This window comes from Mycolicibacterium hippocampi (assembly GCF_010723735.1).
GTDB classification, from domain to species: Bacteria; Actinomycetota; Actinomycetes; order Mycobacteriales; family Mycobacteriaceae; genus Mycobacterium; species Mycobacterium hippocampi.
Window position 1 is genome coordinate 1700571 of sequence record NZ_BLLB01000002.1, and the last position, 230686, is coordinate 1931256.

Genomic DNA, 230686 nt, shown 5'->3' on the forward strand with positions numbered 1-230686 from the left:
ATGTCTGTCTGACATCCATTCAGAATGACGGAAGTTGAAAGAGTATGGCACAGGGAACTGTGAAGTGGTTCAACGGCGATAAAGGCTTCGGTTTCATCGCCCCCGATGGCGGCGCAGAAGATGTGTTCGTTCACTACTCGGAAATCGGTGGGAGCGGATACCGCTCGCTCGAGGAAAACCAGCGTGTCCAGTTCGAGGTCGAACAGGGCGCCAAGGGTCCTCAGGCGGTCGGCGTGACTGTCGTCTAGTAGGCGGCTCAAACCCGTAGATGTGGGCTGGTGGGATTTTCCCGCCAGCCCACATCTCGTTTTGTACCGTTGCGCGTCAGCGCTTCTTGTGAACCGCCGTCTCGACGATCGAAGACTTGTCGGCGGCTTTGGCGTTCTTGGCCGCGCGTTTCTCCTTGAGCGACTTTCCGGACTTCTTGGACATTCCCTGTCGAGGTGATTTGTCGGACATCGTCGGCCCCTTGATCGTTGTGGGGGCCTGGACGGTCCCTATGAGTCGACCATACCTCCCGATTCCGGACGTCGGGCGGCGTCGCAGCGGCCGGATGCAGGGTGTAGCGTGGAAGGTGTTGGGAACCCAGCCAGTCCGGGATGCGTCAGTTGTGCTCCGCTGATCTCGCCGAGCAATCGCTCACGCCGGATACGCCGGTAGCAACCGTTACGTCGGGATCGCCCTTGAACTCTGTGCCCACTTTTCAATCAATCCTTGCTCCTGCTGCGCGGCAGTCACTCTCCAAGACCGTCCGGTTCGGTGTGCTGAGCACCTACCCGCCGACGCCGTGCGGCTTGGCGAGGTTCAGTGCGGGACTGTCCAGCGCGCTGAGTGGGCATGGATCCGAGGTCGGCGTGGTGCGGGTGGCCGACGACTCGGCGCCCACGGGCAGCCAGGTCGTCGCCGAACTGGTCAACGGCTCCGCGCGGTCGGTGGCGGAATGTGCCGAAGCGCTCAATCTCAGAGACGTCGCGGTGATCCAGCACGACTACGACATCTACGGCGGTACCGACGGCGTGGAGGTACTCGACATCCTCGAGCAGCTACGGGTCCCGTCGATTGTCGTCGCCCACACCGTCCTCAAAAACCCGACGTCACATCAGCGGCAGGTGTTCGACACGATCGCGGCCAAGGCCGATCGTGTGGTGGTGATGTCCGACGCCGCGTGCCAGCGGTTGACCGGGACCTATGCGGTGGATCGCCACAAGGTGGTCACGATCCCGCACGGGGCGAGCCTTCCCACGGCGCCGCGCGTCAAGCGCGCGAGCAGACCCACGATCTTGACGTGGGGCCTACTGCGTCCGGGCAAGGGCATCGAGCGGGTCATCGACGCGATGGCCTCGCTGCAGGACGTCCCGGGCCGACCGCGCTACGTGGTGGCAGGCCGGACGCACCCGAAGGTGCTTGCCGCCGAAGGCGAGGCCTACCGCGACTCCCTCATCGAACGGGCGCGCCTCGCCGGTGTCGCGGATTCGGTGACGTTCGACGCCCAGTACTACGGCGCCGCCATGCTGGCCGCGCTGATCCAGTCATCCTCGGTGATCGTGGTGCCCTACGACGACGCCGATCAGGTCACCTCCGGTGTCCTCGTCGACGCCATCACCAGTGGCCGGCCGGTGGTGGCCACCGCATTTCCCCACGCGATCGAACTGCTCTGTGGCGGTGCGGGTCTGGTTGTCAGCCAGGATGACCCGGACGCGATGCGCACCGCGCTACGCCAGGTCCTGACGCAGCCGCGACTGGCCGGATCGATGGCCGCCGAAGCTCGGCAGCTGGCACCGGACATGGAGTGGTCGGTGGTGGCCGACGCCTACATCCGGCTGGCTCAGCGGGTCCTCGCCGAACACAGATCCCGTTGAAGGGCACGCTGCCTTCGACTGTGCAGCAATGACTTCGGTGCTCGCCGAGCTCGTCACCCGGATCCCGCAGCGACTGTCGGCCGACCCGTCGAGGGTCCTCGCGCAGCTCTTCGTTCCGGGTCAGCAGGATTACGAGCTCGCCGACTCCCGCGCCGGCGCCGTGCTCAGGCGGATCCTGGCTCTCAGCGAGGAAGACGTGCGTGCATCGCTGGGCGATGTCGTCGCGCGCTTCGGCAAGCGGCACCGTGACCTGACGGGGACCTTCCGGCGGCACGCCCGCGAACTGGCCGACCGGCTGGACGCCGGCGCCGCCCTGTCCGAAGACCGAATGTTGTTGCTGGGGGCGACGTTCACCAGCGAGTACGCCATCGAGGGTGCGGCGCTGTGCAACCCGAGCCTGGTCGCCCATCCGGATCAGTCGGGAACCGAGCCGGGCAGCCTGCGCTTCGTGATGAGCGTGCGCGGCATCGGGGAGGGCCACCGGTCCTCCATCGAGTTCCGCACCGGTGTCGTCGACGCTTCCGGCGGGGTGACGATCGACACGCCGGTGCCGTACGCCACCGTCGGCTCGGTGCGGTCGACGCTGCTCGATGGGGCCGTGTTCCGCAGCGAACTGGTGCGGCTCCGGGTCGGAGGGGAGGCCGCCGACTACGTGCTCGACGCGCTCGGCGACCGCTTCACAAGAGCTGACCTCGACGAGCAACTCGACAAGCTACAGGGCCATCTGAAAACGCGGGGCCATGCGTTGCAGACGATCTCGCAGATCCGGGCGGTCGCCGAACGCACCTACGCCGTCGAGTTCGGTCCTGACATCCCGCTGTCCGAGCGGGTGCTGTCGCCGGCAATGGCGGCCGAGGCGGCCGGCATGGAGGACGCCCGCTTCGTGCGCTTCACCCACGACGACGGGTCGGTGACGTTTTATGCCACCTACACCGCTTACAGCGGGTCGGAGATCGCCCAGCAGCTCCTCGAAACCGAGGACTTCCGGTGCTTCACGTCGACGCCGCTGGTCGGCCGTGCCGCCGCCAACAAGGGCCTGGCGCTGTTCCCGCGGTTGATCGGTGGCAGGTTCGCCGCGGTGTCCAGAAGCGACCGCGAGTCGAATTCGATTGCCTTCACCGACAATCCGTTCCAGTGGACCGACTCGGTTCCCTGCCAGCGCCCGACCGAGGCTTGGGAGGCACTGCAGCTCGGCAACTGCGGCCCACCGATCGAAACCGAGGCCGGCTGGCTGGTGCTCACCCACGGCGTCGGCCCGATGCGGACGTACCGCATCGGGGCGATCCTGCTCGACCTGGACGATCCGACGCGGCTCGTGGGCCGGCTGCGGGAGCCACTGCTGAGCCCCGCGGCCGACGAGCAGGACGGCTACGTGCCCAACGTGGTCTACTCGTGCGGAGCGCTGGTGCACGCCGGGACCCTGGTCCTGCCGTACGGCATCAACGACGCGGCCATCGGTATCGCGACGGTGCCGATGACCGAACTGCTCGCCGCACTGACCGAATGAACGAAGGGGTGACCGTGAAGCGACGGGTGGGGGCAGAGCTCGAGGTCGGTATCACCGCGGCGACGACGCTGGAGTTCCAGATCGCCGTCGCGCCGCACCCCAACACCGAGGTGTGGGAGTCGCTGTCGTTTGTTCTGGACGGACGACCGTTGCAGGCCCGAGAGATCAGCGGCACCCACGGCAACCGGATCCACAAACTCAGCGACGTCCCGCCCGGGCGGCTCTCGGTCGGCTACTCGGCGACCGTCATCGGTCACACCGACCCGGCCCCGGTCACCGAGTACGACCTGTCGATGTATCTGCGACCCAGCCGCTATGCCGAGGCCGACAAGTTCTACGGTTTCGCCGCAACCGAATTCGGCAGCTACATCGATTCGGCGAACCTGCTCGCGAACGTGTCCTCCTGGGTCGGCGAACGGCTGAACTACGTCCCGGGGTCCAGTGACCCCATCGACGGGGCGGTGGACACGATGCTGTCCGGCGCCGGGGTGTGCCGGGACTTCGTGCATCTGGTGGTGGCGCTGTTGCGCGCGGTCAACGTGCCCGCCCGCGCTGTCTCGGTGTATGCGCCGGGGCTGTACCCGATGGACTTCCACGCCGTCGCCGAGGCGTTCGTCGACGGGCAGTGGCGGGTGGTCGACGGGACCCTGCTGGCGCCCCGGCAGTCCCTGGTGCGCATCGCCACCGGCCGCGACGCCGCCGACATCGCCTTCCTGACCAACCACGACGGGGCGATCACCCTGGACTCGCTCGTGGTGAGCGCCGTCGTCGACGGCGATCTTCCCAGGGACTCGATGGATCAGCTGGTGTCGATCACCTGAGCCGGTGCGGGTAGGTCTCGTCGCGGTGCTGGAACGACAGGATGGCGGGGTTGAGCACCACACCGTCGCGGATCTCGATGGCCCGCGCCAGCGTCGGGGTCTGCTCCCAGGTCGCGGGTCCGGCCAGCAGCGTTTCCAGGTGCGGCAGCAGCGCCTCGCTGATCTCCCAGGTCGCCGAGTTATACAGGTACGACGGGCTGTGGTCGACGGCGTAGTACTGCACGCCGTTGGCCATCTCGATGACCGGATCGGTGAACGAGGTCGGGCGGGCCCAGTCGAACCCCATGCCGAGGTCGCAGGACACGTCGATCACCAGGCTGCCGGCACTGAACGATGCCAGCTCCGCCTCGGTGACGAAGACCAGCGGGGATTCGGGGTCCTGGAGGACGCAGTTGACGACGATGTCGAACTCGGCCAGGAAGTCCGCGACCGGCATCCGCCCGTCCGGGGTGTCCGCCCAGATCCGGTCGGGGTGGTCTGGGTTGGGGGTGTCTGCGGCGCGTCCCATCTGCACCATCTGGGTGGAGTGGATCGGTGACGCGACGGCAGCGACGTCGCGGTTGGTCAGCACGTGCACCTCGTCGACACCGTGGGCGTTGAGGCCGGTGACGGCGCCGCGGGCGGTCGCGCCGAACCCGATGACCGCAGCACGCAACCGGCGGCCGTAGCTGCCGGTGATCCCGGCCAGCGCCATGGCGTGCAGCACCGAGCAGTAGCCGGCCAGTTCGTTGTTCTTGTGAAAGACGTGCAGGCCGAACCCGCCGTCCGACTGCCAGTGGTTCATCGCCTCGAACGCGATCAGCGTCAACTGCCGGTCGATCGCGACCTGGGTCAGCGCGGGATCCTGCACGCAGTGTGGCCAGCCCCAGATGGTCTGGCCCACTCGCATTTCAGCGAGGTCCTCGGCCTGGATCTTCGGCAACAGGACGACGTCGCAGTCGGCGATGAGCTGCTCACGGGTGTGGATGCCGGCGACCAGGCCGGCCAGGTCGTCGTCGGTGGCGCCGAACTGTGCGCCGTACCCGTGCTCGAGGAAGATCTGCTGCTGGATGCCGGGTTCGATCCTGCTGAGATGCGCCGGATGGATAGCCAGTCTACGTTCATTGGGCTTGCGGGAGTGCGCCAGCACACCCAGTGAAAGCCGTTGTGGTTCAGCGCTTCGTGTCATGACGCCGACCCCCTCGACTTGGGCCCCGGTTGGTCCCGACCTCATGACCTTACAGGTCGCGTTGACGCATGCAGTCGACCTCATTAACCTGGAAGCAACGCCGACGAGCTGCCGTCGTCAACCGATATGGCTGGTGGTCCGCACTCCCTGGGTTCCACCACGAGCCCGCACCCTTTATCGCCCGGACGGACCGACAGGACACTGCATTGGCCATCGCCGACATCGCTGCGTACTCGCATCTGACCGAGGCGGAGATCGAAGCCTTCGCCAACGATCTGGATGCCCTGCGCTGTGAGATCGAGGAGTCACGCGGCGCCGCGGATGCCGCCTACATCCGGCGCACCATCAAGTTCCAGCGCACCCTCGACGTCGCCGCGCGCCTGCTGATCGGTTGCACCCGGTCCCGCACCGGTTGGGCCGTGGGAACCGCGGCGCTGGCCTACGCCAAGTCCATCGAGAACATGGAGATCGGCCACAACGTCGGCCACGGTCAATGGGACTGGATGAACGATCCGGAGATCCACTCGACCACCTGGGAATGGGACATGGTCGGGGTGTCGTCGCAGTGGCGATACTCGCACAACTACCGCCACCACGTGTTCAGCAACATCGTCGGCGTGGACGACGACCTGGGTTTCGGTGTCATCCGGATGACCCGGGACCAACCGTGGAAAACCGAACACCTGTTTCAGCCGCTGCGTAACCTGTTGCTGGCCAGTATCTTCGAGTGGGGAATCGGCCTGCACGGCATTCACTCCGAGCGTGACCGTCTGCTGCCGGACCGCGAAAAGGTCGTCCAGGCAAGAAAGTCCTTCGCCGGCAAGATCGCCCGGCAGTCGGTCAAGGACTACGTGTTGTTCCCGGCGCTGAGCCGGTCGCGCTGGCGCCGCACCCTGGCAGCCAATGCGGCGGCGAACCTGCTGCGCAACTTCTGGGCATACGCGGTGATCTTCTGCGGGCACTTCCCCGACGGTGCCGAGAAGTTCACCGCCGACGTGCTCGACAACGAGACCCGCGGCGAGTGGTACCTGCGTCAGATGCTCGGTGCCGCCAACTTCAATGCCGGCCCGCTGCTGGCGTTCTCCAGCGGCAACCTGTGCTACCAGATCGAACACCACCTGTTCCCCGACCTGCCGAGCAACCGGCTGGCACAGATCGCGGTGCGGGTCCGCGAGCTGTGCGACAAGTACGATCTGCCTTACACCAGCAGTTCGCTTGTGCACCAGTACTTTCTGGTGCTGCGCACGATCCACAAGCTGGCCCTTCCCGACCGGTTCCTGGTCGCCACCAGTGACGACGCGCCCGAAACCGCTTCCGAACGCAAGTTTGCGGGCAGTGCCCGTGGCGGTTCGGCGGGGGGTCTCCGAACGGCATTGCGTGAGCGGTCACGCAAACGCCGGTGCTGACACCGATTGTCTGGCGAGGGCGTACCGTTAACGGTATCGGGCAGCTCGGTTCCGAGCGAACATGCCCGACTAAGAAGGAATTTCACCATGGCTGCACCAACTCAGATCCGATCCCCTTATGACCGGCGGGTCGAACTCGTCAAGGACACCATCAAGGATCACTCCAAGCTCGGAGACAAGGCCGCGGGCGAACTCGCCGTGCACGTGCTGCACACGCTGAACACGATTCCCGAGACGGTGCGCTGAGTCGCGCATGACGGTCACCGTGACGCTCCCCGACGGCCGCACCGATCAGTACATGCGGTTCGGTGACAGCTTCGTCAAACACCATGACGGCAGCCTTGACGTGGTGCGTGGCGGTGCCCGGCAGCCGTTCAGCTACGCCATGGGTGAGTGGACGCACGTCGAAGGCGATGAGAAGAGATGGAAGAAGCATGGGTTCTGGGGCTGACGGGCGCGCGGGCGGGAACCGGATCGGTTGAAAGTGGCGATCCGTGAACAACTTCTGGCTGCAGTCGACGGCCGGTGCGGCACAGACGCCGCCGACCGGCTCTGTGAGGCGTGTGTGCTGCTGCTCGACATCGACGCGGCGGCGATCTCACTGGTGTTCGACGGCGCCAACACCGGAACGCTGGGCTCCAGCAGCCAACATGCCAGGGAGTACGACGAACTGCAGTTCACCCTCGGCGAGGGGCCGTGCCTGGAGTCGATCTCCCGGCGGGCGCCGGTGCTGGTCACCGACCTCGCCGACCCGCGCGACAAGCGCTGGCCCATCTACGGCCCCGCGATGCTCGATCTCAAGATCCACGGCGTGTACGCCATGCCGGTGGTGGTCGCCGGTGAGTACGTCGGCGCTTTGGACTTCTTCCGGGTGTTGCCGGGCAAACTCGCCGGCGGTGAGCTCACCGGGGCGATCGTCGCCGCGGAGCTGGCCGGGATCCCGCTTCTCGATCTGCTGGACTCCGACATGAAGGCTGCTGCGAGCGACCCGGGCAGCAACGCGTGGACCGAGCTGAACACGCTGTCACGGGCGGAGGTCAGCCAGGCCACCGGCATGCTGGTGGCACAGTTGCACATCGAGCCCGCCGAGGCGCTGCTGCGGCTGCGGGCCCACGCCTATGCGACCGGCCGCGCCGCCACCGAGGTGGCCCGCGACATTCTCGAGCGCCGACTCAGGCTGGAGTCCGACTGATGGGTGGCGTACCGATGCTCAGGATGGAGGGCGAATGACTGACACTCCGCGTGAAACCCAGGTCCTCGACGCGGTGGTCACACTCGTCGACAGCGTGCTCGTCGATTTCGACGTGATGGACCTGCTGACCGAACTCACCGAGCGCTGCGCGCATCTGCTCGATGTGGCCGCCGCCGGCTTCCTGCTCGCCGACCCGTTCGACCGGCTGCACCTGCTCGCCGCGACCACCAAGCAGGCCCGCGACCTGGAGCTCTTCCAGCTGCAGGCCGACGAGGGGCCGTGCGTGGAGTGCTACGCGAGCGGCCACCTCGTCTCGGTTGCCGACCTGACGGCCGAAGCGCAGCGCTGGCCGCGGTTCGTGCCCGCCGCCCTGGACGCCGGGTTCACCTCGGTGCACGCCGTCCCGATGCGCGCCGCCGGTCTGGTGCTGGGTGCGCTCGGCCTCTTCGGAACCGCGCCCGGTGAACTAAATGACGCCGACGTCCTGGTCGCTCAGACCCTCGCGCACATCGCGTGTGTGGCGATCCTGCAGGGGCAGGCGCCCACACCGTCGACGGTGCTGCCACAACTGCGCTCCGCGCTGGCCAGCAGGGTGGTGGTGGAGCAGGCGAAAGGGTATCTACGAGAGGTCCTCGATATCTCGGTCGAGGAGGCCTTCACCGTGCTGCGCGCCTACTCGCGCGCCCGCGGCGAACACCTCACCGAGGTCGCGCGGCGGCTGATTACCGACCGTCATTCGCGGCCAGTGCTGATTGCCTCGATCACCGAATTCGTCTCGTCGACAACACGTTAGGGGCGGTGCCGGGCCTTGGCCCGGCGCACCGCCTCGTCCACCAGCCGTTCGGCGATGACGACCAGCTTGACGTTTTCGGCCTGGCTGGTCCGCTTCAGCCGCTCGATCGCCTCCTCGGCCGTCGCGCCTGTGCGACTGCGGACGATGCCGATCGCCTGATCGATGACGGCGCGGCTGCCCAGCGCGCGCTGTAGATGTTCGGTTCGCTCTCGGGCGCTGGCGAGCAGTTCCGCGTTGTGCACCGACACCGCGGCCGTCGCGGCGAACTGGGAACCCAGCAGCACCGCATGATCACCGAAGGCATCGCGGGCGCGGGCATAGGTGTTGATCGCCCCGATCACCTCCTCACCGACGATCAGCGGCAGGGACAGCGCTGAATGCACGCCCATCCGCGCCACCCTGCCGCCGAAATGCGGCCAGCGATCGTCACCGCCCAGCGAACCGCTGACGGTAGCCCGCCCGGTCTGCATACAGGTGATGCACGGGCCTTCGTGGAGCTCCTCGTACTGTGCGGTGTCGATTTCTTCGACGAACTCCGCGGTGGCTGCACATGCCTGCAGACGAGGCACGACGTGCTGGGGCTGTAACAGCGCAACGCTGGCCCCGTCGACTCCTGGAACGGCGTGTGCGGCGAACTGCGCCACGTCGCTGACCAGTTCGCTGACTTCGCGGGCGCCTGCCACCAAACCTGAGACGCCCCTCATCCCAGCGTTCAGGTCGCTCTCGTCGGCTTCCCGTCGAGCGGACGAAAGTTCGTCATGGCGCACCCGGCCGGGTTGCGCGTCGTAATCAGGCATCAGCCCTGGGACGATACCCCTCTCGCGCGGCGACAAAACGGTGCTGTTCGGTCAGCTCACCAGTGAGAGTGCGTGCGCCCGCCGCAGCTTGCCGGACGGGGTCTTGGGGATGGTGCCCGGCGCGAGCACCACGACGTTGCGGGGCCGCACGTCGACCTCGGCGAACACCTCGTGGGCGACTTGCCGCTCGACCCGGCGCACCTGGGCCTCGTCGGCGTAGTCCTTGCACTCCACCGCCACCGCGAACGTCTCCCGGGACCGACCCGCGTCCAGCCGCACCGCGACCGCGCACCCTGGCCGCACCCCGGCGACCCTGCTGGCAGCACGTTCGATGTCGGTCGGGTAGATGTTGCGGCCGGCCATGATGATGACGTCCTTGAGCCGGCCGCAGACCACCACGTCGCCGGCCTCGGTGAGGTAGCCCAGGTCGCCGGTGTCGTACCAGCCCCGTTCGTTCTGGGCGGCGATGAATCCGCCGACCGTGGTGTATCCCCTGGTGACGGGTTCGCCGCGGACCTCGATGACACCGACGCCGCGGGCGTCGAGTTCGCCACCGTCTTCATCGACGACCCGCAATTCGAGGCCGTGCAACGGCTGGCCCAGCACGACCAGCCGGCGGGTGTGGCCCTTGGTCGCCGGCACCGCGCGGTGCAGCACGGCGAGCAGGTCGGCGTCCACCTCGTCGACGACCATGCCACCGCCACACTCGGAGAACGACACCGCGACCGTCGTCTCGGCCATGCCGTAGGCCGGGATGATCGCCTCGGGCTTCAGGCCGAAGGGTGCGCCGGCCTCGCAGAGATCCTCGACGTCGAGCGGGTCGACCTGCTCGGCTCCGGACAACGCCCACCGCAGCGAGGACAGGTCGAACTCGCCGGGGGTGGCCTGGCGGCGCAGACGTTTGGCCAAAAGGTTGTAGGCGAAGTTCGGGGCGGCCGTCATGGTGCCCTTGTACTTACTGATCAGCTTGGGCCACAACAAGATATCGCTGAGGAAGTCCATCGGCGTGACCTTCACCAGCTCGGCGCCGTAGTACATCGGCACCGTCAGGTACCCGGTCATGCCCATGTCGTGGAAGCACGGCAACCAGGAGACGATCACGTCGGTGTTGATGTCGAAGTCGCAGCCGACGGTCATCGCGTCGGCGTTGGCGACGATGTTGGCGTGGGTGATCTGCACGGCCTTCGGGGAACCGGTGGAGCCGCTCGTCAGCTGCATCAGCGCGACGGCGTCGTCGTCGGTGTCGACCGGTTCGATCGGGTCGGCGGCCAGTAGGTCCTCGATGGTCAGCACCGTCATCCCCATGCCGGCCAGCACCGGTGCGGCGGCCATGAACGGGTCGGAGATGACGACGGCCCGGGCCGCGATCATGTCGATGACGGCGGTGGTCTCTTCAGCCCAGCGCACCAGGTCGGTGCGCGGTGTGGGCTGGTGGACCATGGTGGCGCTGGCGCCACGCATCCAGATGCCCTGGGCGGTCGGTGCGATCTCGACCGGCGCGCCGGCCAGCACGGCGACGGCGTCACCGGGGCCGATGCCCGCGGCCGCCAGTCCACCGGCTACGCGGCGAGCCCGTGCGTGCACCTCGGCCCAGGAATGGCGCACGGGTGCGTGCGGCTCGCCCGTGATCAGGCCCTTGGTGCTGCTTTGGGCGTTGGCGTACATGGTCTCGGTAAATCGGCTCATGGAAGCCCCTAACACTTCGGCGCGCAGGCGCCTGTGATCTGTGCCCTTGGCCCGCGAAAAAGTTGCTGGTGCGTCAGGGATTGCGCGAGCCGCTGGAGTTCGACCGCCGCGGGCTGGTGGTGAGCCGCGGTAATGCCAGACCTCCTCGGTTCCCCAGACGGTTCCCGATCCAGTCGGATCGGGGGTCGCGAAATGTCAGACGGGCTGACTGTACCGGCTGGACCGGATAAGGCCAGCCAGGCACGTCCGATGTACCACTGATCGTTACGACCTCGGAAACGTTGCGACACCAAACCCCCACTGGGGCGCACACCGGGAATGGTCGGCTGACGTCGCACACTCGGCAGGGACAAGACGTCGCCACCGTGACGTATCCGTTAGGGCTGAGAGCCAACCCTGCTAAACCATACCGCGTCGGTCCAGAGGCGCCTGCATCCCCGGTCGACGTTGCCGAATCGCGACGTCGGCGCGGTCCCGACAACGTGGTAGTTCGCTGGATGCCACTCCAGGCCATGAATCCGTCGCCCGAGGCGCGGTGTCGGCGCGGATTCCGCAGCGTAGACGATGCCCAACTGACTCATCGGTAAGAAATTCGCAAAGCCCGGCCGAGGGTCGGTTGGCCACGGTAAGAGTTGGCCATGGGTGCGGGGGCATATGTGGGTCGAGTGGGCGGTCTGTCGGTGGCACTGGGAATCGGTGCGGCGATCGTCATGGGGGCGGGTTCGGCCGCGGCCGACGACGATGCAGGCTCCTCATCAGCCACAACATCGTCCGTGTCGTCTTCAGCGTCCTCGGGGGAGGCGTCGTCGACGCGGTCGAAGTCCCGCGAAACGAGGGACTCAGCCGACGACTCCGACACCGACGACGATGACGCCTCCGAGCGGGACGCACCCGAGCCGGAGCGCGACGCAGACGAGGACGACTCCGACGTCGCAGATGAGGTCGAGGACGTCAAGGACAGGGACCACGAAGCGCCTGTCGAGGAAGCCGAGGAACCGGCCGACGAACCCGAGGTGGTGGTCGCCGAGGAGCAGCCGGCCGAGGTGGTCGACGAAGAGCCGCTGGTCGCCGAAGCCGCGCCCGTGGTCGCCGAGCAGACACCACCCGCCACCGAAACCGCCACGGAAGCCGAAACCGAGCCAGCCGAGCCCGTCGAGGTCGTGACGACGGAGCTGTCCACCGTCACCACTGAAGAAGCAGCGGACGACACCGAGGCCCCCGTCGCCCCGGCGGTGACCTCGCTGGTGATGTCGCTGGTCGCGGCCGGTCGGGAGCTGACGGCCGAGTCCGACGCCGAGCAGGGCACCAGCCTGGCGGTGGCCGCCGCCGAGCAGTACCCGATCCCGACCGACGTCGAGATCATCGAATGGACACCCCCGTTGGAGTGGCTGCAGCGGATCCCGGTGCTCGGGCCCCTGGTGGTGACGCCGCTCGTCGGGCTCGCCCATGTGATCCCGTTCGTCGGCGACGTCATCCACCCGGTGATCGGCTTCCCGATCGACCACCGGGCTCCGGCGGGCACCCCGGCGCCGCGCAGCTTGCTGGTCAGGTCGTTCGACGGTGCCAAGATCTTCGTCAACTTCATGCCGGCCGAGGGGCTGGAGGCGGGGGAGCAGGCGCCGACGGTGCTGTCCGGCTCGGGGCTGGGGCTGCCCGGTTCGACCACGCTGGAACTGGAGGTCGACAGCTTCCTGCCCAACGACGTCATCGGCATCGGCGCGCTGCGCGGGGCGGGCTACAACGTCGTCACCTGGGACCCGCGCGGCGAGTGGCGCTCCGATGGCCGGATGCAGTTACAGTCACCGGATTTCGAAGGCCGCGACGTCTCCCACATCATCAGCTACCTGGCGACGCTGCCCGAGGTCGCGCTCGACGGCGTGAACGATCCGAAGCTGGGCATGGTGGGCGCGTCCTACGGCGGCGGCATCCAATTGGCCACGGCGGCAATCGATCACCGGATCGACGCGATCGTGCCGACGATCGCCTGGAACAGCCTGACCGAGGTGTTGTTCCCCGACGAGTCGGTGCGCAGCGGTTGGGGCACGCTGCTGAGCGCGGTGCTGGTCGCCACACTGTCGCGGCCCAACGAGCGGATCCTGCCCGCGGCGATCGTGGGCATCCTGACCGGGCAGGTGGCGCAGTCGGACCTCGACCTGCTCAACGACCGGGGCTACGCCGACCAGATCGGTGACATCACCGCGCCGACGCTGCTGATCCAGGGCACCGTCGACACGCTGTTCACGTTGGGGCAGTCCGACGCCAACGCGCTGGCGCTGATCGAGGCGGGAACCACCACCAAGGTGCTGTGGTACTGCGGCGGCCACGGCACCTGCCTGAGCGACTTCAACGACGGCGAGGTCGTCATCGGCCGGACGCTGGACTGGCTGAACAGGTACGTCAAAGGCCAGGATGTGGACACCGGCCCGCAGTTCGAGTGGGTCGACCAGAACGGCGACTGGTTCTCCTCGGACAGCTATCCCGCGCCGGAGTCGATGACATCGGTGACGGCGGTGCGCACCGATCGCCGGACGATCGCCTACATCCCGTTCCTCGGCGGTTCGGGACCCAACCCGTTGGTCATCACCAGGGGACTGGTGCCGGCACTGCTCGGCGTGCCGTCGGCGACGTGGGCTTTCAACGCGGTGAACCTGCAGGTTCCCGATGCCACCGAGACGACGCACATCGTCGGCGCACCGGAGCTGACGCTGACCTATTCGGGCAATGGCAACGCCGAGCACGTGTACGCCCAGATCGTGGACGACAGAACGGGTTTGGTGCTGGGCAACCACATCACGCCGATTCCGGTCGAACTCGACGGGCAGACGCGCACGGTGACGATCCCGATGGAGCAGATCGCACACACGCTGGCGCCGGGGCAGTCGGTGACGGTGCAGGTCGTCACCTCGGCGTTCAACTTCCTGAACTTCTACTCCTTTGGCGCCATCACCGTGGAGGGAATGTCGGTGCGGCTGCCGACGCTGGCGGCTGAGCAGGCGGTGGCGGCTGCGTAGCTGTCGGCGCGGCGCAACGCTCAGGGCTGGGTGTCGGCAGGGACCACGCGGCGCACGGCGACATCGGGTAGGTGGCGCTCGGCAAGTTCGTAGTCGGCGTCGTCATGGAGCACCACCAGTCCGCGGGCAGCCGCGGTCCCGCATACCAGCAGATCCACAACCGACAGCGCCCGCGTCGCGCCGACGCTTGAAAGCCGGTGCTGCGCCGAATCGATCCACCGCCACACGGATTTGGCGACGGGCACATCCGGGTAGACGTCGCGGAACATCTGGTTCATCTCATCGAACTCGTCGGCGTTGCGGGCAGATCGACGGAACTCGGCACGCTGCGGTTCGCACGAGCCGACCGCGCCGCTGGCCACGGGGGCGCTCCATACTTCGGTGAGTTCGGGTTGTCGCTGCAGCCGCCAGACCGCCGACGAATCCACCAGGAACTGGATCAATTCCCGACGGCCTTCTCATCGGCCCGCGCAGCGCGCCAGCCGTCGTAGTCCCACGCCTTCGCTTGTTCGCGGGTACGGGCGAGTGCCTCGATCCGCCGGAAGCGGTCCACGTAGTCCCGCATGGCGAGGTTCACGGCCTCTTTCTTGGTGTGTACCCCGGCCAGCCGCATGACCTCGGCCAGCGCTTCGTCGTCGAGGTCGATCTGCGTCACGGACACTGCGCCTCCAATGTTGGCGATGTTGGTACCGAGCATATATTGCCAACATTCGCGGTGCGTTGAGACTGCGCTCACGGCGGGGTTCACTCGCATTTTGCCGCCCTGGACGCAGTGTCAACGGCGGGGTCAGTCCAGGTTGACGACGCCGGCGCGCCAGGTGTCGAGGACCGCGTCCACGCGGTCGCGCACCCGGTGGCGGGCGTCGTCGCGGAACTTCTCGTCCACCGCGGCGCGACGCGCTTGATCATGTGAGCGGCGAACCGCACGGGCGTCGGCGTCCTCGAGACACTGCTGCGCAGCCTGCTCGATGGCCTCGTTCTCGGCCAGAATGCCCTGGCGTTCATAGTGTTTGCGGCGCAGGCTCCAGAGGACGACGACGGCGGACAGCCGGCTGGCCTTCTTGGCCCGGCGGGTCAGGGCGGCGTCTCCCGAGGGCAGGAAAACCAGGTGCCCGAGGTCGGCGCAGTCGAGGCACAGCGGCCCGGCCTTCGTCTGCAGGAGTAGATCGCCGTCCTCGCCGCAGGAGGCGCAGGTCCAGGAACTGAGGGCTGCGATCACGGTCAGTTCGCGGGAGCGCTTCTTCGGTGCCGCGGGCGCGGGGTGGTCAGCGGCGGCCCAGCGGGTGCGGAAATCGCGTTCGGCCGCAGCCTCGCCACCGTCGGTGAACTGCAGATCGCCGTAGTCGGTGTCCCATGGCTGCAGGCCGCGGTCCCGGGCCCAGGTTTCCAACGCGGCGAGGACGGCGGCGGTCTTGTCGGCGTCGACCTGGACGCACCGGTCGAGTGAGCTGACCCGGCCCCGCTGCCAGCGCTCGACGTTGGGCTGTGCCAGCCAGCCGAGGCCGATCAGGACGTCGATGGGCGTGACGAACTGCTGCTCGGCCAGCGTCGTCTCAGCGATACGGGCGATGCGCGTCTCCATACGTGCCATGACGCGCCTGAGACTAGCTCTGCGGTCCGACAGATGAGGGCGCCCTGGTTGCGGCCTCAACCTGGGACTACGGGTGTAGACTGGAAAACAGCTGGTACTCCCAGCAGTCCGGTTTAGGTCAGTTTCTGCGCTGTCGCGCTGATCTTCCCGAGTCTTCACATACGCCGGTCAAGCCGGTGGCAACAGCCCAGTCGGGATAATTTTGAATGCTCCATCGTTAGTCAACCATTTGGCCGCTCCCTTCGGGATGCAGAGCTTTTCCTACCTGCCGAGCTTCGGCATCCTCAGCACCTACGCGCCGACAGCCTGCGGGCTGGCCACCTTCAGCGCGGCCCTGGGCGGCGGGCTGTCGGACAAGGGCGTCGACGTCAACGTCGTCCGGATCTCCGACGGCACCCCGTCCGACAGCCCCAAGGTGGTCGGTGAGCTCGTCAACGGCTCCGCGCCGTCCGTCGCGGCGGCGTCGGAGCTGCTCAACCGCAACGATGTCGCCGTCATCCAGCACGAGTACGGCATCTACGGCGGTGCCGACGGAGACGAAGTCGTGCAGATCATGAAGGGGCTGCACATCCCCGCGATCGTGATCGCCCACACCGTGCTCAAAGATCCGACACCGCACCAACGTTCGGTTCTCGAAGAGGTTCTGACACTCGCCGACCAGGTGGTGGTGATGTCGGAGTCGGCGCGGGAGCGGCTGTATGCCGGATTCGCCGTCGACCGCCGCAAGGTCACCGTCATCCCGCACGGCGCGGCGCTGCCCACCACCACTGCGCTGAAGCGTTCGGGCCGTCCGACCATCCTGACGTGGGGGCTGCTGGGCCCGGGCAAGGGCATCGAGCGGGTCATCGACGCGATGGCGTCGCTGAAAGAGCTTCCGCATCAGCCGCAGTACCTGATCGCGGGCCGCACGCACCCGAAGGTGCTCGCCGCCCAGGGTGACGCGTATCGCGAAGGGCTCATCGCGCAGGCCCAGCGCCTCGGCGTGGCCGGCGCGGTGTCCTTCGACGCCAGGTACCGCACGCCCCAACAGCTGACCGCGCTGATGCAGGCCGCGTCCGTCGTGGTGCTGCCCTATGACTCGAAGGACCAGGTCACCTCCGGCGTGCTGGTCGACTCCATCGCCAGCGGGCGGCCGATCGTCGCCACCGCCTTCCCGCACGCGATCGAGTTGCTCGGCAGCGGCGCGGGCACCGTCGTCGGTCACGACGACCCCGACGCGCTCGTCGATGCGTTGCGCCGGCTGCTCAACGACCCGCGGGTGGCGGGCTCGATGGCTTCACAAGCCCGGGACCTGGCTCCGGCGATGGCGTGGCCCGTCGTCGCGGGCGCCTATCTCACGGCGGCGCAACGGCTCGTCGCGATCCGGTTGGCGGCAGCATGACCGACATCGCGCTACCCATCTTCACCCACCTGCTCGCGATGACCGATCACCGCGCCACCTTCGAGCACGCCTGCCTGTCCGAGCGGCGTCGGGAGCACGGTTACTGCACCGACGACATGGCAAGGGTGCTCGTCGTCGCCACCCGCGAGCCCGACGCGCCGGGGGTGCTGAACGGCCTTGCCGGCAAGGCGTTGACGTTCCTGAACGAGGCGCAGTCCTTCGACGGCGCCTGCCGCAACCGGATGACCAGCGGGGGGCACTGGACCGACCAGCCGAGCACCGATGACCACTGGGGCCGGACGGTCTGGGGACTCGGGACCGCCGCCGCCCACAGTGACGTCAGCATGGTGCGCCGGCTGGCCGTGATCCAGTTCGACCGCGCCGCCGAGGCCAGGTCGCCACATCCGCGGGCGATGGCGTTCGCCGCGATCGGTGCCGCCGAACTCCTGACCTTCGACCCGGGGCACGCCACGGCGCTCAAGCTCCTCACCGACTACGTCACAGGACTCCCCGAACCGACGGACGACGCCGAATGGCCTTGGCCGGAGCCACGACTCACCTACGCCAACGCGGTGCTCGCCGAGGCGATGATCGCCGCTGGGGTGGCGCTGGACGACGAGGCGCTGCGCCGGAGAGGCCTGGACCTGTTGGAATGGTTGCTGAACTACGAAACCGCCGATGGGCACCTCTCGCCCACCCCTGACGGGGGCCGGGGACCCGGCGAGGCCAGGCCGGCGTTCGACCAGCAGCCGATCGAGGTGGCCAGCCTCGCCGACGCCTGCGCACGCGCCGCGACCGTCGACCCGCGCCCGCTCTGGCCCGAGGGCATCCGGTCTGCCGCCGCATGGTTCCAGGGCGACAACGACGCCGGACTACCCATGTGGGACCCGGAGACCGGCGGCGGCTTCGACGGATTGCACGCCGACGCGGTGAACCTCAACCAGGGCGCCGAGTCGACGCTCGCCGTGATCGCGACCTTGCAGCAGGCACGGCGCTTTTCTCCTGTCCCGCACTGATGTCCGAGCCGAGGTCGCGATGAGCACCAGACGCCGACACGGCCTCACTGAGCTCGTCGTGCACATCGGCGCGGGGTTCGTCGCGAAGGAACGCCCCCACGTGCGGGAGGCGTTGTCCTCGCTGCGGCCGCATCTGGGCCGATCGGCCAACGACGTGAGCGTCGAGGTGTCGTTGCAGGACCGCGGCCGCAGGGAGCAGCGTGTGACGTTGCGCACCACACTGCCCGGCCGCCCGCCCCTGGTGGCGGTCGCCGCGGGCGCCGACCTCACGCGCGCCCTGCACGAGGCCAAGAACGAGCTGATCCGGCATTTGGAGCACTTGAGAACGGTGCGCCAGCCGATGCACAATCGCCGGCTCACCGGCAGGACCACCCGCCATCCGGTGGCCGCGCCGCCGGAGCCTGGGGCGTAGTCGCCAGGCGTTTGCAGATGCTACTGGCGGGTACTCTGAAAGTACCCGCCGATGCGCCCCGTGTTCTCCCGCGAGCAGCGTCGACCGGTCTGCACACACTTCGGTACCAGGGTTGAGATCCACGCCCCTGCGCTGGATCTACACCAAGGATTTGACATCGCTATCACCGACATCGCCCGGTACACCCATCTCAGCGCCACGGACATCAGAAACCTCGGAAGCGAGCTCGACGCGATCCGCAGCGACATCGAGGAGTCCCGCGGGGCGGCCGACGCCACCTACATCCGCCGCACCATCCTGTTCCAGCGCACCCTCGACGTGGCGGCGCGGCTGCTGATCGCCGGTACCCGGTCCAAGGCCGGCTGGGCATTGGGCACCGCCGCGCTCGGCTTCGCGAAGAGCGTCGAGAACATGGAGATCGGCCACAACGTGTCCCACGGCCAGTGGGATTGGATGAACGACCCGGAAATCCACTCGAGCACGTGGGAGTGGGACATGGTCGCGGTCTCGGCGCAGTGGAAGTCCTCGCACAACTACCGCCACCACGTGTTCAGCAACGTGCTCGGCGAGGATGACGACCTCGGGTTCGGCGTGATGCGGGTGACGCCGGATCAGCCGTGGAGCAGGAAGCATCTGTTACAGCCACTGCAGAACCTTTTCCTGGCATTGACTTTCGAATGGGGCATCGCGCTGCACGACGTCGACCTGGCGAAGTCGAATCCCGGACGAGGCCGGGAGTTGAAGTCGTTGATGCGGAAGATCAGGCGCCAAGGCTTCAAGGATTACGTCCTGTGGCCGGTACTGAGCCTGAAGCGCTGGCGCCGGACGCTGGGGGCGAACGCGGTCGCCAACCTGTTGCGCAACCTGTGGGCGTATGTGGTGATCTTCTGCGGGCACTTCCCCGACGGCACCCAGAAGTTCACGCCTGATGTGTTGCAGTCGGAGACCAGGGCGGAGTGGTATCTGCGGCAGATGCTGGGCGCGGCCAATTTCAAGGCCGGCCGCTTCCTGGGGTTCGCCAGCGGCAACCTGTGTTACCAGATCGAGCACCACCTGTTCCCCGACCTGCCGAGCAACCGCCTCGCCGAGATCGCCGACCGGGTGCGGCCGTTGTGCGCGAAGTACGGGCTGCCGTACAACACGGAATCGCTTGTACACCAGTATGGTTCGACGCTCGGAATTATCCACAAGCTGGCATTCCCGGACGGGTTCTTCGGCAAGGATGCCGATGTCGCTGCGATCCGGCCGCGCCGGCGGCGTCAGCAGCGGGTGACGCGTCGCCGCTCAGCGCTGCGCGCCGCCTGACTCTCTGCGTTGAGGCTGCGCTGACGGCGGGGGTCACTCGCACTTCGTCGCCCTGAGCGCAGTCTCAACGCCCCCGTTCACGGCAGCCGCGCCCCGGTCGCCAACTCGGCGTACTGACGCATCAGCCGCAGTGCCGTCCGCCGGTTCATCGCGGGGTCCCGCGCGACGATGCGGTAGCCGAGGTAGTCCTCCATGGCCATCAACGTCATCGCGATGTCGCGCGGCGGGGAACCGAGCGCAAACGCCTTCTGCTTCCGGCCGGCGGTCAGGATCTGGGTGTAGAGGTCCACCTGCCGGTGATAGATGCCCTGCACGTCGCGGCGTTGGTCGAGCTCGAATCCGGCGGCCAGCACGGCACGCCAGATCGCGCGCCACTCGGCATCCTCCGGTCCGGTGGGAAGCCCGGCGGCGATCGTCAGCGCCAGTTGGGCGGCCGGGTCGTCGGTCTCCTCGATGGCGGCGAGCCGGTCGTCGTAGAACCGGACATCGGACCGCAACGCCAGCTCGGAGAGCAGCTGGGTCATGTCCTTGAAGTAGTAGCGCACGGCATTGGTGGTCAGCCCGAGTTCCTCGGCGACATCGGCGAGCCGTAGCGTCGCCAGGTCGTGACGCTCGATCAAAGCGATTGTGGCATCGAGGATCTCAGCTCTTCGCTCGATTTGTCGGTTCGGCCGTCCCACGCGTTGACCACTCCGTTCCCGTCGCCTCGATCCGATGCGAGGTTACCCGCTGATGAACCAATTCTGTCGTTGGGGTTGCGCCGGCCGCAGTCTGGGCGCATTATTTTCCAACTAGGAAAAGAACTAGCTGACCTGGAGGCCCCGAGTGCGGGCGAGAGATCTCGGCATCGTCATCGGCGAACACCCGCCGGGGCCGGACAATGCCATCACCGATGTTGCGGGGGCGGCCGTCGGGCACACCACGCTGCAGGACGACGGCCCGCCCGCGATCCACACCGGCGTCACCGTCGTCGTCCCACACGCGGACATCTGGGCCGAACCGGTTTTCGCGGGCTGTCACCGGCTCAACGGCAGCGGCGAGATGACCGGGCTGGAGTGGATCCGAGAATCCGGCGAGCTCACCTCGGCCATCGGCATCACCAACACCCACAGCGTCGGCGTGGTGCGTGACGCGCTGGTCGCCGCCCAGGTGGACGCCCGCGGCGACGGCATGTACTGGTCGCTGCCCGTGGTGGGGGAGACCTACGACGGGCTGCTCAACGACATCAACGGCCACCACGTGCGAGCTGAACACGTTGCGGCCGCATTGGCCGACGCGCGCGGTGGTCCCGTCGCCGAAGGCGCCGTCGGCGGCGGCACCGGGATGATCTGCCACGGCTTCAAGGGAGGCATCGGGACCTCGTCGCGGGTCACCGAGACCGCCACGGGGAGCTACACGGTCGGGGTGCTGGTGCAGGCCAATCACGGCCGGCGTGAACGCCTCCGGATCAACGGGGTGCCGGTGGGAGAGTTGATCGGCGCCGACGTCGTCCCGTTGCCCGACATGCCGCGGCAGTACGAGCCGGGCTCCGGGTCGATCATTGTGATCGTCGCGACCGACGCCCCGCTGCTGCCGCACCAGTGCACCCGGCTGGCGCAACGAGCGGGGTTGGCGGTCAGCCGGATCGGCGGCACCGGTGAGCAGTACAGCGGTGACCTGATGCTCGCCTTCGCCACCGGCAACCGCGGCATCCCGCCGTACGCGTGGGACGAGGACGCGGCCACACCGCGGCCCGAGATCCCGCTGCGGATGGTCGCACCACAACTGATGACCCGGCTGTTCGACCTGACCATCGAGGCCACCGAAGAGGCGATCGTCAACGCGCTCGTCGCCGCCACCACCGTCACCGGCCGCAACGGCCTGACCGCGCACGCCCTCGACCACCACCTGCTCCAGCAGGCCCTCACCCCCACCCAGGAGTCCCGATGAGCGAACAGACGATCACGGCCCAGGAAGGTCGGCTGCACGGCCGGCTCGGCGTCGTCAGCATCGTGTTCATGGTGGTGGCCGCCGCGGCCCCGCTGACCGTCATCGGCGGCAACATGCCGCTGGGCATGGGACTGGGCAACGGTGCCGGAGCGCCGGTGGGTTTCGCGACCGCCGCGCTGGTGCTGCTGCTGTTCTCGGTCGGTTTTGTCACGATGACGCCGCACGTGCCCGAGGCGGGGGCGTTCTTCTCCTACGTCACCGTCGGCCTCGGCCAGCGGATGGGCAAGGGGATCGCGGTGGTCGCGCTGATCGCCTACACCGCGATCCAGGTCGGGATCTACGGCTACATCGGCTGGGCGATCGGCGACACCGTGAAATTCTACAACGGTCCGGAAATCCCTTGGCCGGTCTATTCGTTCGCGATCATGGCGATCGTCGCGCTGCTGGGCTACCGGCACATCGACCTGTCGGCGAAGGTGCTCGGGGTGGCGCTGGCGCTGGAGATCGGCGTCGTGGTGGTGCTGGATCTGGTGATCGTCGCCGACCCTGGGCCGGCAGGCCTGACGCTGACGTCGTTCACGCCCGAGGTGTTCGCGCAGCCCGGGCTGGGCATCGCGGTGCTGTTCGCGCTGACCGGGTTCATCGGGTTCGAGGCGACCGCGGTGTTCCGCGACGAAGCCCGTGACCCGGAACGCACCATCCCGCGTGCGACCTATGCCGCGGTGCTGATCATCGGGGCGTTCTACGCGGTGACGGCGTGGGCGTTCGTGGTGGCGATCGGTCCAGACCAGGTGACGGCAGTTGCGCAGCAGACCCTCGACGGTGAGGGAAACATGCTGCTGGACACGACGAATGACACGCTGGGGCGGGTCGGACGCGATGTCGTCAACGTGCTGCTGCTGACCAGCCTGTTCGCCTGCGTGCTGTCGTTCCACAACGTGATCGCGCGCTATCAGTTCGTGCTGGCCGGCAAAGGGCTGCTGCCGCAGCGGCTGGCGAAGGTGCACGACACGCACCAGTCGCCGGCGTTCTCGTCGCTGGTGCAGACTGCGACCGCCGCGGTGATCGTCGGCATCTTCGCGGTCCTCGGAATCGACCCGCTGGTAGGGGTTTTCGGGTCGATGGCCGGGGTGGCGACCGTCGGCATGGTGTTGCTGCTGCTCACCACGACGGTGGCCGCTCTGGTGTACTTCCTGCGCCATCCGGACGCCGCCGGCGGGCGGGTGTGGCAGACCCGGATCGCACCGGCGTTGGCCATCCTCGGCCTGCTGGGAAGCCTGTGGCTGGTGCTGTCGAACTTCACGCTGGTGACCGGTGGCAGCGCCGCCTTGAGCACGGTGCTGGCCGCGATCCCGTTCGTCGGCCTGGTGGTCGGCGCGCTGGCGTGGCGCCCGGGCGTTACCTTGCGTTGAGACTGCGCTGACGGCGGGCTCTACTCGAACTTTCCCGCCAAGGCGGCAGTCTCAATGGGGCGAGCGCCGAAGGGCACCGGCCTCGGGCGCATCCGCACGTGCTGCGGCCACCAGAACCACCGCCCGAGCAGCGCGGCGATCGACGGCGTCATGAACGAGCGCACCACAAACGTGTCGAACAGCAGACCCAAACCGATGGTGGTGCCGACCTGCCCGATGACGATCATGTCGGACACCGTCATCGACATCATCGTGAACGCGAACACCATGCCGGCGGCGGTCACCACCGAACCGGTGCCGGCCATCGACCGGATGATGCCGGTGTGCAGCCCGGCGTGCAGCTCCTCCTTCATCCGCGACACCAGCAGCAGGTTGTAGTCGGCGCCGACGGCCAGCAGCACGATCACCGACATCGGCAGCACCATCCAGTGCAGCGGGATCCCGACCAGGTGCTGCCACAACAGCACCGACAGCCCGAACGAGGTACCCAAACTGAGCACCACCGTCCCCACGATCACCGCCGCCGCCACGATGGCCCGCGTCAGTAGCACCATGATCAGGAAGATCAGGATCAGCGCCGCGGTGGCGACGATCAGCAGGTCGTAGTCGGCGCCGTGCTGCATGTCCTTGTACAGCGCCGCGCTGCCGCCGAGGTAGATCGTCGAGCCGGCCAAAGGGGTGCCCTTGACGGCGTCTTCCGCGGCGACCTTCAACGCGTCGATACGCGCGGTGCCCGCCTCGGTCAGCGGGTCTCCCTGGTGGATGATGGTGAACCGCACCGCATGTCCGTCGGGTGACAGGAACAGCTTGATGCCACGCTGGAACTCGGCGGTTTCGAACGCTTCCGGCGGCAGATAGAACGAGTCGTCGTTCTGCGCGGCATCGAACGCCTCACCCATGGCGGTGGCGTTGTCCTGCATCGCCATCGTCTGATCCTGCTGGGCCTTCTGGATCTGGTACTGCGTCAGCATGATCTGCTTCTGGTTCTTCATGGTCTCGATCATCGGGTCCATGAGGGTGACCATCTGCGGCATCAACGCGGCCATCTGCTCGAAATCGGGCACCATCGCGGCGAAGTCGTCCGACATCGAGCCGATCCCGTCGAGGCTCTCGAAGATCGACCGCATCGCCCAGCACACCGGGATGTCGAAACAGTGCGGCTCCCAGTAGAAGTAGTTGCGGATCGGGCGGAAGAAGTCGTCGAAGTTGGCAAGGTCGTCGCGCACGTCGGCGATGGTGGAGCTGGTGTTCTTCATCGACTCCACCATGCGGTTGGTGATCTCCGACATCTCCTGGGTCAACGACTTCATCTTGGTCATCGAGTCGATGGTGACCTGCATGTCGTTCGCCTGCTCGAGGGTGTTGTCGAGCATCTTCTGGATGTAGTCGTTGTTCATGATCTGGCCGGTGCTGTTGGCGCTCAACGTGTACGGAATCGTCGAGTGCTCGATCGGTTTGCCCTCCGGCCGGGTGATGGTCTGCACCTCGGCGATGCCGCGGACGTCGACGAGCGCCTTGGCGATCTTGTCGATCACCAGGAAGTCGGCGGGGTTGCGCAGATCGTGATCGCTTTGCACCATCAGCAGATCGGGGTTCATCGTCGCCGACGAGAAGTGCCGGTCGGCGGCGGCGTAGCCGACGTTGGCGGGGACGTCGTCGGGCAGGTAGAGGCGGTCGTCGTAGATGGTGTGGTAGCCGGGCAGCGCGAGCAGCCCGACCAGACAGGTGACGACCGTGGCGACCAGGATGGCGCCGGGCCAGCGCACGGTGGCCGCGCCGACCCGTCGCCAGCCACGCGAGCGGGTCATCCGCTTGGGTTCGAGGACCCGGCCGAACCGGGTGACCACCGAGATGACCGCCGGTCCCAGCGTGACGGCCGCGGCGACGACGAACGTCATCCCGACCGCCAACGGGATGCCCATCGTCTGGAAGTACGGCAGCCGGGTGAAGTGCAGGCAGAAGGTGGCGCCGGCGATCGTCATCCCGGAGGCCAGGATGACGTGGGCGGTGCCACCGAACATGGTGTAGTAGGCCGACTCTCGGTCCTCGCCGTGGCGGCGGGCCTCCTGGTAGCGGCCGACCAGGAAGATGCCGTAGTCGGTGGCCGCGGCGATGGCCAGCGTCACGACCATGTTGGTGGCGAAGGTGGTGAGCCCGAAGACCTCGTGGTAGCCGAGGAACGACACAATGCCGCGTGCACCCATCAGCCCGAGGAACATCATCCCCGTCACCACCAAAGTGGTGACCACCGAGCGGTAGACGATCAGCAGCATCACGATGATGACGACGAAGGTGACCATCTCGATGGTGCGCATGCTGGCGTCGCCGACCGCGTTCTGGTCGGTGGTGGTGGCCGCCGGTCCGGTCACGTAGGCCTGCACGCCGTCGGGTGCGGGGGTGTCGGCGATGAGAGTTCGTACGGCTTCGACGGATTCGTTGGCCAGCGTCTCGCCCTGGTCGCCGGCGATGTACACCTGGACGTAGGCGGCTTTGTTGTCGTTGCTCTGGGCGCCCGCCGCGGTGAGTGAGTCGCTCCAGAAGTCCTGGACGTGCTGGATGTGGAGGGTGTCGGCGCGCAGGTCGGCGACGATCCGGTCGTAGTACTCGTGGGCAGGGGCGCCGAGGTCTTCCTGGCCTTCGACGACGATCATCACCGAGCTGCTGGTGTCGAACTCCTCGAACACCGAGCCGACTTCCTTGGTCGCGATCATCGCCGGTGCGCTGTTGGGGCTCATCGAGACCGCGCGCATCTTGCCGACGACTTCGAGCTGCGGCACAACAACATTGAGCGCGACGATCAGCGCGACCCAGGCCAGGATGATCGGAACCGCCAGCGTGCGCAGGGTGCGCGGCAGCCAGGGTCGCTTGGTCACCGTGTGTGCGCTCATGCCGACTTCACCACGCAGAAGGTCTGAGCGTTGACGCCGGTGGCGGTGTGTTCCTCCTTGACCTCGCCGTCGACGAGGATGCGGCAGGTGACGGTGCCGCCGTCGCTCTGGGCGAGAATGTTCGCGCTGACCGCGGGCACCGTCGTGCTCAGCGTCAGCGACCACGGCAGGGTGGCGTCCTCGACGCGCTGGGGGATGCCGTCGAGGTCGACGTAGTTGATCAACCCGGTGCTGCCGGTGCCGTACACCTCGTAGGTCACCACCTTCGGGTTGAAGGACTCGGCCTTGGCGGATCCGGCGGGGGTCACCAGCACCGGGTCGGCGCCGAACACCGCGCGCAACTGGCTGACCGTGGCTGCGCCGGCGACGACGGCGACGATGACGAGGACGGGCAGCCACAGGCGCTTGACGAGCGTGGTCACGTAGGCAACCTAACGAGATAAGTGGATAGATGCAATCCAAGTGGACGATATTGATCCACTTTGTGTGTGATGGTCCGTACACTCGGCGGCATGACTGCTGGCGAGTCGCAGACGCCGGGCCTGCGCAAGGACGCCGAGCGCAACCGGCGGCGGATCATCGAGGCCGCCCGCGAGCTCTGTGCCACCCGGGGCCTGGAAGCCACGCTCAACGAGGTGGCGCACCATGCGGGCCTGGGCGTCGGCACGGTGTACCGGCGGTTCCCGACCAAGGAGGCGCTGTTCGAGGCGATCTTCCAGGACGGCCTCGACCAGCTCGTCGCACTCGCCGAGGCCGCGCTGGAGGTCGAGGACTCCTGGGACGGGTTCGCGTGGTTCGTCATGCAGCTGACCGAGATGACGGCCACCGACCGCGGGCTGCGCGAGATCGTCTTCAGCAAGACCTACTGCGGGGGAGGGGTTGACGCCGCCCGCGACCGGCTCGACCCGGTGGTGTCGGCGGTGGTGGAGCGCGCCAAACGCGACGGGTATCTGCGCCCGGAGGTGTCGGCGACCGACATGCCGTTGTGCGGCCTGATGGCGGGCGCGGTCAGCGAGTACTCCGGCGAGGTGTGCGTCGACCTGTGGCGGCGCTACGTCGCGATCCTGTTGCAGGGCATGCGCTGTCAGCGCGGCCAGGAACGACTGCCGGTGGCTGCGTTGACCCAGGACCAACTGCAGACCGCGATGTACACGTGGCCGGCTCCAGGTGCGTCGTAGCTTGCCGCGGTTGACACTGCGCTCAGGGCGGTGGTCACTCGAACTTCTGCGCCCTGTGTGCAGTGTCAACGGCCGGGCGTGGACACTCGGCGCCGGTGACGGGAATCCATCGTGCCGCTGACAGGTCCGTGGCGGGGCGACCCCGTCTGGCTCGCGGACGTGCTGCGCGCTGAGGGTGTCCGCCTCGTCGAGTATCCCGGTTGGCGAAACCGCGGCCACGGCGGCTTCAAGGACATCCGCGGCGTCATGGTGCACCACACCGGATCCAACAGCGCCAGTGCGGCTTCCATCGCTATGGGCAGGCCGGACCTTGCCGGGCCGCTGTCGCAGCTGCACATCGCTCGGAACGGCACGGTGACGGTGGTGGCGGCAGGGGTCGCGTGGCACGCCGGCGTCGGTATGTACCCGTGGCTGCCGACCAACATGGGCAACTGGCACATGATCGGGATCGAATGCGCGAACAGCGGCAGCAGCCCGACGGCGCGACACCGCACGAACTGGCCCGACGCGCAGTATGACGCATTGGTCCGCTGCTGCGCCGCGATCAACCACCGCTTGGCGCAGAACTCCGCGCGGACGATCGGGCACAAGGAGTACGCAGGCCGCTTCCAAGGCAAGTGGGATCCGGGCGCGATCGACATGGAGATCCTGCGCAGCGACATCCAAGCCCGGATCGGCGTCATCGCGGACCCCGCGTCGACACCGAGACCGCCGGTGCCGGTCGGCGAGTACGCGCACATCCTGCTCCACCGCGGCTCCGAGGGGCCACAGGTCGCCGAGCTGCAGCGCCGCCTCAAGTACGCATATCGTTCGTACGCCGGGCATCTCGCGATCGACGGCGTCTACGGCCCGTTAACCGAAGCCGCCGTCAGGGAGTTCCAACGACGCACACCGCGCTTGAAGGTCGACGGTATCGTCGGCCCTGCCACGGCAGCTGCCCTGAACTTGAGGGTGGTGCTGTCCGGTACTGGCGCGGCAACCACTCCTTGAGACTGCGCTGACGGCGGGCTCTTCTCGCACTTCGTCGCCGGGAGTGCAGTCTCAACGGGGGCTGTGGATGGATTCAGCGGCCCGTCGTCTGGAAATGGCACGCTTCCGGCATGGAAGGGGTGTTCCGCGGCAGTGAGGCGTTGGCGCTCGGGGCGCTGACGCGCCACGAGCTGCGGACGAGCTATCGCCGGGTGCTGCCCGACGTGTATGCGGCGAAACGGGCTGAGCTGACGCTGCCGCACCGGGCGGTGGCGGCGTGGCTGTGGTCGGGGCGCAGGGCGGTCATCTCGGGTGTCACGGCGTCGGCGCTGTGGGGTGCGAGGTGGGTCGATGACGATGTGGTGGAGCTGAACTGGCCCAATCACCGAGCGCCGGCCCGGGGTGCGCACCCGCAATGACACCGTGCTGGACGACGAGATCGTCTGCAGAGACGGCCTTCCGGTGACGACGGTGGAGCGGACGGCGTTCGACCTGGCGCGGCGTGGTGTGGAGGGGGTTGCGGTGGCGCGCCTGGACGCACTGGCGAGGGCCACCCACTTCAAGGCCGACGATGTTCTGGATCTGGCGCAACGGCACCCGCACGTGAAGGGTCTTCGGCGGGTGGGCGGAATGCTCGATCTCGTGGACGCGGGGGCGGAGTCGCCGAAGGAATCGTGGCTACGAATGCTGCTGATCAACGCGGCCTACCCGCGGCCAGCCACCCAGATCCCGGTGCTGGGCGCCGATGGGTATCCGCGGTACTACCTCGACATGGGGTGGGAGCAGATCAAGGTCGCGGTGGAGTACCACGGTGAGCACCATCGCGAGGATCCGGTGGCCTACCGCAAGGACATCATCCGGATGGAGTACCTCGCCGGCCTTCGCTGGATCGTGGTGCGGGTGGTCAAAGGGCAGAACAGGAATCAGATCCTGGCGCGGGTCGACCGTGCGGTGCGGTCACGCGGTGGCTTCTGAAGTGCCAATGAGACTGCATCCACGGCGGGGCCTTCTCGCACTTCGTCGCCGAGAGCACAGTCTCAACGGCAGCGCGGGAGCCAAATTGGTGCGCTGACGGTTCCTGACGCTGTTTTATTCTGGACGCCGAGGGGGTGTCCGTCGTCGTGAGTGTGCTCGGGGAAGCGCTCGACTTGTTGCGCCGGTACGGCGACGTGGTCGGGATCAACTGGGACAAAGGCCCCAGCATCCTCGACCGCACCCTGGCTCCCGGCGTTGCCAACCTGGCTGCCTCACCGATACTTGCTGCCGCGCAGCTCACCATTCACGGGATGAAGGCGACGACCGGTTCGGGCGAACCGCAGGACGGGGAAGCTTTCAAGAAGTCCGCGGATCTCTACGAGGAGGCGGGAAACCTGCTGATCGATGCGGCTCCGGTCGAGGACCGTTGGAATGGCACCGCGGCAACGGCCTATGACGACAAGAATGACGATCACCGCCACCTGACACTCGAAGTCGCAGCGGCTGACCAAGAAATGCGCCAGGCACTGAGCCGACTAGCAGCCGAGGTGAAGGCAACCCGTACGGACCTCCAGGACGCCATCGACTTCCTCTCCGACTACGACACTTCGACGGCGTGGATGAACTTCGTACCCGGCGGTGCCGCCGTCAAAGCCGCTTCCGACACAGCAGTGGCGTCGACGCAGCTTGCTGTGGCGCAGGCATCGATCGTGAAACTGGTTGCCGAGTCGACGGTGGTTGCGCACAGCATGAGCGCGCCGTTGAACAGGTACACCGAGGCGGCCAAGCAGGACCTTCTGGATCCGAACGGAGAGTTCGCTTGTGGCGAGCCGTTCGGCGACGAGCGCCGGACCGGACAACTCCCCGAGCGGACCGATCCCAAAGAGCCCTTCGAACTGCCCAAGCCACCTCCGGTCATTTACCCGCCCGCCACACCGTATGAATCGCCGAGACCTCGGTGAGAAAGCGTCCGCAAGAGATGGAGAGAGCTTCGTGTCGAATATGGCAGACAACCTCAAGGTACTCACTGAGCACATCGACGAACTTGCGGCCAAGCAGACCACAGCTGCCGGAAACCTGAAGGTCGCCGGCGAGACGGTCAACGACCTGGCATCGAGCGTGTGGGCCACCCACGGCGTCGTGTGCGCCGCCAGCAATATGGCCGTCGATGCAATCGAGGCTGCTCGTGATGCCGCGGATGCGAAGCTCTGGCGCGTCTCCCACGACCTCTCGGAACGGCTACGGATGGCATCGGCGAACTACAACAACACCGACTGGAGAGCAGGGGAGGAGATCGACCATTCGTGCAAAGCATGACCTCCGTCGATAGACGCAGAAGCTATGTCGATGCAACGTGACGGTATGTGGGATGGCGACGACGCTGACCAGCTATACGAGCAGATAGAGCCCGACGGTGCTGGCTTCGACCTCGGGGAAATCTACACCCCGGTTGCAGACGGCAGCGATGAAACCGGCTGGTGTAGTGCTGATCACGAATACTGTCCAGAATCCGCTGAGGAGTATCCGGAAGTCGCCTTCACTGTCACTAGTCCGTCCGGGGCTCTCTCTGCATCCGCCGGGCTCGGGGGACGCATCCAGCGCATCGATGTGGTCGACGTGTCGAGTTTGGATGAAGTTCAGCTCCGTGAGGAGATCGTCGAACTGGCTCTACTCGCAAGAGAGAAGGCCCGTGCAGCCCAGCATGAGGTCACCGCTGAACTCATGCGCAGACTCGGACAGGATCGCGTAGGGGTGAGCTCATTTCTCCTACATTCCATAGGTCTGCCGACGTTCGAATCTGCAAGTGCCCGGCTGGCAGAGACCTTTGCCATCCGCTACCGCTCAGACGATGACTGAGAACCGTCAGCCCAAGAAGTCCCGGCGCCGTCGTGGAGTCCTCGCCGGAGCGGCAGTTTTCATTGTCGTAGCAGTGGCTGCGACGATGGCCATCACGTGGTGGATCCCGAACTACCGCGTCGACGCTGCGCGGGCATCGTGGCAGCCGCCGCCAGATGCGCTGTTGTCGTCATCGATGCGCGAGAGGCCAGTTCCCGGTTGGCGAACCAACCCCGCTTCGCTTGGATTGCCTCTTGCTGATGACAGCCGTATTGCGGTTAGCGACGACCCCTTCGGCCCGCGGCCGTTCGTCGGTTCGATCGGAACCAGGGCGTACTTCCTGGCCCATAGCGAATCCCGAAACGCCCTGCAGTGGTGGGTGGTCGGGCTGGACGTGTCCAATGGCCGCGCGCTGTTCGACGCCGTTCCGTTCAGCGCGGATGGGCGTCCTCCACAGTGCTTCCTCAACGGACCTGCAGACATCCTGTGCTTGGATCGCTCATCGACTCCCTCGGCATGGGTGATCGACGGACGATCCGGCGCCGTCAGATACAGCGGCCCAACCGATCTTCGAGCGCTCGATGGGGGTCAGTCGGTCCAGCAAGTCGGGATCTACGCCGTAGCGGTTAACTCGGACGAAGGCGTCTTCGGTATCGGCTCTCACGCCGAGAGGACATGGTTCGTCCCGGGGAATGGGCGGTTGAACATCGAACCACAGACAAGGCCGGGGGCGAGTTCGCAGACTCTCACCGCGCAACTCGAGGCCAGTCCCCGCACGTATGCCTCAACCGTCTTCTCCGTCGTAGACGGCCGCGTGATCGAGCCGGAGATCGATAGCGACGTCGCGCTGAAAGACACGAGCTTCTATACCGGTGGATTCGCCGCACAGGTTGCGGAACCTGACGGAACCGTTTCGGGGATTGTCTTCTTCGACGAGTCTGGAAGACGTCTTGGCGAGCACAACGGAGTGCATGTTGTCTACGCGGACCAGCCTGTGGATCTACCTGTCGTTTCGGCAGAATCAGATGATCAGCGGGTTGTGTATTCCGCCCAGGGCAAGAAACTGATCGAAGTCTCGGACGGCACGATCCACCTCGTCGAGACCACGCTGATGGTCAACCTGGCCGACAGTGCAGCGTTTCCCGAGTGGCAGCAATACAACATGCGCGACGGCTCCCCAGGCCCGGTCTGCGAGTTTCCGATGGGTCACTACCTCGGCCATGACGGAAGCGCCCTGATTTTCGAGTTCAACCACGACAACGGAGACGTGCTCGCTTCTGGCCGCGACCTCAACACCTGCGAGAGATTGTGGTCGATATCGAAACAACCGGAAGCGCTCGACCGAATCTTTCGAGTCGACGGCACAATCATCCATTTGACCAACGAGGGAGCCGAACTCACCTCGCTGGTGGCCCCGGGCAATTGAGGTCCAATTGCCGAGTACCCGAAACCGTCGTCGACACTTAGCAATAGGTGCAATCGTGGTAGTCGTGGCGGTGACCGCGACGCTGGCCTTGACCTGGTGGCTCCCGGCATACCGGCTCAGCTCCGCGCGGGCGGCCTGGCAGCCGCCACCCGATGCGGTTATCTCGTCGCCGATGCGTGAGCCGCCGGTCCCCGGCTGGCGGATCTCCGTCGCTGACTTGGGACTGCCGCGAACTACCGACAGCCGAATCGCAGTCGGTAACCGCCCGGTCGATCCGCGCCCATTCATCGGCAGCATCGAAGAACGGGCATACTTCCTCGCCGACAGCGGCGTGGGCGACGAGAGGCACTGGTGGCTGACGGGAGTCGACGTCCACAGCGGACAACCGCTATTCGCGGCCGTATCCCTTGGTGCGGGGAGGCAGGTACCGGAGTGCTTTCTGAACGGACCGACCCACATTCTCTGCCTGGATGGTGGAATTGCCGATAGCGCGTGGGTGATCGATGGACGGTCCGGGTCAGTCGACTACAGCGGGCCAACCGATCTGCAGAGCAATTTCGGAGTTCTGTCGGTTCACCAGGTCGGTATCCATGCCGTTGCGACCCAACAAGACGAGGGCGTGTACGGAATTGGCCCCCAAGCGGAAACGACGTGGTTCGTGCCGGGCAATGGATTGCTAAAAACGGTGGACCGTGCACGACCGGGCGCGTCGTCACAGACTTTGACAGCACAGCTAGAGGCAAACCCGAGGACGTACATATCGACCGTCTTTTCGGTAGTGGACGGGAAGGTAATCGAACCTGAGATCGACGAGGCCTCTCACCTCGGCGAAACGAGTTTCTACACCGGCGGATTCGCTGCGGAAGTTGTCGAGCCGAACGGGCTTTCGTCCGAGATCGCGTTCTTCGATGAGACCGGAAAGCGCCTCGGCGAATACGAGGGTCCCGGCAATCCCGGAAACAGTCCGGCAGATCTGCCGGTCATTGGCCCGAATTCGGATGGCCGGAATACGGTGTTCACGATTCATGGGCAACCGCTGATCGAGGTCCCAGGCGGGACTTTGCATCTCGTGGGAACCACACTGATGGTTGATGGCGGCAACAGTCTGGCCTTCCCGGAGTTGCAGCTGTACAACATGCGCGACGGCACCGCGGCGGGGCCTGTTTGCGACTACCCGATGCACCACTACCTCGGCACCGACGGATCCACGTTGGTGTTCGAGGTGACCAACCGGAACGCGGAACTGCTCGCGAAGGCCCACGACCTCCACTCCTGCGAGCGACTCTGGACGCTTCCCAAGAAACCCGATTCCCTCGACCGCATCTGGAACATCGACGGCACGCTCGTCCAATTGGCCGACGAGGGAACTGAACTCACGTCTCTGGTCGCACCGAACTGATATCGGTCAGCGCTGCGCGTACTGCAAGCCGACGAGTTGCTCGGACACGCTCCACAACCGGGCGGCATCGGCGACCGAGCGGGCCGGCCGGTACACCTCCTGCTCGGCGGGTTCACCTCTGAGCTGCTGGAATCCGCTGGGGCCATAGAACTTGCCGCCTTCGGCGTCGGGGTGGGTGGCGGCGTAGAGCGCGGGCAGCAGTCCCTGGTCGACGGTCTGGGGTCCGACACCGATCCGGGCCAGGGTCCTGATCACCCGGACGTTGGCGGTGTCTTTGTTGCGGCCCATATGCGGTTGCGCCGCCAGCAGGTTGGTGGCCGTCACCCCGGGATGGGACACGTTACTGGTGATGCCCCAGCCGGCGGTCTGGCTGCGGCGGTCCAGCTCCAACCCGAACATAAGGTTCGCGATCTTGGACTGGCTGTAGGCCTTCATGGCGGAATAGGACTTCTCGAAGTTCAGGTCGTCCCAGTTGATCGCGTTGCCGCGCGCCGAGATGCTCGACTGCGTGGTCACCCGCGCACTCCCCGCCATCAACAGCGGCATCAGCCGTCCGGTGAGCGCGAAGTGGCCGAGATGGTTGGTGCCCCATTGCAGTTCGAAGCCGTCGATAGTGGTCTGCCGGCGCGGTGGGTTCATCACCCCGGCATTGTTGATCAACAGGTTGATGGGCCGCCCCTCGGCCAGCAGCTCCCCGGCGAGGTCGGCGACCGACTGCAGGGACGCAAGGTCCAGCGCACGAATGCTGAGTTGCGCGTCGGGCACCGTGGCCCGGATCTGCTCGACGGCTCGCCGGCCTTTGTCGGGGTTGCGCACCGGCAGGATCAGTTCGGCTCCGGCGGCGGCGAGCCGCGTGGCCAGACCGAGGCCGACGCCGTCGCTTCCGCCGGTGACCACGGCCAGCTTGCCGTGCAGGTCGGGTACGTCCATTGTCGCTTTGCGTGTCATGGCGTCCACTGTGGCGCAGTGCGGGAACCACATTCAGGGACTGATGATCCGTTGATCCCCGGAGCCTTCCTCCGCCCACCCGAACGGCGGACGATCGGTTGATGACCGACCGCCCCCGGGTAGCGGAGCTGCTACGCGACCGCCGCGACGTCCTGCAACCCGAGGACGTCGGGCTGACACGCGGGCGGCGACGGCGCACGCCCGGTCTGCGTCGCGACGAGGTCGCCGCGCTGTCCTCGATCTCAGCCATCCACTACGCCCGGTTGGAACGACGATGCGGGCCATGGCCGTCACCGACGACGCTGGCCAGCCTGGCGCGTGCATTGCGGCTCACCCGTGAGCAGCGCGACGAACTGTTCGGCGCGGCGGGATACGACGGCGGCCCCACGCATGTGGATCCGGGCGTCATGCACGTGCTGGGTCGCCTCACCGACATCGCCGCGCTCGTCGTCGACCCGATCGGCGAGGTCCTGGCCCAGACCCCGCCGGCGCGGGCGCTGTTCGGGGACCACACCGGCCACACCGGCTGGGCCCGCAGCGGCTACTACCGGTGGTTCACCGACCCGGGTGAGCGGCAGCGCTACCCGGCCGACGAACACCGACTGATCGGCGCGGAGATCGTCGCCGATCTCCGCCATCAACACGCCAGCACCGCAACAGCTCTAATGCAGAAGCTATGCGGCATCGGCGAATTCGACGAACTCTGGCAGGAACCCGGGGCTCTCCGCACCGCTCGGCGCTGCCGCGTGGTGTGCGCGAACGTCGGCGTCGTCGAACTGGACCGCGAGGTGCTGACCGCCGGACGCGGTCAACGCGTGGTCTTTTATCTCCCCGTGCCGGACTCGGACAGCGAATCCCGGCTGCAACTGGCGTCGGTGCTCGGCCACCACCGGTTCGACTGATACGTCAGGCGTGCGCGTCGACGGGGGCGTCGCGCAGGTAGGCCTGTGGGTCGGCACCGAGCGCGGCGAGCTTGGCGTGGCTGGGTGTGCCGGGCTCGGCGGTGAACACCAGCATCGTGTGCAGCTGGGTGGGGTCGTGCAGGATCTGGCACTGCACCTCCAGCAGGCCCAGCTTCGGATGCACCAGCCGCTTCTCGTTCTCGTGTGCCATCCCGACGATGTGCAGCTTCCACAGCTCGGCGAACTCGGCGCTGCGGCTCAGCAGCTCTTCGACGATCTGCGCAGCACGCGAGCCGGCGCCGTCGCGGGCGTAGCCCATCCGGGCGGCGGCGACGTAGTTGCGTCCGATGGCGGCGTGGTCCTCGACGGGATAGAGCCCGCGCGAGGTGTCGTCGGTGAACCACCGGTACGCCACGCAACGCGCGAAACCCTCGTAGGCGGTCTGATCGCCGAGCAATGCCTTGGCGGCCGGGGTCTGCACCAGCGTCTCGCCGAGCGCGGACATCACCTGTGCCGGGGTGTCCTGAAGCCGGTCGAGAATCCGCATGGTGGCGGCGCTGACCTGCTCGCCGACGAGGGTGCGGGCGGGCGCGTTGTGCCCGGCCAGCCGGAACAGGTGGTCACGTTCATCCAGGGTCAGCCGCAGCGCACGCGCCAGCGAGGCGAGCACCTCGATCGACGGCTGCGGACCGCGCTGCTGCTCCATCCGGCAGTAGTAGTCCGTCGAGATCACCGCCAGCGCGGCGACCTCTTCCCGGCGCAGCCCGACGGTGCGGCGGCGTTGACCTGGGGGCAGACCGACGTCCTCGGGGGTCAGTGCTTCACGGCGGGTCCGCAGGAAGTCGGCCAACTGTCGCTGATCCATCAGCCCAGTGTCCCCGCGGGCGCGCCGACGTGCCAGGGAGCGCCAGACCCCCTATGGCCGCCGCGGTCGCCGGGCCTGCAGGACGTAGGCAGGCGGAATGTTGCACCACACCGTGCGGCGGACGGTCACTTCTTCGAACCGTTCCGCCAGCAGGGTGCGGAAGCGTCGCGCCTGGGGCAGCTGCTGTGCGTGCGCATAGGAAAAAGTGGCGAAGACGCTGTCGGGGGACAGCGTGGCGGTGACAGCATGGATCAGCCGCTGTTGCAGCTCGGTACCGAACGACGCCCACGGCAGGCTGCTGATGACGACGTCGGTGGTGGTGAGGCCGCGGGTGGCCAGTGTGTCGGGCAGGTATTCCGCGTCACCCTCGGCGATATCGACTGCGGGGAATACCAGTCCGTCGCGGGACGGCTCCCGTAGCGGTGAGGTTGATCCCATGGCGACCGGCCTGTTGGCGTGCTGCGGCGACTACCAGGGCGCGTCGATCCCTGGATGACCACGTCCTTGCTGCTGAAGGCCGCCGTGGCGAGGGTGGGCATCAACGGGCAAGGGAGAGCACAAATGGCGCGAACCGAAGGCAGGCTGCGAGGCGGACTGGCGCGGAGCCGTGAGACGCTGGCGGCGCTGATCGCTTCACCGCAGACACCGATCCTTCAGCTGGTCGGCGGCTGGCGGGGCGTGTTCGACGCGGTCGGGCCCGCGAGTGCGATCGTGCCGGTTCCCGAGGCTGTCCCCGCGCGGTGAGTCCCTGCGCTGTGAGCGCCTCGAACCAGCCACGTTGCACTACGTCGCCTTCAAGCCGCGGATGCCAAACACGGGCTGCCTGCGTCGGCCGTGCCCCCACCCGCGGTCCCACGGCCATCGACCCTTGTCGTCAGCCCAGACCAGTTGAAGTGCGCGAAAATCCCTGCGGTAGAGCCTGACGGCATACTTCAGGTGCACGTCCGGGTGTTCGACTTCGACGACCTCGAGACATAACCTTCCACCACAGTCGATGTGTTCGGATGGTTGCAAGACCATGCCCTCGTCGACCATCTGATCGCCGATCACGTTCAATAGCCGCACAGCCGCCTGCGGCTGCATCCCCGTCACCAATAACTCCGGCAGACCCTTCTCTTGCAGACCGATGGTGTACGCGAATGGACGTTTATCACTCTCGAGAAACTGCACTGCCCATCTGTGGGCTTTGATGGTGTCCCGCAGAACGTCCAGGTAGTCGTCGGTGGTCTTGTCGGGATTGTCGCACTGCCAGCACATGGCCGCACCCTTCTGTCGTGGTTGCGACCAAGCGTGCACGCGCCCACCGACATTCCCACCCCGATCGTGCTGCTGCGCAGTCGAAGTCATCCATCGTCGGGAGCCTCAGCCGCACCAGCACCCGAGGCGATTTCCATAGGGCCGTGCGTTCAGACTGCGATGACGGCGGAGCTTGCTCGCACTTTGTCGCCGAGGACGCAGTCTCAACGCCACGGGCGTCACGGGCGTCACGCCGGGGGCGGTGGCGGCAGTGGTGGCGGTGGTGGTGGTGGCGCCGGCCACGGCAGCACAATGGGCGGCAGCCCGGGGATCTCGAAGACGTTCGGGGGTGGTGGGGGCGGTGCCTCCCCGGGAGGCGGCGGAGGGGGCGGCGCGCTCGGGGGAGGCGGCTGGTACACCGGCGCCGGGGCGATCCCGGTGCTGGTGTGGATCGTGACGATCGAACCGGGGATGGTCTTACCCCGCGGGCTCGTGCCCACTACGGTGCCCTTGGCGTAGGAACTGTTCACCGCCGTCGGCTCCGCCGCGACCTGAAAACCGGCGTCCGTCAACTTCTTCCGCGCCGCATCGAGCTTCAACCCGACGACACTGGGCACCTCACTCCCCGGGCCGCCGTCGACGTAGCGCGGATCGGTGGCGGGCATGGCCACCGGACCGAAGTCAGTGGCGATCGGCTTCATCGCCAGATACCAGGTGCGGGCCGGTTCGGTTCCGCCATAGAGGTTTCCGTCGCCGCACTGGCGCAGCGGATACGAGCACAGGCCTGACGGCGTCGGGGAGTCGTTGAAGATGTAGTTCGCGGCGGCGTACTGATTTGTGAAGCCGAGGAATGCCGACGACCGGTGCGACTCGGTGGTGCCGGTCTTACCCGCCATCGGTAGATCCCACCCGACCGAACCCGCCGCACTCGTCGCGGTTCCGCTGGTGTGGTCCTTGCCCAGCGCGTTGGCCATCGTGTTGGCGAGCCCCTCGGGGACGACCTGCTCGCAGGGCGCCGTGTCGAGCGCCGCCTCACGGCCGTGGCGGTCGAAGACCTTGTCGATCGGGCTGGGCGGGCACCACACACCACCCGAGGCCAGCGTCGCGGCGACGTTGCTCAGCTCGAGCGCGTTGAGCTCCAGCGGCCCGAGCGTGAACGATCCGAGATTCTGCCGCTTGACCCAATCGGCGATGCTCTCGTTGGTGTCCGGATCGTACGCGCGGGCGGTCCCCGGCTCGGCGTAGGACCGCAGCCCGAGTCGGACCGCCATGTCCATCGCGCGGGGGACACCGATCTGGGAGATCAGCTTGGCGAACGCGGTATTCGGTGATTTCGCCAGCGCATCGGACACGTCCATCTGGCCGGCGAAACCCGACACGTTCTTCACACACCAGGTCTTCGGCGGGCACCCCGGGTCGGTGCTGTCACCCAGGCCGGTGCCTCGGAATGTCTGCGGCACCTCCAGTTTGGCATTGATACCCAACCCCAACTCCAGCGCCGCGGCCGTCGTGAAGATCTTGAAGATCGAGCCGGCACCGTCGCCGACGAGGGCGAAGGGCTGCGGTTGCACCGTCTGCCCGGCGTTGAGGTCCAGCCCATAGGTGCGGCTGTCCGCCATCGCGAGGATGCGGTGGGCGTCCTTGCCGGGTTTGATCACGCTCATCACGCTGGCGACGCCGACGGCGGTGGGGTCGGCGACTTCGTCGATGGCGTTCTTCACGCTGTCCTGGACCTTCGGGTCCAGGGTGGTGCGGATCAGGTAGCCGTTGCGTGCGAGGTCCTCCTTGCGCAGACCCGCGCGGGCCAGGTACTGCATTGCGTAGGCACAGAAGAATGCGCGGTCACCGGCGGCGATGCAGCCCTGCGGCAGCGGGTCGGGCCGCCGCAGCACGCCCAGCGGCTGGGCCTTGGCGGCGCGGAGTTCGTCGGCCTTGTCGGGCAGGTTCTCGATCATGGTATTGAGCACTATGTTGCGCCGTTCCAGCGCGGCATCGGGGTAGGTGTACGGGTCCAGCGAGCTGGGCGAGCGCACCATCCCGGCCAACAGCGCCGCCTGCTGCCAGTTCAATTCGGCGGCGTTGACGCCGAAATAGGTCCGCGCGGCGTCCTGAACGCCGAACGCGCCGTTGCCGAACGACACCAGGTTCAGGTAGCGGGCCAGGATCTCCGCCTTGGGCAGCGCCGCGTCCATGGCCAGGGCCGCCCGGATCTCGCGCAGCTTGCGTGCCGGGCTGATCTCCACCGCGGCGCGCCGCTCCGCATCCGTCCGTGCTTTCACCAAGAGGTTGAAGTTCTTGACGTACTGCTGCTCGATCGTCGACCCCCCGCGGGTGCTCGTGGCGCCCTGCAGGTACCCGGCCAGGCCGGTCAGGGTGCCCTGCCAGTCGACGCCGTTGTGTTCGGTGAAGCGCTTGTCCTCGATCGAGATGATCGCCAGCTTCATCGTGTCGGCGATCCGATTGCTGGGCACCACCCAGCGGCGCTGCTCGTACAGCCACGCGATGGGGTTGCCCGCCGCATCCACCATGGTGGACACGATCGGCACCTCACCCTCGAGCAGTTTTGTGGATTCCTCAGTGGCCGAGTCGGATACACGCAGGATTACCGACCCCGCGCCGCCGACCAACGGGAACATCAGGGCGGCCGCGAGCAGCCCGGCAAGGAGACAGGAGCCCGCCAGTCTGGCGACAGTCCCCCACGTTGCCCGACCCTGGACGCGCATGGCGTCAGTTTAGGACCGTTCGCGGTACCCGGTCGGTGGATTGCGCGGGACTCGTAAGACGGAGACTCTGCGTCCCGGATGCCCGGCAACCTTGTGACTTCCGACCCTTACCCGGCACCGAATCCAGTGCTCTGATGGGACTGGCGGGACGCACTGTCCGGACTCGGTGGGCAGAGCCGTCCGGATGGAGGTCACACATGAACATGTCACAACCCGTCCAGGACAGGACGCGGTTGTTCGCCCGCGTCCTCGGGCCTTTCTTGGTGATCGTCGACGTCGCGGCTGTGCTGCGAGCGTCGGACATGCGCACGCTGCTGTCGGACTTCTCGGCGAACTCGGCGTGGCCGTGGGTGTCGGGTGCATTCATCCTGATCTGCGGTCTGATCATCGTGGCTCTGCATCAGCACTGGCACGGTGTCGCGGCGATCATCGTCTCGGCGCTGGGCTGGCTGATCGTCGCGCGGGCAGTGTTCCTGCTGGCATTCCCCGACGCTTTCATGTCGTTGGCCGACAACATGATCGGCGCGACAGCATGGTGGATGACGGTGTGCGGGGTGGCGGCGCTGATCGGTGTATACCTGACCTACGTCGGCTGGGCGCCCGAACACCATCGACCGGCCGCGCACGCGGGGAAGCCGAGCCGCGACGTAACCCCGGCCGCATAGTCGGCAACAGGCATTGAGTCCGCTGGCCGCTGGCGCCACCGTCGCCGTCGCCGGCGTTCAGTGTGCGACGAGCGCTCGCACCGTCTCGATGACCTGATGGTTGAACTTGGCCGGTTCATCAACGAACGGCTCGTGACCGGAGTTGTCGAACCAGAGCAGCTGCTTCGACGGTGCGGCCAACGCCTCGATGTAGGCGACGCTGGTCTCGGGCGGAACCCAGTGGTCGCGCCGGCCGAGGAAGAAGACGACCGGCATGCGCACCGTGGGCGCGGCGGTGATGAGGTTCAGCGCGGAGACTTCGCGCCACATCGCATCCATCGTGAAACGGAAGCCGCGGATCTGGTTGACCAGATCCAGCGGCGAGGCCTCCCGACCGCCGCCGAACACCGCCCCGCGCAGCTTCCACAACGCTTGGGGCGACAGTTGGCCGTCGAGGCGCTGCAGCCAGGTGCGCTCGGAGAAGACGCTGGATGCGGGATACGGCGGCGGACCGATAGCGCGTAACGCATTCAGTGCCATGCGGTTGCCGCGTCGTTCGGCCGCGGCGACTGCACAGGCGTACGAGGCGGACTCTGCCGCCGACGCGTCGCCGATCTGCGCGGTGCCGAGGTACGCGGCGACCCGCTCCGGATGCCGGTCGGCGTACAGCACGCCGAGCAGGGAACCCCACGAGTGGCCGTGCAGCACGACCTGCTCCTGACCGACGCGCGCGCAGACCATGTCGACCAGTTCGTCGAGGTCGGTGAGGAACTGCTCGACGGTCATCGAAGAACGCGCCATGTCGCGGTGGAAGGACTTGCCGGCGCCGCGCTGGTCCCAGTAGACGACGGTGAACCGATTCTCGAGTTCGGAGTTGAAGTGTCGGAAGAAGCGTGTCTCGCTGAACCCCGGTCCGCCGTGCAGGTGGATCAGCGGCGGGTTGGCCAGGTCGCGGCCGCGGATCAGCACCCACTGGTCGACACCGCCGAGTCGGCAATAGCCCACTTCGGCGACGCTGTGGGCTACGGCGTCGCCGGTCGTCGTGCGGAATGGTTCGGTCCGGCCTGGTCCCCTCATACATGACAAGGTTGTCGACGACAGGCCTCGAACCTAGAGCCGAAGGGCCTCGATGTCAGGGGCGAAGGCGATGACGGCTGAACGCTCGGTTCCGACCATCGCAGTGTCGGCCCTGAACGCACATGTGACTGGATGGGCGGCGCTTTCCCGTCGGGGTACCACTTGCCCCGTGCGATGATGGCGTATCCCCGAGAGCAGAGGAGCTTGAGATGGCCTTCGAGCGAATCGATGACCTGCTGAACGGCGTGACCGCCGACGGGTCGCTGCACGGCGTCGCCGCGACAGTGGTGGGCCGCGACGGCGTCCTCTACCAAGGCGCGGCGGGAGATGCGAAGCCCGACACGATGTTCCGCAACGCGTCGATGACCAAGGCCGTCGCGACCACCGCGGCGCTGCAACTCGTCGAGCAGGGCCGCGTCGACCTGGACACGACCGTCGCGTCGATCGTGCCCGAGTTCGGCGAACTCCAGGTGCTTGACCACTTCGAAGGCCGTGAGCCGGTCCTGCGGGCGCCCAAGGCGCAGGCGACCGTCCGGCAGCTGATGAACCACACGGCGGGTTGCGGCTACCACTTCCTCAACGAGAAGCTGTTCGCGTACTGCGAAGGGCAGAACTTTCCCAACCCGCTCGAGGGCGTCAAGCAGAGCATCAGCGCGCCGCTGGTTCACGATCCCGGCACGGTCTGGGAGTACGGCGTCAGCACCGACTGGGTCGGCATGGTCGTCGAGGCCGTCAGCGGCCAGACGTTGGCCGACTACCTCGCCGAGCACGTCTACGGTCCGCTCGGCATGACGGACTCGACGTTCGACCCGAGCGACGCGCAGCGCGCCCGGCTGCTGCCGATCCGCTTCCGGGCGTCGGATGGCGGCCTGGTGCCCACCGACCTCGACCTGCCGGCGCAGCCGGAGTGGGACGCCGCCGGCCACGGGTCCTACGGGACGATCGCCGACTACGGGCGATTCGTGCGCGCCTGGCTCAACGGCGGCGAGCTCGACGGCACGCGCATCCTCAAAGAGGAAACTGTCGAGCTCGCATTGCGGGACCACCTCGACGGGGCGCCGCTACCGAAGCACATGAAGCCGACCGTCCCCGAGCTGACCAGGCCGGTCGAGCTGCTCGACGTCCCCCAGGGGTGGGGCCTCGGGTTCCACCTCTACCTGGTAGACCTGCCCGGCATGCGCAGTGCCGGCTCAGCCGACTGGTCGGGGCTGTTCAACAGCTTCTTCTGGATCGACCGCAAGGCGGGCATCGGCGCCGTGATCGCAACGCAGCTACTGCCGTTCTTCGACGACAAGATGGTCGAGACCATCCTCGGCTTCGAGGCCGCGGTCTACGCGGAGCTGGGCGCTTGACGTTCAGGCTGCGCTGGCGGCGCGGATTCCGCGCGAATTGACGCCCTCATCGCAGTCTGAACGTCAGCGCTGGAGCCGAATCAATGCGCTGACGCCCGTTGACGCGTTCCGTCGGCGTCGGGACGCGGGCCTACTCGAGCTGGTTTCCATATCGTCGCGGGTTGGCGGGGGTCGCACCTTCCTTAGTGTGGGGCGGAAGTGGCGATCCTGCCCCTCGGTATCGGTTCTCCTCGGGTAAATCGGATGGGTGTTGGGTCAGACCGTCGCGAGGAAACCCGAACCACCAGATGGCGTCGGTATCGCTGGGGTGGCGGAACGACGACGACGGTTGGTTCTCCTCGAAGTCCACCAGGTAGTAGTACCGGGCCGCCTCGTCGACATTCAGCCAAGGGCCAGGGTCGATAATGGATTCGGTGGTGTCACGCGCCAGTCCCCAAGTTCGATCCGATGGCGGCGCCGTGTACACCAGGTACAGCTTGGTTTCGGCGGTCCAGGCATGAGAGACAAGATAGGGGCCTTGCCCCTGGGCATTGGCTTCCTCGATGCGCTGCAGCAGCTTTCGCAGTACCTCCGCGGCGAACTCCGCACCTCCGGTGTCAGTTGATGGGCACATTGTTGTTCACCCAAGGTGGCGTCAACGTCCAGCCTGGTCGGACTTCGACCACTCCGCTGCCGCCTGTCAGCGGATACATCGAAATGACCCCCTTCTGCCCGCCGCCGGGAACGGCGGGGTTGCCCTCGTTGATGTTCGCCACAATCCTCATCGTGACGCTTTCTCCAGTGTCCTGGCAATCAGGTATCCCCAGAAATCCGCGCGAACAGTGCACGCGGTTGATGGGCACCTCGTAGACCAGCGTGCCGCCGTCGTTGCTGATCGGCCGACTGTGTGAAACGAGGTCGGTGAACACATTGGGATTCACCAGGTGATGCCTCCAATACGCCTTGTCCCACCCGAAGCCTCTCTGGCTCTTCTCGTCGTAATAGCCGCGCCGCAGGACGACATGGTTGCCGTCGAGGTCGGTCGCCTCGGCGATGACTTCATTGATCGGGTACTCGGAGAGGGGTGGCGCCTGCTTGAAGTCGACGGCTTGAATAGCGTCCTCGGCCATACCGCCGAACCTCTGACCTGCGCCCAGTTCGTGATACCGAGCTCCAATGGTGCGGATTCGTTCACCAACGACACCAAGTTCCCCATCAGCCCGGATCATGACGTCGCTGATCTGAGCTAGTCCTCGGGCTGAGATTGCGGCGAGGATGTGTCGGCCCGCTTGGTTGTCGGGCACGCTGGCAGCGGCAGCAAGAACCCATCGGCGTACCGAATCGAGTTCACGGCGACCGGCAGTGACGATCTGCGCGGACTGATCGATCTGTCTGGCCAATTGCTTATCGAGGGTGGCTATTTCGCCGACCACGCGCTGGTGCTCGGAGTTGACGGCACCATACCGGGTCGCTGCAGCGCCGGACCAGTGTCGTTGCGGGGCTGCTCCGTCCAAGGTGGATCTGAGTTGATTCAATCGAGAACTCTGGTCGAATCCTTCGCCGGAGCGTGGGACACCCTCGCCAAAGGTAGTCCGAGCACGTGTCCATGTCGCTAGGAAGGCGTCAACCGTGCTCACGTTGTGGGCCCCGCCGACATTCGCTCATTATCGCCGAGCCGGAACAGCCTTAGTGACGGCACTTTCTCGCAGCCGTCTGCGGGATAACAGCAGGCCGGTCGTGGTCCGCAAGCAGTCTGGCACCGTGGGGGCCGTCGGAACAGACTTTTAAACCTGCAGGAGCTGATACACGCCGAAGCCTGGATGCCGGCGTGTGTCACGCCGGAGACGGCGGGTCGAGTGAATTGCAGACGCGGTCTCAGAAGCCGGATGTCGGATGCTGCGGTGCGGCTGCACTGGTCCCACTAGCCTGAGACTGTGCTGGCTATCCCTACCCTGAAGTTCAGCTACGGCAATCTATTGCTCGGCCGACTCCGCGAACTTGGCTCGGCCACTGTCGAGGAACTTCTCGGGAACGATCCTGCTCAACTCTTCAAGTCCGACGGTCCGTTCGAGAACCCCGAGAGGCGCGCCCGCGACTGTCTCCGGTTCGCGCGGATGCTCGACCTGGTGGTGGAGGACGAGCGCAGGTGGAAGCTCACCGAATCGGGTATCGCGTACGCCGAGAATGTGGATCCGGGCGAACCTTGGATTGTTAATGACATCCAGGCTGGCATCCTCCGTGACCGGCTATCTGGTGGTAGCGCCGAGCTGGCTGAGGACGTCCGGATTGCACTTCGCATTGTTCGTGACTTGCCCGCCGGCTTTTCGAATGACGATCTAGGGCGCGAGCTTGCTGAGCAAGCAAACGCCGACCAGTGGCAAGCAGACCGGACCTTCGAATCGCAGGGGGCTCGTTACCGAGAACTCCTCATCGAGAGCGGGCTTATCGATAGGAACGGAGATCTCACCGGCGTGGGGGGCAGCTTTCTTGGACGACAGGCTTCGGTCTGGTGGGTGAATCAAGGCGCCAGCTACACAAAGGAGCGCGATGGTGGGTTCCTTTGGGCGCCGATGCTGAACAAGGCGGGCCGCCCGCAGTACCACTGGGACACGATGGATGAGGTTCGGGAAGGTGACGTTGTCCTGCATTACAGCAATGGCTCGTTGCGGGCCGTAAGCCATGTAAGCGCAGCTGCGAGGCCGGCGCCGAATCCGCTGGGCGACCAAACCTGGGAGGAGGCAGGCCGGCTGGTCGAGACGCAGTACCAGGAGCTCAATGAGCCAGTCGCACTTGCCGCGATCGATGAGGGTGCACGAATCAGGCAGGGTTCGCCGTTCACAGTCTCTGGATCTGTCCAGCAGGTCTATCTCGTTCGGTTGGAAGGAGATTTCGTGAGCGAACTGACGCAGCGGTTCCCCGAGCTTGCGGCGAACCTACCTTCGGTCCCAGTCGCTACGCATACCATCCCGGCATCGCTGGAGGCGCCGACACCCGCCGAATTGTTTCGTGACTTTGGCGCCGCAGTCGAGGCCTCTGGACTCCGCTTCCCAGCAGGCTCGAACCTCGTCCGATCCTTCATAAGCAGTCTGCTTGCCAAGCCTTTCGCGATCCTGACAGGGCTCGCCGGTTCGGGCAAGACCCAGCTCGCGATGAGACTCGGTGAATGGTTCGGCACAGATGAACACGGACGTCATCGTCACGTGGTTGTGCCTGTGCGGCCTGACTGGACGGGACCGGAATCCATCTTCGGGTACGAAGATGCCCTACGTAGGTCCACGTCTGGGGCGCCGGTGTGGTTCGTTCCCGAGGCGTTCGAGTTTGTTCTTCGCGCGGCGAACGATCCCGAGCACCCGTACTTGCTGATCCTGGACGAGATGAACTTGGCCCACGTCGAGCGGTATTTCTCGGACTTTCTGTCCGGGGTCGAATCGAGGCGTCCGGTTTTACCGGATCTGGTCGTCGATGACCCATCTGGTCAGTGGGTTTTGCGTGACGCAGAAACGCAGAGGCTGCCGTTGCCGCGGAACCTTTTTGTTGTCGGCACCGTCAACGTAGACGAGACCACATACATGTTCTCGCCAAAAGTTCTCGACAGGGCATTCACCTTCGAGTTTCGGGTGACCTCCGATGAGCTCGACGCAGAGCTTCAGCGGCCTATTGCCGCGCCGCCGGGCGAGAATCGGCGCGTGCGTGCCTTCGCGTCGCTGGCCGAAAGCGACGATTGGCAGCGAGAGCATCCTCATCCGGCTCGCGATGAGATTGTGTCGGCGCTTCGAGAGGTGCACGCGATTTTGGCTGACGCCAATCAAGAGTTTGGGCACCGAACGCTGTACGAGATCCTGCGGTTCTGCGCGTACTTCGCAGCGACTGGCGACACCGATGGTGACACCGCACTCGACCTCGCAATGATGCAGAAGGTTCTGCCGAAGGTGCACGGATCGCGACGGAGAGTCGAGCCGGTTCTCGCTGCTCTTGCTTCCCTGGCTCAAGGGAGCGGTCCGGTTCCGCGGCTGCCTGTCACGCATCACAAGATCGGCCGCATGATCGAGTCTGTGCGCGCGAATCAATTCGTCAGCTTCGCTGAATAGCCATGCCCCAAGACTCGATGCAGCTCCTGCTTCGGACGGATGACGGCCAGGTCGTCGGTGATCTGTTTGTCGCTAACCTTCCGGGTCGGCAGGATTTTGCGGTCTCCGCGCGCGGCGACATCACGTTGCGTGAATCTGCGACCTACCGCTACGAAATACGGCCTGCCGCCGTGAACGTAGAACATGTAGGAGTTGAGCCGCGCGAGCTTTTTGATCCCGATGATGCGAGTTGCAAGCGAGGACGGCTAAGCCCAGGCCAAGCCGTGGGGCGTCTCCGGATCCAGGTTGCTGATTGCGCGACGGAGCTAGTAGGGACGACCGATGTCGACGTTCTGGCCGTCAAGCTGGATCACGAGACCGAATATCGCCAAATGTTGATGGACATCTGCTCATTGGCTGCTGAAGCAGTGTTGCAGGGATTCGCGCCAAGCATGTTGGATCTTGCGCCGAGCGAGCTGCCCGCCGAACTGCTGTACCTCCGCTTCGCGATGATCGCGGCGTATCTGCGGGACCCGTTGTTCGAGGCTGCGATGGCGAGGGTTACCTCACAGCCACACCGCACCTGGGTGTCTGAGCGAGAGATCCGCCCGATTGGATCACCGTTTCCAGCAGGGGCGGCTTTTCGCCGCGCAGTTTGTGCACCCGGACGGCGGGTGCCCTGGGCAGGCGGGTCGGCCCAAATCGCCTCTCTGCCTGCTGTTCTGACGCGTGATCGCACCGAGGCGAGCGTCGATAACGCAGCCAATCAGTTCGTCAAGTTCGCTCTAGAGCGCTGGCGAGCCGTCGCTTTGGAACTGGTCGACGTGTTGCGGCGGGCCTCCCAGAATGTCGAGTCAGGACCGCTGCGCCGCGGGGAGCAGATCGCTGTTGACGTTGGTGACCAACTCGAAGAATACTTGGCGCACCCGCTCTTTCAAGACGTCAGCTCCTTGCGGCGAATGCCAATGTCGGACCAGGTGTTACTCAAGCGCGCGGGCTACCGCGAAGTCTTCCGGACCTACGCGATGACCGAGTCGGCTCCCACCGTGTGCATTGATCGTCGGGATATGACGGACGTCTTCGCCGCTTCGCAACGCAACATCGCAACGCTCTATGAGTTCTGGTGCTTTCTTGCATTGGTGGATTCACTAGGGCGCGTGTGCGGGGAAGACCAGACGGCGCGGGCCTTCACCGTCGCTGGCGATGGCATCTCAATGACTATGCGGGCAGGTGACGCGTCGAAGTTGTCGTGGTCGGTCCGGCGAGGAGACAGGCCACTTCGTGTCGATATCTTCTTCAATCGAACCTTCGCCAGGGCAGACGATCGACGGGGCTCATGGAGTCAAGCAATGCGCCCCGACTGCTCGGTGCGTATTCGTCCAGAAGGCAGCACGCCTCTGCGCGTGTCCGCGCAGGAGCTCGAGGTCTGGCTGCACTTCGATGCGAAGTACCGCGTCGACAATCTCCTCGCCCAGCTTAAAACAGGCCCTGATTCGGACGAGCAGTTCGAGGAGTCGGCGACCGTTGGCGGTGCTAAGCGCGACGACCTGCTGAAGATGCACGCGTACCGCGACGCGATCTCGCGAACGGCGGGAGCGTACGTGCTGTATCCGGGATCAGAGATCAAAGACATCCGTCGACACCCGGGCTTCAAAGAGGTGTTGCCAGGCCTCGGAGCCTTCCCGCTCAGACCAAGGAGCGATGGTCTGCCGTCGTCATCGCAGGCCCTCGACAAATTTTTGAACGATGTGCTGATGCATGTCGCTAGTCAGGTCACGCGTGACGAGCGTCATCGCTTCTGGACCGCGACCGTACATCGACTTGATGAGCCCATCCTGGAGTCGTCTCTGACGACGGACTTCCTGGACGAACCTCCAGCCGATACGGATGTACTCCTCGGCTTCGTCCGAAACCCTGAGCAGCGCAGATGGATAGAACGTGTCAGGCAGTACAACATTCGCGCAGGAGATCGGGCTGGCGCCGTCGAGATCGGCGGACGAGAGCTTGGCGCCAAGCTGCTTCTGTTGTACGAGAATCAGAACGGTGTCGTGCGCATTGCTCGCGCTGCGAAGGTAATGAGCTGGCAGCCAGCGACGGCAGCTGATTTGACCGCGACAGGGTACCCCGCCCCCCGCGGTGAAATTTACTTCGTGGCAGACCTTGAGTTCGTCGAACCCCTCCCTACGTGGGCTGGCTCGATCGACGTGGAGCTTCTAACGGCGGACGTCCGCAGCGGGGCGCCGCATGTAGTGACGTGGTGGGACGTCATCCGCGCAGCATCGGTCATCGAACGCTGAGGCGACGGGGCGACTCGAACACCACGACTCTGTAACCTGCTTGCCGATCACGGCCAGTGCCCCCAGTCGATTCGTCAAGCACACCAGCGTCTGTGGTGGCGTCGCCTTCATACATCAAGGCTTCATCGATGTCCGGGGCGATTTCGATCTAGTGTGGGTCACTCTAGTTCCGCGCAACGGAAGCGCCGAAGTCGAATGCATTGCCAGTGAGGGCTTCGTTGAAAGTGGGGCAGCGGCAGCCGACGAGACCTTGCCCGACGGCGCTCCGGTACGTAGGTGACCGTTCGCGGGTACCGCTGGTCAGGGGTGCACGACGGACCTGGATGCCCGCTGTGAAGTCCGACGCCGTAGGCTGCTGTCCTGACACCGACGGTGGCTGGACTGCGCCGATCTGACGCAACCCACCCGAGGACACCCCTGATGGCGATCGCCGATGTCTCCACGTACATGCATCTGAGCACGCAAGACGTCGAAGCGATCGCCGACGAACTCGACACGATTCGCCGTGATGTCGAGGAGTCGCTCGGGGCCAAGGACGCGGCGTACATCCGTCGCACGATCCTGTTCCAGCGCGCGCTCGATGTAGGGGCGCGTCTGGTGATCGCGCGCAGCCGGTCGAGGACCGGGTGGTGGCTGGGAACCGCGTCGTTGGCGTACGCGAAGTCCATCGAGAACATGGAACTCGGCCACAATATCTCGCACGGCCAGTGGGATTGGATGAACGACCCGGAGATCCACTCCACCAGCTGGGAGTGGGACATGGCGGGGCTGTCGGCGCAGTGGCGGTACTCGCACAACTACCGGCATCACATCTTCAGCAACGTGCTCGGCATGGACGAGGACATCGGCTACCGCCTGCTGCGGGTGACCCCCGACCAACCGTGGCGCCGCCCCCACCTGTTCACGCCACTGCGAAACCTGTTGCTGGCAGCGACCTTCGAGTGGGGCATCGCGCTGCACGGTCTGCGTTCGGAGCGGGACCGGGTCGACACACCGGCGGGCAGGGCTGCGGAGGAACGCCGATTTTTCGGCAAGGTCTCCCGCCAGTTGAGCAAGGATTACGTGCTGCTCCCGGCGCTGAGCCTGCGACGGTGGCGTCGAACTCTTGCGGCCAATGTCACCGCGAATCTTCTGCGGAACCTGTGGGTGTACGTGAACATCATCTGCGGGCACATCCCCGACGGCGCCGAGACATTCGACCCGGCGGTGCTCGACGGTGAGACCAGAGGTGAGTGGTATCTGCGGCAGATGCTCGGGGCTGCGAATTTCACCGCGTCGCCGCTGCTGGCATTCTCCGGCGGTCACCTGTGCTACCAGATCGAACACCATCTGTTTCCCGACCTTCCGAGCAACCGCCTCGCGCAGGTCAGCGTCCGGGTGCGGGAACTGTGCGCGAAGTACGACCTGCCGTACAACACTGGATCGTTCGCGAGCCAGTTCTTCCGGTCGCAACGGACCATCCACACGCTGGCGGTTCCCGACGGAGCTCCAGCCAAGTAGTTGAGGCTGCGCTGGCGGCGGAGTTTCGACTGGTTTTCCCGCCGTGGCTGCAGTCTCAACGACAGGGAACGGGCAGATACGTCGGCCCCGCTCGCTACCATCGGTCGCGACGAAGGGGGACGTCAGCATGAGCATCACCGTCGCTGAGACACCGCGGCTGGCCAACGGCGCCGAGCGCCGCGTCTACCAGCTGTTGATCGACCAGCTCGAGCCCGGTGACCTCGTCATCCCCGGCAAGCGGGTCACCGACCACCTCAAGGACCACGAGGTCGACTTCTTCGTCGCCATCGAGGGCGCCGGCATCGTCTGCGTCGAGGTCAAGGGTGGCGAGCTGTGGCACGACGGCGAGACCTGGTGGCAGAAGCGCCGCGGCCACGAGCACAAGATCGACCCGGTCCGCCAGGCCCGCGAAGCCTGCTACGCGCTGCGTGACTTCATCGAGAAGGACCCCCGCTGGAGCCAGGGCCGGCTGCGCTGGGACCACGTCGTCGTCCTGCCCAACACCGACCTGCCCGACGACTTCGCGCTGCCGGAGTGTCCCCGCTGGAAGGTCATCGACCGCACCGACCTGCCGACCATGGTCACCAAGCTGCGCGAGATCGTGCTCGCCCAGGAACTCGACCGGCCGCTGCTCACCCGCGACGGCATCGCCCAGCTCAACGAGGCCCTCAGCGGGCGCGGCCTCCCGCAGCGCAGTGTCGTCGCCCGCGCCCTCGAAAACGAGGACGCCGCAGATGTTCTCACCGAACACCAGTCCGTGATCCTCGATGCAGTCAAGCTGTTGAACCGCGTCGAGATCCGCGGCGGCGCCGGCAGCGGCAAGACCTTCCTGGCGATGGAGCAGGCCCGTCGGCTGGCCCGCGACGGGCAGCGCGTCGCCCTGGTCTGCTACTCGCATGGTCTGGCGTCCTACCTGGAACGCATCACCGCGACCTGGAACCGTCGGCACCAGCCCGCCTACGTGGGCGAGTTCCACGACCTCGGCAAGACCTGGGGTGCGCCGGAGGGCCCCGACGAGACGCTGCGCAACGAGGAGACCGTCAAGTTCTGGGAACACGACCTTCCGCTCCAGATGGCCGAACTGGCAGCCGAACTCGAGCCGGGGCATCGGTTCGACGCGATCGTCGTCGACGAGGCCCAGGACTTCGCCGACGCGTGGTGGGATCCGCTGCTGGCCGCGCTCAAAGACGACGAGACCAGTGGCATCTATCTGTTCACCGATGAGGGTCAGCGGGTGTTCAGCCGGCACGGATCCCCGCCGGTGCCGTTGGTCCCGCTGATCCTCGATCACAACCTGCGCAACACCCGACAGATCGCCAACGCCTTCCAGCCGCTGGTCGACCACCCGATGAGGTTCCTCGGCGGTGAAGGCCCGGCCGTCAGGTACGTCGCCTGTGCGCGCGAGGACGCGATGGACGTCGGCGACGACGAGGTCGAGTCACTGCTCGAGCAGGGGTGGCGTCCTGAGGATGTGGCGCTGTTGACCACCGGCACAAGGCATCCCGAGCAGAAGGAACGCCAAGCCGGTGGCAGTGCGGCGTACTGGGACAGCTTCTGGGACGCCGAGCAGGTGTTCTACGGCCATGTGCTGGGCTTCAAGGGACTCGAGCGTCGGGCCGTCGTGCTCGTCGTCAACGAGGCCGGCGCGTTCGAGCGCTCCCGTGAACGGCTCTACGTCGGGCTGTCGCGTGCCCGGGATCAACTCGTCGTGTGCGGCGACCCCGAGTTCATCCGGGACGTCGGGGGACCGGATCTGGCACGGCGGCTGAACATTCCGGTTTAGTCGCAGCTGCCGCACACGCCTGTCAGAGACAGCTGCATCCCGCAACCGCAGAACCCCCCTTGTCGCCGAGCATCTTTGGACCGTTCGCCGATAGGGCGGACCTGGGTGATGGGATGTTCGACATACCAGGTGCCCTTCGCGCGCGTGCTCGGCCCGCACACCGCGCCAGGACCGGCAACGCGACGGATCTCGTCCGCCGAGGGGAACCCATTTGTGAAGCCATGGAAGATCCTCAGGTCGAGAAGACCGTCGCTCCGCCTCGCGATCACGTACGGCTTGTCGTCCCGCACGACCGCCTCGAGGCCCGCGATACCGACGTTCTGGAGGAACTGTCGGATGAACTCATGATTCCCCGTGGGGATACGGGCCTTGGTCAACGCCGCAAGCAGAGAATCCGACGACTGATCCAAGGTCATGAACATCACGATAAGCAGCGGGACCGACACAACCAGGAGAAGCGCCACGAACCCGGTGCCGACGGCGGGGATGGCCTGTGAGCAGATCAGCTATCGCATGCGATAGCGCTTTTCGCAGACGTCACTCCGATCCGCGCCTGTGACGGAAGTGGCGGCTGTGAAAGCGGCCGCAAAGACCGGTTCGACCTGTCGCTGACCGCGGGTAACGTCCGCACCGTGAACGAGGCACGCAAGCGCCGCAAAGCCAAGCAGGCACGTCGTGATGCGCAGCGGACCAAGATGCGCGAACCGGAGACGCCCGACGAGACGCCGTTGATCGACGAGGTGCGCCAGGCGCTGGCCGGTCATCCGCTCGACCTGCTGGGCATGGTGAGCATGCTCATCCAGGCGACCAAACCCGACCCGTTCGCGTTACTGCCGTCGCGCCCGCAGCGCGACACGGTCGACCTCACACGCCTGCTGGACAGCTTCGTCGACGTGCAGGTCCGTGAGACGACCGCTCTGCTGGCCGTGCTCGGCGACCTTCTCGCCGACACCGATCTGCAGCAGCGATGCCGCGAGGAGGTTGCCGCGCGGCAGGACATTCTTCCGCCGTGGATCACGGACCTGGCGGACGTCGAGGTGCATCGGGCGGTGCGGATGGCGCATGTCCTCGGTGACGGCGACGAGATACTGCTCGGCGCCAAGCTGACCAACGGCGACGAACTGACCTGCGCTGCGTTCATCGACCACAACGTGTTTTCCGTCGTCAAAGATGCGTTTGTTGTGCCGGATTCGGTCGACACCGTGGTCCGCGTGGCTGCGGAGCGTAACACCGACCCCGACACCACTTTCGTCGACATGAGCCTGGCCGATGCGCGGGCCTGGCTCGACCACGGACTTGCGCAACTGCCCATCTTCAGCGACCAATCCGAGACGTGGCCCGGCTGCCGGCCGCTGCTGTCCTGGCTGACCCGCCAGCTGCCCACCGGCGGCAGCAAACGCGAGTCACCCGACTGGGATACCGAATCCCTCCAGGAGTTGTGCGACGACTTCTTCACCTCCGAGGGCGGCGCTATGTTCGACCGGCGCGAGCACGGGCCGTTGCTCGAAGGGCTGCTCGCCACCGGCGACCCGCTGCGGTGGAGTGTGCCGCGGATCGAGCAGCTGTTCCGTGATGACTACGACGGCGGTGTGCCGTTGGCGGTCGTCCTCGACGCGCCTGAACTGCTGGCCCGCTTCATTCCGTTCGCCCACGCGCGCAGCGGGATCCGCGACGAACTCACCGCCGAAGCGCTCGCCACGATCGAGAAGATGACCAAGGAGCCCGAAACCGACTAGCACCGAAATCGACGTGGCGGCTGCGAAAGCGTGCGATGCCCGCAAGTTCACAGCCGTGAGGTCGATGTGGCCGCGATGTGCAAGATCTGCGACGGTGAGGTTGGTCAACACGTCACTTTCACCGAGTTGCTACGCTGGTGCTACAGTCGTGGCATGTCTGAGGTCGCTTCGCGTGAACTCCGCAACGGCACCGCCGGCTTGCTTCGGCGCGTCCAGGCGGGCGAAGACATCACCGTGACGGTGAATGGCAAACCCGTAGCGCGCCTGATCGCATATGAACCCGCGCGCCGACGGTGGCTCACGCGCGATCAGTTCGTCTCCCGATTGCGTCGCGCCCAGGCCGACCCCGGACTTCGCAACGACCTCGCGGAACTCGCGGGTGACACCACCGACGATCTCGGGCCCGTGCGGTGACTGCATCCGGAGTGCTCGACACGTCGGTGTTCATCGCCCAGGAAAGTGGTCGCCCGCTGAATGAGTCGCTGATTCCGGACGAAGTGGCGACGACGGTGATCACATTGTCCGAGCTCAACACCGGCGTGCTCGCCGCCGCATCAACCGATATCCGAGCACGACGCATGGCCACCCTCGACGCCGTCGCTGACCTGGCGGCTCTGCCGGTCGACGAAGACGCAGCCCGCATGTGGGCACGGCTGCGAATCCACGTCGCCGAAGCCGGTCGTCGGGTCCGCATCAATGACCTTTGGATCGCCGCTATCGCCACATCGCGCGGCCTGCCGATTGTCACCCAGGATGGTGCCTTCGATGCTCTCGAAGGCGTCGTGGGGTTGACCGTCGTCCGCGTGTGAGTCGGCCCCGGGCCAGGCCTCCGAGCACTGTTGAGACTGCGCTGATGGCGGTCCGTACTCGACATTTCCCGCCGCTATTGCAGTCTCAACGCGACTGGCCGCCCGAGATACGCTGTGCCACCGCTCCATACCGTTCGATCCGTTCGGGGTCTGCCAGCGCGTTGTACAGCACCATCCGCGTCGCCGCGCCGCCGTAGCGGGCGATCAGCGCGTCGGCCAGCCCGTCCCACGTCGACTCGGTCGCAAACACCGCCAGATGCTCGTCGGAGATCTGCGCCGCCATGCCGGCGATGTCGCCGGCCTTCTGCTTCTCCCGGATCCGCGCCGTCGTCCCCTCGAACCCGGCCTCGTCCCAGATGAACGCGTAGTTCGGGGTGCTGCCGTAGAAACTCATGCTGGCCCGCACCAACTCCCGCTCCCGATGCCGCTCAGAGTCGGTGTCGCCGACGATCGTCATCACCGGCACGATCACCGCGATGTCCTCCGGCGACCGGCCCGACTTCGCTGCTCCCTCAGCCAGTTTCGGCAGCACTTGGCGCGCGATGTACCCGGGTTCGCCGAGGGGGTGCACATGGATCCCGTCGGCGACCTCACCGGCCATCCGTAGCATCCACGGATTGACCGCGGCGACATCGACCTTCGGGTCCGGCGCCTCGATCGGCCCGGGGCTCCACTGCGGCGTGATGAAGTCCAGGTCGTAGAAGTCGCCGTGATGGTCGAGCGTGCCGGTCCGGAAGGCCGCGAAGCAGGCTTTGACCGCCAGCACGTAGTCCCGCAGCCGTGGACCGGGATGCTCGAACTCGACACCGTAGCGGCGCACCACGTGCGTCCGCACCTGTGTGCCCAGACCCAGCCGGAACTTCCCGCCGGTGGCTTCCTGAAGCTCCCACGCCGTCGCCGCCGTCACGAACGGACTGCGCGGAAACGCCACCGCCACCCCCGTCGAGAACTCCAGACCCGGCGCCGCCTGCGCCGCCACCGCGGCGTTGAGGTAGGCGGTACGGCCGGTCTCGGTGAACAGCATCCCCGAGAAGTGTGCGGCCTGCGTCCGACGGGCGAGGTCACCGATCTCGCGCAGCGGCTGGGGCGTGGTCATCACATCAACCTGCATGGCTGCACCCTACGCGGCGACTACTCGTGTCCCGAGCCGGTCGAGGGCACGACTCCGGCGTCCCCGGCAAACGTTTGGAAGGACGAATTGTCAGACTCGACTGGGACAATTGTTATATGTCGCAAACCATTCACCACCGTCTGCACATCCTCGAGGCTGCCGATTGGAAAGACGGTGTCATCACGCTGCTGAACCCTGACTCGCCCTATAGGCCGTGGCGCTACGCGTTCGGCGAGGCCCGCCCCGGCGACCATGCGATGTTGGTACTGGGCACAGACCCGGTGTCGGTGGTGACCGTGCTCGCCCGGATCGGCGACGGAGGTGGCCTTGATGGATCGATGCTCGACTTGAGGCGGTACCGCGCCGACCTCGTCGACCTGGCGACGCTGGCCATGGTGCTCGATCTGCCCGATGCTTTCACGAGCTGGCGCCTCGATGACGATGACGCTGAGCGGGTGATCCTGGCCTTGCACGAGAGCCGGGTATACGGAAAGCCGCTCTACCGATGGGGGCACTCGACAGTTGTTGCGGCTCGTAACCTGTTGACTTTTCGTGGTTACTGCTACGGCTGCGACGACCCGATCGACATCGAAGGCGCCGGCGCTCGCGACAATGTCCATGTCCATACCGTCGACCCGCTTCCTCGCCCCGAGCCTCAGTCTCCGATCCGAACGCCCGACTCGTCAGGACGCCGTCGGGCCTACGCAGCGTTGTTGCGGGAGGAAGCCACGGATTGGCCGGCACTGCTCTGCCGTTTCTGCCACCACGCCATGCGCGATGGCGGGTTCACCAGCTTCGTCGAGTACCTGTTCGCGCAGCATCCGGAATGTCCGCGTTGTGGAGCCAGACGTACCCAACGGATCGGGTACGGGATGCCGGACGATCCGGACTCGTGGGGCCCGTGGCTCGACATCGGCGGTTGCTGCCGTAAGCCCGAAAAGTGGCACTGCAGCGTCTGCAACCAGCGATGGCTATGACTTGCTGATGGCCTCCAACCGCTTGAAGATACGGGTCTTCTCATGGATTTCGTCGAAGTCCATGTCCAGCACCACTGCCCCCATGTTCACCACGCCCGTGGCATGCTCCAGCACCCGCGGCAGGGACTCGACAAAATCGACCATTTCGGCGATGAACTCGCGGTAGCTCTGCAACGGAACATCAAGCAGCCGTGCACAATCAGCGTGAATGGCGGCGTACTGCGACGGTACCGACAACCCGCGGCAGCGTTCCGAGATCTCGAGCAACCGCTCGTGGTAGTCCATCACACGGTTGGCGACGTGCTTTATCGCCTCGGCATCGCAGGTGTCATCCTCGCCCGAGCTGCGGAACGGCGCCATGAACGCCGGTGCGGCCATGAAACTCTCGAGCTGGTTGGCGGTCGCGAGCATCTCGTCGATCAACCCCATGAGCGTGCGGGCCAACTCCGGACCGGTGTACACCCGGATGCCATCGGCCGGCATGAAACCCAACTCGCTGTCGCGCAGTCGCGGCAGCAGGGGAGTCCTGCGCTGCACCAGGATCGACGTGAACAGCGCCCACTCCCACGCCTGCGGCTTGTCCCGCTCCAGCGCCGTCAGCTCAGCATTCGTGGTCGCCATCCTCGCGACGGGCTCGTCACCCTCAGGAGAGGGTGCCACCTTGCGCATCGCGGCGGCACCCTTCTCGCCGTAGATCGCGCGCGGGTCACCGCTGAGCATCCATCGGTGCTGTCGATCGGCCCGACGCCGCAGCTCGAACTCGCGCTTCTCGGCCAGCTCGCGCCGCTTCTGCACTTCCCGCGCCACCGCGCGGCCGACGAAGAACAACCCCACCAACGCCCCCGCGCCGACGACCCACCAGATGTACTTGATGATGAACCCGACGATCAGCACCAGGATGAAACAGGCGACAAAACCCTCCCCGTCGGTCAACTGCCGTCGTGCTGCCATGAACAGACACTACGAACGACCACTGACATGTTGAGGCTGCGCTGGTGGCGGACTTTTTGCTCATTTCGGCGCCGCCGCCGCAGTCTCAACGCTAGACATGTGGCGGGGGAACAACCGGAGGAGAGGTCGTGGGCAAGCCGAACGCCAGGAGCCTCGACGAGCTGCGTGGCGCCCTGCAGCACTGCTACGCCGCATTCGAAACCCTGTGCGCAGACCTGGGCGACGACGACTGGCGGGCGCAGTCACTGTGCCCCGAGTGGACGGTCCGCGACGTCGTCGACCACGTGACCAGCATCGAAGCCGTCATGGCGGGCTGGTTGCCCGACGACGACACGACGCCGCCGCCGTTCGAAAAGGCCGGCGAATTCCTCGCCGACACCGCCGGATACCCCGACAAGGTCCGTGCCGTCTACGACCTCCGCCGTCGAGACCTGGCCGCGCTGTCCGACGATGACCTCGACCGTCCCTGCTGGACGCCCGTCGGCCCCGGTACCTATGGCCGCTTCCTCGCGATCCGGGTCTTCGACTTCTGGGTGCACGAGCGCGACATCACCACCCCGCTGGGCCGGGCCACCGACGACACCGGCGTCGCCGCCGAGATCGCCCTGGCCGAGGTGGAGAACTCGATCGGCTACATCGTCGGCAAGAAGGTCGGCCTGCCCGACGGCAAGAGCCTGACCTTCGACCTCACCGGACCCCTCCCCCGTCGGCTGCACGTCGCCGTCGACGGTCGGGCCGCGCGGGTCGAGCACCTGGAGCACCCGGACGTGACGGTGACGACCGACTCCACCACGTTCATCCAACTGGCCTGCGGCCGGATCGACCCGCAGGCCCAGATCGACTCCGGGGCCATCAGCTGGACCGGCGACGACGAACTCGGCGACCGCGCCGCCCGCAATCTGAGGTTCACGATGTGACGAACCGCCCTGTCTCCGTTGACTTCGTGGACTTTCACTTCGACGTCATGTGCCCGTACGCCTACCAGACGTCGCGGTGGATCCGCGAGGTGCGCGACTCGACCGGACTCGAGGTGAACTGGCGGTTCTTCAGCCTCGAGGAGATCAACCGTCAGGAAGGCAAGAAGCATCCGTGGGAGCGGGAGTGGTCCTACGGCTGGTCGATGATGCGCATCGGCGCGTTGCTGCGCCGGCAGTCGATGGCCGGCGTGGACGCCTGGTACGAGCGCGCGGCGCGGGCGCTGCACGTCGAGGGACACAAGCCGCACGAGAAGGCCGTCGCCCGGCACCTGCTCGAAGAGCTGGGCTTCGACCCGGGACTGGTCGACCAGGCGATCGCCGACCCGACGACCGGCGACGAGGTGATGGCCGACCATCAGCGTGTTGTCGCCGCCGGCGGCTACGGCGTGCCCACATTGTTCTTCCCGGACGGGCAGTGCCTGTTCGGGCCGGTGCTCATCGACCCGCCGTCCGGCGATGCGGCGCTGCGGCTGTGGGACGCGGTCGTCGCGTGGACGGAGTTCCCGCACCTCTACGAGCTCCAGCGGCCGAAGACAGCGGCTGACCAGCAGGCGATCGCGGAGACCTTCCGCCCGTACCTGGAGGCCAGGGACTGGGTGTCGATCAACCGCGGCGAGGTCGTCACCTTCGACAAATTTCGTTGAGATTGCGCTGACGGCGCGCTTTTTGCCCGAAACACCGCCGTGGGCGCAGCCTCAACGCGCGAGGGGCTGGGGTTTGGGATGACGGCCCCCGGGGGTACGCCCGCCGGGTGGAACGGCTGAGTGGTCTGGATGCAGGTCTGTTGTACAGCGAATCGTCGAGGATCCCGCTGAACATCTGCTCGGTCGTCGAGTTGGACACCTCCACGGTGCCGGGGGGCTACACGTTCGAACGGTTCCGTGACGACCTGGGTTCGCGGATGCAGGCGCTGCCGGAGTTGCGGGCCAGGCTCGCCGACAGCCAGCTGAACCTGGACCACCCGGTGTGGGTGGAGGAACGCGACTTCGACCTGGCCCGCCACCTGAAGCGGATCGGGCTGCCCGCCCCCGGCGGACGCAAGGAACTGGCCGACCTGTGCGCCCACATCGGCTCGGTGCCGCTGGACCGCAGCAAACCGCTGTGGGAGATGTGGGTGATGGAAGGTGTCGGCGGCACCGTCCCCGAGGACGGCGGCCGGCTGGCGCTGATGCTCAAGGTGCACCACGCCGTCGTCGACGGCGTCTCGGCCGCCAACCTGCTCAACACACTGTGTGATCTCGACCTCGACGCTGCGCTGCCCGAACCCGTCGACGGGCCCGGTGATGCGGCGCCGTGGGCGATCGCCGCAGATGGACTGGTGCGCTTCATAACTCGTCCGTGGCAGCTGACGAAGGTGATCCCCGGTACGGCGGACATGGTGGTCAAGACGGTCGATCGGGCGGTCAACGGCAAGGCCATGGCGGCGCCGTTCTCCGCGCCGGCGACCCGGTTCAACGCGGAGCTGACTTCGGAGCGTTCCATCGCGCTGGCCCAACTTGACCTGAACGACGTCAAGAAGGTGAAGAACCGGTTCGACGTCAAGGTCAACGACGTGGTGATGGCGCTGTGCTCCGGTGCGCTGCGTGGCTTCCTGGCCGACCGGCAGGAGCTGCCGGACAAGCCGCTGATCGCGGTCGTCCCGTCGTCGGTGCAGGGCCTGACCGACCGGCCGGGCCGCAATCAGCTGTCGGGGATGTTCTGCAACCTGCACACCGATGTCGACGATCCGGTGCAGCGGCTGCTCACCATCGCCGAATCAGGCACGTGCGCAAAGGAACACAATGGATCGCTGGGTCCGGCGTTGCTGGTGGATCTGGCTGCGATGATCTCCCGGGGAATGTTCGGGTGGATGTTGGGGCTGATGTCGCGCACCCCCTTGACGCGGGCGCACATTCACAACGTCATCATCTCCAACGTGGCGGGACCGTCGGACACGTTGTACAGCTGCGGCGCCGAGGTGACAGCGCTGTTCCCGCTCGGTCCGATCTTCCACGGTTCGGGTCTGAACGTGACGGTGATGTCGATGGGGGGCACGCTGAACGTGGGCCTGATCTCCTGCCCGCAACTGGTGGACGACCTGTGGGGCCTGGCCGAGCGCTTCGAGGCCGTACTCGGTGAGCTGCTCAGCCGCTGTTGAGCGCTCCTTCTGGCTGCCGTCAATTCTTCTGAAGCTCCTCGGCAAGCATCACGATGATGCCGCTGGGGCCGCGAACGTACGTGAGCTTGTAGACGCCCTCATAGTTCGCCACGCCGCGAAGCGGATGACAGCCGTGTCTTGCGGCTATCTCGAGGGCTTCATCGATGTCGTCGACTGAGAAGGCCACGCGGTGCATGCCGATCTCGTTGGGGCGTGTGGGATTCGACTCGATGGCTTCGGGGTGGATGTACTCGAAGAGCTCAAGGTGTCCGTGACCGTCTGGAGTCTCGAGCATCACGATGTTGGCGTGGTTGCCGTCCAGACCGACGGCAGTGTCGGTCCATTCGCCCCTGACGGTGTCACGGCCTACCACCCTGAGGCCGAGGTCGGTGAAAAAGGCTGTCGTCGCTTCGAGATCCCGGACAGCGATGCCGACGTTTTCGAGTTTGATCGCCATGCCTTCGATTCTCCGCGTTGAGGCTGCGCTGAGGGCGGGATCTACTCGGAATTCTCCGCCGTGAGTGCAGTCTCAACGGCACTCAGGACGCTCAGTGTTTGTCGTCGTCCCGGGTGGCACGCAGCGAGCCCGGATGGGCCTTTGCCGTCGGGTCGTGGCGCGTCTTGATCAGGCTGGCCACGGTCACCACCGCGAGGATCACCACGATCACCACGAGGCTGACGTAGGTGTCCACCTCCGGAACGCTGGGGTTGATGTCGACGTGTGCCCAGTGCAGCACCAGCTTGACGCCGATGAACGCCAGGATGATCGACAACCCGGTCGACAGGTACACCAGCCGGTCCAGCAGACCCTTGACGAGGAAGAACAGCGCGCGCAAACCCAGCAGCGCGAACGCGTTCGCGGTGAACACGATGTAGGGCTCGGCGGTGATGCCGAAGACGGCGGGAATCGAGTCCAGCGCGAACAGCAGGTCCACGCTGCCGATCGCGATGAGCACCGCGACCAGTGGTGTGAACATCCGGCGACCGTCGATGCGGGTGACCAGCTTGCCGCCGTGATACTCGTCGGTGACGGGCAGGAAACGACGGGTGGCCCGGACCATGATGTTGCTTTCGATGTCGGGGTCCTCGTCGCGATGCCGGAACAGCTGGATCGCGGTGAATATCAGGAGCAGGCCGAACACCAGGAACATGAACGAGAACAGCGCCAGCAACGTCGCGCCGAGAATGATGAAGATCGCTCGCATGATCAGCGCCAGGATGATGCCGAAGGTCAGCACCTTGTGCTGGTGCTCTTCGGGCACCGCGAAGGTCGCCATGATGATCACGAACACGAACAGGTTGTCGACCGACAGGCTCTTCTCGACGATGTAGCCGGCGAAGTACTCGGTGCCGAAGGTCCCGCCGTAGGTCGCGGTGAACCACACGCCGAACAACACGGCGACCAGGATGTAGAACACCGACCACGCGGTGGCTTCTTTGAACCCGACGCGGTGCGGCCGGATCGCGGCCAGTGTGAGGTCCACCGCGAGCAGGGCGATGATCACGCCGAGCGTCCCACCCCACACCCACGGGCTGATATCGAGCATGTGCCGTCTGACCTCCGCGTCTGAGTTGCCATCCATCGTTGCGGGACATTCCCCGGCCGTCAAAGCCGATGGGGCTACATTCAGCTGATGGCGGCCGCGGCGGTGTGGAAGTTCGACTCCTCGGACGGCGAGCTGCTGGTGACCACCGGGGTCACCGGCCCGGCGGCGAAGATGGGCCACCGGCTGACCCTGACGATGTCGTGGCGGGCCACGGTGCGCTGGGTCGACGACGAACCCGCCGAGCTGGCGGTGACGGTCGACGTCGGTTCCCTGGAGGTGCTGCGCGGCGAGGGCGGCGTGAAAGGACTCTCCGGTCCAGAGAAGGCGCTGGCTCGGTCCAACGCGCTGAAGATCCTCGACGCCGAGAAGTTCCCGCAGGTCAGCTTCAAGTCCGCCGACATCACCCGCAGCGACGACGGTTACCGCCTCGAAGGGGTGCTGGAGATCCGCGACACAGCCCGCCCGCATACGGTCGAACTTCACGTCGACGAACTCGCCGACGCGTGGAGGATGTCCGGTGAGACCGTGGTCCGGCACTCCGACTACGGGCTGAAGCCCTACTCGATGATGATGGGCGCGATGAAGGTCACCGACGAGGTGACCGTGTCGTTCGCCGCCGAGCGCGCGGCGGGTTAGCCGGGACGTCATTCGGGAACCCTCGACGGCGGGCCGGAAGGAGGACAACCTAGATGGGCTACCCGAACAGCGTCTCTCGTCTGGGCACCCGTTTCGGCCCCTATGAGCTGCAGTCGCTGATCGGTGTGGGCGGGATGGGCGAGGTGTACCGCGCCTATGACACCGTCCGGGACCGGGTCGTGGCCATCAAGCTGTTGCGCGCGGACATGGCGGCCGACCCCAGCTTCCAGCAACGCTTCCGGCGCGAGTCCCGGATGGCCGCCCGACTGCAGGCCCCGCACGTGATCCCGGTGCACGACTTCGGCGAGATCGACGGCGTGCTGTTCATCGACATGCGACTCGTCGAGGGCGCCAGCCTCAAGGACGAACTGCGCGTCCACGGAGCGCTGCCCCCGGCGCGCACCGTTTCGATCGTCGGCCAGGTCGCGTCCGCGCTGGACGCCGCCCACTCCAGCGGCCTGGTGCACCGCGACATCAAGCCGGAGAACGTGCTGCTGACCCCCGAGGACTTCGTCTACCTCGTCGACTTCGGCATCGCCCAGGGCGGCGGCGAGGCGAACATCACCAGCACCGGGTTGGTCATCGGGTCCTGCGCGTACATGGCCCCGGAACGGCTCAACGGCGGACGGGGTGAACCGCCGTCGGATGTGTACTCGCTGACGTGCCTGGTGTTCGAATGCCTCACCGGCCGGGCGCCGTTCACGTCGGGTGACCTGCGGGAGGTGATGGGGGCACACCTGTTCTCCGCGCCGCCGCGGTCGAGCGCCGTCCGCCCCGGCCTGCACCCGGCGTTCGACGACGTCATTGCGCGCGGCATGGCGAAGAACCCCGCGGACCGGTTCCCGTCGGCCGGCGCGCTGGCTGCCGCGGTCAAGGCGGCCGCGGCCGCAGGCCCTGCGCCGGCGTCAGCTGCGGTGCGCCCGGGTCCGCCGCCGAGCACCCGGCAGTTCTCCACCGCCGATCCGAATCCTGTTGCCGTCAGCCAGGTGTCACGCCCGGTTCCGGCACGTCCCGCGCCCCCGCCGCGCAAGTCGCGGACTGCGCCGGTGTTGGCGATCGTCACCGTTGCGCTGTTCGGAATCGCCGCTCTGCTGGCAGTGGTGCTGGTGTCCGGCCCCGACACCGGCGGGTCCGAACCCCGGATCGCCGCTCCGGACCCGTCGACCCCGGGCGCCACGTCCGAGGACTCGACGTCGCGCACCACGCCCACGACGAGCACGGCCCCGATCTCGGGGGTGTCGGGAACCGACGCGCAGGGGTTTGTCGGCCACTCGGCGCGCTGTGATTCCGGAAGCTCGCCCGCCGCGGCGATCAGGACGGCGAACTCACTGGCGGTGGTGTGCGAAACCGACGCCGGGAGCTACTACTACCGTGGTGAGCGGTTGCGCGACGGCGCCAGCCTGGAACTGTCCGACGCGCGGCCGGCGGGCAGCGGATTCGTCGCCGTCAATCCCGCCGACGGGGCCCGGTACCGGGTGCAGCCCGACATGCTGACCATCTCCAGCAACGGCTCGGTGGATTCCGCGGAGCCGGCGCTGGAATACGGCTCGCGCTAGCGGGTCACACCACCTTAATCTCGGCGAAATTCCGGTGGCACAACAGTGCTCTTCACTGGAGGCAGCCCACAGCCTCCTTTCGAAGGAATCCACCATGACCCTCGAGGCCGAGCCGACATACGTCCCCAAAGAGCTGACCATCGTGCGCGGCGCGTGCCCGCATGACTGTCCCGACACCTGCGCGATGCTCTACCACGTCGAAGACGGCAAACTCGTTGACGTCAAAGGTGATCCGGACCATCCCATGACCAGGGGTGGCCTGTGCGTCAAGGTCAAGAACTTCCACGAACACCACTACCAGTCCGACCGGCTGATGCACCCGATGCGCCGGGTGGGCGCCAAGGGCGCGGGCGAATTCGAGCGCATCACCTGGGACGAGGCACTGGCCGAGATCAAGCAGCGGTGGACGTCGATCATCGACGAGTACGGCAGCCAGGCGATCATGCCGCACGCCTATCTGGGCCACCAGGGTGTGCTCAACGGGCTCACCTCCGGTGACGCGTTCTTCAACCGGCTCGGCTCGACCGTCGCGGAGAAGACGTACTGCGAGTCCGGGTCGTCGACGGCCTGGCACATGACCGTCGGCGGCTCCGGTGGTCTGGATGTCGAGTCGATGGCGCATTCGAAGTACATCATCGTCTGGGGCATGAACATGACCAGCACGAACCTGCACGGCTGGCCGTTCCTGCTCGAGGCCCGAAAGAACAACGGCGCCAAGATCGTTGTCATCGACCCGTTCCGCACCCGCACGGCCCGCCAAGCCGACTGGCACATCCCGATCCGCCCCGGGACCGACGGCGCGCTGGCGCTCGGGATGATCCACGAGATCATCGCCCAGGGTCTCACCGACGCCGACTACGTCGAGAAGTACACCGTGGGCTACGACGAGCTCGCCGCGCGCGCCGCGAACTTCCCGCCCGAGCGGGTCGAGGAGATCACCGGGATACCGGCCGACGACGTCCGCAAGCTGGCGCGTGAGTACGCGACGACGCCGCCGGCGGCGATCCGCCAGGGCGTGGCGCTGGAGCGCAGCCGCGGTGGCGGCCAGGCCATCCGCGCGATCACCTGCCTGCCGGCGCTCGTCGGTGCGTGGCGCCACGTCGGCGGCGGCACCATGGAGATGCCGATCTGGGAGTTCCCCACCAAGTTCGACGCGATCTGCAAGCCGGAGTGGATCCCCGAAGGCACCCGCGTGGTCAACGAGCTCGACCTCGGGATGCGCTGACCGGTGAGCTCGAACTCGACCCGCCCATCCAGTCGCTGTTCGTCTACAACTCCAACCCGGTGTCCCAGGGCCCCGCCCAGGAGAAGACGATGCGCGGCCTGATGCGCGACGACCTGTTCACCGTGGTGAGCGAGCACTTCATCACCGACACCGCGAAGTACGCCGACATCCTGCTGCCGGCCACCATGCAGGCCGAGCAGCTCGACATCATGGTGACCTGGGGCCACCTCTACATCTCGCTGAACCAGCCGGCGATCGAGCCGCCCGGGGAGTGCGTGCCCAACGTGGAGCTGTTCCGGCGGCTCGCGAAGACGATGGAGTTCGACGAGGAGTCGATGGCCTACTGGGAGCGCACTGACCGGGAGATGCTCATCGACTTCCACGACTGGGACGCACCGGCGCTGGCCGGCATCACCTTCGAAAAGCTCGAAGAGGTCGGCTGGATGCGGCTCAACGTCGGCACCCCCGACACCCGCGCGCCGCACGCCGAGGGCAACTTCCCGACCCCGTCGGGCAAGTGCGAGTTCAAGTCCAGCCTCGCCGAGGGTGGCAACTTCGTCGTCCCGGTCTGGCGGTCGATGTACGACGGGATGCAACCCGGCGGCTACGTCGACCCGATCCCCGACTACATCCCGCCCTTCGAGTCGGCGCAGTCCAATCCCGAACTCGCCGAACGGTTCCCGCTGAGCATCATTTCGCCGAAACCACACGCGTTCCTCAACAGCCAGTACGGCAACGCCGCGGACAAGCAGCAGGTTCAGGGTGGGCAGCGGGTGTTCATCCACCCCGTCGACGCCGCAGAACGCGGTATCGAGGAAGGCGACCTGGTGCGGGTGTTCAACGACCGCGGGTCCTTCCAGGGGCCGGCGGTGTACGAATCCGATCTGATCACCGGGCTGGTGATGGCCAACGTCGGTCACTGGCAGGGAAAGAGCTCGGGCACCACGGTCAACGCCATCACCGCCGACCGCCACTGCTCACTCGGAAACGCCGGGGTGTACGGCGACAACCTGGTCGAGGTGCAGAAGGTGGTGGACGAGGCCGTCGCAAGCTAGCCCGCAGCTAGCCCACCGCACTGACGTCGCGGACCGCACCCTTGTCCGCCGACAATGCCAGCGCCGCATAGGCCCGCAGTGCCGCCGAGACCACCCGCTCGCGGGAGCGTGGCCGGTACCCGCCGACCGACGCCAACAGTGCCGCCCGGCGCCGCTGCAGTTCCTCGTCGCCGACGTCGACCTGGATCGTCCGGTGCGGGATGTCGATCGTGACGAGGTCGCCGTCCTCGACCAGCGCGATGGTGCCGCCCGCGGCGGCCTCGGGGGAGACGTGGCCGACCGAGAGCCCCGACGAACCACCGGAGAACCGGCCGTCGGTGACCAGGGCGCACACCGAGGCCAGCCCGCGGCCCTTCAAGAACGAAGTGGGATAGAGCATCTCCTGCATACCCGGGCCGCCGCGCGGCCCTTCATAGCGCACCACGATGACGTCACCCGGCTGCACCCGGCCGCCCAGGATCGCGTCGACGGCGTCCTCCTGCGACTCGACCACCACGGCAGGCCCGGAGAACTTCAGGATCGACTCGTCCACACCCGCGGTCTTGACGATGCAGCCGTCCGCCGACAGGTTGCCACGCAGCACCGCCAGCCCGCCGTCCTCCGAATAGGCATGCCGCACATCGCGGATACAACCGGCGGCGGCGTCGGTGTCCAGGCTTTCCCAGCGCTGTGACTGCGAGAACGCCGACGCCGACCGCACACATCCGGGCGCGGCATGGAACAGCTCCACGGCTTGCTCCGACGCCGCACCACCACGAACATCCCAGCGGCGCAGCCACTCCGCGAGCGAACCGGCGTGCACCGCGTGCACGCTCTCGTGCAGCAGCCCGGCGCGCCACAGCTCGCCCAGGATCGCCGGGACACCGCCGGCCCGATGGACGTCCTCCATCAGGTAGTGCCCGTTGGGCGCCACCTTGCACAGGCAGGGCACCGCCCGGCTGCGTTTCTCGATGTCCTCGAGCGTGTAGTCCAACTCCGCCTCACGTGCGGCAGCCAGCAGGTGCAGCACGGTGTTGGTGCTCCCGCCCATCGCGATGTCCATCGCCATCGCGTTGTCGAACGCGTCGCGGCCGGCGATCGCGCGCGGCAGCACACCTGCGTCGTCCTCGTCGTAGTAGCGGCGGCACAGCTGCATCACCGTGGCACCGGCGTCCTCGTACAGCGCGCGGCGCGCGGTGTGGGTCGCCAGCGTCGAGCCGTTGCCCGGCAGCGCCAGCCCCAGCGCCTCGGTCAGGCAGTTCATCGAGTTCGCGGTGAACATCCCCGAACACGACCCGCACGTCGGGCATGCCGCCTCCTCGATCCGCGCCAGGTCCGGATCGGACACCTCGCTGCTCACCGAGTCGGCGACCGCGGTGATCAGGTTCAGTCGGGTCCGCACTGTGCCGTCGACCAGCTCGGCGGTACCGCCCTCCATCGGCCCGCCGGAGACGAACACCGTCGGGATGTTCAACCGCAGTGCGGCCATCAGCATCCCGGGAGTGATTTTGTCGCAGTTGGAGATACACACCAGCGCGTCGGCGCAGTGCGCGTTGACCATGTACTCGACGGAGTCGGCGATCAGCTCCCGCGACGGCAGCGAATACAGCATGCCGCCGTGGCCCATCGCGATGCCGTCGTCGACGGCGATGGTGTTGAACTCGCGAGGCACCCCGCCCGCAGCGGTGATGGCCTGCGACACGATCCGGCCGACCGGCTGCAGATGGGTGTGCCCCGGCACGAACTCGGTGAAGCTGTTGGCGACGGCGACGATCGGCTTGCCGATGTCGGCGCCGGCCACCCCCGAGGCGCGCAGCAGTGCCCGCGCCCCAGCCATGTTGCGACCGTGGGTGACCGTGCGTGATCTCAGAACCGGCATGACGTCCACGCTGGCCCCTTGGCCGCGCGTCGGGAAGTCGGCGGTGATGCTAGTAGTGCCGGTACTAGCCTGAGATGCGGTGGACAGACGCGCGCAGCAACGCCTCGCTCTCGGCGAGTTCCTGCGCGCGCGCCGCGAGGCCGCACCGCGCGCCGAACTCGGGTTGCCCGCCGTGCCGCGGATGCGCACCAGCGGCCTGCGCCGCGAGGAGGTCTCCGTCGCCGCCGGGGTGAGCGTGACCTGGTACACCTGGCTCGAGCAGGGCCGCGATATCAACCCGTCCCGGCAGGTCCTCGACGCTGTCGCTCGCGCGTTGCGGCTGACCTCCGCCGAACACGAGTACGTGCTGGCCCTGGGCGGCTACGCGGCCGACCCGACGGTGTCCGACGGTCCGCCGCCGCCGCAGATCCAACGGTTCCTCGACGCGCTGGCCGGCTACCCGGCGTTCGCGATCGCCCCGGACTGGGACATCGTCGCCTGGAACGCCGCCTACGCGGCGCTCTACCCGAACATCGAACACACCGCCGCAGCCGACCGCAACCTGCTGTGGCTGGTGTTCATGGACCCCTACATCCGAGACCTGCTGCCGGACTGGGACACCGACAGCCGCCGGTTCCTGGCCGAGTTCCGCGCAGACGCCGGCCCCCGGGTGGGGGAGCCGTCGTTCACGACGCTGGTCGACCGGCTGCTGGAAGCCAGCGACCACTTCGCGGCAGCGTGGCGGGCCACCGGCATCGAACGCTTCGCGTCGCGCGAACGCCGCTTCGAGCACCCCGTGGTCGGCGAACTGCTGCTCGAGCACCACCAGGTGGCGCCGGTCGACGTGCCCGACATCCACATCGTCGCCTACCTGCCGGCCGCCGAAACCGTTTTCGCCGAGAGGCTTCGGCGACTGGTCGCGCAGTGACTCAGACGGCCGCCACCGCGCAGTAGACCAGCTCGGAAAGCGTGCGGCAGTAGTCGTCGTCGACCGGTTCGCCGGTGTACAGGGCGCGCATGTTGATCGGAGCGAACAACAGTTCCAGGACGTTGCGAAAGTCGACCCCGCTGCGGAGCTCACCGCGCTCGCGGGCACGGTCGAAGACCACACCGAGGCTGTTGGCGCGGTCCTGCCACGCTGTCTGCCGGATCTCGACGCTGGAGATGCGGGTGTCACCGATGAGATGCCCGCCGTGCAGTTTGCGACCGGCCACCGAGGTCACCATCGTGGCCATCCTGACCGCCAGCACGAACAGATCGCTGCGCAGCGAACCGGTGTCGGGCGGCCCCTCACCGTCACCGGGCCGCCGCGCGAGGGCGTCGAGGATCAGGGTTTCAGGGTCCCGCCAGTGCTGCAGAATCGCCTGCTCGTCCAATCCGTGGCGGTGGGCCATCGAGCCGAGATCGAAGCGGTCGATACCCCAGCGCGCCACTTCCTCGTGCACTGCAGCCACTACCCGCTCTCGGTCGACGTCGGCCAGTGGACGGTCATCCACCATCGCCTATTCCTTCCAACGCAACCCCCGAGCAGCTGATCCAGCAAACTCAAGTGTGCCACACTCCGGGCAGGGGCAGTTCCCGGTTTCGCTGCGCTGACACGCCAACCTGCCGTTGAGACGGTGCTGGCGGCGGGCGCTTCTCGCATTTTGTCGCCGGCAGCGCAGTCTCAACGCAGCAGGTGTCAGACTCCGGCGGGCACCTTGGCGCTCGCCCGCATCTGCTGACGCAGCGTGTTGAACTCGGAGATGGTGCGCGTCGCGATCGTCGCGACCGGACGGGCGTTGCGGCCGGTGGCCTCGGTCTTGGACACCATCACCACACTGTCGATGTAGGGCTGGATGGTGGTCGCATTCTGCACCGTCGCCACGATCACCAGCTGGAAGCCGAACTTGCGGAACGCCTGCAGTGCCTGCTGGGCAAACTGCGGGTCCGACTTGGAGAACGCCTCGTCGAGCATCAGCTGCGCAAAGACCGGCCGGTTGGCTTCGTCCGTTCCCGCACCACCGGGCGCCGCAAGGTTGAAGCTCAACGCTCCGGCCAGGCAGAACGCCATCAGCTTCTCCTGCTCGCCACCGGAATTGTCCCCGGCGTTGCTGTGCGTGCGGATCAGCTCGTCGGTGCTGACATCCCATTCCGCGCAGTCGAACGTGAACCGGTTGCGCACATCCAGGGCATCCCGCGTCCACGCCCTGTCCTCCGGCGCCGTCGACGCCAACCGGTTGCGCAGCCGCAGGATGTCGGCGTACTGGTCCAGGATCGATTGCTTGTCGCCCAACCCCACCTCGGCGATGCGCCGCGAGATCGCCCGCACGATCTCCGTCAGCTCCGACACCGCAGCCAAAGCCCGCGGCGTGGCCCGCAGCGTCAACCGGGTGCCGCGGTTGAACTCCACTGCGCCCAGGCCGGTGTTCACCCGGTCGATCTGCTCGCTGATCCGCCGGGCCTCCTGCTCGGCCACCCGGTGCAGCGTCAGGATCGCATCCGGGGCCTGCTCGGTGACCAGCCGCATCATCCGCTCGTAGGCCTCGGGCAGTTCGCGCTCGTCGATGTGGCGGCACAGCGCCACGTAGTCGTGCACCCGCTCGTCGAAGTCATCCGAATCGTTCGGCACTGCGTCCGGGAAGGCGGTGTCGAATGTGTTGAGGATGCGGGCCAGCTCGTCGTAGGACCGGCGTCTGCTCTCCCGCAGCTGCTCACGTTCCCGCTTGATCGCGGCGAAGAGCGCCTCCCGGTGCGGTTCGGGGTTCAGTAGCTCCAACGTCACCGGGATCTGCGCGGCGTAGCGGTGCAGCAACTCGGTCAACGGCTCCGAGACGAACGCTGGCGAGAGCCGCTCGGACAGCTCCAACAGCTGCGTCCGGCGCTCGTCCAGATCGTCGCGACGGGTCTGCACCGCGCCCCGGCGCGTCATCAGTTTCTGGATCTGCGACCAGCATTCGTCGGCACGGGCGTTGAGAGCTTCGATGTCGGGGTGTTCGGCGAGCAGCAGTTCGTACTGGTCACGCAGCCGGTCGGCGTGTCCGTCGGCGGTCTCGACGTCGATCTGGCTCCACTGCGGGTACTGCTCGCAGATCGCCTTGAATGCCGCGGCTCGGTCCCGCCACTGCTGGCGCTGCGCGGCGATGTCGTCGGCGGCGCGGCGCGCCTTCTGGTAGGTCTCCTCGGCGGCGGCCAGGTCGACGGTCAGCGCGTTGATCTTGGCGGACACGTCGCCCTGGTACAGGTATTCCGACTGCCTGAGGGGGCGTCGGTCGTCCTTGATCGCCAGCCGGTCGGAGTCCTTGTACAAGCCGGTGTCGGTGACTGCGCGGCGGAACCGGCTGAACACCTCGGGGGTGTCGACGCAGATGTGGTCGCCGGCGGTGCTGACGATGTCGACCGCCTCGGCAGCGCACGGATGTGCCAGGTCGACCACAAAAAGCTTGCCTGCCAACGTGTTCGGCTCCGGCTCGACAGGCTCGGCGCCGAACGACTTGACCCGGACGTGGTGCAGCGCCAGCCGGCCCCGCATGTCGGTCTCGTTGACGAACCGCAGCACCTTCGCGTGGTGCCGGTCGGGGACCAGCAGCCGCAGGCCGGCGCCGCGGAGCACCTTCTCCACCGCGACCCGCCACCGGCCCTGCTCCGGCCGCAGGTCCATCAGCTCGGCCACGTAGGGGAGCTCGGTCGCCTCGACACCGATTGCGGTGCAGATGTGGTCACGCATCGTCAGCGCGAACTCCGGCAGCGCCGACCCGACGTGCTCGACGCGCTTGAGTTCCTTGGCGGCGTCATCGCGGGTGATGCGGGCCGCCTTCTGGGCGTACTCGGCGTCGGTGGACGCCTCACGGTTGCGTTCCACCCGGGCCAGCAGCTCGGTGGCCCGCGCCAGCAGCTCCTCCCTCAGGTTCCAGAACTCGTCGGCGCTGTCCGGGATGTCGAGGCCCTGGGCGGCGAGCAGATCCTCGTAGGCGTTTCGTCGCCGCGACACCTGTTCGGCCTCGGTCTCGGCGGCAGTGACCTGCGACTGCAGCGGACCGATGCTGGAGCTGGTCCCGCTGATCTGGGCGTTGAGTGAATCTGCTTCGGCCTTGGCCAGATTCAGCGACCGGGTGACGTCCTCGTACTCGTTGTCGAGCTGGTCGACGGTGGTGTCCAGCGTGGCGATCTGCGTGGGACACTGCGCCAGCCGGACATGATCGGTGAGCGCCCGCACCATCGGCGCGTCCACCAGATCGATGATCCCCAGATCCGAGGACTCCGATGCGTAACGCTGCTGGATGCTCTCGATGTCGCCGAGGATCTTGCGTTTGCGTTGCGCGACGGCCAGCAGCTCACGGGCCTCGACCAGCGGGTCGATCTGCTTGAGCGCCTCCGGCAGCCGGGCCAGGCTGTCCGGCTCGTCGAGCATGAACTCGCGAACGAACTGTTCCAGGCCGCCAACGCTTTTCAGTGACTTCGCCTTGCCCAGCAGCTGCTGGGCGGCGTCGGAGGCCCGGATGCCGATGGTCGCGTACAACTGGGCCAGGTACTGCGACTCCACCTTCGTGGTGAACCGCCAGCCCCCATCCTTGAACACGCCGGTGTCGAACCGCCCCGCCGCCCAGCGGTTGCACACGTCCTCGATGTCGAGGTCGCCGTCGCCAAGCACGAAGCGGCTCGACGAGTCCGAACGGGACTCCCCGGTCAGCCATTTGAGCACCAGGCCGGTGACGGTGCGTCCGGAGTCGCCGGCGTAGGTCACCGCCACCGCCGACCAGGCGGTGCCCTCGCCGCGCAGATACATCACCCGGCTGGTGCCGCCGTCACTGCGCTGCCCCCACGCGCCGCGCACGTACTTGTCCACAGTCCGTCGGCCCGCGCTGGATCCGGCGGCGGTGTTGTCACCGGAGGCGTTGAAGTTGCGCCGGTTGAACGGCAGGAAGCCCAGCGAGATCGCATCCAGCAGTGAGGATTTGCCGCTACCGGAGGCGCCCGCGATCAGCGCTCCACCCGGGCTGAACGGGATCGAGTGGTAGCCGTCGAACACCCCCCAGTTGATCACCTGCAGCCGGGACAGATGGAACTGCTCAGTCATCGATGGCAACTTCTTCCTGGTCCTGCGGGGGTTCCCCACGCATCAGCAGCTCGAACTGCTGTTGGAGTTCGGTGATCACCGAGGCGGTCATGATCGCGGTGATCACCGGGCTGATGGTGTAGCTGTCCTCGTCGTCGCGGGTCTTGCGCAGGATTTCCAGCCCGGCCAGCCGGGCGATCGCACCGTCGACGCGCGCGGCGAACGTGACCGCGTCGCGGTCGGTGTCGTTGAGCACACCGGAGAACAACCCGTGCATCTCCTCCCGGCTGATCAGCACTGCCTGCCCACCCGAGGCACGCATCATCTGCGCCAGGTGCAACGCCAGGATGGAGTCGTAGGTGCCCAGCGGTTCACGGCGCAGAAGCTTGATGCCCCTGGCAGATTCATAACGGGCCTGCTCGACGAACGCGACTCCGACTGATTGAAGGTCCGTCTCCACTATGCGCAGAATGAGGTCCAGTTCCGACAACCGGATGGTGATCTGGTCGCGGTACTCCAGCACCCAGCGGTAGACGTCGGCGTCGGTCTCGGCGCTGATGTAGCGGCGCGTGAGCAGGTGCTGCAGCGCCCAGCAGGCGCGGTCGGGCAGTTCGGAGACGTCGCCGTCGAAGCGCGGCCGGCGGGCAACGGGTGGGCGGGCGGACTGGTCGACCTGGGGAAGCGACGAGAAGTCGATGTCGGCTTCGGTGGCCACGTGCGTTCCTTGCTCTGTAGTTGGTCGGACGCCCCAACATAGGTCACGGTCCTGACATGGTCAGCGCCGCATGGGCAGTGTCGGCGCACAAAACCGAGGCAGCCACCGGTTTGCCGACGTCAGCGGAATATCTGCGCGCGTGGAGTTGGGTCGACGTGTCGAAGCGTGACACCGCTGTGAAGTATGAGGCACACGGTGCGCGTGCATGCATGGCGCCGTGCGCAATGACCGGCGGAATGCCAACGTGCACAGCCGACTTACGTCCGGCTCGAACATTCGAGGCATCCGGCCTCATCAGCGCCTATGCTCGACGTCATGGCTGACCTTGACCGCGCGGCCACGCGCCGGGAGATCACCGATGCGCTGATCACCGCGCTGGACCGCCGACATGAAGTGCTTGATGCAATCGTGGACGCCGACAACCGGGCGGCGGCCGTCGAAGCGGTTGCCGCGTTGCTGGGTATCGCGTCCCTGGGGGCCGAGGCAGTGGTCGCGCTGCCGTTGCATCGGCTCACCAAGGACTCGCGCCGACAGATCGCGGCCGAACTCGACGACCTCAACAGTCAGCTGTCCTTCACGCTGATCGAGCGGCCGGACAGTTCCGGCGAGCATCTGGTGCTGCGGCAGTTTTCCAGCGAGTCCGACCGAGACCTCTTCGAGGCCAGGACGGCCGAGATCGGCGCACCCGGCGACGGTTCCGGCGGGCCGGCGGGCAGTCTCGACGACGAGATCGGATCGGCTCTCGGCCGGATCGACGCCGAGGACGCGATCTGGCTGGTAGCCGAAAAAGGAACGCAGGCAGTCGGAATGGTGTTCGGCGAGCTGGCAGACGGCGAGGTCGAGGTCCGGGTGTGGATTCATCCCGATCACCGACACCACGGGTACGGCACCGCTGCGCTGCGCAAATGCCGTTCAGAGATGGCCGCGTATTTTCCCGCCGTGCCCTTGGTCATTCGCGCGCCCGGCGTGACCGGATGAGGCTGCTTCGCACGCAGTGATCACGCCGGTGGTCATGCACTGGCATCGGCGAGGGTGGTGATCGGTTCGGTGAACATGAGGCGTGGGACGGCCATCTCCCGGTCGCGGCCGTCGAGTGATGTGAAGCGGACGGTGGTCTCCTCGGTGGTGTCGGCCAGGGGCTGCTTGAGGGCCCAGGACCACAGCACGATGACGTGGCCGAGGTAGGCGGTGTCGAGCATGGCGACGGCGTCGGGTAGCGAGACGGGCCCGGTGGCCAGCGCGTGGTTGAGCATGTCCGACATCGCCGGTGCGTCGACCTGGGTGGTCAGGGCGGCGAAGCTGGTCAGGTCGATCTCGCTGCCGCCGGCCTGGGCGGGTCGGGGGTTGGACAGGTCTCCGATCTTGAAGCTCAGCGCTCCGACAGAGCTGATCGCGTGCCGGGCCAACGGGACGTCGATGTCGAGGCGGGAATCGGTCAGCGAGGTCTTCAGCAGGGCGCGCGCCGCGCCGATGGCCTCGTTGAGCTGACGGGCCACCCCGCGGCTCTGTTCCAGCGTGCCGAACGCGGTGAACCGCTTGATCCGCTGGGCGCAGCGCTGCTGGATCCGCTCGACCTCGTCGATCTGGTGGCCCACCAGCTCGAAGAACCCGGCCATCACCCTGCGCAGCGCCGGGTCCAGGTCCGGCAGAGCGTCGGCGACCGCGGCCACGTCGGCCTCGAACTCGGCACGCTGGTCGGGGTCGTTGATCATCCGCAGGAACGCGCGGTGGCTGTCACGACCCTGGGAATCCCATGCTGCCTGGTAGTCGGTGTACATCTGGCGCTGCCGGTCGCGGTAGGCGACATTGCTGTCGATCGGGTCGTCGAGCGCCGCGGTGGCCTGCTCGATCATCGTGCCGTACTGGCCGATGTCGGTGATCAGCCGTTCCATCTGCAAGGCGATGGCGCGGGCCTCGTCGTAGGAGTCGGTGACGTCGGGCGCGGGCCGGGTTCCGGCGTCGAGTTCGTCGAGTTCGGCCTGCAGCAGCGTGATCTCGTGCTCGATGCTCTTGCGGATGCGCGCCGGGTCGTTGCCGACCCGCACCGCCACCTGCTTGAGCCGGGAGGCGATGCCGTTGATCGAGCCGCCGGTGGCGATCGTGTCGTTGCGCCGCATCCCGCGGACGAAGTCCAGGGCGCGACGCGCGTCCTGGGTGAGGTAGCAGATGTTCTGGTCGTGGCGGTCAGCTCGGGTGTCGACGAGGCGGTGCACCCAGCCCTGGCTGGCCCACGACTTGATCAGGGCAAGCCCGGACTGCCCGTCGGGATGGCCGAGTTCGTCGAGGTCGCGTTCCAGCCGCACCACCAACTCGGTCTCGGGCACGGCGCCGCCGCTGAGATGGCGTTCCATCAAGGTCGAGTACAGGCTCAGATTGGTGGTGGCCAGCAGCCGCAATGCGCGGGATCCCTGTACATCACGGTTGAGTTCGAGCAGCTCAGCGGACGACAACGCAGCGCTGTCCGGGGTTCCGTCCACATGGGCTCCTCGCTGCGTCTGGCGTCGTCGTCGGACGGTTCAAGATAGGTCACCGCGCCGACACGGGCGGCGTGGGGTGAGGCGGTCAGGACAGCTTGTCGTCCAGTACGGACAGTGCCTGCTCAAGCGCAGCCTGCGGCAGTGGCACGCCGTGGGAGGTCACCATGAGCACGCCGACGATGGCGCTGGCCATCACCTGACGCTCCTGCTCGTCGGCAGGACCGTCGGGCCGCTGAAGCAATGCCTCGGTGACGAGGTCGGCCAACCGAAGGTAGGCCGAGTAGACCAGCCCGCGCGCCTCGGGGACCGTGTAGAGGATTCGCTGACCGGTGATGGCGTCCTCGCGCTGCTCGGGATTCAGCGACCCGAACACCGACGTGACGGCATGGCGGTACGCCTGGACGTAGCCGAGGTCGCGAGGGGCGTTGACGAATGCCTCGACGATGGGGGCGATCTGGTCGTCGGACATCAGCAGGCCCTCTTTGCCGCCGAAATACCGGTACAGCGTGCGGGGTGAGACCTCGGCGGCCGCGGCAATCTGCTCGACGGTGGTGTCGGCGTACCCCTGCTGCTCGAACAGGCGGAACGCTTCGCGGCGGATCGCCAGGCGGCTCTGCGTCATCTTGCGCTCTCGCATGCCCACCGAGCGGTCCGACGACGCCGGATCACTGCTGTTCATCAGCGGGCGACGCTATCGGAAAACCGCTGCCCCTGCGCGCTCTTCAGTGCAGGTGCTCTGGCAGCGCGCGTTCGGTGAACTCCACCAGGGGCTGCTCCAGGGCCAGGATGGACTCCGCGTCACCCTCGGCGAGAGCCCCGGTGACCAGCATCGAGATCGCCGCGACCAGGGCCCGGCAGGCGAACCGGTCGGCGGTGCTGCGGGCGGAGAAGACCGCTTCCACCCCGGCCACAAAATCCTGCTGCAACTGCATCCGTCGGCGTAGCGCGTCCGGGCCGGCGGCGTACACCTCGACGAGGTACAGCCGTGCGGTGGGCGGGTCGGCCGCCAGGAAACCGAGGTAACTGCGCAGCATCGTGCGGTAGCGCTGCATCGGGGTGCCCGAGACGGGCCCCGAGTGCAGGCCGTCGAGGACGTTGCGCTGCATGCGGGCGTAGCCGGCCATGAAGCAGTCCTGTTTGGACTCGAACTGTTGATAGAAGGTCGCCCGAGACACCCTGGCGTGCTTGATCAGGTCGCTCACCGTGGTGTTGTTGTAGCCCTTCGAGCCCATCACCTCGGCGAGTGCCTTGAACAGGCGTTTTTGCTGGTCGGCGGTCACTTCGTCACGCGTGAGGTGATGCCGGCCAGAGCTCAGCCGCTTATCCACGCGGCGCCCCGTTCAGTCGATGCAGGTCTCTGCATTGCGTCTATCGTAGAGGGCCCTTCAGAAACGCCTTCGTTCTTCGAGAACGACGATGTTTATGTACTATCACGATGGCTTCGCTCGGCGCGTGCAGTCGCAGCGAGGGGTGGAGTGAAGCCAGCACGCGTCGGCCTCTGGCGCTGCCACCTCGGGGGAGTGGCATCGCCAGAGCTCAACGAGTCATGCCTTCTTGAGCATCCATGCCGGAATCCAATGCGTCACCAGGTCGCACCTGGGCCCATGGCTCACCGGGTAGCTGACCAGCCCCCACCAGTGGCCCTGCTCGCACATTCCCCAGCGGGTCAGTTCGCCGCGCACCACCTTGTGCATCTGCAGTCCGAACGGGTGGTACCGGCCGTGGCTGTGCGGTTCGCGGGGGAACAGCGATGCGAGATCCACCAGAACGTCCTGCGGAGGGTCGACCGCCCGGAAGACCACGGGGGTCGGCTGACCGCCGTGGCCGATGCTCTGCAGATCACCCACCGCTCGATCATATGTTCGAATGAATCGTTACGTTCAGCGATCCGTCGACTGGTGTTCACAGACTGACCGCCGCGCCATCACTTGCTCAAGCCAGGGTTGCTCGACGCAACCACAACTGAAGAGGTGACGGATGACCGCGATGAATGTGCGGAATGTGGCGCGGGCGGCGACCGCGGTGACGATCACAGCGCTGATGGTCGTCGGCTGCAGTACCGACAGCCAGGACGATGCCGCCGAAACGCCGGCACCCGAGACACCACGCGCCAGCTCACCGATCGACTGGGACCTGCCAGCCGGGCAGCGCTACCACCGCACGGCCACCTACCCCGTGTATCTGAACAAGCCGGCCGAGGACCCGGTCGAGGCCGAGACCGTCGCCGAGATCTCCACGGTCACCCCGGACGGAAACACCGTCATCTACACCGACGCCGCCGCCAAGCGGATCGGCTTCCTCGACCTGCGTGATCCCGCGCAACCCGTTGGGCTGGGCACGGTTTCGCTCAGCGAGCTCGGCAACGCCGACGACCAGCCCACCTCGGTGGCCGCCGTCGGCGAGTTCGTGCTGGTGGTAGTCGACACCACCGGTGGCGACTTCCCCAACCCGTCAGGACGTGTCGACGTCGTGCGCGTCAGCGACCGGACCCCGGTGCACAGCATCGACCTGGGTGGGCAACCGGATTCGATCGCCATCAGCCCGGACGGGTCGTTCGCGGCGATCGCCATGGAGAACCAGCGTGACGAGGAGTTCACCCCACCCGGTGGCGAAGAAGGTGACCTGCCGCAACCACCGACGGGTTTTGTGCAACTCGTCGATCTCACCGGGGCGCCCACCGGCTGGACGCCGCGGCGCGTCGACTTCGACGTCGAACAGGCCCGCGCCGCCGGGCTCGATACCCCGGAGGACCTCGAGCCGGAGTACGTCGCCATCAACTCCCGCGGCCAGGTCGCGGTCACCCTCCAGGAGAACAACGGCATCGCGGTGATCGACGGCCGCACCAGTGAGGTGTCCCGGATCTTCTCTGCCGGAACCCAATCCGTCGAGGGAATCGATACCGCCGAGGACGGCACGATCGACCAGACCGGCTCGATCCCGGACGCGCCGCGGGAGCCCGACGCGCTCGGCTGGATCGGCGACGAGCACGTGGCCACCGCCAACGAGGGCGACTGGAAGGGCGGTACCCGCGGCTGGACGATCTTCGATGCCGGCACCGGTGAGGTGGTCTGGGACGCCGGCAACACCTTCGAGCAGCTCGCGGTGCGCACCGGCCTGCACATCGAGAGCAGGGCCGAGTCCAAGGGCCCGGAGCCGGAAGGCCTGGCGATCACCGACATCGGCGGTCGTCCGACCGCGCTGGTGGCCTCCGAGCGCAGCAACTTCGTTGCGGTCTACGACGTCAGCGACGTGACCGCGCCGCAGTTCCGCCAGCTTCTGCCGACCACTCCCGGACCCGAGGGCATCCTGGCCGTCCCGTCCCGCAACCTGCTGGTCATCTCGTCGGAGGCCGACGACGCCGAGGCCCGGGTGCGCGCCTCGGTCAACGTCTACGGGTTCGGCGACGAATTCGCCGGTGACACACCTGCTTTCCCGTCGATCGTCTCCGGTGACATCGACGGGGTGCCGATCGGCTGGGGCGCACTCGGCGCGCTGAGTGCCGACCCAGCCGATGAGAACCGGCTGTACACCGCCACCGACATCGCCTACGGCCCGGCTCGGGTGCTCGGCGTCGACGTGTCCCGGACGCCGGCGTTGATCGACAGCGAGCTGCCCATCACCGACGACGGGGAGCCGGTCGCCCTCGACGTCGAAGGCGTCTCGGCCCGCCCCGACGGCGGTTTCGTGCTGGCCGTGGAGGGCGAGGAAGGCCCCGGCAACGAGTTGGTATACGTCGGCGCCGACGGCGGCATCGAGAACCGGGTCACCTTGCCCGACGACATCGCCGCGGAGCTGGGTGGCCAGGGGCTCGAAGGCGTTGCCGTCGACGGTGATTCCACGTGGGTCGCGCTCCAGCGCGAGCTCGGCAGCGACCCGCCGGGGGTGGTCCGCATCGGGCGCTACAGTCCTGACGGCGGCAGCTGGGAGTGGTTCGGCTATCAGTTGGGTAGCACCGACGTCGAGGGCGACTGGATCGGATTGTCCGAGATCGCCGTACACGACGGCGCACTGCTGGTGCTGGAACGGGACAAGCTCAACGGCCCCGACGCAAGGATCAAGGCGATCTACCGGGTGGCCATGCCCGACGGGGCCGGCGTGACGTCGGCCGGGGAAGAGCCGCAGGTGCTTTCGAAGACCCTGGCGCGAGATCTGCTCCCCGACCTGGCCGCGACCAACGGCTTCGTGCAGGAGAAGGTCGAGGGCTTCGCCGTCGCGGGCAACCAGAACCTCTACGTCGTCACCGACAACGACGGACTCGACGACGCCAACGGCGAGACCGTCTTCCTGGACCTCGGACCGGCGGGTGAGGCACTCGCCGGGTAGGCCTCAGATCGCGTACTCCCTGGGACGGTGCTGCACCGACACCCAGTGATCGGTGGTGAACTCGTCGATCGCCCACTGACCACCGAATCTGCCGATACCGGAATGCTTTTCACCGCCGAAGGCGGTGTTGGCGTCGTCGTTGACCGGCGAGTCGTTGATGTGTGTCATCCCCGCCTGAACCCGGCGGCCGAACCGCACCGCCCGTTCCACGTCCCGGCTGAACACCGCCGAGGACAGGCCGTACTCGGTGTCGTTGGCCAGCCGTAGCGCGTCGTCCTCATCTGCTGCCCGGATCACCGTCATCACCGGGCCGAAGACTTCCTCGCGGGCCGTGGCGACGTCGTTGCCGCCGCTGAGCACGTGCGGTGGAAGGCACAGCCCGGTGGGGCCGAACGGATCGCCGCCCAAGAGCATCTCGGCACCGTCTTCGGTCGCGCGTTGGAGTTTGTCCTGAATGCCTTCCAGCTGGGAGGAGTTGATCACCGGGCCGAGCTGGTTCTGCGGATCGCTCGGATCACCGACGCGCAGCGATCTGACCTTGTCGAGGAAGCGCTGCAGGAACTCGTCGTGCACCTCGGCGTCGACGATGATCCGGTTGGCGATCATGCAGATCTGCCCCTGGTGGAAGAACGATCCGAAGACGGCTGCCTGCACTGCCAGGTCCAGGTCGGCGTCGTCGAGCACGACCAGCGGACCGTTGCCGCCCAGTTCGAGAGCCAGCTTCTTCAGCCCCGCCTTCTCGGCGATCCCCCTGCCCACCGGCGTCGACCCGGTGAACGAGACCACCCGGGGAACCGGGTGCTGGACGATCGCGTCACCGATGTCGGAGCCCGAGCCCACCACGACCGACAACAGTCCGGCAGGCAGTCCCGCCTCCTCGAAGATGCGTGCCAGCAGCAGGCCGCCGGTGACGGGGGTGTCGCCGGCGGGTTTGAGCACCACGGCGTTGCCCACTGCCAGCGCCGGCGCCACCGAGCGGTTCGACAGCTGTAGCGGGAAGTTCCACGGCGAGATGACGGCGACGACGCCCACCGGTTCGCGGTAGACGCGGCTCTCCTTGCCCGGAATGTCCGATGGCATGATGCGGCCCTCGACATGGTGCGGCATCGACGCCGCCTCCCACATCACCGAGCGCACCAGATTCCACTCCAACTCGGCCTTGGCAACGGTGCCACCGGTTTCGCGCACCAGCCAGCCCACGATCTCGTCCTTGCGCGCCGTCATCACGTCGGCGGCGGCGCGCATCACCCCGGCACGCTCCAACGGCCGGGCTGCAGCCCAATCACGTTGCGCGGCAACCGCGGCATCGTAGGCGGTGTCGAGGTCGTGGGCGTCGGCCTGACCGATCTCGGCCAGTGTGTCCCCGCTGTACGGGTCGGTGCTGGCCCGCGTCTTGCCCGACGAGCCGGCCCGCCACCGTCCGCCGATGGGCATCGTGTCGAAGTCCGGGTAGGTGTCCATCGCCCACGCGTACCCGGTAGGTCTATGCCGAAACCGCCGCGGCGCGGAACCCGTCGAGCACCTCGGCGCCCTCGGGACCGTCCCACAGCACCTGCGTCAGCAGCAGCGTGGCGGTCCCGGTGCGGGGATCGGTACGCCACCCGGTGCCCAGGCCGCCGTCCCAGCCGTAGCACCCCTCGGCTTCCACGCATTGCCCGTAGCCCCAGCCTGCGCCGCCGAGGAACATGCCGCCATCGTGGCGCTGCTGCGGCGTCAGGTGGTCGGTGGCCATCGCCGTCAGCGACGCGGTCGTGATCAGCCGGCCGTCCCGGAGCGCGTCGGTGAAAGCGATCAGATCGTCGATCGTCGACACCAGACCCGCTGACCCCAAGGGGAACTCAGGGGCGCTGGCCCACATTCCGTCGACCGGGTCGAACACCGTGAAGCCGTGCTCACCGGGTGCCAGCTGCGGAACCAACCGGTGCAGCTTGTCGGGCACGACGTGGAAAGCGGTATCCACCATGCCCGCAGGGGCGTACACCCGCTCGGTCAGCACCTCGGGCAGCGGCTTGTCGGCCACCCGCGACAGCAGCACCCCGAGCAGATCGGCCGGTGTCTGGTACAGCCAGCGGGTGCCCGGCGCGGCGATCAGCGGCAACGCCGCCAGACGTCGCACCCATTCGTCGGGCGGTGGTGGCGCATACCTGCCGGGCGGGCCGTCGCTGCCCAGTTGCGCCGCGGCGTAGGCTATCTGGATCGGGGCGTTCATCGGGAACCGCGGCAGCATGCCGTCTCCGCACCGGAACGTCAGGACGTCCTCGACGGTCACCTCGCGCGCCGTGGGCACCGTGTCGTCGAGCTGCGCGTCCTCGACGCGCAAGACCGGTCGGCCGGCGAGTTCAGGCAGCCAGCGCGTGATCGGGTCCGCCGGCGTGATCTCCCCGGAGTCCACCATGGCCATCGCGGCGGTGGCGACGATCGGTTTCGAGATGGACGCGATCCGCATGATGGTGTCGCGCCGCAGAGGCGAGCCGAAGCCGTCGTCGCCGCCGACGTAGATCGCCGGGTCGCGCCCGGGTGCCGTCACCGCGGCGATGGCGCCGGGCACCTTGCCGGCGGCGATCGCGCCGTCCAGCACTTTTCGGAAGGTCATACCGGTACCGACCGTACGGCCCGCCCGGACTCATCGCGCCGCCAGTCCGGCGAGGATCACGCTCAGCCCGAACGCATACGCGGCGTCGGCGTTGTTGGCGGCGTTCTGCGCCTGACCGGCGGCGGTGCCGATCCGCGACGCCAGCGGGAACCGTTCGTCGACGCCGAGGCCGGCGAGCTTGGCGCCCTCCCGGTCCCACCACTGCTCGGGAGTCTCCTGGGCGCGTTCCCGCCGCGCGTGCGTCAGCGCCCGGGCACTGGCGCGGACAAAATCCAGCACCAGTGTCAGCGCCGCGTCGCGCTCGGCGTCGGTCAGCGGAAGTGTTTGCACTGCACCGAGTTCCCGCTCGTACTTGGTCAGTGTGCCCGGGCCCAGGACGGTGCGCTCGGACTCGACCTCGGCCAGCCACGGATGTGTGTCGAGCAGCTGCAGATTGTCGGAGGCGACCGCGGTCAGCTGCTCGGCCCAGTCACCGGACAGCTCGCTGTGGGTCATGTCCAAGCGGCACTGGTCGACCATCAGGGCGAGAAGTTGCTCGCGGCTCTCGACGTAGGAGTACAGCGACATCACCGGCGTGCTCAGCGCCTCGGCGACATCACGCAGCGTGAACGAAAGCCCGTTGCGATCGGCGACGGTGATGGCCGCGGCGACGACGTCGTCGGTGGCCAGCTTCGGGGGGCGGCCCCGGCGCTGTGGCCGGGGCATGTGGTGGCGCCACAGCAGGTCGACGGTATCCACGGCGGCTCCTCGGTTGCATTCTCGTATATAGTACGGGTAATAGTTCCCGTACGGAATACGAGAAAGGTGTTCGATGAAGATCACTGCTACCGCTGTGTCGCTGAACGTCGCCGATCCGCAGGCATCCGCGGACTTCCTGGCCCGCCACGTCGGGTTCACCACTTCGATGCAGGCCGATGGGTTCGTGTCGCTGTCCCACCCCGACGGCGGGCCGAATGTGGTCTACCTGCGCACCGGGTTGCCGTCGTTCAAACCCAGCCACCGCGCGGGGAGCGCCGGCGAGGGACTGCTGCTGGCGTTCGTCGTCGACGACGTCGATACCGCCTACGAGACCGTCCGCGCCGCGGGCGCCACCGTCGTCACCCCTCCGGAGACCGAGCCGTGGGGTGAGCGCTACTGCCAGTTCGAGGATCCCAACGGCATCATCGTGCAGTTCGTCGCGTGGGTGTGAGCTGTCTCCGCTCAGCGGGCTCCGCCGCGAAATTGGGGGTACCTCCCGCTTGCGGGGGATATTCCGGGTCGTGATTCGGTCGGAAACCACAGCCGTGGGTTAACTCTCAGCGTTTGCAGAGTGGGCGCAACGTTGCCAGGGCCTCGTCGACGTCGGACTCGGTTGTCGACCACGAGCAGACGAACCGCACCACCGGCACCGCCGGATCGGGCTGGTGCACGGCGTAGGACTGCGCCAGCGGCCCACGCGCATCGGCGGGCAGGTGCACGAACACCTCGTTGGCCTCGACCGGCGAAGCAAGCCGCAGCCCCATTCCCGTCATCCCGGTGCTGAGCCGGTGGGCCATCGTGTTCGCGTGCCTGGCGGTGTCGAGCCACAGACCGTCCTGCAGCATCGCCAGGAACTGGGCGGCGACGAACCGGTGCTTGCTGGCCAGATGACCGATCTGCTTCTGGACGAAGTGGATTCCGCTGAAGTGTTCGGGACGACGGACCAGGACGGCGTCGCCGAACAGCATGCCGTTCTTGGTGCCGCCCACGGTGACGATGTCCGCGTCGGCGACCGCCTGGGCCGGCGAGACATCGAGCGCGGCAATGGCGTTGGCGATCCTGGCGCCGTCGACGTGCACCAGCAGACCGCCGGCGTGGGCGTGGTCGACGAACCCGGCGATGGCGGGCGCGGTCCACACCCGGCCGCTCTCGGTGGACTGGGTGATGCTGACGATGCGGGGCTGGGAGTGATGGACCACGCCGAGGCGGGCGAGCCGGTGGTCCAGCTCGGCGGGTGCGATCAGGCCGTCGTCGCTGGGCAGCCGGGTGAGCTGGGCGCCGGAGAGCCGGACCGGGCCGCCTGCTTCGTCGAGCAGGACGTGAGCGACGTCGCTGCACAGGATTTCGTGCCACGGCCGCGCCGCCGAGGCCAGCGCGATGATGTTGGCCGCGGTGCCGGTGAACGCGAACAGCACCTCGGCGTCCGGCGCGTCGAAGGCCTGCCTGAGGGCGTCGGCCGCACGCTCGGTGACGGCATCGGCGCCGTAGGCCGCGGCGGTCCCGACGTTGACGTCGTGCAGCGCCTGCAACACCCGGGGGTGCGTCGGGGCGGCGTTGTCCGAGGCGAACGCGGTGGAGACAGACGACACGGTGACCATTCTGCGCCGAGAGTGAAGCCAGGGCTGTGATCGGGCCCGGGATCACGACCCGGAGTGCTATTCCGCGGCGGAACGGGCGGCGGGGTGGGCGGCCAGCCAGGCGAAGAAGTCGTCGGCGCACACCACCGGCTTGCCGAACTCCCTAGCTTTGCGCGCCTTGCCCGACTGGGTGCCCGCCTCGGCGGTCACCAGCACGTCGCAGCGGGTCTTGCTGACCGTTTTCACCGGCGTCAGCCCGGCCGACACCGCGAGCTTTTCGATCTCGTCGCGCTCCACCACCCGGCCCGTGGTGTCCTGCGCGGTCCCGGTGAAACAGATGCGGGTGCCCGGGGCCAGGATCGTGTCGATGTCGAGCCTCTCGGAAAGCATTGTCTCGGAGAGAATCTCAGCACCCAGCAGAGACTCGACCTCTCGCACCCGCTCGATCACCTCTTCGGTGAGCGTCACCCGTGCCGCCGCCGCGCGTAGCTGATCGGCGACCGACCGGCGCACCGCGGGATCCTCGTCATTCACCGCGGTGGCCGTCCCCCCGAGCAGCACTGTTCCCACGACCTGGCTCACCCGCAGCAGCGCCGACAGCGCGGGCAGGTGCGCAGCCGTCGGCGTCGCGGTGTGGTGGTCACGGCTGATCAGCAGCCCGGACACCTCGGCGGATTCCGGCTCGTCGAACGCCGACGAACCGGTGTCACCCACCCCGAGTTCGGTGAAGGCCGCCATGGTCGCCACCGCCACGTCCAGCGCGGATCGCCCGGGGATGACCGCACGGCGCGGTAGGTCCACACCCATCGGCATCGGCACCACATGGCCGAGTCGTTTGAGTTCGAAGTCGATCAGGCCCATCGTCTCGTCGACGTCCACCCCGACGGGTGTGCAGCCGGCCAGCATCGGCGCGATCACCGCCCACGCCTCGCGCAGCGTCGGAGCAAGCAGCACGTCGGACACACCGATGCCGTAAGCCATTCGGGCATCGGCGAGGTCCCGCTGCGGGTTCACCAGCGTCGTCACGGCGGTGCCGTCGTCGAACGCCACCGCCAACTCCACCGGCCGCGGCCGGGACATCCGGCCCTCCTCGCCGACGGTGAGCACGGCGACCGCGCAGTAGCGGCGAGCGTGGTCGGCCGGTACCGAAGCACGCAGGAACCGGGCGATCCGGCGGTCGGTCTTCATGTCCTTGGGCAGCACCGGGCGCTTGAGGACCAGCCCGCCCAGCGACGTGCAGCGGCTCAGCGCGACGTAGAGCTGCCCGAAGGAGAACATGCCACCGCTGAGATCCACCACCAGCCGGTGCAGTGTCTGCCCCTGGCTCTTGTGGATGGTGATGGCCCACGCGAGCCGGAACGGCATCTGCGTGTACGTGCCGACGACTTCACGCCGCAACGAGCCGCCGTCGACGACCGGGCGGGTCGCCTCCCAGGTGAACGGCGTGACATCGGCGGTGGTGCCGTCCGGGAACTCCACCACGACAACGGCTCCGTGGCGGTCGTGGTCGACGCCGACGACACGGGCGATCGTCCCGTTCACCCAGCGGTCGGACTGGTCGTTGTTCAACATCATCACCTGCGCACCGACCTTGAAGCGCACGGTCTCCTCGACCGGCGGGTCGAACAACGACAGGTCCCCGGAGGTGCGGGCGTGGTGCACCATCTCGTCGCCGGGCAACCTGTCCAGATGTTGGCGATTGCGCGCGGTCACCAGTCGGTTGGTGGGAGCCAGCGTCATCCAGAACTCGTCGTCGGGCGGGACGAAGTCGGGGTCGGTCCGCGCGTTGAGCTGCTCACGGGCGTGACCGAGCAGCACGCCTTCACGAATCTCGTTGAGAATGGCCGCCATCCGGTCGTCGCCGAGCTGACGGAACACCGTCGTCAACGCGACGGTCGGGAAGTCCTCGCGGTGGAACGACCTGGCGGAGAAGAAGTACGGCGTCTCGTAGGTGGTCGAGAAGAACTCGCGCTCGTGCTCGCCGACCACCGGCGGCAGCTGGTACAGGTCACCGACCAGGACGACCTGCACGCCGCCGAACGGTTGCCCGGGCTGCGGACCGAACTGCTGCAGCGCCGCCGCGAGCATGTCGAACAGGTCGGCGCGCACCATCGACGCCTCGTCGATGATCAGCGTGTCCAGCGAGGCCAGGGTCCTGGCGAAGCGACCCGGCCGGTAGTCGCCCGATCGCACCTCGTGCAGGCCGGTGGTGGTGCGGAAACCGAACAGCCGGTGAATGGTGTAACCGTCGACGTTGAGCGCGGCGATCCCGGTCGGTGCGGCCACCACGACGTTGCGGCCGGTGTCGGCCATGAATCGGCGGATCAGCGTGGACTTTCCGGTGCCGGCCTTGCCGGTGAGGAACATGCTGCGGCCCTGCGCCAGCAGCGTCAGGGCCCGCTGGAACTCCTCGGTGAGGACGAACTGCGCGGTCATGGCTCACCTGCCCCGGTCCGGCCGGCCCGCCATGAACGCCAGCCCCGATGCGCCGCGAACGTCCCGAGGACCGCGGTCACACACCACACCGCGATCGCCGAGTAGGCCAGCGGCGCCGAGAACTCGCCGATCGACGCGCCCACCGCGGTGTAGACGAACGCCCGCGGCGCGGAGCCGATGAACGCACCGACTGCCATCTGCCACAACGGAACTCCGAACGCCCCGAAGGCATAGGAGGCCAGTGCGTCGGAGATCCCCGGTACGAACCGCTGCCCGACCACCGCCCACAGCCCGCCCCGCGCGATCAGCCCGTCGATACGTTCGGACCGCCGTGGGCCGAGCAGCCCGCGGGCGCTGTCGCGGCCCGCCCGCCGCCCCGCCAGGCTCGCGATCATCGCGGTGCCGACCGTCGCGCCCAGCGTCACGAACGTCCCCACCAGCGGACCGAACAGGAACCCGCTCGCCGCCGCGAGCAGCGGGCCCGGCACCAGCACCGCGCCCAGCAGCGCCGACACCACGACGTACGTCAGCGGCGCCAGCGGGCCCGTCGACGCCACCAGGGCCCGGACGCGGTCCACGTCGATCACCTGCCGCACGGTGACCAGATAGAACAGCACCGCCAGCAACCCGACGAACAGCGCCAACCTGGCGACATGGCGACGCCGGGACGTCTCGGGGGTACCTTCGCTGTCAACCATGCCGAACGCAATCCTGCCGCACCCGGTTAAGTTGGCTGCGTGAGTGTCACCCCGGCGGACCTGACGGGCACCGAACGCGCGGTGCTGCTGGTGCTCATGGCCGAGTCGCGCCCGGTGCCCAACCCCGAACTGGTCATCCTCGGCCCGGCGCTGGACAAACCCGGCCGGGACAAGCTCAACCGCCTGGGTCTGATCGAATCCGAACGCGTGGGCAACAGGTTCGTCCACGAGCTCACCGACCGCGGATGGCGATTGTGCCGCGACATCGCCTCCGCAGGACCCCCGCCGCGCTCCACCGGCCCGGCCAAGGCGCTCTACACCGTGCTCGGCGCGCTGGGACGCCACTTGCAGCGGTCCGAGCTCAGCCTGGCCGACATCTTCTGGCCGGCCACCGACGACCCTGTGCAGACCGTCGAGGACCGGGTTCGCGCCGCCTACACCCGGCTGACCATGCGCCCCGGCGGCTGGGTCGCGCTGGCCCGGCTGCGCGCCGAACTCGCCGACGACCGCGACGACGTCGACGCCGCCCTGCGCGCCCTCTACCGAACTGCCGGCGTCAGCGTGATCCCCGAGGAGAACCAGAAGATCCTCACCGCCGCGGACCGCGCCGCGGCCGTGCTGATCGGTGATGGGCCCAAGCACCTGATCGCGATCGAGCCGTGATGGACCCCACCCACCGCGAAGCCCTTGCCTCACTTCGCCTGACCTGGGCACCCACCGTCGACGACCTGTGGCGACCGCAGGCGGCCACCCACGTCAGCGGGCTCAACGAATACGCCGTCGACGACGTGATGGACGCCTTCGGCGACGCCGTGCACGACCACACCTCGACCCCGCTGGGAGTGGTGGTCCGCGGACCCGCGGGGTCCGGCAAAACCCACCTGCTCGGCCAGATCCGGGAACGGGTGCAGGCCGGTGGCGGGTACTTCTTCGTCATCGAACTGCTCGACGCCGCCAGCTTCTGGCAGTCGGTGCGCAACGGGATCCTGGAGAGTCTCGGCCGCCCCGGAGCCCGACGCGAGACCCAGCTCAAGGACCTGTTGTGGGAGCTGTCGTCGATCGCGCACGTGTCGCGCGCCGACCGTCGCGCGATCATCGGTGACGACGACCTCGACCCCGAGACCTTGGACCGGTTCGTCAACGCGCTCGCTGCGGTGCGCAAAGACCCTGTGCGGCAATGTCATCAGACGCTGCGGGCGTTGGTGCTGCTCGGTGCCGCCGACCTGGCGGCCCATGATGTGGGCGAGGCCTACCTGCAGGCCAGCGAGGAACTCGGTCCCGGCGACGACCGGGACCGTTGGCGGCTGCGTGCCTCTCCGGCCACCGCGCAGGACTGCGTGCGCGACATCTCCCGACTGGTCGCGCTGGCCGGTCCGGCGGTGCTCGCACTGGACCAGATCGACACGCTGCTGGCCGCCTCACTCGCGCGAACCGAGTCGGGCGGTGGCGGTGGCGGTGTGCTCGAGCAGGTCGCTCACGGGCTGATGTCGCTGCGCCAGACGATGCGCCGGACGGTGTCGGTGGTGGCGTGCCTGCCCGCGGTGTGGGAAGCCATCCGCGATCAGGCGACGGCCAGCGTGGCCGACCGGTTCCGGGTGACTGCGGTGCTGCACGGGCTGCCGACCTCCGACATCGGTCGCGCCATCCTGGAGCGCCGATTCGTCGCGAGCTACGCCGCGACGGGGTTCAGCCCGCCGTATCCGAGCTGGCCGATCCTGCCCGCAGCCTTCGAGGACGCCCGCGACTACACGCCGCGAAAGCTGCTGATCCGAGCCGACACCCATGTTCGCGAATGCCTCAAGCACGGCGACGTCGTCGAGCTCGAACACCTCAGTGCCGACGCGCAACCGACATGGGAGGAAACGCCATCCGACGGTGACGCCGCCCTCGGATCGTCCGGGCTGGACCGCCGGTTCGTCGACTATCGGCGCCGCGCAGTGCCGGCCGCCGCCTTCGACCACGAGGGCGAGGACATCACGATGCCCGAGCTCCTCGGCGCCGCGTTGACGGCGTGGATCGCCGAGCGCGACGGCGACCAGGTGTACACCGTGGACCCGCCGCCGGGGTCCCACGTGGTGCTGCACGCGCGGCTGCGGCAGAGCCTCGACAGCGCCACCGACGATGAACGGCACTGGGCGTTCCGCGCTGTGGCCGCCACGAACGCGCTCGCCGCCCAGACCCGGATCAGAAAGGCCTACGCCGCAACGGGACTCAGCGCGGGATCGAGCCGACGGCAGCTGTTCTTGTTGCGGAACACGGCGTGGCCCACCGGCCCGAAGACCGCCGCCCTGATCGAGGAGATCCACTCCGCCGGGGCACGCACCGTCCCGGTGTCCGACGACGACGTGCGCACCATGGTGGCGTTGCGCGACCTGATCAACGACGATGACCCGGCACTGCCGGCGTGGCTGCAGGCCCGCCGGCCGGCGCACGGGTTGGCGCTGCTGCGCGACACCTTCGGCGACGACGGCGGCGCGTCGGGGTCCGCGGCGGTCGAGCCGGAACCCGAGCCGGAGCCGGACGCGGGGGTCGCCGTCGAGGTGTCCGACGACAAGATGCCGTTGGGCTCCGACCTGCATTCGGGAGAACCCGTCACGGTCGAGCTGTCCGCGCTGCGCAAACACGTCGCGATCTTCGCGGGCTCGGGATCGGGCAAGACCGTGCTGATCCGCCGACTGGTCGAGGAGTGCGCGCTGCGCGGTGTCTCGTCGATCGTGCTGGACACCAACAACGACCTGTCCCGGCTGGGTACCGCGTGGCCGCAGCCGCCACATGGTTGGAATCGTCGCGATGATGCGAGGGCCGCAGCGTATTTCGCGAACACCGAGGTGACGATCTGGACGCCGCGGCGGTCCACCGGACGTCCGCTGGCGTTCCAGCCGCTGCCCGACTTCAGCTCCGTGCTCGACGATTACGACGAGTTCAACGACGCCGTGGAATCCGCGTGCGCTGCGCTCGAACCGCGGGCGCTGATCTCCGGGCAGACCCAGAAGGCCAACCGGGCCCGCGCGGTCCTGAGAGAGGCGTTGCAGCGATACGGCAGAACGCCGGCACCGACCCTCGACGGCTTCGTCGACCTGCTCGCGGACCTGCCCGACGACGTCAGCAACATCGCCGACGCCCGCAAGATCGCCGACAACCTGGCCCAGGACCTGCGTGCCGCGATGATCAACGACCCGATGTTCGGCGGGGAAGGCACGCCCGTCGACCCCGGGGTGCTGCTCACCCCCTCGCAGGGGCACCGGGCACGGGTGTCGGTGATCAGCATGATCGGCCTGTCCTCGGATGAGCAGCGGCAGAGCTTCGTCAACCAGCTGCAGATGGCGTTGTTCGCGTGGATCAAACAGCACCCGGCCGGTGAGCGGCCGCTGTCCGGGTTGTTGATCATGGACGAAGCGCAGAACTTCGCTCCGTCAAAGGGTTTCACCACCTCGCTGCGCAGCACCCTGGCGCTGTCGTCGCAGGCGCGCAAGTACGGGCTCGGGTTGGTGTTCGCGACCCAGGCGCCCAAGGGTCTGCACAACCACATCCCGGGCAATGCGGCCACCCAGTTCTACGGTCTGCTGAACTCGCCCGCGCACATCGAAGCGGCCCGGGAGATGGCGCGCGCCAAGGGTGGCCTGGTGCCCGACATCAGCCGGCTGCAGGCCGGCAACTTCTACGTCGCGACCGAGGGGGAGGCGTTCCACCGGGTCGTCGCGCCGTGGTGCCTGTCGTATCACCCGTCGAGCCCGCCGTCGGCCGAAGAGGTTCTGGCGCTGGCCAGTTCACGGTGACCCCCGCGCAGCCCGTTAACTTAGTTGAGCTAACCTGATCGGGTCTCGTGCACCGACGTCGTGAGGACCTTCGAGGTGAGTTCGTACCAGCGCAGCCGTGCCGCCGGCCTTCTCGCGGCATCGGCGACCGGAGCCTGTGTGGCGCTGTTCGTCGGTGCTGCTCCTGCCGCAGCGGACACGGCGAGCTTCCTGGCGGCACTCGAGGACCGCCACACGTCGTGGACGTCGCAGGAACTCTCGACCGCCGGGCACACCGCCTGCTCGATGATCGAGCGCGGCACTCCGGCCTCCGAGGTGACCGACCACCTCGACCGGGAGAGGGGATTCGGCGTCGCGCTGGCGTTCGACATCGTCAGCGCGGCCGTCGTGCACCTGGGCTGTTGACGACCTGGCGCCGATCCCGCTGCGCCTCGCGAGTGTGACGCCATGGCTGTGTTCGGGGGAATTTTCGCGACCCGGAATACTATTTCGCGATGGGTGTGCGTGAGGACGTGTTGGTCACTGCCGAGGAGCTGGCCCGTCGGTTGCAGGCCGGCGAACCGGTGACGCTGCTGGACGTCCGGTGGGAGCTCAGCCAACCGGACGGTGCCGCGGCCCACCGCCGCGGCCATCTGCCCGGGGCGGTGTACGTGTCCCTCGACGACGAGCTCACCGACCACTCGCGGACGGGACGTGGTCGTCATCCGCTGCCGTCCGGGCCTGCTCTGCAGGCCGCGGCGCGGCGCTGGGGCGTGCGCACCGGCGTCCCGGTGGTGGTCTACGACGACTGGAACCGTGCCGGGTCGGCGCGCGCGTGGTGGGTGCTCACCGCCGCCGGGATCAGCGACGTCAGGATTCTCGACGGCGGACTGTCCGCCTGGAAGGGCGAATTGCGCACCGGCGCCGTCACTCCCGAGCCCGGGGATGTGACCGTCGCGCACGACGACCTCGATGCGGCAGCCCGCAGGACCGTCAGCGCCGACGGGGCGCTCTCCGCTTCCGTACTACTCGACGCGAGGGCCCCGGAGCGCTATCGCGGCGAGGTCGAGCCCGTCGACGCGGTGGCCGGCCACATCCCCGGAGCGCGCAACGTCCCGAGCACCGGCCTGCTGACCGAGGACGGCCGCTGGCGCGCCGGGCCCGAGCTCACCCGGCTGTTCGCCGACCACGGGGTGAAGGTCGGCACCGACGTCGCGGTGTACTGCGGCTCCGGCGTCACCGCGGCCGTCAACATCGCGGCGCTGGCTGCGATCGGCGTCGATGCCGCGCTGTTTCCAGGCTCGTGGTCGCAGTGGAGTTCTGATCCCAGCCGTCCGGTGGCACGGGGAATGTGACGGCCGTCGCAGTGGTTGGCACTGGGCATGGCGAAGATGACCGGTGACGAGCGTGAGCAGTATCTGGCCGACGTGCACGTCGGAGTGATCGCGGTGGAGCGGCCCGACCGGGCGCCGCTCGCGGTGCCCATCTGGTACGGCTACCGGCCGGGCGGTGAAGTGTTGCTGTGGACCGAGTCGGATTCGGTGAAGCACAAGCTGATCCGTGAGGCCGGGCGCTTCGCCATCACGGTGCAGGACGAGCAGCCGCCGTACAAGTACGTCACCGCCGAAGGTGACGTCACCGGCATCGAACCCGCCGACGACGCCGAGGTCCGCGCGCTCGCAGTCCGCTATCTCGGCGCTGAGGCCGGCGGCCAGTTCGCCGACGAGAACCTCACGCCGTCCTCGGTCGTCATCCGGATGCGGCCGCAGCGCTGGTTGAGCACCGATTACTCCAAGTAATCGCCCCGCCCGCGATACTCTGCGACCGTCACGGTGGCGGAGCGGGGGGTGGGCAGATGCGTGCACGGGTGGTGCCGATACTGGCAGCGGGGCTCGTGGTGGTGGGTTGCGGTGGCGCCCAACAGCAGCCGGAGGTGACGACCTCCCCGCCGGGGAATTCCACGGCCCCGGGTGCGGCCGCCGAGGGCGATGCGCCGGCCGACGACGGCGTGATGACATTCACCTACGAAGACGCCGACAGTCCCGAGGCGGTCGCCGGGCGCACGCTGATGCAGGACAACCAACTGCTCGAGGACCTTTCCGACGACATCAACGAAGGCCTGATGCTGCCCACCGACATCGCGCTGCTGGGCGCGCAGTGTGACGAGGCGAACGCCTTCTGGGATCCGGAGGACCAGTCGATCACGCTGTGCTATGAGGACGCCGCTCTGGCGCAGGAGATCTTCACCGAGGCAGGCGATCCCGACCCCGTCGCCTCGGCGCTGAACTCGGAGTACGCGACCTTCTACCACGAGGTCGGTCACATGGTGATCAGCATCTACGAGCTGCCCGCCACCGGCCGCGAGGAGGATGTCGCCGACCAGCTCGCCGCATACGTACTCCTGCAGCCCGACGACGGCGGCGAGCCGGACCCGGAGTCGGTGCAGGCGGTCAAGGACTTCGCGCGGACTTTCAGTGCGTCCGGGGACCAGCGGGTGGAGTTGAGTCCGGAGGATTTTGCGGACGTGCATTCGCTCGACGAGACGCGGGTGTTCAACCTGCAGTGCTGGATCTACGGATCGAATCCCGACGCCAACGGTGACCTCGTCGCGTCGGGCGACCTGCCCGCTGACCGTGCGGACGGCTGTGAGGACGAGTGGATCCTCCTCGACAGGTCGTGGTCGACGCTGCTGGAGCCGTACTTCAAGTGAGCTCTCAGCCCGCGGGCGGTGGTGGCGGCGGTGGCGGCGCGGCTCCCGGAAGCGGGGGAGGCGGTGGCGGTGGCGGTGGCGGTGGGGCCGTCAGGATGCGCACCATGTCGGCCTTCATCGCCTGGAGCTGCGCACCCCAGTAGCCCCAGCTGTGGGTTCCGTTGGGCGGGAAGTTGAACACGGCGTTGCGCCCGCCGGCGGCCAGGTATTTCTCCTGGAACTCCTTGTTGGTGCTGACGGTGATGTTCTCCAGATACTGTGCGCCGAAGTTCGCGCCGAAATCCCTGCTGGTGTCGAGGTCCGAGGTGACACCGTTGCCGCAGTAGATCCACAGCGCGGTCCGGTTGGCCACCAGTCGGTTGACGTTCACGGTCGGATCGTTGCGCTGCCAGGCTCCGGAGCCGGGGCTGCCCCACATGTCGAGGGAGTCGAAGCCCCCGGCGTCCTGCATCGCGATGTCGATCATCGTCGGCCAGAGGCCGCGTGACGGCGCCAGGTATCCCGACAGCGAGGCAGCGAACTTGTACTGGCGCGGGTACCAGGCGGCCATCGTCAATGCGCTGCTGCCCGACATCGACAAGCCGACGACGGCGTTGCCGAACGGGTCCTGGCCCTTGTTGGCGGCCAGCCAGGTCGGCAGCTCCCGGGTCAGGAACGTCTCCCACTTGTACGTCACCGTGCCCGCGTTGTTCTTCGCCGGTCGGTACCAGTCGGAGTAGAAGCTGGACTGTCCGCCGACGGGCATGATCACCGAGATCCCGGAGTCGTGGAACCACTCGAACGCCGCCGTGTTGATGTCCCAGCCATTGAAGTCGTCCTGGGCGCGCAGACCGTCGAGTAGCAACACCGAATGCGGCCCGCCGCCTTGGAATTCGACGCGGATGTCGCGCCCCATCGCCGGCGACGGCACGTCGAGTTGTTCGATGGGCAGGCCGTCGCGGGAGAACGCCTCGGCCTGCGGGACAGTGATGGTGGTCAGGCCGACAGCAAGCAGCACCGCGACGGCCAGCCGCGCACCGACACGGCGGACCTGATGCCTGAAGAACAACACGGGCGCGAACGTAACAGCGCCCGGGCGGGGCTGTCGCAGGGCCGCGCGGGGTAGTGACCGGGTTGTGATGTTGGCGAATCGGGCGCGTTTCGCGACGCGCAGGGTGCGTCAGCGCGCCGAATTCGTGGTGAGGATCGGGGCTTGGGCCATGAATCGTGGCGTGCTGCCGCGGTGTTCGTCGGCGGCGTGCACGGTGAGCGGGTGCACCAGGTACATGTCACCCGGCGCGCCCGTCGCGTGCACCACCGGCCGCGCCCGGCTCGCGCTGTCGACGAGGCCGCCGGCGGTGACCGCGTCCAGCGGCGTCTCGCCGAGCACGGCGGCGGCGTCGTGATGGGAGCCGGCCCGGAGCCGCGTCGGCGCGTCGTCGATCGTCACCTCCGAGAGCAGCGTCAACAGCAGCATGGTGTGCGGCCTGCCGGTGACCGCCCACGACCCGTCGGGCTGCGGGGTGTTCAGGTCGATGTGCCAGCCGCGGTCCTCGGCGGGCGGCGTTACCGGGAAGCGCACCGGAATGTTGCCCAATGACCCGCGCGGTTGCCATCCGCCGACACCGCAGACCGCGTCCAGTGCGTCGGCGAGACGGGGGCTGCGGACCAGCTCGCCGAACGGTCCCGCTCCCGTCATGTCGGACGCCCACATCACCGGTTGGGCCCACGTGCTCCGGTCATCGGGTGACACACCGAGTTGCTGCCACAACAGCATCCGGGCGGCGTCGGCGACGGCGCGCGGCGCGGCCTGCTCGACCTTGACGAATCCGTCGCGTCGGAACGCCTCGACATCGACCACCCGCCGAGGATGGCATACCAGGCGGGCGGCGCGCCAATGGTTTTCGATCGCCGGAACGGTATTCCAGCAGGCGCATTCTCGAATTCTCGCTGCTGGAATACCGTTCCGGCGAAGGGGGTTGGGGGCGCGACGCGGTGCTCAGCGACGACGAGCACGCCGAACTCGCAGGGCGGCGGCGAGCACCACCAGGGCCGCCGCGCCGGCCGTCACCGAGACGACGGTGCTGTCACGCTGGGCGGCGCCGATCGTGATGGCCGCCAGCGCCCACAGCACGCCGGCGAGGTGACCCCAGGTCCCGCGCAGCATGGTGGTCAGCAACACCGCGAATGCCGCGGCCGCGATCAGAAGCACCAACTGCCACCACACCCCGGTCGCCGAGACCCCGGAGCCGATCAGCGCGGCAGCCACATTGGCGAAGATCGCCGCGCCCAACCAGCCGAGGTACAGACCGAAGCTCACCGTCGCCAGGGTTGCCAGCCAGGACGGACAGGTGAGGTCGTCGCGGCGTCGGACCAGCAGCAGCAGGATGTGGGTCAACGCGCCCACCATCACCGCCGCGACCACCACGCTGGCCCACAGCCAGTCCTGGGCCGCCACCGCGAGCCACCCGCTGTAGCCGACGAACACCAGGCACGCGTCGATCAGCAGGCTGGACTCCCACGGCGAGCCGAGGCCGAAACGCAGCACCCCCGCCGCGGTGACCGCGCTCAGCAGCGTGATCACCCCCCACACGCTGAACGCGTAACCCGCCGGGGTGATCAACGCCTGGTTGGTGGCGCCGGTCTGCAGGAAATTGCCCGCCAGCGCGGTGACCACGAACGGCGCAATCAGCTGGGTGACCGCCAGGCCGACGGTGATCCACCGCCATGGCTGCACCGACGGCGAGTTCGTCGTGGGTGCGGTGCCGCTGGTGACGCGCAAGTGTTCTCCTCGATCAGATGCTGGTACTCCGTATTCGGAGCCCGGGTCTGATCAGATGGCCCACCCGCCGGAACGGTATTCCAGCACGTCCGTTGTCGAGATTTTTCTGCTGGAATACCGTTCCGGCGGGAAACGGGCCAGGAGGCTAGAGGTCGACCGACATCGGGCCGACGCCCCAGATCTCGTCGCAGTACTCCCGGATCGCCCGGTCGCTGGAGAACATGCCGCTGCGTGCGGTGTTGCGGATCGACATCCGGGACCAGGTGTCGCGGTTCTGCCAGGCCCGCGAGACCTCGTCCTGGCAGTCGATGTAGGACCGGTAGTCGGCCAGCGTCAGGAACGAGTCGTGCTGGACCAGGTTGTCGACCAACGGCCGCAGTACCTCGGTGTCGCCGTGGGTGAACTCGCCGCGGGCGATCAACTCCAGTACCGCCGCTAGCTCCGGGTCGTCGGCCACGTAGCTCAGCGGCCGGTAACCCTCGGCCTTGACCTTTGCGACCTCGCCCTCGGTCAACCCGAACAGGAAGAAGTTCTCCGCACCCGCCTCCTGGCGGATCTCCACGTTGGCGCCGTCGAGAGTTCCGATCGTCAACGCGCCGTTGATCATGAACTTCATGTTCCCGGTGCCCGACGCCTCCTTGCCCGCGGTCGAGATCTGCTCGCTCAGATTGGCCGCCGGGTAGACCAGATGGGCGTTCTTGACGTTGAAGTTCGGCAGGAACACCACCTTGAGGCAGCGGTTGACCTCCGGGTCGGCGTTCACCGTCTCGCCGACGGCGTTGATCAGCTTGATGATCCGCTTGGCCATGAAGTAGCCGGGCGCGGCCTTGCCGCCGAAGATGAACACCCGTGGCGGGATCGCCGATCCGGGGTTGCGTTTGAGTCGGTGGTACAGCGTGATGATGTGCAGCACCATCAGGTGCTGGCGCTTGTACTCATGGATCCGCTTGACCTGGACGTCGAACATCCACGTCGGGTCCAGCTCGATGCCCGTCGTCGAGTGCAGGTACTCCGCAAGCCGGGACTTGTTGGCGCGCTTGACCTCGCGCCACCGCTGCCGGAAAGCCGGGTCGTCGACGAAGGACTCCAGCCCCTTGAGCCGCTGCAGGTTGGTCAGCCATCCGGGGCCGATGGTGTCGTCGAGCAGCCGGCGCAGACCCGGGTTGGACAACGCCAGGAACCGCCGCGGGGTGACGCCGTTGGTGACGTTGCCGAACCGCTGCGGCCACATCTCGTAGAAGTCTTTGAGGACGCTGGCCTTGAGCAGCTCGGAATGCAGCGCCGCGACCCCGTTGACCGCGTGGCTGCCGACGGTGGCCAGATGCGCCATCCGCACGCACTTGCCGCCGTCCTCGCCGATCAGCGACATCCTTTCCACCCGGTCCTCGTCGCCGGGGAACTGCGCCCGAACCTCGTCGAGGAAGCGCTCGTTGATCTCGTAGATCAGCTCCAGGTGACGTGGCAGCGCCTCGCCGAACATGGCCAGCGGCCAGGTCTCCAGCGCCTCGGGAAGCAGCGTGTGGTTGGTGTAGCCGAAGGTGCGCACCGTCAGGTCCCACGCCTGGTCCCAGGACAGCTGGTGGTCGTCGATCAACAACCGCATCAGCTCTGCCACCGCGATCGACGGGTGGGTGTCGTTGAGCTGGATCGCCCACTTGTCCGGCAGCGCGCTCAGCGGCAGGTGCGCCCGCTGCAGGTGGATGTTGAGGATGTCCTGCAGCGAGCACGTCACGAAGAAGTACTGCTGCAACAGCCGCAGCCGCTTGCCCGCCTCGGGTTCGTCGTTCGGGTAGAGCACCTTGGACACCGTCTCGGAGACGACCTCCTCGTCGACGGCCTTGTAGAAGTCGCCGGTGTTGAAGGCGTCCAGCGCGAACGACTCGACCGCCCGCGCGCTCCACAGCGTGAGCGTGTTGCAGGTGTTGACGCCGTAGCCCTGCACCGGGGTGTCGTAGGAGACGCCCTTGAGGACCCGCTGCGGCACCCACCGCACCCGGAATCTGCCGGTCACATCCTGGTACTCCTCGGTGTGGCCGCCCCAGTTCACGAAGTAGGTGGCGTCCGGCTTGTCGATCTCCCACGGGTTGCCGTGCACCAGCCAGTTGTCGGTCTTCTCGGTCTGCCAGCCGTCGGCGATCTCCTGGGTGAAGATGCCGAACTCGTAGCGGATGCCGTAGCCGATCGACGGCCGCTCCAGCGTGGCCATCGAGTCCAGGTAGCAGGCGGCCAGCCGGCCGAGACCGCCGTTGCCCAGCCCGGGCTCTCCCTCGCAGTCCAGGATCACGTCGAGGTCCTGACCGAGGTCCGCCAACGCCTCGCGTGCCGCGTCTTCGATACCGAGGTTGAGCAGGTTGTTCCCCAACTGCGGGCCCATCAGGAACTCCGCCGACAGGTAGCACGTCACCTTCGCCGACAGGTCCAGCCAGTCCTGCGTGGTGGCCATCCACCGCTTCTGCATGCGGTCGCGGACCGCCAGCGACAGCGCCCGGTAGTAGTGCTCGGGCGTCAACACCTGGGGCGGGCGGGCGATCGAGTACAGCAGATGGTCCGACACCGCGTGACGCAACGCGTCGGCGGTCATGCCGGTGCGCGTCTGACCTGTCGGCCCGAGTTGCGCACCGTTGACCTCCGTCGATCCGGTGTCGGGGTTCACGAGGTCGGTCACTGGGTCTCCTGCGGTCTGGCCGCAGTGGCGCGGCCGGGCCATTCTGTCGGTCACGTGTTTCCTGAAGGCGTCCAGGGTGTGAACTCCGCGCAAGCTCGGCACAATCCGGACCGGGCTGTCCAAACCGCTGTCGAGATCAACGACCACGCGGTTGACTGGACACATGTCGACGGGCATACCACCCGCGCTGACCGGCGTGGCCGGTCGGTGGGCTGGTCTGCGGGTCCGGTTGACCGCCGCCGATCTGCTGCCGCCGCTGTGGCATCTGCTGGGCTGGACGGCGGGGGTGGCCGCGGCGTCCTACCTGGTGCGCTGGCTGGCCCTGGTCGACGGCCGCACCTTCACCGTGGTCTGGCTGGCCGCGGCACCGCAGCTGGTGGCGCTGCTCACCGCACGCCGCCGGCACTGGCCGGTCTACCTGGTGTCGTTCGCGGTGTTCCAGTACGGGCCGGCCTGGCTGGTGCTCGGGCAGCGCCCGGAGCTGGCCGCGCTGTCCACCGTGACCGCAGTGGTGTTCGCGGCGTGGGTGCTGCAGCCGGATCAGGATTGGGTGCGGGGGCGCAATGATTCGCTGCGCAGCTGGCGCCGGTTCGTCATCTACGGCGTCGTGGTCGCGCCGGCACTGGCCGGTGCGATCGGCGTGGTCAGTGTCGTGGTGCACGAGCAGGGCCGCACCGATGTGCGGTCGCTGGCCACCGTCGCACTGATCTGGTACCTCGCCGAGGCGGTCGGGATCGCGTTCCTGACGCCGGTGATGCTGCGTTGGCGGCACTCCTGGCGTCGGCAGTCCTGGCGGCAACGCGCGACGACGGCCGGCTTCTCGGTGCTGATGATCGCGATGTGCCTGATCGCTGCCGCCGAGTCGAACTTCGTGCTGCTGTTCCTCACCGGGGTGCCCGCCCTGCTGGTCCTCATCGACGCCGGTATCGCGGCGGCCTTCTGGCAGATGGCGGTCGGCGCGGTGATCATCCTGGGCTCCACCTTCGCCGGGTACGGACCGTTCGTCGGCGACGCGGCCGACCCCACCCAGGCGATGATCAACGCCCAGGTCTTCCTGCTCGCCGGCTACGCGATGGTGGTGACCATCGCCGCGGCGCTGGAGGACAGGAACCGGTTGACTGCGCTGGACCACGCCAGCCACGAGATCTACGGCCTGGTGGCCGAGTTGACGGGCGATCTCGTGCTGGTCCTCGACTCGTCGGGCAACGTGCTGCACCACGCCTCCGGTGGCCAGCCCAACATCGAGCCGCGTGAGGACCGGATCGCCCAGACGGAGTGGTTGCGCCACATCCACCCCGACGACCGCGATCTGGTCGCCGAGCGACTGACCTCGGGCCGGTCCGGGGCGTCGGCGCCGTTCCGGGTGCGCGGCTACGACGGGTCGTGGTCCTGGTTCGTCGCGCACAGCCGGCAGGCGTCGAAGGGGTTCTTCGCCGTCATCCTGCGCGACGTCACCCTGGAGCACGAAGTGCAGGAGTCGCTCACCGACATGGCCAACACCGATGCCCTCACCGGGCTGCCGAACCGGCGTGGTCTGGCCGCGCGGGCGCGCGGGATCTGGCAGCGTGCCCATGAACTCGAGCAGCCGGTGACGGCGTTGTTCGTCGACGTGGACCATTTCAAGGCGTTCAACGACGAGTTCGGCCACAAGGCTGGTGACGCGTGCCTGCGCGACGTCGCCGACGTGCTGCAGAACCTCGCTGCCCCCGAGGCCTGCGTGGCCGCCCGCTACGGCGGCGAGGAGTTCGCCGTCGTGCTGGGCGGTTGCGAGGACCCGTACACGTTCGCCAAGGGGGTGGCTTCAGCGATCCGTGCGCTCGGTATCGGCCACCCGGCCTCGCCGTGCGGCGTGCTGACCGTCAGCATCGGCGTCGCCACGACATATCCGCGCACCGCCCCGGGGGTGGATCCCGAAGCCGCGGTCGGGCAGCTGCTCGAGCACGCCGACCAGGCGTTGTACGCAGCCAAGGCGCAGGGCCGCGACGCGATCGCGTTGGCGCGCGAGGAGGCACTGGTCGGCGAGGAGATTCCGCGCCGGTGAACACGCGCGGGAGGCCGGCGGGCCAAAAAGGCCTCCGCCCCGCTACTCCTGAGCGGTCACCAGGGCCCGCGCGATCGCGGCGGCCTGCGCTGCGGCGCGGTCCACGTCGGGATAGGTGCGGGCGAACAGCCCCGCGATGTACAACTCGGCGTATCCGTGTGCTGCCGCGATGACGTGTTCCAGCAACGTGAGCGCCGATCGCATGTCCCCGCCGCCGACGGCCAGCGCGGGCCGCAGGAAGGTGTCGCTGAGGGCGCGGGTGGCGGCGTTTTTCTCCTCGTCGTCGACGTCGGCGAGTTCACCGCCGAAGAGCACGTCCCAGCCGATCCGCCGGCGCACCACGAACCGGACGTAGGTGTCGGCAACGGCGGCCATCGCCTCCGCCGGCCGGATTTCGTCGGCGTCTTGCGGGGATAGGGCGGCGCGCGCGGCCGCGTCGAACTCGGCGGCCGCCTCGGTCACCACGGCCGCCAGCAGCGCCTGCTTGCTCGGGAAATGTCGGTAGGGCGCACCCGAGCTGACACCAGTGCGTTTGGCGGTTTCGGCGACCGACAGCTCCCCGACTCCTTTCTCCGCGATGATCTCCGCCGCCGCCGATATCAGGGCAGCGCGCAGGTTCCCGTGGTGGTAGCCGGCGCGTTCGGTCACCGCTCAGTCATAGCACCGGCGCGCTTGACGAAATGTGAGAACCCGCTTACTTTATTATGTAATAGACGACTTACATCGGAGGACAACCATTGAGTACCTGGCTCATCACCGGCGCATCCCGCGGCTTGGGTGCCGCCGTCGCGCGTCACGCGTTGTCGCGGGGTGACAGCGTCGTCGGTACGGCCCGCGACGCCGCCGCAGTGACCGTCGCCCTCGGCGATACGCCGCACGTGCTGCCCGTGGAGCTCGATGTCACCGACCTCGCGGCGGCACACGCCGCCGTCGATGCCGCGGTTGCCGCGTTCGGCCGCATCGACGTCGTGGTCAACAACGCCGGCCGGGGACTGCTCGGCACGCTGGAAGAGATGAGCGATGCTCAGATCCGCGCACAGTTCGAACTCAACGTCTTCGGCGTCGTCAACGTCATCCGGGCGGTCCTGCCCGTACTGCGCGCCCAGCGCAGCGGCACCATCGTCAATGTCAGCTCCGCGGTCGGGATCAGTGGATTCGCCGCGTCGAGTATGTATGGGGCCTCCAAGTTCGCCGTCGAAGGGCTGACCGAGGGTCTCCGGGTCGACCTATCTCCCTTGGGAATTCGCGTCTTCGCCATCGAGCCCGGAATGTTCCGCACCGACTTCCTGGCACCATCCGCCGTGTGGTTCGCTGAGCGTGCCGGCACCATATCCGACTACGACGGGACACCCGCGCACCAGCAGCTCAGCGGGATATCGGACATGGACGGGGCCCAGGACGGCGATCCCGACAAGTTGGCGGCCTTGCTCTACGACGTCGTAGCCTCCGACCACCCGCCGGTGCGGCTGCCGATCGGACCCGATGCCGTCGGCCTGTTCGATCAGCGCGTCGCGCGGGACTCCGCCGAGCTCACGCCGTGGCGAGCACGCGCCGAGGTGACGAGCTTCTGATTTCGGCATTCTGCGAGGAGGCGCTAGTCGGCGAGGAGATTCACCGCGCCGGTGAACACGCGCGGGAACCGAGCGGCGGCAGGCACGACATGTGAGCGTAGCGGTGAGGTGCTCGCGTGCAACATCCCCGCGGTCATCAGCCGGTAGCGGCGGGTGGTGCGGCGCCACCGCCGCTCGTAGTCACCCGGGCGGTCGGCGACGACGCTGTCGACCAGCAGCCGGGACGCCGCGAACGCCAGCCCGAGACCCTCGCCGGTGAGGGCGTCGACGTAGCCTGCCGCGTCACCGACCAGCAGCACCCGCCCCGCCACCCTGCTGCGCACCTTCTGCCGCAGCGGGCCGGCCGCCATGTCGGGCTCGTGCGCGAGCCCGTCGATGCGGTCGCGCAGCGCGGGGAACGCGGCCAGGTGCTGCTCGAAGCGTCCCTGCTCGGAGGTCAGGATCGCGATGCCGACGCAGTCGTCGGCGACCGGTGTCACATAAGCCTCTCCGGCCCCGGGCTCAGCAGACCAGTACACCTCGACAACGTCGCTCCACGGTGACACCGCGACGTGCCGTTTGAGGCCCCAGCGTCGGGTGCGGGCCGCACCTGCCTCCAGGCCGAGGGCGGCCCGGATCGGCGAGTGCAACCCGTCGGCGGCCGCGAGATACCGGGCGCGGATCCCGTTGACCGACACCGAGTCCGCGTCCTGGGTGATTGCGCCGACCTTGTCGTGCACCAGTGAGACGCCGGCTGACGCTGCCTGCTGCAGCAGCGCCGCGTGCAACGACTTGCGCCGCACACCCAACCCGGAGCCGGAACCGAACTGCGCTGTGACGCACCGGCGGCCCTGCAGATAGGACACACCGCGGAACGGCATGCCCGCCGGTCGGACGCCGAGCAGGTCGAGTTGGCGCACCGCGTGCGGCATCAGGCCTTCGCCGCACGCCTTGTCGATCGGTCCGCGGCGCTTCTCGACGACGACGACCTCCAGTCCCGCGCGGGCGGCGTGGATGGCGGTGGCCAGGCCGGCGGGCCCGCCGCCGGCGACCACCAGGTCGATCATGACAGCGACTCGAGGGCGGTGTTCTCGACCGAGATCCGGACCCACAGCAGTGCGGCGTTGAGCACCGTGAACACCACCGCGGTGATCCAGGCACTGTGCACCAGCGGCAGTGCGATGCCCTCGACGACGACCGCGACGTAGTTGGGATGCGACAGGAACCGGTACGGGCCGCCGGTGATCCGGCCCGCGTCGGGGACCACCACGACGCGGGTGTTCCACTGCCGTCCCAGCGTGGTGATGCACCACCAGCGCAGCGCCTGCGCGGCGACCACGACGGCCAGCATCGGCCAGCCCAGCGCCGGGATGAACTCACGGTGGGCGGCCTCGACCAGGCAGCCGACAAGGAGCGCGGTGTGCAGCACGACCATCACCGGGTAGTGCCGGGCGCCGAACTCGACACCGCCGCGGGCGCGGCTCCACTTCAGATTCCGTTGCGATACCACGAGTTCAGCCACCCGCTCCAGGGCAACCGCGGCGATCAGCACGGTGTAGGCGAGCATGCTCAGCGCCAACGCAGCAGTACGAGTTCGGAGCAGAAACCCGGCCCCATCGCCATCAGCAGCCCCGGCTCACCCGCGGTCGGCTTCTTGGCGCGGGTGTCGCGCAGCACATGCAGCACCGACGACGACGACAGGTTGCCCACCTCGGCCAGCGACCGCCACGTCAACTCCAGCGCGTCGTCGGGCAATCCGAGCGTCTCGGTGATCGCCTCGATGACCTTGGGGCCACCCGGATGGGACACCCAGGCGTCGATGTCGGCGACGGTGAGGTCGTGATCGCCCAGGAAGCCGGTCATGTCGTCGGCGAGGTAACGCTCGACGAGTTCGGGCAGGTTCGGCGAGAGGATGAGCTGAAACCCGTTGCGGCCGACCTTCCACCCCATGGTGTCCAACGAGTCGGGATACATCCTGCTGCGCGAGGCGAGCACCTCGGGTCCGGTGGCGTTGATCTCGGTGGCGCGATTCTCACCGGCGGCGATCACCGCCGCCGCTCCGTCGCCGAACAGCGCGCTGCCCACCAGGCTGGCTATCGTCGGCTCGGCGGCCGGGTAGGTCAGCGAGCACAGTTCCACCGACACCAGCGCGGCGAGGTCGTCGGGGGCGCCACGCAGGTAGTCGTGCATGCGGGCGATGCCGGCCGCGCCGGCCACGCATCCCAGGCCGAACAGCGGCACCCGACGCACGTCGGGGCGCAGTCCCAACCGGCCCGCGATCCGCGCGTCCAGCGACGGCACCGCGATGCCGGTGACGGTGGTCGTCATGATCAGGTCGAGATCGCCTGGCGCCACGCCTGCTTCGTCGAGCGCCGCGGTGAGCGCCTCGCAGGCCAGGTCGACCGCATGGTCGAGGTAGAGGTTGTTGGCGTCACCGAAATCGGTCAGGGTCGGATAGCGCTCCAGCGGGAGCACGAAGTGGCGGCTGTTGACCTTCGCGTTCTGATGGAGCGCACGCACGACGTCGCCGAGGTCGGCGAAGGCCGGGACATTCAGGAAGGTTTCGGTGATCTGGTGCTGGGGGTAGCGGTGCGGCGGCAGCGCGCCCTGAACACCTGCGATGACGCTGATCGGTTTCGTTTCGGTCACGTGGATCACCTGCTCCGTGTGTCTGTCATTGTAGGTCCGTGCCCCGGTGCCTCGCTGAAGCCGAGACGGTTGTGCACCCGGCCGAGCCAGTGCGGCGCCCACCAGTTCCACCTCCCCATGAGGTGCATGAACGCCGGCACCAGCACCATGCGCACCAGGGTGGCGTCGACCAGCACCGCCAACGTCAGCCCGAGGCCGAACATCTGCAGCACCGATACGTTGGCCGCGATCAGCGCCGCGAACGAGATCGACATGATCAAGGCGGCGGCGGTGATGACGCGTCCGGTGTAGGCGATGCCCAGCGCGACGGCTTCGTCGTTGCTCGGTTGGCTTGCGTCGAGCCAGAATTCGCGGATACGGGAGATCAGGAACACCTCGTAGTCCATCGACAGCCCGAAGGCCACACAGAACAGCAGCACCGGCATGTTCGCCACCAGCGTGCCGGTAGGGGTGCTCCCGAGGCCGGACAGGTTCCCGTCCTGGAAGATCCACACCAGGGCGCCGAACGCGGCGGTGAGCGAAAGAACGTTGAGTACCAACGCCTTCAGTGGCACCACGATGCTGCCGGTCAGCAGGAACAACAGCGCGAACATGATGACGGCGATGACCCCGAGCACCACCGGCAGCGTCGAGGTGATGGCGGCGACGCTGTCGCGGTTGATCTGTGCGGTGCCGGTCATCTCCACCGTGCGGCCGTCGGGACCCGCGACGGCGTGTAACCGGTCGAGCTGTGTCTCGGAGGCTTCGGAGAACAGCGGTGCGGTGCTGGCGACGGTGAGGAACACGCTGCCCTGGCCCTGGCCGGCGGGCGCGGACGGCGGCCCCACCTGCTCGCCGTCGACGAACGTCCCGGTGGGAGCGGACACGGCGGGCACGTCGGGCACCCGCGACAGGTCGGCCGCGTACGCGGACAGATCGGCGGGGGCCAGGCCGTCGGCGTCGGGCACCACGACCGTCACGGCGGTCTCCGAACTCTCTGCGAAGTCGCGGCGCAGCTGGTCGCCGACCTGGTGCGCCGACGCCGACTGCGGCAGCACCCGGTCATCGGGAAAACCCCACCGCACCCCCAGGAACGGTGCACCGAGCACCAGCAGCAGCACGACGACGGCCAGGCCGAGCGGCAGCGCCCGTCGCATCACCACCTTGGCGCAGCGGTACCAGAACCGTCGTTCGACCGGAACGGGCCGGGGCTCGGGCCTGCGCAGGATCCTGCGCGCGAGCAGGCGCACATCGAGCGAGTCCAGTCGATCGCCGAGCACCACCAGTGCCGCCGGGGTCACGATCACCGCGGCTGCGGCGGCGAAGGCCACCGTGGCCACCCCGGCGTAGGCGAACGACTTGAGGAAGTGCATCGGGAACAGCACCATCGCCGCCATCGACAGCGCCACCGTGATCGCCGAGAAGATCACGGTGCGACCGGCGGTGGTCGTCGTGCGGATGAGGGCCTCGGTGCGATCGGCGCCGGCTGCCAGTTCGTCGCGGTACCGGCTCAGGATCAGCAGCGTGTAGTCGATCGCCAGCGCCAGGCCCATCGCCGTGGCGAGGTTCAGCGCGAAGATCGAGACGTCGGTGCCGAACGTCACCAACCTCAGCACGGCCAGCGCCCCGATGATCGCCATCACGCCGATCGCGACCGGCAACGCCGCAGCCAGCAGCCCGCCGAACACCCAGACGAGCACCAGGAAGATCAGCGGAATGGCCAGCGACTCCATCAGCAGCAGGTCGCGCTGGGACTGCGCGGTGATCTGGACGTTGACCATCGCGGTGCCGCCGGTGCGCACCGTCACCCCGCCGACGCTGTCCGCGTCGCGGGTGACGTCTTCGGAGATCTCCGCGGCGTACACCTGCTGCTGGGCTTCGGTGCCGGTGATGCCGGCGATGATCAGCCCCGCGGTGCGATCGCCGCTGACGAGGTCGGCCGCCGCGGCGGGCGGCGAGGACCAGGGCGAGGAGACGTCGGCGACGTGCGGGTTGTCGCCGAGCTGATCGACGATGCCGGTGCCGGCCTCGCGGGCGGCGGGGCTGTCGATACCTTCGGGCGACGAGACGACGATGAGCATCTGGACGTCACCCCGGCCGAACTTCTCGGTGAGAACTTCCGCGGCGCGGGTGGATTCGGAGTTTGGATCCTGAAAACCGCTGGGGGACAGGTCCTTGGCGACGGGCACGCCGAATATGCCGAGGGCAACCGTCATTAGCGCCGCAGCCACCAAGATGCGGCGCGGCGCGGCGATAGCCAGCGAAGCGAGTCGGTACAGCAGCGCAGCCTCCATCCTCAGGAAAGGCGACTAACCGTACGACACGAAGGCCGATCCGTGGGGGTTCACGAATCGGTCACATTCGGGGACCGTCCGGGCTACCGGTACTCGAAGTGCTGGTAGTCCAGCGGGGTGCGCCAGTGACCGCCCCACCGCCAGCCCCGGTCGGTGAACGCGCGCACGGCGGGGTCGCCGTCGTGAAGCATCCCGGGATCGATCCGGGACCGGTCGAGGTACACCTCGGCGTTGGCGGGCTGATAGTCGCCGCGACTGTCGATGTACGGGTTCAGCCGGGGGTTGATGTCGACCGCCCGGCCATAGGCGTGCAGCGACCAGCTCCCGGTCCCGGGGATGTCCCTGCAGTTGAACGCCGAGGTGTTGTTGTCGCGCATCGACAGCTCGTCGTCGGCACCGGGGTAGTGGTCGGCGGTGCGCATCCGTTCGATGGGGAAGCGCAGCCGGTACAACTGGTCGAAGATCTCGATGAGCTCGGTGGTCAGGTCTTGGTGCACCACCAGCCGGCCGCGGTGGGTCTGCTCGTCGAACCCCCAGTAGTGGAGATCGACGCGGCGCAGCGCCTCCGGTGGCAGAGGGCAACCCGGACGCCACGTCGTGCCCAACTCGGCAGCGGTGACCGGGTGCACCGTCGCGGGCCCGGGCTGCTGGGCTGGTGGCGCCGGCGCGGGGGCGTTCGTCGCTGACGGCGGTGCCGGCGGTGTTGTCGGTGACGTCGGTGTTCTTGGGGACGTCGACGACGGTGCGGCAGGCTCCGGGGTCGGACTCGGAGCGGGGGCGCACTGCACCAGCGCCGCCGCCACGGCGGTCAGCGCGGCCAGCCTCGTGATCGTCACCAAGGCCCAAGGTACCGAACCCCGCAGCTACGGTTAGCCGTCCTAATCAGTTCTGTTGGTGCAGCTTTCGAACTCGACGCCAGGTCACAACCTCGCCGCCAAAGCTGTGATGTGCACCATTGTCGGGTTATATTGTGTCTGCAGTCACAGAGAGGACGGTCATGGTCGCAGTGGGCGAGGGCGCAACAGTCCCCCAAGAGGTCGAACCGCAACGTGCTGTACGCGCATCCAGCCAGGTCAACTGGGCGGTCATGGTCCTGATGATCGGTGTCCTGATCGCTGCCGTGGCCGGGGTCTTCGTCGCGCTGTCCAGCGGCATGCCGAACGTGGCGATTCTGATCGCACTGGTCACCGGCGCCGTCTTCGCCGGCGTGGCCTGCTGAGGCCGCGCCTCAGTTCAGCGCTGCCACGAGCGCGGCGGTGACCTGCTGGGTCGACGCGGTACCGCCGAGATCGGCGGTCCGGGTGCCCGGCTCGGCAAGGGTCGCCTCCATCGCCGAGACCACGTCATCGGCAGCGGCGCCGTGACCCAGATGCGACAACATCAGCGCCGCTGACCACACCGCGCCGACGGGGTTGGCGATTCCCCGCCCGGCGATGTCAGGGGCCGAACCGTGCACCGGCTCGAACATCGACGGGTGCTGCTTGGTGGGGTCCAGATTCGCCGACGGTGCGATGCCGATGGACCCGGCGACCGCGGCCGCGAGATCGGAGAGGATGTCGCCGAACAGGTTCGAACCCACCACGACGTCGAACCGCTGCGGTTGAAGCACGAACTTGGCCGCCAGGGCGTCGATGTGCTCACTGTCCCACTGCACCTGCGGATAGTTGGCCGCCCGCTCGGCGACCACCTCATCCCAGAACGGCAGCGTGTGCACGATCCCGTTGGACTTGGTGGCCGAGGTGACGTAGTTGCGTCGGGTCCGGGCGAGCTCGAACGCGTAGTCGGCGATACGGCTCACCCCGGCGCGGGTGAACACCGATTCCTGCACCGCCAGTTCCTCGGGCAGGCCGCGATTCATGCGTCCGCCGATCTCGCTGTACTCACCCTCGACGTTCTCCCGGACGACCACGAAATCGAGGTCGGCGTCCGAGCGCAGCGGCCCCGTCACCCCCGGGAACAGCCGGATCGGCCGTAGGTTGACGTACTGCCGGAACGCCCTGCGGATCGGGATCAGCAGACCCCACAACGACACGTGGTCGGCGACGCCGGGCCAACCGACCGCACCCAGCAGGATGGCGTCGAACTGGCTCAACGTCTCCAGCCCGTCATCGGGCATCATCGAGCCGACCTCGACGTAACGCTCACACGACCAGTCGAATTCGGTGTAGCCCAACTCGATTTCGTGTTTCGCCGCTACGGCGTCGAGCACCGCGCGAGCCGACGTCGTCACCTCACCGCCGATACCGTCGCCGGGGATGACGGCGATCTTCTGGGGGCTCACGCGTCTGCCCCGACGGCGCTGACCGATGTCGTGATGTGGACCACCCTTGCACCGTAGACGATGGAGTCACCGGCGCAGGAACCGAGCCAGGCTGTCGTCGAGCTCGTCCCACCACGCGGTGTGCGGCGGCGGGCCGACGGTGCCGGTGCACGGCGAGGCGAAGCAACGATCGCGGTAACCGGTGATGCTCGCGTCCTTGTCGTGTTCCCAATCGACGAAGTGCCGACGCACCAGCTCGATGTCGAACGCCGGGTAGTCGGTCAACGCCATCAGGTCACGGACGTAGTCGGTCTGGAAGTCGATCTGTTCCATCACTCCGGCCACCGCGGCGTATCGGGTGCGCCACTCGGCGATGTCGGCGTCCATCCCCTCTGCCATGGGCAGCTGAAACCGGCCCAGCACCACGTCGCGGGCCAGGAAGGCCTGGGCGTCGAACATGTTGAACGTGTAGTACTGGTCCTGCATGCCCAGGTACATCAGCTTCGGGTTGGCGGTCCAGACCACGCCCTTGTAGAGCCGTTCGGGATAGAGATTGTTGGTCGTCGACAGCCGCAACTCCGGGTCGATGAACGGGAAGTGGTGCTGGTAGCCGGTGCACAGGATGATCGCGTCGACGCTGCGGCTGGTGCCGTCGGCGAAGTGGGCCGTGCGGCCTTCGAGGTGTTGCAGCGCAGGAACTTCGGAGATGCCGTCGGGCCAGCCGAAGCCCATCGGGGTGTTGCGGTAGGACACGGTGACCGAACGGGCACCGTACTTGCGCGACTGCAGCGCGATGTCCTCCGCCGAGTAGCTGCTGCCGAGGATCAGCAGGTCCTTGTCTGCGAACTCGACGGCGTCGCGGAAATCGTGCGAGTGCAGGATGCGCCCCGGAAAGTGCTCGAAACCCGGGTACTCGGGCACGTTGGGGGTGGAGAAGTGGCCGGTCGCGACGATGACGTGGTCGAAGGTCTCGGCGCGCAGAGCGCCGTCGCCTTTCTCCCACGACTCGACCGTCACGGTGAAGGTGCCCCCGTCGAAGGTGCCCCCGTCGAAGGTGACGTCCCGGACTGCGGCGTCGAACTGGATGAACTGTCGCACATTGCTCTTCTTGGCACGGCCGACGATGTAGTCGTAGAGCACCTCGCGTGGCGGGAACGATGGAATCGGTCCGCCGAAGTGCTCGTCGAAGGGGTAGTCGGCGAACTCCAGACACTCCTTGGGCCCGTTGGACCACAGGTAGCGATACATGCTGCCGTGCACCGGATCTCCGTGCACATCGAGGCCGGTGCGCCAGGTGTAGTTCCACAGCCCACCCCAGTCGCTCTGCTTCTCGAAACACACCACCTCGCCGACGTCGACTCCGTCCAGTCGAGCCTGCTCGAACGCATGCAGCTGGGCCAGGCCGCAGGGGCCTGCGCCGATGATGGCCGTTCGGGACATGTTTTCCTCCTAGGTGCGCTCACGCGCGGGGACGTGACTTGTCGGGGTCGTAGAAAGGGATGACGGTGACGGTCGCGCCGATTCGCTTGAGGTGCCCGTCGAGCTTGCCGACTTCGACCCGAGTTCCCGGCTCTGCGTGCTGAACGGCCATGCGGCACAGCGCGATACTCGCACCGAGAAGGGGTGAGCGGACGCCGCTGGTGACCACGCCCACCTGTGAGCGACCGATGTGCACGCAGTCACCGTGTCCGGCCACCTCGTTGCCGTCCAGTCGCAGCCCGACCAGCGTGCGCTGCGGATGTGCCTTGCGTTCGAGCAGCGCGGACCGGCCGATGAAATCGTCGGTCTTGGTCTTCAGCGGCACGGTGAACCCGATGCCGGCCTCGAACGGGTCGGTCTGATCGTCGAACTCGTGGCCTGCGGCCACCAGGGCGGCCTCGACCCGCAGTAACTCGAGGGCGTCCATGCCGAGCGGAGCCAGCCCGTACGGCTCGCCGGCATCCCAGACGGCGTCCCAGAGCGTCTGTGCGTCGTCGGGGTGCACCCACAACTCGTAACCGAGTTCCCCGGTGTAGCCGGTCCGCGACACCAGCAACGGCAGCCCGTCGGGACCGCCGAGACGCCCGATCAGGAAACGAAACCACCCCAGGTCACGCAGTGCCGGCTCGCCGGGCGGACTCCAGACCAGAGCGGCGAGCAGGTCCCTGCTGACAGGCCCCTGGACGGCGATGTTGTGCATCTGGTCGGTGGAGTCCTTGACCCAGACCTGCTGCAGCCCCGACTTTTCGGCCTGGGTGCGCAGCCAGAAGCCGTCGTGGGGATCGCCACCGATGAAGCGGAAGTTGTTGTCACCGAGACGCAGCACGGTGCAGTCGTCGACGACCCCGCCGGTGTCGGTGCACATCGCCGAGTACACGACCTGACCGCGTGCCAGCCGGCGGATGTCGCGGGTGAGCGCGGTCTGCAACAGCGCCTCGGCGTCCGGGCCGAGCACCTCGAACTTGCGCAGGGCCGACAGGTCCGTCACGGCCACGCGTTCGCGGCACGCCCAGTACTCCTGGTGCGTGCCGAAGTTGTCGAACTCGGTGGGCAGCCAATACCCCCGATACTCGGTGAATCGGCCGGTCAACTTCTCGGTTCGGGGCGCGAAGGCCGTGGATCTCGTGAGCACGGGTTCGGCGTCCGGGGTCAGCCGGTGTCCCACCGCCACAGAGAACCTCCTGGTGGAGTCGTAGACACGAACGTGGATGTCGGTGGGCGTCCAGCCGTTGGCGGGATCGATGTCGTCCGGACATGCCGACGACGCACAGACCAGATCGGTGCACGCCCGCAGCAGTACGTAGTCACCGGCGCGCGACCACGGCTCGTCGGTGATCAACTGGTGTTGGGCGTCGAATGCAGTGTTGTAGAACAGGTTCAGAGCCGGCCAGCCCCGGCGGGCGGCGACCCCGAAGCCCGCGAGGCTGGCGTTGAAGTTGTCGGTGCAGTTCACGTGGCCCGGATACCCCAGGTCGGCGTAGTACTTCGCCGTGCAGGCCAGCGCGAACGTGTCGTGGCGGCCCACCGTGTCGCGCACCACCTCGACGAGCGGGCGAGCGCGGCTGTCATAGAACTTGCCGAACAGTCCCGGCTGCGGGTACGCGGCGCCACCGATGGTGCGGGTGGTGGTGGCATCGAGGCCGAACTCGGCGCCGTCACCGAGGGCGCCGGCGTCGAACGCCAGGAAGTCCGAGCACTGCCGCCCGTCCACGTCGATGATCTGGACGAACTGCCCGGCGCGCACCTCATACGACGACGCGGTCGAGGCGTCGATGCGCATGTCCCACAACGGTTCTGCGAGTGCTTCGGGAAGTTCGCGGGCGACCGGACGTGACGGTTCGGCGCGGTGTACCTCGACGAGCACCTCCGAGGGCGGGTTCGGGTCGCTACCCGACAGACACATCGGCGCTGCCGGCGCAGCGACCAGCACGACCGCGTCGTCGTCGACGGCGAAGCCCGCCCTGGCGCCCGCCGGCGAGCCGTCACCGAACAACCGCAGCGCCACCGCGTCGCGCTGGTCGACGTGATGGCCGGCCAACATCGTCAGGATCCGGCCGGCGGCGTAGCCGTTCTCGTCGGGGCCGGCGACCAGCCGGCGCACCACCGTCGCCGCGGTGTCGGGCCGAGCGTCGGGGACCGCTCGGGGGTCTGCGGCGAGGACCGTCAGCTCGGCAGGCTGGCGGCCGTGGCGATCGATCACCTCGAAGCGATCGCCACCGGCCACCCTCAGCGCGGTGATCGACCCGGGGGCGACGCGGAAGCGCTCGACCATGTTGTCTTACAACAGGATCACGGCGCGAAGGAGCGGTAGCCGACGTAGAACGCCAGCGCGCGATCCGGGGTGGAGAACAGGATGCGGGAGCCCTTCGGGAAGAAGATCGCATCCTTGGCCTTGGCGATCTGCACCTGGCCGGTGTCGGGGTTCTCCAGGCGGAACTCGCCTTCCAGGACGATCTTCATCTCGTCGTAGTCGTAGTAGTAGTCCAGTGCGGCGTCGGTGTTGCGCAGTTCGAAGTAGCCCGAGCACATCGGCACCCCGCCCGGGTTGGCGTAGACGTCGTCGATGAACCCCTCGGTGCCCGGATACTGCTCCAGCGGCATCCGCGGCAGCGACTGCCAGAAGCCTGATGTCACCAGGAAGGGTGGTGCGGCGGTACTCGTCATGGGGCCTCCAGCATGATCTCTCGTATGAAACAAGGTCTGATGGGAGGAAACCATGCGCGGGTTTCGGGGAGATTACTCTTCGTAGCCACCACGTAATGCTTGGCGGCCGGAGACGCTAGATCATGTCGTTGCGGGTCAGCCACCGCATGATCGGCCAGCCGACGAACACCGGCAGCCAACAGGTGAGTATTCGGTACAGCAGCACCGAGGGCACCGCCACCGCCGCGGGCACGCCGAACGCGGCGAGGCCACCGATGAGCGCGGCTTCCACTGCGCCGACACCACCCGGTGTGGGGGCTGCTGCAGCCAGCGTGCCGCCGACCATCGTCACGATCGTCACGGTGACGAAGCTGACGTCGCCGCCGAACGCTTCGATGCTCGCCCACAACGCCAGGGCGGCTCCGAGTGTTGTTGCGGCGCAACCGAGCACGATCACCGCGAGGCGTTTGGGTTCGCCGGCGAGCTCACGCAGGTCGTCGAAGACCTCCTCGAGACGGGGCCGGACCGCGGTCGCCAGCCAGCGACGCAGTTTGGGGACGAACAGCGATATGCCGATCGCGCCCAGCGCCGCACCGGCGATCAGATACAGCACGGTGCTGCTCGGCACGAACCGTGACAGATTGGCCGACACACCCACCACGGCGCTGAAGATGATCAGCAGGGTGATGTGGGTGATCACCTGCACCGATTGCTGAAGCGCGACGGCGGTGGTGGCACGCAGCGCGCCCAGCCCGCCCTTCTGCAGGAACCGGGTGCTCAGTGCCAGACCGCCGACGCCGGCCGGGGTCGTCGTCGCGGCGAACGTGTTCGCCACCTGCATGATCGCGAGGTTGCGGAACTTCACCAGACCGTCCGCGCACGCCCACAGCGCAGCGCCCGCGCCGAGGTATTTCAGCGCGGACACTGCGAGCCCGGCCAGCGCCCACCACCAGTTCGCCGAACGCAGCTCGGAGAAGAACACCGGTACTGACGCGATGAACGGGTACGCGACGTAGACCAGCGCGACCAGCAGCACCATCTGGATGAGCTGGCTGCGGGTGAACCGGGTGATGGTCTCCGCCTTGATCTGGTCGGCGCCGGTCTGCCGCTTGACTTCGTCGCGGGCGGTCGACATCGCCGTGCCCGCATCGTGTACCGCCGCCTGAACACGTTTCGGCACGGCTGATTTGGTCAGACGGCGCGAAGCCGCCAGCACTGTCTCGTTTCCGAACACCGTGATCGCCGCGCGCACCGCCGATTCGGCGCCGTAGAGGTCGGTCGTGGTCAGCAACAGTTGCGCGATGTCGGTGTGCAGATGGGCGTCGGAGGCGCCGTACTCGGAATAGGTGAAACCGCCGAACATCGGGGTTCCGTCGACGACGCTGATCTCTTTCGCGCGCAGGTCGCCGTGGGAGATCTGCTGGCTGTGCAGCACGCCGAGCGAATCCCACACCCGCGTCACCGGTATCTCGTCGACGCACTGGTCGATAGTGACGCCGAGTGACGGCTTGTGAGCGTAGAGCGTCCATCCCCGGTCCAGGGTCGCCATCGCGATCGGTGAGGTGTTGGCCAGCGCGAGGTCTCCGACGGCGACGGCCATCAACGCGCGGTGCTCCACGGCGCGCTGCATCGAGGTTTGCAGCGGCGCCGTTTCGCTGTCGCGCAGTCGCAGCTTGCTCCAGAACTGCCGCAGGGCGCCGCCACCACGTTGGTGTGGCCCGTACAGCTCGACGGTGGCGGTTCCGGCCGTGCCATCCGTCGCGTCGGCGTCCGCGTCCTCGGTCGCGGTGAGCACCAACGGCCCGCGCCCGGCCGGGCGGACCACCGTCAGCGCCGACACCCGGAACCCGCGCCGGGTCAGCGCCCGCACCGCACCGTCGAGTGGCACCTCGAGCGCGGGTGTGCCGACGACGAGGACGACCAGCGCGCCGATGAACCAGCCCACCGCGAGCCCGAGCAACGACCGGGCAGGCACCACCGCGCTGACGACGAGATGAATCGGCACGAATGCCAGCAGCAACGCCCACCACCAGCGCCGCCATTGCGCAGGCAGCCAGGGGCCGGAGACGGTGAGTACCGCCGCCAGCATCGCGATCCACCGCGGGTCGTCGAGGAACTGCGAGAGCAGTCCGTCGAGACGGTCGGTCAGATCGAAGTGCCAGCGCGGCGCGGCGATGCCGTTGCCCGTGATCGACAGAAGCAGGATTGCGATGATTCCGGCCGCAGCGTAGGCGCCCAGCAATTTCCACTGGCGGGCGACGATCAGGCCGATGAGGATCATGAACGGCAACGCCAGGATCGCCACGCCGTAGACGAGGTAGACGGCGTTGGACTGCGTGGGGCTGAGCACGCCGACAAGATCGGACAGCGATTTCTCCAGCGCCTCCCACTCGTTGCGGGTGATCAGCGAGCTGGTGATCACGACGGCCAGGAAAGCTGTGGCCAGCATCAACCGCACGATGTCGTTGGTTCGCCGCGTCAACGGTTGGAGCAGGCTGCCTGAGACAGCGATGTCCCGCCCGTCAACTCGCATATGGCAACGATCTCTCGGATTGGCTGGTGGGCCGTCGACGACCCACCAGACAACTTAGCGAGTGTTCGGTGCTCTCTGGTACATGCGACAGGGGCACCCCTGGTGAGATGCCCCTCGCAGCGCGGCGCCGGTCAACCGATGTCGACGAAGTAGAACCGACCGGTGGTCTCCACGACCCGGTCGGTGTTGTTGCGATTGTCTCCTTGGCGTCCCATCTGCAGGACCACCTGTTGCATCTGCGGGCCCGGTCGGACCGCGACGACGTCAGCTTCCGCCACGGGCACGGTGCTGACTCGATTGACGATGACGTAGTTGCCATCTGCCTCGAGCATGTCGATGACCTGCATGGCGTTGCCGGCGCCACCCGGGGCGGCCGCAGCAGGAGCGGCGGATCCGACGATCACGGCGGAGAGTGCGGCGGCGACTCCGGCGGTGCCGGCGAGGGTGATGATCTTCATGAGGGTCTGTGCTTTCTGGTTCGAAGGGCTTCTCTCCCGGTGGTGTGGTGCTGACCCGAATGCGTTACAACGACTGGCCCTGGGCAGCAGAAAGGGCGCCCCAACAGGGGCGCCCTCTCTGCGGTGTGCGGGTTACCTGACGTCGACGAAGACCACGTTGCCGGTGTTCTGCAGAACCCGGCGGTCGCCCTGGGCGTCCCAGACGTATTCGCGGATGGGCTGGCCCTGGCGGACCGAGACGACCTCGGCGTTGTTCAGTGCGGTGGAGCCCTGGCGGTTGACGATGACGCGGTTGCCGTCGGCCTCGAGTGAGGCGATGGTGTCGGCGGCGCTGCCGGAGCCGGACGGGGCGGCGGCGGCGGGACCGGCCAGCCCGATGAAGGCGGCGGTGAATCCGGCGGCGATGGCGGTGGCGGTGGTGGCGGCGGTGAGGTTCTTCATTGTTCTGCTCCCTATGTGGTTGACCGTGGTGATCTGACCGGTCCAACCAGGGCCGAGCAGGGATGATTTCCGTTGGCAGAAATTGATCGACCCCTGGCAGAAACCCGCCCGCCCTTCCCGCCGGAACGGTATTCCAGCAGCGAAAACCCGAGTGGCGACCTGCTGGAATACCGTTCCGGCGGGGGGCGCGTCCGGCGGGGAGTGGCGCGTCCGGCGGGCGGCTAGCGCAGCCGGTGGGCCAGGCCGGAGGCGCGCACCACCCGTCGCGAGATCGCCTCGCGGATGGCCGACTCCGAGCCGACCACCCGTACCCGCTTCTTCGCCCGCGTGACCGCCGTGTAGAACAGCTCGCGGGTCAGCAGCCGCGACTGTTCCTGCGGCAACAGCACGGTGATCTCGTCGCACTGGCTGCCCTGGCTCTTGTGGATCGTCATCGCGTGCAGGGTGTCGACCTCGGGGAGCCGGCCGGTCGCGAACTCACGCGGCCCCGACCCCGATCCGACCACTGCGCACAGCCCGCTCCCGCGCACCACCACCACCCCGGTGTCCCCGTTGTACAAACCCAGTCCGTAGTCGTTCGCCGTGACCAGAACCGGCCGACCGGCGTACCAGTCGGTCCAGATCGGCTCACCTGTCGCGTCGGTGAGCCACCGCTCGACCTGCCGGTTCCAGTAGTGCACGCCGTACGGCCCGCGCCGGTGCGCACACAGCAGCCGATGCTCACCCAGGGTCGCCAACCCCGCCTCGCCGGCGCCGAGGATCGCCGCCTCCCGCAGCCGCAGCGCGTGGGGGAGCAGCACTTTGCGCAGGCGGTCACCGGGCGCGTCGCTGTCGAGCCATTCGATGTTCTCCCCGCCGGCAGCCAGCAGGTTGATCACCCGGTCGGCGTCGCCGTCGCGGATGGCCGACGCCAGCGCCCCGATCGACTCACCGAACCGGTGCGACGTCTGCAGCGCGGCGACGCGCACGTCGGCGCGGCGACCGAGTCCGTCGACCAGATCCGCCAGCACCGCACCGGCTTCCACCGACGCCAGCTGATCGGCGTCGCCGACCAGCAGCAGCCGGCTGTCCGGGCGCACCGCCTCCAGCAGCCGGGCCATCAGTGTGAGTGACACCATCGACGTCTCGTCGACGACGATGACGTCGTGCGGCAACCGGTTCTCGCGATGGTGACGAAACCGCGACGAGCTGCCGGGCCGCGGCCGCAGCAGCCGGTGCAATGTCGACGACCGCAACTGCGGCAGCCTGTCCCGGTCGTCCTGGTCGAGTTGGTCGACCTCCAGCTGCACAGCCTCCAGCAGCCTCGCCGCGGCCTTGCCGGTGGGCGCCGCCAGCGCGATCCGCAACGGCGGCTTGGCTGCCAGCGACGTCTGCTCGGCCAGCAGCGCCAACAGCCGCGCCACCGTGGTGGTCTTGCCGGTGCCCGGCCCGCCGGTCAGCACCGTGAGTGATTGTGTCAGTGCCACTTCGGCGGCGGCGCGCTGCTCCTCCCAGCCGGTCGGGAACAACCGCTCGAGGCTGGGCACGGTGTCGTCGGGTGGCGTCGAGGCCAGCAACGACAGCACGTCATCACAGACCTGCTGCTCCTCGAGCCAGTAGCGGTCGAGGTACAACAACTGCCCCGCATCGTGGCCCAGCAGCCGCAGCACCGGAGGCGTGCCGGCCAGCGGGCTGGCCCGCACCGCGGCCAGCCAGTCGTCGGGGGACGGCCACGGCAGTTCCGGCATCGCGACCTGTGCGGCGATCGAGGACAGGTCGACGCACACCGACCCCGCCCGCAGGGCGCGCACCACGAACGCGACCGCCAGCGCGACGCGCTCGTCGGTGTCCTCGGCCAGGGCGGTGAGACGGCGCGCGACGTGAAAGTCGGCCGCCTCGAGCACCTCTGCGTCGGTGAATGCGCCGAGCAGCCCGGTGGCGGCGGCGGGTTGGACAGTCACGGTGCCACCGTCCCGGCGCCGAGTAGGTCCGAGAGGTCGACGATCATCGGCGCCGGCGGCTTCCAGCTGAACACCCCGGCCGGATGACCGTCGACGACGGGGGTCGCCTCGCCACACATCCCGCGGACGAACAGGTACAGCACCCCGCCCAGATGCCGCTCCGGCGTGTAATCGGGTTGTCGCCATCGCAGGAAGCGGTGCAGCACGACGCAGTACAGCAGTGCCTGCAGCGGGTAGTCGGAGTGCAGCATCGCTTCGGCCATCCGCGCGTGCCCGTAATCGGCCGAGGTCAGCGGTATCTCGGGCTCACCCAGCCAATTGGTCTTGTAGTCGGCGACGAGGTAGGTCTCGCCGACCCGTAACACGACGTCGAGCGAACCGGTGAGATAGCCCCGCAACGACTGCTCGGCGAGGGCGCCGTTCGTCAGCCGCTCCGCATAGGGGGCCAGTGGGTCGTCGGTCGGGACGTATCGCCGGAACAACCGTCCCACGTCGGCCAGCGAGATCCGTGGACCGTCGCCCCGGATGTCACCACCGGCGAGCGGGAACTCGAACTCCATCTCCCGCAACCGATCCCGCATACCGATCTGCCGCAGCGTGACCGCGGGCGCCAGTGGGCCCAGCGGTGTGTCGTGCATCGGCACCAACGCCGCGGCGAGGTCCTCGGCCGGCACGTCGACCGGCCACCACACCGAGTGCTCGCGGATCTGGGCTTCGAGTTCGGTGCTCAGATCGGGGGCGAAGGGGTCGGCGGTCTCCAGCACGGCATGCACCAGCGTGCCGAACTTCGCCCCCATCGGCAGGTCAGCCATCGGCGACGGGACGGCCACCACCCCGGCCTCGGCCGGCTCCGCCACTTCAGCGTGCGGCGGCTCCGCCACCGGTATGTCACCGACCTCGTCGTCGAGTTCGACGATCTCGGGTTCGCTGGAGACCCCGCCGGACGTCTCGGCGGCGCGGATCAACCCGGAGTACGACGTGCGTCGCCACGAGGTGTCGATCAGCCGACGAAATCGGCGCACATCCAGATCTGAAGGGGCAAGCGGCAGTTCGACCTCCACGCCGGCGGTCACCACCGACTCCTCGAGGACCGGACCGCCCTGGTCGGACCAGGCCCGCAACGCCGCCATCGCATCGGCGTCATCCAGCGTCGCCGGTTCACACCGGTCCGGTACCACCGGGTCACCTGGAGCGCGGCCCCGAAGCAGCCGCGACAGCCCGCCGTTCGGTTCATCCCATGACGGCGCCCACCATGCCACCACCTGGGACTGCGCGCGGGTGAGCGCGACGTAGGTGAGCCGGATGTCGTTGGACGCGGTCTCCCGCCGCCCGAGCTCGGTCACCTCGGCGCAGTCCGGGCTGGTCTCACCCCCGATGTGCAGACATCTGCTGGTGCCGTCGTGGAACAGCACCGCTTCGTTGGTCCGGATGTGGCGGTTGAACGCGAACGGCAGATACACCACCGGGTACTGCAGGCCCTTGCTCGCGTACACCGTCATGATCTGTACCGCGGCGGCATCGCTGTCGAGGCGACGGTTGCGTTCGGCGGCGCCGGTGCGCTCTTCGCGGTTGGTGCGCAACCAATCACGCAGCGCGGGCAAACTGAGGTGGTCGCGGTGGGCGGTGTCGTGCAGCACCTGCGTCATGTGCGCCAGGTCGGTCATCTGCCGCTCACCGTCGGTCCACGACAGCACCCGCCGCCCCATCCCGGCGAGCTGCGCGGCCTCGAACACCGCCGCGACGCCGCGCTCGCGGACATGGTCGGCCCACTCGCGGACCTTGTCCGTCACCCGGTCGGTGAGGGCCTCGCCCTGTGCGGCAAGGTCTTCGGCGGTGTGACCGAAGAACATCGTGGTGGCTGCGGCCCTGATCAAGCCGGTGCGATGCGGTTGGTCGAACGCCTCGAGCAGGCACAACCAGTCGTCGGCGGCGTCGGAGCGGAAGACGTCGGAATCGCCGGTGTACACCGCCGGGATGCCCGCGGCGGTGAGCGCATCGAAGCACGGTCGGCCGTCCTTGTGGATCTCGACGATCACCGCGATGTCGCCGGCCCGGATCGGGCGGCCGTCGTAGGTGGCTCCGCTGGCCAGCAGCGCGGCGATGTCGGCGGCGAGGTCCCGCGGAATGTGGCTGCGCAGTTGATCGATGGAGATCGTCTTGTCCTGCCGCGTGCGGACGGTGTCGCGGGAGACGACCCGTAGCCGGAACGGGTCGTTGTGCGGGGCTCCGGCCAATCGGTGCCCGCGGTGGTAGGCCGCAACCGGGCGCACCACGATGTCGCGGTTGCCGAGTTCGGCGCCGCGGAGCACGGCCTGCAGGGAGTCGACGAGCGCCGCGTCGCTTCGCCAGTTGGTGCCCAGTGTCTGGCGTTCCCCGGCCGTGCCGGCCGCGTGCAGGTAGGTGGCGATGTCGCCGCCGCGGAACGCGTAGATGGCCTGCTTCGGGTCGCCGATGAGGATCAGCGTGGAGCGGCCACCGAATGCCCGGTCGATCACCTGCCACTGCACCGGGTCGGTGTCCTGGAACTCGTCGACCATGACGATCGACCAGCGCCGGTGCATGCGGACGCGGGCGGGGGAGTCGGCGGACTCCAGCGCGGTGGCCAGCCGGCTGAGCAGGTCGTCGTAACCGAGGATGCCGCGCTTGCGTTTGCGGCGCTCCAGCTCGTCGCACACGGCGACGGCGAAGTCGACGCGGACCGCGGCTTCGGTGCCCGCCGGGGGAGCCACCGGACGCAGTTCGGCGCTCGGGTTCTGCACGACGTCACGGGCCAGGTCGAGGGCATCACCGCGCGACAGCGGCGGGTCGTCGCGTTGCCGGCCGAAGTAGGCCAGGTAGAGATCGTCGACGATCTCGGTCACCAGATCGTCGAGGCTCTCGGCCAGAGTCACACCTGCATCGGTATCACCGGCCACGCCAAGTGATTTGAGCACGAGGTGGCAGAATTGGTGCGTGGTCGCGATCGTCGCGGCGTCGAAACCGGCGAGAGCGTCGCGCAGCCGTTGCTCCCGATCGCGCAGTTGCTTGTCGGTGCCCTCGAGCAGGTGGGCGACCAGCTGGTTGTCCCCCACGGTCGACGGGTCACCGAACGCCAGCACCGCGCCCAGGATCTGTTGCCGCACCCGTTCGCGCAGTTCCTGGCTGGCGGCCTTGCTGAAGGTGATGAGCAGCATCTGGTCCAGCGTCGCCTGCCCCTCGGCGAGATAGCGCGTCACCAGGCCGGCCAGTGCGAACGTCTTCCCGGTGCCGGCGCTGGCCTCCAGCACCGTCGTGGAGTCCGGCGCCGGTAGCGGACCCAGAAGGTCGAATGTCTTCATCAGTCGGGGTCTCTCTCCGCCTGAAGCAGCGGCAGCCACAGCCGGGCGGCATACGCGCCCAGCCGGGTGGTCTCACCGTCGTACTCCTCACCGGCACGCACCGGCTCCAGCAGGATCTCGAGCTTGGAGTTGTACCCCCAGACACGCTGGTGTGCGGGTTCTTCGTTCTCTCCCGGGAACCTGCCGGTGTTCCACTTGAAGCCCGCCTGACGATTCGGGAAGCCGCCGGTGTGGCGCGTCTCCGCCCACGCATAGGATGTCTTGAGCGGCAACGGGACCGGCTCACGGCGGCCGGCGTCGTAGATCGCCACCAGATCGGCGAGCACGTCGGCCGCCGATACCTGGGGTGCGCCGAGCATCCGCACCCGCGGCCGGCCGCCGCGCCTGGCCCGTCCGATGCACACCGCAACCCACTCGCTGCCGGGGTCGCGAGCGGTCAACGCCAGCAACCGGATCCAGGACGCGACTAGATGTCGACCGTCGAGTTTGGAGTACGTGACCGAGACCAGCCGGTCACCGTGGACCCCGGGAACGGTCCCGGTCACCCGCCGGCCGTCGCCGATGTCGATGTCGACGTCGTGCGCCTCGGGCGGCTGTGCACGGTGTTGGTGCGCGGCGACGGCCAGCGCCGCGGCCTGCTCGCGGATCTCCTGTGCCTTCCGCCAGCCGAGTTGGCCCGGCGGCAGTGAGCCGCGCCGCCACTCGGCCTGTTGCGCGTCCCTGGGGTGCATGCCGCGCTGCATGTCGTCGAGCATCCGGTCGCCGACCTTCCACTCCTGCAGAGCGTCGATCTCCACCGGCATCGCGTCCTCGGTGGGGTCGACGTCCCACGGCAGCGTGAAGTCCAGCGCGCGGAAGAATCCCTTGACCGGGTCGCGGAAGAAGCCGATCAGGTCGTCGAGTTCGACGTCGTCCGGCGGCGGCGCCGGCAGCGGTCTTCCGAGCAGCGACGGGCGCTGCGCGCGTTCACCGGCGGCGACCTCGGCGGCGATCAGGGTGGTCTGGTCGAAGGTGAACGGCTTGCCGGCGGGCATGTTCAGCGCCCCAGGGGTGACGTTGCGAATGTCGAACGGCTGCAACGGGTGTTCGACCAGCACCCGCTCCCGGGCCCGCTGTGGAGTGGTGACGTCGAGGGTGTCCAGAAGTTCCATCAGCGGCACCGCGGGCGGTTTGCGCTGTCCGGTCTGTTCGTCGGAACCGGTGTAGGTGATCACCAGCTTCTCGGTGGCGGCGCCGATGGCATCGAGTAGCAACTGCCGGTCCTCGGAACGGATGTCGCGTTCACCGGTCATCGGATCACGGGCCAGCGCGTCGTCCCCGTCGACGACGCCGAGCCGCGGGAACACCCCGTCGTCGAGTCCGACCAGGCACACCACCCGGTGGGGCACCGAGCGCATCGGCACCATCGTGCAGACCGTCAGGGTGCCGGTGCGGAAGTTGGCGCGCGTCGGCCGGCCGGCGAGGTGGCGATCCAGCAGCGCCCGGATGTCGGACAGCCGCAGCACAGTGCCCGCGCGGGTACCGGCAGTGGCGAACACGTCGTGGAACTCACGCTGGACCTGGCTGGACTGCCAGGCGTCGCTGTCGGCGACGCTGGTCAGCAGCGTGATCCCGGCCGTGAGTGCACTCAGCCAGTCGCTGAGAGACTGTGTACCGGAGAGGGATTCGACGACGACGTGGAGACGCTCGATGTACTCGGCCACCCGTCCCGCGAGCTCGACCCGGTTGCTGCCGACGTCGTCGAGGGGCAATGTGGTGTCCAGCCAGGCGTGCGAATCGTCGGACATCGCCACCCCGGCCAGCACCCTGTCGATGCCGAACCGCCAGGTGTTCTGCACGAAGTCGACTCCGTACGGTCGGCGGTGGGCCGAATCGAAACCCCAGCGGATGTTGGCCTCGCGCACCCATTCGCCCATGGCGTCCAGGTCGTCGTCGCTGAAGCCGAAACGGGAACGCACGGGGGCGGACTCGGCCAGGTTCAGCACCTCGCTGGCGGTGGCGCGCCCGCCGGCCAGGCCGAGCAGTTGGCGCGCCACCCCGAGCAGCGGGTTGGTCTGGGTGAGTGCGCGGTCGGCGAGCTTGACCCGCAGCTGATGCGCCGGGTGCGCACCGGGCACGACGTCGCCGAGGCCGAATCCGGCAACGATCAACGGCGCGTAGGTCTCGATGTCCGGGCACATCACGAGGATGTCGCGTGGTTCCAGGGTGGGGTCGTCGGCCAGCAGGCCCAGCAGCACCTCGCGCAACACGTCGATCTGCCGGGCCGGCCCGTGGCTGCTGTGCACCTGCACCGAGCGATCGTCGGGTGAGAGGGTGCGGCCGGCGGCGCGGACGGCGTTGGCGGCGATGTCGGACTGCAGCCACCCCAGCAGCGTGCCGCCCCGGTTGGGCGAGCCGGGCGCCGCGTTGAGGCACTCGTCGGTCTTCCGGTTGGCAGGCAGTCCGCGCTGCAGCTCGCGCAGGTCGCGACCGAGCGTCGCGAGCAGGGGGTGCCCCACGACGCGGTGGGACGTGTCGTCACGGCGGGCGACGGCGCGGTGGACGTCCCGCAGGCTCTGCCACAGTGCGTCACTGGGATGCGGCAACCACAGGTGCAGGTCGTGGTGCACGCTCAACGCGTGCAGCAACTCGATCTCGGTGAGGGGCAGCCGGGTGTGCCCGAACAGCGACAGTCGCTGCGGCAGGTCGGTGGGCGACTCCTGAAGACGGGCAATGGTTTTGGCGTGCCGAACCGACGGTGGGTCGGCGTCCACGCGGTTCAGGAGGGCGCGGTAGAGCTCGGGCTGCCACCGCAGGTCCGGGTCGAGGCCGGCGGTGTCGCCGGCGAGCCAGTCGGCGAGCAGCTGCGGACGTTGCCGCGCGTAGGAGGCGAACAGACCGGCGAGGCGCCGCGCAACGGCGTAGCGCCGGCCCTGGCGAAGCTCCTTCTCCTCACCGGACTCGAAGTGCCCGAGGTGGGCGGCCAGCGCGGTGCACCACGGCTCGTCGAGCGCGCTGTCGATCACTTCGAGCAACGGCCACACCGTCGCATCCGCCGACCACGGGTCCTCGTCGGCCACCCCGGTGAGCTCCGCGATCAGCGACCGCGGATGCCGGAACGTCACCCCCGCACAAACGCCGTCCTCGGCGTGGGTCCCCCGGCCCAACACGTGGGAGAGCCGCTGGCTGAGCCAGCGCTCCATGCCCCGCGCGGACACCAGCACGAGCTCCTCGGCGAACGGATCGGGCAGCGGCGTGGCGAGCAACTCGCCGAGGCCGTCGGCGAGAAGGTCGGTGCGGTCGGCACGATGGAGGTGAAGTGCCATCGGCGGCCACATTACGGCGCTGCCGGTCCTATCCGGTGCTCAGCCCTGTTCGACGATGTTGCCCCGACCGGACTTCGATATCTCCGGGTTGCCGTCCCGGTAGATCACCTGGTTGTCGAAGCCGGACGCGGTGATTGTCTCGGCAGTGTCGACGGTGACGGTGTTGTCCATGCCCGACACCGAGACGCTGGCACAGGGGCCCTGGATCTTGATGGTGTTGGTGACTCCGCTGACGCTCACCGAGCCCCGATCGCACACCACCGTCTTGCGCTGTTCCACCCCGGCGATGCTCAGCGAACCGCCGGCTGCAACCGTCAGGACGTCGTCGGTGGGGTCGACGCGGGGCGCTGCACGCGGGGCGTCGACGGAACCACCTCCGCCGGCGATACCGGGCGGGCCCGGCCGTACGGGCGCGTCGCTGCTCGAACCGGCGAGGTTGAAGAACGCGACCAAGCCCACGATGCCGACCCCGACGACGCCGATGACGACCAGCGGGACCAGCCACAGCGCCGTCTGCGGCCGTTTGTGCACCACCCGCTGCGGCGGGGAGTAGTACGGCGAACCGTACTGCGGGTATGTGACGGGCACGTCCACCGCCGGTGTGGCCTCATACGGCCGGGTGCCCAACTCGCTGGCGTGGGCCTGGTCGGCGAGTGGACGCTCGAGATCCCGGATACGGGCTTCTGGATCCCCGTCTGGCTCCATCCGCAGATGTTTGCACACGTGATCGTCCCAGCTCAACGGTTGCAGGCCGACGGTGGATGTGTCCGAAGGCTGACAGTTGCCCGCAGCGGGATTCGGCGACCGGTCGGCGTGGTACCCACACACCATGGCGGCACCGGGTTTTCTCGCCATCGGCAGTGGTCCCGCGGGCATCAGCGCAGCTGAGACGTTCCGCAGCAGACACCGCCATATCCCGGTGCGCATCTTGTCGGCCGATCCGGCGCTGCCCTACGCCAAACCGCCCCTGAGCAAGGGGTATCTGTGCGGGCGCCAGCCCAACCTCGATCTCCACAGCGCCGGCTGGTTCGACCGCAACAACGTCGAGCTCATCCGCGGCGTCACCATCGAGCGCATCGACGTCGAGGCCCAGCAGGTCGTCACCGCCGGCGGTGTGCGCCACCCCTACTGGCACCTGCTGCTGGCCACCGGTTCGGCGTCGGTGCCCCTGAAGGTGCCCGGCGGAGAACTCGCCCAACCACTGCGGACCTTCGCCGATGCGGTCGCGCTGAAGATGGCGGCGCGGCACGCCGAGACGGCGGTGGTGGTAGGCGCCGGCCTGATCGGCTGTGAAGCCGCGGCATGTCTGGCCGGCCTCGGCGTCGCCACCACCCTCGTCGCCCCCGAAACCGTGCCGCTGAAGCGCAGGTTCGGGGTCGACGTGGGCGAGCGGGTGGTCAAGATGCTCTCCGACACCGGGGTCCGGTTCATCGGGGCGAGCACGGTGGCCGCCGTCGAGCACTCCGGTGTGGTGCTGACCACCGGTGAGACGGTCGACGGTGACGTCGTGGTCGGTGCGACCGGAGTGCGTCCGGACATCCGGCTCGCCGCCGCTGCCGGTCTCGAGACCGAGGGTGGGCACGTCGTCGTCGACGAACACATGCGCACGTCGGCCCGAAACGTTTATGCTGCAGGCGATATCACATTGGCACACAATGTGGCAGCGGGCCGCCGGGTCGTCTCCGAACACTGGCGCGATGCCGCCCAGCAGGGGCTCGTCGCCGGGCTCACGGCGGCCGGCTACCCGGCGTCCTGGGACAAGGTCTCCGAATTCTCCTGCGAGATAGGCGAATTCACGCTCGAGTACCGTGGCTGGAGCTCCTCGGATGCCTCATGCCGCTTGGCCGACCGGCGCAACGGATTCTCCGCGACCTACCACTTCGAAGGCCGCGTCGTCGGCACTCTTGAAGCTACAGCCAGTCCCGCTTCTTGAACATCACGTACAGCACGACCACCAGCACGGCGATGATCGCCGTGCTCACCACGAAGCCGCCGGCGGTGTCTATCCCGGGATAGAGCACGTTCTGGCCGTAGAAGCCGGTGATCGCCGTCGGCACGGCGATGATCGCCGCCCACCCCGTCAGCTTCTTCATCACCATGTTCAGGTGCGCGTCCTGCAGCGAAAGGTTCGTCTCGAACACCGTCGTCACCATGTCGCGCAGCGATTCGGTCCACTCCGACACCCTCAGCACATGGTCGTAGAGGTCGGCGTAGACAGGGTCGAGCTCGACCGCGGTCCTGGCGTCCATTCTGCGGTGCTGGATCAGCGTCACCACCTCACGCATCGGCAGCACCACCCGCCGCAACGCGACAAGATCCTTGCGGAGCTGAAACGTCTTGCGCTGCAGCCCACCCCGCGGTGCCTGATCGGAGAACAGGTCGTCTTCGAGGCTCTCGATCCCGTCATCGAGGCACTGGACGGCATCAAAGTGCCCGTCGACCACCACGTCGAGCAGACCGTGCACCAGAGAGCCGACACCGTGTTCCTGCCCGCCGAGTTCGTCGAAGCGCCGTGAGACCTGGTCGATGTCGAAGTCCGGTGACAGCCGGACGGTGATCAACCCGCGAGGCAGGACGAAGGCGGAGATCCGATGGGTTTCCAGAGCCGACTCGGACGCGTCCTCGGGCGGGGGAGTCCGGACGGTGACCGCGTAGACGGTGAAGAACGTGTGCGTCTTGTAGGCGGCGGCCTTGGTGCGTTCGGCGACGGCGACCGCGTCCTCCACCGCCCAGGAGTTGAGATGCAACTCCTGGGCGAGGTCCATCAGGATGGCGTGGTCGGGGTCGTAGATGTCACACCACAACAGGGTGCCGTCGGAGGCCAGGCAGTCCGATATCGCCGAGAACTCGAAGTCGTCCTGCGCTTTGCCGTCACGCCAGATTCGGCCTCGGACGTGGGTCACCTGATCATCATTGCAGCAGGGCGCGCGCCGAGTGTGAAGCCATGGCTGTGGAGGAGGCCGATTTCACGACCAGGAACGCTATTTCGCGGGGGACTCAGCCGAGAGTGAACTCGGTTGCCAGGCCGTCGATCCCGGCCCGGATGGCGTCCAGCGCGGACTGCCTGGCCTTGAGCTTGGTCGCGAGGTGCGCGCCGGCGTTGAGCGTCGTCGCGGCTTCTGCGGCCACCTGCCGGGCGCGGGTGAGGACCTGATCGGCCTCGACGATCTCGTCGAGCCAGCCGGCGGCGATCGCGTCGTCGCCGACGAACGTCGAGGCCAGCGCGGTCCCACGATGGAATGCCGCCGGGGTCAGCCGCATCCGCATGATCTCGATCGCCGAGATCGGGATGGTCATCCCGATCGCCACCTCGATGGCCTGGCAGCGCGACTTCGGCGCTCCGACGCGGTGGTCGGCCGACAGCAACAGGAACGATCCCATCGCGATCGCGGGCCCGGTCGCGGCGATGATCACCGGCACCGGGAACGTCAGCGTCCGCATTGACAGTTCGAAGCCGCCCGCGAGCATCCCGTGCGCCGCGGCGGCGTCCCCGGACTGGAACACCGCCAGGTCGAACCCGCCGCTGAACACCCGGGAGTTGCCCGCCAGCACCACCGCTCTGGCGGCGTCGGCCTCGGCCCGGTCGAGTGCCTCGTTGATGGCGCCCTGCATGGCCGGCCCCAGCACGTTGACCTTGCCGTCATCGAGGGTGATGGTGGCCACTCGGTCTTCTGTGTCCGCGAGCTCGTAGGAAACAGTGCTGGTCATGGTCCTCCTGTCGGGCCGGTTCGGCGGATCGAACCTAACAGCGCGCCGCTCGGCTATGAGAGCGGCACCTCCGTGCCCGGGCTGAGTGGATCGGCGCGCAGCTCGATGGCGTCGGGGCTGGTTCCGGGCGGCACGTCGTAGGCGACCGCGACCTCGGCCTGGTCGCCGGGCCCGAGTTCGGCAAGGGCGCCGCCGGTGTAGAACGTCGCCTCGTCATCGATGGAATACACGGTGCTGCCGGCCCTGAGCTTCTGGAAGGTCCCGAGGAACGTCGCCGGCGCATCGCTGACGTTCGTGACCGTCAGGTACACGATGACGAACTCGCCCGCGGCGGTCTTCTCCAGCGGGAAATCGGCGGACTCGACGGTCGGACCGACCTCGACACCGTGCACCGTGAACGCCAGGGGTCCATCGGTGACCTCGCCGGCGTCGGTCGGCGGCGCCTCTGTCGTGGTCTCGGTCGACGTTTCGGACGGCTCATCGCCCCAGCCGCTGTCCCCGGTCGCGGGCGGGCCGGCGGTCTGAGATGTGACCGGGTCGTCGGACGCCTCGATCGTCACCGAGCCGTCGTCGGCGAAGAAGGCCGCATAAACGGCGACGGCCACCAGCACCGCCAGCAGGGCCGCACACACCGCCAGGTAGCGCACCAGCAGTTGCCGGTGGGCGCCGGTGGCATCCGGAGGCGGCGGACCGGGAGGTGGGGGAGGCGGCTGCGGTGCGTCGGCGCGGTGGTGGGTCCACGTGTTGCCGTCCCAGTAACGTTGCCCGCTGGAACCGTCCGGGTCGGAATACCATCCAGCAGGCGTTTGCGGTGTGGTCATCGCGGGGCCCTCCCGTCAACGCGCCGGCCGGCGCCCAGCATCGGGAGAATATCCCACGACCACCTTGTCGGCCGGCGTTCACTCAAGCCGAGCGATGGCAGCGCCGGGTCAGCCGCCCATCAGCATGCGCCACTGGTCCAGATTGCTGGCCCGGTAGACGTAGTTGCTGCTTCGGACCTCCGAGAGCTGGGCGCTCGGCTCCGCGGAGTACCAGTGTCCGGGGAAGACGGTGGGATCACCGGGCAGCTGCGCGAGCGCCTGCAGGCTGCGGAACATCTCGTCGGCGTCGCCGCCGGGGAAGTCGGTGCGGCCGCAGCCCTCCAGGAAGAGCGTGTCGCCGGCGACGAGCCGGCCGTCGAGCAGGAAGCACTGGCTGCCGGGGGTGTGGCCCGGAGTGTGCAGCAGCTCGATGTCGATGTCGCCGACGCTGACCTTGTCGCCGTGCTGATGTGACGTCAGCTCGCTCGGCGCGATCCCGGTGACCCGCGAAACCCAATCCGCTTCCTGGGCGTTGACGTGGACCGGGACGCTGACGCGTTCCAGCAGTTCGGCGAGGCCCTTGAGCTCGAAACCCATCATCGAGCCGCCGACATGGTCGGGGTGGTGGTGGGTGACCAGCACCCCCGACAGATGCATGCCGTCCGACTCCAGCGCGTCCACCAGGTCCTGGGCCGCATAGGCGGGATCCACCACCACGGTGTCGCCGGTCTGCCGGTCGCCGATGAGGTAGGCGAAGTTGCGCATCTGCTGGGCGATCATGTCGCCGGCCGCGAAATCGCGGCCCGAGAGCAGCTGCCTGAAATAGAGGCGGTCCGAGTCAGCCATGGCGTTCAGCGTATGCACCCCGGGCCGGGGGGACGCGATGGCCCCGCAGTGACCAGCGGTTTGGCGTGGCAAACGCTGAGAATGTACCCTCTTTAAGGCCCATCGCTCGGCGGTGGGCTGCAGTACCCAAGCAAGGCAGCAATGCCCCCTTAGCTCAGTCGGTAGAGCGTTTCCATGGTAAGGAAAAGGTCAACGGTTCGATTCCGTTAGGGGGCTCGGTGGACAGCGGGGCGAGCGAAGCGACGGGAGACAAGCTCCTAGCGGTGCGCCGACCCGTGCCCATCGGGGCGGTGTAGCTCAGCTGGTTAGAGCGCACGACTCATAATCGTGAGGTCGGGGGATCGAGCCCCCCCACCGCTACACGCAGTACGAGATCGACCGAGTTTTGAGAAAGAGGCACCTGACGTGGCGTCCAGTACAGACGTTCGGCCGAAGATCACTTTGGCGTGCGAGGTGTGCAAGCACCGCAACTACATCACGAAGAAGAACCGTCGCAACGATCCCGACCGGCTCGAGATCAAGAAGTTCTGCCCGAACTGCGGCAAGCACCAGGCCCACAAAGAGTCGCGCTGAGCGGGACGACCGGGCCGGGAGCCGTCGATCCGCGGTTGCTGAGCTCGACTAGGTAGGTTCATCTGGTGTCTTTCCTGGACGATTACGTCGGGCTGCACTTCCGCTATCCCGACCACTACGAGGTCGGCCGCGAGAAGATCCGCGAGTACGCCGTAGCGGTCAAGAACGACGACGCCGCGTTCGTCGACGAGAACGCGGCCGCCGACCTCGGCTACGACGCCCTGCTCGCCCCGTTGACGTTCATCTCGGTGTTCGGTTACCAGGCGCAGTCGGCGATGTTCGCCGCCGCCAACATCGGCATCACCGATGCCCAGATCGTGCAGGTCGACCAGCTACTCAAGTACCTCAAGCCGATCAAGGCCGGCGACCGGCTGTACTGCGACGTGTACATCGATTCGATCCGTAAAGCCCACGGCACCGACATCATCACCACCAAGAACATCATCAGCAACGCCAACGGCGACATCGTGCAGGAGAGCTACACCACCCTGGCGGGACGTAGCGAAGAAGACGGAAAGAGTGGCTTCCAAGATGGCACTGCGTGAGTTCAGTTCGGTCAAGGTCGGCGATCAGCTGCCCGAGAAGATCATCCCCTTGACCAGGGGTGACCTCGTCAACTACGCCGGGGTGTCCGGTGACCTGAACCCGATCCACTGGGACGACGAGATCGCCAAGCAGGTCGGTCTGGACACCGCGATCGCCCACGGCATGCTCACCATGGGGCTCGGCGGCGGCTACGTCACGTCGTGGGTCGGCGACCCCGGCGCTGTCACCGAGTACAACGTGCGGTTCACGGCCGTGGTGCCGGTGCCCAACGACGGCAAGGGCGCCGAGATCGTCTTCAACGGACGCGTGAAAGCGGTTGATCCCGAGACCAAGTCGATCGTGATCGCCATCAGCGCCACCTCCGGCGGCAAGAAGATCTTCGGCCGCGCAATTGCCAACGCCAAGCTGGCCTGAGCGGGTGCTGACATGGCTCTGAAGACAGACATTCGGGGAATGGTCTGGAAATACCCCGACACCTACGTCGTCGGCCGCGAACAGGTCCGGCAGTACGCAAAAGCCGTGAAGGCCGCCGACCCGGCATCGCATGACGAGGACGCGGCCGCCGCGCTCGGACACGGCGGGATCGTCGCGTCGCCGACCTTCATGTCGATCTTCGCGGTGATGATCCAGAACCACTTCTTCCAGAACGTCGACGTCGGCCTGGAAACGATGCAGATCGTGCAGGTCGATCAGAAGTTCCTGTTCCATCAGCCGATCAAGGCCGGTGACGAACTCACCGGGACCATGTACATCGAGACGGTGGACGAACGCTTCGGCGCCGACATCGTCACCACCCGCAACGTCGTCGCCCGGCCGAACGGCGAGGTGGTGATGGAGTCCTACACGACGCTGATGGGCCACGAAGGCGACAACTCGATCTCGGTGAAGTGGGATCCTGAGACCGGCCAGGTCGTCCGCAAGGCCGCGGGCGAGTGACGGGTCAGCCGGGCACCGACAGGCCCGGACCGGATTAGTAACTCCGACCGGGGGCACGCTACACTCGGTCCTCGGGGTTTTCCCAGTCCAGCGCGCTGTCCGTCGGCCCAGATCGACCGAACGGGGAGCGCGCGAATTGTGTGGGCCCCTGACCCGCTATGAAGGGGCGTAGCTCAACTGGCAGAGCAGCGGTCTCCAAAACCGCAGGTTGCAGGTTCAAGTCCTGTCGCCCCTGCAACTGAATAGTCGACAAGTGCACACTGGAAGGTGAGCACACGAGACCACACGAGCAGAAAAGGAAGCATGCGGTGAGCGACGAGCGCGAAGGTGCCGGCTCCGCAGACACCGGTACCGGGCCCGACAACGGTGACAACGGTAGCCAGACGGCGGTCGTGACGCGGCCGCAGCGGCCCACCGGCAAGCGGTCACGGCGCGGTGCGGTGACCGAATCCGATTCAGCCGACTCCGACGAGGCGCCGGAGACGGACAGTTCGGGCGGCGGCGACGACGGAGGCAAGGGTGGCGGGCCCAAGAAGACCGCCAAGAAGCCCAAGGACGGGCCGTCACGCAACCCCTTCGCGTTTGTCCTGAACTATCTGCAGGAAGTCATCGGCGAGCTGCGCAAGGTCATCTGGCCGAACCGCAAGCAGATGGTCACCTACACCACGGTCGTGCTGATTTTCCTCGCGTTCATGGTGGCGCTGATCGGGTTCACCGACCTGGGTCTGGCCAGGCTCGTGACGATGGTGTTCGGCTGACCCCGAAGGGTCGGTGAGCACTGACAGTGAAATTGAGAGAGGACTACACGTGACTAGCTTCGACGGCGAAACGCCTTCGGGTGACACCGTCGACACCATCGAGGTCGACGAGGCCAACGTTGGCGCCGACGCCGAGCCTGACACGGGGGCCGAGGGTGCCAGCGACGATGTGACCGACGAGAGCTCGGCTGCCGAAGCTACCGCCGAAGCAGCGCCGGAGGAGGACGAGGACCCGGCCGTCGCCCTGAAGAAGGAGCTGCGCCTCAAGCCGGGCGAGTGGTACGTCATCCACTCGTATGCCGGTTACGAGAACAAGGTGAAGGCCAACCTCGAGACCCGCGTGCAGAACCTGGACGTCGGGGACTACATCTTCCAGGTGGAGGTGCCCACCGAAGAGGTCACCGAGATCAAGAACGGCCAGCGCAAGCAGGTCAACCGCAAGGTGCTGCCGGGCTACATCCTGGTCCGCATGGAACTCAACGACGAATCGTGGGGCGCGGTGCGCAACACCCCCGGCGTGACCGGTTTCGTCGGTGCGACGTCACGTCCATCACCGCTGTCGCTCGACGACGTGGTCAAGTTCCTGCTCCCGCCGGCAGCGGCGAAGAAGCCCGGCAAGGTCTCGTCCGCCTCCGCGGCGGCCGCCGAGATCGGCGCGGATGAGCGTCCGTCCATCGAGGTCGACTTCGAGGTCGGAGAATCGGTCACCGTCATGGACGGTCCGTTCGCGACGTTGCCGGCATCGATCAGCGAGGTCAACGCCGAACAGCAGAAGCTCAAGGTGCTGGTGTCCATCTTCGGCCGCGAGACACCCGTCGAACTGACCTTCACCCAGGTCGCCAAGATCTAGTCGGGCCACTGTGCCCATCACCAGAACCCCAGAAAAGAAAAGGAACACCACAGAGCATGGCCCCGAAGAAGAAGGTCACCGGGCTGATCAAGCTGCAGATCCAGGCCGGGCAGGCCAACCCCGCCCCGCCGGTCGGTCCTGCGCTCGGCCAGCACGGTGTCAACATCATGGAGTTCTGCAAGGCGTACAACGCGGCGACCGAGTCGCAGCGGGGCAACGTCATCCCCGTGGAGATCACCGTCTACGAGGACCGCAGCTTCACGTTCGCGCTGAAGACCCCGCCCGCAGCAAAGCTGCTGCTCAAGGCGGCCGGTGTGGCGAAGGGTTCCGGTGAGCCGCACAAGACCAAGGTCGCCAAGGTGACCTGGGATCAGGTGCGCGAGATCGCCGAGACCAAGAAGGAAGATCTCAACGCCAACAACATCGATCAGGCGGCCAAGATCATCGCCGGCACCGCCCGGTCGATGGGGATCACCGTCGAATAGCACGGCATAGCGGTGAACCGCCGTTGAGACTGCACTGAGGACACCAAAGTCCGAGTGAGGACTGCCCTGAGCGCAGTCTCAACACAGTAATTCCGTGGGAGGGCCAGCTCCGGCCCGCCAACCACAACTTCTATCCAGGAGACGAAGATGAGCAAGAACAGCAAGGCATTCCGCGAAGCCGCGGAGAAGGTCGACCAGGACAAGCTGTACACGCCGCTCGAGGCCGCGAAGCTGGCCAAGGAGACGTCGTCGAAGAAGCAGGATGCCACCGTCGAGGTGGCGATTCGCCTCGGTGTCGATCCGCGTAAGGCCGACCAGATGGTGCGCGGCACCGTGAACCTTCCACACGGCACCGGTAAGACCGCCCGCGTCGCGGTGTTCGCTGTCGGGGACAAGGCCGAGGCCGCCGAAGCCGCGGGCGCCGACATCGTCGGTAGCGACGACCTGATCGAGAAGATCCAGGGCGGTTTCCTCGACTTCGACGCCGCGATCGCGACGCCCGACCAGATGGCCAAGGTCGGCCGCATCGCCCGTATCCTCGGCCCGCGCGGCCTGATGCCGAACCCGAAGACCGGCACCGTCACCCCGGATGTGGCCAAGGCCGTCTCGGACATCAAGGGCGGCAAGATCAACTTCCGCGTCGACAAGCAGGCCAACCTGCACTTCGTGATCGGTAAGGCATCGTTCGACGAGAAGCTGCTGGCCGAGAACTACGGCGCGGCGCTCGACGAGATCCTGCGCGCCAAGCCGTCGTCGTCGAAGGGGCGCTACCTGAAGAAGGTCGTCGTCTCGACCACCACCGGACCGGGCATCCCGGTGGACCCGGCGGTGACCCGCAATTTCGCGGAGGCGTAGGCGTAGGCGCCAGCCGGAGACCAAGAAGAAACCCCGCACCCACCCGGTACGGGGTTTTTTCTTGTTGCAGTTCTCGGAGTGCTCCTCGGTCGCCGTATACCTCCGGCCCCGCTGACGCCGCCGCCCCCCACGAACAGTGGTTCAGCATCAGGTCGGAGGATCGACGCCGTATCCCCCATCTGAACTCCGATGTGTGGTGGCCGAGGAGCACCCCGTCACAGCAACATAACATTTTGGGTGTCAGTTGGTGACACCATCAGCGATTATCGTCGGTGACAATATTGGCCGCACCCGTTTCCGCTGCAGTTTCGTCGAGATACCGACGGGTTCGGGTTGGTCGCCCGCGGGTTGACCGGATCTGCCGTTGCGCTTTATGGCAAACACTTCCGCGGATCCGGGGGAGTGGTTTTCCTCGGGTGTCGCGCTGCGACGTCAGGATTCGGCAATGCGAACCGGCCCGCAGGGCAGGTCAGGCGGCGAGGCCGGGCTTCAGGTACGTGACGAGGCTGACGTCGATGCTCTCGTCGATGAAGTAGTACTGGCAGCCGGTCAGGTACTTCATGTAGCGGTGGTAGTTCTCCTCGTCGGTGGCCGCGATCGCCTCGTCCTTGGCGGCCTCGAGTCGGCTCGCCCAGATGCCCAACGTCTTGATGTAGTGGTTGCGCAGCGACATGGTCTCGGGCACCACGAAGCCGGCCTTCTCGCCGTGCTCGACCATCATCTGCGTCGTCGGCACCCGGCCGCCGGGGAAGATCTCGGTGATCATGAACTTGACGAACCGGGCCAGCTCGAAGGTCAGCTTCTTCCCACGCTCGGCGAGATCGTACGGGTGATAGCCGACGCTGCTCTGGATCGTCATCCGGCCGTCCTCCGGCAGGATCTCGAAACAGGTCTTGAAGAAGTCGTCCCAGCGGTCCTTGCCGAAGTGCTCGAACGCCTCGATCGACACGATCCGGTCGACGGGGCTGTGGAACTGCTCCCACCCCTCCAGCCGCACGTCGAAGGTGCGCTCGGAGTCGACCTTGCTCAGCAGCTGGTTGCAGTAGGCCTGCTGGTTTTTGCTCAGCGTCAGGCCGATGACGTTGACGTCGTATTTCTCCATGGCGCGCTGCATCGTCAGCCCCCAGCCGCAGCCGACCTCGAGCAGCGTCATCCCGGGCTTGAGGTCCAACCGGTCCAGGTGCTGGTCGACATTGGCGACCTGCGCTTCCGACAGCGTCACATTGGGACCGGTGAAGAAGGCGCAGCTGTACTTGCGGGTCGGATCCTGGAAGACCCCGAAGAAGTCGTCGGACAGGTCGTAGTGAGCCTGGATGTCCTCGAAGTGAGGCGTCATATCCTTGGTGCCGGTGGATTGATCAGACATGTTTTCCTTGCTGCGCTAGCCGACGATGTGGAGTGACCGTACCGAAAGCGCGGCCCGACTTTCTGCAAACACGCGCTGAAGGGTCAACCCTAGCGTTTGGGCTGCGCGTCGATCCAATCCCGGCCCGGGCGGTCCCTACTTGGCGAGGGTGAACTGGTTGACGTCGATGTAGCCGATCCGGAAACCGTCGGCGCAACCGGTCAGGTAGTGCATGTAGCGCTCGTAGACCTCTTCGGACTGGATGGCGATTGCCTCGTCCTTGTGCGCCTCCAGCGCCGCGGCCCACAGGTCCAGGGTGCGGGCGTAGTGCGGCTGCAGCGACTGCGTGCGGGTCAGCTGGAAGCCGGGCTTGGCAGCGTGCTCACCGACCAGCTCGATGGTCGGCAGGTACCCGCCCGGGAAGATCTCGGTGAGGATGAACTTGACGAACTTGGCCACCGAGATGGTCAGCGGCATGCCGCGCTCTGTCATCTGCGGCAACGTCAGCGCCGTGATGGTGTGCAGCAGCATCACGCCGTCGTCGGGCAACGCCTTGTGGGCCATCGCGAAGAAGTCGTCCCAGCGGTCCCGGCCGAAGTGCTCGAACGCCCCGATCGACACGATCCGGTCGACGGGCTGGTCGAACTGCTCCCAGCCCTGCAGCAGCACCTGCTTGGAGCGGGTGCTGCCCTTCTCGTCGAGGTCGGCGAACGTGCGCTCCACGTGTGCCTTCTGGTTCTCGCTGAGCGTGAGGCCGATGACGTTGACGTCATACCGCTCGATGGCGCGCGTCATCGTCGCCCCCCAGCCGCAGCCGATGTCCAGCAGCGTCATCCCCGGCTGCAGGCCGAGCTTGCCCAGCGCCAGATCCACCTTCGCCAGCTGTGCTTCTTCCAGCGTCATGTCATCGCGTTCGAAGTAGGCGCAGCTGTAGGTCTGCGACGGATCGAGGAACAGCCTGAAGAAGTCGTCGGACAGGTCGTAGTGCGCCTGGACGTCTTCGAAGTGTGGTTTGAGATTTCGTTTTGCCTTGGCCATACGGTGGTCACCTTCAGAGCACGGCCCGGAGAGGTTCTCCTGAGACGGCGGTCGTGTGTGCCCGACAGAGATGGTACGTGCTTTCGGGAAGCTGAGGATTGACGCGTGAGTCAGGACACTTCGGCGAAAGTGGTCGTCAACTCACCCACGATGTCGTCCCAAAGCGGTTCGGGAAGTTCGTGTCCCATGCCGTCGAAGAGCACCAGTCGCGCGCCCGGGATCGCCCGGGCGACGGCCCGTCCACCAGACGGCCGCATCAGCTTGTCCGCTTTGCCGTGGATGACCACCGTCGGGGCGGTGGTCTGCTTGTTGTACTTGCGCAGGCTGCCGCTGCCGGTGATCGCATTGAACTGCCGCGCGATGCCGTAGGGGTTGAACGCTCGGTCGTAGAACGCGATCGCGTCGGCGCGCAGCATCTCCACCGGCTTCGGATAGTCGGGGCTGCCGATGATGCGGCTGACCCGGATCGAGTTCTCGATGATCACGTCCCGCGGCGAGTCCGGTGCCGGCCCGGTGACCACAGCGAGGAGATGCCGCGGCCCCGGTGGCGGCAGCAGCGCCTGGTTGTTCGACGAGAAGATCACGCCGAGCGTCTTGGTGCGCTCGGCATGCCGTGCCGCGACGATCTGCGCGATCATCCCGCCCATCGATGCGCCGACCACATGCGCGCGGTCGATGTCGAGGTGGTCCAGCAGCGCGGCCGCGTCGTCGGCCATGTCCTCGAGCGTGTACACCGCCGGGCTGCGCCGGCCCAGCACTGATCGGGCCATGTTGCCGATCTGCGAACCCTTCGTGCGCTGTCCGTCGTAGTAGGTCGACAGGCCCACGTCGCGGTTGTCGTATCGGATCACCCGCAGGCCCTGGTCGACGAGCTTGCGGCAGAAGTCCTCCTGCCAGAACAGCAGCTGCGCGCCGAGGCCCATGATCAGCAGGACGGCCGGGTGGTCGGGATCGCCCATGTCCTCGTAGTGGATCTTCACATCACCCGACGGCGCCTTACCTTCTCGTATCTCCACGGTGAGATCAGACCTCCAGGTCGTTTTCTTTGTGCTCCCGGCTGATCTCGACCATGAAGTTCGCGAAGTAGCCGGTGAGCTGCGGGTCGCTCATCATCTGCCAGCGTGGCGCCAGCAGTTTCATGTAGCGCTCGACATAGAGGAACTGCTTGCCGATCAACACCAGCTCGCGGGGCAGCTTGACGTCATAGGCCTCGGCCAATGCCGAGAGTTGCTTGCCGATCTCGGCGTAGCTCAGGTCGCCGAGCGATGTCGCGGTCAGCGGCGTGGCGAACTTCTCCAGGTCCTTGGCGGCCTGGGCTTCGGGCTTGACGGTGCCCACGGCGCCCATCATCACGACGATCTTGCCCGCGGTGGCGTGGTCCTTTTTGACCAGCAGTGCGTGCACCAGTTCCCGTAGCAGCCACCGGGTGCGGGGGTCGATACGGCCCATGATGCCGAAGTCGAAGAACACGATCTTGCCGTCGTCGTCGACGTAGAGGTTGCCGGCGTGCAGGTCGCCGTGGAACAGGCCGTGGCGCAGCCCGCCCTCGAACAGGCTGAAAAGCAGCGCCTTGACCAGTTCGGTGCCGTCGAATCCCTTCTCGCGGATCGCGGCGACGTCGTCGATGCGCACCCCGGTGACCCGCTCCATCGTCAGCACCCGCTCACTGGTCAGGTCCCAGTACACCTGCGGCACCCTGATGTTCTTGCCCAGCGGGGAGGCGTGCATGTGCGCGACCCACGCGTCCATCGACTGGGCCTCCAGCCGGAAGTCCAGCTCCTCGGCCAGGTTGTCGGCGAAGTCGGCGACGACGTCCTGGGCCGACAGCCGTTGGCCCAGCTTCGCGAACTCGACCAGCCGCGCGCCCCGCTTGAGGATCTGCAGGTCGGCGGCCACCCGGCGGCGGATTCCCGGCCGCTGGATCTTGACCACGACCTCCTCGCCGGTGTGCAGCGTCGCGTAGTGCACCTGGGCGATCGACGCCGAGGCGAACGGTTTCTCGTCGAAGGACTTGAACAGGTTCGCCGGCTCGTCGCCGAGGTCCTCCTGGAACAGTTTGTGCACGGCGTCGGAGTCCGCAGGGGGGACGCGGTCGAGGAGGCTGCGGAACTCCCGGCTCAGCGGCTCGCCGAACGCGCCCGGGCTGGATGCGATGATCTGGCCGAACTTGACGTAGGTGGGCCCCAGGTCGGCGAACGCCTGAGGAATCTGCTTGACGATCTTCTGCTGCAGCGAGCCGCGGCCGGCGAGCTTGCCGACGACGCGCGCGCCGGTGCGGGTCACCTGCCATCCCGTCACCCCGACGCGTGCTGCCTCCACAGGCAAGGGCACCCGGTCCAGCTTGGCGACCTCGCGGTGCTGTGTCTGCTTGGTCTTTCGCGTGGTGCTCATGGGTTGCAGTGTCTCAAAATCTGCTGGTCGGTGAAAAAAGCTGTGCACCGGGTCACAGTCCGGTCCCGGCGGAGCGGGGGTGGTGTGGCGGTCAGGCGAACGCATCCTCCAGCTCGGAGCGGGTCCGCACCGGATCGCTGCCCGGCTGATGGGTCGGCAGGGTGTGCGGCGCCAGGTCCGGATCGATGCCGTCGGCAACCCGGGCTTTCGCCTGCTCGAACTCCGGCACCGGACCCGAGGCGGCCGAGATGCCGTTGATGATCGACCACACCAACGCCCGACGGGCGGTGCGCTCGATGATGTTGGGGTCGCGGTGCTGGATCAGGCCCTTGGCCCACCGGGGCATCGTGTCGCGGATGGCCCAGTTGAGTGCACTCTGTGGCAGCGGCAGGTTGGGCCCGGTCGCCATCGCGGTGCCGTAGGTGACGGCCAACCTGGGCAGATAGGACTCCAGACAGTCCAGGGTCTCCTGCTTGGTGCTGGGCAGGTCGGTTCCGCCGAGGGCGTGCCCGACTCGGACGAACTCACCGTAGTAGCGGTCGATGTCGTTGCCCCGCAACGGTTGTGGATGATAGAGCTGATGCGCGGTGGCGATGCCCCACACCACGGTCGCGTAGTTCCAGCGCAGCCAGTCAGGGTCGTCGGCGTCGTAGCGGGCGCCGTCCGGTCGTGTCCCCTTCACGGTGTGGTGCATCGACCGCACCGCCGTCGCGAGGCGTTCGGCAGTGGGCGTGGATCCGTAGGCGGTGCCGATGAAGAACGCCACCGAATGTCCCAGTCGCACTGCCGCACCCTTCGGGTCGATCTCGGGCATCGGGGCGTCCCTGCTGTCCTTCTTGACCAGTCGCGAATGGTGCACCCCCATCCAGTAGATCGACGGGTCGAGACGCTCGATGTAGGCGGCGCACTGCAGACCGAACACCAGCGAGTGCATATGGGAGTGCACATGCCACACCGCACTGCCCGGGCCGAACCAACCGGGGTCACCGACCGGGCCGGCGAACTCCATGCCGCGGAAGAAGTGCCGACGCACGTCCTGGTCGAACCGCTTGTTCAGTTGCTGTCCGACGATCTGGTGCGGCAGGAACATCGATACCTCCATTAGTGGTCACGGCTGTAGCCAGAATACCTTTTGGGCACGGTTGTGACCAGAACTGTCGTCGAGCAATCTAGGCTGAAGCGGTGTCCAGCCCTCCGTCGAATCCGACCAAGTGGGCCGGCGTCCCGCTGACCGACCGGCGGGCAGAGCGCCGAGCACTGCTGGTCGATGCCGCTCTGCGGCTGTTCGGTGACGGCGGCGAGGCCGCGCTGTCGGTGCGCTCGGTCTCTCGCGAGTGCGGACTCAACACCCGCTACTTCTATGAGAGCTTCGCCGACACCGACGACCTGTTGGGCGCCGTCTACGACCGGGTCAGCGCCGAGCTCGGGGCGGCGGTCGAGGACGCGATGGCCCGGGCGGGGGACAGCTTGCGCGCCCGTACCCGTGCGGGCATCGCCGCGGTCCTCGACTTCAGCTCGGCCGACCCGAGGCGCGGCCGGGTGTTGTTCACCGACGCCCGCGCCAACCGGGTGCTGGCGGCGCGGCGGGCGGCGACGCAGGATCTGCTGCGCGAAGGCGTGCTCACCGAGGGCTGGCGGTTGCAGCCCGACACCGACCCCGTCGCCGCGATGGTGGGTGCCGCGATGTACACCGGCGCGATGGCGGAGCTGGCGCAGCAGTGGTTGGCCGGGCATCTCGGCGACGACCTCGATGCCGTCGTGGACTACGCACTGCAGTTCGTCCTGCGCTGACCCTCGCCGGAACGGTATTCCAGCAGGCCGTCGCTCGGTATTTCGCTGCTGGAATACCGTTCCGGCGGAAAGGGGGCGTGCGTTCTCGGGGCTACACCTCGGCCGGTGTCCAGGGCTTGAGCCAGTCGGTCTCCGGCCACCCCTCGACAGCACCGAGGAGCTCGTAGAGCGTCGCGCCGTCGATGCTCTCGCGGACGATGTCGCCGTGGCCTGCGTGCCGGGCCAGCTCCTCGATCATGTGGAAGATCACCCAGCGCACCGACCAGGCCGGCACGTCCTTGGGGAACCACGGCACGTCCTGCGGGATCGGCACCGCCGCACCGAGGTCCGCGGTCTCGATCAACCGGATGGTCTCGGCGTTCTGCTTGTCGAACTCCTCGAGGATGCCGGCCAGCGTCTCGTCTTCGCGCATCACGAACTCATCCCCGTAGTCGGCGGCCTGCTCGGCCATCGGCCGCTGGTCGCTCGCGGCGAGTTGCGGGGCCGCGGCAACCCGCTCCATCCACCCGCGCTGGCAGTTCGTGACGTGTTTGATCAGCCCGCCGATGGACAGCGCGCTGACCGAGGGAGCGGACCGGGCCTGCTCGTCGGTCAGCCCGAAGGCGATCGCACGGAATGCGTGCTGCTGCGCGGCGACGTATTCCTTCAGTCCGGCGCGCTCGTCGGCGATGGGAGGGGGCATGGCGGCCATCGGTCAGTTCTCCTTGTCGTGGGTGTGGGTGTAGAGATCACGAAGCAGCGAGATCTCGGCTCCGTGGTGGATCACCTCGCGGTTGATGTGCAGCACGAGCGTGGTCATCGGTTCGTCGGCGTACGGCCCCTCGGCCGGTCCGCACGGCGTGGCGAGAGCGGCGTCATCGAGGCCGCGCACGCCCGTCATCCAGCGCGCGTACTCCTCGTCCCACTGCCCCAGTGCGGTCGCGGCATCGGTGGCGTACCGCCACGATGAGTAGTCGGCGGGCGGCCCGCCGAAATGTGAATGGCTGCGCATGGCGAACACACCCACGATGACATGTGCCATGCGCCAGGCGATCGTCGTGAACGGTTCAGGGTTCGGCGGCGGGAAGCTGAAGTCGATACCGCCGTCACGATGAACGGTCCACCCCGGCACGGGCTGCCAGAAGTATTCGTCGTCGGTCAGGCCGTCGAGGCGGGGCCGCAACTGGTGGGTCCAGTGGAAATCCAACTGGTCGGCCAACTGCACGGCCAGCGTTGTCGAAGTCATGGCCTCAGCCTCGCACTGGTGTAGGACAGGATCGGTCCTAAGACGTCCGTGCCGGTTGGAACGCGGCCGGATGGGTAAGGCGCAGGTATGACCCGATCGCGATCACCGAGTCCGCTGCCCGGGCTGCTCCTCGGCCTGGGGTTTGGCGGCTTCGTCGACGGCATCGTCCTGCACGAAATCCTGCAGTGGCACCACATGATCAGCGGCTCCGAGCCGACAGACACCGTGGCCGGCCTCGAACTCAATGTGGTGGCCGACGGGTTTTTCCACGTCGGCACCTGGCTGCTCGTGATGGCCGGCTCGATCCTGACCGTGACCGAATGGCGCCGGGGGCGGCTGGCGCCGAACTGGTCGTTCCAAGTCGGTCTGCTGCTGGCCGGTTGGGGCGCATTCAACCTGGTCGAAGGACTGATCAACCATCAGCTGCTCGGCATCCACCACGTCCGCGACGACCTCGGTGCACCCCTGTCGTGGGATATCGGCTTCCTGGTGTCCGGGGTCGTCCTGCTCGGTGGTGGCTGGCTGCTGCACCGACGCGGCGCCCGGTCGCTGCAGGACCAGGCGGCTTAGCGGACCGAAACTGTCCGCTGCTTCTGGCAGGCTGACGCTGTGTCGTCGACGTCCACCACCACCGGGCGGGTGTTGCAGCTGCTCGGCCTGTTGCAATCCCGCCGAGTGTGGAGCGGCGACGAACTGGCGGAGCGGCTGAAGGTGACGACGCGCAGCGTGCGACGGGACGTCGACCGGCTGCGGGAACTCGGCTACCCCGTGCACGCCAGCACCGGCCACGGTGGCGGTTACCAACTCGGGGCCGGCGCCGCCCTGCCGCCACTGCTGCTCGACCCCGATGAAGCGGTCGCGATGGCCGTGTGTCTGCGGGTCGCCGCCGGCGGCAGCGTCGCCGGCATCGGGGAGTCGGCGCTGCGCGCACTGAGCAAGCTCGACCAGGTGATGCCGGCGCGGATGCGATCCCAGGTGTCGGCCGTGCACGACGCGACGGTCACGCTGGGTGCGGCCACCGACACCCCCGTCGACCCCGACGTGCTGATGACGCTCGCCCGCGCCAGCCGGGACCACGAACACGTCACCGCCGGGTACGTCGACATCCGCGGCACCGCCACCCAGCGGCGGCTGGAGCCCTACCAGCTGGTGACGACCGGCCGGCGCTGGTATCTGCTGTGCTTCGACCGCGACCGCGCCGACTGGCGGAGCCTGCGCTTGGACCGGATGGCCGACGTGCGGGCCCAGGGCAGCACCTTCGTTCCCCGGGACGCCCCGGACGCGGCGTCCTACGTAGGCCGCGCGATCTCGTCGGCGCCGTACCCGTATATCGCCCGGGTGCGCTATCTGGCACCTCAACACGTTGTCGCCCAGACATTTTCGGCGGCATCGGTGGAAATCGAGGCCGACGGCCCCGACGCCTGTATCGTCACGACCGGAGCCGACGACCCCGAACGCATGGTGCCGTGGCTGGCCCTACCGGGTTGCGACTTCGAGGTGCTGGGGCCGCCGGAGGTCGTCGCGGCGGTCCGCGTGGTCGCCGAACGGATCGCGCGCGCCGTCCGGTAGCCGCCGGAGGCACGCGTACGCGAACCCGCGTACGCGCGGATTCGAGAGATCGGGGATACCCATCGAGGTGCTCGCGGCGGAGTCGACGGAGCTGTTCACCGGGACGCCCGACCAACCGCTGCAGCTCGTTCGGGTGACCCACCGCGGTCTCCCGACCCCGGCGCCGGTGCGTGTCGAAGGACCCGGGCTGGAAACCGTCGGTCACGCGGTGGCCGAACCCGGCGGGCCGGCGGTCGAGGTCGCGGTGCGCGTCATCGACCCCGTGGTCGGCGAGCGGCGGCGAGCCCGTGCCGGTGCCGGCGCCGTCGACTTCGACTTTGACTTCGTCGTCGCCGAGCCCGGCTGGACGATGTTCATGGTCAGCCACTTCCATTACGACCCGGTGTGGTGGAACACCCAGGCGGCGTACACCAGCGTGTGGACCGAGGAACCCCCGAGCCGCTGCCGGCAGACCAACGGCTTCGAACTGGTCAGCGCACACCTCGAGATGGCCCGGCGGGAGCCGGAGTACAAGTTCGTGCTCGCCGAGGTCGACTACCTCAAACCGTTCTGGGACACCCACCCCGAGGACCGCGCGGACCTGCGCAGGCTGATCGCCGACGGCCGCGTCGAGATCATGGGTGGAACCTACAACGAGCCCAACACCAACCTCACCAGTCCCGAGACCGCCATCCGGAACTTTGTGCACGGCATCGGTTTTCAGCGTGACGTGATGGGTGCCGATCCGGCGACCGCGTGGCAGCTCGACGTGTTCGGCCACGACCCGCAGTTTCCGGGCATGGCCGCCGACGCGGGCCTGACGTCGAGTTCGTGGGCCCGCGGTCCGTATCACCAGTGGGGTCCGATGGCGGCCGAGAACGGACGCGACGGTGACCCGCAGCGCATGCAGTTCGCCAGCGAATTCGAATGGATGGCACCGTCGGGGCGCGGTCTGCTCACCCATTACATGCCGGCGCACTACGCCGCGGGATGGTGGATGGACTCGGCTGCCTCGCTGCAGGAAGCCGAAGCCGCCACCTACGACCTGTTCACCAAGATGAAGAAGGTCGCGCTGACCCGCAATGTGTTGCTACCCGTCGGCACCGACTACACCCCACCCAACAAGTGGGTCACCGACATCCACCGCGACTGGAACTCCCGCTACACCTGGCCGCGGTTCGTGTGCGCGCTGCCGCGCGAGTTCTTCGCCGCGGTGCGAGACGAGCTGGCGGCGCGTGGAGCGACCCCGTCACCGCAGACCCGGGACATGAACCCGATCTACACCGGCAAAGACGTGTCTTACATCGACACCAAGCAGGCCAACCGCGCCGCCGAGAACGCCGTGCTGGCCGCCGAGCGTTTCGCGGTGTTCGCCGGGTTGCTCAGTGGCGCCACTTATCCCGAGGCCGCCTTGGCCAAGGCGTGGGTGCAACTGGCCTACGGCGCCCACCACGACGCCATCACCGGCTCGGAATCCGACCAGGTCTATCTCGACCTGCTCACCGGGTGGCGCGATGCGTGGCAGCTGGGTGGTGCGGCCAGGGACCGGGCGCTCACGTTGCTGTCCACCGCCGTCGACGGGTCGGTGGTGGTGTGGAACCCGCTGGGGCACAGTCGCACCGATGTCGTCACCCTGCATCTCGACGAGCCCTTCGCCGGTCGTGTCGTCGATGACGTCGGCAACGAGGTGCCGGTGCTGGCCGAGCACGGCGGGCATTCGCTGACCTGGCTGGCCCGCGACGTCCCGTCGCTGGGCTGGCGCTCCTACCGAATGCTGCCCGGTGGGCCCGCCGCTGAGTGGGAACCGTTGGAAGGCAACGCGATAGCCAACGGTCACCACCGCCTTCGGGTCGACGGGAACCGCGGCGGGGCGGTGAGCTCGCTGGTCGCGGCGGGCCGGGAACTGATCGCCGACGGCCGGTTCGGCAACGAACTCGCCGTCTACGACGAATACCCGGCACACCCGACCGCCGGGGAGGGGCCATGGCATCTGCTGCCCAAGGGCCCGGTCACCACATCGACCCAGGCTCCGGCGCATTCGGTGTGGGGGTTCCGTAGCCCACTGGGCGAGCGACTGGTCGTCACCGGCGAGATCCCCGGGCTGTTGCGCTACACCCAGACCCTGACCCTGTGGCATGGCGTGGATCGGCTCGACTGCCGCACCACGGTCGACGACTTCAGCGGTGCGGACCGCCTGCTGCGGCTGCGGTGGCCGTGCCCGATCCCGGGGGCCATGCCGGTCAGCGAGGTCGGAAACGCGGTGATCGGCCGTGGTTTCGGCCTGCTGCACGAACCGGGTTCGACGGACGCGGTGGACACCGCGGTCTTTCCCCACACCCTGGACAACCCGGCGTACGGCTGGTTCGGCCTGTCGTCCACGGTGCGGGTGCGTTTCCGTGGCAACGACGTGCGTGCCATCTCGGTCGCCGAGGTGGTCACCCCGGCACACCCCGACGAGGCGACCGACGCCGCGGTCCGTCACCTGATGACGGCGCTGGCCCGTGCGGGCGTCACCGCGACATGCACTGCCGCCGGGGCGCCCCGCTACGGCGACCTCTCCGTCGACTCGAATCTGCCCGACGTCCGGATCGCGATCGGCGGACCCAGCGACAATGACTTCACCGCAACGGTTCTCGGTGTCGCCGCCGGCCCGTCACCGGTGTGGATACCGGCGGCTGAACCGCTGCAAGACGTCTGGGTCCCCGGCGCCGACCTGAGGGCACCCGACGCGTTGCCCGTCCTGGTGGTCGGGGCGACCGGGGATGCCGTCGCCGCGGTGAACGCGCTGATCGAGGATCTCGGTGATGCCGAGATCGTCGTCGACCAGGATGTGCGGGACGGTCCGGGATTCGAATCGCACACCGTCGCGGTGCTCAACCGCGGGGTGCCCGGCTTCGCCGTCGAAACCGACGGAACCCTGCACGCGTCGCTGTTGCGTTCTTGCACCGGGTGGCCGTCGGGCACCTGGATCGATCCGCCGCGACGCACCGCGCCCGACGGATCGACGTTCCAGCAGCAGCACTGGACACACACTTTCGACTACGCCGTCGTCTCCGGTGCCGGCGACTGGCGTGACATCGACATGCCCTCGCGCAGCGCTGAATTCAACCAACCACTGCAGGCCGTGATGGCTCACCACGACCCGACGTTCGGCGGTCTGCCCGCATGGGGATCGCTGCTGGAGATCGAGCCACCACGCGCCGTGGGCATCGGTGCGCTCAAAGCCCTGGGCAACCCGACAGCCGCAGGCAGTGCGCACCACGTCGACCCGGCACAGGGCATCGTGGTGCGCCTCGTCGAGACGATGGGCCGAAGCGTCGAGGTCACCGTGCAGTCGGGGTTGCGCAACATCGCTTCTCCGCAGCGACTCGATCTGATCGAACAGCCCCGCGGTGACGACTCCGACGAGGTCAGGCTAGACGGCTACGAGATCGTCACGCTGCGAACACAACTCAACCTTCCGCGGGTGCTCAGTGCCGACCAGGTGAACCTCGCTCCCGACGCCGAGCCGGCCCAGCCGCTCTATGCCCGGTACTGGCTGCACAACCGGGGGCCCGCCCCCCTCGGCGGGCTGCCGGCAGTCGCACATCTGCATCCGCACCGGCGCGACATCGAATCCGGCGGGGCGATCGCGCTGCGGCTCACCGCGGCCAGCGACGCGACCGACACCGCCCTGCACGGCAGGGTCCGCCTGGTGCCCCCGCCCGGGTGGGCGGTCGGGATGGCCGAGCTGCCCTTCGTACTGCCGGCCGGCGGATACCTGGAGTCGGCGGTCGACGTGGCCGTGCCCGACGGTGCGGTACCCGGGCTGTATCCGGTGCGCGCCGAGTTGGCCGCGACCGGGGCAGCCATCCCCGCGTCGTGGCATCAGACCGTCGAGGACGTCTGCGTGCTGTCGCTGGGAGACCACGGCGACGAGCTGCTGCGCCTGGTCGCCGAACCCCGCGGTGTCGACGTCGCGGCCGGCGGCACCGCCGAGTTGCGTGTCACCGTCGGCACCGACGCGTACGCCGATCTTGCGGTCGAGGCACACCTGATATCGCCATGGGGGACCTGGGAGTGGCTGAACCCCAACATCACCGGGGACGTGCTGCCCGCGCGGGGCACCGTCGAGCTGGTGTTCGACGTCGCGCCGCCGGCGTGGACGGCACCGGGCCGGTGGTGGGCGCTGATCCGGGTCGCCTGTGCTGGGGAACTGGTGTACACGCCTGCGGTACCGGTGGTGGTGAGGTGAGGAGCGTCGGCGTCGCCGCCACGGTGGGGGCCGAGGTCGTGACCGTCGCCGACGTCGACGCCAGGGAACGGGCGCTGCGCACCGGTGGCGGGGCGCAAGCGCTGCCGAGGCCGGGGACGGCTGAGGCGCGGCAGTTGCGTCGCTGGATCACCCAGGTCCTCGTCGCCGAGCAGGTGGTGGCGGCCGAAGCCGGCGCACTCGGCGCACCGACTGGGCCGACGCCGACCGAGCGCGACGTGTTGCCCGACGAGGTGGCCCGGCTGGAGATCGGCAGCGTCGCGGCGGCCACGCTCTCCGGACCCCTGGGGCGCGCAGTCTTCGCCCGCGTCACCGCCGAGGTCCGCGTCGACGAGGGACAGGTGCGGGACTACCACCGGCGCAACCCCGCCCGCTTCGCGGCGGATCCGGCGGCAGGTGGCGGGTGGCGCGGCGCGCCCGTCTCCGCCGATCTCGCCGACGTACGACCCGTCATCGCCGCCCACCTGTTGGCGGTGGCGCGACGCCGGGAGTACCGCCGGTGGTTGGACGCACGATGCGCCGACGTCGCGGTGCTCGCGCCGGGGTACGAGCACCCTGGCGACCCCCGCCAGCCCGACAACACCCACCAGCACTGATGACCGATCACATCCTGGCACTCGACGTGGGCGGCTCCAAGATCGCCGCAGGGTTGGTGGACCCCGACGGGACGCTGGTCCACAGCGGGCAGCGGCCCACGCCCAGCGGTGGGGCCGAGGAGATCTGGTCGGTCACCGAGTCGCTGATCACCGAGATGCAGGCCGACGCCGACGGTTCGGTGACGGCCGTCGGGGTCGCCTCGGCAGGCCCGGTCGACGCTCCGGGCGGCACGGTCAGCCCGATCAACATCACCGCGTGGCGGCGGTTCCCGGTCGTCGAACGCGTCGCGGAGCTCACCGGCCTACCGGTGCGTCTCGCCGGCGACGGGCTGTGCATGGCGTTGGGGGAGTCCTGGTGCGGGGCCGGGCGCGGCGCGGCCTTCATGCTCGGGATGGTGGTGTCGACCGGCATCGGAGGCGGGTTGGTGCTGCGCGGCGCACCGTATCTCGGGCGGACCGGCAACGCCGGACACGTCGGGCATGTGGTCGTCGAACCCGACGGTGCGCCTTGTACATGTGGTGGCCGTGGCTGCGTGGAAACGGTCGCGTCGGGTCCGCATCTGGCGTCATGGGCACGTGCACACGGTTGGCAGGCACCCGCTGACGCCGACGCGAAAGAGCTGGCCGCGGCTGCCGGCAACGGAGACCCCGTCGGCATACAGGCGTTCCGGCGCGGAGCGCGGGCCGTGGCGGTGACGATCGCTTCGGTGGCCGCGGTCTGCGACCTGGACCTTGTGGTCGTCGGCGGCGGCGTCGCCAAGGCGGGCCCGCTGTTGTTCGACCCGCTGCGGGAAGCCTTGACGACCTATGCGGGCTTGGACTTCATCCGTGACCTGCAGGTGCTGCCCGCCGCACTCGGCGGGGACGCCGGCCTGGTCGGCGCGGCGGCATTGATGCGCGAGGCTGTCCGTTAGTGCGCATTCGGCGGCCGCGAGCGCGCGCGAAATGCCAGCTATTGCGGCGAGTCGGCGTGCAGACCCGCGCGCTCGCCGGGCAACGGTAGCCGCGTTTTGGCTGATGGGGTGCGGGCGCGGTAGTCTGGGCCGGTTCCACCGAAGACCGTCGGTCACCGATGAGCGCTTGCGCGAATCGGTTGAAGGTCCCGGATCACCGGGCGGCCCACGTAGGAGGACGAGGTTAGCCTGTGCGCGCCCCGACCTGTCTGCGTCGGGGCGTTCGTCTTTTCCGGCCCTGCCCCCGGCGGTTGCACACACCAACGAGGAGGCATGCATGGCCAAAGATGACAAGGCCGCCGCGGTTGCCGACATCGTCGAACGGTTCAACTCGTCGACGGCAACGGTCGTCACCGAGTACCGAGGACTCTCGGTGACCAACCTGGCCGAGCTTCGGCGGTCGCTGGGCGACACCGCCAGCTACCGCGTCGCCAAGAACACGCTGGTCAAGCGTGCCGCGGCAGAGGCGGGCATCGAGGGTCTCGACGAGATGTTCGTCGGGCCGACCGCGATCGCGTTCGTCAAGGGCGAGGCCGTCGACGCCGCCAAGGCGATCAAGACCTTCGCCAAGGAGAACAAGGCGCTGGTCATCAAGGGCGGCTACATGGACGGCCGTGCGCTGTCCGTGGACGAGGTCAACCGCATTGCGGACCTCGAGTCGCGCGAGGTGCTGCTGGCCAAGATGGCCGGCGCGATGAAGGCGAATCTGTCCAAGGCCGCCGGCCTGTTCAACGCTCCGGCGTCGCAGGTGGCCCGGTTGGCAGCCGCGCTGCAGGAGAAGAAGGCCGGCGACGACCCGGACACCGCGTAACACCCCACAACCACCAGCCAAGAAGTAAACACGGAAGGACCACATCATGGCCAAGCTGTCCACTGACGATCTGCTCGACGCGTTCAAGGAACTGACGCTGCTGGAGCTCTCGGAGTTCATCAAGAAGTTCGAGGAGACCTTCGACGTCACCGCCGCTGCGCCGGTCGCCGTCGCCGGGCCCGCCGCTGCGGCCGCGCCCGCCGAGGCCGCCGAGGAGCAGTCCGAATTCGACGTCATCCTCGAGGGTGCCGGCGACAAGAAGATCGGCGTCATCAAGGTCGTCCGCGAGATCGTTTCCGGTCTGGGCCTCAAGGAGGCCAAGGATCTGGTCGACGGCGCCCCCAAGCCGCTGCTCGAGAAGGTTTCCAAGGAAGCCGCCGACGAGGCCAAGGGCAAGCTCGAGGCCGCCGGCGCTTCGGTCACCGTCAAGTAGTCGCGTCCGCTGTAGGGCTGGTCTGGCAAACAGACCGGCCCTACAGTCGTTTCGGGCTCTTGTTCACCGACCGAGTGTTGTCGCGTGGGGCCGTAGGTTACAGTGACTCAAGCCACAGGCGGGGAACATGTGGCGTGGCGTCGAGCATTGGCGAGAGGAATTCGCGTGGGTATTGGTATTCAGGTTGAGGGACTGACGAAGTCCTTCGGTCCCCAGCGAATCTGGGAGGACGTGACGTTCGACCTCCCCGCGGGTGAGGTCAGCGTTCTGCTGGGCCCCTCCGGTACCGGCAAGTCGGTGTTCCTCAAGTCGCTGATCGGCCTGCTGCGCCCAGAGCGCGGCAAGATCATCGTCGACGGCACCAACATCATCGAGTGCTCCGCCAAGGAGCTCTACGAGATCCGCACGCTGTTCGGCGTGATGTTCCAGGACGGCGCCCTGTTCGGCTCGATGAGCCTCTACGACAACACGGCCTTCCCGTTGCGTGAGCACACCAAGAAGAAGGAAAGCGAAATCCGTCAGATCGTGATGGAGAAGCTGGACCTGGTGGGCCTCGGCGGTGACGAGACCAAGTTCCCCGGTGAGATCTCCGGTGGTATGCGCAAGCGCGCCGGTCTGGCCCGCTCCCTGGTGCTCGACCCGCAGATCATCCTCTGCGACGAGCCGGACTCGGGTCTGGACCCGGTCCGTACGGCCTACCTGTCGCAGCTCTTGATCGACATCAACGCCCAGATCGACTGCACGATCCTGATCGTCACGCACAACATCAACATCGCCCGCACCGTCCCCGACAACATGGGCATGCTGTTCCGCAAGAAGCTGGTGATGTTCGGCCCCCGCGAGGTGCTGCTGACCAGTGACGAGCCCGTCGTCAAGCAGTTCCTCAACGGTCGCCGCCTCGGCCCGATCGGTATGTCGGAGGAGAAGGACGAAGGCACGATGGCCGAAGAGCAGGCCATGGCCGACGCCGGACACCATGACGGTGGTGTCGAGGAGATCGAGGGTGTGCCGCCGCAGATCCAGGCGACCCCGGGGATGCCGGAGCGTCAGGCCGTCGGTCGCCGTCAGGCCCGGGTGCGCGAGATCATGCACACGTTGCCGCCCGCTGCGCAGGAAGCCATCCGCGACGACCTCGAGGGCACCCACAAGTACGCCGCGCACGAATTCGGGGGCGAGCCCGCCGTCCACCATCGCGCCGAAGACGACGCCCCCACCGGTCGTATCCCGGTGGCCGGCGATCGCTGACCGACACACACTCACCGGGTAAGCGCCCGTCCGGCATTGCCGGGCGGGCGCGCACCCGTTTCTGGGCACCCCCTGCCTGAGCCGTCCGCGGGCCCCTGCAGATCCAGCAACCGGACAAAAGGCGCGACAGCGGCTGTCGGCCGATCGTGGTGACGCGGCGTCTCCCGTTGCTGATTCCGCAGGTACATGACAGAAAATATCCTGCTTGGCGCGGGTCGGTCGCCGGCAAACTGTCGACCTCTACTCGATACTTGCCGTGCAAGCAGTCTGATCTCTTCTTCTCTACGCGCGTCAATTTTGCAATCGTGAGGTCTTGCAAAGTTGTTGTGCTCGCCTATACAGTTTGCCAGAATCGCATTTTCGCGCAGAAAACCGGCAGTCGAGAGGTTTCCGCGCCGGCACTCCGCGATTTTTCCGAACAGGAGGACCATGGTCGACCGCTATCGGGCTTGGCTGGGGGCAGGCGTACTAGCGGGGGGTGTTTCCGCAGCGATGCTGGCAGGCGCCGGCGTGGCTACCGCGGACGACGGATCGGCATCACGTTCGGATGCCTCGGGGTCCGAGGGTTCCAGCGATTCCACCAAGTCCAAAAAATCCGACGACTCCGACGCGGACAGCAAAAAGCCCACCCGGACGTCTCGCGCCGACTCCGCAACGGACTCGGACACTTCGACCGACGACCGCGACAAGCGCGACACCGATCCCGAGTCGGAAATCGACCCCGGTGAGACCGACCCCGGTGAGACCGACCCCGACGAGACCGATCCCGCCGATGAGACCGGCCAGGACGGCGAGACCGAATCCGATCCTGAATCCGGGGACACCCCGGATGAGACCCCGGAGAACACCCCCGACGTTGCGTCGGGCACGGGCGGGAAGCACCGGGCGCCTGAGGTCGAGCCTGAAACCAAAGCCCAGACCCAGACCGAGGACGTAGTCGACACCGAGACCGAGGATGTAGCCGAGGCCGAGGCCGAGCCCGAGGCCGAGGTTCCGGTTGCGGGGGAGGACATCGTCGCCGACCCGGTCGACGAGCAGGAGCCCGAAGCGCCCGTCGACGATGCCGAAGTGCCGAGTGGGTTCGTGTCGAGCATCGAGGCCGACATCAGCAGCGGCGACGGCGCCGTGGTGATGCGGGCAGCCGCGCAGAGCGCGCCGGGGCTGGATTCCACCCCGTCGGAGTTGCTCACCTTGCTGAACAGCGTGGGCTCGCTCGTGTACAACTTCTACACCAGCGCCATGCAGTTCCTCGCCGGTCCTGCGCGGGCGCCCTTCGGCAGCAGCGTGCGCGTCGAGAGGTCGACGTTGACGATCGGCGACGGCGTCGAAGTCGCCGCGGACTGGTACTTCCCCGACAACGACGAACCGCCCACCGGGCTGATCTACTTCCAGCATGGGTTCCTCGCCACCGCCTCCTTCTACAACGCGACGGCGGCGTACCTGGCGGAGAAGACGAACAGCATCGTCGTCGCACCCACGCTGACGTGGAACATCTTCGACACAGCCAACTACCCGCTGATGCTGCCGGAGACCCACCGCGCGATTGCCGACCTGTTCGCCGGTGACCGGGCAGCGCTCAACACCAGCGCGCAGGCCGCGGGATTCGGCGGGACGCTGCCCACCCGGCTGGTGCTGGCCGGCCATTCGGCAGGCGGTGGACTGGTCACCGGAACCGCCGGTTACATGGCCGAGCTCGGGATCGCCGACGACCTGGCCGGTGTGGTGATGCTGGACGGAGCCGGGCACCTCGACTACATGAGCTCGGATCTGGCCAAGATCCCGCACTCGATTCCGGTCTACAACCTGGCTGCCGAACCCTACAGCTGGAACACCTTCGGAGACGCCAACCTGCGACTCGCGCAGGCACGGCCCGGGATGTTCACCGGCGTCGTCGTCGATGGCGGTAGTCACTCCGATTCGATGCAGAGCAGCAATCCGGTGATCCAGTTTGCTGCCTACCTCGCGACCGGTTTCTCGTCCCCGTTGAACGTCTGGGCCAACGAGGTCCTCGCCTCCGGCTGGATCAACGACATGTTCCACGGCACCCACACCACCGGCCTGTATGGCACCTCAGGTTCCACCGTGAGCATCGCCATCGGTTGGTGGACAGCATCGGCGCAGGTGGTCCCCGCTGAGCACGTCGATCTCAGCTTCGTGGACACGGTGTACGCATGCCTGCTGAACCCGACCACCCAGAACTGCACCTACGTGCCGTTCTGGAAGCCGGCGGACAGCACCGCGACGCGACGTCCGGGGACTTTCGCGGCCTGATCGCCGAAACCCACATCGTAGGCCGGTACACCGCGATACGGTTTGCCAGATTTGAACGGGGGCAACGATGTACGAGCGTGTGTCGATGATGGTGGGCGCCGGTGTCATCACCGCCGGTGTCTCGGCGGCCATGCTGGCCGGGGCCGGAGTGGCGATAGCTGCCACAGAGCCGGGCACCGGTAGCGAGTCGTCGACGTCGGACACCTCGGACCCCGGTGGCGCACGCAGCGAGCCGGACGGCTCCGGTACAGCTCCCAAGTCGCGGGACCGCGGCCAGGACGACGACACCGAGCCTGAGGCTGTGCAGTCGGAGGAGACCGAGGAGACCGAGGAGACCGAGGAGGCCGAGGAGACCGAGGAGGCTGAGGAGACCGAGTCCGAGGTTGAGGAGACCGAGGAGGACACCGAACAGGCTGCCGACGAACCTGAATCCGACGCCGACGAACCCGAGTCCGAGGTCGCCGACGAGCCTGACATCGCAGCCGCGGAGCCCAGCGAAGAAATCGACGAAACGGTGGTCGAACCGGCGGACCTGACGGCTGAGGTCGTCGCCGACGTCGCCGATGCCCCGGCTGACGAGCCCGCAGCTGACGAGCCCGCAGCTGATCAGTCTGCCGACGTGGAGCGCGCCGAAAGCGAGCCGACGCCGGCGACGACCCGGCTTGCGACGGTGGCGACAACGATCGACGAGCCCACGGCTCAGGCATCGGCCCCACGGCAGACCCTGCTCAGCATCGCCGGGACGATCGTCTTCAACCTCTACTCGTTCGCCGTCAGGGTGTTCGGCGGACCACCGCTTCTCCCCTGGGGCAGCACCACCACGGTGCGCACCTCCCGGCTGTCGATCGACTGCGGCGACGGCTACGAGGTGCCCGCCGACTGGTACGTGCCGGAAGGCCCGGCGCCGACCCAACTGATCTATTTGCAGCACGGTTTCCTGGCCGCCGGGCCGTTCTACAGCTACACCGCGACCCGGTTGGCCGAGGCGACCGGGAGCATCGTCGTCGCCACATCGCTGACCTCGAACTTCCTGGCGTGTGACGGATGCTGGGTCGGCGGCTCGCCGATGCACGAGGCGGTGGCGGACCTGTTCGTCGACGGCAACACCGCTCTTGCCGACAGCGCGCTCGCGGCCGGCTACAGCTCGACGCTGCTCGACGGGGTGCACGACGTCGTCCTCATCGGGCACTCCGCCGGAGGTGGGCTGGCCGCGGGAGCCGGGGGCTACATGGCCGGCAACGGCACGATCGACCGGCTTGCCGGCGTGGTCATGCTGGACGGCGTCGGCTTCGGCGACGTGCTGCCCGAGGCCCTCACCGTGCTGCCCGACGACGTGCCGATCTACAACCTCGCCGGCAAGGCCTACTACTGGAACATGAACGGGTCCTCCGGCATCGCGCTCGAGGAGGCCCGCCCCGGCGAGTTCACCGGTGTGCGGCTGGTCGGAGGATTGCACTCCGACACGATGCTGGGTGGAAACCCGCTGATCCAGGCCGGTCTGAACCTGGTCACCGGCTGGTCGAGGGTCGAGAACGTCAAGGCCGCCGAGATCCTCAGCGCGGCCTGGATCAACGACATGTTCGCCGGGGCGCCGACGCCGGGGTCACCGTACTACGGCGCCGCAGGAGAGCTGCTGGAGATCGACACGCCCAGGGGCACCGCCACGGCCTACGTGATGCCCGGTCCGCCGCAGCGGCTGACGCTGATCGACAAGCTGTTCCAGTTCTTCTCGGACCTCGTGTTCGGTCTCGACTTCGCGACCTGCGTCGTGCCGTCGGCAGAAAACTCGCCGCTTTCTGCGCCCAACACGCTTCTATCTCTTGACGACGGGGCGAAACCGGGCCAATCTATTGGCCAGCAATGTATGCAGGGATGAGAGTGACCAGGGACGCCAGCCAGCGCCCCGCCGGCTCCGGCATGCGGAACGCCGGCGGCGTTTGAGGAATAGGCCGTCCTGCGGTACTGTTGGACGTTGCGCTGGCTGCATCCTGCCCACCTCACCCGCCTACGACATCGTGGACTACGCCTGAGTCCTTTGCTCAGTGATCTAGTTGCGTGCCGTGCGTCAGAGTTGCGGTCCTGATCGGCCAGCCGAACCGACGCAGATAACGCGACAAATGGTCCGGTCCTTTCCGGCTCCTGATAGTCGCTTGAGGTGCTGGAAGGATGCATCTTGGCAGGGTCCCGCCAGATCGAGTCAGAAGTCACTACCACCAATAGTTCCGTTCCCGGAGCACCCAATAGAATTTCCTTCGCCAAGCTCCGCGAGCCTCTCGAGGTTCCGGGGCTGCTCGACGTTCAGACCGACTCGTTCGAGTGGCTGATCGGCTCCGAGCGCTGGCGCGCCAATGCCGCGGGTCGTGGACTGGTGAGCCCGGTGGGCGGCCTCGAAGAGGTCCTCACCGAGCTGTCGCCGATCGAGGACTTCTCCGGCTCGATGTCGCTGTCGTTCTCCGATCCGCGCTTCGACGAGGTCAAGGCCCCGGTTGACGAGTGCAAAGACAAGGACATGACGTACGCGGCGCCGCTGTTCGTCACGGCCGAGTTCATCAACAACAACACCGGCGAGATCAAGAGCCAGACCGTCTTCATGGGTGACTTCCCGATGATGACCGAGAAGGGCACCTTCATCATCAACGGCACCGAGCGTGTCGTGGTGAGCCAGCTCGTCCGGTCGCCCGGTGTGTACTTCGACGAGTCGATCGACAAGTCCACCGAGAAGACGCTGCACAGCGTCAAGGTGATCCCGGGCCGCGGTGCGTGGCTGGAGTTCGACGTCGACAAGCGCGACACCGTCGGCGTCCGCATCGACCGCAAGCGCCGCCAGCCGGTCACCGTGCTGCTCAAGGCGCTGGGCTGGACCAACGAGCAGATCGTGGAGCGCTTCGGCTTCTCCGAGATCATGATGGGCACGCTGGAGAAGGACAACACCGCAGGCACCGACGAGGCGCTGCTGGACATCTACCGGAAGCTGCGCCCGGGCGAGCCGCCCACCAAGGAGTCCGCGCAGACCCTGCTGGAGAACCTGTTCTTCAAGGAGAAGCGCTACGACCTGGCACGGGTGGGCCGCTACAAGGTCAACAAGAAGCTCGGGCTGAACGTCGGTGAGCCGATCACCAGCTCGACGCTGACCGAAGAGGACGTCGTCGCCACCATCGAGTACCTGGTGCGGTTGCAGCAGGGCGACAAGACGATGACGGCTCCCGGCGGCGCCGAGGTGCCCGTCGAGACCGACGACATCGACCACTTCGGTAACCGGCGGCTGCGCACGGTCGGCGAGCTGATCCAGAATCAGATCCGCGTCGGCCTGTCCCGCATGGAGCGCGTCGTCCGCGAGCGGATGACCACCCAGGACGTCGAGGCCATCACGCCGCAGACCCTGATCAACATCCGTCCCGTCGTGGCGGCGATCAAGGAGTTCTTCGGCACCAGCCAGCTGTCGCAGTTCATGGACCAGAACAACCCGCTGTCGGGTCTGACCCACAAGCGCCGCCTGTCGGCGTTGGGCCCCGGCGGTCTGTCCCGTGAGCGTGCCGGCCTCGAGGTGCGCGACGTGCACTCCAGCCACTACGGCCGGATGTGCCCGATCGAGACTCCCGAGGGTCCGAACATCGGTCTGATCGGATCGCTGTCGGTGTACGCGCGGGTGAACCCGTTCGGCTTCATCGAGACCCCCTACCGCAAGGTGGTCGACGGGGTTGTCACCGACGACGTCGAGTACCTGACGGCCGACGAGGAGGACCGCCACGTCGTGGCGCAGGCCAACTCGCCGATCGACGAGAACGGCCGATTCGTCGAGGACCGCATCCTGGTCCGCCGTAAGGGCGGCGAGGTGGAGAACGTCTCCAGCTCCGAAGTCGACTACATGGACGTCTCCCCGCGCCAGATGGTGTCGGTGGCCACGGCCATGATCCCGTTCCTCGAGCACGACGACGCCAACCGTGCCCTGATGGGTGCCAACATGCAGCGCCAGGCGGTTCCGCTGGTGCGTAGTGAGGCACCGCTGGTCGGCACCGGGATGGAGTTGCGCGCCGCGATCGACGCCGGCGATGTCGTCGTCGCCGAGAAGGCGGGCGTCATCGAGGAGGTCTCGGCCGACTACGTCACCGTGATGGCCGACGACGGCACCCGGCACACCTACCGGATGCGCAAGTTCGCCCGCTCCAACCACGGCACCTGTGCCAACCAGCGTCCGATCGTGGACGCCGGGCAGCGTGTCGAGTCGGGGCAGGTCCTCGCCGACGGGCCGTGCACCGAGAACGGTGAGATGGCGCTGGGCAAGAACCTGCTCGTGGCGATCATGCCGTGGGAGGGCCACAACTACGAAGACGCGATCATCCTGTCGAACCGCCTGGTCGAAGAGGACGTCCTCACCTCGATCCACATCGAGGAGCACGAGATCGACGCCCGGGACACCAAGTTGGGCGCCGAGGAGATCACCCGGGACATCCCGAACGTCTCCGATGAGGTGCTGGCCGATCTCGACGAGCGCGGCATCGTCCGCATCGGCGCCGAGGTCCGCGACGGCGACATCCTGGTCGGCAAGGTCACACCCAAGGGTGAGACCGAGCTGACGCCGGAGGAGCGGCTGCTGCGTGCCATCTTCGGCGAGAAGGCCCGCGAGGTCCGCGACACCTCACTGAAGGTGCCCCACGGTGAGTCCGGCAAGGTCATCGGCATCCGGGTGTTCTCTCGCGAGGACGACGACGAGCTGCCCGCCGGCGTCAACGAACTCGTCCGCGTCTACGTGGCCCAGAAGCGCAAGATCTCCGACGGCGACAAGCTCGCCGGACGCCACGGCAACAAGGGCGTCATCGGCAAGATCCTGGCTGTCGAGGACATGCCGTTCATGCCGGACGGCACCCCGGTCGACATCATCCTGAACACCCACGGTGTGCCGCGACGGATGAACATCGGCCAGATCCTCGAGACACACCTGGGCTGGGTGGCGAAAGCCGGCTGGAACATCCAAGTTGCGGAAGGCGCCACTGAAGTCCCAGCATGGGCGTCGAAGCTGCCCGAGGAACTGCGCTCCGCAGAACCCAACAGCATCGTGGCCACGCCGGTCTTCGACGGTGCCCGCGAGGGTGAGTTGGAGGGCCTGCTGGGTTCGACGTTGCCCAACCGCGACGGTGACGTCATGGTCAACGCCGAGGGCAAGTCCCAGTTGTTCGACGGCCGCAGCGGCGAACCGTTCCCGTACCCGGTGACGGTGGGCTACATGTACATCCTGAAGCTGCACCACCTGGTCGACGACAAGATCCACGCCCGCTCGACCGGTCCGTACTCGATGATCACCCAGCAGCCGCTGGGTGGTAAGGCGCAGTTCGGTGGTCAGCGATTCGGCGAGATGGAGTGCTGGGCCATGCAGGCCTACGGCGCCGCCTACACGCTGCAGGAACTGCTGACCATCAAGTCCGACGACACCGTCGGACGCGTCAAGGTGTACGAGGCGATCGTCAAGGGCGAGAACATCCCCGAACCCGGTATCCCGGAGTCGTTCAAGGTGCTTCTCAAGGAACTGCAGTCGCTGTGCCTCAACGTCGAGGTGCTGTCTTCGGACGGTGCCGCGATCGAGATGCGTGACGGCGATGACGAGGACCTGGAGCGTGCAGCTGCCAACCTCGGCATCAACCTGTCCCGCAACGAATCAGCTTCTGTCGAGGATCTTGCGTAGACCTCGCCCGTTGACCCGAAAATTTTCTAGTCCCGCAAGGGGAAAGGGAGTTACGTGCTAGACGTCAACTTCTTCGATGAACTCCGCATCGGTCTGGCCACCGCGGACGACATCCGTAACTGGTCCTACGGCGAGGTCAAGAAGCCCGAGACCATCAACTACCGCACTCTCAAGCCTGAGAAGGACGGCTTGTTCTGCGAGAAGATCTTCGGACCGACTCGCGACTGGGAGTGCTACTGCGGCAAGTACAAGCGGGTGCGCTTCAAGGGCATCATCTGTGAGCGCTGCGGCGTCGAGGTGACCCGGGCCAAGGTGCGGCGTGAGCGGATGGGCCACATCGAGCTGGCCGCCCCCGTCACCCACATCTGGTACTTCAAGGGCGTCCCGTCGCGCTTGGGCTACCTGCTGGATCTGGCGCCGAAGGATCTCGAGAAGATCATCTACTTCGCCGCCTACGTGATCACCGCGGTCGACACCGAGATGCGGCACAACGAGCTGTCGACGCTGGAGGCCGAGATGGCCGTCGAGCGCAAGGCAGTCGAGGATCAGCGCGACGCCGACCTGGAGGCCCGGGCCCAGAAGCTCGAGGCCGACATGAAGGAGCTCGAGGAAGAGGGCGCGAAGTCCGACGTCAAGCGCAAGGTGCGGGACGGCGGCGAGCGTGAGATGCGTCAGCTCCGTGACCGGACCCAGCGTGAGCTGGATCGGCTCGAGGAGATCTGGACGACGTTCACCAAGCTGGCACCCAAGCAGCTGATCGTCGACGAGCTGCTCTACCGCGAGCTGCAGGACCGCTACGGCGAGTACTTCGAGGGCGCCATGGGCGCGGAGTCGATCAAGAAGCTCATCGAGAACTTCGACATCGACGCCGAGGCCGACTCGCTGCGCGACACCATCAAGAACGGCAAGGGCCAGAAGAAGCTGCGTGCGCTCAAGCGGCTCAAGGTGGTCGCGGCGTTCCAGAGCAACCGCAACTCCCCGATGGGGATGGTGCTCGACGCGGTTCCGGTGATCCCGCCGGAGCTGCGCCCGATGGTGCAGCTCGACGGTGGCCGCTTCGCGACCTCCGACCTGAACGATCTCTACCGCCGCGTGATCAACCGCAACAACCGGTTGAAGCGACTGATCGACCTCGGCGCGCCCGAGATCATCGTCAACAACGAGAAGCGGATGCTTCAGGAGTCGGTGGACGCGCTGTTCGACAACGGCCGTCGCGGCCGGCCCGTCACCGGGCCGGGCAACCGTCCGCTCAAGTCGCTGTCCGATCTGCTCAAGGGCAAGCAGGGCCGGTTCCGTCAGAACCTGCTCGGCAAGCGCGTCGACTACTCGGGCCGTTCGGTCATCGTGGTCGGTCCGCAGCTCAAGCTGCACCAGTGCGGTCTGCCCAAGCTGATGGCACTCGAGCTGTTCAAGCCGTTCGTGATGAAGCGTCTGGTCGACCTGAACCACGCGCAGAACATCAAGAGCGCCAAGCGGATGGTGGAACGGCAGCGTCCCCAGGTGTGGGATGTCCTCGAAGAGGTCATCGCCGAGCACCCGGTGCTGCTCAACCGTGCACCCACGCTGCACCGCCTCGGTATCCAGGCCTTCGAGCCGCAGCTGGTCGAGGGCAAGGCCATCCAGCTGCACCCGCTGGTGTGTGAGGCGTTCAACGCCGACTTCGACGGTGACCAGATGGCCGTGCACCTTCCGCTGTCCGCGGAGGCGCAGGCCGAGGCCCGCATCCTGATGCTGTCGTCGAACAACATCCTGTCTCCCGCGTCGGGCCGCCCGCTGGCCATGCCGCGTCTGGACATGGTGACCGGTCTGTACTACCTGACCACCGAGATCGACGGTGACCTCGGCGAGTACGTGCCTGCCGCCAAGGATGAGCCGGAGTCCGGTGTGTTCAGCTCGCCGGCCGAGGCCATCATGGCGTTGGACCGCGGTGGCCTGTCGGTGCGCGCCAAGATCCGGGTGCGGCTGACGCAGTTGCGTCCGCCGGCCGAGGTGGAGGCGGAGCAGTTCCCCGACGGCTGGAAGTTGGGCGACCCCTGGATCGCCGACACGACGCTGGGCCGGGTGCTGTTCAACGAGCTGATGCCCCGGGGCTATCCGTTCGTCAACGAGCAGATGCACAAGAAGGTGCAGGCCCGGATCATCAACGATCTGGCCGAGCGCTACCCGATGATCGTCGTCGCACAGACCGTCGACAAGCTCAAGGACGCCGGTTTCTACTGGGCGACCCGGAGCGGGGTCACGGTCTCCATGGCCGACGTGCTGGTGCCGCCGCAGAAGCAGGAGATCCTGGACCGCTACGAGAAGGAAGCGGACGCGATCGAGAAGAAGTACCAGCGTGGCGCGCTGAACAAGACGGAGCGCAACGAGGCACTGGTCAAGATCTGGCAGGACGCCACCGAAGAGGTCGGTAAGGCTCTGGAGGAGTTCTACCCCGAGGACAACCCGATCATCACGATCGTGAAGTCCGGCGCGACGGGCAACCTCACCCAGACCCGCACCCTGGCCGGCATGAAGGGCCTGGTGACCAACCCGAAGGGTGAGTTCATCCCGCGGCCGATCAAGTCGTCGTTCCGCGAGGGCCTGACGGTGTTGGAGTACTTCATCAACACCCACGGTGCCCGTAAGGGTCTGGCCGACACCGCGCTGCGCACCGCCGACTCGGGCTACCTGACCCGTCGTCTGGTCGACGTGTCGCAGGACGTGATCGTCCGGGAGACCGACTGCGAGACGGAGCGTGGCATCAACGTCACGCTGGCCGAACTGCAGGACGGCGGCCCGCTGGTCCGCGATCAGCACATCGAGACGTCCGCCTACGCGCGGACGCTGGCCACCGACGCGGTCGACGCCGACGGCAACGTCGTCGTCGAGCGTGGGCACGACCTGGGTGACCCGGCGATCGACGCGCTGTTGGCGGCCGGCATCACCGAGGTCAAGGTCCGCTCCGTGCTGACCTGCGCGACGGGCACCGGCGTGTGCGCGATGTGCTACGGCCGTTCGATGGCGACCGGCAAGCTGGTCGACATCGGCGAGGCCGTCGGCATCGTGGCCGCGCAGTCCATCGGTGAGCCCGGCACGCAGCTGACGATGCGTACCTTCCACCAGGGTGGTGTCACCGGTGGTCAGGACATCGTCGGTGGTCTGCCTCGGGTTCAGGAGCTGTTCGAGGCCCGCGTGCCGCGCAACCGTGCCCCGATCGCCGACGTCTCCGGACGGATCCGCCTGGAGGAGAGCGACAAGTTCTACAAGATCACCATCGTTCCCGATGACGGGGGCGAAGAGGTCGTGTACGACAAGCTCACTCGCCGTCAGCGGCTCAAGGTGTTCAAGCACGACGACGGCTCCGAGCGTCTGCTCACCGACGGCGACCACGTCGAGGTCGGCCAGCAGCTGCTGGAAGGCTCCGCCGACCCGCACGAGGTGCTCCGCGTCCAGGGCCCCCGCGAGGTGCAGATCCACCTCGTCAAGGAGGTCCAGGAGGTCTACCGCGCTCAGGGTGTGTCGATCCACGACAAGCACATCGAGGTGATCGTCCGGCAGATGCTGCGACGCGTCACGATCATCGATTCGGGCGCGACGGAGTTCCTGCCCGGGTCGCTGACCGAGCGCGGCGAGTTCGAGTCGGAGAACCGTCGGGTGGTCGCCGAGGGCAACGAGCCCGCGGCGGGTCGTCCGGTGCTGATGGGCATCACCAAGGCGTCGCTGGCCACCGATTCGTGGCTGTCGGCGGCGTCGTTCCAGGAGACCACCCGGGTGCTGACCGATGCGGCGATCAACTGCCGCAGCGACAGGCTCAACGGTCTGAAGGAGAACGTGATCATCGGCAAGCTGATCCCGGCCGGTACCGGCATCAGCCGCTACCGCAACATCCAGGTCCAGCCCACCGAAGAAGCCCGCGCTGCGGCGTACACGATCCCGTCCTACGAGGATCAGTACTACAGCCCGGACTTCGGCCAGGCGACCGGTGCCGCGGTGCCGCTGGACGATTACGGCTACTCGGATTATCGGTAGGACTACCGGTAGGACTACCGCTAGTCGATCAACGGAAAGACCCTCGCTACGGCGGGGGTTTTTTCGTTGGCGGGCGATGACTTGAACCGGCTGCACCGGTCATCATTCGGGTGAATCGACGATCGAGGGAGGAACACGTGGTCCAGCTGCTCAGAGTCCAGAACTTCAACGTGTCGGGTGACGGCTTCGGCGCCGGAGCGGACCAGAGTTTCGAGCGTCCGTTCGGCCACGCCGACCCCGGTGCGATGTTCGCCTGGTGCGGGGCCACGGCAAGCTGGCCGAACCGCAGCGAGCCCGGCGGCAGTCGAGGCCTCGACGACTACTTCACCCGCGACTTCAGCAACAACATCGGTGCCGAGATCATGGGGCGGAACAAGTTCAGCCCACATCGCGGTCCGTGGCAAGACCACGAATGGCAGGGGTGGTGGGGCGACGAGCCGCCGTTCCACACTCCTGTCTTCGTGATGACACACCATGAACGGCCGTCGTTCACGCTGTCGGACACGACGTTTCACTTCATCTCCGCAGACCCCGACACGGTCGCCGCGCGGGCCAAAGAGGCCGCCGGCGGCAAGGATGTGCGGCTCGGCGGCGGGGCCGCCACCATCAGGCAGTTCCTCGACGCCGACCTCGTCGACACCCTGCACGTGGCGGTCTCCCCGGACGTGCGGATCGGCACCGGCTCGCGACTGTGGAAGTCTCCGGATGAGCTCGACGACCGGTTCCACCGCGAGGTGGTGCCGAGCCCGAGCGGAGTGACGCACCACTTGTTCTGGCGGCGCTGACCTTGCGGGGCCACCACTAGTCGGGACGGCGACCGGCGGTGCCCTCCACGACGACCCCTGCCGCGTCTTCGAACGGTTTGATGACCGAGGTGAAGTCCGAGTCGGCACCCTGATCCGCCATGGTCTGTTCCCACAGCGCCCGCACCGCGGAGCCGATCGGTGTGAGCGTTTCGAGGGCATCAGCCTCCTGCATGTACAGCCTCACGTCCTTGACCATGAGGCCGGTCGCGAAGCCGTAGTCGAAGGTGCGGGGCAGCACCGCGCGCGGGAACTTGTCGCGGCTGGCGTGGGTGCCCCCGGAACCGGCGTTGAGTACATCGAGGATGGCTTGCGGTTCGAGGCCGGCCTTCACGCCCATCACCATGACCTCGGCGGTCACCGCCAAGGTTGTCGCGGCCACCAGGTTGTTCATCAGCTTCATCGTCTGAGCGACGCCCGGCTTGTCGCCGACGAAGATGGGCCGGCCGATCGCGTTGAGCGCGGGGGCGACGGCGTCGAACTCGCTGCGAGGTCCGGACACCATCACCGCCAGCGTGCCCTTCTCCGCTCCGGCGACGCCGCCGCTGACCGGGGCGTCGAATGCCGCGATACCTTGTGCGGCGAGCAGGCCGTGGCTGCGTTCGGCGACATCGCTTCCCACCGTGGACAGGTCGATGAAGTACTTGATCCGGCTCCCGCCGATGACCCCGTCGGGTCCGGTGGCGACCTGCTCGGACACCGCGGGTGTGGGGAGGCTGGCCAGCACCGCCTCGGCTCGGTCGCCGACCTCCTCGACCGACTGAGCGCCGAGGGCGCCCATCGCCACCGCCGTCTGCACTGCCTCGCTTCGGGCGTCGTAGACGACGACGCGGTACCCCGCGGCGACGAGGCGGGCGACCATGGGGCGGCCCATGTTGCCGAGGCCGATGAACCCGAGATCCATGCCGGCCACTAGCGTCCTCTCTCACCGTCGAGGTCGGCGAACACCTCGCGCGCCGTGCGGAATGCGTCGACGCCCGCCGGCACTCCCGCATAAACCGTCACCTGCAGCAGCACCTCGCGGATCTCCTCGCGGGTGACGCCGTTGGTCAGCGCACCCCGGATGTGGGTGCGTAGTTCGCTGGGGCGGTTGAGCACCGAGATCATCGCGATGTTGAGCATGCTTCTGGTCTTCAGCGGCAGGCCGTCGCGGGCCCACACCGCTCCCCAGCAGTACTCGGTGAGCAGATCCTGCAGCGGCTTGCTGAACTCGTCGGCGTTCGCCGCGGCGTTGCGGACGTAGGCCTCGCCGAGGACCGCGGTGCGAACCTCGTTGCCTCGGTCGTAGGTGTGCTGATCCATGATCGGCATTGTGCCCGGCTCACCAAGGGAGGTGTCCGCTCACGTCACTAGAATCAACGCCGTGCTCATTGGTTCGCATGTCCATGGTGATGATCCCCTGGCCGCCGCGCAGGCTGACGGCGCCGACGTGGTGCAGTTCTTCCTCGGCAACCCGCAGAGCTGGAAGAAGCCGCCACCGCGTGACGACGCCGAGGTCCTCAAGGCCTCTCCGATGCCGATCTACGTGCACGCGCCGTACTTGATCAACGTCGCCTCGGCGAACAACCGGGTCCGGATTCCGTCCCGCAAGATCCTGCAGGACACCTGCGACGCGGCGTCGGAGATCAACGCCACCGCCGTCATCGTGCACGGCGGCCACGCCGACGACAACGACATGGAGGCCGGCTTCGAGCGCTGGGTCAAAGCGCTGGCCAGCCTCAAGACCGACGTGCCCGTCTACCTCGAGAACACCGCCGGTGGTGATCACGCGATGGCGCGGCATTTCGACACGATCGCCCGGTTGTGGGACCACATCGGAGACAAGGGCATCGGGTTCTGTCTGGACACCTGCCACGCCTGGGCGGCCGGCGAGGCCCTGGTCGACGCGGTCGAGCGGATCAAGGCGATCACCGGCCGGATCGACCTGGTGCACTGCAACGATTCGCGGGATGCCGCGGGTTCGGGCGCAGACCGGCACGCGAACTTCGGCACCGGCCAGATCGATCCGCAGCTGCTGGCGGCCGTCGTCAAGGCGGCCGACGCCCCGGTCATCTGTGAGACGTCGGACGAGGGACGCAAAGACGACATCGCGTTCCTGCGGGAGCACATCGACTGACACCGGTCCGTTGATCACACTTCGATAGCCGATCTGAACTTGAACGGCGGGTGGCTTCGCGGTTAATTAGTCTTACGCCGGGAATTCATGTGGTTCCCGCGTCGAAAGGCCGATGTGTCCACAATTGACCAGTCGTCGATTGACCAGTCGTCGGTTGCGCTGACGCACGTCGAGGACACCGAGACCCAGCTGCCTACCCGGCGCAGAAGATGGCTGCGCGTGGTGCGGTGGACGGCGATCGTGGTGTGGGCGACCGTGGTGGTCTGGCGGACGGCCACCGAGGGCTTCGCGTTCAACCGCGAGCTGTTGCTGGTGTACATCTGCACCGGTCTTGCCGTCGCCAGCATCGGTCAGGGCCGGCGAGTGCTCTACGTGGTGCGTGACTGGCTGCCGTTCGCGCTTCTGTTGATCGCCTATGACCTGAGCCGGGGCGCGGCCGACCTCGTCGGGCGACCCACGTTGTGGCACTGGCCGGCCGACATGGATCGCTTGATGTTCTTCGGCACCATGCCGACGGTGTGGCTGCAGGAGCAGCTGAAACAGCCGGAACCCCCCTGGTGGGAGGTGGTGATCAGCACCGTCTACATGTCGTTTTTCATCCTGCCGTACGTGATCGCCGGCATCCTGTGGCTGCGCGACCGCGAGGAATGGAAGGCGTTCGTCCGGTTGTTCGTCGGCATGAACCTGATCGGGCTGATCATCTACGTGCTGCTGCCGGCCGCCCCGCCGTGGGCCGCGGCCAGGTGCACCGCGGACGACGTCGAAGGGGGGCCGTCGGGTCCCCGGTGCATGTTCCGGTCCGCGCGGGGGGTCGAGGACGGCAGTGTTCTCGGTGCGATGCAGTCCTCGCAGGACGGCGCCAACCAGTGGATCGAACGCATCGTCGGCCGCGGCTGGGGCAACCTGAACCTGCACTCGGCCAGTGCGCTGCTCGACCAGGGGCAGGCCAGCGTCAACCTGGTGGCGGCGATCCCGTCGCTGCACGCCGGGATGTCGGCTGCGCTCGCGGCGTTCCTGTGGCACCGGGTGCATCGTGCGTGGCGCCCGCTGCTGGTTGCCTATCCGCTGGTCATGGCGTTCACGCTGGTCTACGCGGCCGAGCACTACGTGATCGACCTGCTCCTGGGATGGTTGCTGGCAGCGGCCGTGATCGCCGGGCTGGCATGGTTCGACCGGCGGCGACGACGGCTGACCGAGAACCAAGGGGTGGACCCGGTGTCGACGTCCTGAAGTCGGGCATTACAGGTTCTTGTGCAGTCGTCGAAATAATGTAACAGTGTCTGCATGTCGGACACGCACGTCGTCACCAATCAGGTCCCGCCGCTGGAGGACCACAACCCGGCCGCCTCGCCGATGCTGGCCGAGGCGCTGGTCCGGGAGGGGGGCGGATGGGGCGCCGACGAGGTCACCGAACTCGGTGCGCTGGCGGGCAGCGCCCGCGCCCAGCGGTGGGGTGAGCTGGCCGACCGGCACCGACCGACCCTGCACACTCACGACCGCTACGGCCACCGGGTCGACGAGGTGGAGTACGACCCGGCATACCACGAGCTGATGACTGTGGCGGTGTCGCACGGTCTGCACGCCGCACCGTGGGCCGACGACCGTCCCGGGGCGCACGTCGTACGAGCGGCCAAGACCTCGGTCTGGACACCGGAACCCGGCCACATCTGCCCGATCTCGATGACCTACGCCGTGGTGCCCGCACTGCGTCACAACCCGGAGCTCGCCGCCGTCTACGAGCCGTTGCTGACCAGCCGGGTCTACGACCCCGAACTCGCGGTGCCCACGACCAAGCCTGGCATCACCGCGGGGATGTCGATGACCGAGAAACAGGGCGGCTCCGACGTCCGCGCCGGCACCACCGACGCCACCCCCAACGGCGACGGCACCTACTCGTTGCGTGGGCACAAGTGGTTCACCTCGGCGCCGATGTGTGACATCTTCCTGGTCCTCGCGCAGGCTGATAACGGCCTGAGCTGCTTCTTCCTGCCACGCATCCTGCCCGACGGCACCCGCAACCGGATGTTCCTGCAGCGGCTCAAGGACAAGCTGGGCAATCACGCCAACGCCTCCAGCGAGGTCGAGTACGACGGCGCGACGGCCTGGCTGGTCGGCGAGGAGGGCCGCGGCGTCCCGACGATCATCGAGATGGTCAACCTGACCCGGCTGGACTGCACGCTGGGCAGCGCCACCAGCATGCGTACCGGACTGATGCGGGCAGTGCACCACGCGCAACACCGGCAGGCATTCGGCGCCTACCTGATCGACCAGCCGCTGATGCGCAACGTGCTCGCCGACCTCGCAGTGGAAGCCGAGGCCGCGACCGCACTGGCGATGAGGATGGCCGGTGCCACCGACCGGGCGGTGCGCGGGGACGACCGCGAAACGCTGCTGCGCCGGATCGGCCTGGCCGCGGCCAAGTACTGGGTGTGCAAGCGGGCGACGCCACACGCCGCCGAAGCGATGGAATGCCTCGGCGGCAACGGCTACGTGGAGGACTCGGGGATGCCGCGGCTCTACCGCGAAGCCCCGCTGATGGGCATCTGGGAGGGATCGGGCAACGTCAGCGCACTCGACACGTTGCGCGCGATCGCGACCCGGCCCGAATGCATCGACGTGCTGTTCGACGAACTCGACGCCACCACCGGCCACGATCGGCGCTTGGACGCCCATGTCGGCGCGCTGCGCGACGTGCTGGGCGCAGACCTCGCCACGGTTCAGTACCGCGCCCGCAAGATCGCCGAGGACATCTCGCTGGCGCTGCAGGGTTCGCTGCTGGTGCGTCATGGGCATCCCGCCGTGGCCGAGGCGTTCCTGGCCAGCCGGCTCGGCGGACAGTGGGGGGGCGCGTTCGGCACGCTTCCGGGAGGCTTGGATCTGGCACCGATCATCGAGCGTGCGGAGATCAAGTCGTGACGCATGCGATCAGGCCGGTCGACTTCGACAACCTGAAGACGATGACCTACGAGGTCACCGACCGAGTCGCTCGGATCACGTTCAACCGCCCGGAGAAGGGCAACGCGATCGTCGCCGACACCCCGCTGGAACTCTCGGCGCTCGTCGAGCGCGCCGACCTGGACCCGAACGTGCACGTGATCCTGGTGTCCGGCCGGGGGGCCGGCTTCTGCGCGGGCTTCGATCTGTCCGCCTACGCGGAGGGTTCCTCCTCCGCCGGTGGCGGCAGCCCCTACCGTGACACCGTGCTCTCCGGGAAGACCCAGGCGATCAACCACCTGCCGGATCAGCCGTGGGACCCGATGATCGACTACCAGATGATGAGCCGCTTCGTTCGCGGGTTCGCCAGCCTGATGCACGCCGACAAGCCGACCGTGGTCAAGATCCACGGCTACTGCGTGGCCGGCGGCACCGACATCGCACTGCACGCCGATCAGGTCATCACCGCCTCCGACGCCAAGATCGGCTATCCGCCCACCCGGGTGTGGGGCGTTCCCGCTGCCGGACTGTGGGCGCACCGCCTCGGCGATCAACGCGCGAAACGTCTTCTCCTGACCGGTGATTGCATCACCGGCGCGCAGGCCGCCGAGTGGGGCCTGGCGGTGGAGGCCCCTGACCCCGCCGATCTCGACGAGCGCACCGAGCGACTGGTGGCGCGGATCGCGGCCATGCCGATCAACCAGCTGATGATGGTCAAGCTGGCGATGAACAGCGCCCTCTTCAACCAGGGCGTCGCCAACAGCGCGATGGTCTCGACGGTGTTCGACGGCGTCGCGCGCCACACCCCGGAGGGCCACGCCTTCGTCGCCGACGCCCGTGAGCACGGCTTCCGGGACGCGGTGCGCCGTCGCGACGAACCGTTCGGCGACCACGGCCGTACCACGTCCGGGGTCTAGCTGTGGCGCAGCCGGTCTCGCGGATGACGGCCCGCTCGGTGGTGCTCAGTGTGCTGCTCGGCGCGCACCCGGCCTGGGCGACCGCCGCGCAACTGCTGCTGCTGACCGGTGATTTCGGGATCCGGGAGTCGACGGTGCGGGTGGCTTTGACGCGGATGGTCGGCGCCGGAGATCTGGTGCGTTCCGAAGACGGCTACCGGCTCTCCGACCGGCTTCTCGCCCGCCAGCGCCGCCAGGACGACGCCATCAACCCGCGCAGGCGGGCGTGGGACGGCACCTGGACGGTGCTGGTCATCACCACCGTCGGTACCGAGGCCCGCGCCCGCGCGGCGATGCGGAACAGCCTGCAGGACAAGCGGTTTGCCGAGCTGCGCGAAGGTGTCTGGATCAGGCCCGACAACGTCGAGGTCGATCTCGGAGCGGAAGTCGGCGAGCGGGTGCGGGTACTGCGTGCCCGGGACGAGGCGCCCGGCGAGCTGGCCGCCCAGCTGTGGGATCTGTCCGGGTGGGCCGACGCCGGCCGGCAGATGCTGACCGCGATGGCGGCCGCGCCGGACGTTCCGGGCCGGTTCACCGTCGCCGCCGCGATGGTTCGTCACCTGCTCACCGACCCGGTGCTGCCCGACGAGCTGCTTCCCGACGACTGGCCGGGTGCCGCGTTGCGGAAGGCCTACGAGGATTTCGCCGCCGAACTGGTGGCGCGACGAGACGGTGTGGAACTAGCGGAGGTTCGATGAGCGATACAGGTGGAGTACGGGTGGAGCGCTCCGGCCCGGTGACGACGGTGATCATGAACCGCCCCGCGGCCCGCAACGCCGTCAACGGCGCTGCCGCCGCGGAGTTGTTCGCCGCGTTCGAGGCGTTCGACCGCGACGACTCCGCATCGGTGGCGGTGCTGTGGGGTGACAACGGAACATTCTGCGCCGGAGCCGATCTCAAAGCCATCGGCACGCCGGAAGCCAACCCCGTGCACCGTACCGGGCCGGCCCCGATGGGGCCGAGCCGGATGACGCTGTCCAAACCGGTCATCGCCGCGGTCAGCGGCCACGCCGTCGCCGGCGGACTGGAGCTGGCCCTGTGGTGTGACCTGCGGGTCGTCGAGCAGGACGCGATCATGGGGGTGTTCTGCCGCCGCTGGGGAGTGCCGCTGATCGACGGGGGCACGGTACGACTGCCGCGGCTGATCGGTCACAGCCGCGCGATGGATCTCATCCTGACCGGCCGCAGCGTGGCCGCCGACGAGGCCCTGGCGATCGGCCTGGCCAATCGGGTGGTGCCGTCGGGTGAATCGCGGCAACGCGCCGAGGAGCTGGCGGCCGAGCTCGCCGCGTTGCCCCAGCAGTGTCTGCGTGCCGACCGCCGTTCGGCGCTGACGCAGTGGGGCCGGTCCGAAGCCGATGCCATGGACTTCGAATTCGGCAGCATGTCCCGGGTGGCGGCCGAATCACTCGAGGGCGCAGCGCAGTTCGCCGCCGGGGCGGGCCGCCACGGCGCCCCGCGTTGATCAGCCCTTGCTGATGTTGTTGTTGCTGCCGGTGTCGGTGATGTTCGGTTCACCCTCGCGGTAGGTGACGGTGTTGTTCAGCCCGACGACCGACAGTTCGGTGTCGACCCGGTCGAAGGTGATCTTGTTGTCGGCGCCGCCGATGTTCACGCTGGCGCACGTGCCGGTGACGGTCAGCGTGTTGTTGGAACCGCCGACGTTGAGCGACTTGCCGTCGGCGCAGTCGATGTCGGCGGTGGTGCCGAACGAGCCGTAGTTGATGGTGTTGCCGATCTCCACCTGGGCGCCGGAGGAACCGGCCGTGGCCGTCGGATCGGCGCTGTCCGAACTGTCAGAGCCGCACGCGGTCAACCCGAACGTCGCCGACAGTGCCGCGGCGCACATCCAGCCGGCCAACCGCTGCGGCGCCATCACGTCGACACCTGGCCGATGCGGTTCGTCATCCCCAGTTCGCGGCCCCGGTCCCAGACGACGGGCGCGCCGTTCTTGTAGAACACCGTCTGGTCCCAGCCGTAGACGGTGATGTCGTTGATGACGTTGTCGGCGATGACCACGTTCGACGATCCCTGCACCGTGACCGCCCAGCAGGTGCCCAGCGCGTTGATCTGGTTGCCGGTGCCCACCACGATCAGCGTCGCGTTGTTGCAGTCCACGGTCTGGACGACCCCCTGACCGGTGATGTGGGTGTCGCCGTTCTCGGCGTGTGCCACCGGGGCCACCGCCGCCAGCCCTGCCGCGACGCCGACCGCGCACGCGGCCGTCACCCGTCCCACAGCCCTCGAAGTCACCATGTTCCCCTTCACGTCGCCCGGCCCGCGCCAAGCCTACGACGTCTGCCGGTCGCGTCGTCGGCCTTCGCCTGTTCGCCACGGGTCGCTTTGGCCAGGTGTGCTCGGTAGCGTGAGCGGCGATGCTGCGGAGTTGGGAACGTGCTGGCAGATTCATCATCGTGGCGGTCACGACGACGGCGACGGTGGCAGGATGCACCCATTCGGTCGGCGGGACGGCGCAGCGGGCCGAGTCCGAAGTCCCGGACCCCGAACGCAGCTACGGCTACGTCGACGACCGCTGTGGACTGCTCGACGACAGTTCGGTGCAGGACACCCTGCAGGCCGACGAGATCACCAGGCCCTACAGCGGCGCGGTGTGCCAGTACATCCTGTCGCGGCGTTCCGGGTCGGGGTCGCAGACCATCGACGTCACGTTCTCCTGGTTTGGCACCGGCAGCCTGGACCGGGAACGAGAGCTGGCGGAGGCGCGCGGGGCCGTCGTCTCCGACATCGTGCTGGAACGCCACGACGCGTTCTCGGCGCGCCGGGACATCACCGGCGCTGCCTGTTCGGCCACCGCCGCGGCGGGCACCGGCGTGTTGAGCTGGTGGGTGCAGTACCGCGGCGCGAGCACCGGTGAGCCGTGCGCCGAGGCCGAGAAGCTGCTGGCGGCGACGCTGCGTTCGGATATGTGAGATGGCGACTTTGCGATCTGTGGCCCGGGCGGGCGTGGCACTGTCGGCGGCGCTGCTAGTCGGGTGTGGGAACGCCGGTCCCTCTGATCCTGCGCCCGCCCCGGGGGCGTCGTCCGGCGCAGGCTTCCGCAGTGTGGATTGCAACGGGGTCACCGATGCCGACGTCGACGCCGCGGCAGGCTCGGAGATGTTCGCGCCCGCAGTGGTCAGCGACGCGGGATGTTTCTGGCAGGAACAGTTGGGGTTCGGCAGTGTCGGAGCCGGCATGGGCATCTCCACGTGGTGGTACCGCGGCAGTGACATGGACACCGAACGCGAGCTCGAAGAGCTGGCCGGGCGCACGCTGACCGAACTGTCGATCGACGGGAACAAGGGTTTCAAGGCGGCTGACGAAACCGCCTGCAGCATCTACGTCGCCAAGGGCGCCGACGTCATCACCTGGTCGATCCAGACGCTGAACTCGGCCACGCTGCCTGATCTGTGCACGATCATCGAGCGGCTGGCGCGCCTGAGCCAGGACCGGGTGAACTAGAGTTTCGCTGACCCGGCCCATCCTGCGACAGGGTCACGTGACGACCTGAGGGGGAACCGCGAGATGGCAGCTCGGCCGCTGCGTTCAGCGAGGCTGAGCCGTGACTCCATCGTCAACGCCGCGCTGACGTTCCTCGACCGCGAGGGCTGGGACGCGCTGACGATCAACGCGCTGGCCAACCAACTGGGCACCAAGGGGCCGTCGCTCTACAACCATGTGCACAGCCTCGACGACCTGCGCCGGACCGTGCGGATGCGGGTGGTCGGCGACATCATCGACATGCTCAGCACCGTCGGGCAGGGCCGCAGTCCCGACGACGCGGTGATGGTGATGGCCAGCGCTTACCGCAGCTACGCCCACCACCATCCGGGCAGGTACTCGGCGTTCACCCGGATGCCGCTGGGCGGCGACGACCCGGAGTTCACCGAGGTCACGAGGGCCGCGGCGGCGCCGGTGATCTCGGTGCTGGCCGCCTACGGACTGGACACCGAGGCGGCCTTTTTCGCCGCGCTGGAGTTCTGGTCGGCGATGCACGGGTTCGTGCTCCTGGAGATGACCGGGGTGATGGTCGGCATCGACACCGACGCGGTGTTCACGGACATGGTGATGAGGCTGGCGGCCGGCATGCGAAGTCGATGACGAATCGCCTGTAGCATCGAGGGCGGCCCTGACCTGCGTGAACGGCGCTCCTGAGCGCTCCTCGGCGGGTTTGGATCGGTGCGGTCTGCCCTGGTATTGTGGACGATCGTGCCTGGCAAATAAGGCGCTGGTGGTTTTTGCGATTCACGAGCATGCCTGCACGCCGGGCAACTTCGCATGTCCGCCATGCTTTGGAAAAGCAGGCACCGCCTCGATTTTTGCCTCGGCGGCCGCGTGCGACACGCCCGGCCCCGGGGTAACGGGGAGGGGCAAAACTGCAGGACACAGAACTTCAGAAGTACGAAGAACGACACGTCACAACGACGAGCTACACAGGAAGCCGGTACATGCCAACCATCAACCAGCTGGTCCGCAAGGGTCGCCGCGACAAGATCGCCAAGGTGAAGACGGCGGCCCTCAAGGGCAGCCCGCAGCGCCGTGGTGTGTGCACTCGCGTGTACACGACGACTCCGAAGAAGCCGAACTCGGCGCTCCGCAAGGTCGCCCGCGTGAAGCTCACCAGCCAGGTCGAGGTCACCGCCTACATCCCGGGTGAGGGTCACAACCTGCAGGAGCACTCGATGGTGCTGGTGCGCGGCGGCCGTGTGAAGGACCTCCCCGGTGTGCGCTACAAGATCATCCGCGGCTCGCTCGACACCCAGGGCGTGAAGAACCGCAAGCAAGCCCGCAGCCGCTACGGCGCGAAGAAGGAGAAGAGCTGATGCCGCGCAAAGGGCCCGCGCCGAAGCGTCCGCTGGTGAACGATCCGGTCTACGGGTCGCAGCTGGTCACCCAGCTGGTGAACAAGGTGCTGCTGGACGGGAAGAAATCCCTGGCCGAACGCATTGTTTACGGTGCGCTCGAACAGGCTCGTGACAAGACCGGCACCGATCCGGTCGTCACCCTCAAGCGCGCGTTGGACAACGTCAAGCCCGCCCTCGAGGTGCGTAGCCGCCGCGTCGGCGGCGCGACCTACCAGGTGCCCGTCGAGGTCCGCCCGGAGCGGTCGACCACGCTGGCGCTGCGCTGGCTGGTCAGCTTCTCCAAGAACCGTCGCGAGAAGACGATGGTGGAGCGGCTCGCCAACGAGATCCTGGACGCCAGCAATGGCCTGGGTGCCGCCGTCAAGCGACGCGAGGACACCCACAAGATGGCCGAGGCAAACCGGGCCTTCGCGCACTACCGCTGGTGATCACGGCCCCTCGGGGCAGCACACAGAACACCTATCGAGCAAGCGAAAGAGTGGGAATTTAGCCGTGGCACAGGACGTGCTGACCGACCTCACGAAGGTCCGCAACATCGGCATCATGGCGCACATCGATGCCGGTAAGACGACGACGACCGAGCGCATCCTCTACTACACCGGTATCAGCTACAAGATCGGTGAGGTACACGACGGCGCCGCCACGATGGACTGGATGGAGCAGGAACAGGAGCGGGGGATCACCATCACCTCCGCCGCCACGACCTGCTTCTGGAACGACAACCAGATCAACATCATCGACACCCCGGGTCACGTCGACTTCACCGTCGAGGTGGAGCGTTCGCTGCGCGTGCTCGACGGCGCCGTGGCCGTCTTCGACGGCAAGGAAGGCGTCGAGCCCCAGTCCGAGCAGGTCTGGCGCCAAGCCGACAAGTACGACGTCCCGCGCATCTGTTTCGTCAACAAGATGGACAAGATCGGCGCCGACTTCTACTTCTCGGTGCGCACCATGGAGGAGCGCCTCGGCGCCAACGTCATCCCGATCCAGCTGCCGATCGGCGCCGAGGGCGATTTCGCCGGCGTCGTCGACCTGGTCGAGATGAAGGCCAAGGTGTGGAGCGCCGAGGCCAAGCTGGGCGAGAAGTACGACGTCGTCGATATTCCGGCTGATCTGCAGGACAAGGCCGACGAGTACCGCACCAAGCTGCTCGAAGCGGTCGCCGAGACCGACGAGTCGCTGCTGGAGAAGTACTTCGGCGGCGAGCAGCTGTCCACCGAGGAGATCAAGGGTGCGCTGCGCAAGCTCACCATCAACTCCGAGGCGTACCTGGTGCTGTGCGGCAGCGCGTTCAAGAACAAGGGTGTGCAGCCCATGCTCGACGCGGTGATCGACTACCTGCCCTCGCCGCTGGACGTACCGCCCGCGGTCGGCCATGCGCCGAACAAGGAAGACGTCGAGGTCGTGCGTAACCCGTCGACCGACGAGCCGTTCTCGGCGCTGGCGTTCAAGGTCGCCACCCACCCGTTCTTCGGCAAGCTCACCTACGTCCGGGTGTACTCGGGCAAGGTCGACTCCGGCTCGCAGGTGGTCAACGCCACCAAGGGCAAGAAGGAGCGGCTGGGCAAGCTGTTCCAGATGCACTCCAACAAAGAGAACCCGGTGGAGACCGCTGCGGCGGGCCACATCTACGCGGTGATCGGCCTGAAGGACACCACGACCGGCGACACGCTGTCCGACGCGAACGATCAGGTCGTGCTCGAGTCGATGACGTTCCCGGATCCGGTGATCGAGGTCGCGATCGAGCCGAAGACCAAGAGCGACCAGGAGAAGCTGAGCCTGTCGATCCAGAAGCTGGCTGAGGAGGATCCGACCTTCAAGGTGCACCTGGACCAGGACACCGGCCAGACCGTCATCGGCGGTATGGGCGAGCTGCACCTGGACATCCTGGTCGACCGGATGCGCCGCGAGTTCAAGGTCGAGGCCAACGTCGGCAAGCCGCAGGTCGCCTACCGCGAGACCATCAAGCGCAAGGTCGACAAGGTCGAGTTCACCCACAAGAAGCAGACGGGTGGCTCCGGCCAGTTCGCGAAGGTGCTGATCTCCCTCGAGCCGTTCACCGGCGAGGACGGTGCGACCTACGAGTTCGAGAACAAGGTCACCGGTGGTCGCATCCCGCGCGAGTACATCCCGTCGGTGGATGCCGGTGCGCAGGACGCCATGCAGTACGGCGTGCTTGCCGGCTATCCGCTGGTGAACATCAAGGTCACCCTTCTCGACGGCGCCTTCCACGAGGTCGACTCCTCGGAAATGGCGTTCAAGGTGGCCGGCTCGCAGGCGCTGAAGAAGGCCGCGCAGCAAGCACAGCCCGTCATCCTCGAGCCGATCATGGCTGTCGAGGTCACCACACCCGAGGACTACATGGGTGAGGTGATCGGCGACCTGAACTCCCGCCGTGGTCAGATCCAGGCCATGGAGGAGCGCAGCGGTGCCCGCGTCGTCAAGGCGCATGTGCCGCTGTCGGAGATGTTCGGCTACGTCGGAGACCTCCGGTCGAAGACCCAGGGCCGGGCGAACTACTCCATGGTGTTCGACTCGTACGCAGAAGTTCCGGCGAACGTGTCGAAGGAGATCATCGCGAAGGCGACGGGTCAGTGAGCATCGAGGGCCGCCAGGCCCGAGGCGCGGAGCTGATCCGGAGTCGAGCAATCGACGCCGCGAAGGCGACGGGTCAGTGAGCATCGAGGGCCGCCAGGCCCGAGGCGCGGAGCTGATCCGGAGTCGAGCAATCGACGCCGCGAAGGCGACGGGTCAGTAAACCGGACCCCGTCGTCCGGCGGGACCACACAACTGAAAAAATCAACACTGCTTTAGAAGAAGCACCAACACAGTCCAGGAGGACACCACAGTGGCGAAGGCGAAGTTCGAGCGGACGAAGCCGCACGTCAACATCGGGACCATCGGTCACGTTGACCACGGCAAGACCACGCTGACTGCAGCAATCACCAAGGTTCTGCACGACAAGTTCCCCGAGTTGAACGAGTCGCGCGCATTCGACCAGATCGACAATGCGCCCGAAGAGCGTCAGCGCGGCATCACGATCAACATCTCCCACGTGGAGTACCAGACCGACAAGCGTCACTACGCGCACGTCGACGCCCCCGGTCACGCTGACTACATCAAGAACATGATCACCGGTGCCGCCCAGATGGACGGTGCGATCCTGGTGGTCGCCGCCACTGACGGTCCGATGCCCCAGACCCGCGAGCACGTGCTGCTGGCGCGTCAGGTCGGCGTGCCCTACATCCTGGTCGCGCTGAACAAGGCCGACGCCGTCGACGACGAGGAGCTCATCGAACTCGTCGAACTGGAGGTCCGCGAACTGCTGGCCGCCCAGGACTTCGACGAGGAGGCCCCGGTCGTGCGCGTCTCGGCGCTCAAGGCCCTCGAAGGCGACCCGGAGTGGGTCAAGTCGGTCGAGGAGCTCATGGAGGCCGTCGACGCGTCGATCCCGGACCCGGTCCGCGACACCGAGAAGCCCTTCCTGATGCCCGTCGAGGACGTCTTCACGATCACCGGCCGCGGCACCGTGGTCACCGGTCGTGTCGAGCGCGGCGTGGTCAACGTGAACGAGGAAGTCGAGATCGTCGGCATCAAGACCACCAGCACCAAGACCACGGTCACCGGTGTGGAGATGTTCCGCAAGCTGCTCGACCAGGGTCAGGCCGGCGACAACGTCGGGCTGCTGCTGCGTGGCATCAAGCGCGAGGACGTGGAGCGCGGCCAGGTCGTCATCAAGCCGGGCACCACCACCCCGCACACCGAGTTCGAGGGCCAGGTCTACATCCTGTCCAAGGACGAGGGCGGCCGTCACACGCCGTTCTTCAACAACTACCGTCCGCAGTTCTACTTCCGGACCACGGACGTGACCGGCGTGGTGACGCTGCCGGAGGGCACCGAGATGGTGATGCCCGGTGACAACACCGACATCTCCGTCAAGCTGATCCAGCCCGTTGCCATGGACGAGGGTCTGCGCTTCGCGATCCGCGAGGGCGGCCGTACCGTCGGCGCCGGCCGGGTCACCAAGATCATCAAGTAGGCAGTCCAGAATCGGATGCCTACGGTGATCATCTAAGTGATCTAACTTCGCAGCGAACAGTGGCGCTCACCCGCAAGGGTGGGCGCCACTTTCGTTTGCGGGCGAGCACGCTGTAACGGCCGGAACCGGTAACCCGATGTACCGGGCAACGGCCGCAGAGGGGTCGGCCGCAAATTGATTGAGGGTGTCTTGGTTCGCCGTTTCGCATCGTTGGTCAGCGCCGCCGTCATCGGTGGCGCTGCCTTCGCTTCCCTGACCATGGCCACCGCGCAGGCGCAGCCCGCCTGCCCCGACGTCCACCTGATCGGCGCCGCCGGTTCCGGTGAGCGTGACGGGGCGCTGCTGGCCGCCGACGCCGGGATGGGCCGGGTGGTCCACAAGTCCTTCAACGACCTGCAGACGCTGCTGGCGCGTGACGGTCGCACGATCACCGCCGAGGCCGTCGAGTACCCGGCCACCGCGGTGCCGCTGGACGGCGGCATCCTCGACTGGGCCGGCTTCATGGGCAGCGTCGACACCGGCGCCGCCGCGCTGGGCCAGCAGTACGCCGCGTTCGTCGCGCAGTGCCCGACCACCAGGGTGGTGCTCGCCGGTTACTCGCAGGGCGCGATGGTGGTGCACCGCAACCTGCATGCGCTCGACGCCAGCCCGAACCTGGCCGCCGCGTTGCTGATCGCGGATGGTGACCGGCTGCCGCAGGACCCCACACTGAACATGGGCACGGTCACCGCTGTACCCGGTGCCGGTAAGGGCGTCGCTCAGGACTGGCCGATCCTGGCCCATGCACCGGCTCCGCTGCCCGTCTCGATCGGCAGCCGCACGATCAGCATCTGCGACGTCGGCGACGCCGTCTGCGACTACGACCCCGACGCCGAGGACGTCTCCTCCGCATCGGTCGACGTGCACACCAGTTATGCGCGCTCGTCGACCGGGACTCCGTGGACCTGGCCGCTGTACCAGCTGCTCGGGCCGGCGCCTGTCGACAACCAGATCGCGAATCCGAGGGTGCTCGCGGCCGGTTGATCCGCCCTTTTGGGGCGATAATCTGGGCATGTCCACGTTCTGGCGCTATGTCCGGGTGCAGCTGCTGGTCCTGTTGTGCGGCATCGTCGGCCCGATCTTCCTGGTCATCTATTTCGTCGCGGGCGCGGACCCGGTGCTCGAATGGATGTTCTGGACGGGGCTGCTGATCACCGCCGCCGACGTGCTGATCGCCCTGGCGATCACCGGCTTCGGCTCCAGATCCGCCGCGAAGACCCAGGAGCTGGAGGCTTCTGGGGTGCTGGCACTGGCCCAGGTCACCGGCATCCACGAGACCAACACGCGGATCAACGATCGGCCCCTGGTCAAGCTCGATCTCCACATCTCCGGACCCGGTTTCACCCCCTTCGCCACCCAGGATCAGGTGATCGCGTCGGTGTCGCGGCTGCCGATGATCACCAGCCGCAAGCTGGTGGCGCTGGTGGATCCGGCCACCAGCGAGTACCAGATCGACTGGCAGCGAAGTGCTTTGGTGGCCGGCTTGATGCCCGCGACGTTCAGCGTCGCCGAAGAGGGCCGGACCTATGACCTGACCGGTCAGACCGAGCCGCTGATGGAGATCCTGCAGGTGCTCAAGGCCAACGGCATCAGCATGGACCACATGATCGACCTCCGGTCCAATCCGGCCGCGCGCCAACAGGTGCAGGCCATCGTGCGGCAGGCGGCGGCACAGCAGGCGGTGTCACCACCACCGCCGGTACCCGCCGGCGCGTCGTACGGTCCGCCCGAGGAGCCCACGCCGTCACAGCGTCTTCAGCAACTCGAGACGCTGCGGGCCACCGGGTCGATCACCGAGGCCGAGTACACCGCCAAGCGCCGGGAGATCATCTCGGAACTCTAGTAGAACGCGTTCTAGTTCTGCTGTTAGCCTGATGCTGCCTCGTGGGGCAACGAAGGGAGCTGTCGTGTCAGCTGGTGCAGCCTTGGAAGGGCGCGTCGCGTTCATCACCGGAGCGGCGCGTGGTCAGGGACGTGCACACGCCGTCCGGCTGGCCAACGAAGGCGCCGACATCATCGCGATCGACGTGTGTGGGCCGGTGTCGCCGACCGTCACCTATCCGATGCCCACCTCCGAGGATCTGGCCGAGACGGTGCGCCTGGTCGAAGCGACCGGCCGCAAAGTGCTCGCCCGTGAGGTCGACATCCGGGACCTGGCCGCCCTGCAGCAGGTCGTCGCCGACGGTCTCGAACAGTTCGGCCGACTCGACATCGTCGTCGCGAACGCAGGCATCCTCAGTTGGGGCCGGATGTTCGAGATGTCCGAGGAGCAGTGGGACAGCGTCATCGACGTCAACCTCAACGGAACCTGGCGCACCATCCGGGCAGCGGTTCCGGCGATGATCGAGGCGGGCAACGGCGGGTCCATCATCATCGTCAGTTCGTCGGCGGGCACCAAGGCCACACCGGGCAACGGTCACTACTCGGCCTCCAAGCACGGTCTGGTGGCGATCACCAACGCGTTGGCGATCGAGGTGGGGGAGTTCGGGATCCGGGTCAACTCGATCCACCCGTACTCGATCGACACGCCGATGGTCGAGCCGGACGCCATGATGGAGATCTTCGGGAAGTACCCGGCCTTCCTGCACAGCTTCTCGCCGATGCCGTACCAGCCCGTCAACCACCAGGGCAAGAAGGGCCTGCAGGAGTTCATGACGCCCGAAGAGGTCTCGGACGTGGTGGCCTGGCTCGCGGGTGATGGGTCGGCGACGATCTCGGGTTCCCAGATCGCCGTCGACCGCGGGACCGCCAAGTACTAGGCCGTTTCGGCGAGCACCTCGCCCAGCAGATGGACAGCCCAGTCGATCTCGTCGGCGGTGATCACCAGTGGCGGCGCGAATCGCAGCGTCGAACCGTGGGTGTCCTTCACCAGTACGCCGCGGTCGGCGAGCATCGTGGAAATCTGCTTGCCGCTGCCGTGCACCGGATCGATGTCGACGCCCGCCCACAGCCCCTTGCCGCGGACCTCGACCACGCCCCGACCGATCAACTCCCGCAGTCTGGAGTGCAGGTGGGCGCCGAGTTCGGTTGACCTGGTCTGGAATTCGCCCCGGCGCAGCATTTCGACCACGGTGCTGCCGATCGCCGCCGCCAACGGGTTGCCGCCGAACGTCGAGCCGTGCTCGCCGGGATGCAGCACCTCGAGGACGTCCCGATCGGCGACCACCGCGGACAGCGGGACCACGCCCCCGCCGAGCGCCTTGCCCAATAGGTAGACGTCGGGCACCACGTCCCAGTGGTCGCAGGCGAAGGTCCGCCCGGTGCGCGCCAGCCCGGACTGGATCTCGTCGGCGATCATCAGGACGTTGCGATCGGTACACAGCGCGCGTACCCGCGGCAGGTAGTCATCCGGCGGCACGATGATGCCCGCTTCACCCTGGATGGGTTCGAGCAGCACGGCGACGGTGTTCTCGTCGACCGCATCGGCCATCGCGGCGGCGTCGCCGAACGGCACCGACCGGAAGCCGGGAGTGTAGGGACCGAAGCCTCGCCGAGCGGTGTCATCGTCGGAGAAGCTGATGATGGTCGTGGTGCGGCCGTGAAAATTGTTGCGTGCCACCACAATGTTCGCGTCCGTGACGCCTTTGACGTCCACGCCCCACTTGCGGGCGACCTTGATGCTGCTCTCCACCGCCTCGGCGCCGCTGTTCATCGGCAACACCATGTCCTTGCCGCACAGTCCGGCCAGTGCCGCGCAGAACGGCGCGAGCCGGTCGGAGTGGAAGGCGCGGCTCACCAGCGTCACGGTGTCGAGTTGGGCGTGCGCGGTCGCCGTCACCTCGGGATTGCGATGGCCGAAGTTCACCGCCGAGTACGCAGCCAGGCAGTCGAGGTAGCGGCGTCCCTCGATGTCGGTGATCCAGGCGCCTTCGGCACCGGCAGCGACTACCGGCAGCGGCGAGTAGTTGTGCGCGACGTGGCGGCGGTCCAGGTCGATCGCGGCGTCGGTGGCCTCCGTGGTCATGGTCTCCAGGATCGTCATGGGTGTACCTCCAGTGTGCAGCATTTGACCGATCCGCCGCCCTTGAGCAGCTCGGACAGATCCACCCCGACGGGCCGGAACCCCGCCTGCCGCAGCTGTTCGGCGAAACCCGTTGCCGCAGTCGGCAGTACGACGTTGAGTCCGTCGGAGACGACGTTGAGGCCCAGGACATAGGCGTCACCGCTGGCCACCTCGATGGCATCGGGGAACAGCTCGGACAGCCCCGCGCGGGAATGCTCGGTGAATGCCGGCGGGTAGTAGGCGATGGTGTTGTCGTCGAGGACGGCCAGTGCGGTGTCGAGGTGGTAAAAGCGAGGGTCGACGAGTTCCAGTCCGATGACCGGCATCCCGACGTGTTCGGCGATCTCGTCGTGCGCTCGTCGGTCGGTGCGAAAACCATGGCCGGCCAGGATGATCGGCCCGGCCACCAGGAGATCCCCTTGGCCCTCGTTGACGTGCCGGGTCTCGGCGGCCGAGTAACCGTGCTGGGCCATCCACTTCGCGTACGCGACGGCTTCACCGGAGCGTTCGGCATGGGCGAAGCGGGCGACGACGGCTTTGCCGTTGACGATCAGTCCGCCGTTGGCTGCGTAGACCATGTCCGGCAGGCCCGCGACGGGATCGACGAGCTCGACGTGGTGGCCGAGTTCGGTGTAGGTCCGGCGCAGCGCCTGCCACTGCTCCATCGCGCGTGACGTATCCACCGGTGTCGATGTGTCCATCCACGGGTTGATCGAGTACTCGACGGCGAAGAACCTGGGCGCGGTCATCACGTACCGGCGCGGCCGGGCCGACCGGATGCGGGTCGTCTCGGTGACGGCCGCCGCGACGACTCCGGCGACATCGGTTTGCGTCATGAATCAACGATATGGACGCCGTGCGGCGCAATCAATCAACGGATATTGCGTGGCCGGGCGCTGTTCATTGCGTGACACGGCTGATTGTGTATGTTTGTTGCGCAGGAGGAGTCATGGACCGTCTCGACGAGCTGGACGAGCGCATTCTGACCGAACTGGCCGAGCATGCCCGCGCGACGTTCGCCGAGATCGGACAGCGGGTGAATCTGTCGGCACCTGCGGTCAAGCGGCGGGTGGACCGGATGCTCGACAGCGGGGTGATCCGGGGCTTCACCACCGTTGTCGACCGCAACGCGCTCGGCTGGACCACCGAGGCCTATGTCCAGGTGTACTGCCACGGCACGATCGCGCCTGATGAGCTGCGTGCGGCCTGGCAGGACATCCCCGAGGTCGTGAGTGCGGCAACGGTCACCGGCACGTCTGACGCGGTGCTGCACGTGTTGGCCCGCGACATGCGCCACCTCGAGGAGGCTCTCGAGCGGATCCGTGCTTCAGCCGACATCGAGCGCAGCGAGAGCATCGTGGTGCTGTCCAATCTCATCGACCGTGCTCCGGGTTGAGAGCCGTCCCGGGACGCCGAACCTGTGGGGTGGCGCACATCGCCGCGGGCCGATCGTGTAGAACACCCAAGTGACCACATCAGGAGGCGTCGTGATCGTCGGCGGCGGGCTGGCCGCTGCCCGCACGGCCGAGCAACTGCGTCGTTCCGAGTACGCCGGAGCCATCACGATCGTCAGCGATGAGGAGCATCTGCCATACGACCGGCCGCCGCTGTCGAAAGAAGTGCTGCGCTCGGAGACCGATGACGTCACCCTCAAGCCTGCCGAATTCTATGCCGAGAAGGACATCACGGTGCTGCTCGGTAATGGGGCCAGGTCGCTGGACACGGCGGCCCAGACCTTGACCCTGGCCGACGGCAGCGAGCTGGGCTACGACGAGCTGATCATCGCGACAGGCCTGCTGCCCAAACGTATTTCGTCGTTCCCGGATCTGGAGGGCATCTTCGTCCTGCGTTCGATGGACGAGAGCCTCGCGTTGCGCAAGGCCGCGGGCGCGGCCCGCCGCGCGGTGGTGATCGGCGCAGGTTTCATCGGCTGTGAGGTGGCCGCCAGCATGCGCGGCCTCGGGGTGGACGTGGTGCTGGTCGAGCCGCAGCCGGCGCCGCTGGCGTCGGTGCTGGGCGAGCAGATCGGCGGGTTGGTCACCCGGCTGCACCGCGACGAGGGCGTCGATGTGCGGTGCGGCGTGGGTGTCACCGAGGTCTCCGGTGAGGGCCGGGTGCAGAAGGTCACCCTCGGTGACGGCACCGAACTCGATGCCGATCTCGTGGTCGTCGGAATCGGCTCCCGTCCGGCGACCGAGTGGCTCGACGGCAGCGGTATCACGGTCGACAACGGCGTGGTCTGTGACGACGCGGGTCGGGCCAGCGCCCCACACGTCTGGGCCATCGGGGACGTGGCGTCCTGGCGTGACACCGTGGGAGGCCAAGTCCGAGTTGAACATTGGAGCAATGTCGCCGACCAGGCGCGGGCGTTGGTGCCTGCGCTGCTCGGTCAGGATGCGCCTGCCACCGTGTCGGTCCCGTACTTCTGGAGCGATCAGTACGACGTCAAGATCCAATGTCTGGGCGAGCCCGAGGCCACCGACACCGTGCACATCGTCGAGGACGACGGCCGCAAGTTCCTGGCGTACTACGAACGTGACGGCGTTGTCGTCGGGGTCGTCGGGGGCGGGATGCCGGGCAAGGTGATGAAAGCCCGGTCGAAGATCGCCGCGGGTGCACCGATCGCCGACGTCCTGGGGTAGCGCCTACCCGTTGGGATTACTGAGGCCGCGTGTCGGTGGCTGGTCGTAGAATCGCACACATGTTCGATTCGATGTTCGACCACGTGGATGATGACGCGTTGGTGGGTGAGATCGAGCAGTTGGCCCGGGAGGAGGCCAAGGTCGCGGCGCGGCGGCTGGCCGCGATCGCGGAGTTGGTGCATCGCAGTGTCGGTGAGGATGACGAGCGGGCCCGGTGGGCGGTGGATCCGTGGAGCCACACCGCCGCGCGGCTGGCCGCAGCGTTGGGTGTGGGGCAGCGGCGGGCCTCGGGGCAGATGCGGATCGCGATGGCGTTGCGGGATCGCCTTCCGGCGGTGGCGGCACTGTTTGGCCAGGGGTTGATCGGTGCGCGGCTGATCTCGGAGATCACCTGGCGGACCCAGCTTGTCGACAACGACGAGTTGATCGCGTTGATCGACACCGAACTGGCCGACAAAGCAGTGCGGTGGGGAACGCTGTCCGAAGGCCAGTTGGATCGGGCGATCGACGCGGTGATCGAACGGTATGACCCCGACGGGGTACGCCGCGCCAAAGACGCTGTCCGGACCCGCGATTTCCACATCGGGGCATGTGAGGACACCAACGAGATCACCGTGGTGTGGGGCCGGTTGACGCCCACCGACGCCGCGGCGTTGCGTCGGCGGATCACCGTGATGGTGGCCGGGCTGTGTGCTGATGATCCGCGCAGCGCCGGTGAACGCTGGGCCGATGCGGTGGGCGCGCTCGGGCATGGCAACACGGTGCTGGCGTGTCGGTGCGGCGGCGCGCAGTGCCCGTCCGCGCAGCCGGCGCCGGCCTCGGCGGTCGCGATCCGGGTGATCGCCGACCAGGCCGCCGTCGACGCTGCCCGGCGACTGATCGCCGCCGAGGACGCCGCACACGCCCAGGCCAAGACGAAGGCCGCCAAGACCGAACCCGAACCCGCCGAGCCCCCACCGGACCCCGAGACGACGCCCCCGCAGGATGCTGAGCCGCCGCGGCTGTCCGATGCAGGGGTGGCGGTGTTGCCGGGGCGCGGGGTGATCCCGACGCCGGTGCTGGCCGAGGCGATCCGGGGTGGCGCGAAAGTCAACCCGTTGTGGCTGCCCGGCCCGGACCCCGAACCGCAGTACCGGCCCTCGGCGCGGTTGGCGGAGTTCATCCGGGTCCGGGACATGTTCTGCCGCTTCCCGGGCTGTGATGTGCCCGCCGACCGCTGCGACATCGACCACGTGAACCCCTGGCCACACGGTCCGACCCATCCGTCGAACCTGAACTGCAAATGCCGAACCCATCACCTGATCAAAACCTTCTGGGGCGGACCGGGCGGCTGGCGCGATACGCAGCGCCCGGACGGCACGGTGATCTGGACAGCCCCCGACGGGCGGACCTACACCACCCGCCCGGGCAGCACCCTGTTCTTCCCCGCCTGCACCCTGATCACTGCCGACCTGCCGCCCCCCACCTCAGACCCGCCGGCCGCCGCTACCCGGTCGATGATGATGCCCCGCCGACGCCGCATCCGCGCCGCCGACAACGCCACACGCATCAAAACCGAACGCGCACAAAACAACCCGGGACCTCAGAGCTCCCCGAGATAGAACCGGGTCCCCTGGTCGTCGGTGCACAGCGCCGACATCCCGTAGGGCTGACGTGACGGTTCGTCGATCACGGAACCGCCCGCCTCACGCACCCGCGCGACCGCGGCGTCGATGTCCTCGACCGTCCACATCGGTACGGTCACCGGCGCGTCATTGCCGCCCGCGACCCCGGCCATCGGGTGAGTCGGTGCGATCTGCCAGCCGTCCTGGACGTGTCCGGGTTCGAACGACCAGAACAGCAGGCGGCTGTAGAACGCCTTGAATGCGTCCGAATTCGGCACCTGGTAAGTGATGTAGGACAGCTCGCCGTGCCCGCCCCCGTTGAGCTCGGGCCGGGGTTGACCGGGAGTCGGCTCGAACACCGCGAACTCGTTTCCCTGTGGGTCGGTGGCCCCGAGCACGGTTCCGAAGTCGAATTGCTCGACCTCGTGGACGGCGCCTCCGGCGCCGACGATGCTCTCGCGCGCGCCGGCCAGGTCGGTCACCGCGTAGCAGCAGAACAGCGTGTGGCGGTCGGCCGCTGGGAAGATCCCGATGCGCTGACCGGTATTGGTGACCATGCGCGTCGCGGGGTCGTAGATCCAGCCGAGTACCCGCCCGTAGAACGCCGCCGCACGATCGGCGTCGGGCGTCCACACCGAGACATAGCCGACGTCACCGTGCTGGATCGGGACGGGCGACCCGGCCGTCGGGCCGGTGAGCATCCAACGGTGACCGAACGGATCCACGAGCGCGGCGCCCCGGCTGCCGTGGTCTTCGTATGGTTCGCGCTGTACATCCGCGCCGTGCGCCCTGGCTCGCTCGAGGGTTTCGTCCGTATCGGCCACCGGAAGCAACAGGCTCACCGAAGCATGTTGCGGAGAAGGGGCTTTCAGGCCGAGCTCGGGGTACTCGTCGGCCAGGTACAACATCCCGCCGGAGATGGCCAGCTCGGCGTGGCCGATGCGGCCGTCGTCCATTTCGATCGGGTCGCCGACGAGTACGGCGCCGAAGGCGTCGGTGTACCAGCGGATGGCGGCGCGGGCGTCGGCGACGGCGAGGTAGGGGACCGCGGCGGGCCGCGGTGAGGATGTGGCGGCGGGCCGCGGCGAGGATGTGGCGGCGGGCCGCGGCGAGGATGTGGCGGCGGGCCGCGTCAGTTCGGCGAGGGCCGTATCGGTGCCACTCATGATCACTCCTTGTGTTCGATCTGGTTGCTGTTCAAACAATTTCGCGGCTGCTTCGAGGCGCGCGCGCAGTCGGGAGGCGAAGGCCGGATCCGGTTCCGCCGGAAGGTCTGCGCCGCGAAGCGCGTCCAGGGGATCGTGGTGGTTGTTCACGACATCCCTCCTTCCGGTGACGGGTACTGCGCCCGGAACGCTCTGCGGGCCCGAACGAGCAGTGCTTCGGTGGCATGGACGGTGCGCCCGATCAGCTCGGCGCACTCCGGCACCGAGCAGTCGTCCAGATAGCGCAGTGCCAATACCGTGCGGTGGTGTTCGGGCAGGCGGGCGAGAACGTGTTCGGCGACGATGCGATCCAGTTCGGCGTCCCAGCCGTCAGCAGGATCAACCGCCTCGGGCAACTCGGCCATCGGCACCGAGAACCGGTCGTGGCGTCTGCGGTAGTGGTCGGCCAGTTTGTGGCGTGCCACCCCGATCAGCCACGGCACCGTGAGCGGTGGCGGTGTGTCCTTCCTGGCAGCGTCCATGGCCGCCAGGAAGGTCTCCGAGGTCAGGTCCTCGGCCGTTCCACGGTCACCGCAGCGCCTGGCGAAGTATCCGTATACGGCCGGCAGAGCTTCGTCGTAGAGCGCTAGCAGTGCTCGTGGAGCGTTGTCACCATTCGGTTCGCCGCTCACACCCTTATCGTCGCCGTTGGTGCCCGGACTCCGACACCCCGATTTCCAGACCGGTCAGGCCGGGGGCGAGCATGTCGAACGCATCGCCCAGTGCGTCGGGCAGTGACGCCTTCTCGTCTTCGAGCCAGTGCCCGTAGGCGGCAAGCGCCACGCCGAGCATGGTCCACGCCACCGTCTGTGGCACCAGATCCGTCGGTGCCACGCCCATCCGACCTGCCACGAAGGCGGCCACCACGGCACGCCAGCCGGCGTACATCGTCATCGAATACGCCTGTAAAGCTTCGGTTTCCAGGATCAGACGCATCCGTTGGCGGTGCCGATCGGGGTCGTCGAACTCGTTGAACGCGAGCAGGGCGGTGCGCAGCGCCTCGCGGATGGGTACGTCAGGGTCCAGGTCGGCCAGCAACGTGCGCATGTTGTGCAGGTGGGCGTCGAAATCGCCCCACGGCAGCGCGCTCTTGGAGGGGTAGTACCGAAACAGCGTGCGGCGGGCGATCCCCGCGGCGGTCGCGACGTCGTCGACGCTGACGTCATCGAACCCGCGCGCCATGAACAGGTCGATCGCGACGTCGCTGATGTGTTCCCAGCTCGTCGATCGTCGCCGGCCCACGCGCCCCTTCACTGCGTCCACCGGAATCCGCCCTTCCATTTAGGCACCCGATGCCATATTGTTGCGACCTGGATCACAAATGTCGAGACCCTATCCGGGGATCGCATCGGAGAAAGGTGAGATCAATGGAGCCGAATCAGAATGTGGAGACCGAGGAGATGGTCACCGAGAGCCTGGTCGAGGAGGTCTCGATCGACGGGATGTGCGGGGTCTACTGACCGTGGTTGCGCCGATGACGGAGACTGGCTTCGACCCGGACCTGCGCTGGCGGCTGCACCCGCAGGTGGCGGTGCGGCCCGAACCTTTCGGCGCGCTGCTGTACCACTTCGGTACGCGCAAGCTCTCTTTCTTGAAGAACCGGACGATCGTCGAGGTGATCAACTCGCTGGGTGATCACCCCGACGTTCGATCCGCCTGCCGCGCCGCGGGAGTCGACGATGCGGCTCAGGCGCCCTACGTACACGCGCTAGGCGTGCTGGCACAGTCCCAGATGCTGGTGCGCGAGGAGGCCCCATGACCACAGTTGAATCGGCGCCCGCGCCGGCTATGCAACCCGTGCCCCGTCTCGTCGATCAGTTCGAGCATGGTCTCGATGCGCCGATCTGCCTGACGTGGGAGTTGACCTACGCCTGCAACCTGTCCTGCGTGCACTGCCTTTCCTCCTCGGGCAAACGGGACCCGCGCGAGCTGTCCACCGAGCAGTGCAAAGACATCATCGACGAGCTGGAACGCATGCAGGTGTTCTACGTGAACATCGGCGGCGGCGAACCCACTGTGCGGTCGGACTTCTGGGAACTCGTCGACTACGCGACCGCCCACCACGTGGGCGTGAAATTCTCCACGAACGGCGTCCGGATCACCCCCGAGGTCGCCGCCAAACTGGCCGCCAGCGACTACGTCGACGTGCAGATCTCGCTGGACGGCGCCACCGCGGAGGTCAACGACGCGGTGCGCGGTCCCGGCTCCTTCGCGATGGCGATGCGCGCCCTGGAGAACCTGCGGGACGCCGGCTTCTCCGACGCCAAGATCTCCGTGGTGGTGACCCGCCACAACGTCGACCAGCTCGATGACTTCAAGGCGCTGGCCGACACCTACGGCGCGACGCTGCGCATCACCCGACTGCGGCCGTCGGGCCGTGGTGCCGACGTGTGGGACGAACTACACCCCACGTCCGCCCAGCAGGTGCAGCTGTACGACTGGCTGGTGGCCAACGGTGAGCGGGTGCTCACCGGTGACTCGTTCTTCCATCTCTCCGGGCTGGGTGAGCCCGGCGCGCTGGCCGGGCTGAACCTGTGCGGCGCGGGCCGGGTGGTCTGCCTGATCGATCCGGTGGGCGACGTCTATGCCTGTCCGTTCGCCATCCACGACACGTTCCTGGCCGGGAATGTGCTGGCGGACAACGGCTTTGGGGCTGGCTTTCAGAGCGTCTGGCAGAACTCCCCGCTGTTCCGCGAGCTGCGGGAGCCGCAGTCGGCCGGCGCGTGCGGGAGCTGCGGGCACTACGACAGTTGCCGCGGTGGCTGCATGGCGGCCAAGTTCTTCACCGGATTGCCGCTGGACGGCCCGGACCCCGAATGTGTGCAGGGTTACGGTGAACCGGCGCTGGCCCGCGAGCGGGACAAGCCCAAGTCCAGCGTCGACCACTCCCGCACCGGGAACCGCAAGAAGCCGTCGGGTCCCGTCCCGCTCACCCTGCTGAGCGCTCCGCCCAAGAAATTCTGCAACGAGAGTCCTGTGTAACCCATGGCACGTGACAAATGGTTCGAAACCGTCGCCATCGCCCAGCAGCGGGCGAAGAAGCGGCTGCCCAGGTCCGCGTACCTGTCGCTGGTGTCCGCCAGCGAGAAGGGCGTGACGGTCTCCGACAACGTCGAGTCGTTCGCACAGCTGGGCTTCGCGCCCCATGTCATCGGCGCCACCGAGAAGCGGGATATGGCGACAACGGTGATGGGCCAGGATGTTTCGATGCCGGTCATCATCTCTCCGACCGGTGTGCAGGCCATCGATCCCGATGGTGAGGTGGCGGTGGCGCGGGCCGCAGCCGCGCGGGGAACGGCGATGGGGCTGTCGTCGTTCGCCAGCAAGCCGATGGAGGAAGTGACCGCGGTCAACGACAAGGTCTTCTTCCAGATCTACTGGCTGGGCAGCCGCGACGAGATCCTGGCGCGGATGGAGCGCGCCAGGGCAGCCGGAGCCGTCGGCCTGATCCTGACCACCGACTGGAGCTTCTCCCACGGCCGGGACTGGGGCAGCCCGAAGATCCCCGAGCAGATGGACCTCGCCACCATGGTGCGGATGTTCCCCGAGGTGGTGACCAAGCCGAGCTGGCTGTGGAGCTTCGGCAAGGGCCTGCGGCCACCGGCCCTGCGGGTGCCCAATCAGGCCACCCGCGGTGAGGCCGGCCCCACCTTCTTCGAGGCCTACGGGCAGTGGATGGGCACCCCACCGCCCACCTGGGAGGACGTCGCCTGGCTGCGTGAGCAGTGGGGCGGGCAGTTCCTGCTCAAGGGAACGGTACGTGTCGACGACGCCAAACGCGCTGTCGATGCTGGCGTTTCAGCGATCACCGTGTCCAACCACGGTGGCAACAACCTGGACGGCACCCCGGCGGCGATTCGGTGCCTGCCCGCCATCGCCGACGCGGTGGGCGACCAGATCGAGGTTTTGCTGGACGGTGGGATCCGGCGCGGTAGCGACGTGGTCAAGGCCGTCGCGATGGGCGCCAGGGCGGTGATGATCGGCCGGGCGTATCTGTGGGGTCTGGCCGCCAACGGCCAGGCCGGCGTGGAGAACGTGCTCGACATCATGCGGGGCGGTATCGACTCGGCATTGATGGGGCTTGGCAAATCTTCCATCCACGAATTGACGCGCGAGGACATTCTGATACCGGACGACTTCACCCGCACTCTCGGGGTCTGAACGCCTGGTACGGGCGTGGCGCAGGGGGCTGGCGTGAACCCCGCGCGGATGGCGGGGACGGAACTCCGGAAATCAATTGCCACGCATGCGCCAACAATTGGCGCACACCAGGTGAATTCGGCCTACCATCGTCGCGTGGCATTCCCCAGCACGCTCGGGAACTCAACGTCGAGGCAGCTGCACCACACGTCGCCCGCGCTGGTCGTCCCGGTAGGTTCCACCGAGCAGCATGGACCCCATCTGCCGCTGGACACCGATACCCGCATCGCGACCGCGGTCGCAGAGGCCCTAGCTGTGCGTCTCGGCGCCAGGAATGAATGCAGCTGGCTGGTTGCCCCGGCCATCGGTTACGGCGCCAGCGGCGAGCACGAAGGTTTTCCCGGCACCGTCTCGATTGGCACACCGGTACTGGCGGAACTGCTGGTGGAGTTCGCCCGATCTGCCTGCCGGTGGGCTTCGCGCATCGCTTTTGTCAACGGCCACGGCGGCAACGTCGAGGCATTGCGCCGCGCGGCCGGACTGTTACGGTTCGAGGGGCGCGACGTGGGGTGGTGTTCCTGCAGTGCCAGCAACGCCGACGCCCACGCCGGCCACACCGAAACATCTGTATTGCTACATATTTCGCCGGGGGTTGTCAGGGAGGATGAGCGGGTGCCGGGAAACCGGGCTCCGTTGTCCGAGCTGATGCCCGAAATGCTGCGTGGGGGAGTCGCTGCCGTCAGTTCGCTGGGGGTGCTGGGGGACCCGACCACGGCGACTGCGGAGGAGGGCGGGAAGATCTTTGCCGAGATGGTTGACGGGTGTCAGGGAAGGGTCATCCGGTGGTTGCCCGACCATGAGGGGACGCTGACATGAGCGGGCCCCGACTGCCCAACGGGTTCGCCGTCCAGGTCGACCGAAGGGTGCGGGTGCTCGGTGAGGGTGCCGCGCTGCTCGGCGGTTCGCCCACCCGTCTGCTCCGGTTGGCGCCGTCCGCGCAGACGATGCTCAACGGGGGCAGGCTCGAGGTACACGATGCCGTCAGCGCGCAGCTGGCCCGCACGCTCTTGGACGCCACCGTCGCCCACCCGCGACCTCTCACCGGACCATCACACCGGGACGTGACTGTCGTGATCCCGGTGCGGGACAACATATCCGGACTCTCTCGACTGCTCCTGGCTTTGCGAGGTCTGCGGGTCATCATCGTCGACGACGGGTCGGCGACGCCGGTGCTCCAATCCGACTTCCACGCCGTGCACTGTGACGTGCGGATCCTGCGGCACTCCCGCAGCAAGGGGCCTGCCGCCGCGCGCAACCTCGGGATGAGGTCCTGCGATACCGACTTCGTTGCCTTTCTCGACTCCGACGTGGTGCCCCGCCGCGGGTGGCTGGAGGCACTATTGGGGCATTTCTGCGATCCGGCCGTGGCCCTGGTCGCACCGCGAATCGTCGCGTTGCGGCCATCCGACAGCGTGGTGGCCCGCTACGAGGCGGTGCGCTCGTCGCTCGACCTGGGGCTGCGGGAGGCGCCGGTGGTCCCGTTCGGCACGGTGTCCTACGTCCCCAGCGCCGCGATCATCTGCCGCCGTCGCAGCCTGCTCGAGGTCGGTGGTTTCGACGAGTCGCTCGAATCCGGCGAGGACGTCGACCTGTGCTGGCGGCTGAACGAGGCGGGCGCCCGGCTGCGATACGAACCCATCGCGATGGTTGCCCACGATCACCGAACCGAGCTGCGAAAGTGGCTGGTTCGCAAGTCGTTTTATGGTGGATCGGCGGCGCCCCTGGCGATTCGCCACCCCGGCAAGACGGCTCCACTGGTGATCTCGGGGTGGACGCTGGTGGTGTGGCTGCTCGCCGCGATCGGTTCCAGCCTCGGCTACCTGGGCTCGGCAGCTGTCGCGGCCATCACCGGTCACCGGATCGCCAAGTCGTTGTCCAGCGTGCAGACCGAGCCGATCGAGGTCGCCGTGGTCGCCGCCCACGGGTTGTGGTCGGCCGCCCTGCAGTTGGCGTCCGCGATCTGCAGACACTACTGGCCACTGGCGCTGATCGCGGCGGTGCTCTCGCGCCGGTGCCGGCAGGTGGTGGTGGTGGCCGCGGTGCTCGACGGCGTTTTCGACTGGATGACCCGTAACGGCAACGCCGACGACGACGAGACCAAACGGGTCGGGCTGCTGACCTACATCCTGCTCAAGCGCCTCGACGACATCGCCTACGGTCTGGGGCTGTGGGGCGGTGTCGTGCGAGAGCGGCACGCAGGCGCACTCAAGCCGCAGATCCGGACCTGAAGCGCTGCGCGTTGCGTAGCGACGTCTTGATCCTCGGCGCGGGCAGCGCGGGATCGGTCCTGGCCGAACGCCTTTCCCGGGACGAACGCTGCCGCGTGACCGTCGTCGAAGCCGGTCCCGGGCCCTCGGACACGAGAGTGCGAAGCCAGATCAGCGACGCTCTTCGCCTTCCGCTCGGAGCGGCCAGCTCGGTGGTGCGACGCTATTCGACAACGCTGACCGACAACCCCGTGCGGCACGCGCAGATCATGCGCGGCGCGGTCGTGGGCGGTTCGGGAGCGATCAACGGCGGGTACTTCTGCCGGGCGCTGCCCCCCGACATCGCCGGGTGGGCGCTCGACGGATGGTCATGGGACGACGTGCTGCCACACTTCATCGCCATCGAGAACGACCTCGACTTCGCCGGCCCGCTGCATGGCTCGAACGGACCGATCACGGTCCGTCGTGTCACTGAATTCGACGGGTGCACAGCAGCTTTCGTCGATTCAGCGCAAATGGCCGGTTTCGGCTGGATCGACGATCTGAATGGCTCGGCACCGGACTCGGCGCTGCCGGCCGGGGTGGGTGCGCTGCCGCTGAACATCGACCGCGGCACCCGGGTGGGTCCCGGGGGTGCCTTCCTGCAGCCGGCCTCGTCCCGTCCGAACCTGACGCTGCTGGCCGACACCCGGGTCCGACGGATCCGGATGGACGGAGGGCGGGCCGTCGGCGCCGACTGTGTCGGACCCGACGGCGCCCTGGTCCTGACCGCCGACCGGGTCGTGCTGTCCGCCGGGGCGATCGCGACCGCACAGTTGCTGATGATCTCGGGAGTGGGGCCCGCGCGGGTGCTGCAGGCCGTCGGGGTGCCTGTCGAGGTGGATCTGCCGGTGGGCGTCGACACCGTCGACCATCCGGAGTGGGTGCTTCCGGTGAGCTGGTCGCCGACACACGACGTGCCGCCGCTGGAGGCCGTGCTGACGACACCCGACGGGCTGGAGATCAGACCGTACACCGCCGGTTTCGCCGCCATGACGGACGGTCGGCGCGACGACCCGACCGATCGCCCGCACCTCGGGGTGGCGCTGATGCGTCCCCGGTCGCGGGGCCGGATCACGCTGGCGTCCGCCGACCCCGACGTCGCACCGGTGATCGAGCATCGCTACGACAGTCAGGCTGCCGACGTCGAGCTGTTGCGCACCGGATTCGACCTGGTACGCGAAATCGCCGGTGACACAACCCGGTCCGAGGCGGCCTGGGCGACATCGCAGCACCTGTGCGGCAGCGCCAGGATGGGCAGGGACGGCGACCCCGCCGCGGTGGTCGACGCCCGGTGTCGGGTGTTCGGTGTCGACGGCCTGTGGGTGGTCGACGGATCGATACTGCCCGCGATCACCAGTCGAGGGCCGCACGCGACGATCGTGATGGTGGGCCATCGCGCGGCGGAGTTCATCGTGGCGAGGTGAGCTTGCGGATCGGACGTGACTGCCTACCGTCGCGACCGGGCGACCACACCGCGACGAATGCGGCCGCGACGACCATCACCGCCGAGAGCACCGTCACCGCCTGGTCCATCGCGTGCAGGAACGCGGACTCGGCGATGCCCGCCAGGTCCGCGCCCATCGGGCCCATCTGGTCGGCGACCGACAGTGCGTAGGCCAGCGACTCGGATGCAGCCTGGCGGGTCTGCTCGGGAAAAGCGCCCACGTTCGGCGCCAGGCTGTGCTGGTAGCCCGCGGCGAGGACCGAGCCCGCCACGGCGATGCCGAGTGCCGCGCCGATCTCACGGGTGGCGTCGTTGACCGCGGAGGCCACCCCCTGCTTCTCGTCCGGAACCGCCCCCATGATCGCCGAAGTCGTTGGCGCCGTGCACAGCCCGATACCCGAGGCCATGATCAGCAGTGGCCACGCCAGAGCCAGGTACGACGAGTCCGTTCCCAGGGTGCGCATGCAGAACAGCCCGACCGCCAACATCAGCAGTCCGCCGGTCACCACCGCACGCAGTCCGAACCTGGGCAGATAGAGATGCACCGTGGCACTGAGAATCAGCACGGGAAACACCAGCGGTGTCAACGCGAATGCGGTCGTCAGTGGGCTGTAGCCCAACACCAGCTGCATGTATTGCATTGATACGAAGAAGAATCCGAAGTTCGCGAAGAACAGGAACGTGATGCCGACGGCGCCGGTGGCGAAGTCGGGTTGTCTGAAGAGCCTGACATCGAGGAGTGGATGTGTGCGGCAAAGTTGCACACGGGTGAAGACGACGGCGATCGCCAGTCCGGCCACCATGCAGGCCAGGACGACGGGGTCGGTCCACCCGCGGTGGGGAGCCTCGATGACCCCGAGGACGAACACCGCGATCGCCGCGCCGATGAGTCCGCCGCCGAGCCAATCGACCGGCGCGGCGGTTTCGTCACGCGAGGACCCGACGGTGCAGGTGAGCCCGAATAGGATGACCGCGGCTGCGCCGAAGGCCCAGAAGATCGACTGCCATGGGAAGTAGTGCAGCAGTGCCCCGGTGCCCAGGAATCCGACGATCGCCGCGGAACCGGCCACACCCGCCCAGATCCCCACGGCCTTGTTGCGTTCGGACTTCGGAAACGCGGCGGTGAGCAGCGACAGTGTCGCGGGCATGATGAACGCCGCACCGACACCTGCCACCGCGCGTGCGGCGATGATCTGCGTGGGACTGTCCCACAAGACCGGGGCCAGAGAGGCCACGCCGAAGATGGCCAGTCCGGCGAGCAGCGCGCCGCGCCGGCCGTAGCGGTCGCCAAGGGCCCCCGCGAGCAGGAGTAGGCATGCCAGCGCGAGCGTGTAACCGTCGATCACCCACGTCAGTTGCGTCTGGGACGCCGACGTCTCCACCGCGAGGTCGGGCAGTGCGGCGTTGAGCGCGACCATCGACGAGATGACCAGGATGACGTCGGCGCAGGCGACCGCCAGCAGCCAGGTTCTGCTGCGCGGGGAGAGGCTGGTGGTTTCGCCATCGATATCCTGGCTGGACTCGTCGAGGGTGTCGACCACGTCGCCTCCTTGGGCAGGGATATTTTTGAGACTAACAGTCTCGTTCCGAGATCGACGGTCTCGTACCCGTTCGGGAGGTGAGGGAAACGATGCCCGCGGCAAGTGGGGATCCGCGGCCGGCCCGCTCACGGGCTCGGCTGCTCGACGCCGCGACGGCGCTGCTCCGTGAGGGCGGACCCGGCGCCGTCACCGTCGACGCCGTGACGCGCAGCGCCAACGTGGCCCGGGCCACCCTCTACCGTCATTTCCCCAGCGCGAACGACCTTGTGGCAGCGGCCTTCATGAGGCTCATCCCGCCGCCGCCGATGCCTCCCGAGCACGGCAACCTGCGGGACCGGCTGCTCGCGATCGTGGTCGAATGGGCCGAATCGATCGCCGAGGCGCCGACCACGTTGACTGCGATGGCGTGGCTCTCGCTAGGACCCGACATGGCGGCGGTGCCCACCGCCGGGCAGGCGGGCAGTCAGGAGGTGATGTCGCTACGGGAGCGGATCGCCGAGCAGTACTCCGCACCATTCGTCGCACTCTTCGACGGACCGCAGGCCGCTGCCGAACTCGGCCCCGTCGACCGGACGATGGCGTTCGCTCTGCTGATCGGTCCGCTTGCGTTCGGCCGGATCAGCACGCTGGTCGACTTCGACTACCGAGCGGTGGCGACCGCGGCAGTGGACGGCTTCCTGGCGACCTTCGCCAAGGATCGCTAGGTCACCGCAGCGAGTAGCGGATCGGCAGATGTTTGAGACCGCCGACGAACGTGGTGGCGGACAGTTCGGGCTCGCCCGCCAGCTCGATGGAGTCCAACCGGGGCAGCAACTCGGTGAACAGGCTGTTCATCTCCATTCGCGCCAGCGCCGCACCGAGGCAGAAGTGCACTCCGTACCCGAAGGCCAGGTGCTTGTTCGGATCCCGGCCGACGTCGAAGCGGAACGGGTCGGTGAAGACCTCCTCGTCGCGGTTGGCCGACACGTAGGCCAGGTACACCGAATCGCCCTCGGCGATCGGCACGCCACGGACCTCGGTGGGGGCGGTCGCGGTCCGCATGAACTCCTTGACCGGTGTGGTCCAGCGGATCATCTCCTCGACGGCAGTGCCCATCAGGCTCATGTCGCCGCGCAGTCGTGCCAGCTGATCCGGGTTGTCGATGAGCGCGCGCAACCCGCCGGAGATGGCGTCCTTGGTGGTGTCGTGGCCCGCGCTGGCGACGATCACGTAGTACGACACGGTGTCCATGTCCGAAAGCGGCTCGCCGTTGATCGTGCCGTTGGCGATCGCCGAGGCCAGGTCGTCGGTGGGGTGTTCGCGGCGCGAGGCGGTCAGCGCCGAGAAGTAGGCGAAGAAGTCCATCAGCACGGCCAGCAGGTCTTCGGTGGTGCCCTCGCCGCGCTTGTGCTCGGTGTCGTCGCCGCCGAACATCTCCTGGGTCAGCTTGAGCATCCGGGGAAAGTCGTCCTCGGGCAAGCCGAGCAGCGAAAGGATCACGTAGAGCGGGTAATTGACGGCGATATCGGTGACGAAGTCGCACTCGGGGCCGATGTCGCGCATCCTGTCGACATACCTTTTGGCCAGCTCGTCCACGCGGACCTTCAGGTCGCGCATCGCCTTGGGCCGGAACCAGTCCGCGCCGATCTTGCGGACGTCTCGATGGTGCGGGTCGTCCATGTGGATCAGCGTGCGCAAGCCGATGCCCGCATCTTGCTGCTGCTTCATCACGTCGTCGCCCTCGGCCGGCATCAGCAGCGGGCGTGGGCCGCTGACGAACAGGTTGTTGTCGCGCTCGATGGCCATGATGTCGGCGTGCCTGGTGATCGCCCAGAACGGGCGGTACGGCGGATTGTCCACCCACGCGACCGGCTGGTTCGCCCGCAGATGGGTCAGCGCTGCGTGCAGTCGGGCGTCATCGGCGTAGGCCGTCGGATCGGCCAGGACATTGGCGGCACTGTCCTGGTGCACGTCCATTGCCGAAGTGCTCATGCGGTCTCCTCGTGGGGCTGCGGAACGACTTGACGGGTGTCAAGTCGGCAGTCTATGTGACGGACGCCACGCAGGGGAAGGGGTGCGGGCCGTCATCACCGTAAGCTCGGACCTCGTGGCGCCCACCTCGGTTCTCGGCCGCGTCGTGTGCGTCCTGGTGGCCGCGGCACTGGCAGCCGGGTGCGCCCGGGAGCGGGACGAACCGGCGCCCACGTCCGCCGATCCGGCTCTGGTGCAGACCGCGTCGGGGACCGTGCGTGGCGTCGTCGGAGCGGACCATCGCCTCTTCGCCGGCATTCCCTACGCCGCACCGCCCGTCGGAGAGCTCCGCTGGCAGCTGCCGCAGCCGGCGCAGAAGTGGGACGGGGTACGGGACGCCACCGCGTTCGGCCCGCGCTGCCTGCAGGACCTCGGCGGCGGCGTCGAGCTCGGGCGCCAGACCGATGAGGACTGCCTCAACCTGCATGTGTGGACCCCGGCGGCCGACCAGAACCCGGAACCGCCGCGGCCGGTGATGGTGTGGATCCACGGGGGTGCCTTCGTCAACGGCAGCGGTTCCCTCTACGACGCGCAGCGCCTCGTCGCGCGCGGTGACATCGTCGTCGTCACCATCAACTACCGGCTGGGCACGCTGGGCTTTCTGGCCCACCCTGCGCTCGGTCCCGCCGGCGCGGTCGGCAACTACGGACTCGCCGACCAACAGGCCGCCCTGCGATGGGTGCGGGACAACATCGCTCAGTTCGGTGGTGACCCGGGCAAGGTCACCGTGGCGGGGGAGTCCGCCGGCGGCATGTCGGTGTGCGACCACCTGGTGGCTCCGGGTTCGGCGGGGCTGTTCGGCGCCGCCATCATCCAGAGCGGCCCGTGTCAGGCCCAGCTCGCGCTGCCGGAGGCCGAGCGCATCAGCATCGACTATGCGCGCGACGTCGGCTGTGCCGACCCGGCGGTGGCGGCCGGATGCCTGCGGGCGCTGCCCGCCGACAAGTTGCGGGAACCGGTGCGGTACTTCCGTATCGGAGAAGACGCGCTGAGCGGCCCGGTCACCGGGAGCGCGCTGCTGCCGACGGATCCGATGACGGCATTCGCCGACGGCGAGGCAGCGCGGGTGCCCGTCGCGATCGGCACGAATCGTGACGAGTTCACGCTGTTCATGGCGCTGGAGTACCTGCGGGGCGAAGAACTGCTGCCCGATGAGTATCCGGACGTCCTCACCGCCACGTTCGGCCCCAACGCCGCCGCGGTGGCGCAGCGCTACCCGCTGGAGCGCTACGGCGGCAGCGCCCCGCTGGCCTACTCGGCGGCCGTCACCGACGGTGAGTTCGCCTGCGTGGACGAGCGCATCGGCGAAGACCTGGCCCGGCACGGCCCGGTGTACGCCTATGAGTTCAACGACCCGCAGGCCCCCACGCCCGAGCCCTTCCGGACCCTGCCGTTCCCGGTCGGCGCCAGTCATTCGCTGGAACTGCGCTACCTGTTCGACGTCGACGGCGTGGCTGCGCTCGATCCCGCCCAGCAGGCATTGGCGGACCAGATGATCGACTACTGGAGCGCGTTCGTCAGGACCGGTGCGCCCGACCGCGCCGGCTCGCCCGAGTGGCCGGCGCTCGGGGGAGGCCCCGCCCCGGGTCCGCGGTTGTCGCTGGCGCCCGAAGACGTCAGGGTGTTCGACGACTTCGGCCAGATCCACCAGTGCCCGTTCTGGGCCGGTCTCGAGTAGGTTGGTTCTGCACGTCGCGGCCTTCTGCGGAGATTTGGAGCAGGCCAGGTTCGTCAGGCATACTGTTCGGGTTGCCTTGAGCCGGGTTCGCCTGGCCGGGCATGCGACCAGCGCCCTCGCGGGCGCATCCGGTCCCAACCTCGATCGTGACGGGTTTTCCGACGCGAACGAGTGTGCGTGCGGGCGACACACCCGACCGCGGGGGTCGGTGGACCACAGACAGGTAAACAGCGGCGGCACAGCCAGGCCCGACAGGGCCTATTGAACGGCGAGGGCCCGGATTAGTAGTGAGGTAGGAGAAAGCGTGGCGGGACAAAAGATCCGCATCAGGCTGAAGGCCTACGACCATGAGGCGATCGATGCCTCAGCGCGCAAGATCGTCGAGACGGTCACCCGGACGGGAGCCAGCGTGGTCGGCCCGGTGCCGCTGCCGACCGAGAAGAACGTGTACTGCGTCATCCGGTCCCCGCACAAGTACAAGGACTCGCGGGAGCACTTCGAGATGCGCACCCACAAGCGGTTGATCGACATCCTCGATCCCACGCCGAAGACGGTCGACGCCCTCATGCGCATCGATCTCCCGGCCAGCGTCGACGTCAATATCCAATAGGCATCCCAGGAGATATCCAGAACATGGCACGCAAAGGCATTCTGGGCACCAAGCTGGGCATGACGCAGGTGTTCGACGAGAACAACAAGGTCGTCCCAGTCACGGTCGTCAAGGCCGGCCCCAACGTGGTGACCCGCATCCGCACCCCCGAGCGCGACGGCTACAGCGCCGTGCAGCTCGCCTACGGCGAGATCAGCCCGCGCAAGGTGAACAAGCCGGTCACCGGTCAGTACGCCGCCGCGGGAGTGAACCCGCGCCGTCATCTCGCCGAGTTCCGGCTCGACGACGAGGCAGCGGCCGGCGAGTACGAGGTCGGCCAGGAGCTCACCGCGGAGATCTTCGCGGACGGCGCCTACGTCGACGTGACGGGCACCTCCAAAGGCAAGGGCTTCGCGGGCACGATGAAGCGTCACGGCTTCAAGGGGCAGGGCGCCAGCCACGGCGCCCAGGCAGTGCACCGTCGGCCCGGCTCGATCGGTGGCTGCGCCACCCCCGGCCGGGTGTTCAAGGGCACCCGGATGTCGGGCCGGATGGGTAGCGACCGTGTCACCACCCAGAACCTCAAGGTGCACAAGGTCGACGCCGAGAAGGGCGTGCTGCTGATCAAGGGCGCCATCCCCGGGCGCAACGGTGGACTGGTGGTTGTCCGCACCGCAATCAAGCGAGGCGAGAAGTAACGATGACTCTCAAAATCACAGTGAAGACGCCGGACGGCAAGACGGACGGCAGCGTCGAGCTGCCCGCCGCCCTGTTCGACGTCGAACCCAACATCGCTCTGATGCACCAGGTGGTCACCGCCCAGCTGGCCGCCAAGCGTCAGGGCACGCACTCGACCAAGACGCGCGGCGAGGTCCGCGGCGGCGGCAAGAAGCCGTACCGCCAGAAAGGCACCGGCCGCGCCCGTCAGGGTTCGACCAGGGCGCCGCAGTTCGCCGGTGGTGGTGTCGTGCACGGCCCGCAGCCGCGTGACTACAGCCAGCGCACCCCGAAGAAGATGATCGCCGCCGCCCTGCGCGGGGCGCTCTCCGATCGGGCGCGCAACGACCGGATCCACGCGATCACCGAGCTGGTGGCCGGCCAGGTGCCGTCGACCAAGAGCGCCAAGGGGTTCCTGGAGACGGTGACCGCGAACAAGAAGGTGCTCGTGGTGATCGGTCGTGCTGACGAGGTGGGCACCAAGAGCGTGCGCAATCTCCCTGGTGTGCATGTGATCTCGCCGGATCAGCTCAACACCTACGACGTGCTCAACGCAGACGATGTGGTGTTCAGCGTGGAGGCTCTCAACGCCTACATCGCCGCGAACACCAATGAGGAGGTTTCGGCCTGATGGCTAACGTCACCGACCCCCGCGACATCATCTTGGCCCCGGTCATCTCCGAGAAGTCGTACGGGTTGATCGAGGACAACGTCTACACGTTCATCGTGGCGCCCGATTCGAACAAGACCCAGATCAAGATCGCCATCGAGAAGATCTTCAAGGTCAAGGTCGATTCGGTGAACACCGCGAATCGCCAGGGCAAGCGCAAGCGCACCCGCGCCGGTTACGGCCAGCGCAAGGCCACCAAGCGCGCGATCGTCACCCTGGCCGCGGGCAGCAAGCCGATCGACCTGTTCGGAGCGCCGGCCTGACCGGCCAGAGGCAAGAGATTAGAGAGACTTAAAAAGCCATGGCTATTCGCAAGTACAAGCCGACGACCCCGGGTCGGCGCGGCTCCAGCGTCTCAGACTTCGCCGAGATCACCCGCGATCACCCGGAGAAGTCGCTGGTTCGCCCGTTGCACGGCAAGGGCGGGCGCAACGCGCACGGCCGGATCACCACTCGTCACAAGGGTGGTGGCCACAAGCGTGCCTACCGGGTGATCGATTTCCGCCGCCACGACAAGGACGGCGTCAACGCCAAGGTCGCGCACATCGAGTACGACCCGAACCGCACCGCGAACATCGCGCTGCTGCATTTCCTCGACGGTGAGAAGCGCTACATCATCGCGCCGGCGGGCCTCAAGCAGGGCGCGGTCATCGAGTCGGGCGCCAACGCCGACATCAAGCCCGGAAACAATCTGCCGCTGCGCAACATCCCGGCGGGCACCGTGATCCACGCCGTGGAGTTGCGGCCCGGTGGTGGCGCCAAGCTCGCCCGTTCGGCCGGCGTCAGCATCCAGCTGCTCGGCAAGGAAGGCAGCTACGCCTCGCTGCGTATGCCGTCCGGCGAGATTCGTCGCGTCGACGTGCGCTGCCGCGCCACCGTGGGCGAGGTCGGCAACGCCGAGCAGGCCAACATCAACTGGGGCAAGGCCGGCCGGATGCGGTGGAAGGGCAAGCGCCCGACCGTCCGTGGTGTGGTGATGAACCCGGTCGACCACCCGCACGGCGGTGGTGAGGGCAAGACCTCCGGCGGCCGTCACCCGGTGAGCCCGTGGGGCAAGCCCGAGGGCCGTACCCGCAAGCCCAAGAAGCAGAGCGACAAGCTCATCGTCCGCCGCCGGCGCACCGGCAAGAAGCGCTAGGAGAAGTAGCGATGCCACGCAGCCTGAAGAAGGGCCCGTTCGTCGACGACCATCTCCTGAAGAAGGTCGACGTCCAGAACGAGAAGAACACCAAGCAGGTCATCAAGACCTGGTCCCGCCGCTCCACCATCATCCCGGACTTCATCGGGCACACCTTCGCCGTCCACGACGGTCGCAAGCATGTCCCGGTGTTCGTCACCGAGTCGATGGTCGGACACAAGCTGGGCGAGTTCGCACCCACCCGCACCTTCAAGGGTCACATCAAGGATGACCGGAAGAGCAAGAGGCGATGACCACCCCGATGAGCACTCCGACAAAGACTCCGCTCGAGTATCCGTCAGCACAGGCGAAGGCTCGGTTCGTCCGCGTCTCGGCCAGCAAGGCGCGGCGCGTCATCGATCTGGTCCGCGGCAAGAGCGTCGAGGAAGCCCTCGACATCCTGCGGTGGGCGCCGCAGTCGGCCAGTGACCCGGTCGCCAAGGTGATCGCCAGCGCCGCGGCCAACGCGCAGAACAACGACGGCCTGGATCCGGCCACCCTGGTGGTCGCGACCATCCATGCCGACGAGGGTCCGACCGCCAAGCGCATCCGGCCGCGCGCACAGGGTCGTGCGTTCCGGATCCGCAAGCGCACCAGCCACATCACGGTGATCGTCGAGAGCCGTCCTCCCCGCAAGGGTGGCGACAAGGCTTCGGCGTCCAGTCGGTCGCGGCGTGCGCAGGGCAGCAAGGCGGCGGCGACTTCGAAGCAGGCAGCCACTACGACATCGACTGAGGCTTCTAGCGAAGCGAAGGGAGGCTCGCAGTAGTGGGCCAGAAGATCAACCCGCACGGCTTCCGGCTCGGTATCACCACCGACTGGAAGTCCCGCTGGTACGCCGACAAGCAGTACGCCGACTACATCAAGGAAGATGTGGCCATCCGCAAGCTGCTGTCCACCGGCCTGGAGCGCGCCGGGATCGCCGATGTGGAGATCGAGCGCACCCGTGACCGTGTCCGGGTGGACATCCACACCGCGCGTCCGGGCATCGTGATCGGCCGCCGCGGCACCGAGGCCGACCGCATCCGCGGCGACCTGGAGAAGCTGACCAAAAAGCAGGTCCAGCTCAACATCCTCGAGGTGAAGAACCCCGAGTCGGTGGCGCAGTTGGTGGCCCAGGGGGTCGCCGAGCAGCTCAGCAACCGCGTGGCGTTCCGCCGCGCGATGCGCAAGGCGATCCAGTCCGCGATGCGTCAGCCGAACGTCAAGGGCATCCGCGTGCAGTGCTCGGGCCGCCTCGGCGGCGCCGAGATGAGCCGCTCGGAGTTCTACCGTGAAGGTCGGGTGCCGCTGCATACGCTGCGCGCGGACATCGACTACGGCCTGTACGAGGCCAAGACGACCTTCGGCCGGATCGGCGTGAAGGTGTGGATCTACAAGGGCGACATCGTCGGTGGCAAGCGTGAGCAGATCGCGTCCGCGCCCGCCGGCGCAGACCGTCCGCGCCGCGAGCGTCCCACGGGCACCCGCCCGCGTCGCAGTGGCGCCTCGGGCACCACCGCGACGAGCACCGACGCCGGGCGCGCCGCGACCTCGGAAGAGGCTCCGGCGCCGGCCGCCACCGAGGCTGCCCCCGCCGAGGCGCCCGCAGCAGCCGAGAGCACTACACAGGATTCAGGGAGCTAGGCAATGCTCATTCCCCGCAAGGTCAAGCATCGTAAGCAGCACCACCCGCGGCAGCGCGGTATCGCCAGCGGCGGGACCTCGGTGAGCTTCGGCGACTACGGCATCCAGGCCCTCGGCCATGCCTACATCACCAACCGGCAGATCGAATCCGCGCGTATCGCCATCAACCGGCACATCAAGCGTGGCGGCAAGGTGTGGATCAACATCTTCCCGGACCGCCCGCTGACCAAGAAGCCCGCCGAGACCCGTATGGGTTCCGGTAAGGGCTCGCCGGAGTGGTGGGTCGCCAACGTCAAGCCAGGCCGGATCCTGTTCGAGCTGAGCTACCCGGACGAGAAGATCGCCAGGGAAGCGCTGACCCGCGCGATCCACAAGCTGCCGATCAAGGCACGCATCGTCACCAGAGAGGAGCAGTTCTGATGGCAGTCGGAACCACGACCGGCGAACTGCGCGAGCTCACCGACAACGAACTGACCGACAAGCTGCGCGAGTCCAAGGAAGAGCTGTTCAACCTGCGCTTCCAGATGGCGACCGGGCAGCTCACCAACAACCGCAGGCTCCGTGTCGTGCGGCAGGAGATCGCACGCGTCTACACCGTGCTGCGCGAACGTGAATTGGGTCTGGCCGCCGGACCCGGAAGTGGGGATTCGTAAATGGCCGAAGCAACAGAGAAGGGCCCGGCCACGACGCCGCGGACCGAGAAGCCACGCAACCGCCGCAAGACGGCGATCGGCTACGTGGTCAGCGACAAGATGCAGAAGACCATCGTGGTCGAGCTGGAATCTCGTAAGAGCCACCCGCTCTACGGCAAGATCATCCGGACCACCACGAAGGTCAAGGCCCACGACGAGAACGGCGACGCCGGTGTCGGCGACCGCGTTTCGTTGATGGAGACCCGGCCGCTGTCTGCCACCAAGCGCTGGCGTCTCGTGGAGATCCTCGAGAAGGCCAAGTAACCCGAAGCCTCGACACGCAGCCCCCGCTCGCCCCTCAGGGCGAGTCGGGGCTTTCGTGTTGTTGCGTTATTTGAGTTTGCGGAGAAGGCGATGCCGTTAGTCTGACCTGCGATGAAACGTTTCGCTGCGGTCTGCACAAGATTGCTCGTGGTCCTCTCGATGATGTCTTTGCTGATGTCACCCGCGGCAAGAAGTCAGCCGCCCGACACCGGTGGCCTCGTCGTCGCGCCCGTCATTCCGCTGGGGCAGCTCGGCGCACTGTCCGATCTGGCCTTTTACGGAATCCAGGGCACCGAGACCCTGAACATCCCGGTGCCCCCCGGTCTGGAACCCGTCGCGCTCGACGCATTCACGCAACTGCCGGTCAATGTGCGGAGCGCGACGATCACCGTGATGCAGCAGGATCGCACCCTCGCCCGGATCGACATCCCGCCGGGGGACCGCGCGCCGATCGTCATCCCGCTCGCCGGCGCCGAGATCGTGGGCAACTCGGTGAGCGTGACACTGCGCACCTACCTGCTGCCGGTCGAAGGCTACTGCCTGGATCCGACCAACCCGCTGAGGTTGTCCGACGGCAGCATCAGGTTCACCGGCGTCGAACAGACTCCCGCCGCGGTCGCCGACTTCCTGCCGCCCGTGCTGCGTCAGCTCACGATCTTCGTCGCCGACGACCCGACCCGGGCGGAGTCGGATGCGACGGTCCGACTGGCGACGGCCATCGCGGCGCACTACGGAACCCAGAACCCCGAAATCGTGATCGCGCCGCTGGCGCAAGGGCAATCAGGTCCCACTGCGCCCTCCGCGCCGCTGCAGCGACACATCGTCGTCCGGGAGAGCGCCGACGTCGGGGTGTCTCTGATGAGCGCCGACGGGGTGCCCGCGCTGCTCATCGCCGGTCCCCCCGCAGACCTGGCCAACCAGAGCCGGTTGATCACCAGCGACCTCAACCGCCTCGCGCTGGCGTCGAAAGCCGTTGCCGGGCCGCTGAGTTCGACACCACAGCTGCCCGCGGACCAGACCACGCTGCGCCGGCTGGGGCAGCCGGGGGTGAACGCCACCGCACTCTCGCCGCAGGTCGGTATCGGTCTCGACCAGACCCGGCTGGGGCGGGCGGCGCACGATGTGCGCGTGCACCTTCGCGGGTCCTACACGCCGCTGCCCGCGGCCATCGGCGGACAACTGGTGGCCTCGATCGCCGGTGAGGTCATCGACCGCTGGCCCGCCGATGCCTCGGGAACAGTCGACCGCTGGGTGGACGTGCCCGATCGTCTCCTGCAGCGCTACACCTCGCTGGGACTTCGACTCGACATCGCGGGAGATACCGGGCGCTGCGGCGAGTTCCAGCCACTGACACTGACGATCGACGGTGACAGCCCGGTGCTGAGCAGTCCCGCCGAGCCGCCGGTTCCCGGTGGCTTCCAGTCGATACCGCAGTCGCTGATGCCGCGCGCCGCGGTGGGCGTCGACGGCGGATTCGACGACACCCGACGCGCAGTCGCGATCATGACCGGGTTGCAGCGGCTCAGCGCGCTGCCGATCGACACCGAGGTGATGCCGGTGGGGGACGCTGTCGGCGCCGAGGGCCCCGCCGTGATCGTCAGTGCCGGTGGGTGGACCGATGACCGGATCGCCTTGCCGATCGCCGCCGGTGGGAACGGTGAGCTGACCGTGGAACGCGCCGATTCACCGGGGGAGACGACGACGCTGACGCTCGACCCGGCGTTGGGATTCGGCTCCTTGCAGGTCGTGCACGACGGCAGGCGAAGTGTGCTCGTGGCGACGTCGAACGACGCACCGGAGCAACTCGACGCGCTGCTGGACTGGCTCGGATCGAATGTCGAGCGGTGGGCCGATCTGGACGGCACCGCGTTGATCGCGGCGGCGGGCCGGCAGCCGGTCGTCTTCGACCCCGACGCCGAGGTGACCGCCGAACAGCAGGCAGTGACGTCTGCGGACCGGCCGTGGTGGTTCTGGGCGTCCGTCGCCGCGGTGGCGGTGCTGGTGCTGCTGGCGTTGGTTGCGTTACTGGTGCGCGCCAAGCGACCCCGCCATCGACAATGACCGCCTCCCCGGCCGCGCCGACTGTCCTGCAGCGCTACTACGAGGTGCATCCCACCTACCGGCTGATCATCCGGTGGACGCTCATCGTCGCTCTGACCCTCTTCGCCTTCCATCGCAGCTTCGGGAGCCTGATCGACGTCGTCCGCAACGGCAGCATCGGGAGCTTTGTGTGGGCGGTGCCCGCTGCGGCAGCCCTGGTGGCGGTGGCGATCGCCCGGCGCAGGCGCACCGAGTTGCCGATCCACGATCGCCAGACCGACATCATCGTCGGGATCATGGGACTCGTCCTGGCCCTGCTGATCCAAAGTGTGTTGCTGCCGCGCTACGAGCTCTACTTTTATCTGCTGCGCCTCGACCTGATCGCGATGTGGCTGTACGTGAGTTGCTCTGCGGCGATGCTTTTCGGCCTTCGCCCGGTGATCCGGTTCGCCTGGGTCTGGGGGATGGTGTTGCTGTTGATCCTCACCCTGCCGTACTACCTCGTGGTCATCGCGCTCGGGGGTAGCAAGACTGCGGCGGGAGCCGCAACGCTGTTGATCGCGGGTCTCGGCGCAGGCATCGCCGGTGGACCGTCCTACCGGCGCGGTGCGCTCAGCTCACTGGCGGCCTGGGTGGTGGGTTTCGCGGTCCTCGCCGTGATCAGCGTGTTCTTCCCCGATTCCCCGGTGCTGGTGTACCAGGAGGTGCCGGCGATCACCGCGATCTGTGTGGTCGGTGTCGGGATGTTCTACCTGTCCCGCCGCGGCAAACCCAAGCGGGTGCTCGAACGTAAGGTGGAACCGCTTGCCGCCAAACAGGTCTGGGCCGCCGTGCCGCTGGTGGTCGCGGTGGCACTGGCACTGTCGCTGTTTCCGCTGCCCACGTCCCGCAACGCGGTGATCTTCGATCGGCCCTCTGCATATCCACTGGTTCCCGGGACGCCGCTGGTCGCACCGCCGGGCTGGACCGACTCGGAGGAAGCGGAGCGCATTCCGGTCAACCGGCTCTTCGGTACCGACGCCGTGCTGGTGCGGCAGCGGATGACGGCCGAATTCGGCAACCCGCAGTGGGACAAATTCGGCAGGCCCAGAACGGTTGTCGTGGACAGCACGGTCAGCGATCGACCGATCGCGTTCGCGACGTATCCCTCGCGGGTGCTCTACGGCCTGACCTCGGCCCGGTTCAGCGAGGTGCGCGAGGTGGACCTCGGGAGGGGAGTGGTGGGCAATCTGCTTTCGGTGGTCGACGACCAATTGCTGGTGACCTGGAACTCGCTGGGATTCGCCTGGGGTGACGGGGATGTCGCCCAGCGGGTGACGATCTTCGCCGTCGACAACCATGAGCCCGACGCACCGTTTCCCCAGCCGACCCAGAATCTGTTGCCCACTCTGCGAACCTTGATCACGCTGCTGTTCCGCGGCAACGACGTGCTCGATCAGGACACCCCGAGGTTCAAGGACGCCGATATGCTCTCGCAGTTCGGCCGTGCTCTGGTCGCCGCACAGGCGAGTCCCGCGTCATGAGCGCGACCGACGGGCGGCCGGTCCTCGATGTCACGGTGCCGGCGGACCGGGAGTACGCGCTGCGGCGCGCCATCAACGGTCTGCGCGACGACGACCCGTTGCGGTCCGCGTCGGTCGCCGTCGTGGGTTGGCAACGGGTGGTGTTGTGGTCGCTGTTGGTCGTTGTCGTCGGCTGTGCCGTCTGGCAGCCGATGGCCACCGCCGTGGTCCTCATCGGGCTGAGCACGCTGGCATATCTGCTGACGATGACCGACCGCGTCCTCATCTTCCGGCAGGGGCTCGCGTCCCGAGCAATCGAGATCTCCGATGAGAGGGCGCGGGCGATACCGGACGACGAACTGCCGCCCTACACGATCCTGGTGCCCGCCTACAACGAACCGGAGGTGGTCGGGGATCTCATCGGCGCGATGGCAAACCTCGAATACCCGCGCGACAAACTTCAGGTGCTGCTGCTGCTGGAAGCCGACGACGACGTGACGATCGCGGCCGCGCAGGGGTGCGCGGAATCCGACGCGATCACCATCGTGTTGGTGCCACCGGGGGAGCCGCGCACCAAACCGAAGGCGTGCAACTACGGCCTGTACTTTGCGACCGGCGAGATCGTGACGATCTTCGACGCCGAGGACATCCCCGAACCGCTGCAGTTGCGCCGGGTGGTCACCGCATTCCGTGATCTCGGCGACGACGTCGCCTGTATCCAGGCGAAACTCGTGTACCACAACGGGCATCAGAACATCCTGACCGGCTGGTTCACCGCGGAGTACGGGCTGTGGTTCGGCTACCTTCTTCCCGGGATGATGGGGTCGACATCGCCGATTCCGTTGGGTGGTACGTCGAACCATCTGCGCCGCGAGGTGCTCGACGAGATCGGCGCGTGGGATCCGTTCAACGTCACCGAGGACGCCGACCTCGGCCTGCGCATCGCCGCGAGGGGCTACCGCACCGCGGTGATCGACTCGCACACCCTCGAAGAGGCCAACAGCGACCCGATCAACTGGATCCGGCAGCGATCACGTTGGTACAAGGGCTATCTGCAGACCTGGCTGGTGCACATCCGACGCCCGGTCGAGCTGTACCACGTCCTCGGCATGCGCAGCTTCGTGCGATTCACGCTGGTGCTGGCCGGCACCCCGGTCATCGCTGTGCTGAACCTGGTGTTCTGGTTGATCACCCTGGTCTGGTTCCTCGGCCAGCCGTCGGTGATCGAAGATGTGTTCCCGGTGTACATCTACTTCCCGGCGCTGATCGCCCTGGTGCTGGGCAACGCGGCGACGCTGTACATGAACCTGATCGCGCTTCGTGAGGACGACCGCTCGGACCTGTTGGTCCCCGGGCTGACGGTGCCGGTGTTCTGGCTGATGATGAGCGTCGCCGCGGCCAAGGGCTGCTATCAGATGATTCGCAATCCATCCTACTGGGAGAAGACATTCCACGGTCTGTCCGCGAAACCGTCCGAAGTGGAAGGCGGGCCGTGACGCCTCGCGGCCTGTCCCGGCGACAGCTGATGGTCGCGGTGTATTTCGTGTCGTTCGCGATGTATGCCGGTGTCGGGTACTGGCTGCAGGTGCGACATGGTTTCATCCTGGGCGACGCACTGTCCCGGGTGTCGGCCGCGCAGTCGGTGTTGTTCAGCCGCGACCCCCATCTGGCGGCGATCGGCTTCATCTTCACCCCGCTCTCGGCCATGCTGCAGATCCCGTTGCTCACGCTGGCTCCGATCTGGCCGGAGATGGCCGAGCGTGCCTTCTCCGGCACCCTGATGTCGGCGGTGTTCATGGCGGGGGCCGCGGTCCAGATCCTCGGCATGGGCCTGGACCGGGGGCTGCCACGCAGCTACGCGGTGACGATCACGGCGATCTTCGCGCTGAACCCGATGATCGTGTTCTACGGCGCCAACGGCATGAGTGAGGCGCCGTTCATCTTCTTCATGTCGTGGGCGGTCCGCCGGCTGATGATGTGGATGGTCGACGACGACGTGCACCATCTGATCACCGCCGGTGGCATCGCAATGGGTTTGGCTTATCTGACCCGCTACGACGCAGTGGCGTGTGTGGCCGCCGCGGGGGTACTGGTCGGCGTGACCACCTACCGCAGGGCGCGTCCCGCGCCGCGGATCCGGCGGGCGCTGCTGGACACACTGCTGGTCAGCGGGCCGGGAGTGGCGACCTTCTTCGGTTGGGCCGCGGTCAGCTGGTTGATCACCGGCGAGGCGTTCGCGCAGTTCACGTCGCAGTACGGCAACGCCGCGATCCTGGAGCAGTCGGGTCAGGGCACGGTCGGCTTCGGCGTCGGATTGGTGTTCGCCGCCGCGTGCGTCGCGCTGTTGGCGCCGACGCTGGTGCCGATCGCGCTGTGGTGTGCGGCGGGCCGATGGGGCAGGCCCGGCATGGCCGTCGTACTGGTGCCGGTGTTGATCTACGGTGCCGCGCTGGCCTTTCAGGCGTTGAGCTATGCGTCCGGTTCGACATTTCCTTTCCTGCGCTTCTTCATCATCGCGGTGCCGTTGACCGCGTGTCTGGCCATGCTCGCGGTGCCCGAGGGGGTCCCGGCGACGCCCAAGAGGCGGGGCAGGTACGCACCGACACCGGTCCAGACCAGCCCACGGCATCGGTCACGGGCGGCGTTCGTGCCGGTGGCGCTGCTGCTCGCAGTAGGCGTGCCCGTCACGGCATGGGGGATGGGGATGCCGAGGTACGCGCCACAGGAGTACGCCCTCGGTGCGGTGCTGGCGCCGGAGCCCGACAACGTCACCGAACGCAAGGCGATCGAACACCGCATCGTCGCGAGCTTCTCGACGGAACGCCGGATCGCCGAGTACCTGGAGAGCCTGGACCTCCCCGACGGCTCGGTGATCACCGACACCGTCTACGGGTTCGCCATCGTGGCCGCCTCGGCGCACCCCGAGACGTTCGTCATACCTTCGGATTCCGATTTCACCGAGAAGCTGAACGACCCGTCGGAGGGCGGCGTCCGCTATCTGCTGGCCGTGCCACCCGAAGGACGAGGGGTGTCCGACGCACTGAACCTGCGCTACCCGACGCTGTACGAAACAGGTGCCGACATCGCCACCCTGGAGCTCGAGATACCCAATGACGGTGACAGTCAGCCCGATTGGCGTCTCTATCGGGTGAACGAGCTGGATCCGGGCGATCAGTAGCCGTCGGCGCGCCTGTCCAAAGCTGCGCCAACTGCGGATAGCAGGTGTAATCTCCGGGCGTGGCGACGGAATTCAACGGCAAGATCGAGCTCGACATCCGTGACTCCGAACCCGACTGGGGTCCCTACGCTGCCCCGAAGGCGCAGCCGGACGCGCCCAACGTGCTCTACCTGGTGTGGGACGACGTCGGCATCGCGACCTGGGACTGCTTCGGCGGGCTGGTCGAGATGCCTACCATGAGCCGGATCGCCGAACGTGGTGTGCGGCTCTCGCAGTTCCACACCACCGCGCTGTGCTCGCCGACCCGGGCGTCGCTGTTGACCGGTCGCAACGCGACGACGGTCGGGATGGCGATGGTCGAGGAATTCACCGAGGGTTTCCCCGGAATCAACGGACGGATCCCCGACGACACCGCGCTGATCTCCGAGGTGCTCGCTGAGAACGGCTACAACACGTACTGCGTGGGCAAGTGGCACCTGACGCCGATCGAGGAGTCCAACCTCGCCGCCACCAGGAGGCACTGGCCGCTGTCGCGCGGCTTCGAGCGGTTCTACGGATTCATGGGTGGCGAGACCGACCAGTGGTATCCCGAGCTGATCCACGACGGCCACCCCGTCGAAGCGCCTGCGACCCCCGAAGAGGGCTACCACTTCTCCAAGGACCTCGCCGACAGGGCGATCGAGTTCATCCGAGACTCGACGATGATCGCCCCGGACAAACCGTGGTTCTCCTATGTGTGCCCCGGTGCCGGTCATGCGCCGCACCAGGTGCCCAAAGAATGGGCCGACCGGTACGCGGGCAAGTTCGACATGGGATACGAGCGTTACCGCGAGATTGTCCTGGAGAATCAGAAGAGCCTCGGTATCGTCCCGCCCAACACCGAATTGTCCTCGGTGAACCCGTATCTGGATGTCACCGGGGCCAACGGCGAACCATGGCCTGCCGGAGACACGGTGCGGCCCTGGGATTCGCTGGACGATGACGAGAAGCGGTTGTTCGCCCGGATGGCCGAGGTGTTCGCCGGATTCCTGTCCTACACCGACGCCCAGATCGGGCGCATCCTGGACCATCTGGAACAGACCGGGCAGCTGGACAACACCATCATCGTGGTGATCAGCGACAACGGCGCCAGCGGCGAGGGCGGGCCCAACGGATCGGTCAACGAGGGAAAGTTCTTCAACGGCTACATCGACACCGTCGAGGAGAGCATGCGGTTCTTCGACGAACTGGGTGGCCCGACCACCTACGGCCACTATCCCATCGGGTGGGCGATGGCGTTCAACACGCCGTACAAGCTCTACAAGCGGTACGCCTCCCACGAGGGTGGCATCGCCGACGCCGCGATCATCTCCTGGCCCAACGGTATCCGCGCGCACGGCGAGATCCGCGACAACTACGTCAACGTCTGCGACATCACCCCGACGGTGTACGACCTGTTGCAGATCACGCCGCCGGCGACCGTCAGGAGCGTGCCGCAGAAGCCGCTCGACGGTATGAGTTTCAAAGTGGCCCTTGATGACCCAGCGGCGCCAACGGGCAAGGAGACACAGTTCTACACGATGCTCGGCACCCGGGGCATCTGGCACAGAGGGTGGTTCGCCAACGCGGTCCACCCGGCCGCTCCGTCCGGTTGGTCGAATTTCGACAAGGACCGCTGGGAGCTCTACCACATCGAATCCGACCGAAGTCAGTGCCACGACCTGGCCGCCGAGCACCCCGACAAGCTCGCCGAGATGCAGGACCTGTGGCTGGCGGAGGCCACCAAGTACAACGGCCTGCCGCTGTCGGATCTCGGCGTCTTCGAGATGATGGGGCGCTGGCGGCCGTCACTGGCCGGTGACCGCTCGAGCTACATCTACTACCCGGACACCGCGCCGGTGTCGGTGGGCGGCTGCGTAGAGATCCAGGGACGGTCCTTCTCGGTGCTCGCCGAGGTGTCGGTGGACAGTGCCGACGTCGAAGGCGTGCTGTTCAAGCAGGGGGCCGGGCACGGCGGCTACGTGCTGTTCGTCGCCGACGGACGGTTGCAGTTCGTCTACAACTTCTTCGGCGAAGAGGAACAGCGGGTGGTATCGCCCGACCCGGTGCCGCTGGGCGATCACATCCTGGGTGTCGGCTACGTCCGCACCGGGACGGTCGAGGGCAGCCACACCCCGGTGGGGGAGGCGACCCTCTACATCGACGGCGACGCGGTCGCGTCCCTGTCCGGCGTGAAAGCCCACCCGTTCACGTTCGGGCTGGCCGGTGGTGGTGTCAGCACGGGACGCAATCTCGGACAGGCGGTCTCGCAGGCCTACCGCCCGCCGTTCCCGTTCACCGGCGGCACCCTCGCGCAGGTGCGCGTCGACGTCTCCGGCGCGCCCTACCTCGACCTGGAGCGTGAGATCGCGCGCGCGTTCGCCAGAGACTGATTCAGATGATCCGCGCTCCTGCGGCGGTGCTGCTGGTGTGCGCCACGGTGGTCGCGGCAGGGTGCACCCGCACCAGCGACGGGGTGCCCACCGCCGGCACCCCCGTCTTGGAGGCCCCGGCCACCGAGACGGTCCAGCCGGACCCCCGGGAACCGGAGCCGCAGCCCGGGGTCGTGCCGACCACGCAGGCACCGGAACCCGCAGGTTCGGTTTGTGCGCCGGCGGAGTTGCCCCCAGTCAGGACCGTCGCGCAGATCTCGGACCCCGCAGCGCCCACCGCGACCGTTGCCGTGCCGCCGGGTTGGTCGATGTCCTCGGGAGGCGGCGATCCCACAGGCGCCCGAATCCAGGGGGAGTCGGGGATGTCGGCGACCGTCACGATCGCCCCGACGCCGCTCGATCCGACCACCGCGTTCCGCGACTACACCGACGAACTCACCGAAGGCTCGGCGATCACCACGGTCAGCATCCTGCCCGGTGACATGTGCGGCTTCAGCGGCCAGCGCCTGATGGGGATCCTGTCCGACGGCACCGAGACCGTGCAGTACGAGGATCGGATCGTGCACGTGCCGACTGCCGCTCAGGACTACCTGATCGCCGTGCATGTGGAGGCGCCGTCCGGTGCCTCCGGCTTCGCGGAGTCGGCGGCACTGCTGACCGGGGACTTCGAGATCGGCCTACCCTGAACGACATGGTCACCGAACTCGTCGGGCTGGACGGCGGGTCGCTCCGGATGGGGTCGACGCAGTTCTATCCCGAAGAGGCGCCGGTGCACACGGTCACCGTCGCGCCGTTCGCCATCGAGCGGCACCCCGTGACCAACGCCCAGTTCGGCGCCTTCGTCTCGGAGACCGGCTACCGCACGGTCGCCGAGACCGCGCCCGACCCCGCACAGTTCCCCGGTGCCGCCGCAGCGGATCTGGTACCCGGCGCGCTGGTGTTCCGGGCCACCAGCGGACCCGTGGACCTGCACGACTGGCGGCAGTGGTGGGACTGGATGCCCGGCGCGGACTGGCGGCATCCGTTCGGCCCGGAAAGCTCCATCGACGACAAGGCCGAACATCCGGTGGTGCAGGTGTGTTACGCCGACGCGGTGGCCTACGCCCGGTGGGCGGGCCGTCGGCTGCCGAGCGAAGCGGAGTGGGAGTTCGCCGCGCGTGGCGGGACGACCACGACTTATCCGTGGGGTGACGAGGCCGCACCCGGCGGGCGGTTGATGGCCAACACCTGGCAGGGCGGGTTTCCGTACCGCAACGACGGTGCGCTCGGGTGGGCGGGCACCTCGCCCGTCGGCCTGTTCCCGCCGAACCACTACGGCGTCGTCGACATGATCGGCAACGTGTGGGAATGGACGACCACCCGCTTCACCGGTCACCACCGGGTGGGAGCCCCCGCCGAGGCCTGCTGCGGACCGGCGGCGCCGGACCCGTCGGTCAGCCAGGCGCTCAAGGGCGGTTCGCACCTGTGCGCTCCGGAGTACTGCCACCGGTACCGGCCGGCGGCGCGCTCGCCGCAGAGCCAGGACACCGCGACGACGCACATCGGGTTCCGCTGCGTCGTCTGAGCAGCGATTTGGAGCATTCCCAGAGCTCACCTAGTATATGGGGGTTGCCTTGGGCAGACCTCGGTTGTCTCTCGCAGATGACCCTGCGTGCTCTTCGGTGACAAAGACCGCGTACGTCAGGGTCGGTAATCCTGCGTGCATACAGAAAAACCAGGTCAGGAGATCGAGTGATTCAGCAGGAATCGCGTCTCAAGGTCGCCGACAACACGGGCGCCAAGGAGATCTTGTGCATCCGCGTGCTCGGCGGATCGGGGCGGCGCTACGCCGGCATCGGTGATGTCATCGTCGCGACCGTGAAGGACGCAATCCCCGGCGGCAACGTCAAGCGCGGCGACGTCGTCAAGGCCGTGATCGTGCGCACCGTCAAGGAGCGCCGTCGCGCCGACGGCAGCTACATCAGGTTCGACGAGAACGCCGCCGTCATCATCAAGCCCGACAACGACCCGCGCGGTACCCGCATCTTCGGGCCGGTCGGGCGCGAACTGCGCGAGAAGCGCTTCATGAAGATCGTTTCGCTCGCCCCGGAGGTGTTGTAGATGAAGGTCCGCAAAGGCGACACGGTGCTCGTGATCTCGGGCAAGGACAAGGGGGCCAGGGGCAAGGTCTTGGTGGCCTACCCGGAGCGCAACAAGATTCTCGTCGAGGGCGTCAACCGGATCAAGAAGCACACCCCGGAATCACGCACGGAACGCGGTGCGTCCTCGGGCGGCATCGTGACCCAGGAAGCGGCGATCTCGGTGAGCAACGTGATGTTGATCGACTCCGACGGCACACCCACCCGCGTCGGCTACCGCAAGGACGACGAGACCGGCAAGAACGTCCGGATCGCCAAGAGCAACGGCAAGGACCTCTGATGACCACCACCGAGCAGAAAGCACTGCCCCGCCTCAAGCAGCGCTACCGCGAGGAGATCCGCGAGTCGCTGCAGAAAGAGTTCGGCTACGCCAACGTCATGCAGATCCCCGGCGTGGTCAAGGTCGTGGTGAACATGGGTGTGGGCGACGCAGCCCGCGACGCCAAGCTGATCAACGGTGCGGTCAACGACCTGGCCCTGATCACCGGGCAGAAGCCCGAGGTCCGCAAGGCCCGCAAGTCGATCGCGCAGTTCAAGCTGCGTGAAGGCATGCCGATCGGTGCCCGGGTCACCCTGCGCGGCGACCGGATGTGGGAGTTCCTGGACCGGTTGACCTCGATCGCACTGCCCCGTATCCGCGACTTCCGTGGCCTGAACCCCAAGCAGTTCGACGGCACCGGCAACTACACCTTCGGGCTCAACGAGCAGTCGATGTTCCACGAGATCAACATCGACGACATCGACCGCCCCCGCGGCATGGACATCACCGTCGTCACCTCGGCGACGACCGACGACGAAGGACGAGCGCTGCTGCGGGCGCTGGGCTTTCCGTTCAAGGAGAACTGAGCAGATGGCAAAGAAGGCTCTGGTCAACAAGGCCAACAAGAAGCCCAAGTTCAAGGTGCGTGGCTACACGCGCTGCAACAGGTGCGGCCGACCGCACGCGGTGTTCCGCAAGTTCGGCCTGTGCCGGATCTGCCTCCGCGAGATGGCGCACGCCGGCGAGCTGCCGGGCGTGCAGAAGTCCAGCTGGTAAGTCAGCCGACCCCCGAACTTCAACTCCAATAACAGGTTGCGGTAGGCCTCCCGAAATCATCTCGGAGGAACCGCCGCGAGAAAGGTGAACCGGCTGTCATGACCATGACGGACCCGATCGCAGACTTCCTCACACGTCTGCGCAACGCCAATTCGGCGTACCACGACGAAGTGACCCTGCCGCACAGCAAGATCAAGGCCAACATCGCCGAGATCCTCAAGGCGGAGGGCTACATCACCGACTTCCACACCGAGGATGCCCGTGTGGGCAAGGCGCTTGTGGTGCAACTGAAGTACGGCCCGAGCCGTGAACGCAGCATCGCGGGGCTCCGCCGGGTCTCCAAGCCCGGGCTGCGCGTGTATGCAAAGTCCACCAATCTGCCGCGGGTGCTGGGTGGCCTCGGCGTGGCGATCATCTCCACGTCGTCGGGGCTGCTCACCGACCGCCAGGCATCACGACAAGGCGTGGGCGGCGAAGTCCTCGCGTACGTCTGGTAGCGGGGAGGAACAGGCAATGTCACGTATTGGAAAGCAGCCGGTTGCGATTCCCACCGGAGTGGACGTGACCATCGATGGTCAGAACGTGTCCGTCAAGGGCCCCAAGGGCACGCTGGAACTCGCTGTCGCAGAGCCGATCATGGTGTCCCGCGACGACGACGGCGCGGTCGTGGTCACCCGTCCCGACGACGAGCGGCGCAACCGCTCGTTGCACGGGCTGTCCCGGACATTGGTGGCCAACCTCGTCACCGGTGTGACCGAGGGCTACACCACCAAGATGGAGATCTTCGGCGTCGGTTACCGCGTCGTGGCCAAGGGCAACACGCTCGAGTTCGCGCTGGGTTACAGCCACCCGGTCGTGATCGAGGCCCCCGAGGGCATCACGTTCGCGGTCGAGACGCCCACCAAGTTCTCGATCTCGGGCATCGACAAGCAGAAGGTCGGACAGATCTCGGCGAACATCCGCCGCCTGCGCCGCCCCGACCCGTACAAGGGCAAGGGCGTTCGCTACGAGGGTGAGCAGATCCGTCGCAAGGTCGGAAAGACGGGTAAGTAGACATGGCTACCAACACCAAGGAAACCGTGCGCAAGCCGGTGGGACAGAACATCAGCGAGGCGCGACGCAGGTCGCGGTTGCGGCGGCATGCACGGTTGCGCAAGAAGGTCTCCGGCACCGCTGCGCGGCCCCGCCTGGTGGTCAACCGTTCGGCGCGGCACATCCACGTGCAGTTGGTCGACGACTCCGAAGGCGTCACGCTGGCCGCGGCGTCCTCGATCGAAGCCGATGTGCGCGCCGTGGACGGGGACAAGAAGGCTCACAGCACTCGGGTCGGGCAGCTCATCGCCGAGCGCGCCAAGGCCGCGGGCATCGAGGAGGTCGTGTTCGACCGCGGTGGGTACACCTACGGCGGACGGATCGCGGCGCTGGCAGATGCCGCGCGCGAAGGCGGGTTGAAGTTCTAGATGACGATTTCCAATAACGGAAGGAATGCATGATGGCCGAGCAGGCTGTTGGAGCCGGCGGGCCCTCGAGCACAGGAGGCCGCGACGGCAGAGGAGCGCGCTCCGACGACCGCGGAGGCCGCACCGGCGGCCGCCGCGACGACCGTGGTGGCGGCCGTGGCCGCGACGGCGGTGACAAGAGCAACTACATCGAGCGTGTCGTCGCGATCAACCGCGTGTCCAAGGTGGTCAAGGGCGGCCGCCGGTTCAGCTTCACCGCGCTGGTGATCGTCGGTGACGGCGCAGGCATGGTCGGCGTCGGATACGGCAAGGCCAAGGAAGTCCCCGCCGCGATCGCCAAGGGCGTCGAAGAGGCACGCAAGGGCTTCTTCCGGGTTCCGCTGATCGGCGGCACCGTCACCCATCCCGTCCAGGGAGAGGCGGCCGCCGGGGTGGTCATGCTCCGTCCGGCCAGCCCGGGTACCGGTGTCATCGCCGGCGGCGCCGCGCGTGCGGTGCTGGAATGCGCCGGGGTGCACGACATCCTGGCCAAGTCGCTGGGTAGCGACAACGCGATCAACGTCGTGCATGCCACCGTTGCCGCGCTGAAGCTGCTGCAGCGTCCCGAAGAGGTCGCGGCCCGCCGCGGCCTGCCGATCGAAGACGTAGCGCCCGCACGGATGCTCAAGGCCCGCCGCGAGGCGGACGCCCTGGCCGCCAGCGCAGCGCGTGAGGGAACGGCATAACCACCATGGCTGAACTCAAGATCACCCAGGTGCGCAGCACCATCGGTGCGCGCTGGAAGCAGCGGGAGTCCCTGAGGACGCTCGGTCTGCGCAAGATCCGCCAGTCCGTGGTCCGGGAGGACAACTCCCAGACCCGCGGACTGATCAAGACCGTCCACCACCTGGTGACGGTCGAGGAGGTCTGAGATGACGATCAAACTGCACGATCTGCGGCCCGCTCCGGGTTCGAAGACGGCCAAGACCCGCGTGGGTCGCGGCGAAGGCTCCAAGGGCAAGACCGCCGGCCGCGGCACCAAGGGCACCAAGGCGCGTAAGAACGTCCCCGCGACGTTCGAAGGTGGCCAGATGCCGATCCACATGCGGTTGCCGAAGCTCAAGGGCTTCAAGAACCGCTTCCGCACCGAGTACGACGTCGTCAACGTCGCCGACATCAGCAAGCTGTTCCCCAACGGTGGCACCGTCGGTGTCGCCGAGTTGGTGGCGGCCGGCGCGGTGCGCAAGAACACGTTGGTGAAGGTTCTCGGCGACGGCAAGCTGGCTGTCAAGGTCGACGTCACCGCGAACAAGTTCAGCGCGAGTGCGCGCGAGAAGATCACCGCGGCGGGCGGATCGGTGACCGAACTCTGACTCTCGTCGTGAGCTGGCGGTAACATCGCCGCCTTTCGGCGCGATTACACTTTCGCCTGCCGACACCGAGGAGCAGCCCATGATTCGCCGCCGCCGCACCACCGTCGCGGTCCTGCTTGCCGCTGGAATCGCCGCGTTCGGAGCGGCCGCGCCCGCCCATGCCGACACCCCTGACGAACGTTTCACCCAGGCGGTGAACACCCTGGGCATCGAGGTGGCACCCGACACCGATCTCCCGGCGGTGGGCAAGCAGGTGTGCGGGATGTTCGCGTCCCAGGTGGTGACCAGCGTCAACCCGGTGCCCGCGGTGCGCGGTGTCGTGACCACACTGCAGGGCAGCGGGATCAGCCGCGACCAGGCGGTGGGTCTGATGCGGGCGTCGGTGGGTGTCTACTGCCCGCAGTACGGGCGTTTCGTCGGACGCTGAGCCTCGGCCGCAGTCTCGAACAGGGTTCCGCGGCGTCGGTAGGCTCGATGCCATGTTCTCCTTCCTCACCGACGTACCGGGGCTCGACGACGTGCGGGCGCTGGCCCGCAAGGTCGACACCGCCCGCCACCACGGCGTGCCGGACGGCTGCATCCTCGAGCTCGATCTGCAGTCGGTGCCCCAAGAGACCGGCGGATTCGATCCGCTGATGCTGATCAACGCCTCCGGCAGGCCACTGCTGCTGCGGGAGACGGTCGAGGCCATCCATCGCGCCGCCGAGGACCCGAGGGTCGCCGGCCTGATCGCACGCATCCAGATCCCGGCTGCCCCACCCGGACCGGTTCAGGAACTGCGCGAGGCGATCGTCGCGTTCACCGCCCGCAAGCCGTCGGTCGCCTGGGCCGAGACCTATCCGGGCACGCTGTCCTACTACCTGGCATCGGCTTTCGGCGAGGTCTGGATGCAGCCCTCGGGCACCGTCGGCCTGGTCGGGTTCGCCACCAGCGCACTGTTCCTGCGCGACGCCCTCGCCAAGGTCGGCGTCGAGGCGCAGTTCATCGCCAAGGGCGAATACAAGTCGGCAGCAAACGTTTTCACCCAGGACAGCTACACCGACTCGCACCGCGAGGCCGACAGCCGGCTGGTCGAGAGCATGCACGCGCAGGTATGGGAGGCGGTGGCGGCCTCGCGCGGTATCGAGACCGCCGCGCTGGACGCACTGGCCGACAAGGCGCCACTGCTGCGCGACGATGCGGTCACCGCGGGCCTGATCGACCGCATCGGGTTCCGCGACGAGGCCTACGCGCGCATAGCGCAGCTCGGCGGTGCCGACGTGGAAGCCGACGCCGACGGCGACGACGCGCCACCACGGCTGTTCCTGGCGCGCTACGCCAAGTCCAAGGGGCCGTCGGTGTCGCTGCCCGGGCTCAAGACGCGGCCGACGATCGCCGTCGTCACGTTGGCCGGTCCCATCGTCAGCGGGCGTGGCAGGCAGATGTCCCCGCTGGGATCACCGACGGCCGGAGGCGACACCATCGCCGCCGCACTACGCGAAGCAGTGGCCGATGAGGACGTCTCGGCGATCGTGCTGCGGGTGGACAGCCCCGGAGGTTCGGTCACCGGGTCGGAGACCGTCTGGCGGGAGGTCGTCCGCGCCCGGGCCGCCGGAAAGCCGGTGGTGGCGTCGATGGGGGCGGTCGCGGCTTCCGGTGGCTACTACGTCTCGATGGCCGCCGACAAGATCGTCGCCAACCCCGGCACCCTCACCGGCTCCATCGGCGTGGTCACCGGCAAGCTGGTCGCCCGTGAGCTCAAGGGACGCCTCGGGGTGGGTTCCGACAGCGTGCGCACCAACGCCAACGCCGACGCCTGGTCGGTCGACGCGCCGTTCACCGATGAACAGCACGCACAGGTGGTGGCCGAGGCGGATCTGTTCTACACCGACTTCGTGCAGCGGGTGGCCGACGGCCGGGACCTGAGCGTCGAGGAGGTCGAAGGGGTGGCCCGGGGCCGGGTGTGGACCGGAGCCGACGCGGCCGAGCGCGGTCTGGTCGACGAGCTCGGTGGCCTGCGCACCGCGATCCGCCGCGCCAAGGTCCTCGCCGGGGTGGACCCCGACGAGAAGGTCACCGTCGTCAACCTCCCGGGCTCCTCGCTGCGGGACATGCTGCGGCCCAAGCCGTCGTCGCAGCCCGCCGCGGCGTCACTGCCCGACGCGGTCGGAGCGCTGCTGGTGGCGTCGGTGGCCGGGGCCGTCGACAGCACCCAACGCTCGCTCAGCGGGACCAACGCACTGTGGCTGGGCGGCTGGCGGTTCTAGGTCGCCAGCCTCGCGCTGACGTAGACGATCTCGCCGAGAACGTCGTCGTCCCCGGGCGAGGGCACGGCGAGTCCGAAGTGTGTCAAC

Annotated in this window: 213 protein-coding genes, 3 tRNA genes and 4 pseudogenes (1 of these 220 running past the window's edge); 139 read left to right on the forward strand and 81 right to left on the reverse strand. The window is 67.4% G+C overall.

Annotation, left to right across the window (positions count from 1 at the left end; all coding sequences use genetic code 11):
• The first annotated feature begins 44 nt into the window (after positions 1–44).
• Complete coding sequence (locus G6N53_RS09340) at positions 45–248, forward strand: cold-shock protein (protein WP_159235559.1); 204 nt, start codon at positions 45–47, stop codon at positions 246–248.
• 76 nt (positions 249–324) lie between these two features.
• On the opposite strand, the gene G6N53_RS30430 is transcribed toward G6N53_RS09340, so the two are convergent.
• Positions 325–459: a hypothetical protein gene (locus G6N53_RS30430; protein WP_264064778.1), complete on the reverse strand. Its 135-nt coding sequence runs from the start codon at positions 457–459 to the stop codon at positions 325–327.
• Between the two features lie 302 nt (positions 460–761).
• Here G6N53_RS30430 and G6N53_RS09345 point away from each other — a divergent pair, with 302 nt between their 5' ends.
• From G6N53_RS09345 to G6N53_RS09355, 3 genes are read left to right on the forward strand one after another with little or no spacing between them, the layout of a single operon-like run.
• Positions 762–1859: a glycosyltransferase gene (locus tag G6N53_RS09345; RefSeq protein WP_371870811.1), complete on the forward strand. Its 1098-nt coding sequence runs from the start codon at positions 762–764 to the stop codon at positions 1857–1859.
• A gap of 28 nt (positions 1860–1887) precedes the next feature.
• Positions 1888–3366, forward strand: a complete 1479-nt coding sequence (locus tag G6N53_RS09350) for a glycoside hydrolase family 130 protein (protein WP_163888226.1) — start codon at positions 1888–1890, stop codon at positions 3364–3366.
• Between the two features lie 26 nt (positions 3367–3392).
• Positions 3393–4187, forward strand: coding sequence for a transglutaminase-like domain-containing protein (locus G6N53_RS09355; RefSeq protein WP_163895672.1), 795 nt, complete (start codon positions 3393–3395; stop codon positions 4185–4187).
• On the opposite strand, the gene G6N53_RS09360 is transcribed toward G6N53_RS09355, so the two are convergent.
• Positions 4180–5355 carry a N(5)-(carboxyethyl)ornithine synthase gene (locus G6N53_RS09360; RefSeq protein ID WP_163888227.1) on the reverse strand — a complete coding sequence of 392 codons (1176 nt, stop codon included), beginning with the start codon at positions 5353–5355 and terminating at the stop codon, positions 4180–4182. The genes G6N53_RS09355 and G6N53_RS09360 overlap by 8 nt on opposite strands.
• 206 nt (positions 5356–5561) lie before the next feature.
• Here G6N53_RS09360 and G6N53_RS09365 point away from each other — a divergent pair, with 206 nt between their 5' ends.
• The 5 genes from G6N53_RS09365 (at position 5562) to G6N53_RS09380 (ending at position 8746) form a co-directional block, all read left to right on the forward strand.
• Complete coding sequence (locus tag G6N53_RS09365) at positions 5562–6761, forward strand: fatty acid desaturase family protein (RefSeq protein WP_163888228.1); 1200 nt, start codon at positions 5562–5564, stop codon at positions 6759–6761.
• A gap of 87 nt (positions 6762–6848) precedes the next feature.
• Positions 6849–7007 (forward strand): DUF6307 family protein, encoded by a 159-nt coding sequence (locus G6N53_RS29860; protein WP_205390339.1) that lies wholly within the window; start codon positions 6849–6851, stop codon positions 7005–7007.
• A 7-nt stretch (positions 7008–7014) separates the two neighbouring features.
• Positions 7015–7212 carry a hypothetical protein gene (locus tag G6N53_RS09370; RefSeq protein WP_163888229.1) on the forward strand — a complete coding sequence of 66 codons (198 nt, stop codon included), beginning with the start codon at positions 7015–7017 and terminating at the stop codon, positions 7210–7212.
• Between the two features lie 33 nt (positions 7213–7245).
• A complete protein-coding gene (locus G6N53_RS09375; RefSeq protein ID WP_163888230.1) occupies positions 7246–7953 on the forward strand; it encodes a GAF and ANTAR domain-containing protein in 708 nt (235 codons plus the stop codon).
• A gap of 34 nt (positions 7954–7987) precedes the next feature.
• A complete protein-coding gene (locus G6N53_RS09380) occupies positions 7988–8746 on the forward strand; it encodes a GAF and ANTAR domain-containing protein (RefSeq protein WP_163888231.1) in 759 nt (252 codons plus the stop codon).
• Here the strand turns inward: G6N53_RS09380 and G6N53_RS09385 are convergent.
• Together G6N53_RS09385 and G6N53_RS09390 are read right to left on the reverse strand one after the other, a co-directional pair.
• Entirely contained in the window at positions 8743–9543 is an 801-nt protein-coding gene (locus G6N53_RS09385; protein ID WP_163888232.1) for a GAF and ANTAR domain-containing protein, read from the reverse strand. The two genes, G6N53_RS09380 and G6N53_RS09385, sit on opposite strands and share 4 nt — an antisense overlap.
• Positions 9544–9594: 51 nt before the next feature.
• Positions 9595–11229 (reverse strand): fatty acyl-AMP ligase, encoded by a 1635-nt coding sequence (locus tag G6N53_RS09390; RefSeq protein WP_163888233.1) that lies wholly within the window; start codon positions 11227–11229, stop codon positions 9595–9597.
• Positions 11230–11867: 638 nt separating this feature from the next.
• On the opposite strand from G6N53_RS09390, the gene G6N53_RS09395 reads away from it, so the two are divergent.
• Complete coding sequence (locus G6N53_RS09395; RefSeq protein WP_163888234.1) at positions 11868–14240, forward strand: CocE/NonD family hydrolase; 2373 nt, start codon at positions 11868–11870, stop codon at positions 14238–14240.
• Between the two features lie 20 nt (positions 14241–14260).
• Here G6N53_RS09395 and G6N53_RS09400 read toward each other — a convergent pair.
• The 3 genes and pseudogenes from G6N53_RS09400 to G6N53_RS30155 all read right to left on the reverse strand — a co-directional run bounded on the left by G6N53_RS09400 (position 14261) and on the right by G6N53_RS30155 (position 15831).
• Positions 14261–14651: pseudogene (locus G6N53_RS09400) on the reverse strand (PIN domain-containing protein).
• A gap of 97 nt (positions 14652–14748) precedes the next feature.
• Positions 14749–14901: pseudogene (locus tag G6N53_RS09405) on the reverse strand (type II toxin-antitoxin system VapB family antitoxin); the annotation flags it as partial.
• A gap of 126 nt (positions 14902–15027) precedes the next feature.
• Positions 15028–15831, reverse strand: a complete 804-nt coding sequence (locus tag G6N53_RS30155) for a DUF2293 domain-containing protein (protein WP_163888237.1) — start codon at positions 15829–15831, stop codon at positions 15028–15030.
• A gap of 247 nt (positions 15832–16078) precedes the next feature.
• On the opposite strand from G6N53_RS30155, the gene G6N53_RS09415 reads away from it, so the two are divergent.
• The 4 genes from G6N53_RS09415 to G6N53_RS09430 all read left to right on the forward strand — a co-directional run bounded on the left by G6N53_RS09415 (position 16079) and on the right by G6N53_RS09430 (position 19945).
• Positions 16079–17212, forward strand: a complete 1134-nt coding sequence (locus G6N53_RS09415; RefSeq protein ID WP_163895674.1) for a glycosyltransferase — start codon at positions 16079–16081, stop codon at positions 17210–17212.
• The gene (locus G6N53_RS09420; protein WP_163888238.1) at positions 17209–18228 is read left to right on the forward strand and encodes a glycosyltransferase; all 1020 of its coding nucleotides are present in this window, start codon (positions 17209–17211) and stop codon (positions 18226–18228) included. Before G6N53_RS09415 ends, G6N53_RS09420 begins: the two co-directional genes overlap by 4 nt.
• A gap of 19 nt (positions 18229–18247) precedes the next feature.
• Positions 18248–18640 (forward strand): hypothetical protein, encoded by a 393-nt coding sequence (locus G6N53_RS09425; RefSeq protein ID WP_237166467.1) that lies wholly within the window; start codon positions 18248–18250, stop codon positions 18638–18640.
• A gap of 156 nt (positions 18641–18796) precedes the next feature.
• Positions 18797–19945, forward strand: coding sequence for a fatty acid desaturase family protein (locus G6N53_RS09430; protein WP_163895679.1), 1149 nt, complete (start codon positions 18797–18799; stop codon positions 19943–19945).
• Between the two features lie 77 nt (positions 19946–20022).
• On the opposite strand, the gene G6N53_RS09435 is transcribed toward G6N53_RS09430, so the two are convergent.
• Positions 20023–20625, reverse strand: coding sequence for a TetR/AcrR family transcriptional regulator (locus G6N53_RS09435; RefSeq protein ID WP_205390340.1), 603 nt, complete (start codon positions 20623–20625; stop codon positions 20023–20025).
• Positions 20626–20770: 145 nt separating this feature from the next.
• Between G6N53_RS09435 and G6N53_RS09440 the strand changes: the two genes are divergently transcribed.
• Together G6N53_RS09440 and G6N53_RS09445 are read left to right on the forward strand one after the other, a co-directional pair.
• Positions 20771–21874 carry a DmpA family aminopeptidase gene (locus G6N53_RS09440; RefSeq protein WP_163888239.1) on the forward strand — a complete coding sequence of 368 codons (1104 nt, stop codon included), beginning with the start codon at positions 20771–20773 and terminating at the stop codon, positions 21872–21874.
• Positions 21871–23286, forward strand: a complete 1416-nt coding sequence (locus G6N53_RS09445) for an APC family permease (RefSeq protein WP_163888240.1) — start codon at positions 21871–21873, stop codon at positions 23284–23286. Before G6N53_RS09440 ends, G6N53_RS09445 begins: the two co-directional genes overlap by 4 nt.
• A 20-nt stretch (positions 23287–23306) precedes the next feature.
• Here G6N53_RS09445 and G6N53_RS09450 read toward each other — a convergent pair whose 3' ends face one another.
• Both G6N53_RS09450 and G6N53_RS09455 read right to left on the reverse strand, forming a co-directional pair.
• The gene (locus G6N53_RS09450) at positions 23307–26174 is read right to left on the reverse strand and encodes an MMPL/RND family transporter (RefSeq protein ID WP_163888241.1); all 2868 of its coding nucleotides are present in this window, start codon (positions 26172–26174) and stop codon (positions 23307–23309) included.
• The gene (locus G6N53_RS09455; RefSeq protein WP_163888242.1) at positions 26171–26596 is read right to left on the reverse strand and encodes an MmpS family transport accessory protein; all 426 of its coding nucleotides are present in this window, start codon (positions 26594–26596) and stop codon (positions 26171–26173) included. The genes G6N53_RS09450 and G6N53_RS09455 overlap by 4 nt, the downstream gene beginning before the upstream one ends.
• A 90-nt stretch (positions 26597–26686) precedes the next feature.
• On the opposite strand from G6N53_RS09455, the gene G6N53_RS09460 reads away from it, so the two are divergent.
• From G6N53_RS09460 to G6N53_RS09495, 8 genes and pseudogenes are all read left to right on the forward strand, one after another.
• Complete coding sequence (locus G6N53_RS09460) at positions 26687–27352, forward strand: TetR/AcrR family transcriptional regulator (protein WP_163888243.1); 666 nt, start codon at positions 26687–26689, stop codon at positions 27350–27352.
• 111 nt (positions 27353–27463) lie between these two features.
• Positions 27464–28342, forward strand: coding sequence for a peptidoglycan recognition protein family protein (locus G6N53_RS09465; protein WP_163888244.1), 879 nt, complete (start codon positions 27464–27466; stop codon positions 28340–28342).
• Between the two features lie 110 nt (positions 28343–28452).
• Positions 28453–29296: pseudogene (locus G6N53_RS09470) on the forward strand (hypothetical protein).
• Positions 29297–29490: 194 nt separating this feature from the next.
• Positions 29491–30258, forward strand: a complete 768-nt coding sequence (locus G6N53_RS09475) for an EspA/EspE family type VII secretion system effector (RefSeq protein ID WP_163888245.1) — start codon at positions 29491–29493, stop codon at positions 30256–30258.
• A gap of 40 nt (positions 30259–30298) precedes the next feature.
• Entirely contained in the window at positions 30299–30613 is a 315-nt protein-coding gene (locus tag G6N53_RS09480; protein ID WP_163895683.1) for an ESX-1 secretion-associated protein, read from the forward strand.
• A 30-nt stretch (positions 30614–30643) separates the two neighbouring features.
• On the forward strand, positions 30644–31153 hold the full coding sequence (locus G6N53_RS09485; RefSeq protein WP_163888246.1) for a hypothetical protein: 510 nt from the start codon (positions 30644–30646) through the stop codon (positions 31151–31153).
• Complete coding sequence (locus G6N53_RS09490; RefSeq protein WP_205390341.1) at positions 31146–32558, forward strand: 9-bladed beta-propeller domain-containing protein; 1413 nt, start codon at positions 31146–31148, stop codon at positions 32556–32558. The genes G6N53_RS09485 and G6N53_RS09490 overlap by 8 nt, the downstream gene beginning before the upstream one ends.
• Positions 32559–32622: 64 nt before the next feature.
• A complete protein-coding gene (locus tag G6N53_RS09495) occupies positions 32623–33957 on the forward strand; it encodes a 9-bladed beta-propeller domain-containing protein (protein WP_163888248.1) in 1335 nt (444 codons plus the stop codon).
• Between the two features lie 6 nt (positions 33958–33963).
• On the opposite strand, the gene G6N53_RS09500 is transcribed toward G6N53_RS09495, so the two are convergent.
• Positions 33964–34905: an SDR family oxidoreductase gene (locus tag G6N53_RS09500; protein WP_163888249.1), complete on the reverse strand. Its 942-nt coding sequence runs from the start codon at positions 34903–34905 to the stop codon at positions 33964–33966.
• A 101-nt stretch (positions 34906–35006) separates the two neighbouring features.
• Between G6N53_RS09500 and G6N53_RS09505 the strand changes: the two genes are divergently transcribed.
• Complete coding sequence (locus tag G6N53_RS09505) at positions 35007–35807, forward strand: helix-turn-helix transcriptional regulator (protein ID WP_163888250.1); 801 nt, start codon at positions 35007–35009, stop codon at positions 35805–35807.
• A 4-nt stretch (positions 35808–35811) separates the two neighbouring features.
• Here the strand turns inward: G6N53_RS09505 and G6N53_RS09510 are convergent, their stop codons facing one another.
• A complete protein-coding gene (locus tag G6N53_RS09510; protein WP_163888251.1) occupies positions 35812–36672 on the reverse strand; it encodes a helix-turn-helix transcriptional regulator in 861 nt (286 codons plus the stop codon).
• Between the two features lie 51 nt (positions 36673–36723).
• Positions 36724–37110, reverse strand: coding sequence for a class I SAM-dependent methyltransferase (locus tag G6N53_RS09515; RefSeq protein ID WP_163888252.1), 387 nt, complete (start codon positions 37108–37110; stop codon positions 36724–36726).
• 123 nt (positions 37111–37233) lie between these two features.
• Here G6N53_RS09515 and G6N53_RS09520 point away from each other — a divergent pair, with 123 nt between their 5' ends.
• Positions 37234–37416 carry a hypothetical protein gene (locus tag G6N53_RS09520; protein WP_163888253.1) on the forward strand — a complete coding sequence of 61 codons (183 nt, stop codon included), beginning with the start codon at positions 37234–37236 and terminating at the stop codon, positions 37414–37416.
• Between the two features lie 39 nt (positions 37417–37455).
• Here G6N53_RS09520 and G6N53_RS09525 read toward each other — a convergent pair whose 3' ends face one another.
• Both G6N53_RS09525 and ponA2 read right to left on the reverse strand, forming a co-directional pair.
• A complete protein-coding gene (locus tag G6N53_RS09525) occupies positions 37456–37929 on the reverse strand; it encodes a DUF4262 domain-containing protein (protein WP_163888254.1) in 474 nt (157 codons plus the stop codon).
• A 227-nt stretch (positions 37930–38156) separates the two neighbouring features.
• The gene (ponA2, locus tag G6N53_RS09530; RefSeq protein ID WP_163888255.1) at positions 38157–40631 is read right to left on the reverse strand and encodes a transglycosylase/D,D-transpeptidase PonA2; all 2475 of its coding nucleotides are present in this window, start codon (positions 40629–40631) and stop codon (positions 38157–38159) included.
• 197 nt (positions 40632–40828) lie between these two features.
• Between ponA2 and G6N53_RS09535 the strand changes: the two genes are divergently transcribed.
• The gene (locus tag G6N53_RS09535) at positions 40829–41296 is read left to right on the forward strand and encodes a hypothetical protein (RefSeq protein ID WP_163888256.1); all 468 of its coding nucleotides are present in this window, start codon (positions 40829–40831) and stop codon (positions 41294–41296) included.
• Between the two features lie 57 nt (positions 41297–41353).
• Here G6N53_RS09535 and G6N53_RS09540 read toward each other — a convergent pair whose 3' ends face one another.
• The gene (locus G6N53_RS09540) at positions 41354–42352 is read right to left on the reverse strand and encodes an alpha/beta fold hydrolase (RefSeq protein WP_237166470.1); all 999 of its coding nucleotides are present in this window, start codon (positions 42350–42352) and stop codon (positions 41354–41356) included.
• A 209-nt stretch (positions 42353–42561) separates the two neighbouring features.
• Here G6N53_RS09540 and G6N53_RS09545 point away from each other — a divergent pair, with 209 nt between their 5' ends.
• A complete protein-coding gene (locus G6N53_RS09545) occupies positions 42562–43704 on the forward strand; it encodes a serine hydrolase domain-containing protein (RefSeq protein ID WP_163888258.1) in 1143 nt (380 codons plus the stop codon).
• Between the two features lie 130 nt (positions 43705–43834).
• On the opposite strand, the gene G6N53_RS09550 is transcribed toward G6N53_RS09545, so the two are convergent.
• Positions 43835–44317, reverse strand: coding sequence for a hypothetical protein (locus G6N53_RS09550; protein ID WP_205390342.1), 483 nt, complete (start codon positions 44315–44317; stop codon positions 43835–43837).
• Complete coding sequence (locus tag G6N53_RS30165; RefSeq protein WP_237166471.1) at positions 44301–45320, reverse strand: EspA/EspE family type VII secretion system effector; 1020 nt, start codon at positions 45318–45320, stop codon at positions 44301–44303. Before G6N53_RS30165 ends, G6N53_RS09550 begins: the two co-directional genes overlap by 17 nt.
• 297 nt (positions 45321–45617) lie before the next feature.
• On the opposite strand from G6N53_RS30165, the gene G6N53_RS09560 reads away from it, so the two are divergent.
• From G6N53_RS09560 to G6N53_RS09575, 4 genes are all read left to right on the forward strand, one after another.
• Complete coding sequence (locus G6N53_RS09560) at positions 45618–47771, forward strand: McrB family protein (RefSeq protein ID WP_163888259.1); 2154 nt, start codon at positions 45618–45620, stop codon at positions 47769–47771.
• 2 nt (positions 47772–47773) lie between these two features.
• Complete coding sequence (locus G6N53_RS09565) at positions 47774–50047, forward strand: DUF2357 domain-containing protein (RefSeq protein ID WP_163888260.1); 2274 nt, start codon at positions 47774–47776, stop codon at positions 50045–50047.
• 420 nt (positions 50048–50467) lie between these two features.
• On the forward strand, positions 50468–51547 hold the full coding sequence (locus tag G6N53_RS09570; protein ID WP_163888261.1) for a fatty acid desaturase family protein: 1080 nt from the start codon (positions 50468–50470) through the stop codon (positions 51545–51547).
• 127 nt (positions 51548–51674) lie between these two features.
• Positions 51675–53330 carry a nuclease-related domain-containing DEAD/DEAH box helicase gene (locus G6N53_RS09575; protein WP_163888262.1) on the forward strand — a complete coding sequence of 552 codons (1656 nt, stop codon included), beginning with the start codon at positions 51675–51677 and terminating at the stop codon, positions 53328–53330.
• On the opposite strand, the gene G6N53_RS09580 is transcribed toward G6N53_RS09575, so the two are convergent.
• Positions 53327–53746 carry a hypothetical protein gene (locus G6N53_RS09580; RefSeq protein WP_163888263.1) on the reverse strand — a complete coding sequence of 140 codons (420 nt, stop codon included), beginning with the start codon at positions 53744–53746 and terminating at the stop codon, positions 53327–53329. The two genes, G6N53_RS09575 and G6N53_RS09580, sit on opposite strands and share 4 nt — an antisense overlap.
• A 216-nt stretch (positions 53747–53962) precedes the next feature.
• Here G6N53_RS09580 and G6N53_RS09585 point away from each other — a divergent pair, with 216 nt between their 5' ends.
• The 3 genes from G6N53_RS09585 (at position 53963) to G6N53_RS09595 (ending at position 55875) form a co-directional block, all read left to right on the forward strand.
• Positions 53963–55066 carry a hypothetical protein gene (locus tag G6N53_RS09585; protein WP_205390343.1) on the forward strand — a complete coding sequence of 368 codons (1104 nt, stop codon included), beginning with the start codon at positions 53963–53965 and terminating at the stop codon, positions 55064–55066.
• Positions 55067–55219: 153 nt separating this feature from the next.
• Positions 55220–55480, forward strand: a complete 261-nt coding sequence (locus G6N53_RS09590; RefSeq protein ID WP_163888264.1) for a type II toxin-antitoxin system Phd/YefM family antitoxin — start codon at positions 55220–55222, stop codon at positions 55478–55480.
• Positions 55477–55875 carry a type II toxin-antitoxin system VapC family toxin gene (locus G6N53_RS09595; RefSeq protein ID WP_205390344.1) on the forward strand — a complete coding sequence of 133 codons (399 nt, stop codon included), beginning with the start codon at positions 55477–55479 and terminating at the stop codon, positions 55873–55875. Before G6N53_RS09590 ends, G6N53_RS09595 begins: the two co-directional genes overlap by 4 nt.
• Before the next feature lie 85 nt (positions 55876–55960).
• On the opposite strand, the gene G6N53_RS09600 is transcribed toward G6N53_RS09595, so the two are convergent.
• Positions 55961–56986: a TIGR03617 family F420-dependent LLM class oxidoreductase gene (locus G6N53_RS09600; protein ID WP_163888266.1), complete on the reverse strand. Its 1026-nt coding sequence runs from the start codon at positions 56984–56986 to the stop codon at positions 55961–55963.
• Positions 56987–57102: 116 nt separating this feature from the next.
• Here G6N53_RS09600 and G6N53_RS30170 point away from each other — a divergent pair, with 116 nt between their 5' ends.
• Positions 57103–57963 carry a hypothetical protein gene (locus G6N53_RS30170; RefSeq protein ID WP_237166472.1) on the forward strand — a complete coding sequence of 287 codons (861 nt, stop codon included), beginning with the start codon at positions 57103–57105 and terminating at the stop codon, positions 57961–57963.
• Here the strand turns inward: G6N53_RS30170 and G6N53_RS09610 are convergent.
• Positions 57958–58914 (reverse strand): hypothetical protein, encoded by a 957-nt coding sequence (locus G6N53_RS09610; RefSeq protein ID WP_163888267.1) that lies wholly within the window; start codon positions 58912–58914, stop codon positions 57958–57960. The two genes, G6N53_RS30170 and G6N53_RS09610, sit on opposite strands and share 6 nt — an antisense overlap.
• A gap of 128 nt (positions 58915–59042) precedes the next feature.
• Between G6N53_RS09610 and G6N53_RS09615 the strand changes: the two genes are divergently transcribed.
• The 3 genes from G6N53_RS09615 (at position 59043) to G6N53_RS09625 (ending at position 62028) form a co-directional block, all read left to right on the forward strand.
• Positions 59043–59831 carry a maleylpyruvate isomerase family mycothiol-dependent enzyme gene (locus tag G6N53_RS09615; protein WP_163888268.1) on the forward strand — a complete coding sequence of 263 codons (789 nt, stop codon included), beginning with the start codon at positions 59043–59045 and terminating at the stop codon, positions 59829–59831.
• Positions 59828–60535, forward strand: coding sequence for a mycothiol-dependent nitroreductase Rv2466c family protein (locus tag G6N53_RS09620; RefSeq protein WP_163888269.1), 708 nt, complete (start codon positions 59828–59830; stop codon positions 60533–60535). The genes G6N53_RS09615 and G6N53_RS09620 overlap by 4 nt, the downstream gene beginning before the upstream one ends.
• A 107-nt stretch (positions 60536–60642) precedes the next feature.
• Positions 60643–62028, forward strand: a complete 1386-nt coding sequence (locus G6N53_RS09625) for a WS/DGAT/MGAT family O-acyltransferase (RefSeq protein WP_163888270.1) — start codon at positions 60643–60645, stop codon at positions 62026–62028.
• Between the two features lie 19 nt (positions 62029–62047).
• On the opposite strand, the gene G6N53_RS09630 is transcribed toward G6N53_RS09625, so the two are convergent.
• Positions 62048–62485, reverse strand: a complete 438-nt coding sequence (locus G6N53_RS09630; protein ID WP_163888271.1) for a VOC family protein — start codon at positions 62483–62485, stop codon at positions 62048–62050.
• A 91-nt stretch (positions 62486–62576) separates the two neighbouring features.
• The gene (locus G6N53_RS09635) at positions 62577–63575 is read right to left on the reverse strand and encodes a TerC family protein (protein ID WP_163888272.1); all 999 of its coding nucleotides are present in this window, start codon (positions 63573–63575) and stop codon (positions 62577–62579) included.
• 87 nt (positions 63576–63662) lie between these two features.
• Here G6N53_RS09635 and G6N53_RS09640 point away from each other — a divergent pair, with 87 nt between their 5' ends.
• From G6N53_RS09640 to G6N53_RS30530, 3 genes and pseudogenes are all read left to right on the forward strand, one after another.
• Entirely contained in the window at positions 63663–64211 is a 549-nt protein-coding gene (locus G6N53_RS09640) for a YceI family protein (protein WP_205390345.1), read from the forward strand.
• Between the two features lie 53 nt (positions 64212–64264).
• A complete protein-coding gene (locus G6N53_RS09645) occupies positions 64265–65767 on the forward strand; it encodes a serine/threonine-protein kinase (RefSeq protein WP_163888273.1) in 1503 nt (500 codons plus the stop codon).
• A 94-nt stretch (positions 65768–65861) separates the two neighbouring features.
• Positions 65862–68047, forward strand: a pseudogene (locus G6N53_RS30530) (molybdopterin-containing oxidoreductase family protein).
• A 7-nt stretch (positions 68048–68054) separates the two neighbouring features.
• Here the strand turns inward: G6N53_RS30530 and ilvD are convergent.
• Complete coding sequence (ilvD, locus tag G6N53_RS09655) at positions 68055–69905, reverse strand: dihydroxy-acid dehydratase (protein WP_163888274.1); 1851 nt, start codon at positions 69903–69905, stop codon at positions 68055–68057.
• A gap of 79 nt (positions 69906–69984) precedes the next feature.
• Here ilvD and G6N53_RS09660 point away from each other — a divergent pair, with 79 nt between their 5' ends.
• Positions 69985–70812 (forward strand): helix-turn-helix transcriptional regulator, encoded by an 828-nt coding sequence (locus G6N53_RS09660; protein WP_163888275.1) that lies wholly within the window; start codon positions 69985–69987, stop codon positions 70810–70812.
• A 1-nt stretch (position 70813) separates the two neighbouring features.
• Here the strand turns inward: G6N53_RS09660 and G6N53_RS09665 are convergent, their stop codons facing one another.
• The 3 genes from G6N53_RS09665 to G6N53_RS09675 all read right to left on the reverse strand — a co-directional run bounded on the left by G6N53_RS09665 (position 70814) and on the right by G6N53_RS09675 (position 75634).
• Positions 70814–71383 (reverse strand): TetR-like C-terminal domain-containing protein, encoded by a 570-nt coding sequence (locus tag G6N53_RS09665; protein WP_163888276.1) that lies wholly within the window; start codon positions 71381–71383, stop codon positions 70814–70816.
• A gap of 182 nt (positions 71384–71565) precedes the next feature.
• Complete coding sequence (locus G6N53_RS09670) at positions 71566–74940, reverse strand: ATP-binding protein (protein ID WP_163888277.1); 3375 nt, start codon at positions 74938–74940, stop codon at positions 71566–71568.
• On the reverse strand, positions 74933–75634 hold the full coding sequence (locus G6N53_RS09675) for a DUF4194 domain-containing protein (protein WP_163888278.1): 702 nt from the start codon (positions 75632–75634) through the stop codon (positions 74933–74935). Before G6N53_RS09675 ends, G6N53_RS09670 begins: the two co-directional genes overlap by 8 nt.
• Positions 75635–75949: 315 nt before the next feature.
• Here G6N53_RS09675 and G6N53_RS09680 point away from each other — a divergent pair, with 315 nt between their 5' ends.
• The gene (locus G6N53_RS09680; RefSeq protein WP_163888279.1) at positions 75950–76612 is read left to right on the forward strand and encodes a GNAT family N-acetyltransferase; all 663 of its coding nucleotides are present in this window, start codon (positions 75950–75952) and stop codon (positions 76610–76612) included.
• Between the two features lie 32 nt (positions 76613–76644).
• Here G6N53_RS09680 and G6N53_RS09685 read toward each other — a convergent pair whose 3' ends face one another.
• From G6N53_RS09685 to G6N53_RS09700, 4 genes are all read right to left on the reverse strand, one after another.
• A complete protein-coding gene (locus tag G6N53_RS09685; RefSeq protein WP_163888280.1) occupies positions 76645–78111 on the reverse strand; it encodes a DUF3375 domain-containing protein in 1467 nt (488 codons plus the stop codon).
• Positions 78112–78196: 85 nt separating this feature from the next.
• Complete coding sequence (locus G6N53_RS09690; RefSeq protein ID WP_163888281.1) at positions 78197–78790, reverse strand: TetR/AcrR family transcriptional regulator; 594 nt, start codon at positions 78788–78790, stop codon at positions 78197–78199.
• A gap of 43 nt (positions 78791–78833) precedes the next feature.
• On the reverse strand, positions 78834–79391 hold the full coding sequence (locus G6N53_RS09695; protein WP_237166475.1) for a TetR/AcrR family transcriptional regulator: 558 nt from the start codon (positions 79389–79391) through the stop codon (positions 78834–78836).
• 264 nt (positions 79392–79655) lie between these two features.
• Complete coding sequence (locus tag G6N53_RS09700; protein ID WP_163888283.1) at positions 79656–79958, reverse strand: hypothetical protein; 303 nt, start codon at positions 79956–79958, stop codon at positions 79656–79658.
• A 130-nt stretch (positions 79959–80088) separates the two neighbouring features.
• Here G6N53_RS09700 and G6N53_RS09705 point away from each other — a divergent pair, with 130 nt between their 5' ends.
• Positions 80089–82434 (forward strand): esterase-like activity of phytase family protein, encoded by a 2346-nt coding sequence (locus G6N53_RS09705; protein WP_163888284.1) that lies wholly within the window; start codon positions 80089–80091, stop codon positions 82432–82434.
• A 3-nt stretch (positions 82435–82437) separates the two neighbouring features.
• Here G6N53_RS09705 and G6N53_RS09710 read toward each other — a convergent pair whose 3' ends face one another.
• The 3 genes from G6N53_RS09710 to G6N53_RS09720 are packed head-to-tail and all read right to left on the reverse strand — an operon-like array spanning position 82438 to position 85765.
• Positions 82438–83895, reverse strand: a complete 1458-nt coding sequence (locus tag G6N53_RS09710; RefSeq protein WP_163888285.1) for an aldehyde dehydrogenase family protein — start codon at positions 83893–83895, stop codon at positions 82438–82440.
• 22 nt (positions 83896–83917) lie between these two features.
• Complete coding sequence (locus G6N53_RS09715; protein ID WP_163888286.1) at positions 83918–85027, reverse strand: serine hydrolase domain-containing protein; 1110 nt, start codon at positions 85025–85027, stop codon at positions 83918–83920.
• Between the two features lie 30 nt (positions 85028–85057).
• The gene (locus G6N53_RS09720; protein WP_163888287.1) at positions 85058–85765 is read right to left on the reverse strand and encodes a TetR/AcrR family transcriptional regulator; all 708 of its coding nucleotides are present in this window, start codon (positions 85763–85765) and stop codon (positions 85058–85060) included.
• A gap of 73 nt (positions 85766–85838) precedes the next feature.
• Here G6N53_RS09720 and G6N53_RS09725 point away from each other — a divergent pair, with 73 nt between their 5' ends.
• A complete protein-coding gene (locus G6N53_RS09725) occupies positions 85839–86216 on the forward strand; it encodes a VOC family protein (RefSeq protein ID WP_163888288.1) in 378 nt (125 codons plus the stop codon).
• A 106-nt stretch (positions 86217–86322) separates the two neighbouring features.
• On the opposite strand, the gene G6N53_RS09730 is transcribed toward G6N53_RS09725, so the two are convergent.
• Genes G6N53_RS09730 through G6N53_RS09740 form a run of 3 tightly spaced genes read right to left on the reverse strand, consistent with a single transcriptional unit; the run spans position 86323 to position 90476 of the window.
• Positions 86323–87363, reverse strand: coding sequence for a threonine aldolase family protein (locus G6N53_RS09730; RefSeq protein ID WP_163888289.1), 1041 nt, complete (start codon positions 87361–87363; stop codon positions 86323–86325).
• Between the two features lie 57 nt (positions 87364–87420).
• Complete coding sequence (locus G6N53_RS09735; protein WP_163888290.1) at positions 87421–89778, reverse strand: AAA family ATPase; 2358 nt, start codon at positions 89776–89778, stop codon at positions 87421–87423.
• Entirely contained in the window at positions 89775–90476 is a 702-nt protein-coding gene (locus tag G6N53_RS09740) for a TVP38/TMEM64 family protein (protein WP_163888291.1), read from the reverse strand. Before G6N53_RS09740 ends, G6N53_RS09735 begins: the two co-directional genes overlap by 4 nt.
• A gap of 39 nt (positions 90477–90515) precedes the next feature.
• Between G6N53_RS09740 and G6N53_RS09745 the strand changes: the two genes are divergently transcribed.
• From G6N53_RS09745 to G6N53_RS09770, 6 genes are all read left to right on the forward strand, one after another.
• Complete coding sequence (locus G6N53_RS09745; RefSeq protein ID WP_163888292.1) at positions 90516–91139, forward strand: hypothetical protein; 624 nt, start codon at positions 90516–90518, stop codon at positions 91137–91139.
• Positions 91139–94252: a helicase HerA domain-containing protein gene (locus G6N53_RS09750; protein WP_163888293.1), complete on the forward strand. Its 3114-nt coding sequence runs from the start codon at positions 91139–91141 to the stop codon at positions 94250–94252. Before G6N53_RS09745 ends, G6N53_RS09750 begins: the two co-directional genes overlap by 1 nt.
• A gap of 75 nt (positions 94253–94327) precedes the next feature.
• Positions 94328–94636 (forward strand): DUF732 domain-containing protein, encoded by a 309-nt coding sequence (locus G6N53_RS09755; protein ID WP_163888294.1) that lies wholly within the window; start codon positions 94328–94330, stop codon positions 94634–94636.
• An 89-nt stretch (positions 94637–94725) separates the two neighbouring features.
• Positions 94726–95565: a sulfurtransferase gene (locus G6N53_RS09760; protein ID WP_163888295.1), complete on the forward strand. Its 840-nt coding sequence runs from the start codon at positions 94726–94728 to the stop codon at positions 95563–95565.
• A 27-nt stretch (positions 95566–95592) separates the two neighbouring features.
• On the forward strand, positions 95593–96009 hold the full coding sequence (locus G6N53_RS09765; protein ID WP_205390346.1) for a pyridoxamine 5'-phosphate oxidase family protein: 417 nt from the start codon (positions 95593–95595) through the stop codon (positions 96007–96009).
• Between the two features lie 56 nt (positions 96010–96065).
• Positions 96066–96920: a DUF4344 domain-containing metallopeptidase gene (locus G6N53_RS09770; RefSeq protein WP_163888296.1), complete on the forward strand. Its 855-nt coding sequence runs from the start codon at positions 96066–96068 to the stop codon at positions 96918–96920.
• 4 nt (positions 96921–96924) lie between these two features.
• On the opposite strand, the gene G6N53_RS09775 is transcribed toward G6N53_RS09770, so the two are convergent.
• The 4 genes from G6N53_RS09775 to G6N53_RS09790 form a co-directional block, all read right to left on the reverse strand.
• Entirely contained in the window at positions 96925–97971 is a 1047-nt protein-coding gene (locus tag G6N53_RS09775) for an esterase family protein (protein WP_205390347.1), read from the reverse strand.
• Between the two features lie 108 nt (positions 97972–98079).
• Entirely contained in the window at positions 98080–98760 is a 681-nt protein-coding gene (locus G6N53_RS09780) for a phytanoyl-CoA dioxygenase family protein (protein WP_205390348.1), read from the reverse strand.
• A 138-nt stretch (positions 98761–98898) separates the two neighbouring features.
• Positions 98899–99681 (reverse strand): TspO-related membrane protein, encoded by a 783-nt coding sequence (locus tag G6N53_RS09785; RefSeq protein WP_163888297.1) that lies wholly within the window; start codon positions 99679–99681, stop codon positions 98899–98901.
• Between the two features lie 145 nt (positions 99682–99826).
• Positions 99827–102346: a glycogen/starch/alpha-glucan phosphorylase gene (locus tag G6N53_RS09790; RefSeq protein WP_163888298.1), complete on the reverse strand. Its 2520-nt coding sequence runs from the start codon at positions 102344–102346 to the stop codon at positions 99827–99829.
• A gap of 163 nt (positions 102347–102509) precedes the next feature.
• On the opposite strand from G6N53_RS09790, the gene G6N53_RS09795 reads away from it, so the two are divergent.
• The gene (locus tag G6N53_RS09795; RefSeq protein WP_163888299.1) at positions 102510–104387 is read left to right on the forward strand and encodes a sensor domain-containing diguanylate cyclase; all 1878 of its coding nucleotides are present in this window, start codon (positions 102510–102512) and stop codon (positions 104385–104387) included.
• Between the two features lie 42 nt (positions 104388–104429).
• Here G6N53_RS09795 and G6N53_RS09800 read toward each other — a convergent pair whose 3' ends face one another.
• On the reverse strand, positions 104430–105035 hold the full coding sequence (locus tag G6N53_RS09800) for a TetR/AcrR family transcriptional regulator (protein ID WP_163888300.1): 606 nt from the start codon (positions 105033–105035) through the stop codon (positions 104430–104432).
• Positions 105036–105124: 89 nt separating this feature from the next.
• Here G6N53_RS09800 and G6N53_RS09805 point away from each other — a divergent pair, with 89 nt between their 5' ends.
• Positions 105125–105958 (forward strand): SDR family NAD(P)-dependent oxidoreductase, encoded by an 834-nt coding sequence (locus G6N53_RS09805; RefSeq protein WP_163888301.1) that lies wholly within the window; start codon positions 105125–105127, stop codon positions 105956–105958.
• A gap of 23 nt (positions 105959–105981) precedes the next feature.
• Here G6N53_RS09805 and G6N53_RS09810 read toward each other — a convergent pair whose 3' ends face one another.
• The 5 genes from G6N53_RS09810 to G6N53_RS09830 form a co-directional block, all read right to left on the reverse strand.
• Complete coding sequence (locus tag G6N53_RS09810; RefSeq protein WP_163888302.1) at positions 105982–107004, reverse strand: NAD(P)/FAD-dependent oxidoreductase; 1023 nt, start codon at positions 107002–107004, stop codon at positions 105982–105984.
• Positions 107001–107504 carry an isoprenylcysteine carboxyl methyltransferase family protein gene (locus tag G6N53_RS09815; RefSeq protein ID WP_163888303.1) on the reverse strand — a complete coding sequence of 168 codons (504 nt, stop codon included), beginning with the start codon at positions 107502–107504 and terminating at the stop codon, positions 107001–107003. The genes G6N53_RS09810 and G6N53_RS09815 overlap by 4 nt, the downstream gene beginning before the upstream one ends.
• A gap of 2 nt (positions 107505–107506) precedes the next feature.
• Positions 107507–108568, reverse strand: a complete 1062-nt coding sequence (locus G6N53_RS09820) for a type III polyketide synthase (protein WP_205390540.1) — start codon at positions 108566–108568, stop codon at positions 107507–107509.
• Positions 108569–108591: 23 nt separating this feature from the next.
• On the reverse strand, positions 108592–110847 hold the full coding sequence (locus G6N53_RS09825) for an MMPL family transporter (RefSeq protein ID WP_163895696.1): 2256 nt from the start codon (positions 110845–110847) through the stop codon (positions 108592–108594).
• A gap of 95 nt (positions 110848–110942) precedes the next feature.
• Positions 110943–111695, reverse strand: a complete 753-nt coding sequence (locus G6N53_RS09830) for a M15 family metallopeptidase (protein ID WP_237166476.1) — start codon at positions 111693–111695, stop codon at positions 110943–110945.
• 161 nt (positions 111696–111856) lie between these two features.
• On the opposite strand from G6N53_RS09830, the gene G6N53_RS09835 reads away from it, so the two are divergent.
• On the forward strand, positions 111857–112078 hold the full coding sequence (locus tag G6N53_RS09835) for a hypothetical protein (RefSeq protein WP_163886473.1): 222 nt from the start codon (positions 111857–111859) through the stop codon (positions 112076–112078).
• A gap of 9 nt (positions 112079–112087) precedes the next feature.
• Here G6N53_RS09835 and G6N53_RS09840 read toward each other — a convergent pair whose 3' ends face one another.
• The 11 genes from G6N53_RS09840 to G6N53_RS09890 all read right to left on the reverse strand — a co-directional run bounded on the left by G6N53_RS09840 (position 112088) and on the right by G6N53_RS09890 (position 129940).
• Positions 112088–113140: a tartrate dehydrogenase gene (locus G6N53_RS09840; RefSeq protein ID WP_163888305.1), complete on the reverse strand. Its 1053-nt coding sequence runs from the start codon at positions 113138–113140 to the stop codon at positions 112088–112090.
• A gap of 66 nt (positions 113141–113206) precedes the next feature.
• Positions 113207–114559, reverse strand: coding sequence for a trimethylamine monooxygenase (locus G6N53_RS09845; protein WP_163888306.1), 1353 nt, complete (start codon positions 114557–114559; stop codon positions 113207–113209).
• Positions 114560–114578: 19 nt separating this feature from the next.
• Positions 114579–116870 carry a trimethylamine N-oxide demethylase gene (locus G6N53_RS09850; RefSeq protein ID WP_163888307.1) on the reverse strand — a complete coding sequence of 764 codons (2292 nt, stop codon included), beginning with the start codon at positions 116868–116870 and terminating at the stop codon, positions 114579–114581.
• Between the two features lie 17 nt (positions 116871–116887).
• A complete protein-coding gene (locus G6N53_RS09855) occupies positions 116888–117262 on the reverse strand; it encodes a cupin domain-containing protein (RefSeq protein WP_163888308.1) in 375 nt (124 codons plus the stop codon).
• Positions 117263–117377: 115 nt separating this feature from the next.
• Positions 117378–119774, reverse strand: a complete 2397-nt coding sequence (locus G6N53_RS09860) for a lysylphosphatidylglycerol synthase transmembrane domain-containing protein (RefSeq protein WP_163888309.1) — start codon at positions 119772–119774, stop codon at positions 117378–117380.
• Positions 119775–119905: 131 nt separating this feature from the next.
• Positions 119906–120232, reverse strand: a complete 327-nt coding sequence (locus G6N53_RS09865; RefSeq protein ID WP_163888310.1) for a hypothetical protein — start codon at positions 120230–120232, stop codon at positions 119906–119908.
• A gap of 132 nt (positions 120233–120364) precedes the next feature.
• The gene (locus G6N53_RS09870; RefSeq protein WP_163888311.1) at positions 120365–120673 is read right to left on the reverse strand and encodes a hypothetical protein; all 309 of its coding nucleotides are present in this window, start codon (positions 120671–120673) and stop codon (positions 120365–120367) included.
• A gap of 221 nt (positions 120674–120894) precedes the next feature.
• On the reverse strand, positions 120895–122613 hold the full coding sequence (gene recD / locus G6N53_RS09875; RefSeq protein ID WP_163888312.1) for an exodeoxyribonuclease V subunit alpha: 1719 nt from the start codon (positions 122611–122613) through the stop codon (positions 120895–120897).
• Positions 122610–125930 carry an exodeoxyribonuclease V subunit beta gene (gene recB, locus G6N53_RS09880; protein ID WP_163888313.1) on the reverse strand — a complete coding sequence of 1107 codons (3321 nt, stop codon included), beginning with the start codon at positions 125928–125930 and terminating at the stop codon, positions 122610–122612. Before recB ends, recD begins: the two co-directional genes overlap by 4 nt.
• Positions 125930–129235 (reverse strand): exodeoxyribonuclease V subunit gamma, encoded by a 3306-nt coding sequence (recC, locus tag G6N53_RS09885; RefSeq protein ID WP_163888314.1) that lies wholly within the window; start codon positions 129233–129235, stop codon positions 125930–125932. The genes recB and recC overlap by 1 nt, the downstream gene beginning before the upstream one ends.
• A 39-nt stretch (positions 129236–129274) precedes the next feature.
• Entirely contained in the window at positions 129275–129940 is a 666-nt protein-coding gene (locus tag G6N53_RS09890) for a DUF3060 domain-containing protein (protein WP_163888315.1), read from the reverse strand.
• A 124-nt stretch (positions 129941–130064) separates the two neighbouring features.
• Between G6N53_RS09890 and G6N53_RS09895 the strand changes: the two genes are divergently transcribed.
• Positions 130065–131168, forward strand: coding sequence for an NAD(P)/FAD-dependent oxidoreductase (locus tag G6N53_RS09895; protein ID WP_163888316.1), 1104 nt, complete (start codon positions 130065–130067; stop codon positions 131166–131168).
• On the opposite strand, the gene G6N53_RS09900 is transcribed toward G6N53_RS09895, so the two are convergent.
• From G6N53_RS09900 to G6N53_RS09915, 4 genes are all read right to left on the reverse strand, one after another.
• The gene (locus tag G6N53_RS09900; protein WP_163888317.1) at positions 131146–132138 is read right to left on the reverse strand and encodes a magnesium transporter CorA family protein; all 993 of its coding nucleotides are present in this window, start codon (positions 132136–132138) and stop codon (positions 131146–131148) included. The genes G6N53_RS09895 and G6N53_RS09900 overlap by 23 nt on opposite strands.
• Positions 132139–132232: 94 nt before the next feature.
• Positions 132233–132943 (reverse strand): crotonase/enoyl-CoA hydratase family protein, encoded by a 711-nt coding sequence (locus G6N53_RS09905; protein ID WP_163888318.1) that lies wholly within the window; start codon positions 132941–132943, stop codon positions 132233–132235.
• Positions 132944–132996: 53 nt separating this feature from the next.
• The gene (locus G6N53_RS09910; RefSeq protein ID WP_163888319.1) at positions 132997–133764 is read right to left on the reverse strand and encodes a DUF4352 domain-containing protein; all 768 of its coding nucleotides are present in this window, start codon (positions 133762–133764) and stop codon (positions 132997–132999) included.
• 108 nt (positions 133765–133872) lie between these two features.
• On the reverse strand, positions 133873–134589 hold the full coding sequence (locus G6N53_RS09915; protein ID WP_163888320.1) for an MBL fold metallo-hydrolase: 717 nt from the start codon (positions 134587–134589) through the stop codon (positions 133873–133875).
• Between the two features lie 143 nt (positions 134590–134732).
• Between G6N53_RS09915 and G6N53_RS09920 the strand changes: the two genes are divergently transcribed.
• From G6N53_RS09920 to rplA, 11 genes are all read left to right on the forward strand, one after another.
• Positions 134733–134805 (forward strand) — tRNA-Thr (locus tag G6N53_RS09920).
• A 70-nt stretch (positions 134806–134875) separates the two neighbouring features.
• Positions 134876–134949: transfer RNA gene (locus tag G6N53_RS09925), tRNA-Met, on the forward strand.
• Between the two features lie 45 nt (positions 134950–134994).
• Positions 134995–135162, forward strand: coding sequence for a 50S ribosomal protein L33 (rpmG, locus tag G6N53_RS09930; RefSeq protein WP_003929651.1), 168 nt, complete (start codon positions 134995–134997; stop codon positions 135160–135162).
• 65 nt (positions 135163–135227) lie between these two features.
• A complete protein-coding gene (hadA, locus tag G6N53_RS09935; RefSeq protein ID WP_163888321.1) occupies positions 135228–135707 on the forward strand; it encodes a (3R)-hydroxyacyl-ACP dehydratase subunit HadA in 480 nt (159 codons plus the stop codon).
• On the forward strand, positions 135694–136122 hold the full coding sequence (gene hadB / locus G6N53_RS09940; RefSeq protein ID WP_163895700.1) for a (3R)-hydroxyacyl-ACP dehydratase subunit HadB: 429 nt from the start codon (positions 135694–135696) through the stop codon (positions 136120–136122). The genes hadA and hadB overlap by 14 nt, the downstream gene beginning before the upstream one ends.
• Before the next feature lie 12 nt (positions 136123–136134).
• On the forward strand, positions 136135–136644 hold the full coding sequence (hadC, locus tag G6N53_RS09945) for a (3R)-hydroxyacyl-ACP dehydratase subunit HadC (protein WP_163888322.1): 510 nt from the start codon (positions 136135–136137) through the stop codon (positions 136642–136644).
• 162 nt (positions 136645–136806) lie between these two features.
• Positions 136807–136879, forward strand: a tRNA-Trp gene (locus G6N53_RS09950).
• Between the two features lie 73 nt (positions 136880–136952).
• On the forward strand, positions 136953–137402 hold the full coding sequence (gene secE, locus G6N53_RS09955) for a preprotein translocase subunit SecE (protein ID WP_163888323.1): 450 nt from the start codon (positions 136953–136955) through the stop codon (positions 137400–137402).
• Between the two features lie 49 nt (positions 137403–137451).
• On the forward strand, positions 137452–138252 hold the full coding sequence (gene nusG / locus G6N53_RS09960) for a transcription termination/antitermination protein NusG (RefSeq protein WP_163888324.1): 801 nt from the start codon (positions 137452–137454) through the stop codon (positions 138250–138252).
• Between the two features lie 56 nt (positions 138253–138308).
• Entirely contained in the window at positions 138309–138737 is a 429-nt protein-coding gene (gene rplK / locus G6N53_RS09965; protein ID WP_163888325.1) for a 50S ribosomal protein L11, read from the forward strand.
• 147 nt (positions 138738–138884) lie between these two features.
• Complete coding sequence (gene rplA / locus G6N53_RS09970; protein ID WP_163888326.1) at positions 138885–139592, forward strand: 50S ribosomal protein L1; 708 nt, start codon at positions 138885–138887, stop codon at positions 139590–139592.
• Positions 139593–140061: 469 nt separating this feature from the next.
• Here the strand turns inward: rplA and G6N53_RS09975 are convergent, their stop codons facing one another.
• The 5 genes from G6N53_RS09975 to G6N53_RS09995 all read right to left on the reverse strand — a co-directional run bounded on the left by G6N53_RS09975 (position 140062) and on the right by G6N53_RS09995 (position 145456).
• A complete protein-coding gene (locus G6N53_RS09975; protein ID WP_163888327.1) occupies positions 140062–140958 on the reverse strand; it encodes a cyclopropane mycolic acid synthase family methyltransferase in 897 nt (298 codons plus the stop codon).
• 135 nt (positions 140959–141093) lie between these two features.
• A complete protein-coding gene (locus G6N53_RS09980) occupies positions 141094–141975 on the reverse strand; it encodes a cyclopropane mycolic acid synthase family methyltransferase (protein WP_163888328.1) in 882 nt (293 codons plus the stop codon).
• Between the two features lie 110 nt (positions 141976–142085).
• Positions 142086–142991 carry an alpha/beta fold hydrolase gene (locus G6N53_RS09985; protein WP_163888329.1) on the reverse strand — a complete coding sequence of 302 codons (906 nt, stop codon included), beginning with the start codon at positions 142989–142991 and terminating at the stop codon, positions 142086–142088.
• Between the two features lie 7 nt (positions 142992–142998).
• Positions 142999–144366 carry an ABC1 kinase family protein gene (locus tag G6N53_RS09990; protein ID WP_163888330.1) on the reverse strand — a complete coding sequence of 456 codons (1368 nt, stop codon included), beginning with the start codon at positions 144364–144366 and terminating at the stop codon, positions 142999–143001.
• Between the two features lie 91 nt (positions 144367–144457).
• The gene (locus G6N53_RS09995; protein WP_163888331.1) at positions 144458–145456 is read right to left on the reverse strand and encodes an oxygenase MpaB family protein; all 999 of its coding nucleotides are present in this window, start codon (positions 145454–145456) and stop codon (positions 144458–144460) included.
• 92 nt (positions 145457–145548) lie between these two features.
• On the opposite strand from G6N53_RS09995, the gene G6N53_RS10000 reads away from it, so the two are divergent.
• Positions 145549–146157, forward strand: a complete 609-nt coding sequence (locus tag G6N53_RS10000; protein WP_163888332.1) for a TetR/AcrR family transcriptional regulator — start codon at positions 145549–145551, stop codon at positions 146155–146157.
• A 91-nt stretch (positions 146158–146248) separates the two neighbouring features.
• Here the strand turns inward: G6N53_RS10000 and G6N53_RS10005 are convergent, their stop codons facing one another.
• Positions 146249–146848, reverse strand: a complete 600-nt coding sequence (locus G6N53_RS10005) for a DinB family protein (protein ID WP_163888333.1) — start codon at positions 146846–146848, stop codon at positions 146249–146251.
• Between the two features lie 3 nt (positions 146849–146851).
• Positions 146852–147382, reverse strand: a complete 531-nt coding sequence (locus G6N53_RS10010; protein WP_163888334.1) for a DinB family protein — start codon at positions 147380–147382, stop codon at positions 146852–146854.
• A gap of 87 nt (positions 147383–147469) precedes the next feature.
• Between G6N53_RS10010 and G6N53_RS10015 the strand changes: the two genes are divergently transcribed.
• From G6N53_RS10015 to G6N53_RS10075, 13 genes are all read left to right on the forward strand, one after another.
• Positions 147470–147952, forward strand: a complete 483-nt coding sequence (locus G6N53_RS10015) for a DUF2243 domain-containing protein (RefSeq protein WP_163888335.1) — start codon at positions 147470–147472, stop codon at positions 147950–147952.
• A 39-nt stretch (positions 147953–147991) separates the two neighbouring features.
• Entirely contained in the window at positions 147992–148951 is a 960-nt protein-coding gene (locus G6N53_RS10020; protein WP_163888336.1) for a helix-turn-helix transcriptional regulator, read from the forward strand.
• 61 nt (positions 148952–149012) lie between these two features.
• On the forward strand, positions 149013–153164 hold the full coding sequence (locus G6N53_RS10025) for a glycoside hydrolase family 38 N-terminal domain-containing protein (RefSeq protein WP_163895702.1): 4152 nt from the start codon (positions 149013–149015) through the stop codon (positions 153162–153164).
• Positions 153161–153778, forward strand: coding sequence for a DUF7158 domain-containing protein (locus tag G6N53_RS10030; RefSeq protein ID WP_163888337.1), 618 nt, complete (start codon positions 153161–153163; stop codon positions 153776–153778). Before G6N53_RS10025 ends, G6N53_RS10030 begins: the two co-directional genes overlap by 4 nt.
• Complete coding sequence (locus G6N53_RS10035; protein WP_163888338.1) at positions 153778–154692, forward strand: ROK family protein; 915 nt, start codon at positions 153778–153780, stop codon at positions 154690–154692. The genes G6N53_RS10030 and G6N53_RS10035 overlap by 1 nt, the downstream gene beginning before the upstream one ends.
• 316 nt (positions 154693–155008) lie before the next feature.
• Positions 155009–155542, forward strand: a complete 534-nt coding sequence (rplJ, locus tag G6N53_RS10040; RefSeq protein WP_163888339.1) for a 50S ribosomal protein L10 — start codon at positions 155009–155011, stop codon at positions 155540–155542.
• A 46-nt stretch (positions 155543–155588) separates the two neighbouring features.
• Positions 155589–155975, forward strand: coding sequence for a 50S ribosomal protein L7/L12 (rplL, locus tag G6N53_RS10045; RefSeq protein ID WP_159233634.1), 387 nt, complete (start codon positions 155589–155591; stop codon positions 155973–155975).
• A gap of 165 nt (positions 155976–156140) precedes the next feature.
• Positions 156141–157220 carry an ABC transporter ATP-binding protein gene (locus G6N53_RS10050; RefSeq protein ID WP_163888340.1) on the forward strand — a complete coding sequence of 360 codons (1080 nt, stop codon included), beginning with the start codon at positions 156141–156143 and terminating at the stop codon, positions 157218–157220.
• Between the two features lie 510 nt (positions 157221–157730).
• Positions 157731–159491, forward strand: coding sequence for an alpha/beta hydrolase (locus G6N53_RS10055; protein ID WP_163888341.1), 1761 nt, complete (start codon positions 157731–157733; stop codon positions 159489–159491).
• 67 nt (positions 159492–159558) lie between these two features.
• Positions 159559–161367 carry an alpha/beta fold hydrolase gene (locus tag G6N53_RS10060; protein WP_163888342.1) on the forward strand — a complete coding sequence of 603 codons (1809 nt, stop codon included), beginning with the start codon at positions 159559–159561 and terminating at the stop codon, positions 161365–161367.
• Between the two features lie 279 nt (positions 161368–161646).
• Positions 161647–165168, forward strand: a complete 3522-nt coding sequence (gene rpoB, locus G6N53_RS10065; RefSeq protein ID WP_163888343.1) for a DNA-directed RNA polymerase subunit beta — start codon at positions 161647–161649, stop codon at positions 165166–165168.
• 54 nt (positions 165169–165222) lie between these two features.
• Complete coding sequence (locus G6N53_RS10070; RefSeq protein ID WP_163888344.1) at positions 165223–169176, forward strand: DNA-directed RNA polymerase subunit beta'; 3954 nt, start codon at positions 165223–165225, stop codon at positions 169174–169176.
• 137 nt (positions 169177–169313) lie between these two features.
• Positions 169314–169961: a dihydrofolate reductase family protein gene (locus G6N53_RS10075; protein ID WP_163888345.1), complete on the forward strand. Its 648-nt coding sequence runs from the start codon at positions 169314–169316 to the stop codon at positions 169959–169961.
• A gap of 16 nt (positions 169962–169977) precedes the next feature.
• Here G6N53_RS10075 and G6N53_RS10080 read toward each other — a convergent pair whose 3' ends face one another.
• Positions 169978–170883: an NAD(P)-dependent oxidoreductase gene (locus G6N53_RS10080; RefSeq protein ID WP_163888346.1), complete on the reverse strand. Its 906-nt coding sequence runs from the start codon at positions 170881–170883 to the stop codon at positions 169978–169980.
• A gap of 8 nt (positions 170884–170891) precedes the next feature.
• Positions 170892–171281, reverse strand: a complete 390-nt coding sequence (locus tag G6N53_RS10085; protein WP_163888347.1) for a carboxymuconolactone decarboxylase family protein — start codon at positions 171279–171281, stop codon at positions 170892–170894.
• Between the two features lie 61 nt (positions 171282–171342).
• Here G6N53_RS10085 and G6N53_RS10090 point away from each other — a divergent pair, with 61 nt between their 5' ends.
• The 6 genes from G6N53_RS10090 to G6N53_RS10115 all read left to right on the forward strand — a co-directional run bounded on the left by G6N53_RS10090 (position 171343) and on the right by G6N53_RS10115 (position 177450).
• Positions 171343–172095, forward strand: coding sequence for a deoxyribonuclease IV (locus G6N53_RS10090; protein WP_163888348.1), 753 nt, complete (start codon positions 171343–171345; stop codon positions 172093–172095).
• A gap of 159 nt (positions 172096–172254) precedes the next feature.
• Positions 172255–173325, forward strand: coding sequence for a phosphatase PAP2 family protein (locus tag G6N53_RS10095; RefSeq protein ID WP_237166723.1), 1071 nt, complete (start codon positions 172255–172257; stop codon positions 173323–173325).
• A 54-nt stretch (positions 173326–173379) separates the two neighbouring features.
• Positions 173380–175011 (forward strand): acyl-CoA dehydrogenase family protein, encoded by a 1632-nt coding sequence (locus tag G6N53_RS10100; RefSeq protein WP_163888350.1) that lies wholly within the window; start codon positions 173380–173382, stop codon positions 175009–175011.
• Positions 175008–175946, forward strand: a complete 939-nt coding sequence (locus tag G6N53_RS10105) for a crotonase/enoyl-CoA hydratase family protein (protein ID WP_163888351.1) — start codon at positions 175008–175010, stop codon at positions 175944–175946. The genes G6N53_RS10100 and G6N53_RS10105 overlap by 4 nt, the downstream gene beginning before the upstream one ends.
• 23 nt (positions 175947–175969) lie before the next feature.
• Positions 175970–176683: a PaaX family transcriptional regulator C-terminal domain-containing protein gene (locus tag G6N53_RS10110; protein WP_163895704.1), complete on the forward strand. Its 714-nt coding sequence runs from the start codon at positions 175970–175972 to the stop codon at positions 176681–176683.
• Positions 176680–177450 (forward strand): crotonase/enoyl-CoA hydratase family protein, encoded by a 771-nt coding sequence (locus G6N53_RS10115; protein ID WP_163888352.1) that lies wholly within the window; start codon positions 176680–176682, stop codon positions 177448–177450. The genes G6N53_RS10110 and G6N53_RS10115 overlap by 4 nt, the downstream gene beginning before the upstream one ends.
• Here the strand turns inward: G6N53_RS10115 and G6N53_RS10120 are convergent, their stop codons facing one another.
• Complete coding sequence (locus G6N53_RS10120) at positions 177451–177861, reverse strand: DUF3060 domain-containing protein (protein WP_163895706.1); 411 nt, start codon at positions 177859–177861, stop codon at positions 177451–177453.
• Positions 177861–178241: a DUF3060 domain-containing protein gene (locus G6N53_RS10125; protein WP_163888353.1), complete on the reverse strand. Its 381-nt coding sequence runs from the start codon at positions 178239–178241 to the stop codon at positions 177861–177863. The genes G6N53_RS10120 and G6N53_RS10125 overlap by 1 nt, the downstream gene beginning before the upstream one ends.
• Positions 178242–178360: 119 nt before the next feature.
• On the opposite strand from G6N53_RS10125, the gene G6N53_RS10130 reads away from it, so the two are divergent.
• The 10 genes from G6N53_RS10130 to G6N53_RS10175 all read left to right on the forward strand — a co-directional run bounded on the left by G6N53_RS10130 (position 178361) and on the right by G6N53_RS10175 (position 187684).
• Positions 178361–178915 (forward strand): DUF3558 domain-containing protein, encoded by a 555-nt coding sequence (locus G6N53_RS10130; RefSeq protein WP_163888354.1) that lies wholly within the window; start codon positions 178361–178363, stop codon positions 178913–178915.
• A gap of 1 nt (position 178916) precedes the next feature.
• Positions 178917–179447: a DUF3558 domain-containing protein gene (locus tag G6N53_RS10135; protein WP_163888355.1), complete on the forward strand. Its 531-nt coding sequence runs from the start codon at positions 178917–178919 to the stop codon at positions 179445–179447.
• 63 nt (positions 179448–179510) lie between these two features.
• Positions 179511–180086 (forward strand): TetR/AcrR family transcriptional regulator, encoded by a 576-nt coding sequence (locus tag G6N53_RS10140; protein WP_159233646.1) that lies wholly within the window; start codon positions 179511–179513, stop codon positions 180084–180086.
• Between the two features lie 347 nt (positions 180087–180433).
• Positions 180434–180808: a 30S ribosomal protein S12 gene (gene rpsL / locus G6N53_RS10145; protein WP_011558401.1), complete on the forward strand. Its 375-nt coding sequence runs from the start codon at positions 180434–180436 to the stop codon at positions 180806–180808.
• The gene (gene rpsG / locus G6N53_RS10150; protein ID WP_029115764.1) at positions 180808–181278 is read left to right on the forward strand and encodes a 30S ribosomal protein S7; all 471 of its coding nucleotides are present in this window, start codon (positions 180808–180810) and stop codon (positions 181276–181278) included. Before rpsL ends, rpsG begins: the two co-directional genes overlap by 1 nt.
• Positions 181279–181342: 64 nt before the next feature.
• On the forward strand, positions 181343–183445 hold the full coding sequence (gene fusA, locus G6N53_RS10155; protein WP_163888356.1) for an elongation factor G: 2103 nt from the start codon (positions 181343–181345) through the stop codon (positions 183443–183445).
• A 250-nt stretch (positions 183446–183695) separates the two neighbouring features.
• Positions 183696–184886, forward strand: a complete 1191-nt coding sequence (tuf, locus tag G6N53_RS10160; RefSeq protein ID WP_159233649.1) for an elongation factor Tu — start codon at positions 183696–183698, stop codon at positions 184884–184886.
• Positions 184887–185075: 189 nt separating this feature from the next.
• Positions 185076–185909 (forward strand): cutinase family protein, encoded by an 834-nt coding sequence (locus G6N53_RS10165; RefSeq protein ID WP_371870812.1) that lies wholly within the window; start codon positions 185076–185078, stop codon positions 185907–185909.
• Positions 185910–185937: 28 nt separating this feature from the next.
• On the forward strand, positions 185938–186768 hold the full coding sequence (locus G6N53_RS10170) for an SHOCT domain-containing protein (RefSeq protein WP_163888357.1): 831 nt from the start codon (positions 185938–185940) through the stop codon (positions 186766–186768).
• 82 nt (positions 186769–186850) lie between these two features.
• Complete coding sequence (locus G6N53_RS10175; RefSeq protein ID WP_371870883.1) at positions 186851–187684, forward strand: mycofactocin-coupled SDR family oxidoreductase; 834 nt, start codon at positions 186851–186853, stop codon at positions 187682–187684.
• Here the strand turns inward: G6N53_RS10175 and rocD are convergent.
• Together rocD and ddaH are read right to left on the reverse strand one after the other, a co-directional pair.
• A complete protein-coding gene (rocD, locus tag G6N53_RS10180; RefSeq protein WP_205390349.1) occupies positions 187681–188907 on the reverse strand; it encodes an ornithine--oxo-acid transaminase in 1227 nt (408 codons plus the stop codon). The genes G6N53_RS10175 and rocD overlap by 4 nt on opposite strands.
• Complete coding sequence (ddaH, locus tag G6N53_RS10185; protein WP_163888359.1) at positions 188904–189764, reverse strand: dimethylargininase; 861 nt, start codon at positions 189762–189764, stop codon at positions 188904–188906. Before ddaH ends, rocD begins: the two co-directional genes overlap by 4 nt.
• A gap of 113 nt (positions 189765–189877) precedes the next feature.
• Between ddaH and G6N53_RS10190 the strand changes: the two genes are divergently transcribed.
• The 3 genes from G6N53_RS10190 to G6N53_RS10200 all read left to right on the forward strand — a co-directional run bounded on the left by G6N53_RS10190 (position 189878) and on the right by G6N53_RS10200 (position 193171).
• Positions 189878–190324: an Rv2324 family transcriptional regulator gene (locus G6N53_RS10190; RefSeq protein WP_163888360.1), complete on the forward strand. Its 447-nt coding sequence runs from the start codon at positions 189878–189880 to the stop codon at positions 190322–190324.
• Between the two features lie 70 nt (positions 190325–190394).
• Positions 190395–191570: an NAD(P)/FAD-dependent oxidoreductase gene (locus tag G6N53_RS10195; RefSeq protein ID WP_163888361.1), complete on the forward strand. Its 1176-nt coding sequence runs from the start codon at positions 190395–190397 to the stop codon at positions 191568–191570.
• Positions 191571–191629: 59 nt separating this feature from the next.
• Complete coding sequence (locus G6N53_RS10200) at positions 191630–193171, forward strand: HNH endonuclease signature motif containing protein (RefSeq protein ID WP_163888362.1); 1542 nt, start codon at positions 191630–191632, stop codon at positions 193169–193171.
• On the opposite strand, the gene G6N53_RS10205 is transcribed toward G6N53_RS10200, so the two are convergent.
• The 3 genes from G6N53_RS10205 to mftR are packed head-to-tail and all read right to left on the reverse strand — an operon-like array spanning position 193153 to position 195660.
• Entirely contained in the window at positions 193153–194490 is a 1338-nt protein-coding gene (locus tag G6N53_RS10205; protein WP_163888363.1) for a VOC family protein, read from the reverse strand. The two genes, G6N53_RS10200 and G6N53_RS10205, sit on opposite strands and share 19 nt — an antisense overlap.
• Complete coding sequence (locus tag G6N53_RS10210) at positions 194487–195011, reverse strand: RNA polymerase sigma factor (RefSeq protein ID WP_163888364.1); 525 nt, start codon at positions 195009–195011, stop codon at positions 194487–194489. The genes G6N53_RS10205 and G6N53_RS10210 overlap by 4 nt, the downstream gene beginning before the upstream one ends.
• A 4-nt stretch (positions 195012–195015) precedes the next feature.
• Positions 195016–195660 carry a mycofactocin system transcriptional regulator MftR gene (gene mftR, locus G6N53_RS10215; protein WP_163888365.1) on the reverse strand — a complete coding sequence of 215 codons (645 nt, stop codon included), beginning with the start codon at positions 195658–195660 and terminating at the stop codon, positions 195016–195018.
• Positions 195661–195746: 86 nt separating this feature from the next.
• Here mftR and mftA point away from each other — a divergent pair, with 86 nt between their 5' ends.
• The 7 genes from mftA to mftG all read left to right on the forward strand — a co-directional run bounded on the left by mftA (position 195747) and on the right by mftG (position 202252).
• On the forward strand, positions 195747–195839 hold the full coding sequence (mftA, locus tag G6N53_RS10220; protein ID WP_137148903.1) for a mycofactocin precursor MftA: 93 nt from the start codon (positions 195747–195749) through the stop codon (positions 195837–195839).
• A gap of 14 nt (positions 195840–195853) precedes the next feature.
• Positions 195854–196138: a mycofactocin biosynthesis chaperone MftB gene (gene mftB / locus G6N53_RS10225; protein ID WP_163888366.1), complete on the forward strand. Its 285-nt coding sequence runs from the start codon at positions 195854–195856 to the stop codon at positions 196136–196138.
• On the forward strand, positions 196135–197361 hold the full coding sequence (gene mftC / locus G6N53_RS10230) for a mycofactocin radical SAM maturase (RefSeq protein WP_205390350.1): 1227 nt from the start codon (positions 196135–196137) through the stop codon (positions 197359–197361). The genes mftB and mftC overlap by 4 nt, the downstream gene beginning before the upstream one ends.
• A 3-nt stretch (positions 197362–197364) precedes the next feature.
• Entirely contained in the window at positions 197365–198540 is a 1176-nt protein-coding gene (gene mftD, locus G6N53_RS10235) for a pre-mycofactocin synthase MftD (protein ID WP_163888367.1), read from the forward strand.
• A 111-nt stretch (positions 198541–198651) separates the two neighbouring features.
• Positions 198652–199395 carry a mycofactocin biosynthesis peptidyl-dipeptidase MftE gene (mftE, locus tag G6N53_RS10240; RefSeq protein ID WP_163895718.1) on the forward strand — a complete coding sequence of 248 codons (744 nt, stop codon included), beginning with the start codon at positions 198652–198654 and terminating at the stop codon, positions 199393–199395.
• Positions 199392–200807, forward strand: a complete 1416-nt coding sequence (mftF, locus tag G6N53_RS10245; RefSeq protein ID WP_163888368.1) for a mycofactocin biosynthesis glycosyltransferase MftF — start codon at positions 199392–199394, stop codon at positions 200805–200807. The genes mftE and mftF overlap by 4 nt, the downstream gene beginning before the upstream one ends.
• A gap of 11 nt (positions 200808–200818) precedes the next feature.
• Positions 200819–202252, forward strand: a complete 1434-nt coding sequence (mftG, locus tag G6N53_RS10250; RefSeq protein ID WP_163888369.1) for a mycofactocin dehydrogenase MftG — start codon at positions 200819–200821, stop codon at positions 202250–202252.
• Here mftG and G6N53_RS10255 read toward each other — a convergent pair.
• Complete coding sequence (locus G6N53_RS10255) at positions 202236–203813, reverse strand: MFS transporter (RefSeq protein WP_163888370.1); 1578 nt, start codon at positions 203811–203813, stop codon at positions 202236–202238. The genes mftG and G6N53_RS10255 overlap by 17 nt on opposite strands.
• A gap of 89 nt (positions 203814–203902) precedes the next feature.
• Here G6N53_RS10255 and G6N53_RS10260 point away from each other — a divergent pair, with 89 nt between their 5' ends.
• A complete protein-coding gene (locus G6N53_RS10260; RefSeq protein WP_163888371.1) occupies positions 203903–204517 on the forward strand; it encodes a TetR/AcrR family transcriptional regulator in 615 nt (204 codons plus the stop codon).
• Between the two features lies 1 nt (position 204518).
• Here the strand turns inward: G6N53_RS10260 and G6N53_RS10265 are convergent, their stop codons facing one another.
• Positions 204519–205784 carry a cytochrome P450 gene (locus G6N53_RS10265; protein WP_163888372.1) on the reverse strand — a complete coding sequence of 422 codons (1266 nt, stop codon included), beginning with the start codon at positions 205782–205784 and terminating at the stop codon, positions 204519–204521.
• A 115-nt stretch (positions 205785–205899) separates the two neighbouring features.
• On the opposite strand from G6N53_RS10265, the gene G6N53_RS10270 reads away from it, so the two are divergent.
• From G6N53_RS10270 to sppA, 31 genes are all read left to right on the forward strand, one after another.
• On the forward strand, positions 205900–207501 hold the full coding sequence (locus tag G6N53_RS10270; RefSeq protein WP_237166478.1) for a carboxylesterase/lipase family protein: 1602 nt from the start codon (positions 205900–205902) through the stop codon (positions 207499–207501).
• 304 nt (positions 207502–207805) lie between these two features.
• The gene (gene rpsJ / locus G6N53_RS10275; RefSeq protein ID WP_003883485.1) at positions 207806–208111 is read left to right on the forward strand and encodes a 30S ribosomal protein S10; all 306 of its coding nucleotides are present in this window, start codon (positions 207806–207808) and stop codon (positions 208109–208111) included.
• A gap of 23 nt (positions 208112–208134) precedes the next feature.
• Positions 208135–208788: a 50S ribosomal protein L3 gene (gene rplC / locus G6N53_RS10280; protein ID WP_163888374.1), complete on the forward strand. Its 654-nt coding sequence runs from the start codon at positions 208135–208137 to the stop codon at positions 208786–208788.
• Positions 208789–208790: 2 nt separating this feature from the next.
• Positions 208791–209438 (forward strand): 50S ribosomal protein L4, encoded by a 648-nt coding sequence (gene rplD, locus G6N53_RS10285; RefSeq protein ID WP_163888375.1) that lies wholly within the window; start codon positions 208791–208793, stop codon positions 209436–209438.
• Positions 209438–209740, forward strand: coding sequence for a 50S ribosomal protein L23 (gene rplW / locus G6N53_RS10290; protein ID WP_163888376.1), 303 nt, complete (start codon positions 209438–209440; stop codon positions 209738–209740). Before rplD ends, rplW begins: the two co-directional genes overlap by 1 nt.
• Positions 209741–209778: 38 nt before the next feature.
• Positions 209779–210615, forward strand: coding sequence for a 50S ribosomal protein L2 (gene rplB / locus G6N53_RS10295; protein WP_163888377.1), 837 nt, complete (start codon positions 209779–209781; stop codon positions 210613–210615).
• An 11-nt stretch (positions 210616–210626) separates the two neighbouring features.
• A complete protein-coding gene (rpsS, locus tag G6N53_RS10300; protein WP_011739061.1) occupies positions 210627–210908 on the forward strand; it encodes a 30S ribosomal protein S19 in 282 nt (93 codons plus the stop codon).
• 8 nt (positions 210909–210916) lie between these two features.
• Positions 210917–211423, forward strand: coding sequence for a 50S ribosomal protein L22 (rplV, locus tag G6N53_RS10305; protein ID WP_163888378.1), 507 nt, complete (start codon positions 210917–210919; stop codon positions 211421–211423).
• The gene (rpsC, locus tag G6N53_RS10310; RefSeq protein ID WP_163888379.1) at positions 211423–212280 is read left to right on the forward strand and encodes a 30S ribosomal protein S3; all 858 of its coding nucleotides are present in this window, start codon (positions 211423–211425) and stop codon (positions 212278–212280) included. Before rplV ends, rpsC begins: the two co-directional genes overlap by 1 nt.
• A 3-nt stretch (positions 212281–212283) precedes the next feature.
• A complete protein-coding gene (rplP, locus tag G6N53_RS10315; protein ID WP_159230570.1) occupies positions 212284–212700 on the forward strand; it encodes a 50S ribosomal protein L16 in 417 nt (138 codons plus the stop codon).
• Positions 212700–212933: a 50S ribosomal protein L29 gene (gene rpmC / locus G6N53_RS10320; protein ID WP_159230571.1), complete on the forward strand. Its 234-nt coding sequence runs from the start codon at positions 212700–212702 to the stop codon at positions 212931–212933. The genes rplP and rpmC overlap by 1 nt, the downstream gene beginning before the upstream one ends.
• Entirely contained in the window at positions 212934–213236 is a 303-nt protein-coding gene (gene rpsQ, locus G6N53_RS10325) for a 30S ribosomal protein S17 (RefSeq protein WP_163888380.1), read from the forward strand. It abuts the gene before it with no gap.
• Positions 213237–213347: 111 nt separating this feature from the next.
• Positions 213348–215297: a cellulose biosynthesis cyclic di-GMP-binding regulatory protein BcsB gene (locus G6N53_RS10330; RefSeq protein WP_163888381.1), complete on the forward strand. Its 1950-nt coding sequence runs from the start codon at positions 213348–213350 to the stop codon at positions 215295–215297.
• Positions 215294–216799, forward strand: a complete 1506-nt coding sequence (locus G6N53_RS10335) for a hypothetical protein (protein ID WP_163888382.1) — start codon at positions 215294–215296, stop codon at positions 216797–216799. The genes G6N53_RS10330 and G6N53_RS10335 overlap by 4 nt, the downstream gene beginning before the upstream one ends.
• Complete coding sequence (locus G6N53_RS10340) at positions 216796–218274, forward strand: glycosyltransferase (protein WP_163888383.1); 1479 nt, start codon at positions 216796–216798, stop codon at positions 218272–218274. Before G6N53_RS10335 ends, G6N53_RS10340 begins: the two co-directional genes overlap by 4 nt.
• A gap of 29 nt (positions 218275–218303) precedes the next feature.
• Positions 218304–219956, forward strand: coding sequence for a glycosyltransferase family protein (locus G6N53_RS10345; protein ID WP_205390541.1), 1653 nt, complete (start codon positions 218304–218306; stop codon positions 219954–219956).
• Positions 219957–220015: 59 nt separating this feature from the next.
• Entirely contained in the window at positions 220016–222367 is a 2352-nt protein-coding gene (locus G6N53_RS10350) for an arylsulfatase (RefSeq protein ID WP_163888384.1), read from the forward strand.
• Between the two features lie 5 nt (positions 222368–222372).
• Positions 222373–223053 (forward strand): hypothetical protein, encoded by a 681-nt coding sequence (locus G6N53_RS10355; RefSeq protein WP_163888385.1) that lies wholly within the window; start codon positions 222373–222375, stop codon positions 223051–223053.
• A 5-nt stretch (positions 223054–223058) separates the two neighbouring features.
• A complete protein-coding gene (locus tag G6N53_RS10360) occupies positions 223059–223931 on the forward strand; it encodes a formylglycine-generating enzyme family protein (RefSeq protein ID WP_163888386.1) in 873 nt (290 codons plus the stop codon).
• 167 nt (positions 223932–224098) lie between these two features.
• Entirely contained in the window at positions 224099–224467 is a 369-nt protein-coding gene (gene rplN, locus G6N53_RS10365) for a 50S ribosomal protein L14 (protein WP_159230591.1), read from the forward strand.
• The gene (rplX, locus tag G6N53_RS10370; RefSeq protein WP_163888387.1) at positions 224468–224785 is read left to right on the forward strand and encodes a 50S ribosomal protein L24; all 318 of its coding nucleotides are present in this window, start codon (positions 224468–224470) and stop codon (positions 224783–224785) included. It abuts the gene before it with no gap.
• Complete coding sequence (gene rplE, locus G6N53_RS10375) at positions 224785–225351, forward strand: 50S ribosomal protein L5 (protein WP_163888388.1); 567 nt, start codon at positions 224785–224787, stop codon at positions 225349–225351. The genes rplX and rplE overlap by 1 nt, the downstream gene beginning before the upstream one ends.
• Before the next feature lie 4 nt (positions 225352–225355).
• Positions 225356–225541 carry a type Z 30S ribosomal protein S14 gene (locus G6N53_RS10380; RefSeq protein WP_011778599.1) on the forward strand — a complete coding sequence of 62 codons (186 nt, stop codon included), beginning with the start codon at positions 225356–225358 and terminating at the stop codon, positions 225539–225541.
• Positions 225542–225639: 98 nt separating this feature from the next.
• Positions 225640–226038: a 30S ribosomal protein S8 gene (gene rpsH, locus G6N53_RS10385; protein WP_159230594.1), complete on the forward strand. Its 399-nt coding sequence runs from the start codon at positions 225640–225642 to the stop codon at positions 226036–226038.
• 16 nt (positions 226039–226054) lie between these two features.
• Positions 226055–226594, forward strand: a complete 540-nt coding sequence (rplF, locus tag G6N53_RS10390) for a 50S ribosomal protein L6 (protein WP_163888389.1) — start codon at positions 226055–226057, stop codon at positions 226592–226594.
• 2 nt (positions 226595–226596) lie between these two features.
• Positions 226597–227001, forward strand: a complete 405-nt coding sequence (gene rplR, locus G6N53_RS10395) for a 50S ribosomal protein L18 (protein WP_163888390.1) — start codon at positions 226597–226599, stop codon at positions 226999–227001.
• Between the two features lie 32 nt (positions 227002–227033).
• Positions 227034–227726, forward strand: coding sequence for a 30S ribosomal protein S5 (gene rpsE, locus G6N53_RS10400; RefSeq protein WP_205390351.1), 693 nt, complete (start codon positions 227034–227036; stop codon positions 227724–227726).
• A gap of 5 nt (positions 227727–227731) precedes the next feature.
• Positions 227732–227911 carry a 50S ribosomal protein L30 gene (gene rpmD / locus G6N53_RS10405; protein WP_159230598.1) on the forward strand — a complete coding sequence of 60 codons (180 nt, stop codon included), beginning with the start codon at positions 227732–227734 and terminating at the stop codon, positions 227909–227911.
• A gap of 1 nt (position 227912) precedes the next feature.
• Positions 227913–228353 (forward strand): 50S ribosomal protein L15, encoded by a 441-nt coding sequence (rplO, locus tag G6N53_RS10410; RefSeq protein ID WP_163888392.1) that lies wholly within the window; start codon positions 227913–227915, stop codon positions 228351–228353.
• 79 nt (positions 228354–228432) lie between these two features.
• Entirely contained in the window at positions 228433–228780 is a 348-nt protein-coding gene (locus G6N53_RS10415) for a DUF732 domain-containing protein (RefSeq protein WP_163888393.1), read from the forward strand.
• A gap of 52 nt (positions 228781–228832) precedes the next feature.
• On the forward strand, positions 228833–230599 hold the full coding sequence (sppA, locus tag G6N53_RS10420) for a signal peptide peptidase SppA (RefSeq protein WP_163888394.1): 1767 nt from the start codon (positions 228833–228835) through the stop codon (positions 230597–230599).
• Here sppA and G6N53_RS10425 read toward each other — a convergent pair.
• Positions 230596–230686: the 3' portion of a class I SAM-dependent methyltransferase gene (locus G6N53_RS10425; RefSeq protein ID WP_163888395.1), read on the reverse strand. It continues 824 nt past the right edge of the window; 91 of the gene's 915 nt are visible here — the last part of the coding sequence; its start codon lies off the right edge, out of view; it ends in the stop codon at positions 230596–230598. The two genes, sppA and G6N53_RS10425, sit on opposite strands and share 4 nt — an antisense overlap.

What these genes read in the sequence shown, in the direction of transcription:
- G6N53_RS09340 (WP_159235559.1), top strand. Translation starts at nt 45, where the DNA reads ATGGCACAGGGAACTGTGAAGTGGTTCAACGGCGATAAAGGCTTCGGT.
- G6N53_RS30430 (WP_264064778.1), bottom strand. Translation starts at nt 459, where the DNA reads ATGTCCGACAAATCACCTCGACAGGGAATGTCCAAGAAGTCCGGAAAG.
- G6N53_RS09350 (WP_163888226.1), top strand. Translation starts at nt 1,888, where the DNA reads ATGACTTCGGTGCTCGCCGAGCTCGTCACCCGGATCCCGCAGCGACTG.
- G6N53_RS09360 (WP_163888227.1), bottom strand. Translation starts at nt 5,355, where the DNA reads ATGACACGAAGCGCTGAACCACAACGGCTTTCACTGGGTGTGCTGGCG.
- G6N53_RS29860 (WP_205390339.1), top strand. Translation starts at nt 6,849, where the DNA reads ATGGCTGCACCAACTCAGATCCGATCCCCTTATGACCGGCGGGTCGAA.
- G6N53_RS09370 (WP_163888229.1), top strand. Translation starts at nt 7,015, where the DNA reads ATGACGGTCACCGTGACGCTCCCCGACGGCCGCACCGATCAGTACATG.
- G6N53_RS09380 (WP_163888231.1), top strand. Translation starts at nt 7,988, where the DNA reads ATGACTGACACTCCGCGTGAAACCCAGGTCCTCGACGCGGTGGTCACA.
- G6N53_RS09385 (WP_163888232.1), bottom strand. Translation starts at nt 9,543, where the DNA reads ATGCCTGATTACGACGCGCAACCCGGCCGGGTGCGCCATGACGAACTT.
- G6N53_RS09390 (WP_163888233.1), bottom strand. Translation starts at nt 11,229, where the DNA reads ATGAGCCGATTTACCGAGACCATGTACGCCAACGCCCAAAGCAGCACC.
- G6N53_RS09395 (WP_163888234.1), top strand. Translation starts at nt 11,868, where the DNA reads ATGGGTGCGGGGGCATATGTGGGTCGAGTGGGCGGTCTGTCGGTGGCA.
- G6N53_RS30155 (WP_163888237.1), bottom strand. Translation starts at nt 15,831, where the DNA reads ATGGCACGTATGGAGACGCGCATCGCCCGTATCGCTGAGACGACGCTG.
- G6N53_RS09415 (WP_163895674.1), top strand. Translation starts at nt 16,079, where the DNA reads ATGCAGAGCTTTTCCTACCTGCCGAGCTTCGGCATCCTCAGCACCTAC.
- G6N53_RS09420 (WP_163888238.1), top strand. Translation starts at nt 17,209, where the DNA reads ATGACCGACATCGCGCTACCCATCTTCACCCACCTGCTCGCGATGACC.
- G6N53_RS09425 (WP_237166467.1), top strand. Translation starts at nt 18,248, where the DNA reads ATGAGCACCAGACGCCGACACGGCCTCACTGAGCTCGTCGTGCACATC.
- G6N53_RS09445 (WP_163888240.1), top strand. Translation starts at nt 21,871, where the DNA reads ATGAGCGAACAGACGATCACGGCCCAGGAAGGTCGGCTGCACGGCCGG.
- G6N53_RS09450 (WP_163888241.1), bottom strand. Translation starts at nt 26,174, where the DNA reads ATGAGCGCACACACGGTGACCAAGCGACCCTGGCTGCCGCGCACCCTG.
- G6N53_RS09460 (WP_163888243.1), top strand. Translation starts at nt 26,687, where the DNA reads ATGACTGCTGGCGAGTCGCAGACGCCGGGCCTGCGCAAGGACGCCGAG.
- G6N53_RS09480 (WP_163895683.1), top strand. Translation starts at nt 30,299, where the DNA reads ATGGCAGACAACCTCAAGGTACTCACTGAGCACATCGACGAACTTGCG.
- G6N53_RS09485 (WP_163888246.1), top strand. Translation starts at nt 30,644, where the DNA reads ATGCAACGTGACGGTATGTGGGATGGCGACGACGCTGACCAGCTATAC.
- G6N53_RS09490 (WP_205390341.1), top strand. Translation starts at nt 31,146, where the DNA reads ATGACTGAGAACCGTCAGCCCAAGAAGTCCCGGCGCCGTCGTGGAGTC.
- G6N53_RS09500 (WP_163888249.1), bottom strand. Translation starts at nt 34,905, where the DNA reads ATGACACGCAAAGCGACAATGGACGTACCCGACCTGCACGGCAAGCTG.
- G6N53_RS09505 (WP_163888250.1), top strand. Translation starts at nt 35,007, where the DNA reads ATGACCGACCGCCCCCGGGTAGCGGAGCTGCTACGCGACCGCCGCGAC.
- G6N53_RS09510 (WP_163888251.1), bottom strand. Translation starts at nt 36,672, where the DNA reads ATGGATCAGCGACAGTTGGCCGACTTCCTGCGGACCCGCCGTGAAGCA.
- G6N53_RS09515 (WP_163888252.1), bottom strand. Translation starts at nt 37,110, where the DNA reads ATGGGATCAACCTCACCGCTACGGGAGCCGTCCCGCGACGGACTGGTA.
- G6N53_RS09520 (WP_163888253.1), top strand. Translation starts at nt 37,234, where the DNA reads ATGGCGCGAACCGAAGGCAGGCTGCGAGGCGGACTGGCGCGGAGCCGT.
- G6N53_RS09525 (WP_163888254.1), bottom strand. Translation starts at nt 37,929, where the DNA reads ATGTGCTGGCAGTGCGACAATCCCGACAAGACCACCGACGACTACCTG.
- ponA2 (WP_163888255.1), bottom strand. Translation starts at nt 40,631, where the DNA reads ATGCGCGTCCAGGGTCGGGCAACGTGGGGGACTGTCGCCAGACTGGCG.
- G6N53_RS09535 (WP_163888256.1), top strand. Translation starts at nt 40,829, where the DNA reads ATGAACATGTCACAACCCGTCCAGGACAGGACGCGGTTGTTCGCCCGC.
- G6N53_RS09540 (WP_237166470.1), bottom strand. Translation starts at nt 42,352, where the DNA reads ATGAGGGGACCAGGCCGGACCGAACCATTCCGCACGACGACCGGCGAC.
- G6N53_RS09545 (WP_163888258.1), top strand. Translation starts at nt 42,562, where the DNA reads ATGGCCTTCGAGCGAATCGATGACCTGCTGAACGGCGTGACCGCCGAC.
- G6N53_RS09550 (WP_205390342.1), bottom strand. Translation starts at nt 44,317, where the DNA reads ATGTGCCCATCAACTGACACCGGAGGTGCGGAGTTCGCCGCGGAGGTA.
- G6N53_RS09565 (WP_163888260.1), top strand. Translation starts at nt 47,774, where the DNA reads ATGCCCCAAGACTCGATGCAGCTCCTGCTTCGGACGGATGACGGCCAG.
- G6N53_RS09570 (WP_163888261.1), top strand. Translation starts at nt 50,468, where the DNA reads ATGGCGATCGCCGATGTCTCCACGTACATGCATCTGAGCACGCAAGAC.
- G6N53_RS09575 (WP_163888262.1), top strand. Translation starts at nt 51,675, where the DNA reads ATGAGCATCACCGTCGCTGAGACACCGCGGCTGGCCAACGGCGCCGAG.
- G6N53_RS09580 (WP_163888263.1), bottom strand. Translation starts at nt 53,746, where the DNA reads ATGACCTTGGATCAGTCGTCGGATTCTCTGCTTGCGGCGTTGACCAAG.
- G6N53_RS09590 (WP_163888264.1), top strand. Translation starts at nt 55,220, where the DNA reads ATGTCTGAGGTCGCTTCGCGTGAACTCCGCAACGGCACCGCCGGCTTG.
- G6N53_RS09600 (WP_163888266.1), bottom strand. Translation starts at nt 56,986, where the DNA reads ATGCAGGTTGATGTGATGACCACGCCCCAGCCGCTGCGCGAGATCGGT.
- G6N53_RS30170 (WP_237166472.1), top strand. Translation starts at nt 57,103, where the DNA reads ATGTCGCAAACCATTCACCACCGTCTGCACATCCTCGAGGCTGCCGAT.
- G6N53_RS09610 (WP_163888267.1), bottom strand. Translation starts at nt 58,914, where the DNA reads ATGGCAGCACGACGGCAGTTGACCGACGGGGAGGGTTTTGTCGCCTGT.
- G6N53_RS09630 (WP_163888271.1), bottom strand. Translation starts at nt 62,485, where the DNA reads ATGGCGATCAAACTCGAAAACGTCGGCATCGCTGTCCGGGATCTCGAA.
- G6N53_RS09635 (WP_163888272.1), bottom strand. Translation starts at nt 63,575, where the DNA reads ATGCTCGATATCAGCCCGTGGGTGTGGGGTGGGACGCTCGGCGTGATC.
- G6N53_RS09640 (WP_205390345.1), top strand. Translation starts at nt 63,663, where the DNA reads ATGGCGGCCGCGGCGGTGTGGAAGTTCGACTCCTCGGACGGCGAGCTG.
- G6N53_RS09645 (WP_163888273.1), top strand. Translation starts at nt 64,265, where the DNA reads ATGGGCTACCCGAACAGCGTCTCTCGTCTGGGCACCCGTTTCGGCCCC.
- ilvD (WP_163888274.1), bottom strand. Translation starts at nt 69,905, where the DNA reads ATGCCGGTTCTGAGATCACGCACGGTCACCCACGGTCGCAACATGGCT.
- G6N53_RS09665 (WP_163888276.1), bottom strand. Translation starts at nt 71,383, where the DNA reads ATGGTGGATGACCGTCCACTGGCCGACGTCGACCGAGAGCGGGTAGTG.
- G6N53_RS09670 (WP_163888277.1), bottom strand. Translation starts at nt 74,940, where the DNA reads ATGACTGAGCAGTTCCATCTGTCCCGGCTGCAGGTGATCAACTGGGGG.
- G6N53_RS09680 (WP_163888279.1), top strand. Translation starts at nt 75,950, where the DNA reads ATGGCTGACCTTGACCGCGCGGCCACGCGCCGGGAGATCACCGATGCG.
- G6N53_RS09690 (WP_163888281.1), bottom strand. Translation starts at nt 78,790, where the DNA reads ATGAACAGCAGTGATCCGGCGTCGTCGGACCGCTCGGTGGGCATGCGA.
- G6N53_RS09705 (WP_163888284.1), top strand. Translation starts at nt 80,089, where the DNA reads ATGACCGCGATGAATGTGCGGAATGTGGCGCGGGCGGCGACCGCGGTG.
- G6N53_RS09710 (WP_163888285.1), bottom strand. Translation starts at nt 83,895, where the DNA reads ATGGACACCTACCCGGACTTCGACACGATGCCCATCGGCGGACGGTGG.
- G6N53_RS09715 (WP_163888286.1), bottom strand. Translation starts at nt 85,027, where the DNA reads ATGACCTTCCGAAAAGTGCTGGACGGCGCGATCGCCGCCGGCAAGGTG.
- G6N53_RS09725 (WP_163888288.1), top strand. Translation starts at nt 85,839, where the DNA reads ATGAAGATCACTGCTACCGCTGTGTCGCTGAACGTCGCCGATCCGCAG.
- G6N53_RS09730 (WP_163888289.1), bottom strand. Translation starts at nt 87,363, where the DNA reads ATGGTCACCGTGTCGTCTGTCTCCACCGCGTTCGCCTCGGACAACGCC.
- G6N53_RS09735 (WP_163888290.1), bottom strand. Translation starts at nt 89,778, where the DNA reads ATGACCGCGCAGTTCGTCCTCACCGAGGAGTTCCAGCGGGCCCTGACG.
- G6N53_RS09740 (WP_163888291.1), bottom strand. Translation starts at nt 90,476, where the DNA reads ATGGTTGACAGCGAAGGTACCCCCGAGACGTCCCGGCGTCGCCATGTC.
- G6N53_RS09750 (WP_163888293.1), top strand. Translation starts at nt 91,139, where the DNA reads ATGGACCCCACCCACCGCGAAGCCCTTGCCTCACTTCGCCTGACCTGG.
- G6N53_RS09760 (WP_163888295.1), top strand. Translation starts at nt 94,726, where the DNA reads ATGGGTGTGCGTGAGGACGTGTTGGTCACTGCCGAGGAGCTGGCCCGT.
- G6N53_RS09765 (WP_205390346.1), top strand. Translation starts at nt 95,593, where the DNA reads ATGGCGAAGATGACCGGTGACGAGCGTGAGCAGTATCTGGCCGACGTG.
- G6N53_RS09770 (WP_163888296.1), top strand. Translation starts at nt 96,066, where the DNA reads ATGCGTGCACGGGTGGTGCCGATACTGGCAGCGGGGCTCGTGGTGGTG.
- G6N53_RS09795 (WP_163888299.1), top strand. Translation starts at nt 102,510, where the DNA reads ATGTCGACGGGCATACCACCCGCGCTGACCGGCGTGGCCGGTCGGTGG.
- G6N53_RS09810 (WP_163888302.1), bottom strand. Translation starts at nt 107,004, where the DNA reads ATGATCGACCTGGTGGTCGCCGGCGGCGGGCCCGCCGGCCTGGCCACC.
- G6N53_RS09815 (WP_163888303.1), bottom strand. Translation starts at nt 107,504, where the DNA reads ATGCTCGCCTACACCGTGCTGATCGCCGCGGTTGCCCTGGAGCGGGTG.
- G6N53_RS09835 (WP_163886473.1), top strand. Translation starts at nt 111,857, where the DNA reads ATGGTCGCAGTGGGCGAGGGCGCAACAGTCCCCCAAGAGGTCGAACCG.
- G6N53_RS09845 (WP_163888306.1), bottom strand. Translation starts at nt 114,559, where the DNA reads ATGTCCCGAACGGCCATCATCGGCGCAGGCCCCTGCGGCCTGGCCCAG.
- G6N53_RS09850 (WP_163888307.1), bottom strand. Translation starts at nt 116,870, where the DNA reads ATGGTCGAGCGCTTCCGCGTCGCCCCCGGGTCGATCACCGCGCTGAGG.
- G6N53_RS09855 (WP_163888308.1), bottom strand. Translation starts at nt 117,262, where the DNA reads ATGACGAGTACCGCCGCACCACCCTTCCTGGTGACATCAGGCTTCTGG.
- G6N53_RS09860 (WP_163888309.1), bottom strand. Translation starts at nt 119,774, where the DNA reads ATGCGAGTTGACGGGCGGGACATCGCTGTCTCAGGCAGCCTGCTCCAA.
- G6N53_RS09865 (WP_163888310.1), bottom strand. Translation starts at nt 120,232, where the DNA reads ATGAAGATCATCACCCTCGCCGGCACCGCCGGAGTCGCCGCCGCACTC.
- G6N53_RS09870 (WP_163888311.1), bottom strand. Translation starts at nt 120,673, where the DNA reads ATGAAGAACCTCACCGCCGCCACCACCGCCACCGCCATCGCCGCCGGA.
- recB (WP_163888313.1), bottom strand. Translation starts at nt 125,930, where the DNA reads ATGAAGACATTCGACCTTCTGGGTCCGCTACCGGCGCCGGACTCCACG.
- recC (WP_163888314.1), bottom strand. Translation starts at nt 129,235, where the DNA reads ATGGCACTTCACCTCCATCGTGCCGACCGCACCGACCTTCTCGCCGAC.
- G6N53_RS09890 (WP_163888315.1), bottom strand. Translation starts at nt 129,940, where the DNA reads ATGGAGCCAGACGGGGATCCAGAAGCCCGTATCCGGGATCTCGAGCGT.
- G6N53_RS09895 (WP_163888316.1), top strand. Translation starts at nt 130,065, where the DNA reads ATGGCGGCACCGGGTTTTCTCGCCATCGGCAGTGGTCCCGCGGGCATC.
- G6N53_RS09905 (WP_163888318.1), bottom strand. Translation starts at nt 132,943, where the DNA reads ATGACCAGCACTGTTTCCTACGAGCTCGCGGACACAGAAGACCGAGTG.
- G6N53_RS09910 (WP_163888319.1), bottom strand. Translation starts at nt 133,764, where the DNA reads ATGACCACACCGCAAACGCCTGCTGGATGGTATTCCGACCCGGACGGT.
- G6N53_RS09915 (WP_163888320.1), bottom strand. Translation starts at nt 134,589, where the DNA reads ATGGCTGACTCGGACCGCCTCTATTTCAGGCAGCTGCTCTCGGGCCGC.
- hadB (WP_163895700.1), top strand. Translation starts at nt 135,694, where the DNA reads ATGGCACTGCGTGAGTTCAGTTCGGTCAAGGTCGGCGATCAGCTGCCC.
- hadC (WP_163888322.1), top strand. Translation starts at nt 136,135, where the DNA reads ATGGCTCTGAAGACAGACATTCGGGGAATGGTCTGGAAATACCCCGAC.
- rplK (WP_163888325.1), top strand. Translation starts at nt 138,309, where the DNA reads ATGGCCCCGAAGAAGAAGGTCACCGGGCTGATCAAGCTGCAGATCCAG.
- rplA (WP_163888326.1), top strand. Translation starts at nt 138,885, where the DNA reads ATGAGCAAGAACAGCAAGGCATTCCGCGAAGCCGCGGAGAAGGTCGAC.
- G6N53_RS09975 (WP_163888327.1), bottom strand. Translation starts at nt 140,958, where the DNA reads ATGTCTGATCAATCCACCGGCACCAAGGATATGACGCCTCACTTCGAG.
- G6N53_RS09980 (WP_163888328.1), bottom strand. Translation starts at nt 141,975, where the DNA reads ATGGCCAAGGCAAAACGAAATCTCAAACCACACTTCGAAGACGTCCAG.
- G6N53_RS09990 (WP_163888330.1), bottom strand. Translation starts at nt 144,366, where the DNA reads ATGAGCACCACGCGAAAGACCAAGCAGACACAGCACCGCGAGGTCGCC.
- G6N53_RS09995 (WP_163888331.1), bottom strand. Translation starts at nt 145,456, where the DNA reads ATGTTCCTGCCGCACCAGATCGTCGGACAGCAACTGAACAAGCGGTTC.
- G6N53_RS10005 (WP_163888333.1), bottom strand. Translation starts at nt 146,848, where the DNA reads ATGGCCGCCATGCCCCCTCCCATCGCCGACGAGCGCGCCGGACTGAAG.
- G6N53_RS10010 (WP_163888334.1), bottom strand. Translation starts at nt 147,382, where the DNA reads ATGACTTCGACAACGCTGGCCGTGCAGTTGGCCGACCAGTTGGATTTC.
- G6N53_RS10015 (WP_163888335.1), top strand. Translation starts at nt 147,470, where the DNA reads ATGACCCGATCGCGATCACCGAGTCCGCTGCCCGGGCTGCTCCTCGGC.
- G6N53_RS10035 (WP_163888338.1), top strand. Translation starts at nt 153,778, where the DNA reads ATGACCGATCACATCCTGGCACTCGACGTGGGCGGCTCCAAGATCGCC.
- rplJ (WP_163888339.1), top strand. Translation starts at nt 155,009, where the DNA reads ATGGCCAAAGATGACAAGGCCGCCGCGGTTGCCGACATCGTCGAACGG.
- rplL (WP_159233634.1), top strand. Translation starts at nt 155,589, where the DNA reads ATGGCCAAGCTGTCCACTGACGATCTGCTCGACGCGTTCAAGGAACTG.
- G6N53_RS10060 (WP_163888342.1), top strand. Translation starts at nt 159,559, where the DNA reads ATGTACGAGCGTGTGTCGATGATGGTGGGCGCCGGTGTCATCACCGCC.
- G6N53_RS10080 (WP_163888346.1), bottom strand. Translation starts at nt 170,883, where the DNA reads ATGGATCTCGGGTTCATCGGCCTCGGCAACATGGGCCGCCCCATGGTC.
- G6N53_RS10085 (WP_163888347.1), bottom strand. Translation starts at nt 171,281, where the DNA reads ATGGATCAGCACACCTACGACCGAGGCAACGAGGTTCGCACCGCGGTC.
- G6N53_RS10100 (WP_163888350.1), top strand. Translation starts at nt 173,380, where the DNA reads ATGTCGGACACGCACGTCGTCACCAATCAGGTCCCGCCGCTGGAGGAC.
- G6N53_RS10110 (WP_163895704.1), top strand. Translation starts at nt 175,970, where the DNA reads ATGACGGCCCGCTCGGTGGTGCTCAGTGTGCTGCTCGGCGCGCACCCG.
- G6N53_RS10115 (WP_163888352.1), top strand. Translation starts at nt 176,680, where the DNA reads ATGAGCGATACAGGTGGAGTACGGGTGGAGCGCTCCGGCCCGGTGACG.
- G6N53_RS10120 (WP_163895706.1), bottom strand. Translation starts at nt 177,861, where the DNA reads ATGGCGCCGCAGCGGTTGGCCGGCTGGATGTGCGCCGCGGCACTGTCG.
- G6N53_RS10125 (WP_163888353.1), bottom strand. Translation starts at nt 178,241, where the DNA reads ATGGTGACTTCGAGGGCTGTGGGACGGGTGACGGCCGCGTGCGCGGTC.
- G6N53_RS10130 (WP_163888354.1), top strand. Translation starts at nt 178,361, where the DNA reads ATGCTGCGGAGTTGGGAACGTGCTGGCAGATTCATCATCGTGGCGGTC.
- G6N53_RS10135 (WP_163888355.1), top strand. Translation starts at nt 178,917, where the DNA reads ATGGCGACTTTGCGATCTGTGGCCCGGGCGGGCGTGGCACTGTCGGCG.
- G6N53_RS10140 (WP_159233646.1), top strand. Translation starts at nt 179,511, where the DNA reads ATGGCAGCTCGGCCGCTGCGTTCAGCGAGGCTGAGCCGTGACTCCATC.
- rpsL (WP_011558401.1), top strand. Translation starts at nt 180,434, where the DNA reads ATGCCAACCATCAACCAGCTGGTCCGCAAGGGTCGCCGCGACAAGATC.
- rpsG (WP_029115764.1), top strand. Translation starts at nt 180,808, where the DNA reads ATGCCGCGCAAAGGGCCCGCGCCGAAGCGTCCGCTGGTGAACGATCCG.
- G6N53_RS10170 (WP_163888357.1), top strand. Translation starts at nt 185,938, where the DNA reads ATGTCCACGTTCTGGCGCTATGTCCGGGTGCAGCTGCTGGTCCTGTTG.
- rocD (WP_205390349.1), bottom strand. Translation starts at nt 188,907, where the DNA reads ATGACGATCCTGGAGACCATGACCACGGAGGCCACCGACGCCGCGATC.
- ddaH (WP_163888359.1), bottom strand. Translation starts at nt 189,764, where the DNA reads ATGACGCAAACCGATGTCGCCGGAGTCGTCGCGGCGGCCGTCACCGAG.
- G6N53_RS10190 (WP_163888360.1), top strand. Translation starts at nt 189,878, where the DNA reads ATGGACCGTCTCGACGAGCTGGACGAGCGCATTCTGACCGAACTGGCC.
- G6N53_RS10200 (WP_163888362.1), top strand. Translation starts at nt 191,630, where the DNA reads ATGTTCGATTCGATGTTCGACCACGTGGATGATGACGCGTTGGTGGGT.
- mftR (WP_163888365.1), bottom strand. Translation starts at nt 195,660, where the DNA reads ATGGAAGGGCGGATTCCGGTGGACGCAGTGAAGGGGCGCGTGGGCCGG.
- mftA (WP_137148903.1), top strand. Translation starts at nt 195,747, where the DNA reads ATGGAGCCGAATCAGAATGTGGAGACCGAGGAGATGGTCACCGAGAGC.
- mftB (WP_163888366.1), top strand. Translation starts at nt 195,854, where the DNA reads ATGACGGAGACTGGCTTCGACCCGGACCTGCGCTGGCGGCTGCACCCG.
- mftC (WP_205390350.1), top strand. Translation starts at nt 196,135, where the DNA reads ATGACCACAGTTGAATCGGCGCCCGCGCCGGCTATGCAACCCGTGCCC.
- mftD (WP_163888367.1), top strand. Translation starts at nt 197,365, where the DNA reads ATGGCACGTGACAAATGGTTCGAAACCGTCGCCATCGCCCAGCAGCGG.
- mftF (WP_163888368.1), top strand. Translation starts at nt 199,392, where the DNA reads ATGAGCGGGCCCCGACTGCCCAACGGGTTCGCCGTCCAGGTCGACCGA.
- G6N53_RS10260 (WP_163888371.1), top strand. Translation starts at nt 203,903, where the DNA reads ATGCCCGCGGCAAGTGGGGATCCGCGGCCGGCCCGCTCACGGGCTCGG.
- G6N53_RS10265 (WP_163888372.1), bottom strand. Translation starts at nt 205,784, where the DNA reads ATGAGCACTTCGGCAATGGACGTGCACCAGGACAGTGCCGCCAATGTC.
- rplC (WP_163888374.1), top strand. Translation starts at nt 208,135, where the DNA reads ATGGCACGCAAAGGCATTCTGGGCACCAAGCTGGGCATGACGCAGGTG.
- rplD (WP_163888375.1), top strand. Translation starts at nt 208,791, where the DNA reads ATGACTCTCAAAATCACAGTGAAGACGCCGGACGGCAAGACGGACGGC.
- rplW (WP_163888376.1), top strand. Translation starts at nt 209,438, where the DNA reads ATGGCTAACGTCACCGACCCCCGCGACATCATCTTGGCCCCGGTCATC.
- rplB (WP_163888377.1), top strand. Translation starts at nt 209,779, where the DNA reads ATGGCTATTCGCAAGTACAAGCCGACGACCCCGGGTCGGCGCGGCTCC.
- rpsS (WP_011739061.1), top strand. Translation starts at nt 210,627, where the DNA reads ATGCCACGCAGCCTGAAGAAGGGCCCGTTCGTCGACGACCATCTCCTG.
- rplV (WP_163888378.1), top strand. Translation starts at nt 210,917, where the DNA reads ATGAGCACTCCGACAAAGACTCCGCTCGAGTATCCGTCAGCACAGGCG.
- rplP (WP_159230570.1), top strand. Translation starts at nt 212,284, where the DNA reads ATGCTCATTCCCCGCAAGGTCAAGCATCGTAAGCAGCACCACCCGCGG.
- rpmC (WP_159230571.1), top strand. Translation starts at nt 212,700, where the DNA reads ATGGCAGTCGGAACCACGACCGGCGAACTGCGCGAGCTCACCGACAAC.
- rpsQ (WP_163888380.1), top strand. Translation starts at nt 212,934, where the DNA reads ATGGCCGAAGCAACAGAGAAGGGCCCGGCCACGACGCCGCGGACCGAG.
- G6N53_RS10330 (WP_163888381.1), top strand. Translation starts at nt 213,348, where the DNA reads ATGAAACGTTTCGCTGCGGTCTGCACAAGATTGCTCGTGGTCCTCTCG.
- G6N53_RS10335 (WP_163888382.1), top strand. Translation starts at nt 215,294, where the DNA reads ATGACCGCCTCCCCGGCCGCGCCGACTGTCCTGCAGCGCTACTACGAG.
- G6N53_RS10340 (WP_163888383.1), top strand. Translation starts at nt 216,796, where the DNA reads ATGAGCGCGACCGACGGGCGGCCGGTCCTCGATGTCACGGTGCCGGCG.
- G6N53_RS10345 (WP_205390541.1), top strand. Translation starts at nt 218,304, where the DNA reads ATGGTCGCGGTGTATTTCGTGTCGTTCGCGATGTATGCCGGTGTCGGG.
- G6N53_RS10355 (WP_163888385.1), top strand. Translation starts at nt 222,373, where the DNA reads ATGATCCGCGCTCCTGCGGCGGTGCTGCTGGTGTGCGCCACGGTGGTC.
- G6N53_RS10360 (WP_163888386.1), top strand. Translation starts at nt 223,059, where the DNA reads ATGGTCACCGAACTCGTCGGGCTGGACGGCGGGTCGCTCCGGATGGGG.
- rplX (WP_163888387.1), top strand. Translation starts at nt 224,468, where the DNA reads ATGAAGGTCCGCAAAGGCGACACGGTGCTCGTGATCTCGGGCAAGGAC.
- rplE (WP_163888388.1), top strand. Translation starts at nt 224,785, where the DNA reads ATGACCACCACCGAGCAGAAAGCACTGCCCCGCCTCAAGCAGCGCTAC.
- G6N53_RS10380 (WP_011778599.1), top strand. Translation starts at nt 225,356, where the DNA reads ATGGCAAAGAAGGCTCTGGTCAACAAGGCCAACAAGAAGCCCAAGTTC.
- rpsH (WP_159230594.1), top strand. Translation starts at nt 225,640, where the DNA reads ATGACCATGACGGACCCGATCGCAGACTTCCTCACACGTCTGCGCAAC.
- rplF (WP_163888389.1), top strand. Translation starts at nt 226,055, where the DNA reads ATGTCACGTATTGGAAAGCAGCCGGTTGCGATTCCCACCGGAGTGGAC.
- rplR (WP_163888390.1), top strand. Translation starts at nt 226,597, where the DNA reads ATGGCTACCAACACCAAGGAAACCGTGCGCAAGCCGGTGGGACAGAAC.
- rpsE (WP_205390351.1), top strand. Translation starts at nt 227,034, where the DNA reads ATGGCCGAGCAGGCTGTTGGAGCCGGCGGGCCCTCGAGCACAGGAGGC.
- rpmD (WP_159230598.1), top strand. Translation starts at nt 227,732, where the DNA reads ATGGCTGAACTCAAGATCACCCAGGTGCGCAGCACCATCGGTGCGCGC.
- rplO (WP_163888392.1), top strand. Translation starts at nt 227,913, where the DNA reads ATGACGATCAAACTGCACGATCTGCGGCCCGCTCCGGGTTCGAAGACG.
- G6N53_RS10415 (WP_163888393.1), top strand. Translation starts at nt 228,433, where the DNA reads ATGATTCGCCGCCGCCGCACCACCGTCGCGGTCCTGCTTGCCGCTGGA.
- sppA (WP_163888394.1), top strand. Translation starts at nt 228,833, where the DNA reads ATGTTCTCCTTCCTCACCGACGTACCGGGGCTCGACGACGTGCGGGCG.